The sequence below is a fragment of the Ruegeria sp. BHSC026 genome (assembly GCF_059613065.1).
Genome location: NZ_JBXWRV010000005.1, coordinates 1 through 224818 on the forward strand (window position 1 = coordinate 1; position 224818 = coordinate 224818).

At 62.4% G+C, this 224818-nt stretch carries 214 protein-coding genes, 4 tRNA genes, 1 other RNA gene and 2 pseudogenes; 112 read left to right on the forward strand and 109 right to left on the reverse strand.

The annotated features are described in order from the left end of the window. Window positions 1-252 (forward strand): annotated as a pseudogene (locus tag AC2FME_RS07835) (TRAP transporter small permease); the annotation flags it as partial. A gap of 3 nt (window positions 253-255) precedes the next feature. Next, entirely contained in the window at window positions 256-1659 is a 1404-nt protein-coding gene (locus AC2FME_RS07840; protein ID WP_496800114.1) for a TRAP transporter large permease, read from the forward strand. Between the two features lie 255 nt (window positions 1660-1914). Here the strand turns inward: AC2FME_RS07840 and ocd are convergent, their stop codons facing one another. The 3 genes from ocd to rocF are packed head-to-tail and all read right to left on the reverse strand — an operon-like array spanning window position 1915 to window position 4806. After that, the gene (ocd, locus tag AC2FME_RS07845; RefSeq protein WP_496687124.1) at window positions 1915-2955 is read right to left on the reverse strand and encodes an ornithine cyclodeaminase; all 1041 of its coding nucleotides are present in this window, start codon (window positions 2953-2955) and stop codon (window positions 1915-1917) included. Window positions 2956-2965: 10 nt separating this feature from the next. After that, entirely contained in the window at window positions 2966-3886 is a 921-nt protein-coding gene (ctlX, locus tag AC2FME_RS07850; RefSeq protein WP_496741898.1) for a citrulline utilization hydrolase CtlX, read from the reverse strand. Further along, window positions 3886-4806 carry an arginase gene (rocF, locus tag AC2FME_RS07855; protein ID WP_496679725.1) on the reverse strand — a complete coding sequence of 307 codons (921 nt, stop codon included), beginning with the start codon at window positions 4804-4806 and terminating at the stop codon, window positions 3886-3888. Before rocF ends, ctlX begins: the two co-directional genes overlap by 1 nt. Window positions 4807-4892: 86 nt before the next feature. Here rocF and AC2FME_RS07860 point away from each other — a divergent pair, with 86 nt between their 5' ends. After that, complete coding sequence (locus AC2FME_RS07860; RefSeq protein ID WP_005983707.1) at window positions 4893-5321, forward strand: Lrp/AsnC family transcriptional regulator; 429 nt, start codon at window positions 4893-4895, stop codon at window positions 5319-5321. A gap of 94 nt (window positions 5322-5415) precedes the next feature. Beyond that, a complete protein-coding gene (mprF, locus tag AC2FME_RS07865) occupies window positions 5416-8025 on the forward strand; it encodes a bifunctional lysylphosphatidylglycerol flippase/synthetase MprF (RefSeq protein WP_496800115.1) in 2610 nt (869 codons plus the stop codon). Between the two features lie 3 nt (window positions 8026-8028). On the opposite strand, the gene AC2FME_RS07870 is transcribed toward mprF, so the two are convergent. From AC2FME_RS07870 to AC2FME_RS07905, 8 genes are all read right to left on the reverse strand, one after another. Beyond that, the gene (locus AC2FME_RS07870; RefSeq protein ID WP_496800116.1) at window positions 8029-8346 is read right to left on the reverse strand and encodes a TolC family protein; all 318 of its coding nucleotides are present in this window, start codon (window positions 8344-8346) and stop codon (window positions 8029-8031) included. 281 nt (window positions 8347-8627) lie between these two features. Then, a complete protein-coding gene (locus AC2FME_RS07875; RefSeq protein ID WP_496800117.1) occupies window positions 8628-9086 on the reverse strand; it encodes a TolC family protein in 459 nt (152 codons plus the stop codon). Then, the gene (locus tag AC2FME_RS07880) at window positions 9046-9540 is read right to left on the reverse strand and encodes a hypothetical protein (protein WP_496800118.1); all 495 of its coding nucleotides are present in this window, start codon (window positions 9538-9540) and stop codon (window positions 9046-9048) included. Before AC2FME_RS07880 ends, AC2FME_RS07875 begins: the two co-directional genes overlap by 41 nt. A gap of 83 nt (window positions 9541-9623) precedes the next feature. Continuing rightward, the gene (locus tag AC2FME_RS07885; protein ID WP_496800119.1) at window positions 9624-10583 is read right to left on the reverse strand and encodes an HlyD family secretion protein; all 960 of its coding nucleotides are present in this window, start codon (window positions 10581-10583) and stop codon (window positions 9624-9626) included. Window positions 10584-10856: 273 nt separating this feature from the next. Continuing rightward, window positions 10857-11204, reverse strand: a complete 348-nt coding sequence (locus tag AC2FME_RS07890) for a DUF3302 domain-containing protein (protein ID WP_496800120.1) — start codon at window positions 11202-11204, stop codon at window positions 10857-10859. Beyond that, complete coding sequence (locus AC2FME_RS07895; RefSeq protein WP_496687127.1) at window positions 11179-11748, reverse strand: disulfide bond formation protein B; 570 nt, start codon at window positions 11746-11748, stop codon at window positions 11179-11181. Before AC2FME_RS07895 ends, AC2FME_RS07890 begins: the two co-directional genes overlap by 26 nt. Window positions 11749-11757: 9 nt before the next feature. Then, window positions 11758-11913 carry a DUF5993 family protein gene (locus tag AC2FME_RS07900; protein ID WP_490362420.1) on the reverse strand — a complete coding sequence of 52 codons (156 nt, stop codon included), beginning with the start codon at window positions 11911-11913 and terminating at the stop codon, window positions 11758-11760. Window positions 11914-12012: 99 nt separating this feature from the next. Beyond that, on the reverse strand, window positions 12013-12774 hold the full coding sequence (locus AC2FME_RS07905; RefSeq protein WP_496679741.1) for a DeoR/GlpR family DNA-binding transcription regulator: 762 nt from the start codon (window positions 12772-12774) through the stop codon (window positions 12013-12015). 229 nt (window positions 12775-13003) lie between these two features. Here AC2FME_RS07905 and glpD point away from each other — a divergent pair, with 229 nt between their 5' ends. Further along, on the forward strand, window positions 13004-14599 hold the full coding sequence (gene glpD / locus AC2FME_RS07910; protein WP_496800121.1) for a glycerol-3-phosphate dehydrogenase: 1596 nt from the start codon (window positions 13004-13006) through the stop codon (window positions 14597-14599). A gap of 69 nt (window positions 14600-14668) precedes the next feature. On the opposite strand, the gene AC2FME_RS07915 is transcribed toward glpD, so the two are convergent. The 10 genes from AC2FME_RS07915 to AC2FME_RS07960 form a co-directional block, all read right to left on the reverse strand. After that, on the reverse strand, window positions 14669-17803 hold the full coding sequence (locus tag AC2FME_RS07915; protein ID WP_496800122.1) for an efflux RND transporter permease subunit: 3135 nt from the start codon (window positions 17801-17803) through the stop codon (window positions 14669-14671). Window positions 17804-17806: 3 nt separating this feature from the next. Then, entirely contained in the window at window positions 17807-18892 is a 1086-nt protein-coding gene (locus tag AC2FME_RS07920; protein WP_496800123.1) for an efflux RND transporter periplasmic adaptor subunit, read from the reverse strand. Window positions 18893-19173: 281 nt separating this feature from the next. Continuing rightward, window positions 19174-20892 (reverse strand): methionine--tRNA ligase, encoded by a 1719-nt coding sequence (metG, locus tag AC2FME_RS07925; RefSeq protein WP_496800124.1) that lies wholly within the window; start codon window positions 20890-20892, stop codon window positions 19174-19176. Between the two features lie 69 nt (window positions 20893-20961). Beyond that, on the reverse strand, window positions 20962-22185 hold the full coding sequence (locus AC2FME_RS07930) for an MFS transporter (RefSeq protein ID WP_496680914.1): 1224 nt from the start codon (window positions 22183-22185) through the stop codon (window positions 20962-20964). Between the two features lie 74 nt (window positions 22186-22259). Then, window positions 22260-22856: a YceI family protein gene (locus AC2FME_RS07935; protein WP_496800125.1), complete on the reverse strand. Its 597-nt coding sequence runs from the start codon at window positions 22854-22856 to the stop codon at window positions 22260-22262. After that, window positions 22853-24067: an MFS transporter gene (locus AC2FME_RS07940; protein WP_496680910.1), complete on the reverse strand. Its 1215-nt coding sequence runs from the start codon at window positions 24065-24067 to the stop codon at window positions 22853-22855. Before AC2FME_RS07940 ends, AC2FME_RS07935 begins: the two co-directional genes overlap by 4 nt. Window positions 24068-24133: 66 nt before the next feature. Beyond that, entirely contained in the window at window positions 24134-24754 is a 621-nt protein-coding gene (locus AC2FME_RS07945) for an ImuA family protein (protein WP_496800126.1), read from the reverse strand. Window positions 24755-24805: 51 nt separating this feature from the next. Next, complete coding sequence (locus tag AC2FME_RS07950) at window positions 24806-25387, reverse strand: retropepsin-like aspartic protease family protein (protein WP_496680906.1); 582 nt, start codon at window positions 25385-25387, stop codon at window positions 24806-24808. 42 nt (window positions 25388-25429) lie between these two features. Then, window positions 25430-26050, reverse strand: a complete 621-nt coding sequence (locus tag AC2FME_RS07955; protein ID WP_496743317.1) for a MarC family protein — start codon at window positions 26048-26050, stop codon at window positions 25430-25432. Further along, a complete protein-coding gene (locus AC2FME_RS07960; protein WP_496800127.1) occupies window positions 26047-27900 on the reverse strand; it encodes an ABC-F family ATP-binding cassette domain-containing protein in 1854 nt (617 codons plus the stop codon). Before AC2FME_RS07960 ends, AC2FME_RS07955 begins: the two co-directional genes overlap by 4 nt. 142 nt (window positions 27901-28042) lie before the next feature. Between AC2FME_RS07960 and ndk the strand changes: the two genes are divergently transcribed. After that, complete coding sequence (ndk, locus tag AC2FME_RS07965) at window positions 28043-28465, forward strand: nucleoside-diphosphate kinase (protein ID WP_496680898.1); 423 nt, start codon at window positions 28043-28045, stop codon at window positions 28463-28465. Between the two features lie 67 nt (window positions 28466-28532). On the opposite strand, the gene AC2FME_RS07970 is transcribed toward ndk, so the two are convergent. Continuing rightward, complete coding sequence (locus tag AC2FME_RS07970) at window positions 28533-28883, reverse strand: TfoX/Sxy family protein (RefSeq protein ID WP_496800128.1); 351 nt, start codon at window positions 28881-28883, stop codon at window positions 28533-28535. A gap of 98 nt (window positions 28884-28981) precedes the next feature. Between AC2FME_RS07970 and AC2FME_RS07975 the strand changes: the two genes are divergently transcribed. Then, complete coding sequence (locus tag AC2FME_RS07975) at window positions 28982-30205, forward strand: cytochrome P450 (RefSeq protein WP_496800129.1); 1224 nt, start codon at window positions 28982-28984, stop codon at window positions 30203-30205. A 25-nt stretch (window positions 30206-30230) separates the two neighbouring features. Here the strand turns inward: AC2FME_RS07975 and AC2FME_RS07980 are convergent, their stop codons facing one another. The 9 genes from AC2FME_RS07980 to AC2FME_RS08020 all read right to left on the reverse strand — a co-directional run bounded on the left by AC2FME_RS07980 (window position 30231) and on the right by AC2FME_RS08020 (window position 41749). Continuing rightward, window positions 30231-31598, reverse strand: a complete 1368-nt coding sequence (locus AC2FME_RS07980; RefSeq protein WP_496800130.1) for a sensor histidine kinase — start codon at window positions 31596-31598, stop codon at window positions 30231-30233. Then, a complete protein-coding gene (locus AC2FME_RS07985; RefSeq protein WP_496800131.1) occupies window positions 31585-32271 on the reverse strand; it encodes a response regulator transcription factor in 687 nt (228 codons plus the stop codon). The genes AC2FME_RS07980 and AC2FME_RS07985 overlap by 14 nt, the downstream gene beginning before the upstream one ends. Before the next feature lie 164 nt (window positions 32272-32435). Beyond that, a complete protein-coding gene (locus tag AC2FME_RS07990) occupies window positions 32436-33863 on the reverse strand; it encodes a DegQ family serine endoprotease (protein WP_496800132.1) in 1428 nt (475 codons plus the stop codon). Between the two features lie 742 nt (window positions 33864-34605). Next, window positions 34606-35211 carry a nucleotidyltransferase family protein gene (locus AC2FME_RS07995; protein ID WP_496800133.1) on the reverse strand — a complete coding sequence of 202 codons (606 nt, stop codon included), beginning with the start codon at window positions 35209-35211 and terminating at the stop codon, window positions 34606-34608. Between the two features lie 31 nt (window positions 35212-35242). Further along, the gene (locus AC2FME_RS08000; RefSeq protein ID WP_496800134.1) at window positions 35243-37660 is read right to left on the reverse strand and encodes a GcvT family protein; all 2418 of its coding nucleotides are present in this window, start codon (window positions 37658-37660) and stop codon (window positions 35243-35245) included. A gap of 94 nt (window positions 37661-37754) precedes the next feature. Next, window positions 37755-39062, reverse strand: a complete 1308-nt coding sequence (locus AC2FME_RS08005; protein WP_496743302.1) for an HlyC/CorC family transporter — start codon at window positions 39060-39062, stop codon at window positions 37755-37757. 68 nt (window positions 39063-39130) lie between these two features. Beyond that, window positions 39131-40081: a tyrosine recombinase gene (locus AC2FME_RS08010; RefSeq protein ID WP_496797428.1), complete on the reverse strand. Its 951-nt coding sequence runs from the start codon at window positions 40079-40081 to the stop codon at window positions 39131-39133. A gap of 2 nt (window positions 40082-40083) precedes the next feature. Then, window positions 40084-41610 carry a hypothetical protein gene (locus AC2FME_RS08015; RefSeq protein ID WP_496800135.1) on the reverse strand — a complete coding sequence of 509 codons (1527 nt, stop codon included), beginning with the start codon at window positions 41608-41610 and terminating at the stop codon, window positions 40084-40086. Continuing rightward, complete coding sequence (locus AC2FME_RS08020) at window positions 41600-41749, reverse strand: hypothetical protein (protein WP_496680870.1); 150 nt, start codon at window positions 41747-41749, stop codon at window positions 41600-41602. Before AC2FME_RS08020 ends, AC2FME_RS08015 begins: the two co-directional genes overlap by 11 nt. Window positions 41750-41828: 79 nt before the next feature. Between AC2FME_RS08020 and AC2FME_RS08025 the strand changes: the two genes are divergently transcribed. Next, window positions 41829-42416, forward strand: coding sequence for a shikimate kinase (locus AC2FME_RS08025; protein ID WP_496800136.1), 588 nt, complete (start codon window positions 41829-41831; stop codon window positions 42414-42416). Further along, window positions 42417-43529 carry a 3-dehydroquinate synthase gene (gene aroB / locus AC2FME_RS08030; RefSeq protein ID WP_496800137.1) on the forward strand — a complete coding sequence of 371 codons (1113 nt, stop codon included), beginning with the start codon at window positions 42417-42419 and terminating at the stop codon, window positions 43527-43529. It abuts the gene before it with no gap. Between the two features lie 5 nt (window positions 43530-43534). On the opposite strand, the gene AC2FME_RS08035 is transcribed toward aroB, so the two are convergent. Continuing rightward, on the reverse strand, window positions 43535-44605 hold the full coding sequence (locus AC2FME_RS08035) for a site-2 protease family protein (protein ID WP_496680864.1): 1071 nt from the start codon (window positions 44603-44605) through the stop codon (window positions 43535-43537). A gap of 17 nt (window positions 44606-44622) precedes the next feature. Beyond that, a complete protein-coding gene (ssb, locus tag AC2FME_RS08040) occupies window positions 44623-45099 on the reverse strand; it encodes a single-stranded DNA-binding protein (RefSeq protein WP_496800138.1) in 477 nt (158 codons plus the stop codon). Window positions 45100-45303: 204 nt separating this feature from the next. On the opposite strand from ssb, the gene AC2FME_RS08045 reads away from it, so the two are divergent. Further along, window positions 45304-45882, forward strand: a complete 579-nt coding sequence (locus AC2FME_RS08045; protein ID WP_496712332.1) for a lytic transglycosylase domain-containing protein — start codon at window positions 45304-45306, stop codon at window positions 45880-45882. A 72-nt stretch (window positions 45883-45954) separates the two neighbouring features. On the opposite strand, the gene AC2FME_RS08050 is transcribed toward AC2FME_RS08045, so the two are convergent. The 5 genes from AC2FME_RS08050 to miaA all read right to left on the reverse strand — a co-directional run bounded on the left by AC2FME_RS08050 (window position 45955) and on the right by miaA (window position 53725). Continuing rightward, window positions 45955-48042 (reverse strand): dipeptide ABC transporter ATP-binding protein, encoded by a 2088-nt coding sequence (locus AC2FME_RS08050; protein ID WP_496800139.1) that lies wholly within the window; start codon window positions 48040-48042, stop codon window positions 45955-45957. A 92-nt stretch (window positions 48043-48134) separates the two neighbouring features. Beyond that, window positions 48135-49598: an ABC transporter permease gene (locus AC2FME_RS08055; protein ID WP_496800140.1), complete on the reverse strand. Its 1464-nt coding sequence runs from the start codon at window positions 49596-49598 to the stop codon at window positions 48135-48137. 13 nt (window positions 49599-49611) lie between these two features. Then, entirely contained in the window at window positions 49612-50658 is a 1047-nt protein-coding gene (locus AC2FME_RS08060) for an ABC transporter permease (protein ID WP_496680852.1), read from the reverse strand. Window positions 50659-50795: 137 nt separating this feature from the next. Continuing rightward, window positions 50796-52466 (reverse strand): ABC transporter substrate-binding protein, encoded by a 1671-nt coding sequence (locus AC2FME_RS08065; protein WP_496680849.1) that lies wholly within the window; start codon window positions 52464-52466, stop codon window positions 50796-50798. A gap of 350 nt (window positions 52467-52816) precedes the next feature. Then, on the reverse strand, window positions 52817-53725 hold the full coding sequence (gene miaA / locus AC2FME_RS08070; protein ID WP_496800261.1) for a tRNA (adenosine(37)-N6)-dimethylallyltransferase MiaA: 909 nt from the start codon (window positions 53723-53725) through the stop codon (window positions 52817-52819). 83 nt (window positions 53726-53808) lie between these two features. Here miaA and pyrH point away from each other — a divergent pair, with 83 nt between their 5' ends. The 10 genes from pyrH to AC2FME_RS08120 all read left to right on the forward strand — a co-directional run bounded on the left by pyrH (window position 53809) and on the right by AC2FME_RS08120 (window position 65956). Then, complete coding sequence (gene pyrH / locus AC2FME_RS08075; RefSeq protein ID WP_496712328.1) at window positions 53809-54561, forward strand: UMP kinase; 753 nt, start codon at window positions 53809-53811, stop codon at window positions 54559-54561. 212 nt (window positions 54562-54773) lie between these two features. Continuing rightward, a complete protein-coding gene (locus tag AC2FME_RS08080) occupies window positions 54774-56360 on the forward strand; it encodes a BCCT family transporter (RefSeq protein WP_496800141.1) in 1587 nt (528 codons plus the stop codon). Between the two features lie 260 nt (window positions 56361-56620). Then, a complete protein-coding gene (locus AC2FME_RS08085) occupies window positions 56621-57847 on the forward strand; it encodes an aminotransferase class V-fold PLP-dependent enzyme (RefSeq protein ID WP_496800142.1) in 1227 nt (408 codons plus the stop codon). A gap of 45 nt (window positions 57848-57892) precedes the next feature. After that, the gene (locus AC2FME_RS08090) at window positions 57893-59317 is read left to right on the forward strand and encodes a cryptochrome/photolyase family protein (protein WP_496800143.1); all 1425 of its coding nucleotides are present in this window, start codon (window positions 57893-57895) and stop codon (window positions 59315-59317) included. Window positions 59318-59386: 69 nt separating this feature from the next. Then, on the forward strand, window positions 59387-60595 hold the full coding sequence (locus tag AC2FME_RS08095; protein WP_496680838.1) for a class I SAM-dependent methyltransferase: 1209 nt from the start codon (window positions 59387-59389) through the stop codon (window positions 60593-60595). Window positions 60596-60665: 70 nt separating this feature from the next. Continuing rightward, window positions 60666-61052 carry a TrgA family protein gene (locus tag AC2FME_RS08100; protein WP_496680919.1) on the forward strand — a complete coding sequence of 129 codons (387 nt, stop codon included), beginning with the start codon at window positions 60666-60668 and terminating at the stop codon, window positions 61050-61052. Window positions 61053-61076: 24 nt separating this feature from the next. Beyond that, window positions 61077-62192, forward strand: coding sequence for an NUDIX domain-containing protein (locus tag AC2FME_RS08105; protein WP_496800144.1), 1116 nt, complete (start codon window positions 61077-61079; stop codon window positions 62190-62192). Window positions 62193-62261: 69 nt separating this feature from the next. Beyond that, window positions 62262-63296: a cysteine synthase A gene (locus AC2FME_RS08110; RefSeq protein WP_496680834.1), complete on the forward strand. Its 1035-nt coding sequence runs from the start codon at window positions 62262-62264 to the stop codon at window positions 63294-63296. Continuing rightward, on the forward strand, window positions 63296-65725 hold the full coding sequence (locus AC2FME_RS08115) for a DUF3772 domain-containing protein (protein ID WP_496712336.1): 2430 nt from the start codon (window positions 63296-63298) through the stop codon (window positions 65723-65725). The genes AC2FME_RS08110 and AC2FME_RS08115 overlap by 1 nt, the downstream gene beginning before the upstream one ends. Window positions 65726-65866: 141 nt before the next feature. Beyond that, window positions 65867-65956 (forward strand) — tRNA-Ser (locus AC2FME_RS08120). A gap of 535 nt (window positions 65957-66491) precedes the next feature. Here AC2FME_RS08120 and AC2FME_RS08125 read toward each other — a convergent pair. Further along, entirely contained in the window at window positions 66492-67706 is a 1215-nt protein-coding gene (locus tag AC2FME_RS08125) for a competence protein CoiA family protein (protein WP_496800145.1), read from the reverse strand. A 196-nt stretch (window positions 67707-67902) separates the two neighbouring features. Between AC2FME_RS08125 and AC2FME_RS08130 the strand changes: the two genes are divergently transcribed. The 3 genes from AC2FME_RS08130 to AC2FME_RS08140 all read left to right on the forward strand — a co-directional run bounded on the left by AC2FME_RS08130 (window position 67903) and on the right by AC2FME_RS08140 (window position 70306). After that, on the forward strand, window positions 67903-68739 hold the full coding sequence (locus AC2FME_RS08130) for a glycosyltransferase family 25 protein (RefSeq protein ID WP_496800146.1): 837 nt from the start codon (window positions 67903-67905) through the stop codon (window positions 68737-68739). Between the two features lie 143 nt (window positions 68740-68882). After that, on the forward strand, window positions 68883-69251 hold the full coding sequence (locus AC2FME_RS08135) for a group I truncated hemoglobin (protein ID WP_496800147.1): 369 nt from the start codon (window positions 68883-68885) through the stop codon (window positions 69249-69251). Then, on the forward strand, window positions 69248-70306 hold the full coding sequence (locus tag AC2FME_RS08140) for an adenylate/guanylate cyclase domain-containing protein (RefSeq protein ID WP_496800148.1): 1059 nt from the start codon (window positions 69248-69250) through the stop codon (window positions 70304-70306). Before AC2FME_RS08135 ends, AC2FME_RS08140 begins: the two co-directional genes overlap by 4 nt. Here AC2FME_RS08140 and AC2FME_RS08145 read toward each other — a convergent pair whose 3' ends face one another. From AC2FME_RS08145 to guaA, 9 genes are all read right to left on the reverse strand, one after another. After that, entirely contained in the window at window positions 70307-70921 is a 615-nt protein-coding gene (locus AC2FME_RS08145) for a TetR/AcrR family transcriptional regulator (protein ID WP_496688202.1), read from the reverse strand. A gap of 98 nt (window positions 70922-71019) precedes the next feature. Next, entirely contained in the window at window positions 71020-71889 is an 870-nt protein-coding gene (gene ppk2 / locus AC2FME_RS08150; RefSeq protein ID WP_496800149.1) for a polyphosphate kinase 2, read from the reverse strand. Between the two features lie 49 nt (window positions 71890-71938). Beyond that, a complete protein-coding gene (locus AC2FME_RS08155; protein WP_496712311.1) occupies window positions 71939-72892 on the reverse strand; it encodes an alpha/beta fold hydrolase in 954 nt (317 codons plus the stop codon). Then, window positions 72882-73799 carry a homoserine O-acetyltransferase MetA gene (gene metA / locus AC2FME_RS08160; RefSeq protein ID WP_496800150.1) on the reverse strand — a complete coding sequence of 306 codons (918 nt, stop codon included), beginning with the start codon at window positions 73797-73799 and terminating at the stop codon, window positions 72882-72884. The genes AC2FME_RS08155 and metA overlap by 11 nt, the downstream gene beginning before the upstream one ends. 37 nt (window positions 73800-73836) lie before the next feature. Further along, on the reverse strand, window positions 73837-74709 hold the full coding sequence (locus AC2FME_RS08165; protein WP_496800151.1) for an ATPase: 873 nt from the start codon (window positions 74707-74709) through the stop codon (window positions 73837-73839). 49 nt (window positions 74710-74758) lie between these two features. Beyond that, complete coding sequence (locus AC2FME_RS08170; RefSeq protein ID WP_496800152.1) at window positions 74759-75655, reverse strand: DMT family transporter; 897 nt, start codon at window positions 75653-75655, stop codon at window positions 74759-74761. A 98-nt stretch (window positions 75656-75753) separates the two neighbouring features. Continuing rightward, on the reverse strand, window positions 75754-76866 hold the full coding sequence (locus AC2FME_RS08175; protein WP_496800153.1) for an OmpP1/FadL family transporter: 1113 nt from the start codon (window positions 76864-76866) through the stop codon (window positions 75754-75756). Between the two features lie 119 nt (window positions 76867-76985). Then, window positions 76986-77870 (reverse strand): DMT family transporter, encoded by an 885-nt coding sequence (locus AC2FME_RS08180; protein WP_496800154.1) that lies wholly within the window; start codon window positions 77868-77870, stop codon window positions 76986-76988. A gap of 113 nt (window positions 77871-77983) precedes the next feature. Beyond that, window positions 77984-79543, reverse strand: a complete 1560-nt coding sequence (guaA, locus tag AC2FME_RS08185; RefSeq protein ID WP_496680807.1) for a glutamine-hydrolyzing GMP synthase — start codon at window positions 79541-79543, stop codon at window positions 77984-77986. An 82-nt stretch (window positions 79544-79625) separates the two neighbouring features. Here guaA and AC2FME_RS08190 point away from each other — a divergent pair, with 82 nt between their 5' ends. After that, window positions 79626-80063: a GNAT family N-acetyltransferase gene (locus AC2FME_RS08190; protein ID WP_496800155.1), complete on the forward strand. Its 438-nt coding sequence runs from the start codon at window positions 79626-79628 to the stop codon at window positions 80061-80063. A 140-nt stretch (window positions 80064-80203) separates the two neighbouring features. After that, on the forward strand, window positions 80204-81748 hold the full coding sequence (locus tag AC2FME_RS08195; RefSeq protein WP_496800156.1) for a trimethylamine methyltransferase family protein: 1545 nt from the start codon (window positions 80204-80206) through the stop codon (window positions 81746-81748). On the opposite strand, the gene AC2FME_RS08200 is transcribed toward AC2FME_RS08195, so the two are convergent. Continuing rightward, on the reverse strand, window positions 81749-82048 hold the full coding sequence (locus AC2FME_RS08200; RefSeq protein ID WP_496800157.1) for a DUF6477 family protein: 300 nt from the start codon (window positions 82046-82048) through the stop codon (window positions 81749-81751). A gap of 238 nt (window positions 82049-82286) precedes the next feature. Here AC2FME_RS08200 and AC2FME_RS08205 point away from each other — a divergent pair, with 238 nt between their 5' ends. Next, a complete protein-coding gene (locus AC2FME_RS08205) occupies window positions 82287-83384 on the forward strand; it encodes a DUF6456 domain-containing protein (RefSeq protein WP_496800158.1) in 1098 nt (365 codons plus the stop codon). Between the two features lie 60 nt (window positions 83385-83444). After that, a complete protein-coding gene (locus tag AC2FME_RS08210; protein ID WP_496741348.1) occupies window positions 83445-84368 on the forward strand; it encodes a LysR substrate-binding domain-containing protein in 924 nt (307 codons plus the stop codon). Window positions 84369-84416: 48 nt separating this feature from the next. Here the strand turns inward: AC2FME_RS08210 and AC2FME_RS08215 are convergent, their stop codons facing one another. Beyond that, window positions 84417-84965, reverse strand: coding sequence for a peroxiredoxin (locus tag AC2FME_RS08215; RefSeq protein ID WP_496727570.1), 549 nt, complete (start codon window positions 84963-84965; stop codon window positions 84417-84419). A gap of 265 nt (window positions 84966-85230) precedes the next feature. Between AC2FME_RS08215 and lipA the strand changes: the two genes are divergently transcribed. Then, a complete protein-coding gene (lipA, locus tag AC2FME_RS08220) occupies window positions 85231-86181 on the forward strand; it encodes a lipoyl synthase (RefSeq protein ID WP_170419103.1) in 951 nt (316 codons plus the stop codon). Then, window positions 86178-87332 carry an amidohydrolase gene (locus tag AC2FME_RS08225; RefSeq protein ID WP_496800159.1) on the forward strand — a complete coding sequence of 385 codons (1155 nt, stop codon included), beginning with the start codon at window positions 86178-86180 and terminating at the stop codon, window positions 87330-87332. The genes lipA and AC2FME_RS08225 overlap by 4 nt, the downstream gene beginning before the upstream one ends. On the opposite strand, the gene AC2FME_RS08230 is transcribed toward AC2FME_RS08225, so the two are convergent. Both AC2FME_RS08230 and hpt read right to left on the reverse strand, forming a co-directional pair. Then, window positions 87322-87471 carry a hypothetical protein gene (locus AC2FME_RS08230; protein ID WP_496680788.1) on the reverse strand — a complete coding sequence of 50 codons (150 nt, stop codon included), beginning with the start codon at window positions 87469-87471 and terminating at the stop codon, window positions 87322-87324. The genes AC2FME_RS08225 and AC2FME_RS08230 overlap by 11 nt on opposite strands. 47 nt (window positions 87472-87518) lie before the next feature. Then, entirely contained in the window at window positions 87519-88061 is a 543-nt protein-coding gene (gene hpt, locus AC2FME_RS08235) for a hypoxanthine phosphoribosyltransferase (protein ID WP_149775254.1), read from the reverse strand. A gap of 75 nt (window positions 88062-88136) precedes the next feature. On the opposite strand from hpt, the gene AC2FME_RS08240 reads away from it, so the two are divergent. Then, window positions 88137-88583: a type II toxin-antitoxin system RatA family toxin gene (locus AC2FME_RS08240; protein ID WP_496688227.1), complete on the forward strand. Its 447-nt coding sequence runs from the start codon at window positions 88137-88139 to the stop codon at window positions 88581-88583. A 38-nt stretch (window positions 88584-88621) separates the two neighbouring features. After that, window positions 88622-89917, forward strand: a complete 1296-nt coding sequence (locus tag AC2FME_RS08245; protein WP_496800160.1) for an MmgE/PrpD family protein — start codon at window positions 88622-88624, stop codon at window positions 89915-89917. Here the strand turns inward: AC2FME_RS08245 and pyrC are convergent. Continuing rightward, complete coding sequence (pyrC, locus tag AC2FME_RS08250) at window positions 89914-90951, reverse strand: dihydroorotase (protein WP_496800161.1); 1038 nt, start codon at window positions 90949-90951, stop codon at window positions 89914-89916. The genes AC2FME_RS08245 and pyrC overlap by 4 nt on opposite strands. 144 nt (window positions 90952-91095) lie before the next feature. Here pyrC and AC2FME_RS08255 point away from each other — a divergent pair, with 144 nt between their 5' ends. Together AC2FME_RS08255 and AC2FME_RS08260 are read left to right on the forward strand one after the other, a co-directional pair. Then, a complete protein-coding gene (locus AC2FME_RS08255) occupies window positions 91096-92004 on the forward strand; it encodes an AAA family ATPase (RefSeq protein ID WP_496688230.1) in 909 nt (302 codons plus the stop codon). Between the two features lie 37 nt (window positions 92005-92041). Then, window positions 92042-93295: a vWA domain-containing protein gene (locus AC2FME_RS08260; RefSeq protein ID WP_496800162.1), complete on the forward strand. Its 1254-nt coding sequence runs from the start codon at window positions 92042-92044 to the stop codon at window positions 93293-93295. A 3-nt stretch (window positions 93296-93298) separates the two neighbouring features. On the opposite strand, the gene AC2FME_RS08265 is transcribed toward AC2FME_RS08260, so the two are convergent. Next, window positions 93299-93799, reverse strand: a complete 501-nt coding sequence (locus AC2FME_RS08265) for a hypothetical protein (RefSeq protein ID WP_496679754.1) — start codon at window positions 93797-93799, stop codon at window positions 93299-93301. A 175-nt stretch (window positions 93800-93974) separates the two neighbouring features. Between AC2FME_RS08265 and AC2FME_RS08270 the strand changes: the two genes are divergently transcribed. From AC2FME_RS08270 to AC2FME_RS08300, 7 genes are all read left to right on the forward strand, one after another. Continuing rightward, window positions 93975-94526, forward strand: a complete 552-nt coding sequence (locus AC2FME_RS08270) for a YeeE/YedE thiosulfate transporter family protein (RefSeq protein ID WP_496679757.1) — start codon at window positions 93975-93977, stop codon at window positions 94524-94526. A 3-nt stretch (window positions 94527-94529) separates the two neighbouring features. After that, window positions 94530-95123, forward strand: coding sequence for a DUF6691 family protein (locus AC2FME_RS08275; protein WP_496800163.1), 594 nt, complete (start codon window positions 94530-94532; stop codon window positions 95121-95123). A gap of 107 nt (window positions 95124-95230) precedes the next feature. Then, window positions 95231-96199, forward strand: coding sequence for an XdhC family protein (locus AC2FME_RS08280; protein ID WP_496800164.1), 969 nt, complete (start codon window positions 95231-95233; stop codon window positions 96197-96199). After that, window positions 96196-97200, forward strand: coding sequence for a molybdopterin-binding protein (locus AC2FME_RS08285; RefSeq protein ID WP_496688238.1), 1005 nt, complete (start codon window positions 96196-96198; stop codon window positions 97198-97200). The genes AC2FME_RS08280 and AC2FME_RS08285 overlap by 4 nt, the downstream gene beginning before the upstream one ends. 148 nt (window positions 97201-97348) lie before the next feature. After that, window positions 97349-97834, forward strand: a complete 486-nt coding sequence (locus AC2FME_RS08290) for a (2Fe-2S)-binding protein (RefSeq protein ID WP_073279505.1) — start codon at window positions 97349-97351, stop codon at window positions 97832-97834. 81 nt (window positions 97835-97915) lie between these two features. Then, window positions 97916-100276 carry a xanthine dehydrogenase family protein molybdopterin-binding subunit gene (locus AC2FME_RS08295; RefSeq protein ID WP_496713134.1) on the forward strand — a complete coding sequence of 787 codons (2361 nt, stop codon included), beginning with the start codon at window positions 97916-97918 and terminating at the stop codon, window positions 100274-100276. A 100-nt stretch (window positions 100277-100376) separates the two neighbouring features. Then, complete coding sequence (locus tag AC2FME_RS08300; RefSeq protein ID WP_496800165.1) at window positions 100377-101168, forward strand: FAD binding domain-containing protein; 792 nt, start codon at window positions 100377-100379, stop codon at window positions 101166-101168. A gap of 35 nt (window positions 101169-101203) precedes the next feature. On the opposite strand, the gene AC2FME_RS08305 is transcribed toward AC2FME_RS08300, so the two are convergent. After that, a complete protein-coding gene (locus AC2FME_RS08305) occupies window positions 101204-102103 on the reverse strand; it encodes a MurR/RpiR family transcriptional regulator (protein WP_496800166.1) in 900 nt (299 codons plus the stop codon). Between the two features lie 88 nt (window positions 102104-102191). On the opposite strand from AC2FME_RS08305, the gene AC2FME_RS08310 reads away from it, so the two are divergent. Together AC2FME_RS08310 and AC2FME_RS08315 are read left to right on the forward strand one after the other, a co-directional pair. Further along, complete coding sequence (locus tag AC2FME_RS08310) at window positions 102192-102956, forward strand: beta-keto acid cleavage family enzyme (protein WP_496800167.1); 765 nt, start codon at window positions 102192-102194, stop codon at window positions 102954-102956. A 1-nt stretch (window position 102957) separates the two neighbouring features. Further along, a complete protein-coding gene (locus AC2FME_RS08315) occupies window positions 102958-104274 on the forward strand; it encodes an aspartate aminotransferase family protein (RefSeq protein ID WP_496713141.1) in 1317 nt (438 codons plus the stop codon). A 63-nt stretch (window positions 104275-104337) separates the two neighbouring features. Here AC2FME_RS08315 and infC read toward each other — a convergent pair whose 3' ends face one another. Next, on the reverse strand, window positions 104338-104823 hold the full coding sequence (infC, locus tag AC2FME_RS08320; RefSeq protein ID WP_496800262.1) for a translation initiation factor IF-3: 486 nt from the start codon (window positions 104821-104823) through the stop codon (window positions 104338-104340). Between infC and AC2FME_RS08325 the strand changes: the two genes are divergently transcribed. Next, a complete protein-coding gene (locus tag AC2FME_RS08325) occupies window positions 104764-104937 on the forward strand; it encodes a hypothetical protein (protein WP_496800168.1) in 174 nt (57 codons plus the stop codon). The genes infC and AC2FME_RS08325 overlap by 60 nt on opposite strands. A 106-nt stretch (window positions 104938-105043) precedes the next feature. Here AC2FME_RS08325 and AC2FME_RS08330 read toward each other — a convergent pair whose 3' ends face one another. The 6 genes and pseudogenes from AC2FME_RS08330 to cobA form a co-directional block, all read right to left on the reverse strand. Next, a complete protein-coding gene (locus AC2FME_RS08330; protein WP_496800169.1) occupies window positions 105044-105877 on the reverse strand; it encodes a ferredoxin--NADP reductase in 834 nt (277 codons plus the stop codon). Between the two features lie 88 nt (window positions 105878-105965). Then, window positions 105966-106373: a DUF934 domain-containing protein gene (locus AC2FME_RS08335; protein WP_496798764.1), complete on the reverse strand. Its 408-nt coding sequence runs from the start codon at window positions 106371-106373 to the stop codon at window positions 105966-105968. After that, window positions 106370-107131: a phosphoadenylyl-sulfate reductase gene (locus tag AC2FME_RS08340; RefSeq protein ID WP_496800170.1), complete on the reverse strand. Its 762-nt coding sequence runs from the start codon at window positions 107129-107131 to the stop codon at window positions 106370-106372. The genes AC2FME_RS08335 and AC2FME_RS08340 overlap by 4 nt, the downstream gene beginning before the upstream one ends. Beyond that, window positions 107121-108785 carry a nitrite/sulfite reductase gene (locus tag AC2FME_RS08345; protein ID WP_496800171.1) on the reverse strand — a complete coding sequence of 555 codons (1665 nt, stop codon included), beginning with the start codon at window positions 108783-108785 and terminating at the stop codon, window positions 107121-107123. The genes AC2FME_RS08340 and AC2FME_RS08345 overlap by 11 nt, the downstream gene beginning before the upstream one ends. A gap of 65 nt (window positions 108786-108850) precedes the next feature. Continuing rightward, window positions 108851-109165, reverse strand: coding sequence for a DUF2849 domain-containing protein (locus tag AC2FME_RS08350; RefSeq protein WP_093961929.1), 315 nt, complete (start codon window positions 109163-109165; stop codon window positions 108851-108853). After that, window positions 109165-109923: pseudogene (gene cobA, locus AC2FME_RS08355) on the reverse strand (uroporphyrinogen-III C-methyltransferase); the annotation flags it as partial. The gene AC2FME_RS08350 and the pseudogene cobA, both read right to left, overlap by 1 nt. A gap of 162 nt (window positions 109924-110085) precedes the next feature. Here cobA and AC2FME_RS08360 point away from each other — a divergent pair. Then, on the forward strand, window positions 110086-110565 hold the full coding sequence (locus AC2FME_RS08360; protein WP_149775231.1) for an Lrp/AsnC family transcriptional regulator: 480 nt from the start codon (window positions 110086-110088) through the stop codon (window positions 110563-110565). Here AC2FME_RS08360 and AC2FME_RS08365 read toward each other — a convergent pair whose 3' ends face one another. Further along, window positions 110566-111747, reverse strand: a complete 1182-nt coding sequence (locus tag AC2FME_RS08365; RefSeq protein WP_496800263.1) for a cytochrome P450 — start codon at window positions 111745-111747, stop codon at window positions 110566-110568. It lies immediately after the preceding gene. A 47-nt stretch (window positions 111748-111794) separates the two neighbouring features. On the opposite strand from AC2FME_RS08365, the gene AC2FME_RS08370 reads away from it, so the two are divergent. The 5 genes from AC2FME_RS08370 to AC2FME_RS08390 all read left to right on the forward strand — a co-directional run bounded on the left by AC2FME_RS08370 (window position 111795) and on the right by AC2FME_RS08390 (window position 118191). Then, on the forward strand, window positions 111795-113528 hold the full coding sequence (locus AC2FME_RS08370; RefSeq protein ID WP_496800172.1) for a sensor histidine kinase: 1734 nt from the start codon (window positions 111795-111797) through the stop codon (window positions 113526-113528). Then, window positions 113525-114754 (forward strand): sigma-54-dependent transcriptional regulator, encoded by a 1230-nt coding sequence (locus AC2FME_RS08375; protein ID WP_496800173.1) that lies wholly within the window; start codon window positions 113525-113527, stop codon window positions 114752-114754. Before AC2FME_RS08370 ends, AC2FME_RS08375 begins: the two co-directional genes overlap by 4 nt. Window positions 114755-115025: 271 nt before the next feature. Then, window positions 115026-116027 (forward strand): DctP family TRAP transporter solute-binding subunit, encoded by a 1002-nt coding sequence (locus AC2FME_RS08380; protein WP_496679791.1) that lies wholly within the window; start codon window positions 115026-115028, stop codon window positions 116025-116027. A 110-nt stretch (window positions 116028-116137) separates the two neighbouring features. Continuing rightward, on the forward strand, window positions 116138-116815 hold the full coding sequence (locus AC2FME_RS08385) for a TRAP transporter small permease (protein WP_496679794.1): 678 nt from the start codon (window positions 116138-116140) through the stop codon (window positions 116813-116815). Then, complete coding sequence (locus AC2FME_RS08390) at window positions 116815-118191, forward strand: TRAP transporter large permease (protein ID WP_496688260.1); 1377 nt, start codon at window positions 116815-116817, stop codon at window positions 118189-118191. Before AC2FME_RS08385 ends, AC2FME_RS08390 begins: the two co-directional genes overlap by 1 nt. A 42-nt stretch (window positions 118192-118233) precedes the next feature. Here the strand turns inward: AC2FME_RS08390 and AC2FME_RS08395 are convergent, their stop codons facing one another. Both AC2FME_RS08395 and tpiA read right to left on the reverse strand, forming a co-directional pair. Beyond that, complete coding sequence (locus tag AC2FME_RS08395; RefSeq protein WP_496800174.1) at window positions 118234-119040, reverse strand: hypothetical protein; 807 nt, start codon at window positions 119038-119040, stop codon at window positions 118234-118236. A gap of 64 nt (window positions 119041-119104) precedes the next feature. Beyond that, on the reverse strand, window positions 119105-119851 hold the full coding sequence (gene tpiA / locus AC2FME_RS08400) for a triose-phosphate isomerase (RefSeq protein WP_496800175.1): 747 nt from the start codon (window positions 119849-119851) through the stop codon (window positions 119105-119107). Between the two features lie 133 nt (window positions 119852-119984). On the opposite strand from tpiA, the gene AC2FME_RS08405 reads away from it, so the two are divergent. Next, window positions 119985-120899 carry an isopenicillin N synthase family dioxygenase gene (locus AC2FME_RS08405; protein WP_496800176.1) on the forward strand — a complete coding sequence of 305 codons (915 nt, stop codon included), beginning with the start codon at window positions 119985-119987 and terminating at the stop codon, window positions 120897-120899. Here the strand turns inward: AC2FME_RS08405 and AC2FME_RS08410 are convergent. Further along, on the reverse strand, window positions 120896-121261 hold the full coding sequence (locus tag AC2FME_RS08410; protein ID WP_149775221.1) for a HesB/IscA family protein: 366 nt from the start codon (window positions 121259-121261) through the stop codon (window positions 120896-120898). The two genes, AC2FME_RS08405 and AC2FME_RS08410, sit on opposite strands and share 4 nt — an antisense overlap. Before the next feature lie 194 nt (window positions 121262-121455). Between AC2FME_RS08410 and AC2FME_RS08415 the strand changes: the two genes are divergently transcribed. Next, the gene (locus tag AC2FME_RS08415) at window positions 121456-121623 is read left to right on the forward strand and encodes a hypothetical protein (protein ID WP_496800177.1); all 168 of its coding nucleotides are present in this window, start codon (window positions 121456-121458) and stop codon (window positions 121621-121623) included. Window positions 121624-121827: 204 nt separating this feature from the next. Here AC2FME_RS08415 and AC2FME_RS08420 read toward each other — a convergent pair whose 3' ends face one another. The 3 genes from AC2FME_RS08420 to AC2FME_RS08430 form a co-directional block, all read right to left on the reverse strand. Beyond that, window positions 121828-122190, reverse strand: coding sequence for an SUF system Fe-S cluster assembly protein (locus tag AC2FME_RS08420; RefSeq protein ID WP_496800178.1), 363 nt, complete (start codon window positions 122188-122190; stop codon window positions 121828-121830). 94 nt (window positions 122191-122284) lie between these two features. Then, on the reverse strand, window positions 122285-122563 hold the full coding sequence (locus AC2FME_RS08425) for an NfeD family protein (protein WP_496679805.1): 279 nt from the start codon (window positions 122561-122563) through the stop codon (window positions 122285-122287). Then, on the reverse strand, window positions 122563-123453 hold the full coding sequence (locus AC2FME_RS08430; protein ID WP_496679807.1) for an SPFH domain-containing protein: 891 nt from the start codon (window positions 123451-123453) through the stop codon (window positions 122563-122565). The genes AC2FME_RS08425 and AC2FME_RS08430 overlap by 1 nt, the downstream gene beginning before the upstream one ends. 175 nt (window positions 123454-123628) lie before the next feature. Between AC2FME_RS08430 and AC2FME_RS08435 the strand changes: the two genes are divergently transcribed. From AC2FME_RS08435 to lon, 3 genes are all read left to right on the forward strand, one after another. Further along, window positions 123629-124540 carry a nucleoside hydrolase gene (locus AC2FME_RS08435; RefSeq protein ID WP_496800179.1) on the forward strand — a complete coding sequence of 304 codons (912 nt, stop codon included), beginning with the start codon at window positions 123629-123631 and terminating at the stop codon, window positions 124538-124540. Between the two features lie 63 nt (window positions 124541-124603). Beyond that, window positions 124604-125734, forward strand: coding sequence for a tRNA guanosine(34) transglycosylase Tgt (gene tgt, locus AC2FME_RS08440; RefSeq protein WP_496800180.1), 1131 nt, complete (start codon window positions 124604-124606; stop codon window positions 125732-125734). Between the two features lie 211 nt (window positions 125735-125945). Further along, entirely contained in the window at window positions 125946-128354 is a 2409-nt protein-coding gene (gene lon / locus AC2FME_RS08445) for an endopeptidase La (RefSeq protein ID WP_496800181.1), read from the forward strand. A gap of 141 nt (window positions 128355-128495) precedes the next feature. Here the strand turns inward: lon and AC2FME_RS08450 are convergent. Then, a tRNA-Val gene (locus AC2FME_RS08450) sits at window positions 128496-128570 on the reverse strand. A 222-nt stretch (window positions 128571-128792) separates the two neighbouring features. Continuing rightward, window positions 128793-130643, reverse strand: a complete 1851-nt coding sequence (locus AC2FME_RS08455; RefSeq protein ID WP_496800182.1) for a M10 family metallopeptidase C-terminal domain-containing protein — start codon at window positions 130641-130643, stop codon at window positions 128793-128795. 447 nt (window positions 130644-131090) lie between these two features. On the opposite strand from AC2FME_RS08455, the gene AC2FME_RS08460 reads away from it, so the two are divergent. The 3 genes from AC2FME_RS08460 to uvrA all read left to right on the forward strand — a co-directional run bounded on the left by AC2FME_RS08460 (window position 131091) and on the right by uvrA (window position 134332). Next, a tRNA-Asp gene (locus AC2FME_RS08460) sits at window positions 131091-131167 on the forward strand. A 50-nt stretch (window positions 131168-131217) separates the two neighbouring features. Then, window positions 131218-131294 (forward strand) — tRNA-Asp (locus tag AC2FME_RS08465). A 179-nt stretch (window positions 131295-131473) separates the two neighbouring features. After that, window positions 131474-134332: an excinuclease ABC subunit UvrA gene (gene uvrA, locus AC2FME_RS08470; RefSeq protein ID WP_496800183.1), complete on the forward strand. Its 2859-nt coding sequence runs from the start codon at window positions 131474-131476 to the stop codon at window positions 134330-134332. 12 nt (window positions 134333-134344) lie between these two features. Here the strand turns inward: uvrA and AC2FME_RS08475 are convergent, their stop codons facing one another. The 4 genes from AC2FME_RS08475 to AC2FME_RS08490 form a co-directional block, all read right to left on the reverse strand. Then, window positions 134345-134734, reverse strand: coding sequence for a hypothetical protein (locus AC2FME_RS08475; protein WP_496741292.1), 390 nt, complete (start codon window positions 134732-134734; stop codon window positions 134345-134347). Window positions 134735-134837: 103 nt separating this feature from the next. Next, the gene (gene mmsB / locus AC2FME_RS08480; RefSeq protein ID WP_496800184.1) at window positions 134838-135710 is read right to left on the reverse strand and encodes a 3-hydroxyisobutyrate dehydrogenase; all 873 of its coding nucleotides are present in this window, start codon (window positions 135708-135710) and stop codon (window positions 134838-134840) included. A 3-nt stretch (window positions 135711-135713) separates the two neighbouring features. Further along, window positions 135714-136748, reverse strand: a complete 1035-nt coding sequence (locus tag AC2FME_RS08485; RefSeq protein WP_496800185.1) for an enoyl-CoA hydratase/isomerase family protein — start codon at window positions 136746-136748, stop codon at window positions 135714-135716. A gap of 7 nt (window positions 136749-136755) precedes the next feature. Continuing rightward, the gene (locus AC2FME_RS08490) at window positions 136756-137898 is read right to left on the reverse strand and encodes an acyl-CoA dehydrogenase family protein (RefSeq protein WP_496679827.1); all 1143 of its coding nucleotides are present in this window, start codon (window positions 137896-137898) and stop codon (window positions 136756-136758) included. Window positions 137899-138074: 176 nt separating this feature from the next. Between AC2FME_RS08490 and AC2FME_RS08495 the strand changes: the two genes are divergently transcribed. Then, window positions 138075-138932 carry a hypothetical protein gene (locus tag AC2FME_RS08495; protein WP_496800186.1) on the forward strand — a complete coding sequence of 286 codons (858 nt, stop codon included), beginning with the start codon at window positions 138075-138077 and terminating at the stop codon, window positions 138930-138932. 3 nt (window positions 138933-138935) lie between these two features. Here AC2FME_RS08495 and AC2FME_RS08500 read toward each other — a convergent pair whose 3' ends face one another. Then, window positions 138936-140051 (reverse strand): carboxylate-amine ligase, encoded by a 1116-nt coding sequence (locus AC2FME_RS08500; RefSeq protein WP_496800187.1) that lies wholly within the window; start codon window positions 140049-140051, stop codon window positions 138936-138938. A gap of 141 nt (window positions 140052-140192) precedes the next feature. Between AC2FME_RS08500 and AC2FME_RS08505 the strand changes: the two genes are divergently transcribed. After that, entirely contained in the window at window positions 140193-141044 is an 852-nt protein-coding gene (locus AC2FME_RS08505; RefSeq protein ID WP_496800188.1) for a class I SAM-dependent methyltransferase, read from the forward strand. Window positions 141045-141116: 72 nt separating this feature from the next. Continuing rightward, window positions 141117-141593: a fasciclin domain-containing protein gene (locus AC2FME_RS08510; RefSeq protein WP_496800189.1), complete on the forward strand. Its 477-nt coding sequence runs from the start codon at window positions 141117-141119 to the stop codon at window positions 141591-141593. A gap of 60 nt (window positions 141594-141653) precedes the next feature. On the opposite strand, the gene AC2FME_RS08515 is transcribed toward AC2FME_RS08510, so the two are convergent. Then, complete coding sequence (locus AC2FME_RS08515) at window positions 141654-142250, reverse strand: L,D-transpeptidase (RefSeq protein ID WP_496679835.1); 597 nt, start codon at window positions 142248-142250, stop codon at window positions 141654-141656. A gap of 192 nt (window positions 142251-142442) precedes the next feature. Next, the gene (locus tag AC2FME_RS08520; protein WP_496679837.1) at window positions 142443-143942 is read right to left on the reverse strand and encodes a CoA-acylating methylmalonate-semialdehyde dehydrogenase; all 1500 of its coding nucleotides are present in this window, start codon (window positions 143940-143942) and stop codon (window positions 142443-142445) included. A 102-nt stretch (window positions 143943-144044) separates the two neighbouring features. Here AC2FME_RS08520 and AC2FME_RS08525 point away from each other — a divergent pair, with 102 nt between their 5' ends. The 3 genes from AC2FME_RS08525 to coaD all read left to right on the forward strand — a co-directional run bounded on the left by AC2FME_RS08525 (window position 144045) and on the right by coaD (window position 146022). Then, window positions 144045-144947: a LysR family transcriptional regulator gene (locus tag AC2FME_RS08525; protein WP_496800190.1), complete on the forward strand. Its 903-nt coding sequence runs from the start codon at window positions 144045-144047 to the stop codon at window positions 144945-144947. Window positions 144948-145009: 62 nt separating this feature from the next. Continuing rightward, window positions 145010-145447 carry a CBS domain-containing protein gene (locus AC2FME_RS08530; RefSeq protein WP_496679841.1) on the forward strand — a complete coding sequence of 146 codons (438 nt, stop codon included), beginning with the start codon at window positions 145010-145012 and terminating at the stop codon, window positions 145445-145447. 83 nt (window positions 145448-145530) lie between these two features. After that, window positions 145531-146022, forward strand: coding sequence for a pantetheine-phosphate adenylyltransferase (coaD, locus tag AC2FME_RS08535; protein ID WP_496679842.1), 492 nt, complete (start codon window positions 145531-145533; stop codon window positions 146020-146022). On the opposite strand, the gene gap (AC2FME_RS08540) is transcribed toward coaD, so the two are convergent. The 3 genes from gap (AC2FME_RS08540) to gap (AC2FME_RS08550) all read right to left on the reverse strand — a co-directional run bounded on the left by gap (AC2FME_RS08540) (window position 146014) and on the right by gap (AC2FME_RS08550) (window position 148327). After that, window positions 146014-147018 carry a type I glyceraldehyde-3-phosphate dehydrogenase gene (gene gap, locus AC2FME_RS08540; RefSeq protein WP_496800191.1) on the reverse strand — a complete coding sequence of 335 codons (1005 nt, stop codon included), beginning with the start codon at window positions 147016-147018 and terminating at the stop codon, window positions 146014-146016. The two genes, coaD and gap (AC2FME_RS08540), sit on opposite strands and share 9 nt — an antisense overlap. Window positions 147019-147110: 92 nt before the next feature. Further along, window positions 147111-147254: a hypothetical protein gene (locus AC2FME_RS08545; protein WP_005983416.1), complete on the reverse strand. Its 144-nt coding sequence runs from the start codon at window positions 147252-147254 to the stop codon at window positions 147111-147113. 71 nt (window positions 147255-147325) lie between these two features. Beyond that, the gene (gene gap / locus AC2FME_RS08550; RefSeq protein ID WP_496711163.1) at window positions 147326-148327 is read right to left on the reverse strand and encodes a type I glyceraldehyde-3-phosphate dehydrogenase; all 1002 of its coding nucleotides are present in this window, start codon (window positions 148325-148327) and stop codon (window positions 147326-147328) included. A gap of 182 nt (window positions 148328-148509) precedes the next feature. On the opposite strand from gap (AC2FME_RS08550), the gene AC2FME_RS08555 reads away from it, so the two are divergent. Then, window positions 148510-149481 carry a DUF808 domain-containing protein gene (locus AC2FME_RS08555; RefSeq protein WP_496679849.1) on the forward strand — a complete coding sequence of 324 codons (972 nt, stop codon included), beginning with the start codon at window positions 148510-148512 and terminating at the stop codon, window positions 149479-149481. Window positions 149482-149538: 57 nt separating this feature from the next. Here the strand turns inward: AC2FME_RS08555 and tkt are convergent, their stop codons facing one another. After that, a complete protein-coding gene (gene tkt, locus AC2FME_RS08560) occupies window positions 149539-151560 on the reverse strand; it encodes a transketolase (protein WP_496679851.1) in 2022 nt (673 codons plus the stop codon). 235 nt (window positions 151561-151795) lie between these two features. Here tkt and AC2FME_RS08565 point away from each other — a divergent pair, with 235 nt between their 5' ends. Genes AC2FME_RS08565 through AC2FME_RS08575 form a run of 3 tightly spaced genes read left to right on the forward strand, consistent with a single transcriptional unit; the run spans window position 151796 to window position 153323 of the window. Beyond that, the gene (locus tag AC2FME_RS08565; protein WP_496688286.1) at window positions 151796-152584 is read left to right on the forward strand and encodes a hypothetical protein; all 789 of its coding nucleotides are present in this window, start codon (window positions 151796-151798) and stop codon (window positions 152582-152584) included. Continuing rightward, on the forward strand, window positions 152584-152979 hold the full coding sequence (locus AC2FME_RS08570; protein WP_496679855.1) for a cell division protein ZapA: 396 nt from the start codon (window positions 152584-152586) through the stop codon (window positions 152977-152979). The genes AC2FME_RS08565 and AC2FME_RS08570 overlap by 1 nt, the downstream gene beginning before the upstream one ends. Before the next feature lie 2 nt (window positions 152980-152981). Beyond that, entirely contained in the window at window positions 152982-153323 is a 342-nt protein-coding gene (locus tag AC2FME_RS08575; RefSeq protein ID WP_496800192.1) for an MliC family protein, read from the forward strand. Between the two features lie 9 nt (window positions 153324-153332). On the opposite strand, the gene grxD is transcribed toward AC2FME_RS08575, so the two are convergent. The 6 genes from grxD to AC2FME_RS08605 form a co-directional block, all read right to left on the reverse strand. Then, a complete protein-coding gene (gene grxD / locus AC2FME_RS08580; RefSeq protein WP_496679859.1) occupies window positions 153333-153695 on the reverse strand; it encodes a Grx4 family monothiol glutaredoxin in 363 nt (120 codons plus the stop codon). A 202-nt stretch (window positions 153696-153897) separates the two neighbouring features. Next, on the reverse strand, window positions 153898-154134 hold the full coding sequence (locus AC2FME_RS08585) for a BolA/IbaG family iron-sulfur metabolism protein (protein WP_149775191.1): 237 nt from the start codon (window positions 154132-154134) through the stop codon (window positions 153898-153900). 138 nt (window positions 154135-154272) lie between these two features. After that, a complete protein-coding gene (gene purL, locus AC2FME_RS08590) occupies window positions 154273-156432 on the reverse strand; it encodes a phosphoribosylformylglycinamidine synthase subunit PurL (protein ID WP_496800193.1) in 2160 nt (719 codons plus the stop codon). Window positions 156433-156520: 88 nt separating this feature from the next. Next, on the reverse strand, window positions 156521-157594 hold the full coding sequence (locus AC2FME_RS08595; RefSeq protein WP_496800194.1) for a BamA/TamA family outer membrane protein: 1074 nt from the start codon (window positions 157592-157594) through the stop codon (window positions 156521-156523). An 84-nt stretch (window positions 157595-157678) separates the two neighbouring features. Further along, on the reverse strand, window positions 157679-159952 hold the full coding sequence (locus tag AC2FME_RS08600) for a mechanosensitive ion channel domain-containing protein (RefSeq protein WP_496800195.1): 2274 nt from the start codon (window positions 159950-159952) through the stop codon (window positions 157679-157681). A gap of 261 nt (window positions 159953-160213) precedes the next feature. Then, window positions 160214-161122, reverse strand: a complete 909-nt coding sequence (locus tag AC2FME_RS08605; RefSeq protein ID WP_496679870.1) for a LysR family transcriptional regulator — start codon at window positions 161120-161122, stop codon at window positions 160214-160216. Between the two features lie 169 nt (window positions 161123-161291). On the opposite strand from AC2FME_RS08605, the gene AC2FME_RS08610 reads away from it, so the two are divergent. The 10 genes from AC2FME_RS08610 to AC2FME_RS08655 all read left to right on the forward strand — a co-directional run bounded on the left by AC2FME_RS08610 (window position 161292) and on the right by AC2FME_RS08655 (window position 172710). Beyond that, window positions 161292-164711: an indolepyruvate ferredoxin oxidoreductase family protein gene (locus AC2FME_RS08610; protein ID WP_496800196.1), complete on the forward strand. Its 3420-nt coding sequence runs from the start codon at window positions 161292-161294 to the stop codon at window positions 164709-164711. A gap of 76 nt (window positions 164712-164787) precedes the next feature. Continuing rightward, a complete protein-coding gene (locus AC2FME_RS08615; RefSeq protein ID WP_496688295.1) occupies window positions 164788-165666 on the forward strand; it encodes a lysophospholipid acyltransferase family protein in 879 nt (292 codons plus the stop codon). An 8-nt stretch (window positions 165667-165674) separates the two neighbouring features. Further along, window positions 165675-166484, forward strand: coding sequence for a glutamate racemase (locus AC2FME_RS08620; RefSeq protein WP_496796983.1), 810 nt, complete (start codon window positions 165675-165677; stop codon window positions 166482-166484). 95 nt (window positions 166485-166579) lie between these two features. Beyond that, the gene (argC, locus tag AC2FME_RS08625; protein WP_496800197.1) at window positions 166580-167608 is read left to right on the forward strand and encodes an N-acetyl-gamma-glutamyl-phosphate reductase; all 1029 of its coding nucleotides are present in this window, start codon (window positions 166580-166582) and stop codon (window positions 167606-167608) included. 7 nt (window positions 167609-167615) lie between these two features. Next, window positions 167616-168062 carry a cytochrome c maturation protein CcmE gene (ccmE, locus tag AC2FME_RS08630; protein WP_496679880.1) on the forward strand — a complete coding sequence of 149 codons (447 nt, stop codon included), beginning with the start codon at window positions 167616-167618 and terminating at the stop codon, window positions 168060-168062. Between the two features lie 130 nt (window positions 168063-168192). Further along, window positions 168193-168804 carry a holin-associated N-acetylmuramidase gene (locus AC2FME_RS08635; protein ID WP_496800198.1) on the forward strand — a complete coding sequence of 204 codons (612 nt, stop codon included), beginning with the start codon at window positions 168193-168195 and terminating at the stop codon, window positions 168802-168804. Next, a complete protein-coding gene (locus AC2FME_RS08640) occupies window positions 168795-169370 on the forward strand; it encodes a holin family protein (protein WP_496688301.1) in 576 nt (191 codons plus the stop codon). The genes AC2FME_RS08635 and AC2FME_RS08640 overlap by 10 nt, the downstream gene beginning before the upstream one ends. Before the next feature lie 74 nt (window positions 169371-169444). Beyond that, on the forward strand, window positions 169445-171409 hold the full coding sequence (locus AC2FME_RS08645) for a heme lyase CcmF/NrfE family subunit (RefSeq protein WP_496741261.1): 1965 nt from the start codon (window positions 169445-169447) through the stop codon (window positions 171407-171409). After that, window positions 171406-171861, forward strand: coding sequence for a cytochrome c-type biogenesis protein (locus AC2FME_RS08650; RefSeq protein ID WP_496800199.1), 456 nt, complete (start codon window positions 171406-171408; stop codon window positions 171859-171861). Before AC2FME_RS08645 ends, AC2FME_RS08650 begins: the two co-directional genes overlap by 4 nt. A 72-nt stretch (window positions 171862-171933) precedes the next feature. Beyond that, window positions 171934-172710, forward strand: a complete 777-nt coding sequence (locus AC2FME_RS08655) for an enoyl-CoA hydratase-related protein (protein WP_496679892.1) — start codon at window positions 171934-171936, stop codon at window positions 172708-172710. A 3-nt stretch (window positions 172711-172713) separates the two neighbouring features. On the opposite strand, the gene bmt is transcribed toward AC2FME_RS08655, so the two are convergent. Both bmt and AC2FME_RS08665 read right to left on the reverse strand, forming a co-directional pair. Then, window positions 172714-173727: a betaine--homocysteine S-methyltransferase gene (gene bmt / locus AC2FME_RS08660; protein WP_496800200.1), complete on the reverse strand. Its 1014-nt coding sequence runs from the start codon at window positions 173725-173727 to the stop codon at window positions 172714-172716. A 118-nt stretch (window positions 173728-173845) separates the two neighbouring features. Beyond that, window positions 173846-174163: a DUF1476 domain-containing protein gene (locus tag AC2FME_RS08665; RefSeq protein ID WP_496679965.1), complete on the reverse strand. Its 318-nt coding sequence runs from the start codon at window positions 174161-174163 to the stop codon at window positions 173846-173848. 188 nt (window positions 174164-174351) lie between these two features. Between AC2FME_RS08665 and purC the strand changes: the two genes are divergently transcribed. From purC to AC2FME_RS08695, 6 genes are all read left to right on the forward strand, one after another. After that, the gene (purC, locus tag AC2FME_RS08670) at window positions 174352-175107 is read left to right on the forward strand and encodes a phosphoribosylaminoimidazolesuccinocarboxamide synthase (RefSeq protein WP_496679897.1); all 756 of its coding nucleotides are present in this window, start codon (window positions 174352-174354) and stop codon (window positions 175105-175107) included. Window positions 175108-175196: 89 nt separating this feature from the next. Next, entirely contained in the window at window positions 175197-175427 is a 231-nt protein-coding gene (purS, locus tag AC2FME_RS08675; protein WP_149775174.1) for a phosphoribosylformylglycinamidine synthase subunit PurS, read from the forward strand. A gap of 33 nt (window positions 175428-175460) precedes the next feature. Further along, the gene (gene purQ / locus AC2FME_RS08680) at window positions 175461-176129 is read left to right on the forward strand and encodes a phosphoribosylformylglycinamidine synthase subunit PurQ (RefSeq protein ID WP_496679901.1); all 669 of its coding nucleotides are present in this window, start codon (window positions 175461-175463) and stop codon (window positions 176127-176129) included. A gap of 36 nt (window positions 176130-176165) precedes the next feature. Further along, window positions 176166-177938 carry a sensor histidine kinase gene (locus tag AC2FME_RS08685; RefSeq protein ID WP_496741255.1) on the forward strand — a complete coding sequence of 591 codons (1773 nt, stop codon included), beginning with the start codon at window positions 176166-176168 and terminating at the stop codon, window positions 177936-177938. Between the two features lie 13 nt (window positions 177939-177951). Then, window positions 177952-179286 (forward strand): sigma-54-dependent transcriptional regulator, encoded by a 1335-nt coding sequence (locus tag AC2FME_RS08690; protein ID WP_093961984.1) that lies wholly within the window; start codon window positions 177952-177954, stop codon window positions 179284-179286. Between the two features lie 502 nt (window positions 179287-179788). Continuing rightward, the gene (locus tag AC2FME_RS08695) at window positions 179789-182545 is read left to right on the forward strand and encodes an Rne/Rng family ribonuclease (RefSeq protein WP_496800201.1); all 2757 of its coding nucleotides are present in this window, start codon (window positions 179789-179791) and stop codon (window positions 182543-182545) included. A gap of 43 nt (window positions 182546-182588) precedes the next feature. On the opposite strand, the gene AC2FME_RS08700 is transcribed toward AC2FME_RS08695, so the two are convergent. Then, window positions 182589-182822, reverse strand: a complete 234-nt coding sequence (locus tag AC2FME_RS08700) for a sulfurtransferase TusA family protein (RefSeq protein WP_496800202.1) — start codon at window positions 182820-182822, stop codon at window positions 182589-182591. 105 nt (window positions 182823-182927) lie between these two features. Between AC2FME_RS08700 and AC2FME_RS08705 the strand changes: the two genes are divergently transcribed. The 4 genes from AC2FME_RS08705 to AC2FME_RS08720 all read left to right on the forward strand — a co-directional run bounded on the left by AC2FME_RS08705 (window position 182928) and on the right by AC2FME_RS08720 (window position 187273). Next, entirely contained in the window at window positions 182928-183680 is a 753-nt protein-coding gene (locus AC2FME_RS08705) for a cytochrome c biogenesis CcdA family protein (protein ID WP_496679909.1), read from the forward strand. A gap of 78 nt (window positions 183681-183758) precedes the next feature. Further along, window positions 183759-184973, forward strand: a complete 1215-nt coding sequence (locus AC2FME_RS08710) for a hypothetical protein (RefSeq protein WP_496800203.1) — start codon at window positions 183759-183761, stop codon at window positions 184971-184973. After that, window positions 184970-186319 carry a cytochrome P450 gene (locus AC2FME_RS08715; protein WP_496688315.1) on the forward strand — a complete coding sequence of 450 codons (1350 nt, stop codon included), beginning with the start codon at window positions 184970-184972 and terminating at the stop codon, window positions 186317-186319. Before AC2FME_RS08710 ends, AC2FME_RS08715 begins: the two co-directional genes overlap by 4 nt. Before the next feature lie 72 nt (window positions 186320-186391). After that, window positions 186392-187273, forward strand: a complete 882-nt coding sequence (locus AC2FME_RS08720) for a fructose bisphosphate aldolase (protein WP_496741247.1) — start codon at window positions 186392-186394, stop codon at window positions 187271-187273. Window positions 187274-187275: 2 nt separating this feature from the next. On the opposite strand, the gene AC2FME_RS08725 is transcribed toward AC2FME_RS08720, so the two are convergent. From AC2FME_RS08725 to fumC, 4 genes are read right to left on the reverse strand one after another with little or no spacing between them, the layout of a single operon-like run. Continuing rightward, complete coding sequence (locus tag AC2FME_RS08725) at window positions 187276-187878, reverse strand: DNA-3-methyladenine glycosylase I (protein ID WP_496800204.1); 603 nt, start codon at window positions 187876-187878, stop codon at window positions 187276-187278. 51 nt (window positions 187879-187929) lie between these two features. Continuing rightward, window positions 187930-188160: a ribbon-helix-helix domain-containing protein gene (locus AC2FME_RS08730; RefSeq protein WP_496679917.1), complete on the reverse strand. Its 231-nt coding sequence runs from the start codon at window positions 188158-188160 to the stop codon at window positions 187930-187932. Beyond that, window positions 188157-188333, reverse strand: a complete 177-nt coding sequence (locus AC2FME_RS08735) for a DUF4169 family protein (protein WP_170528485.1) — start codon at window positions 188331-188333, stop codon at window positions 188157-188159. The genes AC2FME_RS08730 and AC2FME_RS08735 overlap by 4 nt, the downstream gene beginning before the upstream one ends. Continuing rightward, window positions 188333-189727, reverse strand: coding sequence for a class II fumarate hydratase (gene fumC / locus AC2FME_RS08740; RefSeq protein ID WP_496800205.1), 1395 nt, complete (start codon window positions 189725-189727; stop codon window positions 188333-188335). The genes AC2FME_RS08735 and fumC overlap by 1 nt, the downstream gene beginning before the upstream one ends. A gap of 210 nt (window positions 189728-189937) precedes the next feature. Between fumC and AC2FME_RS08745 the strand changes: the two genes are divergently transcribed. Beyond that, complete coding sequence (locus AC2FME_RS08745) at window positions 189938-190498, forward strand: hypothetical protein (RefSeq protein WP_496711141.1); 561 nt, start codon at window positions 189938-189940, stop codon at window positions 190496-190498. 24 nt (window positions 190499-190522) lie between these two features. Here AC2FME_RS08745 and AC2FME_RS08750 read toward each other — a convergent pair whose 3' ends face one another. From AC2FME_RS08750 to AC2FME_RS08785, 8 genes are all read right to left on the reverse strand, one after another. Further along, the gene (locus tag AC2FME_RS08750) at window positions 190523-190993 is read right to left on the reverse strand and encodes an SspB family protein (RefSeq protein WP_496679924.1); all 471 of its coding nucleotides are present in this window, start codon (window positions 190991-190993) and stop codon (window positions 190523-190525) included. Window positions 190994-191069: 76 nt separating this feature from the next. Continuing rightward, the gene (chrA, locus tag AC2FME_RS08755) at window positions 191070-192323 is read right to left on the reverse strand and encodes a chromate efflux transporter (protein WP_496800206.1); all 1254 of its coding nucleotides are present in this window, start codon (window positions 192321-192323) and stop codon (window positions 191070-191072) included. A gap of 252 nt (window positions 192324-192575) precedes the next feature. Further along, on the reverse strand, window positions 192576-193007 hold the full coding sequence (locus AC2FME_RS08760; RefSeq protein WP_496688325.1) for an ester cyclase: 432 nt from the start codon (window positions 193005-193007) through the stop codon (window positions 192576-192578). A gap of 102 nt (window positions 193008-193109) precedes the next feature. Continuing rightward, window positions 193110-193457, reverse strand: a transfer-messenger RNA (tmRNA) gene (ssrA, locus tag AC2FME_RS08765). Between the two features lie 35 nt (window positions 193458-193492). After that, window positions 193493-193855: a DUF4345 family protein gene (locus tag AC2FME_RS08770; protein ID WP_496711138.1), complete on the reverse strand. Its 363-nt coding sequence runs from the start codon at window positions 193853-193855 to the stop codon at window positions 193493-193495. A 64-nt stretch (window positions 193856-193919) separates the two neighbouring features. Continuing rightward, window positions 193920-194570, reverse strand: coding sequence for a hypothetical protein (locus tag AC2FME_RS08775; RefSeq protein WP_496800207.1), 651 nt, complete (start codon window positions 194568-194570; stop codon window positions 193920-193922). 13 nt (window positions 194571-194583) lie between these two features. Continuing rightward, entirely contained in the window at window positions 194584-195984 is a 1401-nt protein-coding gene (locus AC2FME_RS08780; protein ID WP_496800208.1) for a selenium-binding protein SBP56-related protein, read from the reverse strand. Between the two features lie 127 nt (window positions 195985-196111). Then, on the reverse strand, window positions 196112-196843 hold the full coding sequence (locus AC2FME_RS08785; protein WP_496800209.1) for a FadR/GntR family transcriptional regulator: 732 nt from the start codon (window positions 196841-196843) through the stop codon (window positions 196112-196114). Between the two features lie 111 nt (window positions 196844-196954). Between AC2FME_RS08785 and AC2FME_RS08790 the strand changes: the two genes are divergently transcribed. From AC2FME_RS08790 to AC2FME_RS08875, 18 genes are all read left to right on the forward strand, one after another. Beyond that, complete coding sequence (locus tag AC2FME_RS08790) at window positions 196955-197692, forward strand: DUF2182 domain-containing protein (RefSeq protein ID WP_496800210.1); 738 nt, start codon at window positions 196955-196957, stop codon at window positions 197690-197692. Window positions 197693-197709: 17 nt separating this feature from the next. Next, window positions 197710-198339 (forward strand): DUF1326 domain-containing protein, encoded by a 630-nt coding sequence (locus tag AC2FME_RS08795; RefSeq protein WP_005983316.1) that lies wholly within the window; start codon window positions 197710-197712, stop codon window positions 198337-198339. Beyond that, entirely contained in the window at window positions 198339-198866 is a 528-nt protein-coding gene (locus AC2FME_RS08800) for a DinB family protein (protein WP_496800211.1), read from the forward strand. Before AC2FME_RS08795 ends, AC2FME_RS08800 begins: the two co-directional genes overlap by 1 nt. Beyond that, entirely contained in the window at window positions 198867-199970 is a 1104-nt protein-coding gene (locus AC2FME_RS08805; protein WP_496800212.1) for a dimethylsulfoniopropionate demethylase, read from the forward strand. 102 nt (window positions 199971-200072) lie between these two features. Next, entirely contained in the window at window positions 200073-201068 is a 996-nt protein-coding gene (gene acuI, locus AC2FME_RS08810; RefSeq protein ID WP_496800213.1) for an acryloyl-CoA reductase, read from the forward strand. Between the two features lie 180 nt (window positions 201069-201248). Then, a complete protein-coding gene (gene frr / locus AC2FME_RS08815; protein ID WP_496688340.1) occupies window positions 201249-201812 on the forward strand; it encodes a ribosome recycling factor in 564 nt (187 codons plus the stop codon). A 9-nt stretch (window positions 201813-201821) separates the two neighbouring features. Further along, a complete protein-coding gene (gene uppS, locus AC2FME_RS08820) occupies window positions 201822-202553 on the forward strand; it encodes an undecaprenyl pyrophosphate synthase (protein ID WP_496679945.1) in 732 nt (243 codons plus the stop codon). Beyond that, on the forward strand, window positions 202550-203332 hold the full coding sequence (locus tag AC2FME_RS08825) for a phosphatidate cytidylyltransferase (RefSeq protein WP_496800214.1): 783 nt from the start codon (window positions 202550-202552) through the stop codon (window positions 203330-203332). The genes uppS and AC2FME_RS08825 overlap by 4 nt, the downstream gene beginning before the upstream one ends. Continuing rightward, window positions 203332-204504, forward strand: a complete 1173-nt coding sequence (dxr, locus tag AC2FME_RS08830) for a 1-deoxy-D-xylulose-5-phosphate reductoisomerase (RefSeq protein ID WP_496800215.1) — start codon at window positions 203332-203334, stop codon at window positions 204502-204504. Before AC2FME_RS08825 ends, dxr begins: the two co-directional genes overlap by 1 nt. Before the next feature lie 4 nt (window positions 204505-204508). Beyond that, window positions 204509-205861 (forward strand): RIP metalloprotease RseP, encoded by a 1353-nt coding sequence (gene rseP, locus AC2FME_RS08835; RefSeq protein ID WP_496711130.1) that lies wholly within the window; start codon window positions 204509-204511, stop codon window positions 205859-205861. Window positions 205862-205949: 88 nt separating this feature from the next. Continuing rightward, window positions 205950-206078: a hypothetical protein gene (locus AC2FME_RS08840; protein WP_496688350.1), complete on the forward strand. Its 129-nt coding sequence runs from the start codon at window positions 205950-205952 to the stop codon at window positions 206076-206078. 124 nt (window positions 206079-206202) lie between these two features. Continuing rightward, window positions 206203-208563 (forward strand): outer membrane protein assembly factor BamA, encoded by a 2361-nt coding sequence (gene bamA, locus AC2FME_RS08845; protein WP_496711129.1) that lies wholly within the window; start codon window positions 206203-206205, stop codon window positions 208561-208563. Window positions 208564-208568: 5 nt separating this feature from the next. After that, on the forward strand, window positions 208569-209153 hold the full coding sequence (locus AC2FME_RS08850) for an OmpH/Skp family outer membrane protein (RefSeq protein WP_496679953.1): 585 nt from the start codon (window positions 208569-208571) through the stop codon (window positions 209151-209153). Between the two features lie 72 nt (window positions 209154-209225). After that, window positions 209226-209699 carry a 3-hydroxyacyl-ACP dehydratase FabZ gene (gene fabZ, locus AC2FME_RS08855; protein WP_496679954.1) on the forward strand — a complete coding sequence of 158 codons (474 nt, stop codon included), beginning with the start codon at window positions 209226-209228 and terminating at the stop codon, window positions 209697-209699. Further along, a complete protein-coding gene (gene lpxA, locus AC2FME_RS08860) occupies window positions 209696-210481 on the forward strand; it encodes an acyl-ACP--UDP-N-acetylglucosamine O-acyltransferase (RefSeq protein ID WP_496679955.1) in 786 nt (261 codons plus the stop codon). Before fabZ ends, lpxA begins: the two co-directional genes overlap by 4 nt. 4 nt (window positions 210482-210485) lie before the next feature. Then, window positions 210486-211280 (forward strand): LpxI family protein, encoded by a 795-nt coding sequence (locus tag AC2FME_RS08865; protein WP_496711128.1) that lies wholly within the window; start codon window positions 210486-210488, stop codon window positions 211278-211280. Continuing rightward, entirely contained in the window at window positions 211280-212437 is a 1158-nt protein-coding gene (gene lpxB, locus AC2FME_RS08870) for a lipid-A-disaccharide synthase (RefSeq protein WP_496800216.1), read from the forward strand. Before AC2FME_RS08865 ends, lpxB begins: the two co-directional genes overlap by 1 nt. Next, window positions 212437-213021, forward strand: a complete 585-nt coding sequence (locus AC2FME_RS08875; protein WP_496800217.1) for a hypothetical protein — start codon at window positions 212437-212439, stop codon at window positions 213019-213021. The genes lpxB and AC2FME_RS08875 overlap by 1 nt, the downstream gene beginning before the upstream one ends. Here the strand turns inward: AC2FME_RS08875 and mnmA are convergent. Next, on the reverse strand, window positions 213015-214160 hold the full coding sequence (gene mnmA, locus AC2FME_RS08880) for a tRNA 2-thiouridine(34) synthase MnmA (protein ID WP_496741216.1): 1146 nt from the start codon (window positions 214158-214160) through the stop codon (window positions 213015-213017). The genes AC2FME_RS08875 and mnmA overlap by 7 nt on opposite strands. A 130-nt stretch (window positions 214161-214290) precedes the next feature. Here mnmA and sciP point away from each other — a divergent pair, with 130 nt between their 5' ends. The 5 genes from sciP to AC2FME_RS08905 all read left to right on the forward strand — a co-directional run bounded on the left by sciP (window position 214291) and on the right by AC2FME_RS08905 (window position 219956). After that, window positions 214291-214584 (forward strand): CtrA inhibitor SciP, encoded by a 294-nt coding sequence (gene sciP, locus AC2FME_RS08885; protein WP_496800218.1) that lies wholly within the window; start codon window positions 214291-214293, stop codon window positions 214582-214584. 85 nt (window positions 214585-214669) lie between these two features. Further along, on the forward strand, window positions 214670-215386 hold the full coding sequence (ctrA, locus tag AC2FME_RS08890) for a response regulator transcription factor CtrA (protein ID WP_149775137.1): 717 nt from the start codon (window positions 214670-214672) through the stop codon (window positions 215384-215386). A gap of 121 nt (window positions 215387-215507) precedes the next feature. Beyond that, entirely contained in the window at window positions 215508-217634 is a 2127-nt protein-coding gene (gene ligA / locus AC2FME_RS08895; RefSeq protein ID WP_496800219.1) for an NAD-dependent DNA ligase LigA, read from the forward strand. Then, window positions 217631-219721, forward strand: coding sequence for an ATP-dependent DNA helicase RecG (gene recG / locus AC2FME_RS08900; RefSeq protein WP_496800264.1), 2091 nt, complete (start codon window positions 217631-217633; stop codon window positions 219719-219721). Before ligA ends, recG begins: the two co-directional genes overlap by 4 nt. 112 nt (window positions 219722-219833) lie before the next feature. After that, window positions 219834-219956: a hypothetical protein gene (locus AC2FME_RS08905; RefSeq protein WP_262504552.1), complete on the forward strand. Its 123-nt coding sequence runs from the start codon at window positions 219834-219836 to the stop codon at window positions 219954-219956. Window positions 219957-220137: 181 nt separating this feature from the next. Here AC2FME_RS08905 and AC2FME_RS08910 read toward each other — a convergent pair whose 3' ends face one another. Beyond that, window positions 220138-220776: a MarC family protein gene (locus AC2FME_RS08910; RefSeq protein ID WP_496682892.1), complete on the reverse strand. Its 639-nt coding sequence runs from the start codon at window positions 220774-220776 to the stop codon at window positions 220138-220140. A 57-nt stretch (window positions 220777-220833) separates the two neighbouring features. Continuing rightward, window positions 220834-221286, reverse strand: coding sequence for an iron-sulfur cluster assembly scaffold protein (locus AC2FME_RS08915; protein WP_496711120.1), 453 nt, complete (start codon window positions 221284-221286; stop codon window positions 220834-220836). A 48-nt stretch (window positions 221287-221334) separates the two neighbouring features. Between AC2FME_RS08915 and hisI the strand changes: the two genes are divergently transcribed. Then, window positions 221335-221724 (forward strand): phosphoribosyl-AMP cyclohydrolase, encoded by a 390-nt coding sequence (gene hisI / locus AC2FME_RS08920; RefSeq protein WP_496689244.1) that lies wholly within the window; start codon window positions 221335-221337, stop codon window positions 221722-221724. Window positions 221725-221734: 10 nt separating this feature from the next. Here hisI and gluQRS read toward each other — a convergent pair whose 3' ends face one another. The 3 genes from gluQRS to trmFO are packed head-to-tail and all read right to left on the reverse strand — an operon-like array spanning window position 221735 to window position 224628. Further along, on the reverse strand, window positions 221735-222640 hold the full coding sequence (gene gluQRS, locus AC2FME_RS08925; RefSeq protein ID WP_496800220.1) for a tRNA glutamyl-Q(34) synthetase GluQRS: 906 nt from the start codon (window positions 222638-222640) through the stop codon (window positions 221735-221737). Beyond that, window positions 222637-223251, reverse strand: coding sequence for a class I SAM-dependent DNA methyltransferase (locus AC2FME_RS08930; protein WP_496800221.1), 615 nt, complete (start codon window positions 223249-223251; stop codon window positions 222637-222639). Before AC2FME_RS08930 ends, gluQRS begins: the two co-directional genes overlap by 4 nt. 9 nt (window positions 223252-223260) lie before the next feature. Continuing rightward, window positions 223261-224628, reverse strand: a complete 1368-nt coding sequence (trmFO, locus tag AC2FME_RS08935; RefSeq protein ID WP_496800222.1) for a methylenetetrahydrofolate--tRNA-(uracil(54)-C(5))-methyltransferase (FADH(2)-oxidizing) TrmFO — start codon at window positions 224626-224628, stop codon at window positions 223261-223263. Window positions 224629-224818 lie beyond the last annotated feature (190 nt).

The following is a 224818-nucleotide window of genomic DNA, read 5'->3' on the forward strand; positions in this document are numbered from 1 at the left end:
GACCGGTCCTTCGATTTCGGCGTCCCGATGTGGAGCCGCGACAGTTCAATCGACATCGGTATCCCGATCTGGCCCGCCAAGCTGTTGGCGCCCGTTGCGTTTTCCGTCCTCTGCCTGCGGCTGTGTCTGCAGATCTGGGGCTATGGGCGCGCCTTCGTGCTGGGCCTTGATGCCCCTGCGGGGGTTCCGATGATTCAAGATGTGGCCGCGCAAGCCGCCGCCGAAGCCGAGCAGTTTGAGAAGCGGGACTGACACATGGACACGATTGACATCGGCCTTTGGGTTACGGGTGGTCTGCTGGTACTGGTGGTCGCTGGTATGCGTGTGGCCTTCGCCGCCGGTTTGGCGGGGCTTGTCGGTCTGGTGTGGGTCTTCTGGGCCAAGTTCGGCTATGATCCGGATCGGTTCGGAAAGGCGCTGACCGTCGCGGTCAAGACTGCCGGACAGGTGCCGCATTCCAAAGTGGCGTCGCACACGCTCAGCTTGATCCCCACCTTCATCCTGATCGGGTATCTGGCCTACTACGCCGGGTTGACGCGCGCCCTGTTCGAGGCCGCCAAGCGCTGGATCGCCTGGGTGCCCGGTGGCCTGGCGGTGTCCACGGTGTTTGCCACCGCGGGTTTCGCAGCGGTTTCGGGGGCTTCGGTGGCCACCTCGGCCGTGTTCGCACGCATCGCCATCCCCGAGATGCTGGAGGTCGGCTACAACAAACGCTTCGCGGCCGGCGTGGTGGCCGCCGGTGGCACGCTGGCCTCGCTGATCCCGCCTTCGGCGATCCTGGTGATCTATGCGATCATCGTCGAGCAGGACGTAGGCAAACTGCTCTTGGCCGGGTTCATTCCCGGCGCTTTTTCCGCCCTGGTTTACGGGTTTCTGATCGTCGGCATTGCGATGGTTTTCAAGTCGGTCGGGCCTCCGGTATCTGGCTTCACTTGGAAACAACGCTTTGCGGCGTTGCCGGGGGCCTTGCCGATCGTTGCGGTGGTCTTGATCATCATCTGCTTCGTCTACAACCCGTTTGGAGAAAATGCGTGGGGAACACCGACCGAGGGCGGAGCCATCGGTGCATTCATCGTGTTCTGCTTCGCTGTTTTCAACGGTATGCGCTGGCAGCAACTGAAATCAGCGCTGCTGGAAACCGCCAAGCTGACGGCGATGATATTCACGATCATCTGGGGCGTTCTGATCTATGTCCGGTTCCTAGGCTTCGCCGATCTGCCCGGCGCGTTCTCCGATTGGATCACGTCCTTGCACATGTCGCCCATGCTGATCCTGATCTGTATCTTGCTAGCTTACGCCGTGCTGGGCATGTTTATGGATGCGATCGGTATGCTCCTGCTGACACTGCCGGTTGTCTACCCGGCCGTCATGGCGCTGAACGGCGGTGAAGCGGTAAGCGCGGCCGACAGCACATTCGGCATGTCCGGACCAATGTGCGCGATCTGGTTCGGCATCTTGGTGGTCAAGATGGCCGAGTTCTGCCTGATCACCCCGCCAATCGGATTGAACTGTTTCGTGGTGGCAGGTGTGCGACCGGATCTGAGCGTGCAGGACGTGTTCAAGGGCGTGGCGCCGTTTTTTGTGGCTGATGCGGTCACGATTGCGCTGCTGGTCGCGTTTCCGGCAATCGTTCTCTACTTGCCCTCTCTCGCGGGCTAGGGGGGCGGCTGACCCAGCCACAACTGCATGTGCGAGGCTCTGCCTCGCGCTCCGGGATATTTTAAGCCAGATAAATTTTGCGGTGTGTCAATCCACACACTGCCGCCTGCTAGCACGGAAGGAAAGGCATGGAACTTTGGCATTCCATCCGAACGCAAGACCTTTCATCTGGCCAGAAATATCCCGGGGGGATCGCCGAAGGCGATGGGGGCAGAGCCCCCAACCAGCCCGCCGGCAAGACAGTGCCAAGGGGCTTCACTTGGCCCGCATCAGCATGCCGTAGAGATCGCGCGGATCGTCAGGGTCGGCCAGCATGTCCAAGGGCTCGAAAAACTCTGTTCCCTCGATCGCGCGTTTGACGTAGCGCAGAGCGGAGAAGTCCTCAATCGCGAAACCGACGCTGTCGAATAGAGTGATCTGACGGTCGTCACGGCGACCTTCGGCCTGACCGGTAATGACCTGCCACATCTCGGTGACCGGGTGGTCAGGGTCCAGCGCTTGAATTTCACCTTCGATCCGGGTCTGCTCGGGGTATTCCACGAATATGTCGGACCGCAGAAGGATATCGCGATGCAATTCGGTCTTGCCGGGGCAGTCGCCGCCGATCGCGTTGATGTGCACGCCCGGGCCGACCATGTTGTCGGTCAGGATGGTGGCGTATTTCTTATCGGCGGTGCAGGTGGTGATGATCTGCGCACCCTCGATCGCCTCTTCGGCCGAGCGGCACGAAACCACGTTCAAGCCGGTCCCTTGCAGGTTGGCCGCGCATTTCGCGGTGGCGGCGGGATCGATGTCATAAAGGCGAACGGTATCAATTCCACACATGGCCTTGAAGGCTAGGCACTGGAACTCGGACTGTGCGCCATTGCCGATCATCGCCATGGTGGTGGCGTTCTTGGGGGCCAGGTATTTGCCAACCAGCGCCGAGGTTGCCGCGGTGCGCAGCGCCGTCAGCATGGTCATCTCGGTCAACAGGGTCGGATACCCGGTGTACACGTCCGCAAGCAGGCCGAACGCGGTGACGGTCTGCAGGCCTTCGGATGTGTTCTTGGGGTGGCCGTTCACATATTTGAACCCATAGGCCTCGCCATCCGAAGTTGGCATCAGTTCGATCACGCCATGCGGGGAATGGGCCGGGATGCGCGGGGTCTTGTCAAAGCTCTCCCAGCGTTTGAAGTCATCCTCGATCTGGGCGGCGATCTCGGTGATCATTCTTTCGACACCGATGTGGTGGATCAGCCGCATCATGTTGTCGACGGATACGAAGGGAACAAGCGCCTTGTCGGAAGGTTGCATGGGGTCTCTCCTAGCGGCGTGACAGGTGGATGCCTGCGATCATGCAGCGCACCGACCCGCCGGCGGTTTCGATGGTGGGAACGGACAGCGGCAGCAGCGTCGCGCTGTCCTGGATGATGTCAATCTGATCGGGACGCAGCGCGGCCAAAGCCCGGCTCGACAGCGCCAGAATCAGCCCGTCACGGCCCGTCAGTTCAATGGCGTTTCCGGCGAATTCAGCGATCTGGTCGTGAGTCAGGTCGATCACCCTGCGGCCGGATTCCTCCAGCCGCGCCCGAACGGTCGCGCGCCGCTCGGGGTCGGTGATCATGTCCAGACAGATCAGGGCGTAATGCGTGCCGATCCCCATCAGCACATTGGTGTGATAGACATCGCGGCCTTGCGCGTCACGGGCCTCGAAGGCGATGGGCTCATAGTTGAAATGGGTGCAGAACCGTTCCAACAGCACCGGGTCGGCGCGGTTGGATTTGACAGTATAGGCAATGCGCCCGACGTGATCGAACACCATCGCACCGGTGCCCTCCAGTGCGAGGTTGTCCTGCTCGAGCCCTGAATAGTCGATCACGTCCTGAACGCGATAGTCGCGTTTCAGCATCTCGATCACATCCATCCGACGTTCGCGCCGACGCGAGGGGACGAACATCGGATAGATCGCCACGTGCCCGCCCGGATGGGTCGAAAACCAGTTGTTCGGAAACACGCTGTCGGGAGTGTCGTTGTCACCGAAATCGTCGAACACATGTACGGTCACGCCGGCGTGGCGCAACTGCTCGACCGCGCGGTCATGCTCGTCGCGGGCGGCGGCCGAGGTCGCCTCGGTCGAGTGGTTGGCCAGCGTCTGGAACGCGTTGTCATCTCGCGTTTCGGGATTCGAGGCAAAGGCGTGTGGCCGGATCATGACCACGGCCGAAGGGGCCTGAAGGGAGTGCATCAGAAGCTCCGGGTAATGCGGTCGAAGATGCGGCGTCCAAGCAGCGAGGCGGCCAGGTCGACCATCAGTTTCGCGGTGCGGCCGCGTTCATCCAGGAAAGGATTCAGTTCGACCAGGTCCAGCGAGCAGACCAGCCCGCTTTCGTGCAGCAATTCCATGACCAGATGCGCCTCGCGTTCGGTGGCGCCGCCGGGAACGGTGGTGCCGACGGCCGGGGCGATTGCGGGATCAAGGAAGTCCACGTCCAGCGAGACATGCAGAATACCGTTCGCGGCGCGGACGCGGTCCAGAAAGGCCATCAGCGGGGCCTTGATGCCGTGTTCGTCGATGCTGCGCATGTCGGCCAGCATGGCGCGGTCTTTCTCCAGCGCGGCGCGTTCGGCGGGATCGACCGAGCGCAGGCCGATCATGCCGACGCGGTCGGTCGGCACGGGGGCCGCCAGCGCAGGGAAGGCGTCGAACCCGGGCTGGCCGGTGAAATAGGCGACCGGCGTGCCATGCAGGTTGCCGCTGCCGGTGCTGTTGGGCGTGTGGAAATCGCTGTGCGCGTCCAGCCAAAGAACGAACAGCGGGCGCCCGATCTGCTGCGCATGGGCGGCCATGCCCGAGACGGTGCCCATCGACAGGGCGTGGTCCCCGCCCATGAAGATCGGCACGCCTGTCACTGCTGCGTCCCTGGCTGCGCGGGCCAATGCGCGGGTCCAGCCGACGCATTCGGGCAGGGCAAACAGGTGGTCATGTTCGGGCAGATCAACCGGGTCGGGCTGAACATTGCCCATGTCGGTGACGCTGTGTCCAAGATCCACAAGGGCCTTGGCCAGCCCGGCAACGCGATAGGCGTCGGGGCCCATGCGGCAGCCCTGTCGCCGCTTGCCGGCATCCATCGGCGCACCGACCAGAATGAGGTGTTTTCTATCCATGTGCTCATTTATCGGCGCAGCATGGGTTGCGGGAAGAGAGCAAATTGCTCAAAAAGGAACAAGTATTTTCAATCTGGTAAGAAAAGATGGACGATCTGGACAGTCGGCTGCTGAGCGCCCTTCACCGAGACGCGCGGGCGTCTTTGTCCGAGTTGGCCGAGCTGCTGGGCGTCACCCGGACGACCGTGCGCAGCCGGCTGCAGCGGCTCAAGCAATCGGGCGAGATCGTGGGTTTCACCGTCCTGACCCGTCGGGACGTGGCGCAGAGCCCGGTGCGCGGGCTGATGATGCTGGAAATCGAAGGGCGCGGGACCGAGCGGATCATGGCCCGGATCGCGGCGATGCGGCAGGTGCGGGCGGTGCATTCCACCAATGGCAGCTGGGATCTGATCGCTGAGATCGGCACTGAGACGCTGGCCGAACTGGACGAGGTTTTGTTCCAGATCCGCCGCATCGAAGGCGTCACCCGGTCCGAGACCAACCTTCTGCTGTCCACCCGCAAGGGGCGGTATTAATCGGGCGCTTTGAGCCGGGCCAAACCTGTGCCAAGCTTCGCGGGCGGCTGCTGCCACTGAGGGGGCGGCGACCGGAACGTTTGGGAGGCGCAGGATGAGTACGACCGAAACAGGCAAGCCGCCCAATCCCGAACCGTGGGTTGCACGAGTGACCGCCATACTGGAAAAACCCGTGGTGCGGGTGGCGGTACCCGTACTGGTGACCCTGATCGCGCTGACCGTTCTGCATGATCTGGCCGGACATGTCCGCTGGTCGGATGTCAAGGCGGACATGGCGCAGACGCCATGGCGGGTGGTTGCACTGGCCGTGTTCTGGACGGCGTTCAGCTTCGTGTCCTTGTCGCTGTATGACGTCTTTGCGGTTCAGAGCGTTGCTAAGGGCAAGGTTCCGCTGCGCGTTGCCGGCCTGGCTGGGGCCTGTGGCTATGCCGTGTCGAACTGCCTCGGCTTTTCCTATATCACCGGCACGGCGATCCGCTATCGGATCTATGCTTCGCTGGGCCTTGACCTGGGGCGGGTTGCAGGGGTGATCGCGACCTCGTGGGTGGCGTTCTGGATGGGGCTGGTCCTGATCCTGGGGGGGCTGCTGACCTTTCACCCGGACGGGATTGCACAGGTGCTGCCCATCAGCGCGCCGGTCGAAACCGCGATTGGCCTGGGGTTGCTGGCGGGCTTTGCCGCGCTGTTCCTGTGGCTGTCACGCGGCGCCCGGCGCCTGTCGGTCGCGGGGCTGGGTTTCAACCTACCGGGCGGCAGACTGGCGGGGCTTCTGACCCTCGCGGCGGTCGGAGACCTGCTGGGCGCCTCGATGGTTCTGTACGTCCTGATGCCGGATGATCTGGGGGTCGGCTATCCTCTGTTCTTCACGATCTTCATCTGCGCCATCGCCGTCGGGATTCTCAGCCATGCCCCCGGTGGGCTTGGCGTGTTCGAGGCGACGTTGATCGCCGGGCTGGGGGCTTCGGGCCGGTCAGACGTGATCGCCGCCTTGCTGCTGTACCGGGTGATCTACACCTTTTTGCCCTTTGCGATTGCCAGCTTGTCGATTGCCACAGCAACCGCCGTTGCGCATCGCCGCCGGCTGGGGGGCGCGGCGACCTGGTTCTATCGCGCCATCCGTCCCATCGTTCCGATGGCGGCTGCGGGCATCGCCGCCATGGCCGGCGCAGTGCTTCTGATTTCGGGCAGCTTGCCGGCCAGCTCGACGAAGCTGGGGATACTGCGCGATTTTCTACCCCTGTCCTTTGTCGAGGCATCGCATCTGGCCGGTAGCGCCATTGGCGTTTTGCTGCTGCTTGTGGCACGGGGACTGTACCGCAAACTGTACCGGGCATGGATCGTGGCCATGATCCTGATGCTGGCCGGTTTCTTCGCGTCTCTGGCCAAGGGTCTGGATACGCACGAGGCCATCGGAATGCTGGTGGCCATCGGTTTGCTGGCCCTGTTTCGCGGGGCGTTCTACCGGGTCAGCGGCGCATCCATCTTTCGACTGAACATTCCCTGGCTGGTCAGTCTGATCGCGTTGCTGGCGGTGATCTTCTGGATCGGGTTGTTTGCCTATTCCCACGTTGAATACGAAAACGCGTTGTGGTGGGAGTTTGCCTGGGACGGCGATGCCTCGCGGTTCCTGCGCTCGAGCATGGTGGCGGCGGTGATCGTCGGGGTGGTGGCCGTGAACTCGCTATTCGGACGCACCATCCCCGCGCGTCAGAGAACCGAGATCCCCCCGACCGTCGAACGTTTGGCGCTGGCCAGCGAAGACACCGAGGCGCAGATCAGCCTGACCGGCGACAAGCAGTTTCTGATTGCGCCGGATGAAAGCGCCTTTCTGGCCTATGCCGACACCGGCAACGCGCTGATCAGCAAGGGCGAGCCGGTCGGCGATGAGGCCGCCGGCCAGCAGCTAATCTGGCAGTTGCGCGAGATGGGCGATGCCGAAGGCAAGCTCTGCGCTTTTTACAGCGTGTCCACCAAGTATCTGCCTACTTTTCTGGACCTTGGGCTGTCGATCCTCAAGATCGGTGAAGTCGCCCGCGTTCCGCTGAAGGACTTCACGCTGGACGGAAAATCACGCAAGCGGTTCCGTCAGGCCCGGAACCGGGCCGAGCGTGAAGGATATGTCTTCGAGATCATTCCCAAAGAACAGCTTGCACCGGTCCTGCCCGAGCTGCGCCAGATCTCGGATCACTGGCTGGAAGGCAAGGCGGGCGCGGAAAAGGGTTTTGCCCTGGGCGGGTTCGACGAGCAGTATTTGTCCTATTTCGATCATGCGGTTCTGAAGAACGGCGAGACTGGCAAGATCGTGGCTTTTGCCAACCTGTTTCAGGGTGGCAACAAGTCGGAATTGTCGCTTGATCTGATGCGGTACGAGCCCGACTGCCCCAGCTTTGTCATGGATGCTCTGTTCGCCGAGATGATGAACTGGGGCGCCGGCCAAGGATTCCATTGGTTCTCATTGGGGGCCGCGCCGTTTTCCGGGATCGAGAACCGGCAACTCGCCTCGCTCTGGAACCGGATCGGCGGCTTCGTCTACGAGCACGGCGAGCAGTTCTATCACTTCGAGGGGCTGCGCGCCTTCAAGCAAAAGTTCGACCCGGAGTGGAGCCCCAACTATCTGGCCAGCCCGGGCGGTCTGGCCGCGCCGCGCATCCTGTACGAGGTGAATATCCTGATCTCGGGCGGCCTGACGGGCCTGACGAAATAGCGCCTAGTTCGGACTTGCCCGTGTCGGGTCCTGCTGCAGCAGGTCACCCCAATCGGTGCGATAGGCCATCTCGGCCAGTACGGTTTCGGGCAGGAATTCCTGGTTCTGACGGATCTGCCTGCCCCCGCCCAGACCTTTGTAGACCGCGAGCAAGTTCGTTGAAACCTGCTGGCGCGACTCGATCAGATTGGCTTGCGAGCGCAGAAGCGCGGTCTGCGTGTTCAGCACGCGGGAATAATCGGCGATACCGTCACGATATTGGCTGACGGCGATGTCGGCGGCCTTGCGTGCTGCGTCGACGCTGCGTTGGTAGAACGTCACCTTCTTGCGTGCCTCGGCCTAGGCGACCATGGCGCTTTCGACCTCGGAATAGGCGGTCAGGACGGTGTTCTGATAGTTGGCGATCAGCGCCTCATAAGCGGCGTCCTGTGCGCGCACGTTTTCTTGATCCGCCCATAGTTCAACACGTTCCAGACCACGCCGGCGCTGGCCAGACCCGTGATGTTGTTCGAACTGAACTTGTCGCGCCCGCCCGATGCCCGCAGGCCGATCGACCCCGACAGGATGAATTGCGGCTACAGGTCCGCCATGGCTATGCCCACCTACGCCGATTGCGTGGCCGCGGCCAGTTCAGCGGCGCGTACGTCGGGGCGGCGGCGCAGCAGTTCGGCCGGAACACCGACGGCCACGTTCGATCTTGCCGACGGAATTCGTCCGGACGTTCCCAGCAGACCGGTCATGCGCGATGGTGTCGTGCCCAGCAGAACCGCCAGCGCGTTCTTGGCCTGCTGCAAATCGCTTCCCAGCGTCGGCACCAGCGCCTTGGTGTTGTTCAGCAGGGCAGTGGACTCCTGCACATCCAATTCCGTCGTCACACCATTGTTGAACCGCAACTGGGTCAGATCGTTGGCTTCCTGTTGCAGCTTGATGTTCTGGCGCGCGACGGCCAGAGACTCCTGCAGCGCGCGGATGTTGATGTACAGCGCGGTCACATCGCCCGTCAGCGTCACCAGTGCGTCGTCATAATTGGCGACCTGCAGCGCCAAGTTCGACCGCGCCACCTGCACCCCACGCCGCTGCGCCCCCCCGGACATCCAGTTCCCACTGGGCGTCAAATCCCACCTTCGACGTCGAGAACTCGGTATCCAGTGGAATGATCCGGTTGATATCGGCAATGGGACCGAGGTTGTCGCTGATCCGGCGCCGCTCCAACGCGCCGCCCACGGCCTGAGACTGCGGATAGAGCTCCCCGAAGGCGATTCCCAGCTGCGCGCGGGCCTGCAGCACGCGCGCGCCTGCGACTTGAAGGGTCAGGTTCTGGGCATAGGCCTCGGCCACCAGCTTGTTCAGGGTCGGAACATTGAAGCTCTGCCACCATTTGACCACGGGCGCGCTGCGCGATGTCAGACCGCTGGCCTGGCTGGCGCTGGGGCTGTTGGCCTCCATCCACTGTTTCACGACCGGCGAGTTGGGGCGCACGAAATCCGGCGCGACCGGGGTGCATGCAACCAGCAACGCGGCGCTAAGCGCGGTGCCAACTCACATGCGGCGGCGGTTTCGTGGCTTGCGCGGATGGTCCGGGTTCATGTCTGTCAGGCTCAGATATCCAACGGTCGGATGAAGTTGGCGAAGAAATAGAGGCGGATGTTGATGCGGCGCAAAAACTCGAAGCTTGTGACTTGTCCCGTGTAGATGGCCACGGCCGCTTGCCCGCCAGCGGGGAAGGTATGCCCTTCAGGGACCTCGATCGTAATTTGCACCGCGATGCGCCCGGGAATTTTGGGCAGCTCGAACCCCGGCAGGCGGCCGGAGGGCAGGTATTGCCCTTGCCGGGTGGCCCACCAGATGGCCTCGACCTTGCCGGTCAGAATTTCACCCGGATAGAGGTCTAGCGCGACTTCGACAGGCTGACCGGGTTTGACGAATTTCAGGTTCTGCTGACGAAAGGTGGTGAGTATATAGGGCGAATCCTCGGTCACGAAGCTGGCGATGGCCCCAAGGCGGATATCGCCGACCACAAGGCCGGGACGGACCTGTTGCGAGACGATCATGCCGTTTTCGGGGGCGTAGATCGTCGTATTGTCCAGGAAATACTGTGCTTCGGCCAACTGCGCCTTGGCCTGAAGGATACCGGTGTTCACTCCGTCGATCTGTGATTCCTGCGCAAGTTGCGCCTTTCTAAGACTGGCCTCGGCCTGTTTGACCGCAGCCTGATCTTCGGTTACCTGCTCGGTCCAGCGGTCCAGTTCGTCCTGACGTGCGCCCCCGGCAGGCACCAGGTTTTCATAGCGCGCCTTCTGCGTCATCGCATAGGCCAGCTGGGTATTGGCACGCTCCACCGCCTCGGTCGAGGCGAATACGTCCTGTTCAAGGATTTTGGCGTTTTGCTCGGCAGCCACCAGTTGGGCCTGCGCGTGCTCGACCGCCAGCTTGAATACCGTGTTATCGAAGCGGTACAGCGGATCGCCCTTGGTGATGGGCGTGTTGGGTTTGATCAGAACTTCGGTCAGGATGGTCGGCTGGGTCAGTTTCGGGACGATCTGGATGGTGGACCGCACAACGTGCCTGTTGATCGAGAAGGGCTGAATAAACCGCAGCGCGACAAGGAAGATCAGCAGCAGATGGGCGCTGACCTAAAACGAGACGATTCCCCATACGATGTTGAACATGAGCCACTGCGCTTTGAAGAAAATGAACCAGACAAGAATGATTTAGAAAAGCGTGATGCCGAGGGCGACGAACATGGTGTTTTGGGTCCTTTGGCTTCAGCCTTCCTTCGGCGCCACGGGCGCTTGGTACTCGTCCTTGGCCTGTCCGCCAAGGCGTTCGATTTACTTGCGGATCGCGTCTCGCTCGCCCTCGGGCAGGCGGCGGATGTCGACCGTCATCCCGTCGTGGTAGGCCCAGATGAAGGCATGGACCCAGGGGATCACGGCAAGGAAACCCATCCATCCTATCAGATTGACGGCTTCGGCATGGGGGTGGTTCCGCTTGATCGCGATCCGGCCGGGCAGGCCCATGATGAACAGAAACAGCGCCATCACCGCCGCCAGCAGTAGGATCAGCGCGACGAATGTCAGATAGTCGTAGAAGCCCAGCGGCTGTCCCAGCAGTCCCATCTTCGCGCCTTCTTCGGGGCCGGTGGCCCCGTCGTCAGTTTCCCGGGTCCAAGTCGTCAATCAGTTTGTAGCTGGTCGGCGGGTCGGCGCAGATGCCCGGACCGCATTCCAGCAGCGTCGAACCAGCGTTCAGCACCGCAAGACCCAGCATGATAAAGAACGCGACCTTCGCCAGCTTGTTGCCGCCAAAGCGTGGCAGGGAGCGGCGGTCCTCGACATATTGCCGGTCGAACATCAGCATGATCGCAGTGCCCAGCAGGATCAGGAAAAAGCAGATCGCGGCCCAGGTGTAGTAGTGCAGGCCCAGAACCGGAGACCCATAGTGCCCGGTACCCGGCACGATATGCAGCAGGATCTGCCGGACCGAGACGCTGCCGCCATAGAGTGCCGCGATCAGCATTATCGCATAGTGCTGCGGTCGCGGCCCATACAGCAGGTTCAGCCCCAGCCCGACGCCCACCGCCACGAAACCCACCCGTTGCAGCAGGCACAGCGGACAGGGCAGTTCGTAAAGCGCCAACTGATAGACATAGGCCAGCACCAGCACCAGGCTGACGGCCAGCATGCCGATGGCATTCAACGTACGGGACAGGTCCGGTGTCATCGGCGCCTCCTACAGCTGAATGGTCAGTTGGCTGGTGGCGTGGTATTTCAGCCAATAGACGCTCAACGCCAGCGTGAAGAAGAACACGGCGGTGCCGATCCGGGGTCTTCCAAAGTAATTCAAGGCCATCACGGCCGCCAAAAGCGCAAACAATAGTGCGATCATGGCCCGGTCCTCCCTTCCCGTGCGATGATGCAGTTCACGCGATAGTGGCAGGCGGTCGGCCATCTGGCAAGCTTTGCCGGCGATGGCCTTGCGCGGCCGTCAGCGGCAGATCACCAGACGGGTCTGCCATTCCTTGCAGCGGTCTGGCAGCGGCGCCGGAGGGGTGGCGTCGGTGTAGAAGGCGTCGATTTCGGCCAGCGAGGCGATGCGGGCAGGCGCCGAGCGTTGGAACTTTGACCCATCCGCCACCAGCCACACCCGCCGGGCCTGGGCGATGATCGTTTGGCTGACACTGACCTCTTGAAAATCGAAATCCAGCAGGTCGCCTTCGGCATCCACGGCAGAACAGCCGATGATCGCGTGATCGAACTTGAACTGGCGGATCGTGTTCACGGTGAGATTCCCAATCAAACCGCCATCGGCGCGGCGCAGAATGCCGCCGGCCACGACGATCTGGCAGTCGGGGTTCTCGACCAGGATGTTGGCGACGTTCATGTTGTTGGTGACCACCATCAGGTTCCTGTGGCCCAGCAACTGGCGCGCGACGGCCTCGGTCGACGTTCCGATATTTAGAAACACCGAGGCGCCATCGGGGATGTCGGCCGCGCAGCGCCGGGCAATGCGGGCCTTGGCCTCTTCGTTCAGGTCGCGCCGGTCCTCATAGCCGATATTGGTCACGCCCGACCTCAGCACCGCGCCACCATGCACGCGGTCCAGCTTGCCGGCCTCGGCCAGTTCGGTCAGATCGCGGCGGATGGTCTGAACCGTGACGCCGAAGCGCTCGGCCAGGTGATCAACCGAAACGCGCCCGTTCCGTTTGGCCAGTTCAAGGATGTCGGTTTGGCGAAAGGACAGCGACATGGGGGGCTCCGATCCGAGGCTGTGTTCGTTTTTGGTCGTTTTTGTGTGATTTCGCAAGCCTGTATCGGTGCGCGCCCCATTCGATAGTGCCAAAACTCTGGGGAAAATCCTGTATTCCAAGTTCCTCGACGGGGGGGTGTAAGGAAGAAAAGCGAACACAAACCTTGACCAAACGAACCACGATGACGTTAATGCGCGCATCTCCCGGGCAATATGGAATCACGCTCAGATGGCACAGGACGACACCCCGATCACCGATCTTTTCATCATTGGCGGCGGCATCAACGGATGCGGTATTGCCCGCGACGCAGCAGGCCGCGGCCTGTCGGTGGCGCTGGCCGAAATGAACGACCTGGCCTCGGCCACGTCTTCGGCCTCGACCAAGCTGTTCCACGGGGGGTTGCGATATCTGGAATATTTCGAGTTCCGCCTGGTGCGCGAAGCGTTGATCGAGCGTGAAACCCTGCTGCGCGCCATGCCGCATATCAGTTGGCCGATGCGGTTCGTGCTGCCCTATCACCCCGACATGCGGTTCGACTCGGAAACTCCGACGTCGCGCCTATTGGGGACCGTCATGCCATGGATGAAGGGGCGCCGACCTGCTTGGCTGATCCGTCTGGGTCTGTTCATGTATGACCACTTGGGCGGGCGCAAGATCCTGCCTGGCACGACCTCTTTGAACCTGCGCACCGCGCCCGAGGGGGCGCCGCTGCAGGACCGGTTCGAAACCGCCTATGAATACTCGGACTGCTGGGTCGAGGATTCCCGTCTGGTGGTTCTGAACGCCCGCGACGCCGAGGCGCGCGGGGCGCGGATCATGGTGCGCACCAAGGTCTTGTCGGCCGAGCGGGCCGAGGGCGTCTGGCGGATCACCGTGCAGGATTGCGACAGCGGCGAGACCCGCGAGATGCGCGCCCGGATGCTGATCAACGCGGGCGGGCCTTGGGTGGGCGACATCATCCGCACCAAGATCCGCTCGAATTCGCGCGAAGGGGTCCGGCTGGTGCGGGGCAGCCATATCGTGGTGCCGCGCCTGTATGACCATGACAAATGCTATTTCTTCCAGGGCGAGGACGGCCGCATCATCTTCGCCATCCCCTACGAGCAGGATTTCACCCTGATCGGGACCACCGACCAGGACCACCCCGATCCGTCCGAACCGCCCGTCTGCACCGAGGCCGAGCAGGACTATCTGTGCGCCTTCGCGTCAAAATACTTCAAACAGCCCGTAACGCGGGAGCAGATCGTCTGGACCTATTCGGGTGTGCGGCCCCTGTATGACGACGGTGCGCAAAGCGCCACGGCGGCGACGCGGGACTATACGCTGAAGGTGGATGCCGAGGGTGGTGCGCCGGTTCTGAACATTTTCGGGGGAAAGATCACCACCTATCGCCGGCTGGCCGAAAGCGCGATGGACAAGGTTGCCGAGCATTTCCCGGACCTGCCCGGCCCCTGGACCGCGGGCGTTGCCCTGCCGGGCGGTGATTTCCCTGTTGAAGGGGTGCAAGGACTGATCGACGGATTGATGGCCGATTACGCCTTTCTGACCCAAGGCTGGGCGCGTCGGTTGGTGCGCGCCTATGGTACTGAGGCCCGGCTGATCCTGGGCGATGCAATATCCGCCGCGGATCTGGGCGAAGATTTTGGGGCGACGCTGACCGAACGCGAAGTGGTCTGGCTGATGGACAAGGAATACGCCCGCACCGCGCAGGACGTGATCTGGCGGCGCAACAAGCTGGGCCTGCGGCTAAGCGCCGATCAGGTCGCGCGGCTGGACGCGTGGATGCAGGTGCGCCGTCAGGCGGAACCCGCGCTGGCGGGCTGATGAAATTGTGGTCGCCGAAAAAACGCCCCGCATCAGCGGGGCGGTTTCTGTTCCTAGTCCGCCGGGAACTCAGGCCGTTTCCTCGGATGGCCCCGAACCCTTGCTGCCCTTGATCCATTCCCGCAGCCCCTGCATGACAGCATAGAGAACCGGAACCACGATCACGCCGACCAGCGTTGCCGCCAACATGCCGCCGAACACGGCCACGCCGATGGCCTTCTGGCTGGCCGCACCGGCCCCGCTGGCCGCCAGCAGCGGCACGACGCCCAGTAGGAAGGACAGCGCCGTCATCATCACGGCCCGGAACCGCTGATGCGCGGCCTCGGCGGCGGCCTCTTTGATGGACAAGCCCTTGGCGCGCTGCTCCATCGCGAATTCCACGATCAGAATGCCGTTTTTCGATGCAAGCCCCACCAGCATGATCATCCCGATCTGCGTATAGAGGTTGATGTCGCTGCCCACGATCGCCACCGCCGCGACCGCGCCGAACAGGGCGACGATCACCGACAGCAGGATCGAAACCGGCATGGTCCAGCTTTCGTATTGCCCCACCAGGAACAGATAGCCGAACAGGATGGCCAGCCCCAGGATCACCACGACCAGCCCGCCTGAGGCCAGCTGCTGCTGGGCCGTACCGGTCCATTCGAACGCATAACCGGGGGGTAGGGCGGTGGCTGATTCCTCGGTCATCACGGCGATGGCGTCACCGGTCGACAGCCCTTCGGCCGGCACCGCCGTTACAGTGGCCGAGCGGAACAGGTTGTGCCGCTTCAGCAATACTGGCCCCAGCACGTTTTCCACGTCGATCAGCGTGCCCAACGGAACCATCTTGCCCTCGTTCGAACGCACATACAGGTTGGAGATGTCCTCGACATTGTCGCGATACGACCCCTCGGCCTGGATCATCACGCGATAGACGCGGCCGAACAGGTTGAAGTCGTTGACATAATACGACCCCAACTGCGCCTGCATGGTCTGGAAGATCTCGGCGACCGAGACCTGCAGCGTCTTGGCCTTCTCGCGGTCCAAATCCACGAACAACTGAGGCACGTTGGCCCGGAAGGTCGTGTAGGCTTGGCCGATTTCCGGCCTCTGGTTGGCGGCATAGACAAAGGACCCGACCGCCGACGCGAGATCCTGAGGCGAGCCGCCTCCGGTTTGCTGCACCTCCATTTCCACGCCGGCCGACATGCCCAAACCCTGGATCGGTGGCGGGTTAAAGGCCACGATCGAGGCGGCGGATTCACCATTGGCGATGGCCAGCACCTTCTGCAGGATGGCGTCGGCGCTCAGGTCTTCATCCTGGCGGTCGTCCCAGTTGTCGAGGTTCGCGAAAATCGCTGCGCCATTGGTGATGGTGCCGTTGAGCATCGAAAAACCGTTGATCAGCACGGTATTGGCCACGCCGGGGATCTGGCGGATCTGGTCGTCGACGCGCTTGGTCACGGCCTCGGTCCGTTCCAGGGTGGCCGCGTCGGGCAGTTGGATGTCGACGAACAGGTAACCGTTGTCTTCGAGCGGGAGGAAGCCGCTGGAGGTGTTCGACATGATCGTGACCCCGCCAAAGCCGAACCCGGCCACGATTGCCAAGGACACTGCCGGGACGATCAGCAGCTTGCGCACGATGGCCACATAGCCCGCGCGCATCGAGCCGATAAACCCCTCGAACGCGGCCAGCAGCCCCTTGGGCGGGCCGGACCGCGCCCGCAAGACCATTCCGCACAAGGCCGGAGACAGCGTCAGCGCGTTGATCGACGAGATCACGACCGCGGTGGAAATGGTGACCGCGAACTGGGAATACAGCCGCCCCGAGATCCCGGGCATGAAGGTCACGGGCACGAACACCGCCAACAGGACAAGCGTGGTCGCGATGACAGGGCCGGTGATCTGGCCCATCGCCTTGCGCGTCGCTTCGGCGGGCGGCAGGCCTTCTTCGGCGATGATGCGTTCCACGTTCTCGACCACCACGATGGCGTCATCGACCACGATGCCGATGGCCAGCACCAGCGCGAACAGAGAGATCGTGTTCAGCGACATGCCGAACAGCAGCAGGAACGCGAAGGTTCCGATCAGCGAAACCGGAATGGCCACTGCCGGAATGATCGTGGCCCGCCAACTGCCCAAAAACACGAACACGACCGAGATCACCAGGATGAAGGTCAGGATCAGGGTCGAAACCACATCGTTCAAGGATTGTTCGACGAAATCGGTGGTATTGAACGGAATCGCGTATTCCACATCCGTCGGGAAGGCGCGCGACAGGCGCTCCAGTTCCGCCTCGACCCTCTCGGAGACGGCCAGCGCGTTGGCGCCGGGTGCCTGATAGATGCCGATCACGGTGGCAGGCACGGCCTGGAAATACCCCGATGCCGCATAGTACTGGGCGCCCAGTTCGACCCGCGCGATGTCACGGACCCGCACGATGGACCCGGCGTCGCCGGTGCGGATAACGATATCGCCGAATTCATTGGCCGACGTCAGGCGGCCTTTGGTCTTGATCGTGTATTGAAAGGTCTGGCCCTCGGGCACTGGCGGGGCACCGATCGAGCCAGCCGACACCTCGATATTCTGTTCGCGAATGGCCGAAATCACGTCACCTGGCGTGATCGACAGGGCAGCCATCTTGTCAGGGTCCATCCAGATCCGCATCGCGTATTCCAGATTGGTCAGAACCTCGGCCTTGCCCACGCCCTGCACCCGCGCCAACGCATCCTTGAGGTTGATCGAAGCGTAGTTCGACAGAAACACGCTGTCATAGGTGCCTCTGGGCGAGGTCAGCGTCACCAGCAGCAGCATGTTGGTCGACGCTTTCTGGGTCACGACCCCGGAGGCGGTAACCTCGGCGGGCAGCGACGACATGGCCTGCGCCACCCGGTTCTGAACGTTGACCGAGGCGATATCCGGGTCGGTGCCGACCTCGAAGGTGATGTTCAGCGAATAGGATCCGTTGTCCGACGAGGTGGAGGTCATGTAGATCATGTCGTCCACGCCGTTGACCTGCGCCTCGATCGGGGCGGCCACTGTGTTTTCCACGGTTTCGGCATTTGCGCCCGTATAATTGGTCGAAACGCTGACCACCGGGGGCGTGATGTCGGGAAACTGCGCCACCGGCAAAACCATGTAACCGATCATGCCCATGATCGTCAGGATCAGTGAAATGACGAAGGCCAGCTTGGGCCGGCTGATGAACAGGGCGGAAAACATCGGTTATTCTCCCGGCTGTTCTGCAGCGACGACCGCGTCCACGGCCACCCCGGGCCGCACGCGCTGCAGCCCCTCGACGATGACGCTTTCGCCTTCGCGCAGGCCTTCCTTCACGATCACCGCAGAACCCACGTTGTTGCCCGTGGTGATGTACCGTTGTTCGACCATCTGCTTGTCGTTTACGACCAGAACGAACTCGCCGCGCTGGTCGCGCTGCAAGGCGGCCTGCGGAATCAGAACCTCGAGCGTGGGTTCCAGCGCCTCGATCTGGACGTTGACGAAAGCGCCGTCGACGATTAGGCGGTCGGTATTTTCAAACTCGGCCCGCAAGGTGATGGCGCCGGTCAAAGGGTCTATCCGGTTGTCGACGAACACGATCTTGCCGGTCTCGGGCAGCTCGGTTCCGTTTGGCAGGGTCAGCTTGACCACCGGGCTCTTCTCGCTTTCGGCCAGGGTCGATGCGGTTTCGTTGACCGCTTGAAGCACCGAGGTGAACTGTTTCTCGTTCAACGAGAAAGTCACATAGATCGGAGCCTCGCTGACCAGGTTTACCAGAGGTTCGGTGTTCGGACCGACGACATCGCCGACGCTGACATTGATCCGGCTTAGCCGGCCGTCGAACGGTGCGTGGATCTTTGTATAGCTCAGGTCCAGTTCGGCCTGCCGGATCGCGGCCTGTGCAGCTTTGACTTCGGCCTCGGCGACCAATTCGTTGGCGCGTGAAATGTCCACTTCCGATTCCGGCGTGGCTTCGCGCCGGAACAGCTCTTCCTTGCGGGCCAGATCCACCTTGGCCAGTTCCAGATTGGCCTCGGCACGGTCCAGGTCAGCCTTTCGCGCCTCGAGCGTGGCCTGATAGAGGTCGGGTTCGATGGTGAACAGCAGGTCGCCATCCTTGACTTCGGCGCCGTCTTCGACCTCGCGGCTTTCCAGGAAACCGCTGACGCGAGCGATGATGTCGACCTTGTTGATCGCCTCGGCGCGGCCGATGAAGGTCGCTTCCTCGGTGATTTCCTGCGTATAGGCCGCCGCGATCGAGACCTTGGGGGGCGGCGCGCTGGAGTCTTCCTGCGCCGATGCCGGCTGCATCAGGCCAATCGCAATGATGGCGGCAACAAACCGTCCCGCACGACCAACGGCACGGGGCAGAGGAGAGCGGCACGGCGGGGAAACAGGGTTCATGACAATTGCCTCGTTCAATGCGGGCGCGGGGCCCGGATCTGCTGTCCGGTTCCGAGGGCCCAGACGAAATTCATCGTCAGGATGGAGGCAAAGGGATTATTTCTCAAGCCTTTGATTGTGCAGGCTTGGCGCGTGCGAAAAAAAACGGGGGCCAGATGGCCCCCTGTTGCACCCCGTCGCTGCGCGGGTCAGGCGCGCGTTCCGGCAAAACGTGTTTGCCAGTCTTCGCGCTGTTCGTCGGTGATCTTGGCGAAGAGAACGTCCGGCACCGTGAACGCGTGTCCGGCGGGCAGGGCGCCCAGCGCGGCCTCCACGTCGTCGGGCCAGCTGGTGTCGAGCGTGTTCATCGCGCTCAGCATCTTGGCCGAGGTCTCGGGAATGAACGGCGCGCTCAGAACCGCATAGAGCCGGATCAGGTTCAGGCCAAGGCGAACCTGCGCGGCGGCTTGCTCGGGGTCTTCCTTGAAGGTGGACCAGGGCGCAGCGGCCTGCAGGTATTCGTTGCCGGCGACCCAAATCGCGCGCAACTCCTGCGCCGATTTGCGGACCTCCATCGCCTCCATATGCGCTTCGTAGGCGCGGATGCGCTTGGTCAATTCCTCGATCAAGGCCTGTTCGCGTTCGCCGAATGCACCGCCGGCCGGAACTTCTTCGCCGAATTTTGAGCGGCAGAACTTGGTGATGCGGCTGACGAAATTACCCAGTACGTCGGCCAGGTCCTTGTTCACCGACTGCTGGAAGTTCTCCCAGGTGAATTCGCTGTCGCTGCTTTCGGGCGCGTGGCTTAGCAGCCACCAGCGCCAGTAGTCGGCGGGCAGGATGTCCAGCGCCTGGTCCATGAAGACGCCGCGGCCCTGGCTAGTCGAGAATTGTCCGCCATCATAATTCAGATAGTTAAACGATTTCAGGTGATCGACCAACTTCCACGGTTCGCCCGAGCCCAGGATGGTGGCCGGGAAGGACAGGGTGTGGAACGGCACGTTGTCCTTGCCCATGAACTGCACATAACGCACGTCGTCGGCGCCTTTGTCTGTGCGCCACCAGCGTTCCCATTCCGCATCTGGCTTTCCGTTGGCGTCGGCCCATTCCTTGGCGCAGGCGATGTATTCAATCGGCGCGTCGAACCAGACGTAAAAGACCTTGCCCTCCATGCCGGGCCAGTCCTCGTCGCCCTTCTTGACCGGGATGCCCCAGTCCAGATCGCGGGTGATGCCGCGGTCCTGCAGGCCGTCGCCGTCATGCAGCCATTTCTTGGCGATCGAGGTGGTCAGCACCGGCCAGTCGGTCTTGCTGTCGATCCAGGCGTCCAGCTGATCCTTCATTGCCGACTGGCGCAGATACAGGTGCTTGGTCTCGCGCACCTCAAGGTCGGTCGAGCCAGAAATCGCGCTGCGCGGGTCGATCAGATCGGTCGGATCCAGCTGCTTGGTGCAGTTCTCGCACTGGTCGCCGCGGGCCTTTTCGTAACCGCAGTTGGGGCACGTGCCCTCGATATAGCGGTCGGGCAGGAACCGGCCGTCGGCGTTGGAGTATACCTGTTTTTCGATCACTTCGCGGATCAGCCCGGCCTCGGCCAGCTTGCCGGCAAAATGCTGGGTCAGTTTGTGGTTCTGCGAGCTGGACGATCGGCCAAAGTGATCGAAGCTGAGGCCAAAGCGCTTGGCGATGTCGGCCTGCACCTCGTGCATCTCGGCGCAGTATTCGGCCACCGGTTTGCCGGCCTTGGCGGCGGCCAACTCGGCCGGGGTGCCGTGTTCGTCGGTGGCGCACAGGAACATGACCTCGTTGCCGCGGCCGCGCTGGTAGCGCGCAAACAGATCCGCCGGCAGCTGCGAGCCGATCAGGTTTCCAAGGTGCTTGATCCCGTTGATGTAGGGAATTGCCGAGGTAATGAGAATCCGAGCCATGTTTGGTTTCCGCCTAACTGTCTGCGGGCGCTCTATCAAACCGGATCGGGAAATCCCAGCCCCAGATTGCTATCGACCTTCGCGCGACCTCTTGAGCAGCTTGCCGATGGTGAAGGATGTGCGCGGGGCATAGACGTAATGGGTCCGGTCCTCGGGGGTCGGGCGCGCACGCATCCGGCTCAGGCCGAACAGGATCAGGCAAAGATGCCCTGCCGCGATCAGGCCGAACAGGGCGGGCGGGCCAAATGCGCGGATCAGGGCCGAAGAGAGATAGGGGGCTGCGATGGCGCCCATCGCGTACCAGAACATCATGGCTGCCGCCAACTCGACCCGCTGTTCAGACGTAGCGAAGTCGTTTGCGTGGGCGGCTGACACAGAAAAGACGGGAAAGGTCGTGAACCCGAACAGCCCGGCGGCCAGCATCACGCCCATCGTTCCGCTTCCACCGGCGGCGGCGGTGACTCCACAAGCCAGAATGGCGGATACCGAAATCCACAAAAGAACCCAGCGGCGGTCGTATTTGTCGGCCAACCATCCGACCGGATATTGCGCCAACACGCCGCCCAGAACGAACGAGGCCAGGAAAAAGGCGATCTGGTCCACCGCCAGCCCCACGGCCTGGCCGTAGACCGGCCCGACCATTCGGAAAGATGCCGCGCTGATGGCCGACACGACGACACCCACCACCGCCAACGGCGAGCAGGCCCATGCCAGCCCGGGACGGAGGCGCGGGGCCTTGGGCGTTGCCGGCTGCGTGGCTCGCGAGAGGGTCAATGGCAGCAGGGCCGCGCAGCACAGGATGGCCAGCACGTTGTAGGAGACATAAGAGGCCGGCGGCAGCACCGCGATGATCAGCTGCGCGGCCAAAGAGGCGCTGGCGTCGGCGATCCGGTAGGTACCCATGGCGCGGCCGCGGGTTTCATTGGTCACCTTGTCGTTCAGCCACGCCTCGATAACGGTATAGCAGCCAGCCACGCACAGGCCGGAGGCGACCCGCATCGCGGCCCAAGCATAGGGGTTTTCGGTCAGTGTATGACCGATCAGCCCCATCGCGCCCAGTGCGGTGCAGGCCGCGAAGGCGCGCGAATGGCCGACGCTGCCCATCAGGCGCGGCGCCCACCAGCAACCGACAAAAAACCCAAGGAAATGCGCCGACCCGAGCAGGCCGATCTGTTCGGTTGAGAACTCCAGCGTCAGGCCGGAAATGGCATCCAACGGGCCGACACCGCCGGTGGAAAGCTGCAATAGAATGACCGACAGGAAAAGGGCGGCAAAGGTAATGATCGTGCGCATGGTGTCCCTGTTTGAGCGTATCTTTCCGCGATGTGCGCGCCTATTCGACGCGCCGATGTCGTTTTCCGCCCGCCTCAGGTTTTTCGTTCGATTTCCGCGCGAATATCCAACCTGACTGTCGGTCCGACCAGATCGGCATATCCCGAAGCCCCGAATACGTGGCGGTTCAGCGCCCCCGTCAGGTGGATGTACAGGCGGTCAAGCTCGTCCCGCGCCGAGCCGGGCGGTCGGAACAGCGCGGCCTGAAGGGCGATTTGGCGGGTGAGGCCGCGCAGGGTCAGGTCTCCGGTGACAGTGGCGCCGTCGGAGATACGTCCGCCCCGGCCCAGTTGGATGCGGGTCGAGCGGAACCCGATCGCGGGAAACCTTGCGGCGTCCAGTACCTGTGGGCCCAGCATCGGTTCGCGCGCGAAGGGCAGGCGGGTTTGGGCCCGCGCCACGTCCAGAACGACCGTGGCGCGGCTGTTCTGCAGGCGGCGCGTGTCCACCCATACATCCGCTGATCGGATCGGCATGGTTCCGGTCTGGGGCGTGCCCGACAGATCGAAGGTGAAGGCGATCAGGGTTTTCGTGCGGGCGAGCACGTAGGGAACGGGTGCGGCGAGGGTCGGAGGCGCGGCCACCAGGGCTACAAGTGCGGCCATCAGGTCTCGGCGGCGCAGCCATGTCATGCGATGGCCCCTTGTTGGCGCGGGCGGGACCTGTGCAGCAACGTCAGGATGATGGCGATGTTCAGCCCGTTCCATAGGATCCCGTTCACGAAGGCCAGCGTGTACTGCCCGGTGACGTCATAGATCCAGCCCGACATCCATCCGCCCAGCGCCATGCCCAGGATGGTCATCATCATCACGAATCCGACCCGTGCCCCGGCTTCTTGCGGGGGCATGTATTCCCGGACGACCAGCGCATAGCTGGGCACGATGCCGCCCTGCGCCAGCCCGAACAGCAGGCTGATGACATAGAGCGACACCATCCCGTCATAGGGCAGGAACAGGAACAGGGCGATGCATTGCAGGATCGACCCGATCAGCAACGTGTGAACACCGCCCAACCTGTCGGCCACCAGCCCCGAAATGATCCGGCTGACCACGCCGCCCATCAGCATGAGCGACAGCATCTCGGCCCCGACTGCCGGGCCATAGCCCAGCCCCACGCAATAGGAGACGATATGGACCTGCGGCATCGACATAGCGATGCAGCAGCCGATCCCGGCGAGGCCCAGCACATATTGCAGTGTTCGCGGCGAAAGGCCGACGCTGCGCGCGTTGATCTGCGCGGCGGCTGCGGCGGTGCCATGCGCCTCGGCCGGGACCTGCCGGCGCAGCAGCAGCGACAGCGGGATGACCACGATCAGGGTGATGACCGCCAAGGTCAGATAGACCTGCTGCCACCCGTCGCGGGCGAGGATACCAGACAGGAGCGTGGGCCAGATCGCGCCGGACAGATAGTTTCCGCTGGCCACCAGCGCCACGGCGATCCCGCGGCGGCGTAGGAACCAGTGCGAAATATCGGCGATCAGCGGGCCGAACCCGACGGCGGTGCCCAGACCCAGCAGCAGATGCGCCGCCGACAGCAGCGTGATCGTCGGCGCCCATGTCGCCAGCAGATAGCTGAGCGCGCTGAGGCCTGCGGCACCGATCAGCGCTTTGGTCACGCCCATTCGGTCCACCACCTGACCCAGCCACATGTTGCCAAGCGCAAATCCGATCATGGTCAGCGTGTAGGGCATCGAGGCCTCGGCCCGGCTGGCGCCGAACTGGGTCTCGATTGCGGGCATCACCACGATCACCGCCCACATGCCCACATTGGCCACCGCCGCGATGGCCAGCGTGACCAGAAGGCGAAGCCAGGAATAGCGGCTGTCGTGGATCGGGTGGGTCATTCCGGCACGCTAGGACGCGGGTTGCGGTTTGACCAGTCACAACTTGCCTGTTCTGGGTCCGGTCGGTCAGGCGCAGGTTTCCTCGGCGCCGATCCGTTGCAGGTGCAGCCCGGCGCGCGGCGCGGTCTGGGTGGCGTGCCAACTGACCGGGGGCAGGGCGCGGGCGCGGCGGCGGGTCAGGGTCCAGCGGCGGGTCTGGCCCGTGTGCGCCGGGGCCATGTGCCAGCGTGTCTCGATCCCCTGCGCGCCGCCCTCACCCGGGGTCAGCAGTAGGCCCAGCGGGGCCTGACCCATCGTGCCCCCCTGTTCGGCGGCCAGATGCATCCGTCGCACCGGCGTCAGACCCGGTGCCCCCGGCAGATCGCCGATCACCAACGGCACCGCCCCGCTGCGCAGTGCCTCTTCGATGCACCACAGCAGGTCCTCGGCCCGGGTGGGGCGGACGAATAGGAACCGGGCGGGATCGGCAAAGGTCATCATGCCGTCGGGGTTCAGCTGATCGGCCTCCCACGCGGGCGAGATCCACAGAACCGGCCCCTGCGCCTGACCGGCCAGCCACATGGCAAAGCTGCGCCGCGCGGGGCCGCAGGCCTCGTGCACGCGGGTCAGTTGCAGCGAAATCTCATCATGCAGGGTTAGCCCCGGCGCCGCGCGCGCCGGTTTGCGGCCAAGAAGATGCGTGGACATGGCCGAATGCTAGCATGTTCCTGATTTGTTCTCAATCCCGAAAGCCGCCATTCAGCGCGATAGGATCATCCGGCCGTCGGCAAACTGGATGTTGGAAAAATGCTGCAGATAGTCCATGCCCAGCAGGGATTGGTCCATGTCGCCCTCGTTGACCCAGGCCGACACGTTGCGATCCGCGATGGGGCCCAATTCGAGGCTGTCCAGCCGCACAGGGGCGGTGCGCACCAGGCCATTGGCCGTGGCTGCGCGGCCCACGAAATTCATACTGTCCGGATCGATCCCCACGCGTTTCGCGTCACGGGGGCTCAGCACGATCTGGCTGGCGCCGGTATCCACCAAGAAGGTGACCGGTTTGCCGTTCACCAGCATCGGCAGATAGTAGTGCCCGTCAAACGATCGCGGCACCTCGATCACGTTTCCGGCCACGGCCAGTTGCGGTGTGGTGCCCACGGTCGAGCGGATGTCATCCCAAAGGCCCACCACGGCGATGACGCCGATGAAGATGAAGACCCAGGCCATGACCATTTGCAGGGTCTTGCCCAGCGACTGGCGGTTCTGGGTGAACAACCACAGCAGCAGCGCCCCGCCGAGCAGAGCCAGATAGGTCAGCCGTCCAAGATCATAACCATCCATCAGTACACCCAAAACCGCTTCATACCATCGGAATATGGGGGGTCAGGCGGCAAAACCAAAGGCCTTGAGGCCATCCAGGATGAACTGCACCGACAGCGCCGCAAGCAACATGCCCAGCAACCGCGTCAGCACGGTCAACCCAGTCTTGCCGAGAATGCGCGCGATCAGGCCGCTGGACAGGAAGAACAGCAAGACAACTGCCATCACGGCAAGCATCACGCCGACAGCCGCAGCGATGCCCTGAATGCCGGGGTGCTCACCGGCCAGCAGGATGATCGTTGCGATCGATCCGGGCCCGGCCACCAGCGGAATGGCCAGCGGAAAGACTGAGGGGTCAGGATGCTCTTCCTCTTCCGCACGGTCCTCGCGCCGTTTGTTGCGCCGCTCGAACAGCATGTCGAGCGCGGTCAGAAACAGCAATGCGCCGCCAGCGACCTTGAAGGCCTCCATCGAGATGCCGACAAAGCCGAGAACCGCCTCGCCGAAAGCGGCGAAGGCGATAAGGATGCCCGAAGCGGTCAGGCACGTGCGGTAGGCGACGCGGCGACGGGTGGCTGGGTCCATTCCTTGCGTCAGCGCGACGAAGATCGGTGCGGTGCCAAAGGGGTCGATCACAACGAACAAGGTTGTGAACGCGGTTATGAAGAATGCCATTTCGATCATGCGGCAGCCTCGGCGCTTTCGAGCCGTTCGGCGGCGGCGACCCACAGCGCTTCGGCGCGCTGTATGGCCTCGACCACCTCGGCAAACTTGCGGTTCCAGGTTTCCAGGTCACCGATCCGGTCATCTTCGTACAAGGACGGGTCGGACAGTTTGGCCGAGAGCTTTTCGTGCATCTCGGTCAGCTTCTCCAGCCGTTCCTCGCATTTCCGCAGGTCGGCCCGCAACGCCAGGATGGTATCGCGAGAGGCACGTTTGGGTTTGGCGGCCGGCTTTTCCCGCGTCGGCGGCTTGTCGCGCGCCAGCAGCATCTGGCGATAGGCTTCCAGGTCGCCGTCGAAGGGTTTGACCGTGCCGTCCGAGACCAGCCACAGCCGATCGGCCACCAGCCCCAGCAAGTGCATGTCGTGACTGACCAGAACCACAGCACCGGAATAGGCGGTCAGCGCTTCGACCAGCGCCTCGCGGCTTTCGATGTCGAGGTGGTTGGTGGGTTCGTCGAGGATCAGCATGTGCGGCGCGTCGATCGTGGCAATCAGCAGCGACAGCCGCGCCTTCTGCCCGCCCGACAGGCGGCCCACCTCGGTTTCGGCCTGATCTGCGCCAAGGCCGAACCCCGCCAGGCGCGCGCGCAGTTGGGCCGGGGTTTCGGTCGGACGCAGGCGCCGCAGGTGATCCAGCGGGGTTTCGTCCACATGCAGCTCGTCCACCTGATGCTGGGCGAAATACCCGATGCGCAACTTGCTGCTGCGGGTCATCTTGCCCGCCATCAGCGGCAGCCGGTCCGACAGCAGCTTGGACAAGGTCGATTTGCCTTGCCCGTTCTTTCCCAACAGAGCGATCCGGTCGTCTTGATCGATGCGCAGGTTCAGGCGGCGCAGCACCTCGGTATCGCCGTAGCCGGTCACGCCGCCCTCGATCTGGATGATCGGCGGCGACAGTTCCTCGGGTTCGGGGAATGAAAAGGCGCGCAAGGCGGCCTCTTGCGGGGTCGAGATCAACTGGATGCGTTCAATCATCTTCAGCCGCGATTGTGCCTGAACGGCCTTGGACGCCTTGTAGCGGAACCGGTCAACGAAGCTCTGCAAATGGGCGATGCGGGCCTTGGCTTTGGCGTTTTGGGCTTCGGCCTGGGCCAGACGTTCGGCACGGCGGGCGGCGAACTTGTCATAGGGGACCGCGTAATAGGTCAACTGGCGGTCTTCCAGATGCAGGATCGAACCGACCGCGCGGTTCAGCAGGCCCCGGTCGTGGCTGATGACGATCACCGTATGCGGATATTTCGCCAGATAGCTTTCCAGCCACAGCGCGCCTTCAAGGTCCAGATAGTTGGTTGGTTCGTCCAGCAGCAGCAGGTCGGGCCGGGAAAACAGCACGGCGGCCAGCGCGACACGCATCCGCCAGCCGCCGGAAAAGGCCGAGCAGGGCATCTGTTGCTCGTCATCGTCAAAGCCGAGGCCCTTGAGGATCGACGAGGCGCGGGCCTCGGCCGACCAGGCGTCGATATCGGCCAGCCGGGTCTGGATCTCGGCGATGCGGGTCGGATCGCTTGCGGTTTCGGCCTCGGCCATCAGGGTGGTCCGTTCGGTATCGGCTGCCAGGACCGTGTCGATCAGCGATACGTTTGACGACGGAACCTCTTGCGAAACACCACCGATCCGCGCGCGGCGGGGCAGGGTGATGCTGCCCGATTCCGGCGCCAGCTCGCCCCGGATCAGGCGGAACAGCGTGGTCTTGCCTGTGCCGTTGCGGCCGACCAGACCGACCTTGTGGCCTTCTGGAATGGTGGCGCTGGCGCCCTCGAACAGGGGGCGGCCCTCGACCGCATAGGTGATGTTTTCGATCCTTAGCATGAGTGCGGTGTGGCGCAGGGCTCGGGAAGTGTCAATTGCGTGCTCAACAAGAGGCTTTCCAACCGCTGCGGTCCATGTTAGGCGGCGCGCGGTATATTCCGGCGCGGATCAGTTCGCGCCGTCAGATTAAGGAGACGCCCGCATGGCACTGGAACGCACTTTCTCGATCATCAAGCCCGACGCAACCCGCCGCAACCTGACCGGCAAGATCAACGCCAAGCTGGAAGAAGCCGGCCTGCGCATCATCGCGCAGAAGCGCATCCACATGACCAAGGAACAGGCCGGCAAGTTCTACGAAGTCCACAAGGACCGTCCGTTCTATGACGAGCTGTGCGAATTCATGTCGTCGGCTCCGGTTGTGGTGCAGGTTCTGGAAGGCGAGAACGCCATCGCCAAGAACCGCGAAGTCATGGGCGCCACCAACCCGGCAGACGCGGCCCCCGGCACCATCCGCGCCGAGTTCGCGGAATCGGTGGGTGAAAACTCGGTCCACGGTTCGGACGCACCGGAAACTGCAGCCGTCGAGATCGCTTATTTCTTCTCGGGCATCGAGCTGGTCGGCTAAGCCGTCAGTCATTTGACATCGAAGAGGGTCGCGCCCGCTGCCGGATGCGGCCCTTTTTCGTGCCGCGTCAGCCCTCGGGCGTAAGGTCAGAGGCCGAGACGCGCACGCCGACGGCGTCCAACTCGGCGACTAGTTTCGAGACGGGCGCCGTTTTCGCGCCGGCCTTGATGCGGTCGAACCTTGCGCGCAGGGCCTTTTTCTCGTCGCCCTTGCAATCGTTCCATGGGCGGCCCTGCAATCCCATGACCAGAACGTAGTATCCGATGAAATGCGGGCGGGTTCCGGCCTCGATCAGCCTTGCATAAGCAGCATCGGCGCCCAGTTCGCGCAGTTCCTCGGCCGAGTGGATACCGGCGCGGGCGCAGGCCTGTTCAAAGGCGGGACCGAGATTGCGGATCGAGGACACGGGGCTGGGCATGGCGTCTGTCTAGCGGCGGTCGGTGGCGATGTCACGCTTGTCCGAGGTCTCGGCCTGAGATACCCAAGGCGGGGGAGCATACGGCAGGGGAGGACGGAATGAACGCATTGGATGTGGCACAGGCGGCGCGGCAGCTTGATCTGACCGATCCGCCCGAGGGGTTCGTCGAAAATCCGTTTCCGTTTTACGACGCGCTGCTGGCCCATGCGCCGGTTCTGCCGCAGCCGGACGGGTCGGTTTTGTTGAGCCGTCACCGGGATCTGGACCGGATTTATCGCGATACCAAGCTGTATTCGTCGGACAAGAAGGCTGCGTTCGGCCCGAAATTTGGCGTGGGATCCCCTCTGTTCGAGCATCACACGACCTCGCTGGTGTTTTCCGATCCGCCTTTGCATACGCGGGTGCGCAAGATCATGACATCGGCGCTGACCCCGCGCGCGATTGCCCGGATGGAGCCGGGTCTGATCGAGACGGTGGATCATCTGCTGGACGCGATGGCCGGAAAACCCAAGGTCGATCTGATCGAGGATTTCGCTTCGACCATTCCGATCCAGATCATCGGCAACCTACTGGACGTTCCGATGGAGGAACGCGGGCCGCTGCGCGACTGGTCGCTGTCCATTCTGGGCGCGCTGGAGCCGGCGCTGACCGAGGAACAGCTGGCGCGGGGCCATGCGGCGGTCGAGGAGTTCAAGGCATACCTGATCGACCTCGTCGCGCGGCGGCGGGCGTCGCCGGGCGATCCCGAGACCGACGTGCTGACCCGGCTGATCCGGGGCGAGGGGGCGGACGAAAAACTCAGCGAGACCGAGCTTTTGCAGAACTGCATCTTCATCCTGAATGCGGGGCACGAGACCACGACGAACCTGATCGGCAACGGTCTGGCGCTTCTGAACGACCACTCGGAGCAGAAACAGCGCCTGCTGGACGACCCCGAGCTGATCACGCCAGCGGTCGAGGAAATCCTGCGCTTTCGCTCGCCCAACCAGTTCGGAAACCGCGAGACGACCGAGGATATCGAGATGGACGGGCTGACGATCCCGGCGGGCACCAACCTGCACCTGTGCATCGGCGCGGCGAACCGCGACCCCGAGGTGTTCGACGACCCGACGCGGTTCGACATCACGCGCAAGCCAAACCGGCACCTGGCCTTTGCAGGTGGGCCGCATGTTTGCGTCGGGCTGACGCTGGCGCGGATGGAAGGGCGCATCGCCATCGGACGACTGCTGGCGCGGTTCCCAGGCTATCGCCTGTTGAACGGGCGGGTGCGGGGCGGGCGGATCCGGTTCCGCGGATACGCCTCGCTGCCCGCGGAATTGTAGGCGGGGTCGTTGGAGGCGCGGCGGATCAGGATTTCGACAGGTTCAGCGTGACTTCCAGCCCCGGATCGGCGTTGCGGGCGCTGAAAGTGCCGCCATGCATCCGCGCGATGGCCGCCACCAGCGCCAGCCCCAGGCCCGAGTTGCGGCTGCTGCGGGCCGGGTCCAGCGTGACGAAGGGCTGGTCCAGCCGGCCCAGATCGGGTTCAGGCACGCCGGGACCCATGTCGCGGACGCTCAGCCTAGCGTGCCTGTCGAGGTCTCCCAACTCCACCTTGATGCTGGTGCCCTCGGGCGCGTAGCGCAGGGCGTTTTCCAGCAGGTTGGACAGCGCCTGAGACAGAAGCGGCCGGTGGCCGAGGATAGGGGGCGCGGTGCCGGTCAGGCTGATTTCAACGCCCTGATCCGCGGCGACGGGTTCATAGAGCTCGACCACGTCAGCAGCCAGTTGACCAAGATCGACCTGTTCGAACTGCTCGCGGCCCAGCCCGGCCTCGGCCCGCGAAATCTCGGTCAGTTGCCCCAGGACCCGAAGAATATGGTCGATCTCGGCCGTGGCGCGGGCGGTGTCGGCCTCGCGTTCGCTGTCGTTTCGCTGGCTGTCGCCCAGCGCCTCGACCCGCTGCCGGAGCCGCGACAGCGGCGACCGCAGATCATGGGCGATGGAGTTGGACGTGGTCCGCAAATTGTTCACCAGGTCCTCGATCCGGTCCAGCATGGCGTTGAGCATGGCCGAAACCTGATCGAACTCGTCGCCGGTGCCGCGCTGAGGCATTCTCTGCGTCAGGTCGCCCGACATGATGGAATCGGCCGTATCGGCGATGTCCCGCAGCCGGGAAAAAACCAGCCGGGTCAGTAGCCAGCCCGTCAGGATACTCAGCGCCAGGGCGGCCCCCAGCGCCAGCGCGACCGATTGGAACAGAACCCTGTCGAACTGTTGCCGGGCCAGCGCATCGCGGCCCACCAACAAACGCTCGCCGCCGCGCAGGCGGATGGATGCGGCCGAGACCGGAACCATCTCATTCGTCTCGGTTTTTCGCAATTCCAGTTCGGTCCAGCCGCTGCCCGGTGTCACGCCCTCGGGCCAACGGGCAAGATTGCCCGCAAGGACATTGCCGAACCGGTCGGTCAGCAGATACAGCGCATCGCGCTCTGACGCCGAGGGCAGGCGGCGCTCGATGGCCGTCATCAGCCCGATCAGACCGCGCCGTTCGTATTCGTCGGCCAGCCCGGTCAGTTCGGCCGACACGACCGAGCGTGTCTCGCCGTCGATTGTCCGGGTCGCCGTCACATAGACCAGCGCCAGCACCGTTGCGGTCAGCAGCGCGCTGAGCACCATGCTGAGCAGCACCAGCCGGGTGCGGGAATTGTGAAACGAAAATCTAAGCTGTGCCATCGGACATCATGTACCCCGCGCCGCGCACGGTTTCGATCAGGGGGGGCTCGCCGGGATCGTCCAGCTGTTTGCGCAGTTTCGAGATATGCACGTCGACGACGTTGGTGTTGGGGTCGAAATGATAGTCCCAGACGCCTTCCAGCAGCATCGTGCGCGACACCACCCGGTTCTTGCGCCGCAAGAAGAACTCGAGAATCTGGAATTCGCGCGGGGTCAGGGTGATCTCGCGCCCGTTGCGGGTCACCTTGCGGGTCAGAAGGTTCATCTCGAGGTCGCGGCACCTGAGGGTCGGGGTCTCTTCGGATTCCTGAGGACGGCGCAGCAGCGCCTCGATCCGGGCATGGAGTTCCTGGAACGAGAACGGCTTGACCAGATAGTCGTCGGCGCCGGCGCGCAGGCCCTTGACCCGCTCGTCCACCGCGCTCATGGCGGTCAGCATCAGAACGGGGGTCTTGATCCCGGCTGCGCGCAGCGATTTCACCAGCGCCAGCCCGTCCAGTTCGGGCAGCATCCGGTCCAGGACGATTGCGTCGAACCCGCCATCGGTAGCGTGATACAGCCCGTCGCGCCCGTTGGTGGCGGTTTCGATGGCATAGCCTTCCTCGGCAAACCCCTTGGCGATGAATTCCCGCGTGTCCCCGTCGTCTTCAACGATCAACAAACGTCTGCTCATGGTCGGATATCCTTTTGCTCGGGATATAAGCATGTGGGGCCGTCAAAGAATACTGCCGGGCGCGGAAATCGCACCCGGCAGCCCCGTCGCACGCGGACATGACGTGCGGGCGGGGGGATGCGCGCGCCGATATCCCCATCATGCGGCGCGCGCGGGGACAAGCGTCAGGCCACCTCTACGGCAACGAAGATCTGGTTGCCGCCTCGATTGATCAGCACCAGCGCCGGGCCGTCCTTCTGGTCGCTCAGCGCCTTTTTCAGATCCTGAGGCGTGTCGATCTCGGCGCGGCCCAGCCGGACGATGACGTCACCGCGGCGCAGACCGGCCTCTGCGGCGGGGCTGTCGGGCTGCAGTGCCGTGACAACCACGCCGTGCACGGTTTCCGGCACGCCCATCTCGGCGCGCGTGGTGTCGGTCAGCGGTGCGACGGTCACGCCCAGCGTCTTGCCGGCCACCTTGTCGGGCGCCGCAGCGGCGGTTTCGGTCTGGTGCTGGCCGATGGTGACGTTGAGCGTCTCGGTCTTGCCGTTGCGCAGTACGGTCAGCTTGCTGTCGGTGCCGATGGCTGTGGTGCCAACCAGGACCGGCAATTCGCTGCTGTTGTCGACCTGTTCGCCGTCGAACGCGACGATCACGTCACCCTGCTGAAGCACGCCGTCGGCCGGGCTGCCGGGAACCACGTCCGAGACCAACGCACCAGTGGTGCCCTCTATCCCCATGGCGGCGGCCAGTTCAGGGCTGACATTCTGGATCGAGACCCCCAGCCAGCCGCGGCTGATCTGCCCGTCGTCGCGCAGGTCCTGGGCGATGTGTTCGACGATGTTGGACGTCACGGCAAAGCCCAGCCCGACCGAGCCGCCCGTGGGCGAATAGATGGCCGAGTTCACGCCGATGACTTCGCCTTCCATGTTGAACAGCGGACCGCCCGAGTTGCCCTTGTTGATCGCTGCGTCGGTCTGGATGAATTCAGCATAGGGGCCATCCGAGATGTTGCGCCCCTTGGCCGAGACGATGCCCGTGGTGACAGTCGAACTCAGCCCGAAGGGGTTGCCGATGGCCACAACGTCTTCACCCACGCGGATTTCGTCGCTGTCGCCCAGCGGCACTGCGGTCAGAGGGGTATCGGCTTCGATTTTCAGCAGCGCGAGGTCGGTCAGCGGGTCGGTCCCGATGATCTCGGCTTCATAGCTGCGGTCGTCATGCAGGCGCACCGTGACCTTGTTGGCACCCTCGACGACGTGGTTGTTGGTAATGATATAGCCATCAGCATCCATGACAAAGCCGGAGCCCAGCCCCTGACTGGGGCCCTGCCGCGGAATGTCCATGCCTTCGGGGGCACCGAAACGCTTGAAGAATTCGCCAAAAGGATGCCCTTCGAAATCGAAATTGGGGCTGCCGGCCGGCATCGGGGCGGCATCCTGCGAGGCAATGATGGTCACCACGGCGGGCGACACGGATTCGACCAGGTCGGCCACCCGCTCGTCCGCGAGGGACGGAATCGCGGTCCCGGCCAGCAGGGCCGCGCTCAGTGCGGCCGCGCCAAACAGGCGGGGTCTACGGAAAGCGTAAAGGGGGGGGGTGCGGGTAATCATGTCTCGACTGTGCTCCTTGGGTTCGTCGCAGTGGATCTGAATTTGACGGATAGATGGAGAACGGCCCTGTGGGTTTTCTGACCTGATGGTTAAATTTTCTTAATTCTGCCATTTTCTTGCGGTCTATGCCCGACCAGCGCAGGCGGTTTTCCGGGATTCGATTCTGCGCGAATCGTCGAATTGTTGCCGAAAAGGGCGCTAATTGTAGAAAAGTGTTGCATTGATCACTCAGAGGCTACAACGGCGACGAGGCCGGAGTTATGAGTTGGATAGTCTCGCTTAGGTTGTATGTCTTTAAAAACGTCGCTCAGTATCTGATGTCATTCAGTACACTATTTTTAATCACGCTCCCGTGACAGAACGATTGAACGCTCTGGTAGTTCGGCCGGTCAAGTTCCGCAACTCTGCCATGGGTAGAACATGGCCGAGATTCATACTGTGCGGGCGCTACGTCAAATTGAGCCTTGTTGTGCCTTGCGACGAATTTTTTATTGTTTTGAAGCGAATGATCGGTGACGATGAAATTGTCCAAAAAGGGGGCCTGACAGACATCAAGGGGGTGTCTCCAGGCAGATCTCGATTACCGGGAATGCCAGTGGCATGTTAACGAGGGGGTCTTGTTTCAGTTCTGCAGAGCCACGTCCGTTCATCTTCTGATGCGTCGGGCGCGTTTCCGGAAAAGGTGAAAGTGGTAGTCCTGCATTTTTGGGCAACCGGCCCGGTCTGAAAAGATCGGGCCGTGTTAGTTTTTGGCCTGCCGACCGGCTCGCCAGTCGGCCCAGTCCCGGGGCGTGTCCAGATCGCGGGTGGCATTGGTCCCCGGCAGGGGTTCGATATGGACTTTGTCGCGATGGGCTCTGACGACACTCTGCGCGCCGGAATCTCCGGTCAATGCACGCAACTGCGGAAACAGGCATGATGCGAAGACCACCGGGTGACCGGGGGTGCCGTCGCTTGCCGATCCGCGCCAGATCATGCAGTCCGGGTTTTCGCTGACCGAGCGCAGCACCTTTGCCAGATCGTCGACCGTCAAGTCCGGCAGGTCGGCCAGCAAGATCATCGCGGCGTCGGCTGTATCGGGTACGTGATTCAGGGCCGCGCGCAAGCTTGCGTTCATGCCTTCCTCTGCGTCGGTGACCGGAACCACGCGCACATCCAGTCCGGCCAGTGCGTCGTGGCGTGGGTGCGGGGCCGGGGGCAGAGCCACGATGACCGGGGCCACGGCCCGCGCGATTTCCGCCGTCCGGCGCAGCAGGGGCTGGCTGTCTATTTCCTGCATCAGCTTATCGGCCCCCACCATGCGGCTGGATCGGCCAGCGGCAAGGAGGATGATGGGAATGGTATTCATGCCGCCACCATGGCGTGTGGCGCGGGCATTGTCACCCGCGCATGCGCGCGCCATCCGCGTCGAAGGGCGGGGTCGAGATCACGCGGGCCTTGCGCATCTGGCCTAGGATCTCGATTTTCACCTGCAGGCTGTCAGCGACGCGGTCGGTGGGCAGGAAGCCCATCGCGATCGACTTGCCCGTGTGGTGCGAATAGCCGCCCGAGGTGCAGAAGCCCACGACCTTGCCGTCCAGCCAGATCGGTTCATAGGCGTTCACGTCGGCGTCGTCGGCGTCGACCTCGAAGGCCACCAACCTGCGCGCGGGGCCTGTCGCACGTTCCGCCTCGGCAGCGGCGCGACCGATGAAATCGGCGGGTTTGTTGAAGGCGATGAAACGGTCCAGCCCGGTTTCGGCCGCCGTGTAGTCGGGCGAGAACTCGCGCATCCACGAGCCAAAGAACTTGTCGAGCCGCAGGCTCATCATCGCGCGCATGCCGAAGGGGATGATGCCGTGCGGTTGCCCGGCCTGCCACAGCGTCCACCACAGCTGGCGCTGCGCCATCGGATCGCAGTAGATCTCGAACCCCAGGTCGCCGGTATAGCTGACACGCTGCACGATACAATCGGTCATGCCGACGACCATCCGCCGCACGTCCATGAAGCGCATGTCGCTGATATCGGCGCGGGTGCAGGCGGTCAGAACCTCGCGCGCCTTGGGGCCGGCGATCTGGAAGCCGTTGCGTTTGTCGCTGATATTTTCGACGGTTACGCCGTCTTCCTGATGTATCTGGAACCAGCGCATGTGGAAGTTCTGCGCGCCGTATGAGGCGGTGAGCTGAAATTCCTCCTCACCCAGACAAGAAACCGTGAAGTCGCCGATCAGCTTGCCCTTGGGCGACAGCATCGGGGTCAGAGACAGGCGGCCCGGCTTGGGGATGCGCCCGGCCATGATCCGATCCAGCCAGTCGCGGGCGCGCGGACCTGTCACAAGGTATTTGCCGAAATTGTGCACCTCGTTGATGCCGACGCCTTTGCGCACGGCGCGCACCTCGCGGCCTGTAGCGTCGAATGCGTCCGAGCGGCGGAAGGAGGGGGTTTCATAGCCCGGCTCGCCCTTTTGCGCGAAATAGTTCGGCACCTCGAGCCCGTATTGCTGGCCCCAGACGGCGCCCAGATCGCTGAAGATGTCATACATCGGCGTGGTGCGGTTGGGGCGGGCGGCGGGCAGTTCCTCGTTGGGGTAGGCGACCGAGAAACGTTTCTGATAATTCTCGATCACCTTGGGGCGGGTATAGCCGGGGGTGATCCAGTCGCCGAAGCGGGCTACGTCCATGGCAAAGACGTCGCGCTCGGGCTCGCCCTCGATCATCCATTGCGCAAGCGTCAGGCCGACGCCACCGCCCTGGCTGAAGCCAGCCATCACGCCGCAGGCCGACCAGTAGTTGCGCACGCCCGGCACCGGCCCGACCAGCGGGTTGCCGTCGGGCGCAAAGGTGAAGGGGCCGTGGATCACCGATTTCACTCCGGCCTCGGCCAGAACCGGGAAGCGGCGATAGGCGAACTCGATACTGTCGGTGATCTTGTCGAAATCGTCGGGCAGCAGCTCGTGCCCGAACTCCCACGGTGTGCCGTCCACGGCCCAGGGCTTGCAGGGTTGTTCGTAGAAGCCGATGCACAGGCCGCGCCCTTCCTGCCGCAGATAGCTTTCACCGGCCGGGTCCATGACGTGCGGATGCTCACCGCCCGCGTCGATGATGGCCTCGATTTCGGGGATGGTGTCGGTGACCAGGTATTGATGCTCCATCGGGTGCAGCGGGAAGTAGATGCCCGCCATCGCGCCCACTTCGCGCGCCCACAGGCCGCCGGCGTTGACGATATGCTCGGCGTGGATGGTGCCCTTGTCGGTGACCACGTCCCAAGTGCCGTCGGGGCGCTGGTTGGTCTCGCGCACCATGCAGTGGGTCTCGATCGTGGCCCCGCCCATCCGTGCGGCCTTGGCATAGGCGTGGGTCGTGCCCGAGGGATCAAGGTGCCCGTCCAGCGGATCATAGAGCGCGCCGATGATGCCGTCGGTGTTGGTGATGGGGGCGATCTTCTTGATCTCGTCGGGGCCCACGATTTCGGTCTCCAGCCCCATGAAGCGATGCTTGGCGCGTTCGGCCAGCAGCATGTCGAACCGGTCCTGGTTGTCGGCTAGCGTGATGCCGCCCACATGGTGCAGCCCGCAGGACATGCCGGTGATCTCTTCCAGTTCCTTGTACAGCCTGATGGTATAGCCCTGCAGCGCGGCCATGTTGGTGTCGCCGTTCAGCGTGTGGAACCCGCCCGCCGCGTGCCAGGTCGATCCGCTGGTCAGTTCCGACCGTTCCAGCAGCATCACATCCGACCAACCCAGCTTGGTCAGGTGATACAGCACCGAACACCCGACAACTCCACCGCCGATCACGGCAACCTGACACGTCGATTTCATCCGCACCTCCTTGCGTCTGGCCCGAAGGTGCAGGGGTGCCGCGGCGGTATCTGTCACGAAAACGACCGAGTTTGTCGTTTCCGCCGGCCGTCCGTCAGAGCGGCCGCACCTTCAACCAGGTGATCCGGTTGCCCTCGCGTTCGACGACCTCGAACCGGAAGCCGTGGAACGAGAACACCTGACCAACGGTCGGGATCATCTGCGCCTCATGGATCACCAGCCCGGCAATGGTGTTGGCCTCGTCATCGGGCAGGTTCCAGTCCATCGCACGGTTCAGGTCGCGGATGGTCATCGAGCCTTCGACCAGGTACTGACCGTCTTCGGTGCGCGTAATCGTCACATCTTCGTCCACGTCGAACTCGTCCGCGATCTCGCCCACGATTTCTTCGAGGATGTCCTCGAGCGTGATCAGCCCCTGAAGCGATCCGTATTCATCGACCACCAGCGCAAAATGGCTGTGCATGCGCAGAAATTCCCGCATTTGGTCGTCCAGAGTGGTGGTTTCCGGCACGAAATACGGGGCGTTGGCCACTTTGAGGATGTCGAATGACTTCAGCCGCTCGGCACCGCCCTCGCCGCCGCCGGCCTGCGCGTACATGGCGCGGAACAGGTCTTTGGCATGCACGACACCCACGATGTTTTCGGGCTGGCCGCGGAACACCGGCAGGCGCGTGTGACGGCTTTCGAGACACTGTTTCAGGATCGCTTCGGGGTCGGCATCGGCGTCGATCATCTCGATATTCGAGCGGTGCAGCATGATTTCCTCAACCGTGCGGTCGCCGAGGTCAAGCGCCCCCAGGATGCGATCGCGGTCCTCTTTTTCGACGACGCCTTCGGAATGGCCCAGTTGCAGGGCGCCGGCGATCTCTTCACGCACGGCAAGGATGTGGCTGTCCGGGTCGATCCGTACACCGAACAAACGCAATACCCCGCGCACCAGCAGGCGTACGGCGGCCACCACCGGCGAAAACACCGTAACGACAACACCGATCACCGGGGCGACCGCAGCGGCGGCCTTTTCGGCATTGGTGATCGCATAGGTCTTGGGAAGAACTTCGGCAAAGATCAGAACCAGCAGGGTCATGACCAGCGTAGCCAGCGCCACGCCGCTTTCGCCGAACAGCCGCGTGAACAGAGCCGTCGCCAACGAGGCCGCAAGGATATTCACTAGGTTGTTGCCCAGCAGGACCGACCCGATCAGCCGTTCGTTGTCGTCGGTGATTTCCAGCGCCTTTTGCGCGCCGCGCGATCCCTTGTCGGCCTGCGCGCGCAGCTTGCCCCGAGACGACGCAGTCAGCGCCGTTTCCGAGCCCGAGAAGAAGCCGGACAGCACAAGCAGAAACAGGATCGAGACGGTGGTGATCCAGAAGGCGCTGTCGAAAAGGGAAGGGTCAGGGTCCATCGTTCCACTATGATTGTTGTCGCGCCTTGGTTATGGGGTCGCGGGGCCATGCGATCAAGGGGAAGCCCCTAGTCCTCGGTGTCGTTCCTGGCAAGGGGGTGATGTTGCAACACCAATTCCGACAGCCGCTCGTCCAGAACATGCGTGTAGATCTCGGTCGTGGCCACGTCGGCATGGCCCAGCAGGGTCTGGATCGAACGCAGGTCGGCCCCGTTGGCCAGAAGATGCGTGGCAAAGGCGTGCCGCAGCGTGTGCGGGGTGACCTTGTCGGGGGACACACCGCCTTGAACCGCCAATTCCTTGACCAGCAGGAAGAACCTGTGCCGGGTCAGGTGCCCGGACTTGCCGCGCGACGGAAACAGAAAGCGTGACCTCTGTCCGCCTTTGGCCACGGTCGCCTCCTCGGCCGCATCGCGCGCAGCCAGCCATGCGGCCAACGCATCGCGGGCCGGTGGCGACAGGGGCACCATCCGTTCCTTGCCGCCCTTGCCCAGAACCAGAAGCATCCGCGGGTCGCCACGCGCTGCGGATACGGGCAGCGAAACCAATTCGGTTACCCGCATGCCGGTGGCGTACAACAGCTCCATCAGGCATGTGTTGCGCAGCCGGTCGGCTTGGGTGCGGCCGGTCTGGCGCGCGGCCTGCAGCAGGCGGTCGACCTCGGCCACGTCCAGCGTCTTGGGCAGGCGCTTTTGCCGGCCTGGTCCCTTGATCTGGATGGCGGGGTTGGTGTCGCGCCAGCCCTCCTCGAAAGCGAAGCGGTACAGCTGTTTGATGGCGGACAGGCGGCGAGCCCGGGTCGCGCGCGACAGGCCCTCGGCATCGCAGTCGATCAGATAGGCCTCGATCCGGGTCTGGTCGGCCTGGGCAAATCCGTCGCCGTGACGGCTCAGCCATCCCGCGAAGTCCTTCAAGTCGCGCCCATAGGCCAGCAGCGTGTTGGTTGCCGCGCCCAGCTCGGCGGCCTGCGCTTCGAGAAAGGCCGAGATCCACAGCTCTGGCGTTTCAGGCCCCGGCACGGTCAGACCCCCTGCAGGATCAGCAGCTGCAGCGCCGCCCGCCGCGCGGTATCCTCGAGCCCGACCCTGCGGAAGGTTGCGATGGCGGCGGTCAAGTCCACCAGGTTGCCGCGCGCGCCCTGGGCATAAAGCTGCATCGCTTCCAGAATCGCTTCGCCCAACCGGTTCTGATCCAGCATAGTCTGCAGGTCGGGCGGGACCGGGGCGGCCCAGGCAAAGCCTTCGGTGATCGCATCGGACAGCGGCGACGGCGACCGGGCCTGATCGGGCATCCCCCGGGCCAGCGCGGCCAGAAAAGCATTGGCAGTTGGCCCATCGGGCACGGATTGGGCTGCGTCTTCATACAGCTCGGACAGCAGCAGAATGCGCCAGCGCAGGTTCTCGGCCTCGGCGCCGGGCAGGGGGAGGGGCACTAGCCGGTCCGCGAACAGCTCGGCAAAGGGAACCTGCAGCCCGACGGTTTCCATCTGCGCCCAGACCGCGATCAGCGCATCCGCGACGGCCTGCGGCTTGCCGCCGTCCAGCGCGGCCTCGAACCGCTGTACCGCGGCGACGCGGTCCCAGACGGCGCCCGAGGCCGCCGGGGCGCGCTCGGTATAGAGACCCAGCAGGTGGTTGGGGGTCAACGCTCCGATGCGGGTCAGGCGCTCGGCCGCCTCGATCTGGGCCTTCCAGCCGGCGACGTCGCGCAGATCGGCATTGGCAAAGGCGCGCGGCAGCGACGCGGTGGGCAGCCGTTCGCCGATGGCCTCGAACAGGCGAAAGGTCAGCGGGTCGGGGTCCTGGGGTTGCGGAAGATAGGGGGCGCCTTCGAACATCTCGGGGCTTAGAAACCGGTCGAGCAGGTCCAGCGTTTCTGTCGGCAAGATCTCGAGCGCGTGGGCGGCCTCGAGCATGAGCGCGGCCGAGGCCCAGTCACCGCGGCGTGCCTTGCAGAAAATGTGGGCGCGGTAGTCACGGGACAGGCCAGGTTGCGCGATGAGCGCGGTACAGCTGCGGTCCTCGTCGCCGGTCAGCAAGGTCGTGTCGAACCAGCGGCGAAACCGGTCCGGTGAAGCCGCCGGCCCGGCCTGTTGCACCAGCGCCTGCGCAGGGTCGGCCGCCCCCAACTGGAACAGGCGATCCAGTCGCGCCAGCAGCAGGGTGTCAGGATCCGCGCCGCCCGACGGCGCGCGGGCTTCGGTCAGCAGCAAGGTGAACATCAGCTTTTGCATGGCCGGGCTGGATTTCACCGGAACTTGCCCGATCAGTCGGGCTAGGCGGGCCGGGTCGCTTGGGCGCCACAGATCCACCGGCAGCCCCGTCACCGAGGCATCCACCAACCCCAGTGGCTGCGACAGCGCCTCGAGCGGAGTTACATGGATCTGCGGGTCCGCCACCGCATCGGCCACCGGAGGTTCGAGCATCACCGTTCCCGGCAGCAGGTCGCCCGGTTCCTTCAGCCAGTCGATCGCCGACAGCGGCTCGGTCGTCTGTGCGGCGACCTGCCCGGCCAGGGCAATCGTCACCGCCGCGGCCCTAGTCCACATTCAGGATGACCGGTTCGCTGATTTCGCTTTGCGGGGCCGAGAAATCCGCGCCGAAATACGGCCCCAGATAGGCATAAGCTACCAGCCCGATGAAACTCAGGCAGATGAGGTACAGGAGGAGTTTGATCAGACGGCCCATGGCGAAACGCTGCCTCAAATTTTGATTTTGGCCAAGTTATAACTGGCATTTTTTCCAAGATCACGTCATTCACGGGGAAATGAGCGAAATTAAGCATAACGCATCGCCGGCATCGGTCCGGCCGGCCTATGACCTGCACAAAACGGTGGTTATGGTCGGCATGATGGGCGCTGGCAAGACGGCGGTGGGCCGGGCGCTGGCCGCGCGGCTGGGCGTGCCGTTCCTGGACAGCGATGCCGAGATCGAATCGGCCGCCAACATGACCATTCCCGAGATCTTCGAGCGCGATGGCGAGGCATTCTTTCGGGCCAAGGAAAGCCAGGTCATCGGCCGGTTGCTGGACGAGCAGAAAGGCATTCTGTCGACTGGCGGCGGCGCCTTCCTGTCCGAGGCGAACCGCAGGATGATATCAGAGCGCGGCGTGTCGGTCTGGCTGAGGGCCGATCTGGAGGTGCTGTGGAACCGCGTCCGCCACAAGGACACACGGCCGCTGCTGCGCACCCCCGATCCGCATGCGACGCTGAGCGCCTTGTACCAAGCACGCGTTCCGCTTTACCAACAGGCCGATCTGGTCGTGGAATCGGATGGCGAAACTGCGATCGAGGACATGGTGGACCGGGTCTTGGAGAAACTGGCGACGCGCCCTGACGTTCTGGAACTGAAATAGATGCATCAAACCGTATTCGTTGATCTGGCCGAACGGTCCTATGACGTGGAAATCGGGCCGGACCTGCTGGCGCAGGCCGGGATGCGGATCAGGCCGCTGTTGCCCCGCCCGCGTGTGGCGGTACTGACGGATGAAACGGTTGCCACGCTGCATCTGGACGCGCTGCGTGCCGGGCTGGCCGCGGCCGGTGTCGAGATGACTGCCCTGGCGCTGCCGCCGGGTGAGGCAACCAAAAGTTGGCCCCATTTCGAACGCGCGGTCGAATGGCTGCTGGCCGAAAAGGTCGAGCGCCGTGATGTCGTCGTAGCCTTTGGCGGCGGGGTGATCGGCGATCTGGCCGGGTTTGCCGCTGCCGTGCTTCGCCGGGGGGTGCGGTTCGTGCAGATCCCGACCTCTCTGCTGGCGCAGGTCGACAGTTCGGTGGGCGGCAAAACCGGCATCAACGCCCCGCAAGGCAAGAACCTGATCGGCGCCTTCCACCAGCCGTCGCTGGTGCTGGCCGATACCTCGGTTCTGGGCACCTTGACGGCGCGGGATTTTCTGGCGGGCTATGGCGAGGTCGTGAAATACGGGCTGCTGGGCGATGCCGAATTCTTTGAATGGCTGGAACGCAACGGCCCCGCGTTGGCCGAGGGCGACATGGCGGCCCGGGTTCAGGCGGTGACGCGCTCGGTGCAGATGAAGGCCGACATCGTTGCGCGCGACGAGACCGAACAGGGCGACCGGGCGTTGCTGAATCTGGGCCATACCTTCTGCCACGCGCTCGAGGCCGCGACCGGCTATTCCGACCGGTTGCTGCATGGCGAGGGCGTGGCCATCGGCTGTGCCTTGGCCTTCGAACTGTCGGCGCGCCTGGGCCTTTGTTCGCAGGAAGACCCCAGCCGCGTTCGGGCGCATCTACGCGCGATGGGGATGAAGACTGACCTCGCCGACATTCCCGGCGATTTGCCGGGGGCGGGGGCGCTGGTCGATCTGATGGCCCAGGACAAGAAGGTGGTGGATGGTCAGTTGCGGTTCATTCTGGCGCGCGGAATCGGGCAGGCCTTCGTGACTTCGGACGTGCCGCGCGATGCGGTTTTGTCCGTGCTCGAGGATGCGCTGGCGACCTGCTGACGGTCTCAGCGCCCCCGGATTACCATCAGTTCGCCGATGTTTTCGCGGGTTATGTACCCGACCATCTGCCCCGCTCTGGTGCACACGGCCACTGCCGGAGCGCCGCCGTGCAACCCGTCTAGCACTGCCTCGAGCCCGCCGGCTGGCGATACGATGGGAATCTCGGTCTCCATGACCGATGTGGCCGGTTCGGACCGGGGGTGTTCGCCGGCGAGGGCTGCGAACAACCGGTTGCGCGTCACGAAGCCCAGCAGTTGCCCGTCGGGGCCCAGCACCGGAAACTCGTGCTGGGTGGTCTGGATCACGGCCTGCGCGGCCGTACCCAGCGTGTCCTGCGGCGTCAGTGCGTGGAACTCGGTGATCATCGCGTCGCGGGCCAGAACTCGGCGCGCGATCGAGCGCATCTCGACATCCTGGCTCTCGGCATTGGCGGCGATGAAGACGAACACCGCGATCAGGACCAGGATCGGGTTTCCGGTGCTAAGCCCCAGAAAGCCGAAACCCACCGCCACGATCTGACCGGCCGAGGCAGCAGCCCGCGTGGCCTTGACCCGGTCCATCTTTAGGCACAGCAGCGCCCGGAACACCCGGCCACCATCCATCGGAAAGGCCGGGATCAGATTGAATACCGCCAAGAAAAGGTTCACATACGCCAGCCGGCTGAACAGATCGACGCGCGCCGAGTCGATATGGGCCATTACATCCATCTGAATGCCCGCACCCAGACCCACCAGCACCAGCCAGATCACGATGTTCACCGCCGGCCCGGCTAGCGCAACGGCAACTTCCTGCATGGGCTTTTCCGGCATCCGCTCCAGCCGGGCCAGCCCGCCGATCGGCAGAAGCGTGATGTCCGGCGTGCGGATGCCATAGCGGCGGGCCATCAGCGCGTGGCCGAATTCATGGGCGACCACGCAGGCAAACAGCGCCAGAACGAACAGGATGTTGTCAAATGCGGCGGGCAGGCCGCCCTCGGCATAGGCCGCGAAGCCGACCCAGGCCAACAGAATGAAGAACGTGACATGGACCCTCAGCTCCGAGCCAAGCAGACGACCGACGGCGAAGGACCATGTCATTTTCTGGCTCCGTCAGATCAGAACGGGATCTCGTCGTCGTCGATCCCGCCCGAGGCCGGGGCTGGTGAACTGCCGCCCATCGGTGCGCCATAGGGGTCTCCGTAACCGCCGGACTGGCCGCCACCGTAACCGCCGCCTTCTCCGCGGGCGTCCAGCATGACGAGGGTCGAATTGAACCCTTGCAGAACGACCTCGGTCGAATACCGGTCCTGACCGGACTGATCCTGCCATTTGCGGGTCTGCAACTGGCCTTCGACGTAAACCTTTGACCCCTTGCGAAGGTATTGCTCGGCCACCCGGACCAAGCCCTCGTTGAAAATCGCGACCGAGTGCCACTCGGTCCGTTCGCGACGCTCGCCCGTATTGCGGTCTTTCCAGGTTTCCGAAGTGGCGATGCGCAGGTTGCAGACCTTGCCTCCGTTCTGAAACGACCGAACCTCGGGGTCACGCCCGAGATTGCCGATCAGAATGACCTTGTTGACTGAACCTGCCATGTTTTTCCTCGTATCCTGTCTTGCGGGTTGGGGCGCGAATCTCGCGCGGTGTTCACCCGAACCCTATACCCCCCGCGCGCGGGTTGGAACACGGATGATCGTGGAGCCTTAGGTTTGAATTTCCACCCGCGATTAACCAAGCTTTCATTTCGGCTTGAAATACCTATACTCATTCTGATGGCAGAACGGGCGGGATTTGCTTGAATGCGGTATGTGTTGACTGGTTTTTTGGTTGCCTTCCTTGCGCTGACTTCTGTTCCGTCGGGCGCCGATGTTCTTTCGACCAAGAACCGCAGGGATATCTTTCTCAAGCAGGCCAAGGTGCTGGACAGTCGCGCCGCCAGCCAATACCGCGACAGCGAGCGTCTCAAACCCAAATCGGCGCAGGGAAAGTTCGGCAAACGGTATGACGGCAAGTACAAGGGGCAGTATCTTGTCCTGGCGCGCCAGGCCGCCCGCATGCACAACGTCCCCGAAGAGCTGTTCCTGCGGCTGGTCCAGCAGGAAAGCGGATGGAACCCGCATGCCCGGTCCCACAAGGGCGCTTTGGGGCTGGCGCAGCTGATGCCGCAGACCGCGCGCCTGCTGGGCGTGGACCCGCACGACCCCAAGCAGAATCTGGAAGGCGGCGCGCGCTACCTGTACTGGCAGTACAAGAAATTCAGGTCATGGCGCCTTGCACTGGCCGCTTACAATGCGGGGCCGAAGGCGGTGGAAAAGCACGGCGGTATTCCACCTTATGCAGAGACCCGGAACTATGTGAAGGCCATCTGGGGCGGTTGAAAACCCCATCACTCGCGTCAATTGGTCTGGACTGTCCAGTGGACGGCCCCAACCCGTCGAAGACCGCGTACGTCATTCAGCAGCGATCTTGATGACCGGTTGCATTCTGGCAAGAATGTCCTCGGCCAGATGGCACTTGATCTGGTGCCCCTCGGACAAAGTTTTTACCGGCGGAACCTGCTGTTCGCACAGGCCCCCGGGGACTTCGGATTTCCACCGGCAGCGTGTCTGAAACGGACATCCCGGCGGCGGGTTCATCGCCGATGGAATATCCCCCTCGAGCACGATGTGCTCTTTCTCGACCGAGGTATCGGCGATCGGAACCGCGCTCAGCAATGCCTCGGTATAGGGGTGATAGGGGGGCGAGAACACCTGATCAGTGGTGCCCAGTTCGACCACATGGCCCAGATACATCACCATCACGCGGTCGCTGAGGTAGCGGACGATCGACAGGTCGTGGCTGATGAACAACAGGGTCGTCTTGTGCTCGCGCTGAATTTCCATCAGCAGGTCGGTCACAGCGGCCTGCACCGAAACATCCAGCGCCGAAACCGGCTCGTCTGCGACGACGATGCGCGCATCTCCGGCAAAGGCACGCGCGATGCCAACCCTTTGCTTCTGGCCACCCGACAGTTGTCGTGGCATCCGGTCGGCAAAGGCCCGGGGCAGCTTCACCAGATCCAGCAACTCCAGCATCCGTTGCTTGCGCTCGGCCTCGGAATTGCCGACGCCGAAGATTTCCAGCGCGCGGATGATCTGTCGCCCCACCGTCATCGACGGGTTCAGCGTGTCAAAGGGGTTCTGGAACACCATCTGGACTTCGCCGATGGTTTTCGTATCCCGCTCTTCGATCGGCAGATCTTCGATGTTGCGGTTGTCCAGCAGGATCTGCCCGTCTGTCGCCGTTTCCAGCCCCATCAGCACCTTGGCAAAGGTGGATTTGCCGCAGCCCGACTCGCCCACAATGGCCAGAGTTTCAGACTCGCGGGCCTCGAAACTCAGGGCCTCGTTGGCCTTAACCACTTTCTTCTCGCCGCCACCGAACAGCGCATTTGCGGCGACTTCATAATATTTCTTGAGGTTGTCGATCTTCAGAACGGTCTGACCGATGGGCGCTTTTTCCTTCTGCTCCGCCACGGTAACCGGGGCGTTCCAGTCGATCTCCTGGAACTTGAGGCAGCGCGTGTGGTGACGGTCATTCCCCGGCACCGGGAACATCGGGATGTCTTGCGCGTCACAACGCCCCTCTTCGAAATAGTCGCAGCGCGGTCCGAAATTACAGCCCCGCGGACGTTCATGCGGCAAGGGGAAATTGCCCGGAATCGCGACCAGCGGGCGCGCGTTCTTGTCCGCGCCGGGTAGGGGGATCGAGCGGAACAAGGCCTGCGTATACGGGTGCTGCATCTCGTCGAACACGTCATGGATCGAGCCCCGTTCGACCGCCTCGCCGGAATACATCACGCACAAACGGTCGCAGGTCTCCAGCACCAGGCCCAGATTGTGCGAAATGAACAGCATCGAGGTGCCGTATTTCTTGCCCAGGTCCTTGACCAGTTCCACCACGGCGGCCTCAACGGTCACGTCCAGCGCGGTTGTCGGTTCGTCGAGGATCAGCAGTGCCGGTTTCGACATCAGCGCCATCGCGATCACGATGCGCTGCTGCTGGCCGCCAGAAAGTTGATGCGGAAAGCTGTTCAGCATCCGTTCGGGGTCGGGCAGGCGCACGTCGGTCACCACTTCCAGAGCGCGGGCATAGGCCTCTTCCTTGCTGACCCCTTCGTGGATCATCGGCACTTCCATCAGCTGCTTGCCGATCTTCATCGCCGGGTTCAGAGAAGCCATCGGCTCCTGATAGATCATCGCGATCTCGTTGCCGCGGATGTCGCGTAGTTCCTCGGCGCTCATCTCGCTCAGATCGCGGCCCTTGAACTTGATGGTGCCTCCAACGATGCGGCCGTTCTTGCCAAGATCCTGCATCACGCCCAGCGCAACGGTCGACTTGCCGCAGCCGGATTCCCCGACCAGCCCCACCGCCTCGCCGGGCATCACGGAAACCGAAAAATCCATCACGGCCGGAATTTCCCGCAGGCGGGTAAAGAAGGAAATCGACAGCTTTTCGATTTCCAGGATTGGCCCGTCATGATCTGCAAGTTTGCTCATTTCTTCGCTCCTCGCCAAAGTCCGGTTTCCCCTTCATCTGGCTCAAAATATCCCGGGGGGTCCGGGGGGCTGGCCCCCCGGCTGCGTTCACATCAGTCCTTCAGGCTTTCCTCGCGCAGGCCGTCCGCCAGCAGGTTCAAGCCCAGAACCAGCGACAACAGCGCCAACGCCGGCGGCAGGGCCGGGTGCAGATATATCGACAGCAGCTTGCGCCCTTCGTTGATGGTTGACCCCCAATCCGGGCTTTCCGGCGGCAGGCCCAACCCAAAGAACCCCAAGGTCCCCAACAGGATGGTCGTGTAACCGATGCGCAGGCAGAAATCGACGATCAGCGGCCCGCGCGCGTTGGGTAGGATTTCCCACAGCATGATGTACCAGGGACCTTCGCCGCGCGTCTGGGCGGCCGCCACATAGTCGCGCGTTTTGATGTCCATGGCCAGGCCGCGCACGATGCGGAACACCGTGGGCGAGTTGACGAAGACAACCGATACGAACACGACCAATATCCCGCCTGGAATGTCGAACAGATCCAGATAGGTCGGCAACCCCCAGATGCTGTAGGCGTCAGTGTTTATGACGTGGCCTCCGGTCGAAATCAGTGACAGGTACAGCCAGATCGCGATCCCCAGCACCCCGATCAGCAGAGGCGTTCGAAAGTTCGGGCGGGTATAGTAGCGCGAGTTCAGGAGCACCGCGATGAACAAGATCGGAAAGATGAACAGCACAGCGGCCATATAGTTCGGCACGCCGGTCGCCACGATTTCCGGGGTTACCAGCAGATAGAACAGCAGGATTACCGGAAAGGCCAGGATCAGGTTGGCCAGGAACGACAGGAACGTATCCAGGCGTCCGCCATAGTACCCCGCCGGCAGGCCCAGCGTGATGCCGACCATGAAGGCGAACATCGTGGCCAGCGGCGCGATCTGCACGACGATCCACGCGCCCTTGACCATCCGGCTGAACACATCGCGGGCCAGGTTGTCGCCGCCCAGAAGGTACCAGGCGAACTGCCCGTCCTCGGGGTTGGGCAGGGGGGTGCCGGGCACCTTGTTCTTCATCCCCGACAACTGCACCAGCGGGTCATGGGTCACGATCAGGTCGAGCGCGCCGAAAATGCCGGTGAACACCCAGAACATGACCAGGGCAAAGCCAATCATGCCGATTGGGCTGTCGAACAGCTTGCCATACAGGCCCAGCCGCCGCTTGAAGGCGACCGACATCGCGAACAGGATGATCAGCGACACCCAGACCGGCAGGAACTGCTGCGCGATGGCGCCGACGATGCCGGCTCCGGTTCCCATGAATACGCCCAGCAGCAGATAAGCGACGACCGTCGCGATGCTGGCCAGGAAGGAATACCACAGCGCGGTTTCGACCAGGCTGCGCAGCCCGCCACCAGAACTGACGGTGCCATCCGCGTTCACGGTCACCTGGGGTTCAGGCAGCACGATACTGGCCAGGATCCAAGCCAGGACCGAGACGGCCAGTGCAACCAGAGCGATTGTCAGGATCGGGTTCAGAAAGGCGATAGAGCCAGTCCAGCTCAGAGGTTCCATGGTCTATCCTCCTTTATGAAATGCGGATGCGTGGGTTGAGGTAGACATAGCCGATATCCGAGATCAGCTGCGTCACCAGAACCACGAAGACCGACACGACCGAGATCGCCAGCAGCAGCTGGATGTCGTTGTTGCCCGCGGCCTGCACCAGCGCCCAGCCAAAACCCTTGTAGTTGAACAGGGTCTCGACGATCACGACGCCGTTCAGCAACCACGGGAACTGCAGCATGATGACCGTGAAGGGCGCGATCAGCGCGTTGCGCAGCGCGTGTTTCAGGACGATGTTGGAAAAGGATACACCCTTGAGCCGCGCGGTGCGGATGTACTGCGCCGTCATCACCTCGGTCATCGAGGCGCGGGTCATCCGCGCGATATACCCCATTCCGTACAGGGCGATGGTCAGCACCGGCAGAAAGAAATTCTCGAATGTCGGGTTGTCCATGGCCTGCGTAGCCGTGCCCTTGAACCATTTCAGACCCACGGTGGACGAGGTGAAGATGGCGATGAAGATCACGCCCGAAACATATTCCGGCGTGGCCGTGGTGATGATCGAGAAGGTGGAGAGCGACCGGTCCAGCGCTGACCCTTCGCGCATGCCGGCCAGAACGCCCACCAGCAGCGCGGTTGGCACCATCAGCAGCAGCACCCAGAACATCAGATACCCGGTGTTGCCCAAGCGTTTGGCGACAATCGTCCCCACCTCTTCCTTGAACACGGTCGAATACCCCCAGTCGCCCTGAAGAACGCCGCAATAGCGGGGGGTCGTGTCCGGGGTCGATCCGGGGCGGGCGCAGGTGCCCACGAATTGCCCGTCATCCAAAGTGTTCGTGAATCCCGGGATCACCCCAAGCCACTGGCCGTACTTGACCAGCGTGGGTTGCATATAGCCACGATTTTCCAGCCACGAGACGACCTGTTCGTCCGACATGCGCTGGTTACCCTGGGTCTTGGCCAGTTTTTCCAGGTTCGGATAGAGGTTCGTGAGGAAGAAGACCACGAAGGTCAGGCACAGCGCCGTCAGCAGCATCACGCCCAATCGTCGGAGGATGAAGAGTCCCATGTTGGCCCCTGTTGTTCGGGTTTTCCGCAGATCAGTGGACCATTGCCTGGCCTCGGACGTTCCGACCCCGTGTCGGTGTGTCTGCGGCTGGAAAGGGGCGCCCGCATTCGGGCGCCCCAGCAGGGTTCAGGTCGGGCTCAGGCCGCCCAACCCCATTTGTAGTGATGGTGTTCGAACGACACATGCATGTCGGTGCCCACCAGACCTTCCTTCATGTGGCGATACAGCGACCGCCAGTAGGGTTGGATGGTAACGCCTTCCTCCTGGATCATCGCTTCGCCCTTGGCCACGATTTCGCGGCGCTTGTCGGCATCTGCAATGGCCAGGGCCTCGGTCAGCAGGGCGTCGAACTCGGGGTTCGCCCAGCCGAATTCGTTCCAGGCCTCTCCGCTGCGATAGGCCAGCGCCCAGATCTGCACGCCAAGCGGACGGTGGTTCCAGTTCGTCGAGCTGAACGGGTATTTCGCCCAGTCGTTCCAGAACGTGTTGCCGGGCAGAACAGTCCGCTTGACCTTGATGCCGGCGTCGCGCAGCTGGGCTGCGACCGCATCGGTGGTGTTGCGGCGCCAGTCGTCGTCGATCGAGATCAACTCGTGCTCGAAATCGGCCATGCCGGCCTCTTCCATCAGCTTGCGCGCGCCTTCCGGGTCAACTTTTTGCGGCGGTAGTTCGTAGTAATCCGGGTGGATCGGACCAACGTGGTGGTTTTCCGCGGGCGAGCCGCGACCACCGTAGCCAAGCTCGAGGCAGACCGAGTTGTCCACGGCCATCTGCAACGCCTGACGCACACGTTTGTCGGCATAGACCTTCTTGCCGTCCACTTCCGCAAGCTGGTTCGGGCGGATCACGATGGTGTTCATCGTGACAACCTCGGATTTGACATAGCCGAGGCCGTCCATCACATCGATGAATTCACCGACCGATTCGTACAGCATGTCGACTTCGTCGGATTCCAGCGCCGCCAGCCAGGCCGACGGATCGGTGCCGTAGTCGATATACTCGATACGGTCCAGCGCTGGGCGGCCGAACACGTCCTCGCCCCACCAAGTGTGGTTTTCGTTGCGCACCAGCACGGCCTTTACGCCGACTTCGAGGCTCTCGATCAGGTAGGGGCCGGTGCCCACGTTGTTGGTCAGGTCCGTCTCGCTGAACGAGCTGTGGATAATTGCGGCCGGGTAGTCCGCCATGCCCGGGATCAGCGAGATGTCCGAATTCGGCAGGTTCAGCTTGACGGTGTGCGAATCCACCACCTCGATCGCACCTTCGATCGCCTGACCGGTATCTGCGTCGATCAGCGTGGCGAAACGGCCGGCCATCGAGTTGGTTTCCGAGCTCTTGTCACACCAGCGCGCGATGTTGCGGGCGACGTCGTCGGCAGTGAAATCGTCACCGTTGTTCCACTTAACGCCCTTGCGGACCTTCAGCGTGTACTCGGTGGCGTCGTCGTTGACTTCCCAGCCCTCCAGCAACATGCCGCGGAAAGTGCCGTCCGAGTTGTACTCGACCAGGTATTCCAGCGTGCCGCGGGTAACATTCGCGATCTGCGACCAGTCATAGGTGCGCGGATCCTTGAGGGCGCGCACCTCCATCTGAACGCGCAGCGTGCCGCCCATCTGCTTGGCGTCCTCGCCGGCCGCCTTGGCCGGGGCGGACAGCCCGATCATGCCGTAGGCTGCAGCAGCAGTGACGCCGAGGCTGGTCGTGCGCGTCAGAAACTCGCGGCGGCTCAGCTTGCCTTCCTGGTATTCCCGGGCGTGCATGTCCGCCGCCCAGTGTACCGGTGCGCCGGTCAATGTCTTGATTTCCATGAAAGTCTCCCTGTGAGATTTGTTTTTTCGTTACTGGAAACCGTCGCATTCGAACTGAGCCGTTTGCGGCGTTTCCGTGAATTTTTCTGAGCGCAGATCATCCCCATGCGAACATTCGGCACCAGAATCCGATCAAGGTCAATGTTCGAAATCGTCATCAGATGTTCAAAAACGACATTTCAGAGCAAAGACACCGGTTACCCCGCCACACTCTGCCGGGCAAGTCCAAGAGTGACACCCAAAATCACCCGGGTGATTCTGTTTAGTGCGGGCCAAAGGGTGATAATTCGGCTTAAGGCAATGAAAAGAAATGAAAATAGACTGGTGATAGGGGCCGGCGCCGGGTTGTCTCAGTCGCTCAGGTCGACTTTATGCCAGTCCTTCATGCGCGACCGGCACCAGGTCCGCTGACGTTTAGCGTATTGCCGTGTCGCAATCGTCGCTTTCTCGCGGGCCTGGTCCAGTGTGAGGTCGCCCGTCACGTAGGCCATCAGTTCGGGAACACCGATTGCTTTGCAGGATGGAAGCGACGGGTCGTACCGGTCCCGCATCGCCGCCACCTCGTCTAGGGCGCCGGTGGCCAGCATCTGGTCGAACCGCCGGTTGATCCGATCCAGCAGCCAGGCCTTGTCGACATCGACCACGATCGGTACGGCCTGATCCAGCCGAAGCACCGGCGGCGGCGTTTCGGCCTGCCAATCGGCCAGGCTGCGACCGGTGGCGCGTTCGACTTCCCAAGCCCTTTGCACGCGCGCGCGATTGTGGGTGTCGAGGCGTGCGCGCGTGCGCGGGTCCACCTCGGCCAGCAAGTCGGGCAGGGGCATCGCGTCAGCCTGCGTGCGGATCGCGGCAGGGGTCGGCGGAATTTCGGCCATGCCTTCGGTCAGCGTCTTGAAGTACAGCCCCGTTCCGCCGACGATGATCGGACGCAGGTCGCCCGACAACAACGGGGTAACCTCGCGCAGCCATTGCCCGGCCGAATAGGTTTCATCGTAGGGCACATGCCCATAAAGGGCGTGCGGCGCCCGGGCTTCCTCTTCGGCCGACGGGCGGGCCGAGATGACCCGCCAGCAGTCATAGACCTGGCTGGCATCGGCATTGACGATGACCCCTCCGAACCTTTCGGCCACGGCCAGCGCCAGCGCCGATTTTCCCGACGCCGTGGGGCCCGCGATCAGAACCGGTTTGCCCTCGGGAACGGGGGGGAGCCAGTCCGCGATCGCGGCCGTTGCGTTTCCTGTCCTGTCCGATTGCGCCATTGTCCGACCATCCGCATTGAACCCGCGGGGGTTTTGCTTCATTTTGCGCCGGAAAACAAACCCGTGCCACCCCGGAGCGCAACATGACCCTTTCTCCCGCCACCACAACCGAAGAAACCCCAAAGACAACCTACAATCGCGTGATGCTGAAGATCTCGGGCGAGGCGTTGATGGGCGACCAGGGCTTTGGCCTGCATCCGCCCACCGTGCAGCGGATCGCGCAAGAGGTGAAGTCGGTTCATGACCTGGGCGTCGAGATCTGCATGGTTATCGGCGGCGGCAACATCTTTCGCGGCCTGTCGGGCTCGGCCCAGGGGATGGAACGGACGACGGCCGATTACATGGGCATGCTGGCCACTGTGATGAACGCGCTGGCGATGCAGTCCGCGCTCGAGGGGCTGGGTGTGTTCACGCGGGTGATCTCGGCCATTCGGATGGACGAGGTGTGCGAACCCTACATCCGTCGCCGCGCGGTGCGGCACCTGGAAAAGAAACGGGTCTGCATCTTTGCCGCCGGCACCGGCAACCCGTATTTCACCACCGATACCGCCGCGACGCTGCGCGCCAACGAAATGGCCTGCGAGGCGATCTTCATGGGCAAGAACGGCGTCGACGGCGTTTATGACAAGGACCCCAAGGCGCACCCCGACGCGGTGCGCTATGACTCGGTCACCTATGACGACGTGCTGGCCAAGCGGTTGAAGGTGATGGATGCCTCGGCCATCGCGCTGGCGCGCGACAATAACTTGCCGCTGATCGTCTTCGGTCTGGACGAGCCAGGCGGGTTCCGCGGTATCCTGGCGGGTGAGGGAACCTATACCAAGGTTCAGGGCTGACCCGGCGGTTTCACGCCCGTAACGACTTGGATTCACGAGCTGTGGCTCGCGCCCACTGGCGGCGCGGTCTTGCCTTTTTACGGACGGAATCCGTGTTTTTTTGCGAAAATTCCTGAAGGCAGTCGTTTTTGCTCGGTGGACGGTCTTTCGCGACAGACCGTCGCAGGCAGCCTTCCGTGCAGACAGGAGCAGCAACATCGAGAGGAGAGAGAATGTCCGACAATACGGAAACTGACTATGAGGTCGGCCAGGACAATATCCAGATCATGGGGTTGGATATCCACAACCCGGTCTTTGCGGTCTCGGGCCTGACCATCATCGCTTTCGTGTTCTTTTCGCTGGTGTTCCGCGAACAGGCCACGGAGTTCTTCGGCTGGCTGCGGCCGGCGCTGACCAGCCGCTTTGACTGGGTGTTCATGGTTGCGGCCAACATCTTCGTGGTGTTTTCGCTGCTGCTGATCGTTACGCCCTATGGGTCGATCCGACTGGGTGGCCAGGACGCACGGCCCGACTACAGCTATGCCGGCTGGTTTTCGATGCTGTTCGCCGCAGGCATGGGCATCGGGCTGGTGTTCTGGGGCGTGGCCGAGCCGATCTCGCATTACGGGTCGTCGCTGGGCGGTATGGCCGTGGGAGAGGACGGCGCGCGCACCGACTGGGCGCCGCTGGGCGCCGCGTTGAACGACCCTGAGGCATCGCGTGAACTGGCTATGACCGCCACGATCTTTCACTGGGGGATGCACCCCTGGGCCGTATATGCGATCGTCGCGCTGGCGCTGGCCTTCTTTAGCTTCAACCGCGGGCTGCCCCTGACAATGCGGTCGGTCTTCTACCCGCTGTTCGGCGAGGCGACCTGGGGTCCGCTGGGCCATGTCATTGACGTTCTGGCGGTGTTTGCCACGATTTTCGGGCTAGCGACCTCGCTGGGGTTGGGGGCGACGCAGGCGCTGGCGGGGCTGAACTATCTGTTCGGCGTTCCGGTGAGCGACGGGATGAAGGTGTTTCTGATCGTCTTGATCACCGCCTTTGCGCTGGTTTCCGTCGTCGCGGGTCTGGACAAGGGGGTCAAGCGCCTGTCCGAGGCCAACATGATCCTGGCCGCCCTTCTGCTGTTGCTGGTTTTGGTCGTGGGTCCCACGATGGTCATCCTGACGGGATTCTTCGAAAGCATGATCGCCTATGTCGAAGCGCTGCCGGCGCTGTCGAACTGGATCGGGCGTGAGGACACCAATTTCATGCAAGGCTGGACGGCCTTCTATTGGGCCTGGTGGATCTCGTGGTCGCCCTTCGTGGGCATGTTCATCGCGCGCATCTCGCGCGGGCGCACCATCCGCGAATTCGTGACCTGCGTGATCCTGATCCCGACCCTTGTCGGTGCGCTGTGGATGAGCGTGTTCGGCGGCGCGGCACTGGATCAGGTGATGTCGGGCAGCGTTCAGGCCCTGACGGATGCGGCGCTGGAGCTGAAGATGTTCAAGATGTTCGAAGCCTTCCCGATGGCCGGCCTTCTGTCTTTCGTCGGTATCGTTCTGGTGGTCGTGTTCTTCGTGACCAGTTCGGATTCCGGCTCGCTGGTGATCGACACGATCACCGCCGGCGGCAAGACCGACGCTCCGACCGCGCAGCGCGTGTTCTGGTGCGTTCTGGAAGGCGCCATCGCAATCGTTCTGCTGCTGGGCGGCGGATTGGGCGCCCTGCAGGCCGCGGCCATCGCAACCGGGTTCCCTTTTGCGATCGTGCTGGTTCTGATGTGCGTGTCGATTTTCATCGGGTTGGTGAACGAACGCCGCCGCAAGTGACGCGGTTCATGGTCTGAGCTGATAGGGTCTCGGGCGATCCGGGGCCCTTTTTTAGTGTCGGTCGCGTGTGGCCGCCACGGGGACACACACCTTGACCCGTGTGACTGGCCAAGGCTAACTGTCGCCGTTCGGTGTGCGCATTCGAACTGCCGCGGCCGCCCGTGGCTGGCTGGAAGACCTGCCATGTTGTCGGAGATGTCCGGTGTCATGCGCGGGCAGCCCTGTGGAACCATCGTGCATGACAAGGGAAGGACAGTGTGATGGGCACTCTGGATATCGATTTCGTGCGGGCGCAGTTTCCGGCCTTTGCCGAGCCGAGCCTGCAGGGACAGGCTTTTTTCGAGAATGCGGGCGGGTCCTATACCTGCAAGCCTGTGCTGGACCGGCTGACGCGGTTCTACACCCAGCGCAAGGTGCAGCCCTATGCCCCGTATGAGGCCAGCCGTCTGGCGGGCGAGGAGATGGACGAGGCGCGTATGCGCATGGCGGCCCTGTTGGGCGTTGACACTGACGAGCTCAGCTTTGGTCCTTCGACCACGCAAAACACTTATGTGCTGGCGCAGGCGTTTCGGCAATGGATGAAGCCGGGCGAGGCAATCGTGGTCACCAACCAGGATCATGAGGCCAATTCCGGCCCATGGCGGCGCCTGGCCGAGGACGGGATCGAGATCCGTGAATGGCAGATCGACCCCGAGACCGGCGCGCTGAACCCGGCCGATCTGGAAAACCTGCTGGACGACAAGGTGCGGCTGGTCTGTTTTCCGCATTGCTCGAACGTGGTGGCCGAGATCAACCCGGTGACCCAGATCACCGCCATCGCCCACGCCGCCGGGGCCTTCGTGTGTGTCGACGGCGTTTCCTATGCCCCGCACGGGTTCCCCAACGTGGGCGAGTTGGGGCCGGATATCTATCTGTTCTCGGCCTACAAGACCTATGGACCGCACCAGGGTTGCATGGTGATCCGGCGCGCGCTGGGCGAGCTGCTGCCCAACCAGGCCCACTACTTCAATGGTGACGTTTTGTACAAGCGGTTCACCCCGGCTGGGCCGGATCATGCGCAGGTGGCCGCCAGCGCAGGCATGGCGGATTATGTCGATCTGCTGTGCGACCATCATGGTGGCCCGGCTTCGGGCGCGGGCGAACGCGGCCAGTTCGTGCATGACCTGATGCGTGCGCATGAAATTGCGCTATTGCAACCGGTGCTGGATGCGGTCAAGGACCGAAACGCGGTGCGCCTGATCGGCCCGGACAAGGCGGAACAGCGCGCGCCGACCGTGGCGCTGGCGCTGAACCGCAACGCCGAGGAGGTCGCCGCCGAACTGGCGCAACACGGCATCATGGCGGGCGGCGGAGATTTCTACGCGGTGCGGCCTCTGACCGCGCTGGGGGTCGATCTGGGGCAGGGCGTTCTGCGCGTCAGCTTCACCCACTACACCTCGCGCGACGAGATTGACCAATTGCTTCAAGCGTTTGATCGCGTTTTGTGATCCGCTACGCTCGTTGCAGCGTAGACAAGGAAAAACAGGGCGAGCATGGACAGCAAACAGTCACCTATTCTCATCTGGTTCCGGCAGGATCTGCGCCTGTCGGACCATCCGGCGCTAAGCGCCGCGGTACGGTCTGGGCGGCCGATCATACCGGTGTTCATTCGCGATTCACTGGTGGCGGGCCTAGGGGCGGCGCCCAAATGGCGGCTGGGTCAGGGGCTGGCGGCCTTGGCGCGAAACCTTGAACACAAGGGCAGCAAGCTTGTCCTGCGCAGCGGGGCCCCACTGGACGCGCTGAAGGCTCTCATTGGCGAGACGGGCGCGCGCGAGGTCTATTGGTCTCGGGCCTATGACCCGGACGCGATCGCGCGGGACACGAGTATCAAATCGGCGCTGACGGAATTGGGCCTGACCGCAAAATCCTTTCCGGGGCACCTTCTGTTCGAGCCGTGGACAGTGGCCACCAAGACCGGGAAGCCCTTTCGGGTATTCACACCGATGTGGCGCGCGGTGGCGCAGCGGGACGTCCCCTCGCCGGATCCGGCCCCCGAGCGGCTGGCTGCGCCGTCAGACTGGCCCGCGTCCGAACAGCTGGACGATTGGGGCCTCGGGCACGCCATGCGGCGGGGCGCCGGGATCGTCGGGCAGCATGTACAGGCCGGAGAGACAGCCGCCGAGGCGCGGCTTGACGCCTTCATGGAGCGGCTGGACGCTTATCCGGCGCAGCGCGACGCTTTGGCGGATGACGGAACATCGCACCTGTCCGAATACCTTGCGCTGGGCGAAATCGGCCCCCGAACGGTCTGGCACAGGGTGAAGGGCGCGGCCCTGATCGGCTCGACCGGCGCTGACGCCTTTCTGCGGCAACTGGTCTGGCGCGAGTTCGCCTATCACCTGATGTACCACACGCCGCATCTGCTGACGCGGAACTGGCGGCAGGAATGGGACGGCTTTCCCTGGAACGAGGACATCGAGACGCCCGAGGTTCGGGCCTGGAGGACTGCGCGCACGGGCATACCGATCGTCGATGCCGGGCTGCGCGAGATGTATGTGACCGGGCGGATGCACAACCGGGCGCGGATGATTGTGGCAAGTTATCTGACCAAGCACCTGATGACGCATTGGAAAATTGGGATGGACTGGTTTGCCGACAGCCTGGTCGACTGGGATGCCGCCTCGAACGCGATGGGCTGGCAATGGGTGGCGGGTTCAGGGCCGGACGCCGCGCCGTTTTTCCGTATATTCAACCCGCAGACACAGGCCGAGAAGTTCGACCCGACAGGCGCCTATGTGCGGCGTTGGGTGGCCGAGGGTCAGAGCGCCCCGCCGGAGACCGCCCTGTCATATTTCGAAGCCATTCCCCGGTCGTGGAACCTGAGTCCCAACGACGCCTATCCGCGGCCGGTCGTCGATCTGAAGGTCGGCCGCGAACGGGCGTTGGCCGCGTATGAAGGCCAAAAAAACCAGTAAGGAACTGAAAACTTGCCAGAAACGCTTTCGCGACCTAGCCTGACCCGAATACCGCAAAGGGGAGCGCGGATGATCTTGACTACCACCGAGGGGCAGAAAAACCTGCCCAGATATTTTGCCCAAGTCTTCAAGATGCTCGGAAAGATGGAGTCCGGCCGGCTGGATATCAGCTTGCCCGACGGGCGCGTGTTTCGCAGCGAAGGCGCCAAACCCGGACCGGTTGCGCGAGTGGACATTCATGACCCCGACGTGTTCGCGCGCCTGATCCGAGAAGGCGAGCTTGGCTTTTCCGACGCCTACTTGGAAGGCGGGTGGAGCACGCCCGATCTGCGCTCCTTCATGGATCTGGTGCATTTGGGCACCGAAACGGTCTATGACGATTTCACCGGTAAGTTTCTGGTGCAGGCCTATGAGAAGCTGCGGTTCTGGCTGCAGCGCAATCACCGGAAACAGGCCCGCAAGAATATTTCGTACCATTATGATCTGGGCAATGATTTCTACGCCGCTTGGCTGGACGAAACGATGACCTATTCCAGCGCCCTGTTCGAGACCGGGCAGGAAAGCCTAGAAAAGGCGCAGATCGCGAAATATGCCAGCATGGTCGATGAGATGGGTGTAAAGCCAGGGGACCATGTGCTTGAGATCGGATGCGGCTGGGGCGGGTTCGCTGAATACGCCGCAAAGGAGCGCGGCCTGCGCGTGACGGGGTTAACGATCAGTCAGGAGCAGTTGAAGTACGCACGTCAACGGATTGAAAAAGCGGGGTTGTCAGACCGGGTCGAGCTCAAGCTGCAGGACTATCGCGACGAACGTGGGCAATACGACGGCATCGCTTCGATCGAGATGTTCGAGGCCGTCGGGCAGAAATACTGGCCCGTCTATTTCGAAACCGTGCGCGAGCGGCTGAAGCCGGGAGCTCAGGCGACCTTGCAGATCATCACTGTCGCCGACCGGCGCTGGGAGGTTTACAAGAACGGTGTGGATTTCATCCAGAAATATATCTTTCCGGGCGGCATGCTGCCGTCGCCGACGGTTCTGCGCGCGCAGATCGCTCAGGCGGGCCTGCAGGTTGTGCGATCGAAGGAATTCGGGCCGAGCTATGACCTGACGCTGCGCCGTTGGTACGACACGTTCAACGAAAAATGGGACCAGATCGCGGCCATGGGCTTTGATGAGCGTTTCCGCCGCATGTGGAATTATTATCTGACGGCCTGCGGCGCGGCCTTTGACACCGGCAATTGCGATGTGACACAGATCACAATAGCAAAACCGAACTAAAGCACGGAAAAGACAAATGCCCACCGCCTCACGCCTGGTTGCCGCGATCTGCCTTGTGGTCGTGGCCTTTCTGGTATCCGGAATGATCATGGACAACGGAGAGGAGGGCAAGGATTATGGCTATTTCACCTATGTCAACGTCATACTCGGGTTTCTGTGCGGCTGGGTGATCATGGGCAAGCGCGCCGGTCACGGGTGGACGGCCGCGATCAACAACGGGCTGACCGGGGTGGTTTCGCTGGTGTTCTGGGGGCTGTTCGTGCAGGGCACCTACGAGATGTTTCGTCTGGCGATGCGCCACCGGTATGACGGACCGTTCGAAGCGTTGCTTGCGATTTTCCAGCTGGGTGTCGAGTTCGGGCAAGAGCTGATCTATCCGGAAATCATTGCAACCCTGGCCTTCGGGGCCATCCTGTCGGGGCTGTTCACCGAAGAAGCGTCGCGTCGGTGGAACTGAGCTCTGGTTGAAGGTCCTGACAACATGACAGATCTGTTTTTCTACGGCACGCTGCGCCACTTGCCGCTGCTCGAACGTGTGCTGGGCCGGTCCGGGGATGCGCTGGCGGTTCGGCCGGCCCGCCTGATCGACCACGCCGTGCGTTGCGCAGAAGGGCAGCCCTTTCCGATGATCGTGCCCGAAGCAGGACAAGCGGCCGAGGGGCTGCTTGTCCAAGGTCTGCAGGCGTTGGACTTGGACCGGCTGGCCTTCTACGAGGGCGGGTTTGAGTTCGATCTGCGCGATTGCAAGGTGCAGTGCGACGATGGCACGCTGGTGCCGGTCCAGGTGTTCTTTCCTGACGCCGGCCGGTGGACACCGGGTGCGCCATGGTCGCTGGACCAGTGGGTTGCCCGATGGGGACCCATGACCCTGCTGGCCGCTGACGAGGTCATGAGCTGGTACGGCCGGATCGATGCCGTCGACATCGCCGAAAGCTTTCCGGCCATCCGAACCCGGGCCTGGGCCCGGCTTGCGGCCCGAAAACGCCGTACCGGAGATCCGCGCGACATTCGTAAGGACGTGATCGTTCACCGGCACCACCGGGCCTACGTCAACTATTTCGGTGTCGACGAGATCGACCTTCAGCATCGCCGCCATGACGGCACGATGGGGCCGGTTCTGAACCGCAGCGCCTTGATGCAGGGCGGTGCCGTGGTCGTCCTGCCATATGATCCGGTCCGCGACTGCGTTCTGCTGGTCGAACAGTTCCGCCCGCCCGTCTATCTGATCGACGACCCCGAGCCATGGGTCTGGGAACCGGTGGCCGGCATGATCGACCCCGGTGAGACGCCTGAACAGACGGCGCTGCGGGAAACGGTGGAGGAGGCGGGGGTGTCGCCGTATCGGCTGGAATACGCCGGCGGGGCCTATTCCTCGACCGGGTCGTCGACCGAATTCGTCCATCTGTATGTCGGCCTGTGCGATCTGACCGATCCGGCGGCCAATGGCGGTGTGACGGCCGAGGGCGAGGACATCCGCAGCCGGATCCTGCCATATGACGCGTTCATCGGCCAGGTCGACCGCCACGGCTTCAAGGACATGCCGTTGTTGGTGGTGGCGCATTGGCTGGCGCGCCATCGGGATCGGTTGCGCGACTGAGCATCGCCGCTTGTCGTCGGAGCCGGGCACCTGTATGCCTGCAATGATGCCAAATGACATGAGGGCGCCATGCGCATAGCACGAGATCTTGCCGACGCAGTTGGAAAAACCCCGTTGATCCGCCTCCGCCGGGTCAGCGAGGAAACCGGATGTGAAATTCTGGGCAAGGCCGAGTTCATGAATCCCGGTCAGTCGGTCAAGGACCGGGCCGCGCTCTACATCATTCGCGATGCCATCGCCCGTGGCGAGCTGAAACCAGGGGGAACCATCGTCGAAGGCACGGCCGGAAACACCGGGATCGGGCTGGCGTTGGTCGGGGCGTCGATGGGGTTCAAGACGGTGATCGTGATCCCCGAAACACAGTCGGAAGAAAAAAAGGACATGTTGCGCCTTGCCGGCGCGCAACTGGTCCAGGTGCCGGCTGCTCCGTACCGGAACCCCAACAACTTTGTCCACTATTCGCGCCGCCTGGCAGAGAAACTGGCCAAGACCGAACCCAATGGCGCGATTTGGGCCAACCAGTTCGACAACGTAGCCAACCGTCAGGCCCATGTGGAAACCACCGGCCCCGAGATCTGGGAGCAGACCGAAGGCAAGGTCGACGGGTTCATCTGTGCCGTGGGCTCGGGCGGAACGCTGGCCGGCGTGGCCGAGGCGCTGCAGCCCAAGGGGGTGACCATCGGGTTGGCCGATCCGCTGGGCGCGGGGCTATATTCCTATTACACGACCGGCGAAATCGCGATGGAGGGCAGCTCGATCGCGGAAGGGATCGGGCAGGTGCGCATCACCAAGAATCTGGAAGGGTTCAATCCGGACCATGCCTACCAGATCAGCGATACCGAGGCGCTGCCCTATGTGTTCAACCTGCTTCGCGAAGAGGGGTTGGTGATGGGCGGCTCGACCGCGATCAACATCGCCGGCGCGGTCCGGCTGGCCCGCGAAATGGGGCCTGGGCACACGATCGTCACGGTCTTGTGCGACTATGGCACGCGCTATCAGTCCAAACTGTTCAACCCCGAATTCCTGCGGGAAAAAGAGCTGCCCGTCCCCGAGTGGATGACCGAGGCGCCCCGCAGCATCCCCGGCGTGTTCGAAGACGTCTGATGGTCAGGCACCTGCAACATCTGCTGGCACTTGCCTTTGTGCTTGTGCTGAGTCTGGTCGGCGGTGCATCTGCCCAGCTGAGTGACACGCAAAGTGAGTATTACAAGAAATGGCTTAGCACAGCCGAGCGCGCTGAAAACGTCATTGAGGCGCGCCGTGCTTCGAATGCCGCATTCGAAAATTTGAGAGCAGAAATAAATGCTTACAGGGAGGACTTCAATAAGGCACGGACGGCAAACACCGATCGTTTGAAAACACTCGAAGCACAGCTTAATGCGCTTGGGCCGGCGCCCGAGGATGGCTCGGAGGAACCAGAGCAGATAGCACAGCTGCGGTCCCACTTGGAAAGTCAGATCAACAAGCTGAAGATCCCGCGGATCATCAGCGAGGAAGCCTTCAGTCGCGCCAATGGATTGATCAGCGAAATTGACGCGATCATTCGAGAGCGGCAGCGTACGCAGCTTTTGACGCGTGGGCCGTCGCCGCTCAATCCCGCGTACTGGGTACCTGCCTGGGAGGCGGTCAGCGAGGCCGGGCACAGCCTGGTCAACGAAACCAAGGCGAACCTTCGGTCAGCAGTCGTTCGTGAAAGAATGCGCAATGATGCTCCGGCAATCCTGACGCTGGTCATTTTGGCGCTGGTACTACTGCTGTTTGGGCGTCGCTGGTCAGAGAGGGCCGGCGATTATCTGCGGCGCTTTGGCGGTGCGGGGCGTGGCGTGTGGACCTTCATCGTTTCGCTGTTTCGGATCATCTTCCCGTGGATGGGGGTCGTTTTTCTCATTCAGGCCGTGTCGATGACCGGCGTTCCAGGGTTTCGCGGCGCTTTGCTGATCCAGGAAGTTCCCTATTGGGCCGCGATCATTCTGTTCTACGACTGGATCGGACGTCAGATACTTTCGATGAGCGAGGCCGATGGTGCCTTGGCCCTGCCGGAAGGCAAGGTTGCTGAACTGCGGCTTTACATCGACCTGTTGGCCGTGATGCTGATTTTGCACGAACTGGCGCAGTTGTTCGGTAGGATCGAAAACATCTCCGACGCGACCCGCGCGGTGGTTAACTTTCCCATCATTCTGATTACCGGTCTGCTATTATTGCGAGCTCGGCATATCCGTGGTGGCGGTGATGGTCGAGATTCCGAAGAACAGACTTCGGAGCGGGGCCGGGGATTTGCGCAGATCGTCGAGCTTCTTCGGCGTCTCATGTTTTTGTTGGGGGCCACCGGACCATTGCTTGCTGCGCTGGGTTATACCAACGCGGCCGTTGCGGTTGTCTTCCCGGCGGTCAAGACGCTTATTCTGATTGCGGCCCTGGTGATCTTCCAGCGTTTCGTGACATCGCTATATGGCTGGCTGACCGGCCAGCAGGACGGGGCGAGCGACTCGCTGTTCTCGGTTCTAGTCGGGTTCGTTCTGGCTGTTCTGGCGCTGCCAGTCCTTGCGCTGTACTGGGGCGCGCGGGAGACCGACCTGATCGAGGTCTGGTCGCGGATCATGCTGGGCTTCGACATTGGTGGCGTGACAATCTCGCCGTCCAATTTCCTGACTTTCGTGGCCGTCTTCGTGATCGGCTACATGCTGACCCGCCTCTTGCAAGGCACGTTGCGCGGATCGCTTCTGCCGAAGACCGGGCTCGACGCTGGAGGGCAGGCCGCTGTCGTGGCCGGAACGGGCTATGTCGGTATTTTCGTGGCGGCGTTGGTCGCCATTGTGGTCGCAGGCTTTGACATGTCTTCGTTGGCGATCGTGGCCGGGGCGTTGTCGGTCGGTATCGGTTTCGGCCTGCAGACCATCGTGTCGAACTTCGTTTCCGGGATCATTCTTTTGATCGAGCGCCCGATCTCGCAGGGCGACTGGATCGACGTGAACGGCATGACCGGATACGTCCGCGATATTTCAGTCCGCTCGACCCGGATCGAGACCTTTGATCGGACCGATGTCATCATCCCCAACTCGGACCTGATCAGCGGGGTGGTCACGAACTATACCCGCGGCAACACCATCGGGCGGGTCATCGTTCCGGTCGGAGTGGCCTATGGCACGGATACCGCCAAGGTCGAGAAGATCCTGCGCGAGGTGGCAAACCAGCATCCGATGGTCCTGTCGCACCCGACGCCCAACATCTACTTTGTCGGGTTCGGGGCAGACTCGCTTGATTTCGAGATCCGCGCGATCATCCGCGATGTGAATTGGGTGGTGGCGGTCAAGTCCGAAATGAACCACGAAATCAATCGCAGATTCGCCGAGGAGGGGATCGAAATTCCCTTTGCCCAACGGGATGTCTGGTTGCGCAATCCCGAGACATTGGTCGGAGCGCCTGGGGCTGGTGTCAATGCGCCCGAAGTCGAGTGCGAGCCGAGTCAAGGAAAGGCTTCGCCGGATGGATTGTCAGACGGTGCCCACAAGTCCGAGGGAGACGTCAAAACCTGAAGGCTCGGTGTCCGGGCCCAAAGAATGGGTTGTGTTGTTCATCAACAACGTCGGAAATTTTTGGTCTGGCTGAGATGCATGTGATTTGCGTTCAATCGGGCCTTGCAAATCCTGATTCATTGGTCCAAATATCCTCGGCACGGAGAGGTGGCCGAGTGGTCGAAGGCGCACGCCTGGAAAGTGTGTAGGCGGGAAACCGTCTCCAGGGTTCGAATCCCTGTCTCTCCGCCACAATTTCTCTTCAAGCATCTGATATTACTGTGATATCGGCGGGCTAATTTCTATTCGTCCCCCAATTCCCCCACCCCGAAAGCAGGCCATACCAAGTTGTGTAAAGACAAAGCTTGGCTGCCAATACATTCCCTTGCCGGACAGTACGACTCTAGATTTTCCGGCCCTGAGCCGACCCCCGAAGTGGGGTCTCGATGCTGCGACAAGACCCGCCTAACTAATAGTCTGCGGACAAAGCAACATTTGGCAAACTCGGTCAATAGCGTTGATACCCAAGGGGGCGTTGGCACGGAATGCCTGTTCTGAGCCGAACCTAGAGGTTTTTGCGTGACGCTTGAATGTCAGATTGCGTCGCAGGCCGCTCTTGTAAATTTGAGAAATCTATTTTGCTACCGTTTCACGGGCCGGGGAGAAGAAGGCATCGCTCTATGCGATAGCGAAGTGTCGTCAGCTGGAGGTCTTCGCAGAATCGGCTTCTCAGCACAGATTTTCTCATGTTCCCGGAGTGCAGCGCGTCGTTTTTGCTCATGCGACTTTACGATCGACGCCAATGGTGTATTCGAATCGTATGAGAATATTCCCGTGCATTGCGGATATAAACTGCACCCCCAGAAGAGTTGTTCTTTTTGTTCTTCCGTAGAGCCATCTTCCTACCACACTTTTTGCAGTCAGGATGCGCGGAAATGAAATCTGAGCAAAACTTCTTGTCTTTTTCCCAACCATTGGGAAGACATTTGGTCAGGCCTCCTTCCCGCTCCAAATCGTTGTGTGCGAGTTGGCGAACGTATTCCTTTTGCATCTCTGTTGGAATATTGCTGGAGTTGCCTCTGTGAGAACATAGAACTGAGGCTTCTGCCGAATGCCGTAGCCGGTCATCAAGCATGTTCCAAAGTGGTGTATCCACGAAGTCGGGAATTTGCCCTCCACAAAATTTGCAATCTAAACACTTGTAGACATAAACAGATTCAAAGTCTGGTTCGTTTCTCCGCGGACAGGCATTGACGTAGAATTTAGGAGTCAATTTACGCGGAACCATGTCGTTGAGCCGTGAGGCTTCGGCTCTCAATCTCTTCGTGAATTCTTTTTCCCATCTCTCCCGAGTCTCCGTCCGCCCAGTGACCAGCCACTTGCGTGGTGCCAGTAACTTTATTAGCCGTGTTAGTACATTTGGTGAGACGTGGCGATCTGCGTCCGAGAGGTCAATCTCTATGGCGCTAATTCCCATTCTCTGCATTCGTTCCCGTTTCGGTTGATCGACCTCATGCGTGACACGAATTTCAATGAACAACTGGACGCCGTTCAACTCCAGAACCGCATCAGGCCGAAACCCCTGGTGTACCCAGTCTTGTGGCTCGATGCGGACATTGGACTCCGATGCAATACGTTCAGGAAAGGAATGCGTCATTAGTTCGTTCAGTTTCGCGATGGGCCCGTTTGCCAACTCGTTTGGGGTGGGCCAGCCTGCCTTGCGAATGATTTCTTCCGGAATGAGAATTTTCCCCTTCAGGTCTTTTAGGGCTTGTTTTGCGGCTAAATGTAGTGCGGTTTCGCCAGCGCTCTCGCAGTTCACTTTTGATGCATGGGCGAAGTGCCATACCCGATGCTTGCCCTGACGCGCGATCAGGGGTGACTTGCAGGCAGGGCATAGACATCCGCAATCCGAGCCGTTCCGCACGTCGCTGACATGAACCAAACGACCATCCGTTTCGCGTATACCCCATCCCGGACGATTTTCGTGAGTTGCGGACAATGGTTAGCCCCTGTTGAGGTGTAGCTGAACTACTTCCATTGTAAGTATGCAAACTCCTGAATTCCAAGCTTTTGCCAAGGTGCTGGGCAGAAAACGGAGCGATATTGCCTTCTGCAAGCAAACCCCTGAACGCTGGACGAGCGGCAGGTATTGACGGTAAGGGCTAGGTCGTACGTCCAGCAGGAAGGGAACCCCAGTGCATACGCCTGACCACTCGGTGGCCGACAGCATCTATTACATCAACCTTGATCGCGTACCGGAACGCCGTGCCTTCATGGAGGCCGAGTTCGCGCGAGCCGGGTTGGCCGGGGCGCACCGTATCAGTGCGACCGACGCCAGCCAGCCGAGGGCGCTGGACGGCGCGCGCTATGTGCCGGGCAGTGGCAGCCGGTGGGGACTTTTGCCCAGCGAAATCGGGTGCTTCGAAAGCCACCGAAGGATATGGCAAATCGGAGCCGACAGAGGCCTTCCGGCCGTGGTCGCGTTTGAGGATGATGTCCAACTGTCCGGCGCGGCGGCCGATGTCATTCAGACCCTGGTCCGGAACGCCGACAAGTTCGACTATGTCAAGCTCGACTACTCGCCACGCGTGCGCCGGTTCGGGCCCGCCACAGATATTGGCGGCGTGGCGGTGCGTGAAATTCTGGAAATGGTGTCCAGCGCCGGGGCATATGTCGTGTCGCAGCAAGGATGCCGCAAACTGCTGAAATGGTCCGAGGAATACTCGGACCATCTGGATGACTTTCTGACCATTCCGCGCCCGGACTGGACCCTGTTTCAGTGTTTCCCGGCCGTGTGTGTCCAGGCCGTTCTGTCGCAGCTGGATACGCAGACCGTCATCAAGTCCAGCGAACGAGAGCAGGACGTGCGTATCAACAGCGGGCTGGACAAAGGGCCGACCTGGTTCCGGGTTGCGCGCGAGCTGAAGGCCGCGGGGCGCAAGCTGTACTGGCGGGCGGGGGGGCAGGCCCGCCTTTTGAAGCGGGGCGGCTATGTCGGTTTGGTTCCCTGTGCGGATGATCTTGAGGTCTGAACTCTTAAGGCCGGTTCGGGTCGAGTCTCTTGTAAATCGCTGGTTTTGTGTGCTCAAAAACAGTGAATAGCTCAAAATAATTCGCAATACTCTCGGGATGAGATTACACTGCGAGGATGTTTGAGTTGGTATGAGGTCGCGCCGTGGTTCAGACGATTTATGAAAAATACGGCGGATTCAAAACGATAAGCCGGATCGTGATGTCGTTTTATGAAATGGCATTGGAGTCCGACGAGATCGGCGACTATTTCGAAGACATCGACATGCCGCGCCTGATCGACCACCAGACCAAGTTCGTGTCTTCGTTGGTCGGAGGCCCGGCCTCGTTCAGCGATGACCGGATCGAGGCGGTTCACCGCCACCTGGGTATCAGTCATTCGGATTTCGACGCGATGGCCGCCTTGTTCGCGCAGGCCCTGTCGATGCACGGCATGTCGGATGAAGACGTGGAGGCCGCCCTTGCCGCCATCGAGGGCAAGCGGGGGATCATCGTCGCCCGCAACGCGGCATGAGCATCCAAGCCATCAACGAACAATTGCTGCGGGCCATCGGAGTAGGCGTTGCGGTATTGCGGGCTTCGGATCTGACCTTCATCTTCCACAACGGGCCTTTTGCCGAATGGTTCGGAACGCCGGCCGCCGATCAGACCCTGCTGGACCTGCTGCCCGATCTGGACGGGCGCGAACTGGATGACGTCAAGCAATCGGGGCTGCGCTATTCGGCCGAGCTGAAAATCAAGCCCAAACGCCGGACGCTGATTTTCGCCGTCTCGGTGTCGCTGGCCAACGGGATGGACGAGCAGATTCTGGTGGTCGAATGCCAGAACATCACCCGGATCCGTGAACTGGAAAGCATGATCGACAGCTACTCGACCATGGTCGAGCGCAACACGCGCGAATTGGAGCGCGAAAAGGAGCGGGTCGAGCGGTTGCTGCTGAACCTGATGCCGCGATCCGTGTACGAGGAGTTCAAGACCTTCGGCGTGGTGACACCGCAGCTGTTCGATCAGGTGTCGGTTGTGATGCTGGATTTCGTCGGTTTTACCGATTTTGCGGCCCGGACCGACCCCACGGTCACATTGAGCGAACTGAACGACATCTTCACCGCCTTCGACCGGATTGTCGAGCAATTCGGCTGCGAGCGGATCAAGACGATCGGCGATGCCTACCTGGCGGTGTCGGGAATGCCGGATGCAACGCCCGATCACGCGACGGCGGTGGCGCATTGCGCGGTGCGGTTTCTGCGATATCTCGACCGGCGCAATGAAAGCCATCCGCATAAATGGCAGGCGCGCATAGGCCTGGGCATCGGTCCGGCGGTGGGGTCGGTCGTGGGGGTGCAGAAATACGTCTATGATGTTTTCGGGCCGGCTGTGAACATCGCATCGCGGCTTCAGGTTTTTGCCAACCCGATGAACATTGTCGCGCCGGAAGAGATGAAATACGCCCTGATCGACGAATTCCAGATCGCCGATCTCGGGGCGGTCGAAATCAAGGGCATGGGGCGGATGGATCTGATCAATGTCAGTTCGCGGCTGAACGTATCCCGGTCCGGCCGGATGCCGTGATCATTCGTCCGGCGGCACCAGCCCTAGACCGCGCAGATAGATGCCAATCCCGGTTTCCAGAAGGTCCTCGGGCGGGAAGGGCGAGGACGCGCCCGTGTTGCGGGCATAGAGTTCGACCACGCCGTGGCTCATGGCCCAGATATGCGCGCTGAACATCGAGGCGGGTGGGCGTTTCTCGGGTGGGATGTGTTGTGACAGGTCGGCGGCTGACTGTTCAAGCACGGATTTCGCACGGTTTGCGGCCATCGCCAGCTCGGGCGTGCGGTTCAGGGATATGCCGCTTTCGAACATCGCGATGTAGTGACCGGGATGCTTGCGGGCAAAGGCCAGATAGGCCCGGCCGGTCGCCTCGAACGCGGCAAGCGCCGACGGCTGCCCCTTGTCATAGGCGTGTTGCATCAGGTCGGCGAACATCTCGAAGCCCTGGCGCGCGGCCTCGGCGATCAGGTCTTCGCGCCCGTGATAGTGGCGATAGACAGCGGCCGGCGTCACCCCGGCGGTCTTGGCGGCCTCGGACAGGGTAAAGCCGGTCGGGCCCTTTTCCTCGATCAGGGACAGGGCCGCCTCGATCAGCGCCTGCTTGAGGTTCCCGTGGTGATAGCCGCGCTTGGTCATACCGGCCTCGAATGCCTGTGTTTCTTTTGTCTTTTGCCTAATGGGTATATGGTGTCGATCGGCAGGAATCCACCGCTGCGGCATGGCCGCGCGGGTCGTCATGCATCCCAGATTTCCGGCCCCCCGCAGATCAGGGGGTCTGGGGTGCCGACGGTGTCGAGATCTTTTTCGTCATGGTCCAACCCCGCCAGAACCGTTCGGATCGCGGCCAGCCGGGCGCGCTTTTTGTCGTCCGCGCGGATGATGGTCCAGGGGCAGTGGTTGAAATGCGATCGGGTCAGAGTTTCGTGGATGGATTGGGTGTAGTCCTCCCACTTGCCAAGGCCGGCGATGTCGATGGGGCTGAGCTTCCAGTATTTCAGCGGGTCGTTTTCGCGGTCCAGAAAGCGCCTGAGTTGTTCGGCTCGACCAACGTTCAGCCAGAACTTGAACAGGCGGATGCCGTCGTTGACCAGACCTTCCTCCAACCCCGGAAGCTGTCTAAAGAAGCGCTCTCGATCGTCCGGGGTGCAAAAGCCAAAGACGTTTTCGACCACGCCGCGGTTGTACCAGCTGCGGTCAAAAAAAACGAGCTCTCCGGCCGAGGGCAGGTGCTGAATGTAGCGCTGGAAATACCACTGGCTGCGTTCGGCATCCGACGGTTTGCTGAGCGCCACGACCCTTGCGCCGCGCGGATTGAGATTTTCGCGGAACCGTTTGATGGTTCCTCCCTTGCCCGCGGCGTCGCGCCCTTCGAAGATGATGGCGACACGTTGACCGGTTTCCTTGACCCAGGCCTGCAGCTTGACCAGTTCAATCTGCAGCGCGTCCATCTGCCGGTCATAGTCCTTACGCTTCATCTTCTGTCGGTAGGGGTAGGTTGGAGACAGGATGTCGCCGCGGCCAGCATTCTCGATCGCGTCGCGGACATCTTTGGGTGCGGACTTGCGGTAATAGTCGTTGATTGCCCCTTTTTGGGTTCCGGTCATGAAGCGCCTCGTAACACTGTTCACAGGTCACTATGGCTTGCTGGCCGGGCTAACGCAAACCGGCACGGTGCGCTGCCCGCTCGATGGCTGCGGCCACCTCGGACGCGGCGACGACCTGTGGCATGTGGCCGATGCCCTGCAGTTCGATCAACTCGGCGCCCGGTATCCGATCGCGCAGGCGCCGCGAGTGCCAGTCCAGCCCCACGGTGGTATCGGCAGTGCCGTGGACGATCTCGGTCGGGGCCGAAATTTCAGGATAGCGCGGTTCGAGTCTCGTGACTTCATCCAGCAAGTTGGCGCGCTGTTTGGCATTGGCGTGCATGGATGCGCGGCGCAATGTCAGACCGGGACCGAAATGCTGGGCATAGCCTGCAGGCGTTTTTTGTGGAGCAAACACGGTACCCAGCGCTTTTTCGACATACCACTCCGGCACGAAAGCGGTAATCAAAGGCAGGAGCACTGCGCTGCCCCAGGCCGTCGATGAGACGCCATTGAACGAATCCAGCGGGGTTTCCCATGGCACCGCTGCCGGGGCGATCAGGACCAGAGCCAAAATATCTTCCGGTCGCGTCACCGCCCAGGCAAGGGCGACCGAACCGCCATAGCTTTGCCCCGCGACGATGGGTTTGTCAGCCCCCAACCGGGCCGCGGCCCTTTGCAGGATGTCCGCCTGTTCGACGATGGTTTCGCCGGCAGGATTGAAGCTTTGCGAATATCCAAGGCCGGGTCGGTCGAACACGATGACACGAAAAGACCTGGCCAGTATCGGTGCCAGCGCAAAGGTCATGTCGCGGGTGTTGCCGCTGGAGCCATGTATCAGCACGACGTCAGGCCCCTGACCCATGACCACCGCATGGACGGCGATACCGTCGATGTCCAAGATTTGCCCCTCGGGCGGGAAGTCGGCCAGGGCTCGGGATTCCCGCTGGGCCGCAAGCCAGAGGGTCACCGCCGCCAGCGTTGCAGCGGCCGCGGTGAACAGTATCAGCGCCTTAACGGCCAATTTCGTTCATGTCGAACGGGGTGGTCTGGTAGATCTCGTTGATCCAGTTCCCGTACAGAAGATGCGCGTGGCTGCGCCAGCGGTTCTGCGGAGTCCGGCTGGGATCGTCGTCGGGGTAATAGTTGATCGGAACGTTGATCGGCGTGCCGTTGGCGACGTCGCGGTCATATTCCTGTTTCAGTGTGTCGCTGTCGTATTCGAAATGGTTGAAGATATACAGAGCCCTGTGTGCGGGGTCCTCGACCAGGCAGGGGCCGACCTCGTCACTGCCCAACAGGGTGGTCAGGCCGGGGGCGGCGTCGATCTCGCCCTGTCGCACCTCGGTCCAGCGGCTGACGGGGATCACGCAGTCATCCGAGAAGCCGCGCAGAAACGGCGAGGCAGGCGCAAGGTTGCGATGCCGGAAACAGCCGAAAGCCTTGGCCGGAAGCATATGCTTTCGGACCCCGTGGAAGTGGTAGATCATCGCCATCCCGCCCCAGCAGACGCCAAATGTGGAATGCACGTTGGTCTGGGTCCAGTCGAACACCTCAGTCAGTTCATCCCAATAGGTCACGTCGGAGAAATCCAGATGTTCGATCGGGGCGCCGGTGATGATCAGCCCGTCGAATTTCTGGTCCTTGACCTCCTGGAAAGGGCGATAGAACTCTTCCATGTGCTCGGCGGCGGTGTTCTTGGTCTGATGTTCGGTCATCCGGATCAGCGACAGTTCGATCTGAAGCGGGGTTGCCCCGATCAGCCGCGCGAACTGGTTTTCCGTCTGGATCTTCTTCGGCATCAGGTTCAGCAGCCCGATCTTCAGCGGCCGTATGTCCTGCCGCATGGCCTGATCCTCGGCCATGACCATGACGCCTTCCTTGGTCAGGACGTCAAAGGCGGGCAGGTCAGAGGGGATCTTGATGGGCATGGCTCAAACTTCTGGTTGGTCCGGTGAGAGGCTCTAGTTAGGACGCGGCCCGGCGGGCCTCAAGGGTGCGTTCGATCAACTCGTCGAAATCACCGGCATCGCGTACCTGTCCGATCTGGTCGGTAGTGACGGTCACGCCCCAGTTTTCCGCCATCGCCCGATACCGCGGTTGGCGATGCGCAAGCGCCTGGGCATAGGTCCAGCGGATGAAGTCATCGGGGTTCACGTCAGCCTCGGCGCAGCCGTGCCGATCCAGGTAGTCCTGCCAGACGCGCGTCAGGAATTCGACCTGGTAGGACATGGGCTTGGGGGCCTTGTCAAAGCGACGGATCAGCTCGGCGGTGTGGTCGTCATCGCCCTTGATCCAGATCATCAGCGTATGGTGCGACAGTTCCGACAGCACGCGATCCGCCGGGTCATCGGGATCGACCCATTCACAGATCGACCCGCCCGTATCGCAGATGAAATGCGGATAACCGTACAACCGCTGCGCGCGGTCGATGAAATATTCGGTGTCCAGCAGGGCGTGGATCTCGGCCAGCCGGAACTGTTCCTGCCGGCGCCGGTATTCGGGCATGGGCAGGCCGCCCAGGTCCGGGTTTCCGGGCTTGCCCAGATAGGCGGACACGGGGGTCAGATTCTCGAACGAGATATTCGAGCCGATATAGATTGAATCGGTCAGCAGCAGATCGCGCAGAAACGGCACCTTCATCGCCTCGGCCTTGGCGTTGTCGGTGATGTATTCTCCCATATAGCGTGTACCGATCCGGTAATCGATCGAGTAATGAAACCAATCGCCGGATTCGCGCAGGATATTCGAGACATAGGTCTTGCCCAGCCCCGACATCCCGAAAAACAGCACCTTCTTTCGTGCAGCCTCGCGCCATTCCCGTGCCGAGCCGTAGATCATGTTCCGCCGTCCCTTGTTTTGCCCTAGCTAGAACGCAGGGCGCGCGGCGTCAATCGCGCCGCCCGGATCGACTGAGGATCGTCAAGCCTAAGGCAAGAACGCCGAACCCCAGATAGGCGTTGGGCGGAAGGGCCTCGTTTCGGACCAGGGCGCCAAGCGTGATCGCCACCGGAGGGATGATCAGCGTCACCAGCAGCAGATTGCCGCTGCCCGCCGCCGCGAGGACGCGGTAATACAGCAGATAGGCGCCGGCCGTCGCCACCACGGCGAAATAACCAATGGCCAGCCAGGTCTGGGCGGGCAGGATCAGGGCGGGTGGGCCGTCGACCGTCAGCATGATCGGCAGCATGAAAATCGTGGATCCGGTCAACATGCCGGCGGCCGAGACTTGCGGCGGCAGCCCGGACAGGTGAAGCCGCGCCCAGACCGCCGCCATTGCATAGGATACGGTGCCGGCCAGAATCGCCAGTTGCCCCATGCTTTGCAGGTCAAAGCGCAGCAGACTGCCGATGCCAATCGTGATGGAGACGCCGGCGAATCCGAGTATCACCCCGATCAGGCGGGGCGCCGAAAGCCTTTCGTCGGGAAAGACCGTCGCGGCGGCCAGAACTCCGAAAATGGCCGTGGCGGCGTTCAGGATCGACGTCAGGCCGGTATCCACATGAAGCTGACCCCAGGCCATCAGGGTGAAGGGTAGGGCATTGTTCAGCAGCCCCATGACCAGGAATGCGCGCCAGACCCTCCAACTTGTCGGCACGGGCAGCCGCTGGATCAGGACCAAGGCCCAAAGAGCCAGCGCCGCCCAGAAAACCCGGTGAAACACGGCGGTGATCACCGGGATCGAATCCAGTGCGATTCGGATTGCAAGGAACGACCCGCCCCAGATCAGGCCCAGCAGTAATAGTTCGGCCCCGGAGCGGGGTGAGAGTGTTTTTTGTCGTGTCATACAGGCATTTTCCACAGCCCAGCAGGGCAATCGACCCGGATCATGCGAAAAACCCCGCCACTTGGGCGGGGTTCATGTTTTCAACCGTTTGGCGGTCTTCAGTTCAGCGCATAGGTGATCTGGAAGCCGACGCTCCAGGCGCTGTTGCCGGTGAAGGTTGCGGGAGTACCGGGCGCACCGTCCGCTGTCGCGTCGCCCAGATCGGTATAGCGTACGCCGCCCGAGATTTTCGCCTTCTCCATCGAGTAGGTGCCGCCCAAGCCGATGCTCCAGAAACCGTCGGTGGGGCCGAGGTTGGAAACAGGTTTGTCCGTCGACGACTCGTAGCCAAGGGTCACCGCACCCGAGAACTCGTCGGTGAACTGATAGCCGAGGCCCAGCGAATACGTCCACGTCGCGTCGTCATAATCGACCAGCGGGTTTGCTGGGTAGGTTGGCGGAGCGTAGACGGTCTGAGGCCAGTCGACCCAGCGTACCGATCCAAAAAGAAGGGTACGTGGTGCAACACCAGTTTGGAAATCTAGGTTCACAGACTGTGGTGTTTCAATGGTACTAGATGTTTCGGTGGTAAGGGCTCCACCAGCAAGTGTCTCAGTTTGTGATAGGTCGTGGGAAATCTTCGAGTTGTAGGTCAGTGCCACTCGAGCTGCGATTTCTGGTTTTTCCCAGGCAACGCCGATGACATACCCCAGATCGGTCGCCGCGTCGGTGCTTACAGTGTAGTCACCTGTGATTGGAACCCCGACGTCGGCTTTAACGCGCTGCACCCGCAATCCGCCCAATGCACTGAGACCGTTGTCGAATTTATAGCGGAACAATGCCGTAATCGCGTCGGTATCTGCTTTTGCACGGAGCACATCGTCCGCGCCGCCACCCTGGGAAAGGGGATAGCTTGGTGCATACGCAATATCGGCGCCATATGGCTGGTCGTAGATCAACGCAAAATCAAGCTGATCATTCAGAGCCCGCTTGTATCCCAAATGTGGGGTAAAAAAGTCATTTGTGACGTTTCCCGAGTCAACAGGTTGCCCCAGTGGAGGTCCCGGCATCGTGCCGCTTACATCCGGATTTGTATATCCCAGACGAAACTGAACAACTGATCCTTCCTCGAAAATCAGGTTGATACCTTGACCGCTGCGGTCAAGACCGCCTGCCTGTACTGCCGTTGCCCCCGCGCACAACGCGCACGCTTGTAGCAGCGCTTTTTTCATCTGTTCCTCCCTTTTCACTATCCGGTGCCACGTCACTTTTGTGGTGAGTGGTTGTGGCGATGAATTCGATGAACCCTATTCACGCGGAGTTTAAAAAAACGTCAACCTATGACCGAACGTTAGTTGTTTTGTGTACCCCGATGTCGTGTTGCAGAATTGCTACGGCCTTCGGCTCGAACGTTTAGGAAAATACCGCCGAAAATCACGGCAGCTCCCAGCAGTGTCCAATGGTTGAGCGGTTCGCGATACAACAGCATCCCCACAACCGCGATCGTCGGCAGACGTGCAAAGTCGAACGGGATCACGACGCTGGCGGGCGCGATGGCCAGCGCGTTGGTGATGCAGAAATGCGCCAACAGCCCCGCCAGCCCGACCAGCAGCAGGAAGGGCGCTGTTTGCAGGGTCGGCGCCGCGATCTGCCCGTCGATACCCGATGCAGCAAGCCCCATGACCGCCTGCATGCTGGTCAACCAGAAGACGATGCAGCCAATGCTGGCGAACTGTGTCAGCTTTTTGGTCGAAATCGTTGTCAACGCAAAGAAAACCGCCGAGGCTGTCGCGGCCATCACTCCCGGCGAAATCGAGGTGGCGCCGGGGCGGGTCACGATCAGTACTCCGACAAACCCGATCACGGCCGACAGCGCGCGTGTCGGGGTCAGGCGCTCGCCTAGCAACAGGGGCGACAGCAGAATGACCCAGATCGGCTGCGTGAATTCCAGCGCGAAAACCTGCGCTAGAGGAATGACACTGACCGCGTAGAACCACAGGTTCTGGCCCGCGAAATGCACCGTGTTACGAACAAGATGCAGCCCGAACCGCCGGGTCGAAACTTGATGCCATTTTTGGGTCAGCGTCAGAATGGTGGCGACCACGATCACACCGACGACGCTGCGGTACATCATGATCTCGAACGTATCGTGGACGGCGCTCAGCTCGCGCCCCGCAACGGCCATAGAGGAAAACGACGCGATGGCGCCGGTCATCCACAGTGCCGTTTTGACCATCGTCCTTGCGTTCTCATTCATTCCGAATCCCTGCGCTATCGCCGGAGAAGCGAACCAGACACAGGCGGTTGGAACAACAACAAAAAAGCCGGGTCAGGGCCCGGCTCTTCGTGTCATTCCCATTCGATCGTGCCAGGAGGCTTGGATGTGATGTCATAGGTGCAGCGGTTGATGCCCTTGACCTCGTTGATGATCCGGGTGGCGGTTTCGCTCAGGAATTCGTGGCTGAACGGGTAGTAATCGGCCGTCATTCCATCGACAGATGTCACCGCCCGCAAGGCGCAGGCATAGTCATAGGTGCGCCCGTCGCCCATCACGCCGACCGTGCGCACCGGAAGGATCGCGACGAAGGCCTGCCAGATCTCGTCATACAGGCCATGTTTGCGGATCTGGTCGATATAGATCGCGTCGGCCTCGCGCAGGATTTGCAGCTTTTCGCGGGTGATCTCGCCCGGGCAACGGATGGCCAGGCCCGGTCCGGGGAAGGGGTGGCGGCCGATGAAGCTGGGCGGCAGGCCCAGTTCACGGCCCAGCGCGCGCACCTCGTCCTTGAACAGCTCGCGCAGCGGCTCGACCAGCTTCAGGCCCATCTTTTCGGGCAGGCCGCCGACGTTGTGATGCGATTTGATCGTGACTGACGGGCCACCGGAAAACGACACCGATTCAATGACATCTGGGTAGAGCGTGCCCTGGGCCAGAAACTCGGCGCCTTCGATTGTGTCGGCATGCTTCTGAAACACGTCGATGAACAGCTTGCCGATGATCTTGCGCTTCGTCTCGGGGTCCGAGACGCCCTCGAGCTCGCCCAGGAACAGCTCGCTTTCATCCGCGTGGATCAGTTGGATGTTGTAGTTGTCGCGGAACATCGAGACGACTTCCTGCGCCTCGTTCTTGCGCAGCAGGCCGTGATCGACGAAAACGCAGGTCAGCTGGTCGCCGATCGCTTCGTGGATCAGAATCGCCGCGACCGAGCTGTCGACACCGCCCGATAGACCGCAGATCACCTTCTTGTCGCCGACCTGTTCGCGGATCTTGCGGATCATCTCGTCGCGATAGGCGCCCATGGTCCAGTCGCCCTTGAACCCGGCCAGTTTCACGAAATTCTCGTACAGTTTTGCGCCCTTGGGGGTGTGGTGCACCTCGGGGTGGAACTGAACGGCATAGAAATGGCGGTTGGTATCGGCGGTGATCGCAAAGGGCGCGTTGGGCGAGGTGCCGAACACCTCGAACCCCGGTGCGATTTGGCTGACATGGTCGCCGTGGCTCATCCAGACCTGTTCTTTGCCATCGGTGAACCAGCCCTCGAGCAGGTCGAGCTTGCCGCGCGGCGTCACGAAGGCCCGCCCGAACTCGGCGGTGCCGTGGCCGCTTTCGACCTTGCCGCCCAGCTGGTGCATCATGACCTGCTGGCCATAGCAGATGCCAAGGATCGGAACGCCATAGTCGAAGATCTCTTGCGGAACACGCGGCGAACCTTCGCGGGTTACGCTGTCCGGTCCGCCCGAAAAGATGATGGCGCGCGGGGCCATGTCACGCACGAAATCCATCGTGACGTTCTGGTAGGGGTGGATTTCGCAATAGACGTTCAACTCGCGCAGGCGGCGCGCGATCAGCTGCGTCACCTGGCTGCCGAAGTCGATGATCAGAAGGCGGTCATGGGATGTCTCGGTCATACCCGGCCTTTAGGTCGGAAGCCTTGCATGTGCAAGCGCCTTGACGTCATTTGGCGGGAAAGAGTGACGCGGAGCGCACCGAATGACCGAAATCACGCTTAGACCTGCTGTTGTGGGGGACACGGACTCCATTCGCGCATGTATCCGGGCCGCCTATGCGGACCCGGCGGCGCGGATTCCCGATCTGCCAGACGTCGCGGCCAGCCTCGAGGATGACATTGCGCAGCATAACGTCATCGCAGCCGAGGTGCATGGCGAGATTTCGGGTGTTATCATCTTCGGGCCCGTGGGGCAGGCGATGATGGTGTTCAACCTGGCGGTTTCGCCGGTTGTACAGGGGCAGGGGGTGGCCCGCAAGCTGCTGGCCCAGGCGGAAGCCCAGGCCATCAGGTCAGGGTGCGACCGGTTGAAGCTGACGACCCACCGCATGATGAAGGATACCTGCGCGATGTACCGGCATCTGGGCTGGAACGAGGTCGCCGCGCAGGGCAACAAGGTCTTCTTTGAGAAACCCCTGTGATCCCCGAATGCGCCAGATCTGAGGGGTTGACCTGACGCACCATGTCGCTTTTTCCCCCAATGCGCCGGAAATCACATCTGATGGCGCGCTAGATTCCAGTAACACACATACCAACCTAAACAGTCACACGGGGTCATCTGATGACAGAGGCAAACACCCGACGCAGAGCGCGCGGTGGCGGCGGCGCCGCCCGCCGGGCCGAACGCACGGCGGTTCGGATCGAAACGGCGAAATACATCGAGCGCAACATTCCGAACTTTGAGGTTCTGAACGACGAGGCGCTGGAGATCATCGAAACCAACGCGGAGACCGTGCTGGAAGAAGTCGGCGTCAATTTCGTCGACAACCCGGCGGCACTGGAACGCTGGCGCGACGCCGGGGCCGATGTGGACGGGGAACGGGTACGCATCCCGCGGGGCCTTGCGCGCGAGTTGATCAAGACCGCGCCCAGCCAGTTCACGCAGCACGCCCGCAACCCCGAGAAATCGGTGGTGATCGGCGGGCGCAACCTGGTGTTGGCTCCGGTCTATGGACCGCCCTTCGTGCGCGATGCCAAAGGCGGGCGCCGCTATGCCACGATGGACGACTTCAACAAGTTCGTGAAACTGGCCTACATGTCCAAGTGGCTGCACCACTCGGGTGGCACCGTCTGCGAACCCACCGACATTCCGGTGAACAAGCGGCATCTCGACATGCTTATGGCGCATATGACGCTGTCCGACAAACCCTTCATGGGTTCGGTGACCGATCCCAGCCGGGCGCAGGATTCGGTCGAGATGTGCGAGATTCTGTTCGGCAAGGAGTTCGTGCAGGAAAACACCGTGATGACCTCGCTCACCAACATCAACTCGCCGATGACGTTCGACGACGTGATGATGGGGTCGCTGGAAGTCTATGCGCGCAACAACCAGGCCTGCATCATCTCGCCCTTCATCGTGGGCGGCGCGATGGCGCCGGTCTCGGTCGCGGGGACGCTGACCCAGGTGCTGGCCGAGGTTCTGGCCGGTGTGGCCTACAGCCAGATCATCCGTCCCGGCGCGCCTGCCATCTTTGGCGCTTTCGTGTCATCGATCGACATGAACTCGGGCGCGCCGACCTTCGGCACTCCCGAAGCGTCGCTCATCACTTATGGTGCGGGCCAACTGGCGCGTCGTTTGAACCTTCCTTACCGCTCGGCCGGGTCGTTCTGCGGCTCGAAACTGCCGGACGCACAGGCCGCATACGAAACCGCGAACTCGCTGAATACGGGCTTGCTGTCGGGCGTCAACTTCATGTTGCATGCCTGCGGCTGGCTGGAGGGCGGCCTGGTGGCGGATTTCGAGAAATTCGTGATGGATGCCGACCAGCTTGGCGTTCTGCACGCAATGGCCAAGGGCGTTGCATATGATGAGAACGCGCAGGCCATGGACGCAATCCGCGAGGTGGGGCCGGGCGGTCACTACTTGGGCTGTGCCCATACCCAGGCCAACTTCAAGGACGCGTTCTGGAAGACTGAGCTTCTGGACTACAAGCCTTTTGAAACCTGGGAAGAAGAGGGCGCGCGCGACACGCGCACTCTGGCCTCGGCCCGGGTCGAACATCTGCTGGCCCATTACCAGCAACCGCATCTCGACCCCGAGAAACTGGCCGCGCTGACCGCCTATGTCGAAGAAAAGAAAGCGTCGATGCCCGACGCCTTCTCCTGATCAGTGACAGGCCGGGGCGCGGCTGGCCTGATACAGCTGCGCCTCGCCCGCCAGTGCGATCAAAATGTCCAGGTGACGGACCAGAGAATAGGCCGGATCGTTGATGCGCCGCCGGTCTTCCATCTCGCGCTCCAACTCCAACAGCCGTATCAGCGCCGCCCCCGAACCGGGCAGGGCGCCAAAACCCAGCACACGCTGCAAATGCCTGTTGCGGTCGTAGTCCCGTGCCCCCAGTTTGGCCGCCCGAGCCAACAGGCGGGGACGGCGAAGGGATGTGATCATCGTGGTCAGGTCCTGCATCGGGCAATCCTTTATTCTATGTTGGATGCCTCACTGTTGCACAACCTGAACGGGTGTTGCCTTGTTCGGGCTCTCTCCGAACGATGGTTTCACCACTGTTTATGATTTTGAATCAATTCTGGTTGGCGCCGTTGGTGGTTAACGAACGAGTAACGAAACCAACCCTAGTTAGATTTGGTTAACACTTTATCCAACGGCGGATACTGGCAGTTTGGTTTGTCGACGAGGGCGTACAACAATGGACAACATCATGGCTTCCACCGTTCCAACCTGGGTCCCCGAGGGCGCGCAGCGCTATCTCGCCCATACCGAAGCGGGGCGGTCGATCCGGGATCTTGCACGATCGGCCGGATGCCACGCGTCAACCATACTCAGGCAGATCCGACGCATCGAAATGCGGCGCGACGATCCGCTGGTCGATGCAGCATTGCAATCGCTTGCGCAAACCCATTTCGCCGACCAGAGCCGGCGGCAAGAGGCAGACGAAGAGCCCACGCCGTGCGAATTGACGGCCGAAGACGAGGAGTTCGACCGCGAGGCCCTTCGCGTGCTGCGCCGCCTGTGTGAAACCGGCGCTGTTCTGGCCGTTGCCGAGGACATGGACAAGGCCGTCGTGGTGCGCGATAGCGGGGCGGCCGGCGCGACCCGGACCGCCGTTGTCGATTGCAAGATCGCCCAGGCCTTGGCTTTGAAAGACTGGATCTCGTGCGACAATCCCGGACGGATCAGCCGCTATCGGATCACCCCGACAGGGCGAACGGCGCTGGGTCAGTTGATCGCGGATGCGGAAAACCGAGCCAGGGCAAGGGCGGAATTCGGCATGGCCGAGGCTCCGGCAGCGTTTCAGCATCGCAACGCGGCACGGCCGAGCCACGCCCCGCGCGCGCGTCGGATCCGCTACACTGCCGCCGAAAGCCCTCTGGTCGCTTTGGCGCGTCGGCGGGACCGGGATGGAAAGCCGTTTTTGGATGAAAGTCTGGTGCGCGCCGGCGAACGGCTGCGGGAAGATTTTGAGTTGGCTCAGTTGGGGCCACAGGTCACGCAGAACTGGGACAGGTTCCTGACCGGCGGCGGGCGCGTCGGGTTCGAGGGCGATGCGCCGGTTGCGCGGGGGTCCTCCGAGGCACGCGACCGCGTGGCCCGCGCGTTGTCGGATCTGGGGCCGGGGCTAAGCGATGTGGCCTTGCGCTGCTGCTGCTATCTGGAAGGGTTGGAACTGGCCGAGAAACGCATGGGCTGGTCGGCGCGCTCGGGCAAGATCGTGCTGCGGATCGCGCTCCAGCGGCTTAAGCGGCATTACGAAATGCAGGCGGAGAGCGACCGGCGGATCGGGTGATCTGCCGCGAACTTCATTGGTTTTGCTTGCGATAGCCGTCGTAGGTGATAGTCAGGGATTATGAATTTCACCCTCAGACAGCTGCAATACTTCCGCGCTGTGGCCGAGCAGCGCAACTTTGGCCGGGCTGCTCAGGTGTGTCACGTTTCTCAACCGGCACTATCGGTGCAGATCCGGGCGTTGGAAGACATCATGGGCGGGCCGCTATTTGAAAGGCGCGCCCGTGATGTTCTGCTGACGCCGTTGGGGCGCGATGCGCTTGAGCACGCACGGCGCATTTTGGGCGCGGCCGAACGGTTGGATCGGTTTGCGCGTGACAACTCCACCGGGCATCGCAGTCTGTCGGTCGGTTTGATCCCGACCGTCGCACCGTATCTGTTGCCGGGTGTCCTTGCTGGTCTGCGGTCAGCGGATGTGTCCCTGCGCGTGCAGGTGCGAGAGGCGCGCACCGAGCGGCTGCTGTCGATGCTGAAAGCGGGAGAGATCGACGCCGCCGTGCTGGCCCTGCCGGTGGGTTCGCGCGGCATGGACGAGGTGCCTCTGTTCGAGGATCGCTTTCTGCTGGCTGGCAGCGAGACACGCCTGAACAGCCTGACCGTCAGCCCCGACGCTCTGCGCCCAATCGACCTGAATGCAGCCCAGCTGATGCTGCTGGAAGACGGGCACTGCCTTACGGATCAGGCGCTTGAGGTGTGCGGTCAGGACCGGACCAGCGCCCATATCAACATGGGCGCATCGTCATTGGCCACGCTGTCGCGGTTGGTGGCCGAGGGGTTTGGCCTGACCCTGATCCCTGAACTAGCGGCGCGTTCCGAGACCAAAGCCGTTCCGGGGCTGAAACTGCTGCGGTTCGGCGCCCCGGAGCCCGCTCGGCAGATCGGCCTTGTGCGGCGCGACTCGTCGGATGGGGCGGTGTGGTTCGGTCAACTGGCCCAGGTGATCCGGCAGGTAGGCGAAAGCATCGTGTCAGAAACCCGGAACTAAAAAGGGCCCGCACTTGGCGAGCCCTTTGCATGGAGGGTGGTTGACGCCTCAGGCCATTTCGGGCTGCTGGGCTTTTTCCAGGTGCTTCATCAGGTTTTCGGGCGACGAAACGCCATAGGGGTCCTCGGGGCAGTTGTCCATCAGGCCGGGCTCTTCGAACCACGCCTCGACCACGCCATCGTTGATGATGGCGGCATAGCGCCACGACCGCATGCCAAAGCCCAGATTGGCCTTGTCGACCAGCATACCCATCTTGCGAGTGAACTCGCCCGACCCGTCGGGGATGACCTTGACGTTCTTCAGCCCCTGATCCTGTGCCCATTTGTTCATGACAAAGCTGTCATTGACTGACATGCAGTAGATCTCGTCGATGCCCTTGGCCTTGAACGCCTCGTAGTTGTTCTCGAACCCCGGCAGTTGGTAGGTCGAGCAGGTGGGGGTGAACGCACCGGGCAGCGAGAACAGGATGACCCGCTTGCCTGCGAAGTAATCGGCCGTGGTCTTGTCTTCCCAGCGGAACGGGTTGGGCCCTTCGATCGAGTCGTCGCGCACGCGGGTGTGGAACGTCACGTCGGGTAGCTTGGCACCGGTTTTCATGGGCATCTCCTGTGATTCACATTTATTCGGCCCGTGGGTTAAAACGATTCCAAACCGGCTTCAACACGGGATGTGCTGCGTTTGCGAAAATCCTCTTGTATGCTGAAAACATGTCGAAATCAGCGTCGATCTCCTAGAAAATCGCGCTTTCATTCTGCATCTGCAAAACGCTGACGCATGGCAGCTATGCATGGCTGGCGTAATACATCCGACCGGTTTATGTTATGCACCAACCAAATTGACCCAAAGTCAGGAAACCGGCCCCGTGCGCGATCTGAAAATCCCTGAACAACGTCACCCGGAAAAGGCGCATAAGCCCGACAATGCGCAGCCGAAAAAGCCCAGCTGGATTCGGGTGAAAGCGCCCGGCGGCAAGGGCTATGCCGACACGCGCCGGATCATGCGCGACAACAACCTGGTCACCGTCTGCGAAGAGGCCGGATGCCCGAACGTGGGCGAATGCTGGAGCCAGGGCCATGCGACCATGATGATCATGGGCGAGATCTGCACCCGTGGCTGCACCTTCTGCAACATCGCCACCGGTCGCCCCGATGCGTTGGACGCGTTCGAACCAGGCCGGGTGGCACATGCGGTGGAAAAGCTGGGCCTGAACCATGTCGTCATCACCTCGGTTGACCGCGACGATCTGGCCGATGGTGGGGCCGAGCATTTCGCTCAGACCATTCGCGCGGTACGTCACCGCTCCCCCAAAACAACGATCGAAATCCTGACCCCGGATTTCCTGAAATGCGATCCGTCGGTTCTGGAAACCGTGGTCGCGGCCAAGCCGGACGTGTTCAACCACAATCTTGAAACCGTGCCGGGCCTGTACCCCGAGGTGCGCCCAGGCGCGCGCTATTTCCACTCACTGCGGCTGCTGCAACGGGTCAAGGAATTGGACCCGTCGATCTTCACCAAGTCGGGGATCATGGTTGGTCTGGGCGAGAACGAACAGCAGGTGCGCCAGGTCATGGACGACATGCGCGCCGCCGACATCGATTTCCTGACCATCGGCCAGTATCTGCAGCCCACGCCGAAACACCACCGCGTGGACCGCTTTGTCACGCCCGAAGAATTCGCGGCCTATGAAAAAGCCGCCTATGGCAAAGGGTTCCTGATGGTTTCGGCCACGCCGCTGACCCGCTCGTCTTACCATGCGGGCGATGATTTCGCGCGCCTGCGAGCAGCGCGACAGAAAAAGCTGGGGCAGGCGTGACGCCGCAAGCGCTGGCGCAACTGACTGCGCTGCGCCACGCGTTGCACCAACGGCCCGAGGTCTCGGGTGAAGAGTCTGAAACTGCCGCCTTCATCGCCGAGCAATTGCGCGGTGTGACCGGCCGGGTTCTGACCGGAATCGGTGGGCACGGGGTCGCGGCCGTGTTCGACTCGGGCCAGCCGGGGCCCACCGTGGGCATCCGCTGCGAACTGGACGCGCTGCCGATATTGGAGATGCCGGGTAAACCCTGGTGCTCGCAGGTTCCGGGCAAAGGTCATCTGTGCGGCCATGACGGCCACATGGCCATGGTGTTCGGCGTAGCGCTGGACTTGGCGCAAACGCCGGTGTCGCGCGGTCGGGCCGTGCTGATCTTCCAGCCCGCCGAAGAGACCGGTCAGGGCGCACGCGATTTTCGGAACGACCCGCAATACGCTGAAATACAGCCCGATTTCCTGTTTTCTCTGCATAACCTGCCGGGGCTGGACCTGGGCGCGGTCGAACTGTGCTCTGGCCCGGCCAATTGCGCCTCGCGCGGGATGCGGGTGCGGCTGATAGGCAAGACCTCGCACGCCGCGGCTCCGCAGGACGGGCTGTCGCCGGCCTCGGCCATGGCGCAGTTGATACCGGCCCTGACCGCCTTGGGGTCGGGCGGAGAGCTGACCGAGGATTACGCGCTGACCACCGTCACCCACGCCCAACTGGGGGCCCCGACATTCGGCGTGGCGCCGGGTGAGGCCGAGATATGGGTGACGCTGCGCACCGTCTCGGACGCGCGCATGGCGCAACTGGTCGATCAGGCCGAGGCGCTGGTCTGCGAGGCCGCGGCCGACGAGGGGCTGGGTGTCGAGATCACCTATGACGACGTGTTCGAGGCCTGCGTCAACCACCCGGAGGCCGTGCAGATCCTGGCTCAAGCCTGCGTACAGGCCGGGGTGCAACCGCGCCTGACCACCGCGCCGCAAAGGTTTTCGGAGGATTTCGGGCAATTCGCCAAGGGGTCGAAAACCGGCATGTTCTGGCTGGGGGCCGGGGTTGACCATCCGCAACTGCACAACCCCGACTATGACTTCCCTGACGCGCTGATACCTGTCGGCGCGGGCATCTTTCTGGCGGCAATCCGTCAGGTGCTGGACGCGCCGGTCACGGGCTGAGCTTGCGCGGCTGGCTGGTTGCCCATTCGGGCCACCAGCCCATGTATTCGATAACCGCAATTAGCAGACACAACACGATTAGACCCAGTACCAGCTTGACCCGCTGGTCCGAGGGCGGATTGCGCGCCCAGCGGGACATTCGCAGAAGGTGGCGCAGGATCATGGGGCCTCGAATCCGCGGCGGGATCAGTCTTGGGTAAAGCGGACCTTGCCGATGAAGGGCAGGTTGCGGTTGCGTTGCGCATAGTCGATGCCATAGCCCACGACGAATTCGTCCGGGATCTCAAAGCCGATCCAATCGGCGCGGAAATCGACCTCGCGGCGGCTGGGTTTGTCCAGCAGGGCAATCGACTTGAGCCGTTTTGGCTGGCGGCTGCGCAACAGGTTGGTGACGTGGTTCAGCGTGTGCCCCGTGTCGACGATATCTTCGACCACCAGCACGTCGCGTCCTTCAATTGCGCCGCGCAAGTCTTTGAGAATGCGCACTTCCCGGCTGCTTTCCATTGAATCTCCATAGGAGGACGCCTCAAGAAAATCGACCTCGATCGGCAGGTCCAGTTCGCGTACCAGGTCGGCGATGAACACGAAGCTGCCGCGTAGCAGGCCTACGACCACCAGCTTGTCGGTATCGCCGAATTCGCGAGTGATTTCGCGGCACAATTCCTCGATCCGTGCCGCGATGGCCTTGGCCGAGATCATCTCATCTATCACATATGCGCGCTGGCTCATGGCTGCCCCCTTGATCTTTGGCGCGCAACATACGACATGACGCGCCATTGTCACGTTTCAAATGCCCAGGTTGCCATGCCCACTCATTCGGAAACTCGCCACCTCCCATACAGCGCGCAGCAGGTGTATGATCTGGTCGCGGATGTGGCGAAATACCCCGAGTTTCTGCCTTGGTGTGCAGCCGCGCGGATCCGGAGGACCTATGCGGCGGGCGAGGCGCAGGTGATGGAGGCCGATCTGGTGATCTCGTTCAAGGTGTTCCGCGAACGGTTCGGCAGCCGGGTTACGCTGCACCCCGATCAAAGGAAGATCGACACCGAATACCTGGACGGCCCGTTTAAATACATGAAATCCGACTGGCATTTCGAGGACGCCCCCGAAGGCGGCTGCAACGTGTCCTTCCACGTGGATTTCGAGTTCAAGAACGCCGTGTTGCAAGGCATCATCGGCGTGGTCTTCAACGAGGCGATGCACCGGATCGTGCGCGCCTTCGAACAACGCGCGGCCAGCCTCTACGGCTGAGGGTTTACCCGGCGCGGGCGCACGTTAGACTGCGCCGCATGACTGATTTCACAAGCGCTCTTTCCGAATTCGCCGCGGGTCCCGTGTCCACGACTGCGCAGGCTAGGATCGTCACGTCTTTGTCCGCGCTCGATTGGTTGGCGGTCGGGCGCGCAGGCGTCAACGAACCGGTCTCGCGCATCCTGCGGGAGATGGTGCTGGACGAAGGCGGGTCCGGACAGGCCACCCTGTTCGGCGGCGGGACCGCGCCGATGCGCGCTGTGGCTTTGGTCAACGGCACGGTGTCGCACGCGCTGGACTATGACGACACGCATTTCGCCCATATCGGCCACCCCTCGGTGGCGGTGTTTCCCGCCGCACTGGCCGTGGCCGAATGGCAGGACCAACCCATCGTCGATCTGCTGGAATCGGCCTTGGTGGGGATGGAGCTGTCCATCCGTGTCGGCCTTTGGCTGGGGCGCGGGCATTATCAGGTCGGGTTTCACCAGACCGCGACGGCGGGGGCGTTCGGAGCGGCCGTGGCAGCTGCCCGCCTGCTGGGATGCGATCCGGCAGCCATGCGCCGGATTCTGGGGCTGACCGCGACCCGGGCGGCGGGCCTCAAGGCGCAGTTTGGCACCATGGGCAAGCCTTACAATGCGGGGCAGGCGGCTTCGGTCGGGGTCGAGGCCGCGCTGCTGGTGCAGCGGGGGTTCGTTCCCAATCCCGACGCCCTGACCGGTCCGTTCGGGTTTGGCGCGACGCATCACGGTGCCGATGATACAGCCTCAGCTCTGTCGGGACTTGGGGATGAGTGGCTGATCGAAAGCGTCAGCCACAAGTTCCACGCCTGCTGCCACGGGCTGCACGCCGCGCTCGAGGCGGCGCGCAATCTGGACATCGCCGAACCTGAGGTGGCCGAGATCAAGATCCGCACCCATCCCCGTTGGATGAGCGTCTGCAATCAGACCGCGCCGACAACCGGGCTGGGCGCCAAGTTTTCCTATCGGACGGTGATCGCAATGCAGGCGCTGGGATACGATACGGCCCTGCCTGAAAGCTACACGGACAAGGTCTGCGCCGATCCGCGCCTGCAATCGCTGCGCGACCGGATCACGGTCGAAGCGGACGAAACGCTGTCCGAGACTGAGGCCCGCTTGGCGCTGCTGCGGCGGGACGGGGCGCGGCGCGAGGCGACCCACGATCTGGCCGCGCCGATCTCGATTTCCGAACGCGAGGACCGGGTCCGTGACAAGGCCGCCAAACTGATCGGCGCGGACGAAGCGGATGCGATCTGGTCGATGCTGCGCACCGGCGGGCGCGCAGCGGATCTGGCGAAACTACTGGTTGACTAGACCACGCGCCAGTGCAGCGGAAAGCCGGGGGCGAACACGGTGACCGGGCCATCGCGCGTTTCGATCTTGTCGGGGTAGGTGACCGGTTCGCCCTTCTGCAGGGTGATGGTCTGATCGTTGACGGGCAGCCGGTAGAACCTGGGCCCGTTGACCGAGGTAAACCCTTCCAGCTTGTCCAGCGCACCCGCGCGGTCAAAGACCTCCGCCACCAGCGACATGGTGTTCGTGGCGGTGAAACACCCCGCGCAGCCGCAGGACGTCTCTTTGTTGGCGTCGGTATGCGGGGCGCTGTCAGTCCCCAGAAAGAACCGTTCGTCGCCCGAGGTCGCGGCATCGACCAGAGCCTTTCGGTGCTCTTCGCGTTTGGCGACGGGCAGGCAGTAGTAGTGCGGCTTGATCCCGCCCACAAGGATGTGGTTGCGGTTGATGATCAGGTGATGCGCGGTGATCGTTGCGCCAAGGTCGGTTTCGTTCGCGCGCACATACTCCACTCCGTCGCGGGTGGTGATATGCTCCATCACCACGCGCAGGCCCGGCGTGGCCTTGCGGATCGGGTCCAGAACGCGGTCGATGAACACCGCCTCGCGGTCGAAGATGTCGATCTCGGCATCGGTGACCTCGCCATGCACGCAGAGCGGCAGGCCGATCTCGGCCATCCGTTCCAGCACGGGGCGCACCATGTCGAAATTCCGCACGCCCGAGGCCGAGTTGGTCGTGGCCCCTGCCGGGTACAGCTTGACCGCCTTGACCAGACCGCTGGCATGGGCCGCGGCCATGTCGTCGGGGTCGGTATCCTCGGTCAGGTACAGGGTCATCAACGGCTCAAAGCTCATGCCTTCGGGCAGGGCAGCCAGGATACGGTCGCGATAGGACGCGGCCTGAGCGCCGGTCACCACAGGGGGCACAAGATTGGGCATAATGATGGCCCGCGCGAAATGGCGGGCGGTTTCGGGCAGGACGGCCTGCAGCATGGCGCCATCGCGCAGATGCAGGTGCCAGTCATCGGGGCGGCGGAGCGTCAGAGTATCGGTCATGGCGCCGGGCTAGCACAGGTAGGCCGCACGGGAAAGTGACAACAAACCTTGCCAGACGACCAGATTGCCGCAAGTCCCGGAAAGATCACGGTCTTGACGCGCAGCGGCAGCCATGACCTGTTGTGCCAAGGGAGATAGAGACACATGAGCCAGCCAGATACCATCGACGCCGTTCAGAAGATGCTGGGCGAACAGGGCTATGTCTGTAGCCGCGCCCTGGCCACCGTGGTTTTCCTGTCGCTGAAACTGGGCCGGCCGCTGTTTCTGGAAGGTGAAGCGGGTGTCGGCAAGACCGAGATCGCCAAGGCCCTCGCCTCTGGACTTGGCCGCCGCCTGATCCGGCTGCAGTGCTATGAAGGGCTCGATGCGTCCTCGGCCGTCTATGAATGGAACTTTCCCGCGCAGATGGTGGCCATCCGCACCGCCGAGGCGGTCGGAGGGTCCGACCGGAAGGGTTTGCAGGAGGAACTGTTCAGCGGCGACTATCTGATCCGCCGACCGCTGCTCGAGGCGATGGAGCCCGACCCGGCTGGCCCGCCGGTGCTGCTGATCGACGAGCTGGATCGCACGGACGAACCGTTCGAAGCCTTCCTGCTGGAGGCGCTGAGCGATTTCCAGGTGACCATCCCAGAGATCGGCACGATCAAGGCGCCCGAACCGCCCATCGTCATCGTCACCTCGAACCGCACGCGCGAGGTGCATGATGCGCTCAAGCGCCGCTGCCTGTATCACTGGGTCGATTACCCCGATTTCGACCGCGAGCTGGAGATCCTGCACGCCCGCGCGCCCGAGGCCGCCGAGGCGCTGAGCCGCGAAGTGGTGGCCTTTGTCCAGCACCTGCGCACCGAGGACCTGTTCAAGAAACCCGGCGTGGCCGAGACCATCGACTGGGCGAAATGCTTGCTGGCGCTGGACGTGATCAACCTCAGCCCCGAGGTGATCGGCGACACGCTGGGCGCGATCCTGAAATACCAGGACGACATCCAGAAACTGCAGGGCTCCGAGGCCAAGCGCATTCTGGATCAGGCCAAAGCCACGCTCGAACCGGTCTGATGTCGTCGCGGCGCCAAAACACTCCGGGGGCCTAGCGATGGCCGAACAGCTTCCACTGGATATTCCGGCCGATCCGAAACTGGCGCAGAACATCACCCATTTCGCGCGCGCTTTGCGCAAGGCCGGGCTGCCGATCGGCCCCGGCCGCGTCGTTGACGCCATCCGCGCGGTGCAGGCGGCGGGCTTCACCCGCAAGCAGGATTTCTACTGGACCCTGCACGCCTGTTTCGTGAACCGACCCGAGCATCGCACCGTGTTTGCCCAGATCTTCCGCCTGTACTGGCGCGACCCGCGATACCTGGAGCATATGATGTCGATGATGCTGCCGGCCATTCGCGGAGTTCAGGAGGAACGCGCGGCCGAGGCCGGCGAAAAACGCGCGGCCGAGGCCTTGCTGGACGGTGTCGAGCGGGACGAACCGAAAGGCGCGGAGCAAGAGGGCGAAAGCGAAATCGAGATTGACGCCACTCAGACCGCCTCGTCCGAGGAACGGCTGCGGTCGCTGGATTTCGAACAGATGAGCACCGCGGAAACCGCGCAGGCCAAGCGCATTCTGGCACGGTTGCAATTGCCTGTGGACCCGATCGCCTCGCGCCGTGGTCAAGCCAGCCATCTGGGTCGGCGGATCGACCGGGCGCGCACCTTGCGCGCGGCCATGCGCCAGGGCGGCGAACTGCGAGAGATCGCGCTGGTCCAACCGAAACCGCGCTGGCCCAACCTGATCGCGCTGTGTGACATCTCGGGGTCGATGAGCCAGTACAGCCGGATCATCCTGCACTTCCTGCACACGGTCTCGAACGCCAAAGGGGCCGGCTGGGCCAAGGTGCATGCGTTCACCTTCGGCACGCGGCTGACGAACATCACACGGCACCTGCATCAGCGCGACGTCGATGCGGCGCTGGCCGCCGCCGGGGCCGAGGCGCAGGATTGGGAGGGCGGCACGCGCATCGGCGAATGCCTGCACCAGTTCAACCGAGACTGGTCGCGCCGAGTTATGGGGCAGGGGGCCGTCGTGCTGCTGATCACAGACGGGCTGGAACGGGGTGACCCCGATCTGCTGGAAAAAGAGATCGAACGCCTGCACCTGTCGGCCCGTCGACTGATCTGGCTTAACCCGCTGCTGCGCTGGGACGGGTTCGCGCCCAAGGCGCAGGGCGTCGCCGCCATGCTGCCGCATGTGGACAGCTTCCGCGCCGGTCACTCTATTGCATCGCTCGAGGATCTGGCCGCCGTGATCTCAAGACCCGACGACCAGGGAGAAAAAGCGCGCCTGATGGCGGCTTTGTCATAGTAGTTACTGCATCAGTTTCTCATTGCATTCGCGTGCCATTTCCATGGCCTTGTAGGTGCCGGTCAGATCGACGGTGAAGCCAAAAGACTTCTCGGGGAAGACGATCATCACCTTCTGGCGCGCCAGATCATCGGCGAATTGCGGATCGTCCGACAGGACATAGCCGCCCGAATAGCCCTTGGTGATGTTGCCCTTCATGCCAGTTGCCTCGCCGACATAGAGGTTGTCGCCCAAAAGGATCGCGACCCCTTCCTTCTCGCCACGCTTGATGTCGGTTTCGGCCTTGGTAAAGACCCCGACATATCCCACGCCGCGATCTTCGGTCAGGCCCATCTGAACCACGTTTTCCACGTCGTCCACGGCCTCGATCAAGCAGGATTTCTTGTCGTTGTCGATGAAGACCTTCCAGCCCTCGACCTCTCCGTATTTTTCGAATGTGTCTGCCCAGGCGGGGGCTGCCGCGACAAGCGCCGCCAAGAAAGATGCGGAAATGTGTTTCAACATGTTCGTCTCCAAATCTCGAAAATCAGGGATACCGCAGACCGGCGTCGCGAGCGTAGAGCGGCGGCTCGCGTTAATCAACCGGAGGCTCCCGGGCCATTTGATCCAAATCATGCAGGAAACGGAATGCTTAAAATATAAGGGAAATGGAATGTGAGAATCTTCAGGAGGAAATGCCATGCCAATGACCTGGAAAGCGGGTGGAGTTCTGCTCGGCCTTGTGTTCTTTTTGGCGATCTTGCTGGTCAAGCCGATCGGCGTGTCCACGCAGTTCGTCATTCTGGACGGCATCATCGCCGATGCCGTCAACCCGGATTTCGTGACCGCAACCGATGAGGGCTATACCTCGACCAACGCCTATCTGGCGAAATCCGGGGGCAAATACGCGAAATCGGTTGCGAACCCGCTGAACTATTCCTTTGTCTTCGTCCTTGCGATGATGTTGGGCGGGTTCCTGTCGGCTAGGGCCCGGGGCGGTATCGAGGGCCAGGACCGCAAGGTTCCCGCATTGTGGCGGGCGAATTACGGCGACGACCCGTTGAAACGCTATCTGGTCGCCTTTCTGGGAGGTTTCATCGTTTTGTACGGGGCACGGCTGGCCGGGGGCTGCACGTCCGGGCACATGATGTCGGGCATGATGCAGACGGCCGTCAGCGGGTACATTTTCGCCGCCGGAGCTTTTGCCGCCGCGATCACCGTTTCGATCCTGATGTTCAAGAAGGAGGCCTGAGCCATGATGTCGATCATACTTGCAATTGTCATCGGGGTCGCATTTGGCGCGGTCCTTGATCGGGCCGGCGCGTCGAACCCTTCGACCATCAACAAGATGCTGAACCTGACGGATCTGCGGTTGGCCAAGGCGATCATGCTGGCCATCGGACTTGGTTCGGTTCTGATGTTCGGCGGTCAGATGATCGGGCTGGTCGATGTGGGCCACATGTCGATCAAGGCGGCCTATGCCGGCGTCTTCCTGGGCGGGCTGCTGCTGGGGGCCGGCTGGGCGATGGCCGGCTTTTGCCCCGGAACGGGCTTGGTGGCCGCGGCCTCGGGGCGCAAGGACGCGCTGTTCTTCGTGGCGGGCGGATTGCTGGGCGCTGCGGCCTACATGATGACCTATCCGATGTGGAAGGCCAGCGGCCTGCTCGACCCGATCTGGGGCGGAAAGGTAACACTCGGTATCGTACCGGGGTCGGGCTATGATGCTGTAACAGGCCTGCCTGGCGACATTATGGGCATTGTTCTGGGCCTGGCGTTCATCGCCATTGCCTTTGCGCTGCCCGAACGGCTGTTGGGCCAACCCTCAGGGCAAGCGCATCCGGCCGAGTGACGGCCCGCTGCGCATATCCTTGAAAGCCCGGCGCGCGGTGACGTGCCGGGTTGCTTTTCATCCCGCAAAACCTGCTTATGTTGAAGCGGATCAGGCGGGAGGCTCCGATGGACAGATTTGACAACAGCCCGGAAATGGCTCTGGCGTGGTTCCGCAAAGGGCGTGGAGCCGCGTTGGCCACCGTCGTCGAAACCTGGGGCAGCGCGCCCCGGCGGGTGGGTGCCCAGCTGGTCATCGGCGGCGACGGCCGGATCGAAGGCTCGGTCTCGGGCGGATGTGTCGAGGGCGCGGTGATCGTCGAGGCGCTCGAGGCCATGCAGGAGGGCGAGGCGCGCCTGTTGGAATTCGGTGTCAGCGACGAGGATGCCTTTGCCGTCGGGCTGGCCTGCGGAGGCACGATCCGGGTTCTGGTCGAGCCGGTGGGCTCGGTCCTGCCAGAACCGATGCTGGCCGAACTGGTGGCGGCGCGGGCGCGGCGCGAGCCCATGGCCTATGAGGTCAATGTCGAGACCGGCCACCGCGCGCTGCGTCGCAACGCCTATGCGGACCGGCTGCGCATGGATCGCTCGGGGTTCGAAGAAGATGGTCAGACCTTCGTGGCCGTGCACAACCCGCCCTTGCGGCTGATCGTGGTGGGCGCGGTCCATATCGCGCAGGCACTGGTGCCGATGGTGCGGATCGCGGGTTATGATCCGATCATCATCGACCCGCGCGAGGCGTTTGCGTCCAAATCCCGTTTTCCCGGTGAAAAGCTGCTGACCGACTGGCCGGACGAGGCCGTGGCCAGCATCGGTCTGGATGCGCGCACGGCGATGGTTCTGCTGACCCACGACCCCAAGCTGGATGATCCGGCTCTGCAGGCTGCGCTGAACTCGGACGTGTTCTATATCGGCGCGCTGGGGTCGTCGCGCACCCATGCCAAACGGGTGCAGCGGATGACCGAAGCGGGATTCTCGGCAACGCAGTTGCAGCGCATTCATGGGCCGATCGGTCTGGATATCGGTGCTGCAGGACCGGCTGAGATTGCTGTTGCGATCATCGCGCAGATGACGGCCGTGCTGCGGGGCAAGGCATGAAATTCGGCCCTTTACCGGTTGCGGACGCGAAGGGTGCGATCCTTGCGCATTCGGTCATGGCTGGCACGAAAAAGCTGCGCAAGGGAATGATGCTAGGCGACGCGCATGTTGCCTTGTTGACCGAGGCGGGCGTGTCCGAGGTGGTCGTAGCGCGGCTGGAACCCGGCGACTGTCACGAGGACGAGGCCGCGCGCCAATTGGCCGCGGCGCTGACCCCGGATCCGAAGGGTGCCAACTTGCGCGTGACCGATCCGTTTACGGGCCGCGTCAACCTGATTGCGGATCAAGCTGGGGTTGCCGTTCTGGACGTTGAGGCTCTGCTTGCGTTCAATCAGGTCAACCCGATGATCACGGTGGCCACCGTTCCTCAGCATCAGCAGATGGGTGCGGGCGGCATGGTCGCCACGATCAAGGTCATTTCCTACGCGGTGCCGCTGGCGGACGTTCAGCGTGCGGCGAAGCTGGCCAAGGGAGCCATTCGCCTTGCCACGCCGAAGTTTGGCAGCGCCGGGCTGGTGGTGACCGACATCCCCGGCGGGCCGCCCAACGACAAGGGTATCGCCGCGATGCGCGGCCGGGTCGAGGCCCTGGGTCTGAGCCTGGACGACGTGCAGATCGTTCCGCACGCGATCGACGCTCTGGCGCAGGCATTGTCCCGGATGAACACCGATATCGTGATGATCCTGACCGGCTCGGCCACATCCGATGTCGAGGACGTCGCGCCGCAGGCCGTTCGGCGCGCGGGCGGACAGGTGGAGCGCTTCGGCATGCCGGTTGATCCGGGCAACCTGTTGTTTCTCGGGGCTTTGGGCAAGCGGCCGGTCATCGGTTTGCCGGGATGCGCACGCTCGCCCGCGTTGAACGGGGCCGACTGGGTGCTCTCGCGGGTGGCCTGCGGGATCCCGACGACGGGTGCCGATATCGCGGCGATGGGCGTCGGCGGTCTGCTCAAGGAAATCCCGACCCGTCCGCAACCCCGCGCGAAACGCAAAGTGACGTAACGGCAGTTTCGCTCCGCTGGCGACCTGCAATACATGTTGGCAATTGCCCCCCAACGGACGGGTTCGAAACGGCCAAGATTTTTGTTCTCAAACGACTTTTCCCGTGTTTAACTCGGGCCAAGGATAAATACGAAAATGGGAGGAACTTATGACACAGGTCTCAATGACCGTGAACGGAAAGACCGTGAGCGGTGATGTCGAGGGCCGGACGCTGCTGTCCAGCTTTCTGCGCGATCACCTGTCGCTGACCGGTACCCATGTGGGCTGTGACACGGCCCAATGCGGCGCCTGCGTGGTTCATGTGAACGGCGCGGCGGTGAAGTCCTGCAACATGCTGGCGCTCGAGGCGGACGGGGCCGAGGTCGGTACCATCGAGGGGCAGGCCAACCCGGACGGATCGCTGAACGTGATCCAGCAGGCGTTTCAGGATCATCACGGCCTGCAATGCGGTTTCTGCACGCCCGGTATGGTGATGTCGGCGGCGGCCCTGCTGAAGGAAAACCCACGCCCGACCGAGGCCGAAATCCGCAAATACCTGGAAGGCAACCTGTGCCGCTGCACCGGGTACCACAACATCGTCAAGGCGATCATGGCCGCGTCCGGCCAGGACGTCAGCCACATCGCTGCCGAGTGATGCCGCTGCGGGCGCAGGAGGAGGCGCCCGTGGGATGACAGGGATGCGCACAAGCATCCGTTTATGGGAGGAGAACAAGCTATGCCCAAAGACAGTGGCATCGGAGCCAGTTCCAAGCGCCGCGAGGACGTGCGCTTTTTGACCGGAGCGGGCAATTACACCGACGACATCAACATCCGCGGTCAGGCCTATGTGTATTTTCTGCGATCTGACATCGCACATGGCCGGATCAAAAGCATCGACACGTCCGCCGCCGAGGCTATGCCCGGCGTGGTTCGGGTGTTTACCGGCAAAGATTTCGAAGGCGTGGGCGGCATGCCCTGCGGCTGGGAGGTGACCGACAAGCATGGCGCGCCCATGCAGGAACCGCCGCACCCAATCCTGGCGCAAGGCAAGGTGCGCCATGTGGGCGACCCGATCGCGGCCGTCGTGGCCGACAGCCTGGAACAGGCCCGTGACGCGGCCGAAGCAATCGACGTGGATATCGAGGAATTGCCCGCCGTTCTGGACATGAAAGCCGCCGCTGAAGAGGGCGCGCCGCTGGTCCATGACGATCTGAAAAACAATATCTGTTATGACTGGCAGTTGGGCGAGGCCGACGATGACAAGGTGAACGAGGTGTTCGCCAATGCGGCGCATGTCACCACCTTGGAACTGGTGAACAACCGTCTGGTCGCCAACCCGATGGAGCCGCGCGTGGCCGTGGCGGAATACAGCCGGGGCACGGATGAATACACGCTCTATACCACCTCGCAGAACCCGCATGTGATCAGGTTGCTGATGTGTGCCTTCGTGCTGGGCCTGCCCGAGCACAAGGTCCGCGTCGTGGCGCCAGACGTGGGTGGCGGTTTCGGCACCAAGATCTTCCACTACGCAGAAGAGGCGTTCTGCACCTTCGCGGCCAAGGCGTGCAACCGCCCGGTCAAGTGGACGGCCAGCCGGTCCGAGGCGTTCATGTCGGATGCGCAGGGCCGCGACCATGTCAGCAAGATCGAGCTGGCGCTGGATGCCGACAACAATTTCGTCGGGCTGCGGACCCATACCTATGCCAATCTGGGGGCGTATCTGTCGACGTTTTCCAGTTCGGTGCCGACCTGGCTGCACGGGACGCTGATGGCGGGCAACTACAAGACGCCGGTCATTCAGGTGAACGTGCGGGCGATGTTCACCAACACCGTGCCGGTGGATGCCTATCGCGGCGCAGGCCGCCCCGAGGCGACCTATCAGCTGGAGCGCGTGATCGACAAGGCTGCGCGCGAGTTGGGCGTTGATCCGGTGGCGCTGCGCCGGCAGAACTTCATCACGCAGTTCCCCTATGACACGCCTGTGGCGCTGACCTATGACACCGGCGACTACAACGGCACCATGGACAAGCTGGAACAGGCCGCCGATTTCGCGGGCTTCCCGGCGCGACGCGCCGAAAGCGAGGCGCGGGGTAAGCTGCGCGGCCTGGGCGTGAACTGCTATATCGAGGCCTGCGGTATCGCGCCCTCGAACATCGTGGGGATGCTGGGGGCGCGTGCGGGCCTGTATGACGCGGCAACCGTGCGGGTGAACGCCACCGGCTCGATCAGCGTCATGGTCGGGGCGCACAGCCACGGGCAGGGGCACGAGACAGCCTTTCCGCAGGTCGTGGCCGACATGATCGGCATCGACGAGTCGATGGTCGAGATCGTGCACGGCGATACCTCGAAGATCCCGTTCGGCATGGGCACCTATGGCTCGCGCTCGCTGGCGGTTTGTGGATCGGCCATGGTCAAGGCGACCGAGAAGGTGATCGAAAAGGCCAAGAAGATCGCGGCGCATCTGCTGGAAGCCTCCGAGGCCGATATCGAGCTGAAAGACGGTCAGTTCACCGTGGCCGGCACCGATAAGTCGGTGGCCTGGGGCGATGTGACCCTGACGGCCTATGTTCCGCACAACTTCCCGCTAGAGGTCGAGCCGGGGCTGGAGGAGACCGCGTTCTATGATCCGGCCAACTTTACCTTCCCGGCCGGCGCCTATGCCTGCGAGGTCGAGGTTGACCCCGAGACCGGGCAGGTGACCATCGAACGGTTCACCGCGGCGGATGATTTCGGCAACATCATCAACCCGATGATCGTTGATGGCCAGGTGCATGGCGGTATCGGACAGGGGATCGGTCAGGCCTTGCTCGAGAACTGCGTCTATGACGAGAACGGTCAGCTGCTGAGCGCGTCCTTCATGGACTATGCCATGCCGCGGGCCGATGACGTGCCGTTCTATACCGTGGATCATTCGAGCCAGACGCCGTGCACGCACAACCCGTTGGGTGTGAAGGGCTGCGGCGAGGCCGGGGCGATTGGATCGCCGCCTGCGGTGGTCAATGCCGTGATCGATGCGCTGAACTCGGGTGGCAAGGCGGTGGACCACATCGACATGCCGGTCAGCCCGTCGCGTGTTTGGGCGGCGATGAACAGCTGAGTGGAGAGGTTGGTGTGCGAGGGGGCAGCCCCTCGCGCTCCCCGGGATATTTACAGCCAGATGAAGGGCGGTTCCTCGCCTTTCGGAAAGGAAGAGCGAAATGTACAATTTCGAGTTCAAGAGTCCCTCGACCATTGCCGACGCGGTTGCGGCATTGGCGGGGGAGGATGCACAGGCGTTGGGGGGCGGGCAGACCCTGATCCCGACGATGAAACAGCGCCTTGCTGCGCCCGCGACACTGGTGAGCCTGGGCGGCATTCCCGAATTGAAGGGGGTGTGTGTCGAGGATGACGGATCGATTGCCATCGGTGCAGCGACGACCCATGCGACCGTGGCGCGAGAGGTTGCCGACAAGTATCCGGCGCTGGCCGATCTTGCCGGACATATCGGAGACCCGGCCGTGCGCAATCGGGGAACGATCGGCGGTTCGCTGGCCAACAACGATCCGGCGGCGTGTTACCCGGCGGCGGTGTTGGGATCGGGTGCCGTGGTCGTGACCAATTCCCGTCAGATCGCTGCCGATGACTTCTTTCAGGGCATGTTCACCACGGCACTGGACGAGGGGGAGATCATCACCTCGGTTCGGTTCCCGGTGCCGCAGGTTGCGAGCTATCAAAAATTCCTGCAGCCAGCCTCGCGCTTTGCATTGGTTGGCGTGTTCCTCGCGCGCTTTGCCGATGGGGTGAGGGTGGCCGTAACCGGGGCCAGCGAGGATGGTGTGTTCCGCTGGACCGAGGCCGAGCAGGCGCTGAACAAGGAGTTCCGGCCCGATGCACTGATGGACCTGCGGGTCAACCCGATGAACATGATCGGAGATCTGCACGGCAGCAAGGAGTACCGCGCCCACCTGGTGGGGGTGATGACACGACGGGCCGTGCAGGCCTGCATCTGACATCACGACTGCGAAAAGCCCCGGCGAGGGGCTTTTCATTTGGAGCGCAGGCGCGGCAGTTTGGCGGGTTGCCAATATGCGCCTGCGTCTTCGCGGGCTTGCTGGTATCGGCGGACCCGTTCTGCGGCGGCGTCACCGCTCTGCGCGAAAAGGTGACCCAGCAGAACTTCGATTGCGGCCATGGACCCGGAAAAGCTTGAAAACAGATGTCTCGACCGTGTGCTGACCGTCAGGGTCACGTCCGCGTCAATGCCCGGCGCGATCACGTCGCTGTCGGCCAGCAGGATCAGCCGAAGCCCCCGGCTACGGGCAAATCGCATGGCTTGGATCGTATCGGCGGAATAGGGGTGCACCGTCATGGCAAACAGGCAGTCAACATGATCGGCCTCGAGAAGATCGTCGATGGCTGATCCCATGTGGCGCGGGATAAGGTGCAGGCCGGGATGCGCCATTCGGCCCGCATAGTGGAAATAATAGGCCAGCGCGTAGCTGGCGCGCGTGGCGGTCACGAAGCACCTGCGCGCCGAAGTCATGAGTGTCACCGCGCGCTCCACCTTGGCCGGATCCAGCAGGCGCAAAGAGCGCGCCACCACGTTTAACTCGTTCCGGGCGAATCCCGCCTGGGCGGCGCCGAACTCTCCGCTTTCGGCCATGCGCGACAGCCAGCCTTGATTGAGCCGGTCTTCCCGGTCGGTTGTCAGGTCGTGGCGGAACGGTCTTCGAAAGTCCTCGAAACGCTCATAGCCCATGTACCGTGCAAGCCGGATGACCGCGTTCGTGCTGACGCCGATCTTGTCTGCCGTGGTGCGGATCGAATCCAACGCGAAATCGGCCGGGTGGTCGATGACATACTTAGCGGCGGCCTGAAGCTGGGCCGGCATGCGGTCGATCTCGTGGCGCAGCCGGTCGATCAGTTGAGGGGTCGAGTTTTGCATGAGAGAAGAAAAACATATGTTATGAAAATTTCAACCACAAAACAGCGTGCTGAGGTATACATCTCGGGCAGAATGAACGGATGAGACCATGAGCGAAACTCAACGGCCAAAGATGCTTCCCTATGTGCTGGTCGCTCCGAATGGGGCGCGCCGTCAGTATTCGGACCACCCGGCGATCCCATTGACGATCGGCGAGATCGTGGCGGCGGCACGGGCCTGCCATGCGGCCGGTGCCGATGGTCTGCACCTGCATGTGCGTGAAGGTGACGGGACGCACTCGCTGGATGCGGGGCGATACCGCGAGACACTGGCCGAGTTGCGCCGCACCGTTCCCGCGCTGGACATCCAGATCACCACCGAGGCGGCAGGCATCTTTGATGTTGCAGCGCAGTACGACTGCCTGCGTCTGGTTCAGCCCACATGGGCATCGATCGCGGTGCGAGAGATGGCCCGCGCGCCCCAGCTGGCAGAGCGGGTTTATGCGCTGTGCGCCGAACAGGGCACGCGGGTTCAGCATATCCTGTATGATGCGGCCGATGCGGAGCTGTTGCGGGACTGGCAGGCGCGCGGTGTCGTGCGGGCCGGGCAGGAAGAACGCCTGCTTGTTTTAGGGCGCTATGCGACGGGCCAGGAATCCCTGCCCGCCGATTTGGACGCCTTTCCCGAAACCCACGCGCCATTGATGGTGTGTGCGTTCGGCCGGCGCGAACATGACTGTTTGCTTGCGGCTGCGTGTCGTGGCGCTGATGTGCGGGTTGGGTTCGAGAACAGCCTGACGGACGCCGATGGAAATATCTGGCCGGACAACGCAGCCTCGGTCGCGGCGCTTGTGGCCCGTTTGAAAGGACTTTGACATGAGCCATGTTTTTCCCCGCCACACCAAGGCCCAGTTGCCAACAGCCGCCAAGGGCGACGGGTGCTATCTGATCGACACGCAGGGCAAACGATACCTGGATTGCGGCGACGCGGCGGTATCGTGCCTGGGGCATTCCGACCCGCACGTGGTCCGCGCGGTGCAGGAGCAGGTTGAAAAGGTCGCCTTTGCCCATACCGGGTTCATGACGTCGGAACCGGCCGAGGCGCTGGCGGATCTGCTGATCGCACAGGCGCCGGGCGAGCTGGAGCGGGTCTATTTCGTCTCGGGCGGGTCCGAGGCGACCGAGGCGGCGATCAAGCTGGCGCGTCAGTATTTCCTGGAAGTCGGGCAGCCCGAGCGCTCGCGGGTCATCGCGCGCCGCCAGAGCTATCACGGCAACACGCTGGGGGCACTGTCGGCCGGTGGCAATGCGTGGCGCCGGGCGCAGTTCGCGCCGATGTTGATCGATATGAGCCATATCGCGCCCTGCTATGAATATGCCGAGAAGCGGGACGGCGAGACCAGCTTTGACTATGGCCAGCGCGTCGCGGATGAGCTTGAGGCCGAAATCCTGCGGCTGGGGCCGGACACCGTGATGGCCTTCATCGCCGAGCCGGTGGTCGGGGCCACGCTGGGGGCGGTGCCGGCTGTCGAGGGCTATTTCAAGCGGATCCGCGAAATCTGTGACCGATACGGCGTTCTGTTGATTCTGGACGAGGTCATGTGCGGCATGGGCCGCACCGGCCACCTGTTCGCGTGCGACCACGATGGGGTCGCGCCGGATATCCTGTGCATCGCCAAGGGGTTGGGGGCCGGGTACCAGCCCATCGGCGCGACCCTGTGTACTGGGGCAATCTACGAGGCGATCCGCGACGGGTCGGGGTTCTTCCAGCACGGGCATACCTATGTCGGTCATCCGGTCGCGACCGCGGCGGCGCTGGCCGTGGTGCAGAAGCTGACCGATCGCCACCTGCCCGAGCGGGCGCGGGCGATGGGAGATGCGCTGCACGAAAGGCTGCAGGCCGCTTTCGGCCAGCACCCCAATGTCGGCGACCTGCGTGGGCGCGGCCTGTTCCGCGGGATCGAGCTGGTGGCCGATCGTGACACGCGCGCGCCGTTCGATCCGGGCCTGGGCGTGGCAGCGAAGATCAAGAAGGCAGCGTTTGACGAAGGGCTGATCTGCTATCCCATGTCCGGCACCCGCGATGGCCGGAACGGCGACCATATCCTGCTGGCGCCGCCATTCATCATCGAAGAAGTGCAGCTGGACGAACTGGTCGAAAAGCTGGGCCGCGCGATGTCGCGGGTGATCTGAGTCGGCCAACGAAAAAGGCTCCCTCGATCCGAGGGAGCCTTGATGCCCTGAACAGGTGCTGGGTTACTTCTGTGGCAGCGGCCCGATCATCATGATCATCTGGCGGCCTTCCATCTTCGGCATGTTCTCGATCTTGCCGATTTCCTTGACGTCCTCGGCCACGCGCTCAAGCAGTTCGCGCCCCAGATTCTGGTGCGCCATCTCGCGGCCGCGGAAGCGCAGGGTCACCTTGACCTTGTCGCCCTTCTCAAGAAACTTGACCACGTTCCGCATCTTCACGTCATAGTCATGCGTGTCGGTGTTGGGCCGGAACTTGACCTCTTTCACCTCGATGATTTTCTGTTTCTTGCGGGCTTCGGCTTCGCGCTTCTGCGTTTCGTACTTGTACTTGCCGAAGTCCATGATCTTGCAGACCGGCGGATTCGCGTTTGGCGAAATCTCGACCAGGTCCAGGCCGGCGTCGGCGGCGAGTTGCATGGCTTTGGCGGGATGAACCACCCCGATATTTTCACCATCGGCGCCGATCAGGCGGATTTCGGGGGCACGGATCTTGTCATTGACGCGCGGGCCGGTGTCGCGTTGCGGCGGCGCGTTGTGAGGTCTGCGAGCTATGGGTTCATTCCTTTGATAATTGCAGAATTTCGAGCCGGGAATTTAAACTGAGACCCCGCGTCTTTCAAGCGGGATAAAGCAGGCGGCGCGCGAAATTCTTTGCCCCGACCGCGCCCGGGGCGGCGGCCGGCGCCCGGGGCACCGGCCATTTCCTACTTCAGCCGACAAAGGCCTTTTCAATCACGAACTCTTTCGGGTCGGAATTGGCGCCTTCGCGCAGGCCGAACTCTTCGAGAATGGCCTTGATGTCGTGGTTGAAGGCCAGCGACCCGCAGACCATGGCGCGGTCGGTTTCGGGCTTGATCCCGCCCTCGATGCCCAGATCCTTGAACACGGTGCCGTCCTTCAGCAGGTCGGTGATCCGGCCCATCTTGGGGCTCTGTTCGCGGGTGGTCGTCGGGTAATAGCGGATCTTGTCGGCAAAACCTTCGCCGATCAGTTCGGACAGCATCTCGTCCTGCTTGATCTTCTCGATCAGTTGGCGGCCGTATTCCAGATCGGCCACCTCGCGGCAGGTGTGGGTGATGATGACCTCGTCATAGTCCTCATATGTCTGCGGTTCGCGAAGCAGCGAGGCAAAGGGCGCAAACCCGGTGCCGGTTGCAAAGAACCAGATCCGTTTGCCCGGCAGCAGCGCGTCATGCACCAGCGTCCCCACCGGCTTGGGCCGCAGGATGATTTGGTCGCCCGGCTTGATGTGCTGCAGTTTCGAGGTCAGCGGGCCGTCCGGCACCTTGATCGAGTAGAATTCCAGCTCGTCATCCCAAGCTGGCGAAGCGATGGAATAGGCGCGCAGCAGCGGTTTGCCGTTGTCGCCCAGAAGGCCGATCATCACGAACTCGCCCGAGCGGAACCGCAGCGATTGCGGGCGCGTCACCTTGAACGAGAACAGACTGTCGGTCCAATGCTTCACTTCGGTGACGGTCTGAGCGTCAGGCAGGGTAGGGGCCTTCACGGCGGTTGCTTCGGTCACGGATTTCATCTCTGTCATCGTTTCACTGCCGGTCTGCTAAACCGGCATCTCCGTTTAAGCTTTGATCCATGTCAGGAAAAGGGGGCAGATTGCCCCGTTCGTCGCGTCACCCGCGCAGGCGGGCCTGATAGTCGTGTTCCTGCCAGTTGGCGCGGGCCAGCCACTGATCCTCGGGCTGGCGGGCGGCAAGGGCATGGTCGATCTCGACCTCGTCGAACCCGCTGCGCCGCGCCATGGCATACTGGTCGGCCAGCACATGCCCCTTGGCGCGCAGGCGGCCCGTGTAGCCTTTCAGGCGCAGGGTGCGGGCGATGGTAAAGCCGCGACCGTCGGCGAAAGAGGGGAAATCCACCCGCACCATTTTCACCCCGCCCAGCCGCTCGGCCAGGTCATCGGGGTCGGTATCCGAGGGCACGTCCAGCGCCACCACGTCATTGGCGGCATCGTCCAGCGATACAAAGCCGTCGGTCCAGTCGTCGGGCGCAAAGCCCTGGTCGGTCACGATTACGTTCATGTTTTCTCTCCGCTGCGCACCATCTTGCCGTTCACGAAATGGATGCCGCATTCTTCCTTGTTCTGATCGCGCCAGCGCCCGGCGCGGGGGTCTTCGCCTTTCTTCACCGGCGAGGTGCAGGGCGCACAGCCGATCGAAGGGTATCCCTTGGCCACCAGCGGGTGCCGCGGCAGCCGATTTTCTTCCATATAGGCGCGCACGTCTTCGGGCGCCCAATGGGCCAGCGGGTTGACCTTGATCCGGCCGGTGCCGTCCTCGACCTCAAAGAATTCGAGTGCGGCGCGGGTGCCCGACTGGAACCGCTTGCGCCCGGTGATCCAGCCGTCATAACCCGCCAGCGCCCGCTGCAGCGGGATCGTCTTGCGCAGGGTGCAGCAGGCATCCGGGTCCTTCAGCCGTAGCGCGCCATAGGGGTCCTCCCGCTGCAGGTCCTCTTCGTCGGCGCGGATGACCCGCACGTTCTTCAGCCCAAGGCGCTCGCTCACCTCCTGCTGATAGATCAGCGTCTCGGCGAACAGCATCTGGGTGTCCACGAAAAGCACCGGGGTGTTCTTGTCGATCACCGCAGCCATGTGCAGCAACACCACAGACTCGGCACCAAAGCTGGAAACCAGAGCGATCTTGCCGGCATTTTCCAGCGCCCCATGCATCACGTCATGGGCGCTGTGATGCCGGTAGCGGGCGTTGAGCGCCTCGACCTTCTCGGTCAGCGCCTGGCGCTCCTTGCCCAGCTCGGTCTGGATTTCGTCAAGCGGCATTGGCCCGGGCCTCGGGGTAGAGGGCCGCCTTGAACGGGGCCATTCCAATCCGGCGATAGGTCTCCAGAAAGGTCTCCTCGGGGCTTTCGCGCTGGTCCAGATAGGTCTCGATGATCCGCTCGATGGCCGGAACGATCTCGTCATAGGCAAAGCCCGGACCGGTGCGGTCGCCGATGGCGGCCGTTTCGGTGGCGTCTCCGCCCAGCGTGATCTGGTAGTTCTCCACTCCGGCGCGATCCAGGCCCAGGATGCCGATATGGCCCACATGGTGGTGCCCGCACGCGTTGATGCAGCCCGAAATCTTGATCTTCAGGTGGCCGATGTCGTGCTCCAGCTTCAGCTCGTCGAACCGGGTCGCGATCTGCTGCGCGACAGGGATCGAGCGGGCCGTCGCCAGCGCGCAATAGTCCATGCCGGGGCAGGCGATGATGTCGCTGATCAGGCCGATATTCGCGGTGGCCAGGCCGTGCTCTTTCAGCTTGGCGTGGATCGCGGGCAGGTCCGATTTGTGGACATGCGGCAGGATCACGTTCTGCTCGTGGCTGATGCGCAGCTCGTCATAGGCGTATTGCTCGGCCAGATCGGCCATCACTCGCATCTGCTCGGCGGTTGCGTCACCCGGCGTCTGGCCGTGCTTCTTGATCGAGATCGTGACGATCGCGTGATCCGCCTGCTTGTGCGGCGCGATGTTGGTGTCGATCCACGAGCGGAACACCGGGTCGTTCGAATAGGCGCTCTCGAACGCCGCGACCGAGCCTGTGCGGAAGGCGGGCGGGGCGAAATGCGCCTTGATCTGATCCAGCAGCGCCATGTCGGCACCCTTGAATTGCGGGCGGACCTGCAGGAAGCGTTCGTTCACCTTGGCGCGGATCGCGTCGATGCCATGCTCATGCACGGTGATCTTGATGCGGGCTTTGTACTTGTTGTCGCGCCGGCCAATCTGGTTCCAGACCGAAACAGTGGCCTCCAGATAGGCCAGCAGGTCGTCGAAGGCGACGAAGTCAGACAGCTCCTTACCGATCATCGGCGTGCGGCCCAGACCGCCGCCCACCAAGACGCGGGCGCCCAAAACGCCGTCGCGCTCGACCAGTTGCAAGCCGATGTCATGGGCCTTAATCACGGCGCGGTCATGCTCGGACCCGGTGATGGCGATCTTGAACTTGCGCGGCATGAACTGGAACTCGGGGTGGTCGGTGGACCACTGGCGCAGCAGCTCGGCATAGGGGCGCGGATCGGCGACCTCATCCGCGGCGGCACCGGCGAAATGGTCGGCGGTCACGTTGCGGATGGTGTTGCCGCTGGTTTGGATCGCATGCAGGCCGACCTCGGCCAGCGCGTCCAGCATGTCAGGCACGTCGCGCAGCTTGGGCCAGTTGTACTGGATGTTCTGGCGCGTGGTGAAATGGCCGTAGCCCTTGTCCCACTTCTCGGCCAGCAGGGCCAGTTGGCGCATCTGGGCGCTGTTTAGCGTGCCATAGGGGATGGCCACCCGCAGCATGTAGGCGTGCAATTGCAGATACAGGCCGTTCATCAGGCGCAGGGGCTTGAACTCGTCCTCGGTCAGCGAGCCGTCGATGCGGCGTTCGACCTGGGCGCGGAACTGAGCGTTGCGCTCGGCCAGGAATGCTCTGTCAAACTCGGAGTAGCGGTACATCTTTGGCTGTCCTTTGTTGCAGCCCCGGATCCGGGGCCTTTTTACGGGGAGAGAGGGGCCTGAGGTCAGACCCGGGGCTGCGGGGAAGATTCCTGTTTGCCGTGGGCATAGTTGGACGGACCAGTCCGGCGGAAGTCTTCCCGAAAATGGGTGGGTTCAGGACCGTTTTCACCTGCAACGACATCGGCGAGATAGGCACCTACGATCTTGTCGACTTGCTTCTGTGCATCCAGAAGACGCAGCTGAGCGTGCGCTTCGTCGGTGATCAGCTCGGCCTCGCGCAGATCGCGCGACCAACGGTCATCGGCGGTCAGATAGATCACGTCGCCTTCCAGCAGGTCATTTGCGGTAACGACTTTCGGTGTAAAAGCGCGGGCCATCAGGCGTGCTCCTTCTTCAATTCGGTTGCGGTCCGGACCGCGGCGCGCGGGGCAAGGCCGTAGAACATCAGCGCAGGGCCGGTCATGTCGGCTTGCGACAGGTCGGACGCCAACCGGTCTAGCGTGGTTTCCAAAATCCGCTGGTCGGGGCGCGAGGCGTTTTCGATCAGGGTAACGGGCGTGGCCCGGTCGGCGCCGTGCATGAGCAGGCGACCCTGGATGAAACGGGCGGATTTCTTGCCCATGTAGATCGCGGCCACCGACCCCGGACGCGCCAGCCCGGCCCAGTCGTGATCGGCAAAGCCTTGCATGTCGTGCCCGGTCAGGAACCGGACCGACGAATTGCGGCCTCGGCGCGTCAGGCTTTGCCCGATGCTGGCGGCCGCGGCCGAGGCGGCGGTGATTCCGGGAATGATGGCCCAGGAAATGCCCGCCGCATCCAGCGCTTCGATTTCTTCGTCTAGGCGGCCAAAGACGGTGGCGTCTCCGGATTTCAGGCGCACCACGCGCTGCCCTTCCAAGGCTAACCGTACCAGCAGTGCGTCGATGTCCTCTTGCCGCCACGAGGGGCCGAAACCGGCCTTGCCCACGTCGATTAGCCGGGCCGACCGGCCGGCGATCTGCAGGATGGCGTCGCTGATCAACCGGTCGTGCAGCACCACGTCGGCCCTGTCGAACGCGGTCAGAGCCTTGACCGTCAGCAGGTCCGGATCACCGGGACCCGCGCCGACGAAATCGACATGGTAGGTCTTTTGGGCTGTGTGCGTTTGTTGCATCTGGGCGGTCCGCCGGTTGTTTGACTTGACCTGCAATATAGGAAATATTCCCCATTATTCGCCAGATTGCGCGACAAATAAGAACGAACGTTCCAATGGATCCACCATTCAGGACGTGAGTTTCGAAACGAAAGGAAAATTGGAATGTCGGTGCGCATTGACGACATGGATCGGAAAATTCTGGCCGAGCTGCAGCGCGACGCCAGCCAGTCGCTGGACGAAATCGCGGCCCGCGTCGGCAGTTCAAAGACGCCGGTTTGGAATCGCATCCGCAAGATGAAGGGAGCCGGGATCATCGGGCAGCAGACCGTTCTGCTGGATGCCGAGGCGCTGGGGTTCGAGGCCACGTTCTTCGTACTGATCCGTACCTCGGAACACGAGGCCGACTGGCAGCGTAAGTTCCTCAAGGCCCTGCGTGATCGTCCCGAAGTGCAGGAGGCGCACCGGCTGGCGGGCGATATCGATTACATCCTCAAGGTGCGGGTCAGGAACGCGCGGGCTTATGATGCGTTCTATCAGGCGCTGATTTCCGAGGTGCGGGTCTACAACGTGACCGCCCTGCTGTCGATGGAAGAGATCAAGTCGACCACCATGCTGCCCCTTAACGCGCTGGCCGAGGCCTGATCAGACCCGCACCATCAGCTGTCGCAACCCGTGGAAGTGGTAGCTGTTGGAATAGACCGGCGGTTCGGTCAGGTGCAGGCCGGGGCAGCGGTCGAACAGGATGGGCAGGGCGATGCGCATTTCCAGCCGCGCCAGCGGCGCGCCGACGCAGAAATGCAGGCCGCCGCCAAAGCTGGTGTTGGTCTGGATCTCGCGCGTCGGGTCGAACCGGTCGGGGTCGGCCCATACCGAAGGGTCGCGATTGGCCGCCCCCAGCAGCAGCGCCACCTGGTCGCCGCGGGCAAAGCTGTGACCGAATACCTCGGCCTCCTCGTAGGCGTACCGGGTGAACATGTGCAGTGGCGGGTCATAGCGCAGGATCTCCTCGACCGTGGCGTCGATGCGGTCGGCTGTCAGCGCCTCGGCCCCGGTTCCCGTCTCAAGCAGGGTTTTCACGCCGTTGCCGAGGGAATGCACCGTCGCCTCGTGACCGGCATTCAGCAGCAGGATGCAGGTGGCGATCAGTTCATCGCGCGAAAGTTTCTCGCCGTCCTCCTCGGCGGCGATCAGCCGGGTGATCAGGTCGTCGCGCGGGTCTGAGCGGCGCTGATCGACGTAGTCGTTCAGAAACGCGGTGAACGCGGCGGATGCACGGGCGGCATCGTCCTCGGTCTGGCGCGTGCGGCTGGCCTGATACATGGCCACCATCGCGTGCGACCAGTCTAGCAGTTGCGGCGCCATGGATTCGGGCACACCCAGCAGGCGGCAGATCGTGATTACCGGAACCTGGGTGCAATAGGCATCCAGCAGGTCGAAGCGCGCGTCCGGGAAGGCGTCGATCAGGTCATGGCACAAGCGTTCGATATCGGGCGCCAGCGCGGTGATCGCCCGCGAGGTGAAGGCGCGCAGCACCAGTGACCGCAAGCGGGTATGGCGGGGCGGTTCGGCCTCGAGCAGCGAATGCGCCTCGACAGCAAGCCAGGGCGCCAGGTGGTCTGGGCCCGCGGTCGCCTGCTCGGGTGGCACCTCGCGCCCGAACCGCCGGTCGCGCAGCAGGGCCTGCACGGCGGCCAGCGACACTGCAGCGGGCATGTCATATTCGGGCCAGTACACCAGATCGCCGTGCTGTCGCGCGGTGTGATAGAACGCATAGGGGTTCTGCACGAAGGTTTGGTCGGTGGGGGCTTGCGACAGAATGATCATGGCCGACAGACTTGCCATGAGCCTTCGTGAATGCAAGACCCTGTAACATGCAAAGGCTTCTTGTTCCGGTCGGTTTTCTGTTGGCGGTCGCGCTGTTGGCGGCCGGGGTGTGGTCTTACGGCTATCGTCAGGCCCTGTTTCAACTGAGCGAAAAGGCACAGGCCGATCTGGAACTGGCTTCGGACCGGCTGAGCTCGCAGTTGCAGGTGTATCAGGAGCTGGCGGTTCTGATGGCCGAGCATCCGGCGTTGCGCAACCTGGAGACCGAGGCCGACCGGGCCGCCGCGCGGGCGCTGCTGCTGGAGGTCGCCGACAAGTCCTCGGCGGTGGATGTGATTTTTGCGGATACTTCGGGTCGCGTGCTGGCCGCGGCGCTGGACGTGGTGGGCGGCAATGTGGCCGGCCTCTCGGCGTTTCGGCGCGCGATGCAGGGCGCCCTGGGCAGCGCGCATGGCGTGCTGGGGGAAACTGGGAACCGGATCTATTCCTACGCCGCGCCGTCCTTTGCGCCCGACGGACGGGTCAGAGGCGTGTTGATGGTGATTGCCGATGTCGAAGATGTCGAACGCACCTGGCGCGGCAGCACCGAGGCGGTGTTCTTCGTCGACCGGTCGGGGCAGGTCTTCATCACCAACCGGTCCGAGCTGCTGTTCTGGTCCCGACCACCGGGCGAGGTGGGCCTGCGGCCACCCGGTCAGCCGGCGGGGGACTTCCGGTCCACCCGGATCGGTCCGCATGAAGTGTGGACCATCGGCTGGGGCCCGTATCTGCCCCGGCGGGCCTTGCACCTGACCCGGGATCTGCCTGTGATCGGCATGACCGGAGAAGTGCTGATGGATGTCGCGCCCGCCCGCCGGCTTGCCGCCTTGCAGGCGGCGGCGGTCGCGGCGATCTGCCTGGCCTTCGGGGCCTTGCTATTTCTGGCCACCGAACGTCGGCGCACCCTGGCGCAGGCCAACGCGGTCCTGGAAAGCCGCGTGCTCCAGCGCACCCGTGCGCTGACGGCCGCGAACGCCGCCCTGCGCCGCGAGGTGGCCGAACGGCAGGAGGCCGAAGCCGCGCTGAAACGCGCGCAGGCCGATCTGGTCCAAGCGGGCAAGCTCAGCGCGCTTGGCAAGATGTCGGCCGGCATCAGCCACGAATTGAACCAGCCGCTGATGGCAATCCGCCAATTCGCCGACAACGGCGCCGCCTTTCTGGCTCGGGACAACACCGAAAAGGCGCGCGAAAACCTGGGTCGTATCTCGGACATGGCCGCGCGGATGGCGCGTATCATCAAGAACTTGCGGGCCTTTGCGCGCAATGAGAGCGAGCCGATGGGCAAGGTCGATCTGGTGCAAGTGCTGAACACCGCCGTCGAACTGACCGAAAGCCGCCTGAAATCCGATGGCATCGCCGTGGACTGGCAACCGCCCAATACACCCGTTCCGGCCTGGGGCGGCGAGGTGCGGCTGGTGCAGGTTTTCGTGAATCTCATCAACAATGCCGCAGACGCCATGGAGGGCCGCGACCGGCGGCAGCTGACCATCACCCTTGACCGGGCCGAGCGCATCCGGGTCGGCATCCGCGACACCGGTCCCGGCATCGCCGACCCCGACCGCGTGTTCGAGCCGTTCTATACCACCAAGACGGTCGGCTCGTCCGAGGGCATGGGGTTGGGCCTGTCCATCTCGTACGGTCTGGTGCAAAGCTTCGGCGGCGAAATACGTGGCGCCAACACGGAGGATGGTGCCGTATTCACCGTCGAACTGGAACCGTTCGAAAAGGAAGTCGCCGCATGATCCGCTCGGTCCTGCTGGTAGATGATGACGCCGCCGTGCGCGAGGCCCTGGCCCAGACGCTGGAACTGGCCGAACTGACGGTCATTCCGGCGGGGTCGTTCGTGGCCGCCAAGGATCATATCCACGCCGGCTTTCCCGGCGTGATCCTGTCAGACATCCGCATGCCGGGGCGCGACGGGTTTCATCTGCTGTCGTATGCCCGGTCGGCCGATCCCGACCTGCCGGTAGTCCTGCTGACGGGCGAGGGCGACATACCCATGGCGGTGCAGGCCATGGGGCAGGGAGCTTTCGACTTTCTTGAAAAACCCTGCGCGGCCGCGGATCTGTTGGCAGTGCTCGATCGGGCCTTCGCCAACCGGGCCGAGGTGCTGGCCGAACGCCGGGTAAAACGCGAGTTGGAAAAGGGCGACCCGGCCGCGCGGCTGCTGTTCGGACACTCCCCCCAGGCCGAGGACCTGCGCGCCCGCGTGCGCAGCGTGGCCCCGACCCAAGCCGAGGTTCTGGTGACCGGTCCGCCGGGCAGCGGCATCTCGAAGGTCGCCGAGGTGGTCCACCTGATGTCGCCGCGGGCGCAGGGACCGTTCGTCAAGCGCCCGGCGGCCGGGCTGACGGCGCAGGATCTGCGTCAGGTGGCTGGGGATGCGGCTGGTGGCTCTCTGTTTCTGGACGAGGTGTCGGCGATGCCCGAGGCCACACAGTACGCCACGCTCGACCTGATCGAGGCGGGCGCAGGGGTGCGCATCATCGCCGGCACGACCGCGGATCTTGCCGCGCTGGTGGCCGAGGGTCAGTTCAACGCCGATCTGTTCTATCGGCTGGACGTGATGAGGGTTCGGGTGCCGTCCTTGGCGGAACGCCCCGAAGACATCCCCGTGATCTTTCGCCACTATGTGGCTCAGGCGGCAGAACAGGCCGGGATCGCCGCGCCCGAGGTCACGCCCGAACACCTGGCCAGCCTGATGGCGCGCGACTGGCCGGGCAACGCCCGGTCGCTGATGTCGGCGGCCATGCGCTTTGTCCTGGGTATGCCGGAGGAGGTGGCGACGGCGGCCGATCTGGGACTGGCCGAGCAGATGGCCCGGGTCGAGCGGTCGCTCTTGATCGCAGCGCTGGGGCGGCACAACGGCAAGGCCTCGGAGGCTGCTCGGTCGCTGAAGCTGCCGCGCAAAACCTTCTATGACAAGCTGGCGCGCTATGGCATCCGCCCGGAGGACTATCGCCGCTAGGCCGTTGGCGATTCGCAGGCGATTCGACAGGTGTGCGGATTTTCGCACGGGTGGCCACCTTGGTGTGCGGATTTTCGCACATTGCGCCCCCGACGGTCAGATAAGCATGTTGAATACGCTTTTTAACAATCAGATAATAAACAGAAAAAATCAAAATCCGCGCAAAATCTCCGAAACGTTGATTGGCTACCTCCGATTCGTTTCACTTCTTCGCATCTGGCGCCTTGGTGGGCGCCGACGGAGGTTTCAAAACGTCTGGGAGGACACCAACATGAAATTCCTTGCAACAGCTGCGACCGCTCTGGCCCTGTCCGTGACCGCTACGGCCGGCTTCGCCCAGTGCGATGAGGGCGAGATCGTCGTCAAATTCGCGCATGTGACCAACACCGACAAGCACCCCAAGGGCATCGCCGCCTCTCTGCTGGAAAAGCGCGTGAACGAGGAAATGAACGGCAAGATGTGCATGGAGGTCTATCCGAACTCTACGCTCTACAACGACGACAAGGTGCTGGAGGCGATGCTGCAGGGTGACGTGCAACTAGCCGCGCCCTCGCTGTCGAAATTCGAGAAGTTCACCAAGCAGTTCCGCCTGTTCGACCTGCCGTTCATGTTTAAGAACATCGACGCGGTGGATGCCTTCCAGGCCTCCGAGGCCGGTCAGGCGATGAAGGACAGCATGCAGCGCCGCGGCCTGCAGGGCCTTGCCTTCTGGCACAACGGCATGAAGCAGATGTCGGCCAACAAGCCGCTGACGCTGCCCAGTGACGCAAACGGACTGAAATTCCGCGTGCAGTCGTCTGACGTGCTGGTGGCACAGATGGAAGCCATCGGCGGCAGCCCGCAGAAAATGGCCTTCTCGGAAGTCTATGGCGCTCTGCAGCAGGGCGTTGTCGACGGGCAGGAGAACACCTGGTCGAACATCTACGGTAAGAAGTTCTTCGAGGTGCAGGACGGCACCACCGAAACCAACCACGGCATCATCGACTATCTGGTCGTGACCTCGGTGGACTGGCTTGACAGCCTGGAACCGGACGTGCGTGAGCAGTTCCTGACGATCCTTGCCGAGGTGACCGAGCAGCGAAACAAAGAGTCGTTCGCGGTCAACGAACAGGCCAAGCAGGCGATCATCGACGCCGGCGGCACCATCCGCCAGCTGACGCCAGAACAGCGTCAGGCCTGGGTCGACGCGATGAAGCCGGTCTGGGAGAAGTTCGCCGGCGACGTTGGTCAGGACAAGATCGACGCGGCGCAGGCCATCAACGCCGGGTTCTGATCCGGCCGCGCCCGACCCCTTGGCAACCTGCGCGGTGCCGAGGGACGGGCAGGGCGGGCCCGACGGCCCGCCACTAATTCTCTCAATGAAAAAAACGTGGGGACAGAAAGATGTCTGGTGCGAAATCCGGCCCGACCGGGCTGGTCGACCATATCGAAGAAACCCTGATCGCGGCGTTGCTTGGTTTGATGACCGTGGTGACCTTCGCCAACGTAATCGCGCGCTTCGTCTTCAATTCCAACATCCTGTGGGCGCTGGAACTGACCGTGTTCGCCTTTGGATGGCTGGTTCTGCTGGGAGCGTCGTACGCGGTCAAGAAGCACGCCCATCTGGGTGTGGATGCGATCCTGAACATGCTGGCGCCTGGGCCGCGCCGGATCATGGCGCTGGTATCCGTTGGCTTCTGTTTGATCTTCTCGCTGCTGATGCTGAAAGGGGCCTACGACTATTGGGCCGTATTTGCCGACCTGCCGCCGACCTCGGGGCGCTGGTTCCCCACAGGCTTCGACTTTTCGGCCCGCAGCCAGAGTTTCTATGAGGTCGACGACATCCCCATGGTCGCGCCGCTGCGCTTCCTGGAAGACCTCATAAACTATGGCGAACATTACGAAAAACTTCCCAAAGTCGTGCCTTATCTGGTGCTGCCGGTTTCCATGCTGCTGTTGGTGATCCGATTCGCCCAGGTGGGCGTGCAGATCTGGCGCGGTGAAACCGACCGTCTTGTAGCCAGTCACGAAGTCGAGGACGAAATCGAAGAAGTCCGGGCCCAGCAGGGAGAGCATGACTGATGGACGTTGTCTTTCTTTTCTCGATGGTCGTGGGGCTGCTGCTGATCGGCGTGCCGATCGCGGTGGCGCTCGGCCTCAGCTCGACCCTGTTCCTGCTGATCTATTCCGACAGCTCGCTGGCCTCGGTCGCCGCAACGCTGTTCGAAGCCTTCGAGGGGCATTTCACCCTGCTGGCGATCCCGTTCTTTATCCTGGCCTCGTCCTTCATGACGACGGGCGGGGTGGCGCGGCGGATCATCCGTTTTTCCATCGCCTGCGTCGGACACCTGCCGGGCGGTCTGGCGATTGCTGGCGTGTTTGCGTGTATGCTATTCGCGGCCTTGTCGGGTTCGTCGCCCGCAACAGTGGTTGCCATCGGGTCGATCGTGATCGCCGGGATGCGGCAGGTGGGCTATTCGAAAGAATTCGCCGCGGGGGTGATCTGCAACGCGGGTACGCTGGGCATCCTGATCCCGCCGTCGATCGTGATGGTCGTCTATGCCGCCGCCGTCGAAGTGTCGGTGGGCCGGATGTTCCTGGCCGGCGTGATCCCGGGCCTGATGGCAGGACTGATGCTGATGGTGACGATCTATGTTATGGCCAAGGTCAAGAACCTGCCCAAGGGCGACTGGCTAGGCTGGGGCGAGATCTTTGAATCGGCGCGCGAGGCGGCCTGGGGCCTGTTCCTGATCGTCATCATCCTGGGCGGCATCTACGGCGGGATCTTTACCCCGACCGAGGCCGCGGCGGTGGCGGCTGTCTACGCCTTCTTCATCGCCAGCTTCGTCTACAAGGACATGGGACCGCTACGCACGGCCGATGGCGAACAGAATATGTCGCTGCTGAAAAAGCCCCATGCCTTGATCACCGCGTTCTTCCATGCGGACACCAAGCACACGTTGTTCGAGGCCGGCAAGCTGACGGTGACGCTGCTGTTCGTGATCGCCAACGCACTGATCCTCAAGCATGTTCTGACCGACGAGCAGGTGCCGCAGCATATCGCCAACGCGATGTTGTCAGCGGGGCTGGGGCCGGTGACCTTCCTGATCGTGGTGAACGTGATCCTGCTGATCGGCGGTCAGTTTATGGAGCCCTCGGGGCTGCTGGTCATCGTGGCGCCCTTGGTGTTCCCGATCGCCATCGAACTGGGCATCGACCCGATTCACCTAGGGATCATCATGGTGGTCAACATGGAGATCGGGATGATTACGCCGCCCGTCGGTCTGAACCTGTTCGTCACCTCGGGCGTCGCAGGCATGCCGATGATGAGCGTGGTCCGCGCCGCGCTGCCCTTCTTGGCGGTGCTGTTCGTGTTCCTGATCATGGTCACCTACATCCCGTGGATCTCGACGGTGTTACCGAACACCTTCATGGGCCCCGAGATCATAACGAACTAGCGGAAAAGATCCGATCCGAACCGGTGCGCCGGTTCGGGTCCCTCAGGCCGGGTTGCCGTATTTCGCCAGATAGTCCGCGACCCACCGGATGCCCCCGTAGCCCCGCCGCCGCCGTGCGCCCCAAGATCCGATGTCATCGTTGACAAGTTCATCGGGATTGGGCCGGCCATTGAAGATCACGATCTTGGGGCGCTGCGGCAGGTTTCGGTAGGGTTTGTAGACCAGGCCGAACGGCCAGTAGGGCACCAGATGAATCAGTCCGATGCACCAGTTCTTGGGGAAACACCGACGCTTGTAGGCTAGGGCCGAGATATAGTTCTGGTCGTTTTCGTATTTCGGCAGATGGGTGTCGCCGTCGAAGTCGTCGAATAGGTGATATTGCTGGGACGGGACAAAGCCCACCACGGATGAATTGCCACGGGTGACCTTGTTCATCAGCCACGGCACAAGATCCCAGACACCAGCCGGAATCATCCGCCAGACGAAGCCGCGGAATTTGGGCATCAGATACAGCCCGCCCTTGTCCAGCGTGATCTGAAACAGCGGACCGAGATCGCCGGTGATCAGCAGGTCGAGGTCCAGAAACAGCGCCGCATCGTACTGGCCGACGATCCGGCGGTCGAACATCTGCAGCTTGGGCCATTTTCCATGCGTCCACAGCGGGCGGTCCAACTGGGGAAAGGCAAAGGGCTGCCGTTTGATGCCGGGCTCGAGCCCCGTGAAATCATCGGAAATGCAGATGAAGTCATGCTCGATCGACAGGTTGTCCTGAACCGACCGGTACAACAGGTTGACGTATTCGGGGCCATAGACATCGCCCCATTTCATGCAGATGACACAGACTTTCATGGTTCCGGTCCCGGGTTTCAGGTGATCGCACGGCCAGGCCGGCATCCATGTGGCATTGGACGGGTCAGGCCTGTTCGAGCGCCGAGATGATGCCCGAGAAATCGCGGGCCTTCAGGCTGGCCCCGCCGACCAGCGCGCCATCCACGTTCGACACGCCGAAGATCTCGGCCGCATTGGCCGGTTTTACCGAGCCGCCGTACAGCAACCGCACCGACCGCCCCACGCCCTCGCCGAACCGCCGTTCAAGCCGGGCGCGGATGAAGTCGTGAACCTCGCCGATCTCGTCAAGCGTCGGGACCTTGCCGGTGCCGATGGCCCAGATCGGCTCGTAGGCGATCACCAGGTTTTCGCCGGTCGACTGGTCGGGCACCGACCCCGACAGTTGCCCGCCGATGATGTCCAGCGTATTGGCTGCCTCGCGCTGCTCGAGGCTTTCGCCGACGCAGATGATGGCGATCAGTCCGGTATCCATGGCCGCGCGGGCCTTGGCGCGCACGTCCTCATCCTGTTCGCCGTGGTCCTCGCGCCGCTCGGAATGCCCCAGTATTACATGGGTCGCACCCGCGTCCTTCAGCATCTCGGCGCTGATGTCGCCCGTATGCGCGCCAGAGCGTTCGGCATGGCAGTCCTGACCGCCGATGGCGATGCCACCCCCGACCGTCTGCGCCGCGCGGTGGACCAGGGTGGCCGGTGGGCAGATCAGGATGTCGACCGTGGGCGCGGGGTGGCTTTGCTTCAGCGTTTGCAACTCGGACAGCGCGGCCCCGGTTCCGTTCATCTTCCAGTTGCCTGCCGCCAGCTTGCGTCGCATGTCGGGTCCTCCGCGGTCGTTGATGCAAATATGGTCGCATCCCAGTTAGCACCGCTGGTCGGGCGTGACAATTCCGGTTGCAGAGCACCGGGTTCGCCGCCACTCTGAAGAGGTCAATTCGAACGGTAACATGATGATTGACGACCTTGATCTTACGAAACTGGACCACCGCGCGCCCGAGGACCTGACGCGCCTTGCCGATGCTGCGCAGCGGGTCGGGTTTCTGACCGTCTCCAATACCGGTTTGACCGCAGATCGCGTGCGTTCCGTCATCGATACCTACCGCGCGTTCTTTCACCTGCCGCGCGCGGAAAAGCAGGCGGTGGACATGGCGCGCACGGGTGCGAACCGCGGCTGGGGCGCGCCCGGGTCCGAGCAGGTCGACCCGGACGCCAACCCCGATTACAAGGAAGTATTCGATTGCGGGTTCGAATTGCCGCCGGGAAACCCGTATCAGGGCCGGGGGCTGAGCGTCTATGCGCCGAACTTGTGGCCCACGCAGCCGCCCGAATTTCGCGCTGTCATCCAAGCCTATTACGCGGACGCCTGTGCCGTGGCGATGCGTATCCTTCGGGCCATTGCCTGCGCCATGGGGCGGGATGCAAACAGCTTCGACCGAGCATTCGATACGCCGATGGCCTTGCTGCGCGGCAACTATTACCCCCAGCGCCCGGACTGGGCGGGTGACAAGGATTTCGGAATCGCCGCGCATACCGACTATGGCTGTCTGACCCTTCTGGCCACCGACGGCCAGCCCGGGCTCGAGGTTCAGATGCCCGGGGGCGAATGGCAACCGGTGCAGGCTGTCCCCGGCACCTTCATCATCAATTTCGGGGAAATGCTGGAATTCTGGACCGCCGGGCGCGTCAAGGCCACCATGCACCGTGTCAGGGGCGGCCGGGACGAGCGGATCTCGGTTCCGCTGTTCTTCAACCCGTCCTACGACATCAATGTCGCACCGCCTGGTTCAGGCCGGACGATCAGCGCCGGGGAACATCTGACCCGGCGCTTTCAGGAAACCTATCTGCACCTGAAACAGAAACCTTAGCCCTGCTGGGCCAGCGACTCGTCGAACTTGATCGATTCGCCGCAGCCGCAGGCATCGACCACGTTAGGATTCTTGAATTTAAACCCCGATTCCAGCAGCGAGGTTTCATAGTCGATTTCCGTGCCGAACAGGAACATCTGTGCCATGGGCGCAATCATCACCCGGGCGCCGTCCTGTTCGACGACCTCGTCATTCGGGTCGGCCTGATCGACATATTCCATCGTGTATTCCATGCCTGCGCATCCGCCCTTTTTGACGCCAATGCGCAGGCCGGCATGGCCGCCCGACTTCATCAGCCGAACGATCTGCTCGGCCGCTTTCGGGGTCATCGTCACGGCTTGCTTGCCGGGAATGCCAAACATCATGCTCTCCGTATTCGCGCGTTGTTCATAATCTAGGGTGGCCGAGGGCAAGGCTCAAGCCGGCCCAGTGGTTTCGTGTCTTTTTCTGCCGGGCGCGCCTCGCCCATGACCGAGATTGCCCGTGGCGAGCATCCCTATGTGCTGAAGGTGGTTCGGTGTGACCGCGCCACCGCTTTTGGACAGGAGGCCTGGAAATGACACGATCCTCATTCAAACGGATCCTGTGCGGCGTCGTCGCTGCCCTGTCCGCCTCGCCGGCCATGGGTGATCCGGCCAAGCATCCGGTCGATTGCACCACCGCCGAGGGCGATCTGAGAGCCATTGCCGCCGAACGGAAACATGCCCGGGCGCAGCAGGCCTAAAGCATTCTGGCCATCACGCCGGCCGGCGCCTTGCTCGGGTTGGTCGCGGGGGCCGAGCAGAAAAGGCTGAAGATGTTGTCGGGCGAAGATGTCGATAAATTGGACGCCCGTGCCGCCGAGATCAAGGCAACCTGTGACCTGAAATGAGCGCTGGCAAAGAGCGATCGCGATGCCGGGTGCCAGGACGACCCCGGACTTGCGGCGTTACATGAAGCCCAATTCCAGGCGGGCCTCGTCCGACATCATTTCCATGCCCCAGGGCGGCTCCCAGGTCAGTTCGACGTCCACCTCCTTGACCCCGGCCACCGGCTCGATCGCCTCGACTACCCAGCCCGGCATGTCGCCCGCCACGGGGCACCCCGGAGCGGTCAGTGTCATGATGACCTTGACCCCGTTGTCATCGCTGATCTCGATCGTGTAGATCAGACCCAGATCATATATGTTCACGGGAATTTCAGGGTCATAGACGGTCCGGCAGGCCTCGACCACGGACTCGTACAGAGGGTGCTCGACCGTAGAAGGCGCGATCAAAGGGGTGCCTTCCAACTGTTCGCTTGGGTGGGTCATGGATGCCTCGGGTTGTTACCTGAGCGATTATATAGGGAAAGCCGCCGCCAGCGTCCAGAGGCGGATGGCGCCCGGGAAAGGGGCGCCATCGTGGTCATTCGTTGATATCCTTGTCAAAGGTCTTCACTTGTCCGTGCGGCAGAGCGAACATGCGCCGCAGGATCAGCCACGCGATCAGCGACAGCACCGCAAAGATCAGCAGCAGCACGGCCAGGTCCGGCCCAATGCCGGGGATCGCCAGAAGCAGTCCCGTGATGGCGGCGCCGATCGCGAAACCCAGGAAGATGAAACCGGGCAGGGCGACTTCGAGGATGCCCAGAACCAGCGCCGCCGCCAGCCAGAGCCACCAGGTCAGCCAGAACGGGTCAGCCATCATTTCCCCCCTTTCAACATGTTGAAGGCATTGCCGAAGGCCTCGAGCGCATTGGCGGGCACCACGATCGTCTGGCTGCCACTGCCTTTGCCCAGGGCGTTCAGGGCTTCGACCTGTTTCAGGGCAACCTGGTACTGGGCCGCTTCCAGACCGTTGGCCTGAATCGCTTTGGCGACCACCTCGGTGGCAAAGGCCTCGGCTTCGGCCTGCACACGGCGCGCCTTGGCGGCCTGCTCGGCGGCATAAAGCTCGGCGTCGGCCTGCAGCTCAACGGCGCGCTTCTGGCCCTCGGCCTCGGTCACCTGGGCGCGACGGGCGCGCTCGGCGTTCAACTGCTGCAGCATGGCGTCGCGGGTGGCCTGATCAAGGTTCACGTCCAGAATTTCGGCCCGGGTCACCTCTATGCCCCAGTCATCAACGGCGGTTTCCACGCTTTCCTGGATACGTTCGATCAGCTGCGCGCGGTTCGACTGAACCTCGTCCAGATCCATCTTGCCGATCTCGGCGCGCACGATGCCCGCCACAGTGGTGGCGATGGCGCCATCGACATCACGGATGCGGTACACGGTCTTTTCGGGTTCCAGAATGCGGTAGAAGACAGATGTGTCAATCTGCACCAGAACGTTGTCCTTGGTGATGGCGTCCTGCGTGGCGTTGGGAAGCTGGCGTTCCAGAATCGAGATCTTGTGGCGCGCTACGTCCAGGAACGGCACGATGAAATTGATGCCGGGGCCCAGCACCGAATGCAGGCGCCCAAACCGTTCGACCACATATTTTTCGGATTGCGGAACGATCTTGATGCCCTTCAGGATGACGACGACGACCAGAACGGCCGCCAGAAGGTAAATGATGTTGGATGAAAGCAGTCCGATAATCTGGTCTTCGGTCATATCTGTCCTCTTTTATTGTGTACGATTGTATACATTTGGGGATTGAGTCCCATGATTTCAACTCTGGTATGGCGGGAACGGCAGTGGAATCCCATGCCGGATATTCGCGGGGCAATGCCGAAATTCCGGTCTGTGACTGCTTTGCATCCGCAACTGATTGCGCTATCGGGGCGGGATGAAACTGATCATCGACACCGACCCGGGCATCGACGACGCGATGGCCATCGCCTATGCCGCCGCTGCGCCGGAATTCGACCTGGTGGGGTTGACCACGGTATTCGGCAACACGCATGTGGAACAATCCAGCCGCAACGCCCGCTATCTTGCGCACCGGCTGAGGTTGGACGTTCCGGTTGCCTTGGGGGCCGGCGTCGCGCGTGGCGCCGACGGTCATGTGCCATCGCGGCACGTTCACGGCAACGAGGGGTTTGGTGACCTGACCCAGATACCCGAGATCGGGCAAAACCACGATCTGCCGGCGGCGGACTTCCTGGTGGAGATGGCGCGCCGGCACGGCAAGGACCTGACGGTCTGCGCGGTTGGGCCGTTGACCAACATTGCCGACGCGATGCGGCTGGACCCGGAATTTGCAGGCAATATCGGGCAGTTGGTCATCATGGGCGGGGCAGTGTTCTGCCCCGGCAACATCAATGCCCATGCCGAGGCCAACATCTTTCACGATCCGGTGGCGGCGGACGAGGTGTTCTCGACCCCGGCGCCGACGGTTCTGGTGGGGTTGGATGTCACGCTGAAAACGCTGTACCGGGCCGATGATTTCGAGACGCTGGCCCAAAGCGCCCCGGAAACAGGTGGGTTCCTGCGTGACATTTCCCGGTTCTACCTGAACTTCTACCGCGAGGTGGCGGGGTTGGACGGTTGCGGCCTGCACGACTCGACCGCCGTCATTGCCTGTTCGCACCGGTCGATGTTCAGCCTGCACGAAACCGGTTTGCGGGTCGCGCTGGATGGCGAGGCGCGGGGCGCGACCCGGCCCGATCCGTCGCGGCCGCCGGTACTGGTATGCACCGACGTGAACGGCGATCAGGTCGTCGATCTGTTCACGCAAAGGGTTGCGGCATTGCCCTGACGGGTTGCATTGCGCGCGTCGATCGGGCAAAGCCTGCCCGGTTCAGCGACCCGAGGCGATGACATGACCGAGCGTTTTTCATTCGAACTGAAGGCCACCGACGGCAAGGCCCGCACCGGCGTGATCCACACGCCGCGGGGCGAGGTGCGCACGCCGGCCTTCATGCCCGTGGGCACGGCCGCGACGGTCAAGGCTATGATGCCCGAAAGCGTGCGGGCGACCGGCGCCGACATCCTGCTGGGCAACACCTATCACCTGATGCTGCGGCCCACGGCCGAACGGATCGACCGTTTGGGCGGCCTGCACAAGTTCATGAACTGGCACCGGCCGATTCTGACCGACTCGGGCGGGTTTCAGGTCATGTCGCTGGCCGGCCTGCGCAAGCTCACCGAAAAGGGCGTGACCTTCAAATCGCATATCGACGGATCGAAGCACGAGCTGACACCTGAGCGGTCGATGGAGATCCAGCGCCTGCTGGGGTCGGACATCGTCATGTGCTTTGATGAATGCCCCGCCTTGCCTGCCGACCGCGACCGGATCGCCGAGTCGATGCGCCTGTCGATGCGATGGGCCGAACGGTCCCGCGAGGCGTTCGGCGATCGGCCCGGCCACGCGCTGTTCGGCATCATGCAGGGCGGGTTGGAGCGGGACCTGCGCGAGGAAAGCGCCGAGGCCCTGAAGGCCATCGGGGTCGACGGCTATGCCGTTGGCGGCCTGGCCGTGGGCGAAGGGCAGGAGGCCATGTTCGGCTGTCTGGATTATGCGCCCGATTTCCTGCCCACCGACAAACCACGCTATCTGATGGGCGTGGGCAAGCCCGATGACATCGTGGGCGCCGTGGCGCGCGGGATCGACATGATGGATTGCGTGCTGCCGTCGCGCTCGGGGCGGACGGGCCAGGTGTTCACCCGCCGCGGCGTGGTAAACATCAAGAATGCCCGCCACGCCGACGATCCGCGCCCGCTGGATGAACAGTGCACTTGCCCGGCCTGCTCGAATTATTCGCGTGCTTATCTGCACCATGTGTTCCGCGCCAACGAGATGATTTCGGGCATGCTGCTGACCTGGCACAACCTGCACTATTTCCAGGAAATCATGCAGGGTATGCGGGACGCGATCGCTGAAGGCTCATTCGAAGTGTGGCAGGCAGAGTTCCACGCGCAACGGGCGCAGGGCGACATCGAGCCGCTCTGATACGATCTGATGCACGTGCGACCAAAACTGCATCGGGCCTCAGCTGATGCCTTGCAGTCGCGTCAGCGTCAGGTCATTGTGTTCGGACAGGTACGGCGAAAAGGTTGAAACCGGGCGATCCGCGCCCCACCTTTATCGTCGAATGAAGGAGATGGCCAAGGGCTGCCTGCGACAGGGGTCAGTGCCGTCTTGCCAATGATAAGGATAGAGCATGCAAGAGCCTCTTAATTCCTCATACCCCGTCCTGCCGCTGCGCGACATCGTTGTGTTTCCGCACATGATCGTGCCGCTGTTCGTGGGCCGTGAAAAATCGGTGCGCGCGCTGGAAGAGGTGATGCAGGACGACAAGCAGATTTTGCTGTCCAGCCAGATCGACCCAGCGGTCGATGATCCGGATACGGATGGAATCTATCGCACCGGTGTGCTGGCCAATGTGCTGCAGCTGTTGAAGCTGCCCGACGGAACCGTAAAGGTTCTGGTCGAAGGTCAGGCGCGCGTGCGGATCACCGAATTCGTGGACAACGTCGAGTTCTTCGAAGCCCGCGCCGAATACCTGAATGAAATTCCTGGCGACGTGACCACGACCCAGGCACTGGTGCGCACCGTTTCGGATGAATTTGAGCGTTACGCCAAAGTCCGTAAGAACATCCCCGAAGAAGCCTTGACCGCGGTCAGCGACACCACCGACCCAGCCAAGCTGGCCGATCTGGTTTCGGGCCATCTGGGCATCGAGGTCGAACAGAAACAGGACCTGCTGGAAACGCTCAGCATCAGCGAGCGGCTCGAGAAGGTCTATGGCCTGATGCAGGGCGAGATGTCGGTTCTTCAAGTCGAGAAGAAGATCAAGACCCGCGTCAAGTCGCAGATGGAGAAGACCCAGCGCGAGTATTACCTGAATGAGCAGATGAAGGCCATTCAGAAAGAGTTGGGAGATGGCGAGGACGGCGCGAACGAGATCGCCGAACTGGAAGCCAAGATCGCCGAGACCAAGCTGTCGAAGGAAGCCCGCGAAAAGGCTGAGGCCGAGCTCAAGAAGCTGCGCAACATGAGCCCGATGTCGGCCGAAGCGACGGTGGTTCGGAACTATCTCGACTGGTTGCTGTCGCTGCCGTGGGGCACCAAGTCGCGGGTCAAGAAAGACCTCAGCCGCGCGCAAGAGATCTTGGATGCCGATCATTATGGCCTTGAAAAGGTCAAGGAGCGGATCGTCGAATATCTCGCGGTGCAACAACGTTCGAAGAAGCTGAAAGGCCCGATCATGTGCCTTGTCGGCCCTCCGGGCGTGGGTAAAACCTCGCTGGGCAAATCGGTCGCCAAGGCTACGGGGCGCGAGTTTATCCGCATCTCATTGGGTGGGGTGCGCGACGAATCCGAGATCCGCGGCCACCGTCGGACCTATATCGGCTCGATGCCCGGCAAGATCATCCAGGCGCTGAAAAAGGCGAAAACCACGAACCCGCTCATCCTGCTCGATGAAATCGACAAGATGGGGCAGGACTTCCGTGGTGATCCGGCCTCGGCCATGCTCGAGGTGCTGGACCCGGAACAGAACAGCACGTTCATGGACCACTACCTTGAGGTCGAATATGACCTGTCGAACGTTATGTTTCTGACTACGTCCAACAGCTACAACATGCCTGGTCCGCTGCTGGACCGGATGGAGATCATTCCGCTGGCCGGCTATACCGAGGACGAAAAGCGCGAGATCGCCAAGCGCCACCTGATCCCAAAGCAGGTCAAGAACCATGGCCTGAAGACCAAGGAATTCGAACTGACGGACGAGGCGCTGACTGCGATCATCCGGTTCTATACCCGCGAGGCGGGCGTGCGGAACCTGGAACGCGAAATCGCCAAGGTGGCGCGCAAAGCGCTGACCCGGATCATCAAGAAGGAATCCGAGTCCGTGACCGTGACCGCCGAAAACCTGCACGAATTCCTGGGCGTGCCCAAGTACCGCTATGGTCTGGCTGAACAGGACGATCAGGTGGGCGTGGTGACCGGTCTGGCCTGGACCTCGGTCGGCGGCGATCTGCTGCATATCGAGGCGCTGAAGCTGCCAGGCAAGGGCCGCATGAAGACCACGGGCAAGCTGGGCGAAGTGATGAAGGAATCCATCGACGCCGCTTCGTCCTATGTGCGCTCGATCGCGCCCGAGATCGGTGTGAAGCCGCCGCAGTTCGACAAGATCGACATCCACGTGCACGTGCCTGACGGCGCGACGCCAAAGGATGGCCCCAGCGCCGGCCTGGCGATGGTGACCTCGATCGTGTCGGTCCTGACCGGCATTCCGGTCCGCAAGGATATCGCCATGACCGGCGAGGTTTCGCTGCGCGGCAACGCTATGCCGATCGGCGGGTTGAAGGAGAAACTGCTCGCGGCTCTGAGGGGTGGCATCAAGACGGTGCTGATTCCCGAAGAGAACGAGAAGGATCTGGCCGACATCCCGAACAACGTGAAGGAAGGGCTGGAGATCATCCCGGTCAAGCACGTGTCCGAGGTTCTGGAACGTGCGCTGGTGCGCAAACCCGAGCCGATCGAATGGGACGAGGCCGCCGAGGAGGCCTCGGCAGCCGCAGCCAAGGCCGTTGATGGCGGCACCCCGGTCGCCACGGCGCACTGACCGGACTGCGTAAGAAATCTTGAAAGGGCGGGTTTCATCCCGCCCTTTTTTTCATGCCGCTCACCGGCGGCAGTGTCGAACCATTGCGGCGCATGCCTGCTAGCAGGGTTCAGGCAGATGGTCGCAAAAAAAGAGAGAGAATGGTGGGTGATAAGAGATTCGAACTCCTGACATCTTCGATGTGAACGAAGCGCTCTACCACTGAGCTAATCACCCGTCGGATCGCTCTCTACAGTGTCTGCGAACCGGCTTCAAGCCGGTTCGAGGAAAAATTTTCTGGTCTTCCCGAGCGGGGAAAAAAGGTAAGAAGAGTCGGGCCCTCAAGCGGCCGACCCTCTGTCACCGGTGGCCGCGGGCAGGTCTTTAGGGCGTCACATCCACTGATGTTCCCGCAGGGCAAAGGGCGGCAAAACTGGCCCTCTGCCGTGCGGCGTGCGATCACAAAATAAAGTCGCCTGCGGTCAGATTGTGCAAGCCCGTCAGTTCGATCACCATTTCAGGCGCCCGGTCGCCATCAGTGTCAAGATAGACATAGGTGCGATCATTTGTGCTGCCGGGCGCGTTGACTTTCTCGAAATAGACCTCGCCTTGGTTCGACAGGCCGAACGGCTTTTGCCCCCGAAAGACAAACACATCATCGCCGTCGAAAACTGTGCTGGCATCGATTGCGCTCAGGTCGATCTTGTCCTGCCCGGAGCGGAAATCCTTGATCTTGTCCGTGCGACGGGTCGATGCGGTACTTTCCCGCGCGGTCAGGAATACGAAGGTATCGGCTCCGGCGCCGCCGGTCATGATGTCCAACCCGGCGCCACCGAAGATCGCGTCGGCGCCGTTCCCGCCATTCAACGTGTCGCGTCCTCCGCCGCCGATCAGCGTGTCGTTGTGGTTTCCGCCGTTCAGCCGATCATTGCCGCCGAGCCCGGACAGAGAGTCGTTTCCGCTGCCACCATTCAGCACGTTGGCGTCGGCCGACCCGGTGAAGTCATCGGCGGCCCCGGTGCCACTTGCGTTCTCGACATCTACGACCGTATCCATGCCATAGCCGGTATCCTGCCGCGTCGAATTCGACAGATTGACGGTTGCGCCAACGGATCCGACAAATCGGATCCAGTCCGAGTTGTTGCCGCCGTTGATCACGTCATCGCCGTCGCCCACCTTCGCCACGAAACTGTCGTTTCCGTTCCCACCGATCATGCGGTCCGATCCATTGTCTCCCGACAGCGTGTCGTTCCCGTGCGAACCGAGCAGAACGTCGCTGCCGCCCCGTCCATAGAGAATGTCATTACCCGCTCGGCCTTCCAGGCGGTTGGCGGCTTCGTTGCCCAGAATTCGGTCGGATCTGTTGCCGCCGATCGCGTTTTCGATCACGACCGTGTTTGCAATGGTATACCCGCCGCGAATTCCGCCGGCATAAGACGGAACACCTCCGGCATCCGAGCCAGAAAGATCCGCATCATTCAGGTTGATGACGGTGTTCCGATTCAGACCGGCAGCCGAGATCGTGTCGACGCCGCCGGTATCCCAGATGCACGACCAATAGGTGCCGGCGCCGTTCACGTCGCGCAGGTCGTACACGTTGTTGCCGTTTTTGTGCGCGGTGGTGCCATAGATCGTCTGCAGTGCAGCGATGTCCAAAGCCATCGGCGTAGCGGTGCTGCCGTAAGCATAGCTTTTCAACGGCAGCTTTTCCGCATACCCCGAATTGTAGGACATGATCGTATAAATGCCCTGATTTTGGCCGTGGTTGCCATAGTCATCGAACGCTGCGGTAACGCCGGGAAAAGTCGACGATCCTCCGCCGTTGTCATGCGGATGCGCAAGGCCAAGCCCGTGCAGGATCTCGTGCAGAATGGTCGCGAATCCTTCGCCTCCCTTCTTCAAGCCAGGTGCCGTGAAGATCGGCGAATCGAACCCGAAGGCACCGATCAGTGTGTTCAGCCCATAATTGGCAAGATACGGTGTCTCACCAGGTACTTCGTGAAAGCCGACGGCGCCGCCCAAGGTATCCACGCTGGTCAGGGCATAAATGACATTCACCTCGGCCACTTGCCCGACGGGGGTCAGGAACGGCCGTTCCAGAAAGGTGACGGGGATGATCTTCTCGATCGTATTGAAGGCCATGCGCACGGCGCTTTTCATGGCGCTGGTAAAGCCCCGGTCGCCGACAGTTCCATTGTCGAAGGAAAAGGTAATCGTGCTTCCGCCCCAGGATGAGCCCCAGATCAGGCTGTCGAGAAATGGATTCCCGGTCGGGTTCGTTCCGGGCGTGGTTGGTCTTGCAATTGCCATTGGTTTTATTGCTGCTTTCTGTTCCTAACAGTTTTGGTCTTTGGACGAATAATCAAGGACGCTCGGGGTTGAGACGAATATGGCAGCTCTGATCGCCCAGACCGGCTTGCCGACTGACTACAAATCATGAACGGTCAGATTAGTCGGAGCAAGGCAAAATCATGATTTTTTCAAGTGGGGCATCATTTTAGCCGCGTTTTCTAGAGCGTTCATTTCTTGCATTCATAACTATAATTTTGACCGTGAAATATGAACGTGATGTCGTAAACAACCCTCGCGAGCGCTAATTAGATACGTGTAGTTGGAGCGTATTGCGCGCGCTTGGCCCGTTCGATGCGGTGGATCGAACAAAATCGTTCGTTCTCGAAAAAAACTTCAAAACCCCGCTTGACGACGCCGGGGCAGGGCCATAATACACCCCAACGTTCAGCACTGAACGGGCAGCGGGCGGTTGTAGCTCAGTTGGTTAGAGTACCGGCCTGTCACGCCGGGGGTCGCGGGTTCGAGCCCCGTCAACCGCGCCATCGCTGCAAGCCTTTGATCCGGGTAAACGGATCGACATAGACCCTAATGCGCGGTTGTAGCTCAGTTGGTTAGAGTACCGGCCTGTCACGCCGGGGGTCGCGGGTTCGAGCCCCGTCAACCGCGCCATTTCTTCAAGTGAAGTCGCAGGTATTTCCCCTGAAGCACAAACGGTTTTGGGTTTTGTCTTGCTGGCATGAATGCGGATATCGGAGAAAAGTCGCGCGTTCACACTTTGTTCTGATTTTTTGGTTGGAGACTCGGCATCGCTCGCCTATCTCTAGGGCACTTGTGTGTTGGGGGCCTGAATGGCTGAGCTGAAGAATATCGAGGTGCGCGGCGCGCGCGAGCACAACCTGAAAAACATCGACGTGGACATTCCGCGCGATCAGCTGGTTGTCATCACGGGTCTGTCTGGGTCGGGCAAGTCGTCTCTGGCGTTCGATACGATCTATGCCGAGGGCCAGCGCCGCTATGTCGAAAGCCTGTCGGCTTATGCGCGCCAGTTTCTGGACATGATGGAAAAGCCTGATGTGGATCACATCAGCGGCCTGTCCCCAGCGATCTCGATCGAGCAGAAGACCACGTCCAAAAACCCGCGATCGACCGTGGGAACCGTCACCGAAATATATGATTATCTGCGCCTGCTGTTCGCGCGCGCAGGAACGCCCTACAGCCCCGCCACCGGTTTGCCGATCGAAGCCCAGCAGGTGCAGGACATGGTCGACCGGATCATGGCGATGGAGGAGGGCACCCGCGGCTATCTGCTTGCGCCCATCGTTCGCGACCGCAAGGGCGAGTACAAGAAAGAGTTTCTGGAACTGCGCAAGCAGGGGTTCCAGCGCGTCAAGGTCGATGGCCAGTTCTACGAGCTGGACGAGCCGCCGACGCTGGACAAGAAGTTCCGCCATGACATCGACGTGGTCGTTGACCGCATCGTCGTGCGCGAGGGGATGGAGACCCGCCTGGCCGACAGCCTGCGCACCGCGTTGGATCTGGCCGATGGCATCGCGATTCTGGAGACCGCTCCGCGCGAGGGAGAGCCCGAGCGTATTACGTTTTCCGAGAACTTTGCCTGCCCGGTCAGTGGGTTCACCATCCCCGAGATCGAACCGCGCCTGTTTTCGTTCAACGCGCCCTTTGGTGCCTGCCCGGATTGCGACGGGCTGGGGGTCGAGCTGTTTTTTGACGAACGGCTTGTGGTGCCCGATCAGACGCTGAAACTGTATGACGGCGCGCTTGCCCCGTGGCGCAAAGGCAAGTCGCCCTATTTCCTGCAGACGATCGAGGCGATTGCGCGCCACTATGAGTTCGACAAGAACACACCGTGGAAGGACCTTCCGGCGCATGTGCGGCAAGTGTTTCTGTATGGCTCGGGCGATGATGAAATCCAGTTTCGCTATGACGAGGGCGGACGGGTCTATCAAGTGACCCGCAGCTTTGAAGGCGTGATCCCGAACATGGAGCGCCGCTATCGCGAAACCGACAGCGCGTGGATCCGCGAGGAATTCGAACGGTATCAGAACAACCGGCCGTGCCACACATGCGAGGGCTACCGCTTGCGCCCCGAGGCGTTGGCCGTCAAGATCGCTGGGCTGCATGTCGGCCAGGTGGTCGAAATGTCGATCAAAGAAGCTCTGGCCTGGGTCAAGGACGCGCCGAACCATCTGAGCGCCCAGAAAAACGAGATTGCGCGCGCCATTTTGAAAGAAATCCGCGAACGGTTGGGATTCCTGAATAACGTTGGTTTGGAATACCTTACGCTCTCTCGTTCAAGTGGCACCCTGTCAGGGGGCGAAAGCCAGCGCATCCGGCTGGCTAGCCAGATTGGCTCGGGCTTGACCGGTGTGCTTTACGTGCTGGACGAACCCTCGATCGGGCTGCATCAGCGCGACAATGACCGCCTTTTGGGCACGCTGAAGAACCTGCGCGATCAGGGCAATACCGTGATCGTCGTCGAACATGACGAGGAAGCCATCCGCGAGGCTGACTATGTGTTCGACATCGGCCCCGGTGCCGGCGTGCATGGCGGACAGGTGGTCAGTCACGGCACGCCCGAGCAGATCGCGGCCGATGCGGCCTCGATCACGGGGCAGTATCTGTCGGGGGTGCGGGAAATTCCGGTGCCCGCCGAGCGGCGCAAGGGGAACAAGAAAAAGGTAACGGTTGTAAAGGCTTCAGGCAACAACCTCAAAGACGTGACGGCCGAGTTTCCGCTGGGCAAGTTCGTCTGCGTGACCGGGGTGTCGGGCGGCGGCAAGTCGACCCTGACAATCGAGACGCTGTTCAAGACTGCCTCGATGCGTCTGAACGGCGCGCGTCACACGCCTGCGCCCTGCGAAACGATCAAGGGGCTGGAACATCTGGACAAGGTGATCGACATCGACCAACGGCCTATCGGACGCACGCCACGGTCGAACCCGGCCACCTATACCGGCGCCTTCACCCCGATCCGCGACTGGTTCGCCGGTCTCCCCGAGGCCAAGGCGCGGGGCTACAAGCCCGGGCGGTTCAGCTTCAACGTCAAGGGCGGGCGCTGCGAGGCCTGCCAAGGCGACGGTGTCATCAAGATCGAGATGCATTTCCTGCCCGACGTCTATGTCACCTGTGAGACCTGCAAGGGCGCGCGCTACAACCGCGAGACGCTCGAGATCAAGTTCAAGGGCAAGTCCATCGCCGACGTGCTGGACATGACGGTCGAAGATGCACAGGAGTTCTTCAAGGCGGTTCCGGCGATCCGCGACAAGATGGATGCTCTGGCGCGGGTCGGGCTGGGCTACATCAAGGTCGGCCAGCAGGCCACGACCCTGTCGGGCGGCGAGGCGCAGCGAGTCAAGCTGTCGAAGGAACTGTCCAAGCGATCCACCGGGCGCACGCTGTATATTCTGGACGAGCCCACCACCGGCCTGCATTTCGAAGACGTGCGCAAGCTGTTGGAAGTGCTGCATGAATTGGTCGACCAAGGCAACACGGTCGTGGTGATCGAACACAATCTGGACGTTGTGAAAACAGCCGACTGGATCATCGACATCGGCCCCGAGGGTGGCGATGGCGGCGGCGAGATCGTGGCCGTCGGCACCCCGGAAGAGGTCGCCGAATGCGAGCGCAGCCACACCGGGCGATACCTCAAACCGATGCTGAACCCCGAACGCGTGGCGGCCGAATAGGCTGCCTGCGCGTCAGTACAGAATATCCGCCACCGCGCCGATCAGGTTCAGCACTTTGCGCGTATCGGGGTCGATGCTGTAGACGTAGTCGCCCGCGCGAACGTAGTTGCCGCCGCGTTTCAGACCATAGCGGTACGGATCGTCGATCCAGACATAATCGCGGTCGATCCGATCGCCGACCTTGTACCGATTCTTGACCTGTCCGGGCGGGACGCAGGGCACGGCCTTCTTGGCGAGCCCGGGTGGACAATTGGCAACGGATTTTGCGCCCTTCTGCGGGGCCACGCGCTCGACCGAGAACGTGTCCTTGTTCTTTCCCTTGCCTTTGCCGTTGTCAGCCAGCGTCGCGACCGGGGTCAGTGACAGGCCGGCAAGCAGTGCAATATGCAACAGTGTCTTCATGGGCGGTTCCCCTCGGTTCGTCGCGCCGTCATGCCGCGTTTCCCAGTATTTTGGAATGCCCGCCCGAAGTGCAAGCCCTGGGTGGCGAAATGCCGCCCAAAGCTCAACTGCGGCCGCGCTTTTCGAACCGGGGCAGCATGGCCGAGAAATCCATGCCCTTGCCGTCTTCGGATTCGACGAACTGTTCGTACAGGGCTGTGGCGATCTGGCCCATCGGCGTGTCCGCATCGGCGCTTTCGGCGGCCTGCTGGCTGAGCCGCAGGTCCTTGAGCATCAGCTCGGCAGCGAAACCGGGCTTGTAGCCGTTGTCGGCGGGGCTTTGCGGCCCGACACCGGGGGCGGGGCAATAGGCGTTCATTGTCCAGCTGTAGCCCGACGAGGTGCTGACCACGTCGAACATCTTCTGCCGGTCCAGGCCCAGCTTGTCGGCCAAGGCAAAGGCCTCGCAAGTGGCGATCATGGTGACGCCCAGGATCATGTTGTTGCAGATCTTGGCGGCCTGACCGGCGCCCGCCGCGCCGCAATGCACCGCCTTCTGGCCCATGATGTCGAACAGCGGGGCCGCCTTGGCAAAGGCCGCGTTCGAGCCGCCGGCCATGAAGGTCAGCGTGCCTGCGGCCGCGCCGCCTATTCCGCCCGAAACGGGTGCGTCAACGGCCAGAAGCCCGGCATGTTCGGCCTGATCCGCCACGGCGCGGGCGCTGTCCACATCGACGGTCGAGCAGTCGATGAAAACCGTCCCTTTTTCCATATGCGGAATGATCTGATCGGCCACCGCGCGCAGGATGTCGCCATTGGGCAGCATGGTGATGACCGCCTCGGCGCCGCGGACCGCATCAGTGGCCGTTTCGGCCTTGGTCACGCCCTCGACCGACACGCCCGCGGTGTCGAACCCGGTCACGTCTTGACCGGCCTTGGCCAGATTGGCCGCCATCGGCGCACCCATGTTGCCCAGGCCAATGAATCCGATCTTCATGTTTCACTCCTCCTCGAATGTCAGCGTGTCCGCGCCCAGCGGCATCAGCATCCGTGATACCGCCGTGGCCGGCACGTTCATGTCCGCAAACTGCCATTTCGGGTTGCGGTCCTTGTCGATGATCTGCGCCCGGATGCCTTCGAGAAAGTCGCCATGCTCCATCGACCGGAAGGTAAAGCGGTATTCCAGCTCCAGCGCCTTGCGCATGGTCAGGGCAGGACCGCGCAGGCGGTGCAGCATCTCGATCGCACACGCCATCGACAGCGGCGAATTGCGGCCCATCGCCTCGAGCGCGCCGCGGGTGAATTCGGTCTCGCCATTGCGCAGGTCGGTCAGAACGTCGCCCAGGGTTTCACCGCCGAAGAAACGGTCGATCTCGTCCTGCGGCAAGGTGCGATCAGGGGCAGGGGCGGCGTGTTCGGCCAACAGGTCGGCCTGGCCCGAGGCCTCGAGCATCTCGATCATGTCAGGCCATTGGTCCTGCGGGATGAAATGGTCGGCGAAACCGGCATAGATCGCGTCGCCTGGACCCATGCGCGCGCCGGTGACGCCTAGATATTCGCCCAGCCGCCCCGGCGCCAGCGCCAGCAGCAGCGACCCGCCCACATCCGGCACCAGCCCGATCGAGCATTCGGGCATCGCGATCTTCGAGCTTTCGCCGACGATCCGGTGCGTCCCGTGACAGCCGATGCCGACGCCACCGCCCATGGTAAAGCCCTGAAGGAAGCTGACCACCGGCTTGGGATATTCGAAGATCATCGCGTTCAGGCGGTATTCATCGCGCCAGAACTTCTGCCCATAGGCATAGTCGCCCTTTGTGCCCGTTGCGTACAACTCGGCAATGTCTCCGCCCGCGCAAAAGGCCTTTTCGCCCTCGGCATCAAGGATGACCAGATCGACCTCGTCATCCTCGCGCCAATTGCGCAGGGCGGTGTCGATGGCCATGCACATCTCGTAGCTCAGCGCATTCAGGGCCTTGGGCCGGGTCAGGGTGATCCGGCCGGCACGGCCCGTGGTGCGGATGTCGATATCGGACATGGAAACCTCAGCGATGGGCGAGCAGTTGGCGGGCAACGATCACGCGCATGATCTCGTTCGTGCCTTCCAGAATTTGATGCACCCGCAGATCGCGCACAAGCTTTTCGATGCCGTAATCGGCCAGATAGCCGTAACCACCATGCAACTGCAGGCACTGATCGACCACTTTCGATCCGGTCTCGGTCACGAACTTCTTGGCCATCGCGCAGAATTTTGTGGCGTCGGGCGCGCCCTGATCCAGCTTCCATGCCGCCTGACGTAAGAAGGTGCGGGCCGCTTGCAGTTCGATCTCCATGTCCGCCAGCCGGAACTGCAGGGCCTGGAACTGGTCGATCGTCTGGCCGAAGGCCTTGCGTTCGGACATGTACTGCAGCGTCATGTCCAGCCCCGCCTGGGCCGCACCCAGCGAGCATGAGGCGATGTTCAGGCGCCCGCCGTCCAAGCCCATCATGGCGTATTTGAACCCGTCGCCCTCGGTCCCGACAAGGTTTTCGGCCGGGATCTTGCAGTCGTCGAACTGGACCTGCGCGGTGGGCTGGCTTTTCCAGCCCATCTTCTGTTCCAGCGCCCCAAAGCTGAGGCCTGGTGTGCCGTCCTCGACATAGACGGTCGAGATTCCCTTGGGCCCGTCGCCGCCGGTGCGGACCATGCAGACATAGGCATCGGAATAGCCGCCGCCCGAGATGAAGGCCTTGGTGCCGTTCAGCGTATAGCCCTCGTTTGTGCGCTCGGCCCGCGTCTTGAGCGCTGCCGCGTCCGAGCCCGAGCCCGGTTCGGTTAGACAATAGCTAAGAACCGTGTTCAGGCTTAGAACGTCGGGCATGATGCGCGATTTCAATTCGTCGCTGGCAAAGGTGTCCAACATCTTGGCGCACATGTTGTGGATCGACAAAAAGGCCGCGACCGAGGGACAAGCCATCGACAGCGCCTCGAACACCAACGTGGCGTCCAGTCGGGTCAGTCCAGAGCCGCCGCTCTCCTCGGACACATACAGCCCGCCAAAGCCCAGTTCGCCGACCTTGGGCCAAAGATCCTTGGGGATGGTGCCCTCGGCCTCCCACTGGCGGGCGAAAGGTGCGATCTGTTCTTGCCCGAACGCATAGGCCATATCGAAAATGGCCGTCTGTTCCTCGGTCAGCGCGAAATCCATGGCCGGTCTCCCCCTTGTGGCGACGTGAATTGAACGACTGTTTATTTATTGCTCAATCCTTACAGAATTTTTTCACGCGGGGCAAACCCCATGACCCGCTTGGACCTTTATTTGGGTCATGCGCCGAAGGCTGATATGATGGGGTCTTTCATTCAGGAATTAATACGGAGCGTATTATGCCGAACTACAAGATGGCCGTTGTCGTCATTCACGGCATGGGCAGCCAGTACCGCAAGCCGCATCCGCCGTCCTCGGTGCCGACCTTTTCGAAGGACCTGCACCGCCGGGTGGCGCGTCGGGTCGGCGCGGACATGAACAAGGTGGCCTGGCACGAGGTGGTCTGGGCGCAGATCCTGCAGGAGCGTCAGAAAGACTATCTGCGCAAGATCAAGCGCAGCACCGGCTATGATCAACTGCGCGAGTTCGTGGTGTGCAACCTGTCGGACGCGGCCTCGTACCGGCAGACGCCGGATGCCAGCGACAAGACCTATGACGAGATCCACAAGAAGGTGGAACTGGTGATGCAGGTTCTGCGCCACCAGATCAGCGACCGGGCACCGGTTCTGATTCTGGCGCATTCGCTGGGCGGTCACATCATGTCGAACTACATCTATGACGCGCAGCGATACCTGCGCAACGGCGGCCCGCCCAAACATGCGACCCCGATCGAAAATATGGAAACCGTGGCCGGGTTGATCACCTTCGGCTGCAACATACCGATCTTTCTGTTCGCCTATCCCGAGGCAGGCATTTTTCCGATCCAGCCGCCCAATCGGGCCCTGTCTGCTGCGCTGCGGTTCCGTACCTGGTGGCACAATTATTTCGACAAGCACGATGTTCTTGGGTTTCCGCTGGGCAAGATCGCGCCCAGCTATGCCCAGCTGGTGCAATCCAAGGCCATACGCGACCTGCCGATCAACGCGGGCAAGATCTTCACCTCGTGGAACCCGCTGTCGCACAACGGCTACTGGAAAGACCGCGACCTTTACGAGCCGGTCGCCGCCCGCATCCAGAAGGTTCTGGCGGCGGTCTGACGGTCAGAGATCGGCGTGGAATTCCTCGATCAGGTGGCGCACGACCGCCTGGCCGGGGTCATCGCCCCTGGCCTGGGCTTCGGCGTGTACGCGCCGTTGACGTGTGGCCGACGTGCCCGTTTCGGCAATCTGGCGCAACTGCGCCAACTCCGCCATCGTGCCAAGGGCCTCGGCGTCTTCGGCCAGCATGCCCATCAGCTCACCCATCAGCTCGGGCATCGGCTTGATCGACCGGTCGCCGAAATCAATCAGACCTTCGCCCACGCCGTAGCGCTGCGCACGCCATCGGTTCTCGCCGATCAGGAACCGGTCATAGACCCGCCAGCGCAGGTTGCGGTCCTTCAGTCGGCACAGCATCCGGGTCAGCGCCTGCACCAGCGCCGCCAGTGACAGGGCGTGTTCCAACCGCGGCTGCACGTCCATGATCCGCGTTTCCAAAGTCGGATAGCTGTGCGAGGGGCGCAGGTCCCACCAGATCTTCGAGGTGTCCTCGATCACCCCCAGCTCGACCAGCACCCCAGTAGTGCGTTCATATTCTGCCCAACTGCCGAACACAGGCGGCAGGCCGGTGCGGGGCAGGTTGTCGAACACCGTCAACCGGTACGAAGACAGCCCGGTGTCGCGCCCGCTCCAATACGGGGACGAGGCGGACAGGGCCAGCAAGTGCGGCAGGAAATAGCTGAGCTGCGGCATCAGGTCGGCCCGCTGCGCCTTGTCCTCGACGCCCACATGAACATGCATGCCGCAGATCAGCATCCGCCGCGCCACGCCGCCCAGGGCGTGCTGCAAGTTATCATAGCGTTCCTTGCGCGTGTGGTGCTGATCCTTCCAATCCGCGAACGGGTGGCAGGACACGGCGATCGGCGCCATGTTGTGTTCGGCGGCGCGCCGGGCCACGCAGGACCGCAGGCGTTTCAGATCCTCGCGCGCCGATTTGATCGTGGCATGGGGGCGGGTGCCGACCTCGATCTGGCATTGCAGGAATTCCGGGCTGACCTGGCCTTCGAAATCGGCCTGACATGTCTCCATCAGCGCGGCAGGCGCCTCGGTCAGTTGCAGGCTGTCGCGGTCGACCAGCAGGTATTCCTCTTCGATGCCGACGGTGAAATCCTGCTGCATGCGGGGCCTCCCTGTTCCCATTCGGGATCAGTGAATACGCAATTTCTTAATTTGCCAAGGGTTTGTGGTGATCCGCCTTGCGCTGACACCGCTTGCGGCGGTAAGCAGCCCGCAGCCAAATGCCAAGCCGGAGCCGCCACCGTGAAACCCAGGAAATTTCCCAAGCTGAACGCCGTTCTGGACCGGTTCGGTGTCAAGCTGATCGACAAGGCGCCGGAACGAGATGAGCGCGCGCGGCTCGAGTCCTTCGAGCGGGCCGGCGGGCTGGAGCGTCCGGCCTATGCCCTGTCTCCGGGGATGCAGGATTTCGACATCAGAACCTTGGTTGCCGAATACGCCACGCACAAGGATGCGCTGGCGGCCCTGAAGGACCCGGCCCGCAACCAGACCGGATACCGCATCGGCAACGGTTATTATGACAGCCCGGACGCGGATGCGCTGTATCTGATGATCCGGCGGTTTCGCCCCGAACGGGTGATCGAGGTCGGCTGCGGCAACTCGACCCGTGTGACCCGGCAGGCGATCATCGACGGTGGGCTGGCCACGACACTCACGGCCATCGACCCCTATCCCCGCGCCGACATCGCCCATGTGGTCGACCGGTTCGAGCAGAAGCGGCTGGAGGACGTCGACCCGTCTCTGTTCGCCGAACTGGAGGCGGGCGACGTCTTGTTCGTCGACTCCAGCCATGTCGTGCGGATGAGCAACGACGTGGCGCACCTGTTCTGCCGGATCATACCCACCCTCAAGCCGGGGGTGGTGATCCATGTGCACGATGTTTTTCTGCCCTACGAATACCCCAAGCGGTTCTTCTATGATTGCCCCGGATGGGGCGAGCAGTACATGCTGCACGCGCTGCTGCAATCGGGTGCGTTTTCAATGCTTTGGCCCGGGTATTTCCTGCAACGCGCCCGCCCCGACGCGGTCGAGGCGCTTCCGTTTCTTAAGGAAGGCAGGGCGCAGAGCATCTGGGTGCAACGGGCCGGGGCCTGAAATTTTTCGTGATCCGGTTTCACGGAAGCGCCGTACCCCTTTCCATAACACGCTGGAGAGGAGACATCAGCCATGTTCCGTCGCACTTTCATGGGCGCAGCCGCCGCCATCGCCTTGGCTCTGCCGATCAATGCCAAGGCCGCAGACATCGTGGATACCGCGGTTGCCGCCGGCTCGTTCAACACGCTGGTCGCAGCCGTACAGGCCGCCGGTCTGGTTGACACGCTGAAGGGCAAGGGCCCGTTCACCGTGTTCGCGCCTACGGACGAAGCATTTGCCGCTCTGCCCGAGGGCACTGTCGAGAGCCTGCTGCAACCCGAGAACAAGGATCAGCTGGTTGCGATCCTGACCTATCACGTCGTCCCGGCCAAGGTAATGTCCGGGGACATCGCCGGCAAGCGCGCGAAGGTGCTGACCGTTCAGGGCGACCGCCTGAGCGTGAACGCAAAGAACGGCGTCAAAGTTGACGGCGCAAATGTTGTGCAGGCCGACATCGAGGCCAACAATGGCGTGATCCACGTGGTCGACAAGGTTCTGCTGCCAGAATAAAGCTACCACTCACCAAGGCAGACAAGCCCCGGTGCCTGCGCGGCCCGGGGCTTTTTCAATTCACAAAAGCCGCACCTGTGTGCCGATCTGGACCATCGGATACAGCTCCTCGACATGCTGGTTGTACAAGCCAATGCAGCCCGACGAGCTTTGACGCCCGATCTTGCGCGTATCATGCGTGCCGTGAACCAGATAGGCGGGCCATGACAGATACATGGCACGGGTGCCCAGCGGGTTGCCTGGGTCGCCGCCCTCGACGCGCTGCGGCAGGGTCGGGTCGCGCTCGCGCATGGACGAGGTCGGGGTCCAGCTGGGATTTTCCGCCTTGCGCACCACCTCGGTATAGCCGCGCTTGGTCAGTTCCTCGCTCATCGGAACCGAGCTGGGATAGAGCTTGTAGGTCCCGTCCGGCCCCCAGTAGTGCACCGCGCGGCTGGTGATGTCGGCCAGCAGGCAGCCGACGCCGATTTCGTCAAAATGGTCCTGCCAGTTTTGCTGCGAAAAGGACGAGATGTTCCGGCGCACGGGCGGCTGCACGCTGATCGCTTCCTCGGACTGCGGGAACGCATCCTGGCTTTGAGCGCGCAACACCGACGGAGCGGCCAGGGCAGACACGACGCCCAAAAGGGCCGAGCGGCGGGTGATCTTGCTGGTCAACGGAGCCTCCTGACGAATGACTGCTCTTTTGTTTCGGCCGGCAATCTATGACGTTGGCGGACGCTGGGCCAGAGGGCTTGGCTGAATTTTTCGTGAGAGTGGACCGTGCCGGCGCATCGTCGCCGAACGGAGGTTTCAGAAAAAGAAAAGGCCGCCAACGATTGGGCGGCCTTTTAATTTGTTTTTGGATAGTTAGTCCATTGCCTTGAAGTTGAACTCGCCACCTTCTTTGATGCCCGACGGCCAGCGCGACGTTACGGTCTTGGTGCGGGTGTAGAACTTGAAGCTGTCGGGGCCGTGCTGGTTCAGGTCGCCGAACATGGATTTCTTCCACCCGCCGAATGTGTGATAGGCCAGCGGGACCGGGATCGGGACGTTGATGCCGACCATGCCGATGTTGACCCGGTGGGCGAAATCACGGGCGGTATCGCCGTCACGGGTGAAGATCGCGGTGCCGTTGCCGTATTCATGGTCCATCGCCAGCTTCAGCGCCTCTTCGTAGGATCCGGCGCGGACGGTGGACAGGACGGGGCCGAAGATCTCCTGCTTGTAGATGTCCATGTCGGGGGTGACATGGTCGAACAGGTGGGGGCCGACGAAAAAGCCGTTCTCATAGCCTTGCAGCTTGAAGTCGCGGTTGTCGACCACCAGCTTCGCGCCTTGTTCAACGCCCGAGTTGATCAGGCCCAAGATGCGTTCTTTGGCGGCGGCGGTCACGACCGGCCCCATATCGACGTCATCGCCTGCGGTATAGGGTCCGACCTTCAGTTTTTCGATGCGCGGCACTAGCTTTTCAATCAGCGCGTCGGCGGTTTCCTCGCCCACCGGAACGGCCACCGAAACGGCCATGCAGCGTTCGCCGGCAGCGCCGAAACCGGCGCCCACCAGCGCGTCGGCGGCCTGGTCCAGGTCGGCGTCAGGCATAACGATCATGTGGTTCTTGGCCCCACCAAAGCACTGGGCGCGTTTGCCGTTCGCTGTGGCGCGGGCATAGATGTACTGCGCGATCGGGGTCGATCCGACGAAGGAAACACCCTGAATGATCTCGCTGTCCAGCAGGGTATCCACGGCTTCCTTGTCGCCGTTGACAACCTGGAACACGCCTTTGGGCAGACCGGCCTCGACGAAAAGTTCGGCCAGCATCAGCGGCACCGATGGATCACGTTCCGAGGGTTTCAGCACCACAGCGTTGCCGCAGGCCAGCGCCGGGCCGACATGCCACAGGGGCATCATGGCCGGGAAGTTGAACGGCATGATGGCGGCGACAACACCCAGCGGCTGGCGCATGGAATACATGTCGATGCCGGGGCCTGCGCTGTCGGTAAACTCACCCTTCAGCATCTGCGGGGCGCCGATGCAGTATTCGATCACCTCGAGCCCGCGCTGCAGATCGCCCTTGGCATCGGGCAGGGTCTTGCCGTGCTCGCGGCTCAGTGCTTCGGCCAGTTTGTCCATGTCGCGGTTCATCAGCTGAACCATCTGCATCATGACGCGGGCGCGCTTTTGCGGGTTGGTTGCACCCCAGGCAGGCTGGGCTGCAGCGGCGTATTCGATGGCGGCCGTGGTCTCGGCGGCACTGGCCATCGGGCATCTGTACTGAACCTCGCCGGTGGCGGGGTTGTAGACATCATCGAACCGGCCCGAGGTGCCGGGGGTGTATTCGCCGTTGATGAAATGGGTCAGGTCTTGCATTGCAAACTCCTCCGCAGAATTTGGGCGCAGCATAGGCTTGCATAAATCACCTGAACAGGGGCAATGTCTCAAAAGAGTTTTGCAAAAATGCAAAGGTGAGGGATGACCCCCAATTGGGACGACATGCGCGTGTTTCTGGCCGTCGCGCGCGAGGAAAGCCTGTCGTCGGCAGGGCGGCGGCTGAAGATCGATCCGGCCACGGTGGGGCGCCGGATCGCGCGGCTGGAGACGGCGCTGAAGGCGCCGCTGTTCACCAAATCGCCCCAAGGCTATCTGTTGACCTCGGCCGGAGAGCGCCTGTTCGAACACGCCCAATCCGCCGAAGAGGCGATGCGCGCGGCAGCAGGGGTGATGGACGGGTCGACCAAGGCGCTGAGCGGTCAGGTCCGCATCGGCGCGCCCGATGGCAGCGCGAACTATCTGCTGCCGCAGGTCTGTGCCCGCATCAGCGATGCGAACCCGGATCTGGACATTCAGATTCTTGCCCTGCCGCGCATTATCAATTTGTCGCGGCGCGAGGCCGACATGGCGCTGACCGTCAGCGCGCCCACCGCCGGCAAGTTGCTGGTGCAGAAGGTCAGCGACTATCGCCTGCATATGGTCGCGACAGAGGATTACCTGGCGCGCCATGCCCCGATCCGCACTCTCGAGGATCTGCAGGGGCATCGCATGATTGGATACATCCCGGACATGATCTTCGATCGCGAGCTGGACTACCTCAACGACATCGGTATTGACCGTGTCGCGCTTGCATCGAATTCGGTCTCGGTCCAGTTGCGGCAGGCATCGCTGGGCACCGGGGTCTGCGTGGCCCATGACTTTACGCTTCCGTTCCATCCGGGGTTGCGGAAAATCCTGACGGATCAAGTCAGTCTGACCCGCAGCTTCTACCTGGTGCGCCATCAGGGCGATCAGCGCAATGAACGCCTCAACCGCTTTGCTGACGCGCTGAGTCGCGGCATCCGCGACGAGATTGCGCGGCTGGAAGCTGAAGCCCAAGCTTGACAGGGTCGAGTATTCCGGCAACGCTTTGGAAAACGGGAAGATTATTGTCGGAGGTTTTGCCCATGCTTGTTCAGGCCATTCTGAGTTCGAAGGCAACGGACGGGGTCGTGACGGTGGCGCCTTCGACGACCGTTTCCGACGCAGCCAAGATCCTGGCCGAAAAGCGCATCGGGACCGTCGTGGTCTCGGAGGACGGGGGCAAGACCGCCGTTGGGATTTTGTCGGAACGCGACATCGTGCGCGAGCTGGCCGCCAGCGGCAGCGGTTGCCTGACCCAGCCGGTCATCGCCTACATGACCAAAAAGCTGGTTACCGCCACCAAACAGGACAAGGTGCAGGACGTACTGGCCCGCATGACCGAAGGCCGTTTTCGTCACATGCCGATCGTCGAGGACGGCCAGTTGGTCGGCATCGTGACGCTGGGTGACGTGGTCAAGGCGCAATTGTCGGAACTGGCGATGGAAAAGGATGCCCTGCAGGGCATGATCATGGGCCACTAGCCCTACGCTAATGATGCGGCCTCTTGCAGCTGCGGAAAACTTGTGTTTGCTTGCGCAGAAATTTTCTTGCTCAGGAGGCCCAGATGCGGGTTGGATTGTATCCCGGAACCTTTGATCCGATCACCTTGGGTCATATCGACATCATCCGTCGGGCGGCGATGCTGGTCGACAAGCTGGTGATCGGCGTTGCAATCAACCGCGACAAGGGGCCCTTATTTTCTTTGGAAGAACGGGTGGCCATGATCGAGGCCGAATGCGCCCATCTGACCGCGCAGACCGGCACCGAGATCGTCGCGCATCCGTTCGAGAACCTGCTGATCGACTGCGCCCGGGACGTGGGCGCCCAGATCATTGTGCGTGGCCTGCGCGCGGTGGCGGATTTCGAGTATGAATTCCAGATGGTGGGGATGAACCGGGCGATGGATGATTCCATCGAGACCGTCTTTCTGATGGCCGAGGCCCGCCACCAGGCGATTGCCTCGAAGCTGGTCAAGGAAATCGCCCGGCTGGGAGGGGACGTGTCGAAATTCGTCACGCCCCAAGTCAATATCGCGCTGAAAGAGCGGTTAGGCTAGGGCGCCCATCGCGGCGGCCGTATCCAGCATCCGGTTCGAGAAACCCCACTCGTTGTCATACCAGGCCAGAACGCGGACCAGCGTGCCGTCGGTCACTTTGGTTTCGACCAGCGACACGGTCGAGCTGTGGGAATCGTGGTTGAAGTCGATCGAGATCAACGGGCGGGTTTCCGCGGCCAGAACGGTCGGGATCTTTGCCGCTGCCTCGGTGAACAGGGCGTTGACCTCGTCTTCGGTGGTGGGGCGCGATACTTCGACCACCAGATCGACGACCGAGACGTTCGGGGTGGGAACCCGGATCGCCTGACCGGTCAGCTTGCCCTGCAGTTGCGGCAAAACCAGCCCCACGGCCGAGGCCGCGCCGGTGGTTGTCGGTATCATCGACAGGGCAGCCGCGCGCGACAGGTACGGGTCCTTGCCGGCGGTGTCATGCACTGGTTGGCTGGCAGTATAGGCATGCACCGTTGTCATGTTGCCGTGCACGATACCCAGGCCCGCATCCAATGCGGCAGCGACGGGCGACAGGCAGTTGGTGGTGCAGGATGCGTTTGAAACCACGGTGTCGGCGGCGGTCAGTTCGTGTTCGTTCACGCCGAACACCACAGTCTTCACCTCGCCATCCCCGCGCGCCGGCGCCGAGATCAGAACCTTTTTCGCGCCGTTCTTGAAATGACGCGACGCGGCTTCGCGCGTGCGGAATACGCCGGTGCATTCCAGAACGACGTCCACGTCCGACCAGTCCAGCAACTCGGGGTCACGCTCGCTGGTCAGCCGGATCGGGCCGGCGCCCACGTCCAGCCCGGCCTCGGTCAGGGTGATCGGCTTGGCGTAGCGGCCATGCACGCTGTCAAACTCGAACAGATGCGCGTTCATTTCCGGCTTGGCCAGGTCGTTGATTGCGACGATCTGCACATCAGTGCGACCGCTTTCCATCAGGGCGCGCAGGACGCCGCGCCCGATCCGTCCAAATCCGTTGATTGCAAGTTTGAGTGTCATGTCGCGCTCCGTCTGAATGGCCGCTAAGCCGCGATTGAAATTAGTTAGCGCTAACAAAGGCAGTCAGGCGAAAATGTCAAGCAAAACCTCTGTCAGCGCCAGAACGCGACCCAATCCAAAAGGTCGTAGAACTTCTTGCCGAGGAATAGGAGATGCTCGGTTCCGACAAGGGCATAATCCAGCATCAGTCCACCCAGAATGAGCACGCCAAGCCAGATCGCGATTTGGTTTGTCATTGCCGCTCCGAACGCAAACGCCCGCCCAGATAACCTGAGCGGGCGTTTTCGCGCAAGCTTACTTGGCGATGTCAGTTAAGGCGCCCCATGGCGACGGCCACATCGGCCATGCGCACCGAGAAGCCCCACTCGTTGTCGTACCAAGCCAGCACGCGGACCATGCGGCCATCGACGACACGGGTCTGGTCGGGTGCGAAGATCGAGCTTTCTTCGGTGTGGTTGAAATCGGTCGACACCAGCGGGGCAGGTTCATAGCCCAGAACGCGCTGCATCGGCCCCTTGGCGGCCTCGGCGACGATGGCGTTGACCTCATCAACGGTCACATCGCGCGCGGCTCGGAATGTCAGGTCTACGGCCGATACGTTCGGCGTTGGCACGCGGATGGCCGAGCCGTCCAGACGCCCCTTGAGGTTCGGCAGAACTTCGCCCAGGGCCTTGGCAGCGCCGGTGCTTGTGGGGATCATCGACATGGCGGCGGCGCGGGCGCGGTACAGGTCATTGTGACGGCGGTCCAGCGTCGGCTGGTCGCCGGTATAGGCATGGATCGTGGTCATGATGCCGTTTTCGATGCCGATACCTTCGTCCAGAACCTTGGCAAGCGGAGCAAGGCAGTTCGTGGTGCACGAGCCATTCGACACCATCCTATCGTTGGCGGTCAGGCTGTTGTGGTTGACGCCAAATACGATCGTCTTGTCCACGTTCTTGCCCGGGGCCGACAGCAGAACCTTCTGCGCGCCACGCTCAAGATGCGTTTTGGCCTTCAGCCCGTCGTTGAACTTGCCGGTGCATTCCAGAACGACGTCGCAGCCTTCCCAGTCCAGCTCGTTCATGTCGTAGGTCGAGAACATCTGCATCGGCCCGCGGCCCAGGTCCATCGTGTTGCCGCTGATCGAGATCTCGCGCGGAAAGCGGCCGTGGATGCTGTCGTATTTCAGCAGATGCGCTGAGGTTTCAAGCGGTCCGGTGGCGTTAACCTTGATCACTTCGATGTCGTTGCGGCCTGACGCGGCGATGTGCGACAGGGTACAGCGGCCGATGCGGCCAAAACCATTGATGCCGACCTTGATGGTCATGAGACGTCTCCAAATCCGCTTGTGTTCTGGGCGATATAGCGATGATCGGTCCATCAAAAAAGGTAGAAAATGTCATATTTGCAATGTGTTAGCGCAAACTTGGTGTGGTTGCGCTAACGCTTGCGCTAGCTGTTGGATCGGTTAGGGTCCAAAGTGCGACGGATGAACGGAAAGGATGCGGCATGAGCGGTTTGCTGGCCCTGTTGGACGATGTGGCGGGAATCGCCAAAGTGGCGGCGGCCTCGGTCGACGATGTGGCGGCGGCCGCCGGCAAGGCGGGGGCCAAGACCGCGGGCGTGATCATCGACGACGCGGCCGTCACGCCGAAATACGTCCAGGGCTTTGCCCCCGCGCGAGAGTTGCCGATCATCTGGCGCATCGCACGGGGGTCGATTTTCAACAAGGTAATTCTGCTGCTGCCGGTGGCCTTGCTGCTTGCGAATTTCGCACCATGGATGATCACGCCCTTGCTGATGATTGGTGGGTCATACCTGTGCTTCGAGGGGGCCGAGAAGATCTTCCACGTGCTATTCCCGCATGGCAGCCACGTCATCGAAGAAGACATGAACGTCCGTGATCCGGGTCATCTGGAGGAGCAGAAGATCAAGGGTGCCATCAAGACTGATTTCATCCTGTCGGCCGAAATCATGACCATTGCGCTTTCTGCCATTGAGGCGCCAAATGTCTGGATGCAGGCGGCGACGCTGGCGGTTGTGGGGATCGGTGTCACGGTGGCCGTTTATGGCTCGGTCGCATTGATCGTCAAAATGGACGATGTCGGGCTTTATCTGGCCAAGAACGCGCTGACGTCGGTCGGCCGCGGGTTGGGTCGCGGGCTGGTCAAGGCGATGCCAAAGGTCATGAAGACGCTGTCGGTCGTGGGTACGGCGGCGATGCTATGGGTTGGCGGCTCGATCATGATCCATGGGCTAGAGGTGCTGGGCTTTGGCTGGTTGGCGCACCATATCCACGATTGGGCTTATGCGGCCGGTCATGCCGTGCCCGATCAATGGGCCGGTGCGGTGGAGTGGATCAGCAAGGCCGCGATGGATGGCGTGTTCGGGCTGGCCTGGGGGTTCGTTCTGATACCGTTGGCGACCAAGGTCATCGCGCCGCTGTGGCCCAATAAGCCAGAGCAGAAAGCGGACCATTGAAGCCCAAAAGAAAAGGGCGGCACGATGGCCGCCCCTTGAATGCTTGGTTCGGCTGGATCAGCCCAGCAATTCCTTGACCTTTGCAACCGTTGCCTCGGCGGTGATGCCGAAATGCTTGTACAGTTCGCCGGCGGGAGCAGACGCGCCAAAGCCCGACATACCGATGAAACCGGCCTTGGCCTCGCGGCCACGCTCGCCTAGCAGCCAGCGGTCCCAGCCGCCGGCACGGACGGCGGCCTCGATTCCGACGCGGACGGGCCCAGCAGGCAGGACCTTCTTGCGATAGGCTTCGTCCTGCTCGGCGAACAGCTCCATGCAGGGCATCGAAACGACCCGGGTACCGATCCCTTCGGCCTCGAGCATCGCTTTTGCCTCCATGGCCAGCGACACCTCGGACCCGGTGGCGATCAGGATCGCCTGACGCTTGCCCTCGGCCTCGGCCAGAACATAGGCGCCCTGGGCGGTCAGGTTCTTGGCCTTGTGCTGGGTGCGCACGGTCGGCACGCCCTGGCGGGTCAGCGACAGAACCGAGGGGCTGTCCTTGAAGGTCAGCGCCAGTTCCCAGGCCTCGGCAGTCTCGACGGTGTCGGCGGGACGGAACACATAGGTGTTCGGCGTCGCGCGCGAGATCGCCAGATGCTCGACCGGCTGGTGCGTCGGGCCGTCTTCGCCCAGACCGATCGAGTCATGGGTCATCACGAAAACGCTGGGGATCTTCATCAACGCGGCCAGGCGCATCGACGGACGCGCATAGTCGGTGAAGGCCATGAATGTGCCGCCATAGGGGCGGATGCCACCATGCAGCGCCATGCCGTTCATCGCCGCGGCCATGCCGTGTTCACGGATGCCGTAGTGGATATAGCGGCCCTTGCGGTTCTCCGGCAGGAACACGCCCATATCGGCCGATTTGGTGTTGTTCGACCCGGTCAGGTCCGCCGAGCCGCCAACCGTCTCGGTCATGATCGGGTTCACGACGTTCAGCACCTTTTCCGACGAGGCGCGGGTGGCCAGCTTGGGCTGGTCTTCAGAGATCTGCTTTTTCAGTGCGCGGATCGCGCCGGCCAGCTTCTTCGGTACCTCGAACGCATAGGCACGGTTGAACTCGGCCTGCTTGCGCTCGGACAGTTGGGCGAAACGCTCTTCCCAGGCCGCGCGGTCCGCAGCGCCGCGAGCACCGATCGCTTCCCAGGCCGCTTTGACCTCGGCCGGGATTTCGAACGGACCGTAGGGCCAGCCATAGGCCTCTTTTGCGGCTTTCAGCTGTTCGGCATCGGTCAGAGCACCGTGACCTTTCGAGGTGTCCTGCGCGGCATGGCCCAAGGCGATATGGGTCTTGCAGGCGATCATCGACGGCTTTTTCGACGCCTTCGCCTCGGTGATGGCCGCGTCAATGGCCTCGGGGTCGTGACCGTCGATCTCGATTACATTCCAGCCCGAGGCCGCAAACCGGCGCACCTGGTCGGTACGGTCGGCGATGTCCACGGTGCCGTCGATGGTGATATTGTTGTTGTCCCAGAACACGATCAGCTTGCTTAGCTCGTGCCGACCGGCCAGGGTGATCGCCTCCTGGCTGACGCCTTCCATCAGGCAGCCGTCCCCGGCGATCACATAGGTATAGTGATCGACGACCTTCTTGCCGTAATGCGCGCGCTGGATCTCTTCGGCCATGGCGAAGCCCACGGCATTGGCGATCCCTTGCCCAAGCGGGCCGGTGGTGGTTTCAACGCCGTCTAAAAGGAAGTTTTCCGGGTGGCCAGCCGTCTTGGCGCCCAACTGGCGGAAGTTCTTGATCTCGTCCAGCGTGACTTGTTCGTAGCCCGTCAGATACAGCAGCGAATAGATCAGCATCGAGCCGTGGCCGGCCGACAGGATGAACCGGTCGCGGTCGGGCCATTTGGGGGCGGATGCGTCGAATTTCAGATGCTTTTCAAACAGAACGGTCGCGACATCGGCCATGCCCATGGGCATTCCCGAATGGCCGGAATTGGCGGCCGCGACGGCATCGAGGGTCAGGGTGCGAATGGCCGCAGCCTTGGCCCAGTGTTCAGGGTTGGCATTGCGCAGCGCTGTCAGGTCCACGGATGTTTTCCTTTGGGTTACGGGCAGATTGCGCGCTGAATACCATTCACCCCTCAAAGTGCAAGCGGAACCGGCCGTGGCGCCGGGGGCGCGGTTGAGCTGTGTTGTCCAAGTGGTTGAAAGCAAACACTGGGTATTTTGGCGCACATTCCGCTAGACTATGAAAGAGAACGGGCTGGCTTGATTCGGCCGGTCAAAGAACAGAGCGAACCTTGGCAAAAGGGCAGCAGGGGCAATGAGTCAGATCGAAGACCTTCACAGACGCATCACCGCCGCGATGGACCGGATCGGTGCCGGGATCGAGGCGATGCAGGCCGGAGGGGATGGCGGCGACGGCAAATTGCGGGTCGCGCTGGACGAAGAGCGTCTGGCCAACGCGCAGTTGGAGGAACGCCTGAAATCCGTCAAGGAGCGCTATGAGCAGGAAATCGACGCCTTGCGCGGGCAACTGGGCGAGGCCAAGTCCCAGCTTGCGGCGGTCGAAGCCGCGCGGGCCGAACTGGCCGAGGCCAAGGCCGCGCTGGAAAACCAGGATGAACTGGCGGCGTTGAAATCCGAGATCGAGAGCCTGCGGACCCGCCCGGATGACAGCGAGGAACTTGCCCAGCTACGCGCCGAGGTCGAGCGCTTGAAGCCATCAGAAGAAAAGGTCGAGGTGATGCGGAGCGAGATCGCCCGGCTCAAGGCGGAATTGGCCGACGGCGAACGTGTGGCCGAGCTGAACGCCGAGCTCGAGATGCTGCGCGCCGAGCGGGTGAGCCACGGCGCGGCGATGTCGCGCCTCGATGACGATCTTCAGCGTCTGCGCAAGGCCAACGCGCAGTTGCAGGAAACCGTGGAAGAGCTGCGCAAGGCAGTCGCGGACGGGTTGCCCGATGCCGAGCTGCTGAACCGCGCGACCGAGGCCGAGCTTGAAGCAATCCGCGCCGCGCGGGCCACGGATGCGGCTGAGGCCCACGCGGTTCTGGCCCGGCTCGAGCCGCTGCTGACCCATGCCAACCTTGCCGAAGGAGAGGTGGAGTAATGCCGGAAGTGACCATTCATATCGGCGGGCGCGGTTTCGAAGTGTCGTGCCGGGACGGGGAAGAGCCGTTCCTGCATGCCGCAGCCAAGCTGCTGGATGACGAAGCGCAGGTTCTGACCGACCAGATCGGACGCATGCCGGAATCCCGCATGCTGTTGATGGCGGGGCTGATGCTGGCCGACAAGGCTGCGGCGTCCGATGACAGGATCAAGGCGCTGGAGGCGCAACTGGCCGAGGCGCAGGCGGAACTGGACAGTCTGCGCAACGCGCCGCCGCCCGAACCCGAGCGGGTCGAAGTGGCCGTTGTGCCGCCCTCGGTGACGGATACGCTTGCCGAGTTGGCGGCGCGTGCCGAGTCACTGGCGGAAATGGTTGCCGAGAAGTCAGGGAAATGAAAATGGGCCGTCTGACTGTTTTGGCCGGTATGGCTACACTGTGCGCGTCCATGGCGCAGGCCCAGATCGACATCTTGCCGGTCACCTTCACCTGCGAAGGTGGGGTCGAGCTTGCGGTCACGTATTTCAACCCACCCGAGGGTGACGGGGCAGCGGCCATGGTGGTGGACGGTCAGTTGATCGCCTTGCGGCAGGTTCCGAGTGGATCGGGTATCGGATACGAGTCAGTTGGCGGGCAGGGGACCTATGTTCTGCGGTCCAAAGGCTGGGATGCGGTTGTCAGTTTCGCCGCGGCCGGGGCCGGCGACGAAACCGATGTTCTGACGGGCTGTACAAGCCGCTAAGCCGCAGGCTCAGGCGTTGGCTTCGCGGATCTTGTCGGCGGCTTCCTTGTTGTAAGCCACGCCGTTTTCATCGAAAAGGGTGTCCAACTCGCCCGAAAGGGTCATCTCGGTGACGATATCACAGCCGCCGACGAATTCGCCTTTGACATACAGCTGCGGAACGGTCGGCCAGTCTGAATAGTCCTTGATGCCCTGACGAATGTTCTCGTCGGCCAGAACGTTCACATCGATGTAATCCACGCCCATGTAGTTCAGAACGCCTGCCACGCGCGAGGAGAACCCACACTGCGGCATCTCCTTGGTGCCCTTCATGTACAGCACCACGTCGTTGTTCTTGACGGTTTCGTCGATCTGGGTCTTCACGTCGGTCATTTCGCGTTTCCTAGGCTGGGCCCGCCGCGGCGGCGGGCGGTCATTTTACGTGGTGGTCGCTCCACCGTTTGTCGGCTTTCAGGTTCTTGACGGGCTCCCGGTTCGGTTCATTGGCTTTCGTCATTTCGCCCGATTCCCGGGAAGGTTTCTCGATACTTTCTGCATCAGACCAGTCGACGGGTCTTGTTGCGTTTGCTCCGGGTTACTCCGGTGCGCGGGTGGTCAGGGCCAGCGCGTGCAGCTCTCCGTCCGGGCCATCCATCTTGCCCTTGAGCGCCGCATAGACGGCGCGCTGCTGCTGCACGCGGTTCTTGCCGCGAAAGCTCTCGTCCACGACCATCGCGGACATGTGCACGCCGTCACTTCCCCCGACCTTGATGTCCGCGTTCGGAAAGGCCTCGCGCAGCAGGGTTTCGATTTCATGAGCGCTCATCGGCATGTAGGTTCTCCTGAAGGTCTTTCCCAAGATGTAGAGCGATGCCAAAGCCCGTGCAAGGGGGCGCGGGCAAAGGCGAAACAAGCACCCTGCGCCAGTTCGGCAGGCGCAGGTTCGGTGCGTAAAGGGTGTGAACGAGGCTCAGGCTACGGCCTCGGCAAAGCTGGTGCGATAGATCGTCGACAACTCGGCCAAAGGGGCCTCGGACGAGCCGATGCGCACGGTGTCGCCGGTAAAGCGGCCGACGCTGGTGATGGGCACACCGGCCTGGCCTGCGGCGATCATCAGAGCTTCGGCCTGATCGAAATTGCAGGCCACAAAGTACCGGCCCTGATCCTCTCCAAACAGGAATTCTGTCGAAGCGTCCTCAAGATGCACGCCGACGCCGGACTCTTCGGCCAGTTCGAAAGCGGCAAGCGCCAGCCCGCCGTCGCTGAGGTCGGTGCAGGCCTTGATCAGGTGACGGTTGGCGCGGATGAAATTGCCGTTGCGTTTCTCGGCGTCCAGATCCACATGCGGGGCGTCGCCGTCTTCGCGGTTGAAGACTTCGGCCAGCAGGGCGGATTGGCCCAGATGGCCTTTGGTTTCGCCGATCACCAACGCAACGTGGCCTTCGCGAACTTCGGTGCCGATGATTTCGTCGGCGTTCTGCAAAAGGCCTACCGCCCCAATGGTCGGCGTGGGCAGAATCGCCTGGCCATCGGTTTCGTTGTACAGCGACACGTTGCCCGAAACGATCGGCATGTCGAGCGCCGAACAGGCCGCGCCGATGCCTTTGATGGCGCCGACGAACTGGCCCATGATCTCGGGCTTTTCGGGGTTGCCGAAATTTAGGTTGTCGGTAGTGGCCAGCGGCTTGGCACCCACGGCAGTCAGGTTGCGATAGGCTTCGGCCACTGCCTGCTTGCCGCCTTCCTCGGGGTTGGCGCGCACGTATCGAGGGGTCACGTCCGAGGTGAAGGCCAGCACCTTGTCGGTGCCATGCACGCGCACCATGCCTGCGCCCAAGCCAGGGGTTCGGGCGGTATCGGCCATGACCATGGTGTCGTATTGCTCATAGACCCACTGTTTGGCCGCGTAGTTGGGCGAGGAGATGAGTGCGCGCAACCCGTCAATCGGGTCGATCTGCGGCACTTCGGCCATCTCTTCGGCGACAGGGGTCGGAACCCATGGACGGTCGTATTCCGGCGCACGGCCCGACAGCGGCGAAAGCGGCAGGTCGGCTTTGACCTCGTTTCCGTGCATGATCAGGAAACGGTCCTCGGCGATTGTTTCGCCAACGATGGCAAAATCCAGGTCCCATTTCTCGAATACGGCCCGAGCCTCGGCCTCGAGCTCGGGCTTCAGCACCATCAGCATGCGTTCCTGGGACTCGGACAGCATCATCTCGTAGGCGGTCATGTTCTCTTCGCGCTGGGGCACGCGGTCGAGGTCGAGCTTGATACCCAGCTTGCCCTTGTCGCCCATTTCCACCGCGGAACAGGTCAGGCCAGCCGCGCCCATGTCCTGAATCGAAATCACGGCGCCGGTCTGCATCAGTTCCAGCGTCGCCTCCATCAGGCGTTTTTCGGTGAAGGGGTCACCGACCTGCACGGTCGGGCGCTTTTCCTCGATCGTGTCGTCAAATTCGGCCGAGGCCATCGTGGCGCCGCCCACGCCGTCGCGGCCGGTTTTGGCGCCCAGATAGACAACGGGCATGCCCACGCCCGACGCGGCCGAGTAGAAGATCTTGTCGGCATCGGCCAGCCCGGCGGCAAAGGCGTTCACGAGGCAGTTGCCGTTATAGGCCTGGTGGAACCGCACCTCGCCGCCTACGGTCGGCACGCCGAAACAGTTGCCGTAGCCACCGATGCCTTCCACCACGCCGTTGACCAGCTGGCGGGTCTTGGGGTGGTCGGGGTCACCGAAGGAGAGCGCGTTCATCGCCGCGATGGGCCGTGCGCCCATGGTGAACACGTCGCGCAGGATGCCGCCCACGCCGGTTGCCGCGCCCTGATAAGGTTCGATGTACGAGGGGTGGTTGTGGCTTTCCATCTTGAAGACCACGGCCTGCCCGTCGCCGATATCAACCACACCGGCGTTTTCACCCGGGCCGCAGATCACCTGGGGGCCCGAGGTAGGGAGGGTGCGTAGCCATTTCTTCGAGGACTTGTAGGAACAGTGCTCGTTCCACATGGCCGAGAAAATCCCCAGCTCGGTAAAGGTCGGCTCGCGCCCGATAATCTCGAGGATCATGTCGTATTCTTCGGGCTTCAACCCGTGCGCGGCAATCAGTTCCGGTGTGATGGCGGGCTCTTGCATTGTCTGTCCTGTCCCCAAGCTGGCCGATATTGCGCGCCTTTTAGGGCAAGGGCGCGCCGGGGGAAAGGGCCAAGAACGCGCAGCCGTGTCAGAACCGCTGTCCGACATAGATGTAGAGGTTGTCCTCCTGCTGGTCGTTGCGGCTTACATCTATCGAGAAATCGAGCGGAAATTTCTTGGAAACCCGGTAACGCGCGCCGATCCCGTAGGCCGAATTGGTGCCGTTGTCGCTCAGATCGCTGAAACTCTGGCCGGTTTGTCCCACGCCAGCAAAGGCGATGAGGCCGATGCGCTGGCCCACCCGTTGGCGAAGCTCGACCTGCAGAGAAGCCGAGCGCAGATCGAGAAGCTGGGTTGCCGAAAACCCTCGGAAGGCATCCACCGTTCCGATGCCGCATTGATCGAAGAACGGTGTCTCGGACGAAGCGGCGCAGACAGATAGCCGGCTGGCGATGACACCGTCGGCCCAGGGGCTCAGGTAAAACGTGTAGTTGAGGTAGGACTTGGAATAATCCTGCACCAGCCCGCTGAGCCCGTAGCCCTGTGATGCTTCGAAATGCAGGACTTGGCCGCTGGTCGGGTAAATCGTGTCATCCCGTGTATCCCAGTCGGACACCAGGCCCAAATTCCCAACCTCGACATTCAGAAACTGGTCGAAGGGAGGTGGGATCGGCGGCAGTCCCGCAAAGGCGGGGGTGATGGTCGTGTCGAGATACCGGAAGGTCACGCCGAAGGACAGGTCAGGCGTTACCCCATAGGACAGCCCGAGCCTGCCCAGAAAACCGTCCTGACGGATGGGGATCACACCAACCCCGGTGAAAAGGTCGTATTGGACGTCTGCTGTCCCGTAGAGTGCCTCGATGATCCAACGGTTGTTGTCCATATTGAGTTTGAATGCACCGGCTGCGGCCATGCTGCCATTGCCGGAGCGCAATCCACCGGCACCTATCACCGAAGGGTTGGATCCTTCGTCCATCTGGAAAAGATACCCAGCGCCCAGAATGAGGCCGGAACCGATTGTAGGGTTCGAAAAAGGAATCGGGGCGACGACGATCGATCCTCGCTGAAATCCGACGATTTCGTCTTCGGTGTAGTCGTCCAGAACTCCGAGGTTCTTGTCGAGGACACTATTGGCGTCCTGCGCCGCCGCTGCACTTGCCAAGGCGACGCCTGCGCTTGCGAGAAGCGGCCTGACTAGCGATCGCAACACGCGGACACCACTGTCTTTGCGCTTGGGCACACCGTCCTATTTCTTTCCCTGCTGTTGCTGCTCGGCCTGTTGTTCGGCCTGCTGAGTTGCGATTTCACCGGCAGCCGCACTGATGGCCGCTTTCTGTTCATCTGAAAGATGTTCCGTCTCCTCCAGGCCCGGGATCGCAACGCGGACCTCGCGGCGGGCGAACTCGATGCCGTTTTCGTTGAAGGCGGCCTTCACCCGGTTGAAGATTTCCTTGCGCAGGGTGAACTGCTTGCCCGGCTTGGCCATGAACTTGCCGCGGATGATCATGCCGACATCGTCGAAATCGAACACGCCCTGCGACTTGAACGGCTGCAGGAAGCCATCCTTGTGGACCGGGTCCTCCATCATCTCGGCGCCGATCTTCTTGAAGATCTTCTTGACCTTGTTCGGGTCGGTATCGAAGGGCACGGTGAACTTCAGCTTCATGATGACCCAGTCGCGGCTGTAGTTGGTCAGCTTCTGGATCTCGCCATAAGGAATGGTGTGAACAGGGCCGCGATGGTGGCGTAGTTGCATCGAGCGGATCGAAATCTTTTCCACCGTACCTGTGGTGCCGCCGACATCGACATATTCGCCCACGCGGAAAGCATCGTCGATCAGGAAGAAAATCCCGCCCACGATGTCCGAGACCAGTTTCTGCGCACCAAAGCCGATGGCCAGACCCAGGATACCGGCACCAGCCAGAAGCGGCGTGATGTCCAGGCCCAGCGCGCCCAGCGCCAAAAGGGCGAAGATCACCGAGATCGCGACCTGAGCGGTAACCCGCAGCAACGGCAGAACCGTGGCCAGACGCGAGCCGCCGGTACCGCCGCCTTCGCCGGCTTCTTCATCGGGGCTCTGCTCCGAGGCCGTCTGCTCTTTGGCAAGCCGGCGGTTGATCCAGAGCGAGACCACCTCGTTCAGGATGTAGCCGACCGCGATTATGATGAAGAACTGAACCAGCTTGCTGCCCGCTTCAGAGTCTCCGCCCGCGATTTCCTGCAGGTCCAGATCCCATGCGTTGGCGATCATCAGGACGACCAAAACGCCGGCCAGAACGCGCCCGATGCGGATATAGCTGCGCTTGGTTGCCCTGTAGGCGCGTTCAGCGACCGGCCCGTCACCGATCATCGGCGGCAACAGATGGCGGGTCAGTCCGCGGATAAAGGTATCGAGCGCCGGCGCGATCAGCAGCCAGAACATGGTGACGTAATGCGCGCCCCCCGCCAGCAGGGCGAAAACCCGCGGGTCGCGTTGCGCGGCGAGGAATTCGACCAGCAGCCAGGTGCCGATGGAAACGGCAATGGCGAAATAGGGATAGTAACGCGCCACCTCTTCGTCGAACTGCGTGCGATCTGGGTCCGAGCCGCGCATCATTTCGGTCAGCCCTTCGCGGGCCGTCCAGGCCATTACGGCGATGTAGATGTGGATCGAGGTGTTCAGCCAGAACCCCAGCCGCGACTCGCCCGGCTGCACGCCGTTCATCATGTTGAAATCCAGGATGAACATGGTGAAGCCGATCAGCAGAAATAGACCGATAAGGTTGCGATGCAGGTACTTGGCCCATTTGTCGTCGATACTGACCAGCCGCAGCCGGGGCTGCTGTGGGGCAAGGATGAACCGCGAGATCGCCGCCCCCAGCCGCGGGAACCAGATCAGATAGAACACGAAGGGCCCCGCCTGTTCGATTTGCGCATCGTCCAGAAATCGGCGGCCAACGAAAACCAGTGTGTAGTAAAAGACCAGCAGGCCCAAAAACTCGCCGCAGAAGCGTTTGAACAGGTAAAGCACTGCGCCCTTGAGGTCCGAGGACGCGTCTTCGGGGATCAGCCGGATCCAGCGGCGGGTCCACAGGCCGAACAGCTTTTCAGCCGCATACCCGATCGCAAGCGCCAGAAAGGTGAACCCGAACAGGGTCATGAGGCCGTTTGCGCCGAATTTGTTGCCAAAATTGGAGAAGGCCTCGACCTGGGCCGATATCAGAACCGGGACCTTGCGGATCACGTCCATCCATGATGCCGCCATCTGGCTGGCTGAGTCCGAAATGGTCTGAATCAGGCCGCGCTTTGTGCTCTGCTGTTCGGCTTGCTGCCTTGCGACCGCGTCCAACCGTTCCAGCAGGATGGCGCGCACCTGGTCGTCGGACATACGGGCGACCAAGTCATCGACTTGTTCGGGAGTCAGATCTTCGGGAATCGACACCGGGGCGGCGGAACTGCCGGTCTCTTGGGCCGCTGCGGGTAGGGTCAGCATGAGGGCCGAAACCGCCGCCATCAGAATACGCAAGAAATGTGTTGCCATTATTCCCTCGATCACAAAATGATTGTTTTTCGCGATCATAGGCAGCGCAGAGCGCATTTTACAAACAAAACGCGACCGGATGCGGTGTTGATGAAAAAAAAAGGCCGAGCACTAAGCTCGGCCGTAGTCCAACAGGGAGGTATGAAGATGATGAGCGTTTCAGCATCATCGCCTTCGAGTGGTCATTTAGGGATCAGTTTGTGAACGATCAAGAATTTTTTGCACGTGAACCCTCATGGCCGCTATGCGATTCGTGCATGGCTAAAGCTTTCCCAGCTCTTTCAGATGCTTGCGGTGCGCGATGATCTCTTCCTGCACGAAGTCACGGAAAGCTGCGACCCGTTTCGAGTGACGTAGTTCCTCGGGATACGCCAGGTAGACAGGCACCTCGGCGGTTTCGATATCCGACAGAATTGGAACCAAGTTGGGAAAATCTTCGGTTACGTAGTCAGGCAAAACACCAATGCCAAGGTTGTTCAGTACACCTTGAAGGACGCCGAAATAGTTGTTTACGGTCAGCAGCGAGCTGGGCTCATACGTCATAAGATGGCTGACCATCGTGGCTCCGACGCCAACTTGCGGGGCCGAGGGTGTCTGGCAAATCAGACGGTGCTTGGAAATGTCTTCCAGCGTTTGTGGCGCTCCGCCGTGCATCTCGAGGTATTCAGGCGTTGCATAGAGCATCATCCGAACGGTCATCAGGCGTTTGCGCACCAGATCGGCCTGGCTGGGTTCCTTCATGCGGATCGCGACATCGGCCTCGCGCATGGGCAGGTCGAGGACGCGCTCTTCCAGCATCAAATCGATGTTGAGATCGGGGTATTGTTCGTACAGTTTCGGCAGGCGTGGGGCGAGCCACAGCGTGCCGAAGCCGAATGTGGTGGTGACGCGCAGGACGCCAAACACCTCTTCTTCGCTGTCGCGGATGCGGGCGGCGGCAGTTTCCAGCCGCTTGGACATGGCGGTGGTGGCATCGAACAAAAGCTCGCCCTGTTCGGTCAGAATCAGGCCGCGCGCGTGGCGATGAAACAGCGTGGCGCCCAACGCCTCTTCCAAGGCACGAATCTGGCGGCTGACGGCGGATTGGGACAGGTTCAGCTTGTCGCCGGCATGCGTGAGGCTGCCGGCATCCGCCACCGCGTGAAAGATTCTGAGCTTGTCCCAATTCATCGTCGCAACTTTCGTTATGTTTTCGCAGAACTATATGAAAGAGGTAGCAAGTTCCACATTCAAAGGCGGAAATCGTTACGCTGCAGGGGGATTTTCCTATACAGGTCAGAAATTGTGACCTAAAATGACGGCAAATGCAGCACACTGTTCCGACGTGGGGAGGCGTCTGATGAGTCAGCCAAAGATTTCGCTCAACGACCGTTTCGATCTGACCAAAAGCCCGGTTCTGCTGAACGGCACGCAGGCGCTGGTGCGCCTGATGCTGATGCAGAAGGAACGCGACCGGGCGGCGGGCCTCAATACCGCCGGTCTGGTCACTGGTTACCGGGGTTCGCCGTTGGGGGCGGTCGACCTTCAGATGTCGCGTGCGCAGAAGCAGCTGGCCGAAAACGACGTGGTGTTCCAGTACGGCCTGAACGAGGACCTGGCCGCGACGGCGCTGTGGGGCAGCCAGCAGGCGGGTCTGCGCGGCGATGGAAAGTATGACGGCGTGTTTGGCCTGTGGTACGGCAAGGGGCCGGGTGTGGACCGGTCGGGCGACGTCATGCGTCACGCCAACATGGCCGGAACCGCCAAGCACGGCGGCGTTCTGATGGCGATGGGCGACGACCACACCGGCGAAAGCTCGACCGTGCTGCACCAATCTGAATGGTCGATGGTCGACATGTACATGCCCGTGGTCAGCCCGGCCGGGGTGCAGGAAATCCTCGACTATGGAATCTACGGCTTTGCGCTCAGCCGGTTTGCCGGGGTCTGGGTCGGGCTCAAGACGATGAAGGATACGATCGAGGTGACCTCGGTCGTGGATGGCCGGCCCGACAGGATGCAGCTGGTGACGCCGGAATTCGACATGCCCGAGGGCGGGCTGAACATCCGTCTGGGCGACACGCCGCACCTGCAGGAGGCGCGGATCATCGACTACAAGCGGTTCGCGGCCGAAGTGTTCTCGCACGCCAACCGGATGGACCGGCGGGTCTGGGGCAAGCCCGGGGCGAAGATCGGGATTGCCGCGGCGGGCAAGAACTGGCTGGACTTGGTGCACGCCATGTCGCTGCTGAACATCGACGAGGCCGAGGCCGAACGGCTGGGTATCACCACCTACAAGATCGGCCAGACCTTCCCGCTGGACATGAAGGGGTTCCATGACTGGGCCGAGGGCCTGGACCTGATCATCATCGTCGAAGAAAAGCGCAAACTGATCGAGGTGCAGGTCAAAGAGGCGATCTTTGATGACCGTCGCGGACGTCGTGTGTACGGCTGGTACAAGGGCGGGGCAGGCACGCTGCACCGCGAAGAGCTGTTCCCGACCCGTGGGGCGCTTGATCCGATCATGATCGCCGAGAAGCTGGGCGAGATCCTAATCGAGGAAGGTCGCGAAACCGACGGAATCCGCGCAGGGCTGGCCAGCCTGCACGAGGCCCGCCGCAACGACAACGCGCAGGAGATCGCGACGCGGCTGCCCTATTTCTGCTCGGGCTGTCCGCACAATAGCTCGACCAAGGTGCCCGAAGGTAGCCGGGCCTACGCCGGGATCGGCTGTCACTACATGGTGCAGTGGATGGATCGAGAGACCACCGGCTTTACCCAGATGGGCGGCGAAGGCGCCAACTGGATCGGTGAGGCGCCGTTCTCGACTACGAAACACGTGTTCCAGAACCTGGGCGATGGCACTTACAACCATTCGGGCGTTCAGGCGATCCGGGCGGCGCTGGCGGCCGGAACCAACATCACCTTCAAGATCCTGTTCAACGATGCGGTCGCCATGACCGGCGGGCAGGAGAACGAGGGCCATTTGACCGCCGAGCGCATTGTGCGCGAGGTCAAGGCCATGGGCGTCCAGCATGTGGCCGTCGTCTATGACGAGAAGGAAGACGTGAACTTCAAGGCGCTGCCCGGCGACGTGGAAATCCACGAACGGGCCGAGCTGATGGCGGTTCAGAACAAGTTCCGCGAGATCGAAGGCGTGTCGGTCATCGTCTACGTCCAGACCTGCGCCGCCGAGAAACGCCGCCGCCGCAAGCGCGGCACCTTCCCGGACCCGGACAAGCGCGTCTTCATCAACTCGGACATCTGCGAAGGCTGCGGCGATTGCGGGGTGCAGTCGAACTGTGTCTCGATCGTGCCCAAGGAAACCGAGCTGGGACGCAAGCGGGCGATCGACCAGTCCAGCTGCAATAAGGATTTCTCGTGCCTCAACGGGTTCTGTCCGTCCTTCGTCACGCTGGAAGGTGCCAAGATCCGCAAGGAAGCCACCACCGAAATCGACATCCCCCATCTGCCGCAGCCGGTTCTGCCGCAGATCGAGGGCACGCATAACGTGGTCATCACGGGCGTCGGCGGCACCGGAGTCGTGACCATCGGGGCGGTTCTGGCGCAGGCCGCGCAGATCGACGGCAAAGGCGCGGGCATGATGGAAATGGCCGGGTTGGCGCAGAAGGGGGGCGCGGTGCATATCCACTGTCGACTGGCCAACAAGCCCGAGGACATCAGCGCCATTCGCGTGGCCACCGGCGAGGCGCATGCGCTGATCGGCGGCGACCTCGTGGTGTCGGCCGGGGCCAAGACGCTGGGGCTGACGCGCACTGGTCAGACCGGCGCGGTGGTCAACAGCCACGAGATCATCACTGGCGATTTCACCCGCAACACCGAGTTCCACATTCCGGTCGACCGGCTGGAACTGGCGCTCGAGGCGCGGCTGAAGGACGGGCTGGCCCTGTTCGACGCGACCGAGCTGGCACGCGCGGTGATGGGCGACTCGATCTATTCCAACATGATGGTGTTCGGGGCGGCGTGGCAGCGCGGTCTGCTGCCGGTCAGCCATGAGGCGATTATGACCGCGATCGAGCTGAACGGCGCCGCGGTCGAGCGCAACAAGCGCGCCTTCGAGGTCGGCCGATGGGCGGTTCTTCACCCCGAGGAAGTGGCGCGCATCGTGGCCCCCACGGTGACCGAGTTGCCCAAGACGCCCGAGCAGGCCATCGCCTTCCGCGCCGATCATCTGGTGGCCTATCAGGGCAAACGGTTGTCCAAACGCTATCTCAAGCTGGTCGAGTCGATCGAAGACCCGAAGGTCCGGGATGCCGTCGCGCGTGGCTATCACAAGCTATTGTCCTACAAGGACGAATATGAAGTGGCCCGCCTGCTGCTGGACAGCCGCGACAAGGCCGCCGCCGAATTTGACGGCGATTTCAAGATGACCTTCCACCTGGCGCCGCCGATTCTGGGTGGCAAAGGGTCGGACGGGCGTCCGCGCAAACGGCAATTCGGCGAATGGCTGCTGGGGCCGATGAAGGTTCTGGCCAAGCTGAAGGGGCTACGTGGCACGCCGCTGGACATCTTCGGTTATACCGCCGAGCGCCGGATGGAGCGGGCCTTGATCCGTCAGTACGAGAAGGACATGAAAGAGGTCCTGCCCAAGCTTGATGACAACACCCGCGATGCGATTGTCGCGCTGGCGCGGTTGCCGCTGGACATCCGCGGTTTCGGTCCGGTATTGGCCGCCAACGAAGCCAAGGCCGCCAAGCGGCGTGAGGAACTTCTGGCCGTGATCCGGCAGGGAGGGACCGAGACGCGGGCCGCGGCCGAGTAACGTCACATCGGTGTCACGGAGGCGCGGTAGGATCAGTGTCCGCGCCGTCCCGTGACGGCCACACCGGAGACCCGTGATGAAATCACGTCGCCAAGTCGCTCGGGATATTTCCTACGCCCATTCTGCTGAAACGCGGGGTGGGCGCATGGTCATCAAACTGATGGAGAACACGACCGGTCGGCTGCGCCTGATCCGGCGCGCGGATGGTTACGAGCGAGAGGTCGCCAATGGCCGCGATTTCTGGTCGGTCATGGTCGAACGCTACGGGTTGAGCCTGAATGTGGTGGGCGGGGCGCTGTCCAACATCCCCAAGGACGGCCCGCTGATCTTGATCGCCAACCATCCTTACGGGATCCTGGATGGATTGATGATGGGGCATGTGCTGTCCCAGACCCGTGGAGATTTCCGGATTCTGGCCAATCATGTGTTCCACAAGGCCGAGGACCTGAACCGCATTATCCTGCCGATATCCTTCGATCAGAGCAAAGAGGCGATGCGGCTGAACCTGCGGACTCGCAAAACCGCCTTGGATTATCTGGGACAGGGTGGCGCAATCGGGATTTTTCCCGGCGGTACGGTCAGCACGGCAGCCCGGCCGTTCGCGCACCCGATGGACCCGGGCTGGCGCGGTTTCACCGCGCGGATGGTGGCCAAGTCGAACGCCAACGTGGTGCCTTTGTTCTTTGATGGCCACACTTCGCGCCTGTTCCAGATCGCCAGCCATTTGCATGTCACGTTGCGCATGGGGTTGCTGATCAAAGAGTTCAAAAAGCGAGTCGATACCCCGGTTGATGTGGTCGTGGGGCAGCCCATCGGCCGCGACGTACTAGACCCATTGGCCGGCGATACGCGCAAGATGATGGATTTCTTGCGCAAAGCCACGTATGAGCTGTCTCCGAAGCCGCTGAAGTCGTATGACTATGGCTATGAATTCGAGGAACGGCATCGCGCCTGAAGGGGCAAATGGCAGTAGGCATCTTTGATTCCGGATTGGGCGGGCTGACCGTCCTGAACGCCGCGCAGACACGTCTGCCGGAGGTGGATTTCCTATATTACGCAGACAGCGCGCACGCGCCTTATGGCGTGCGCGACGCCGAGGATATCTACAACCTGACCCGAAACGCGGTGCAGGACCTGTGGTCGCGCGGCTGCGATCTGGTGATTCTGGCCTGCAACACGGCCAGCGCCGCGGCGTTGCGGCGGATGCAGGAAGAGGGCGTGCCCCAGGGCAAGCGCGTTCTGGGTGTGTTCGTCCCGCTGATCGAAGCACTGACCGAGCGCCAGTGGGGCGACAACAGCCCCCCGCGCGAAGTGGCGGTCAAGCACGTGGCCCTGTTTGCCACGCCGGCGACCGTGGCCAGCCGTGCGTTCCAGCGCGAACTAGCGTTCCGCGCCATCGGCGTGGATGTCGAGGCGCAGGCCTGCGGTGGCGTGGTCGATGCCATCGAAGAAGGCGACATGATCTTGGCCGAGGCCCTGGTGCGCAGCCATGTGGACGCGCTGAAGCGCAAGATGCCGCATCCGCAGGCGGCGATTCTGGGCTGCACGCACTACCCGCTGATGGCCGAGGCCTTCCAGGTGGCCTTGGGGCCGGACGTGCAGGTGTTCAGCCAGGGTGACCTGGTTGCCGAAAGCCTTGCCGACTATCTGAAGCGGCACCCCGGCATGCTGGGCACCGGTGAGGCCGGGTTCCTGACCACGGGCGATCCCAAGAAGGTCAGCGACCGGGCAACGCAGTTTCTGCGACGACAAATCACCTTTCAGGCCGCCTGACTTCGGTCAAGGACCGGGGCGGCACGCGGATTTATTCGGGGGAACCGTCCATGCGATGGTTGCCAGTCGTGACACATTAAGGAACGAGGTCTGACATGACCCACAAAATCGCAATCCTGGGCGCTTCGGGCTATACCGGTGCCGAACTGGTGCGGCTGATCGCCGAACACCCGAACATGGAAATCACCGCTCTGGCGGCCGAGCGCAAGGCCGGGCAGACCATGGCCGAGGTGTTTCCGCATCTGCGCCATCTGGACCTGCCGCGCCTGTGCAAGATCTCGGAAATAGACTTTGGCCAGATCGACCTGTGCTTTTGCGCGCTGCCGCACAAGACCAGCCAGGAAGTGATCCGCGAGTTGCCCTCTGACCTGAAAGTCGTTGATTTGTCGGCGGATTTCCGGCTGAGCGATCCGGCGGAATACGAGAAATGGTATGGCAACCCGCATGTCGCGTTGGAACAGCAGGCCGAGGCTGTCTACGGCCTGACAGAGTTCTACCGCGACGAGATCCGCACCGCCCGGCTGGTTGCAGGCACCGGGTGCAACGCGGCGACGGGGCAATATGTGCTGCGGCCGCTGATCTCGGCCGGGGTGATCGATTTGGATGACATCATTCTTGATCTGAAATGCGCTGTCTCAGGGGCAGGGCGGGCGTTGAAAGAGAACCTTCTGCACGCCGAGCTGAGCGAAGGCACCAACGCCTATTCCGTCGGCGGGACCCACAGGCATCTGGGCGAGTTCGATCAGGAGTTCTCGAAGCTGGCCGGCCGTGCGGTTCACATCCAGTTTACGCCGCACCTGATCCCCGCGAACCGGGGCATTCTGGCGACCTCGTATGTAAAGGGCGACCCGCAGAGCGTATATGAAACGCTGTGTGCGACTTATGCGGACGAGCCCTTCATCCACATGCTGCCTTTTGGCGATACGCCTTCGACCCACCATGTGCGCGGGTCGAACTACTGCCATATCGGCGTCGTTGCTGACAGGATCGAACGCCGTGCCATCGTGATCGCGGCGCTGGATAACCTGACAAAAGGTAGCAGTGGGCAGGCCTTGCAGAACGCAAACCTGATGTTAGGTGAACCTGAAACGACGGGGCTGATGATGGCCCCACTGTTCCCATGAGGGCGAGATGAAGACGCTGAAGAAACGTCGTCGTGTACAGATCATTCTGTTGGCTTTCGTCGCCTTGGCCCTGGCGACGGGCCTGATCGGTTATGCAATGCGAGACGGGATCAACTATTTCCGCTCGCCCAGCCAGGTGATCGCCGAACCGCCGGCGCCGAACGAGGTGTTCCGCATCGGCGGGCTGGTCGAAGAAGGGTCAATCGTGCGCGGGCAGGGCGAGACGGTGCGCTTTGTCGTGACCGATGGCGGTGAAAGCGTTCCGGTGTCGTTCACCGGAGTGCTGCCTGACCTGTTTTCCGAAGGCCAGGGCATGGTCGGCACCGGCAGCTATGTCGACGGCGTTTTCCAGGCTACCGAAATCCTCGCGAAACACGACGAGACTTACATGCCCAAAGAGGTCATGGACGCCCTGAAAGAGCAGGGTGTCTACAAGGAGGCCGGCGAGAGCTGATCTTGGCTCTGCCGCAGGGTGGTTGATTTAGGCGGGCGTTGCGCGGTCGGGCCGGGCAGCGCCCGCTGTCGTTTCGAGCCATTAAATCTTTTGGCCGAGTTTTGGCTGCACGAGAACACAGAGGTGCAGCATGCAGACGGTTCGGCAGATCGCGTGGGAGATCGTGGCCCGCGAAGGTGGGTTCGTCGATGACCCGGATGACCCGGGCGGGGCCACGAAATACGGCGTCACCATCCACACGATGCGCCGCCTTGGGGTCGACCTGACGGATGATGGCGTGGTTGACCGGCGCGACGTGATGGCGCTGAGCCGGGAACAGGCGGTCGAGATATTCGTCGCGCATTTTTTCCGGAAACCCCGGCTTGGGCTTGCCCCCGAGGCGCTGCAGCCGTCGCTGTTCGACATGTATGTCAACGCTGGGGCCCAGTCCGTACGCATTCTGCAGCGCCTGCTGGTGCAGATGGGGTTCGCGGTGATCGTTGACGGGGTGATGGGGCTACAGACCGCCGCGGCTTGCGCGCAGGCCGCCGTACCCGATCCGATGGCGCTGCGCGATGCCTACGGGGTGGCGCGGCGGAACTATTATTTCCGTTTGGCCGACCGGCGACCGACCTCGCGCAAATATGTGCGTAGCCGGACCGGCGGCAAGGGCGGATGGATCCGTCGGGCCGAGGCGTTTCTGTCTCCGTCCTACCATCTGAGTGAATCGGAGTTTCACGAAAGGGTCGCAGTATGGGGTTGATTGCGGGAATTTTCGATCTGCTGTTCGGGGGCGGACGCAACGTGGTGCGCGAAACAGCCGAAGTTTTCCGAGAAAATGCCGAGGCCGGCGCCGTGCGCGACGTCGAGATGCGCGGGCAGGCCATGAGCCAGTTCGGCGCCGAATTTGCGGTGCCGCGCAAAGGCGGATTCGACCGGTTCATGGACGGGCTGAACCGGCTTCCACGCCCGGCGCTGGCCCTGGGCACGCTGGGGCTGTTCGTTGCGGCGATGGTCGATCCGTTGTGGTTTGCGGCGCGGATGCAGGGCATCGCGCTGGTGCCCGAGCCGCTTTGGTGGCTACTGGGCGTGATCGTGTCCTTCTATTTCGGGGCGCGGCATCAGGCCAAGGTGCAGGATTTGCAACGCGACATCTCGGTCACGATGATGCGCGCGCCGCAGGTGATGGCCAACCTGCAGACGCTGCGCCAGATGCGGGCGGACAGCCCCGGCGCAGCCGACCCGGGCACGGATGCGGAACTGACGGCCCAACTGACCGCCCCGGACCCCAACCCGGCGCTGGACGACTGGCGGCGTCTGCGGGCCTGAGGCGCGACACTATGTGCGCGTAAGGGCGGCGAAAGTGATTGGCGCTCGGCACGGGGCGAGGGTATACCGGGCGCATGATTACCGAGCTTGGACATTTCGCCCTTATCCTCGCCTTTCTGGTGGCCATTGCGCAAAGTGTCGTGCCGTTGATCGGCGCGGCAAAGCGGTGGCCTTCGTGGATGTTTTTCGCCGAACCGGCCGCGGTGTCGCAATTTCTGCTGACCGGGTTCGCCTTCGGCGCGTTGGTCTGGGCCTTCGCGACGTCGGACTTTTCATTGCGGATCGTGGTCGAGAACAGCCATTCGGCCAAACCGATGCTGTACAAACTCAGCGGCACTTGGGGCAACCATGAGGGCTCGATGCTGTTGTGGGTGCTGATCGTTGCGATCTTTGGCGCCATGGCGGCCTTTTTCGGCGGCGGCCTGCCGCCTACGCTGAAGGCGCGGGTTTTGGCGGTGCAGGGGGCCATCGGCGTGGCATTCTATGCCTTCATCCTGTTCACTTCGAACCCGTTCGACCGGCTGCCCGTGGCCCCGTTTGACGGGCGCGACCTGAACCCGCTGCTGCAGGATCCGGGGTTGGCCTTCCATCCGCCATTCCTGTACTTGGGCTATGTGGGGCTAAGCATGGCGTTCAGCTTTGCGGTCGCGGCCCTGATCGAGGGGCGCATCGACGCCGCGTGGGGCCGTTGGGTGCGGCCGTGGACGCTGGCGGCGTGGATCTTCCTGACCATTGGCATCGCGCTGGGGTCCTGGTGGGCCTATTACGAGCTGGGTTGGGGCGGTTTCTGGTTCTGGGACCCGGTCGAGAATGCCTCGTTCATGCCTTGGCTGCTGGCCGCCGCGCTGCTGCATTCGGCTATCGTGGTCGAAAAGCGCGAGGCGCTGAAAAGCTGGACCATCCTGCTGGCCATCATCGCCTTTGGTTTCTCGCTTATCGGAACCTTCATCGTGCGCTCGGGCCTTCTAACGTCGGTCCATGCCTTCGCCAATGACCCCGAGCGCGGGGTGTTCATCCTCTTGATCCTTGTGGTCTTCGTCGGCGGCGCGCTGACCTTGTTCGCCGCGCGGGCGCAGGCGATGGAGGCCAAAGGGGTTTTCGGCATGGTCAGCCGCGAAAGCGCGCTGGTGCTGAACAACATCCTACTGGCCGTCAGCAGCTTTGTCGTGTTCGTTGGCACCATGTGGCCGATGCTGGCCGAGATGATGTTCGACCGGAAACTGTCGGTGGGGCCGCCGTTCTTTGACGCCGCGTTCACGCCGTTCATGGTGGTATTGGGGATCGTGCTGCCCCTGGGCGCTATGCTGCCGTGGAAGCGGGGCAAGCTGGGCCGGGTTGCGTGGCAGTTGCGCTATGCCTTCGTTCTGGCTGTGTCGCTGGCGATCCTCGTCTGGGTGGTACAGACGGGGCGCAGCGCGCTGGGGCCTGTGGGGTTGTTCCTGGGCGCCTGGATCACCTTTGGCGCCATCGTCGACCTGTGGAGCCGAACGGGCCGCAAGGGCAGCGTGGCGCGCCTGATGCGTCTACCGGGGGCAGATTGGGGCAAGGCTGTGGCCCACACCGGGCTGGGCATCACGATGTTCGCCATCGCCGGCCTGACCGCTTGGGAGGTCGAAGACATCCGCGTCGCCCGTGTGGGCGAGACATTCGAGGTCGGAGGGTTTGCCTTCACCCTGCAGGGGGTGCGCGAGGTCGAGGGCCCGAACTATTTCTCGACCATGGCGGATGTCCTCGTGGAAAAAGATGGCCGAACCGTCGCAACCCTGAACCCCGAAAAACGCACTTATCCGGTGGCGGCGATGCCCACCACTGAAGCGGCGATCGACTACCGCTTTCTGCGTGACGTCTATGTTGTGATCGGCGACCAGCAGGATGACGGAGGCTGGGTCATTCGGACGTATATCAAGCCTCTGGCAAATTGGATCTGGGGGGGCTGCATCCTGATGGCCCTGGGTGGGCTGCTCAGCCTGTCCGACCGCCGGTTCCGCGTGGCGGCGGGGGCGCGCAAAAACATGCCCGCAGGAGTTGCAGCGGAATGAAACGCCTGATCCTTGTTCTGATGTTGCTGGCCACGCCCGTGCTGGCGGTGCAGCCGGACGAAGTGCTGGACGATCCGGTTCTGGAACAGCGCGCGCGTGAGATCAGCGCCGGGCTGCGATGTCTGGTCTGCCGCAACGAAAGCATCGACGAAAGCAACGCCGACCTGGCGCGCGACCTGCGCCTGCTGGTTCGGGAACGATTGGTGGCCGGCGATACGGACGAAGAGGCGGTTGACTTCATCGTGGACCGCTATGGCGAATATGTTCTGCTCAAGCCTAAGACCACGGGGGTGAACCTGCTGCTGTGGCTGGCCGGGCCGATCATGTTGCTGTTCGCGGCGATCATGGGGTGGAGTTTCCTGCGCGGTCGCGCCCGCAGCGCCGCAACGGCCGAAACCGACGCTCTGAGCGAGGAAGAGCAGGAGCGGCTGCGCCGTATTCTGGAAGACTGACGCGTGGTTTGACTTTCCCTTGCCGGGCAATTGCGTCAGGGTTCGGGAAAATCTGTGCCAGGTGAGGACTTCATGGAATACGAAACGGTGCTTTTGAACATCACGGACGGTCTGGCGGTGCTGACGCTGAACCGGCCCGACAAGATGAACGCGCTGACAACCCAGATGCGGGCCGAGATCACCCACGCGATGAAACAGGCCGCCCATGACGCGCGGGCCGTGGTCGTGACCGGGGCGGGGCAGGCCTTTTGTTCCGGCCAGGATCTGGGCGATGCCTCGAGCACCGGCAAGATCGACCTGGAAGGCACGCTGCGGGACGAATACGAGCCGATGCTGAAGGCAATCTGGGATTGCCCGGTCCCGACGATCGCCGCCGTCAACGGTCCTGCTGCCGGGGCCGGGGCCAACCTGGCGCTGTGTGCCGATGTGACGATCGCGACCGAAAGCGCTTATTTTCTGCAGGCATTCGCCAAGATCGGCCTGTTGCCCGATGCCGGCGGTACCTGGTTCATGCCGCGCCAGATGGGGATGGCCAAAGCGATGGGGGCGGCACTGTTCGCTGACAAGATCAGCGCCCGTCAGGCCGATGACTGGGGCCTGATCTACGAAGCCGTGGCAGATGACGCATTCGAGGCCCATTGGCGCAAGCGCGCCGAGTATCTGGCCAAGGGTCCGACCGCAGGTTTCGGCGCGATCAAGAAGGCGATCCGCGGCACGTGGGAAAATTCGCTGGAACAGCAGCTGCAGGTCGAGGCCCATCTGCAGGGCGAATGCGGGCGCACACGGGACTTTGCCGAAGGCGTGGTGGCTTTTTTGGAAAAACGCGTCCCCCGGTTCGAGGGACGCTGACCTTCAGGCCCGGCGGCGCCGGCGTGTGCGCCGTTCGGGCGTAGCCTCGTCGCCGGTTCCGTCACTGGCGGACGAGAATGGTCCCAGCGCATCGGTGATCTGGTCCAGTGTCGGACGCGCGCCGCCTGGCGTGGTGTCCAGCGCCTTGCGCATTTCGCGCAGGTGTTCGGGCATGGTCCCGCAGCAGCCGCCAATGATGGTAGCCCCGGCATCGCGCGCCATGGCGGCGTAACGGCCCATCAGCTCGGGCGTGCCGTCATAGTGGATGTGGCCATCGACATATTTCGGAATGCCCGCATTGCCTTTGGAGATCAGGGGGCGTTCGGTTCCCTGAGCAACAAAACCCAAAACCGTGCGTAGAATGTCTGAAGCGCCGGTTCCGCAGTTTGCGCCAAAGGCGATAGGGGGGTTGGGCAAGGTTTCGACCAGCTGCGCCAGATCGGCCGAGGTGACGCCCATCATGGTGCGCCCGGCGGTGTCAAAGCTCATGGTGCCGCACCAGGGCATGTCGGCCAGGGCAAAGGCCTCGGCCGCGGCGCGGAATTCCTCCGGCGCGCTGATCGTCTCTACCCAAAGCACGTCGACGCCGCCGGCTTTCAGCGCCTCGGCCTGTTCATGGAACATCTCAACCGCCTCGGCATGGGTCAGGCTGCCCACTGGTTCCAGGATTTCGCCGGTCGGGCCGACCGATCCTGCAACCACGACCGGACGCCCGGCGGAATCCGCCACCTCGCGCGCCAGTTCGGCGCCGATGCGGTTCAGCTCGGCCACGCGGGTGTGGGCGTCGTGCAGTTTCAGACGTGCAGCCGTTCCGCCGAATGTATTGGTCAGGAACAGGTCACTGCCCGCATCCACCGACCCCCGATATAGGGCGCGGATCTTGTCGGGCTGGTCGGTGTTCCACAGCTCGGGCGCGTCACCCGATTGCAGCCCCATGTTGAACAGGTTCGTTCCGGTGGCGCCGTCAGCAAGAATGGCGTCCTTCGTTTCCAGCAGTCTGGTCAGCGAATTGGTCATTGGAGATGTCCGGAGTTGTGGCCCCGAGGGCCAAAAATTTAGACGCCCCGTGTCGCATGACCGGGACGTCAAATCAAATTCATAATACTCATGAAGATCATGAGGTGGGCGGCGTGCCTCAGTTGGCTTCGCTCATCACCTGAGCTTTGGCCACTGGCAGCAGTTCCGCCATCTTGGCGCGGATTTCCTCGGGGCTGGACAGATCGCCCAGATCGGCGGCGACTTTGCGCACCACGTCTTCGTGGCCGGCTTCTTCGAAATCGGCGATTACCACGGATTTTGCGTACTCGGCGGCCTCATCGCCACTTTTGCCCAGTTTTTCAGCAGCCCACAGGCCCAGCAACTTGTTGCAACGGGCTTGCGCCTTGAACTGCATTTCTTCGTCATGGGCGAATTTTGCTTCAAAGGCGTTTTCGCGGTCGTCGAACGTAGTCATCGGTGTCGGGCCTCTTCGGGTAGTGTTGCGTTTGATGATGATATGACCATACGCGCGGTCGGGTGCAAGGTATTTGCGCTGCATCAAAGCCTCTCGGATGCATGAACTTGCGGGAAAGGGGGGCTTGCACTATGAGAGCGCCAGAGCGCAGGGACTCATTCCCTCGCCCCACGCTGGAAAGGTCGCACATGGCGCGTCGCAAGAAGATTTACGAAGGCAAGGCCAAAATCCTGTATGAAGGCCCCGAACCGGGCACGATCGTGCAGTATTTCAAGGATGATGCCACCGCGTTCAACGCCGAAAAGAAGGACGTGATCGACGGCAAAGGGGTCCTGAACAACCGCCTGAGCGAATTCTTCATGTCCGGCCTGAACCAGATCGGCGTGCCGACCCACTTTATCCGCCGCCTGAACATGCGCGAACAACTTGTGCGCAGCTGCGAGATCATCCCGCTGGAGGTGATCGTCCGCAACTATGCCGCCGGGTCGTTGTCGAAAAGGCTGGGTATTGCCGAGGGCACGCAGCTGCCGCGTCCGATCGTCGAGTATTGCTACAAGGACGATTCGCTGGGTGATCCGCTGGTGACCGAGGAACACATCGCCGCCTTTGGCTGGGCCAGCCAGCAGGACATGGACGACATTCTCAGCCTGGCGCTGCGGGTGAACGACTTCATGAGCGGTGTGATGCTGGCCGTGGGCATCCGACTGGTCGACTTCAAGATCGAGATCGGTCGTGTCTACGAGGGTGACTTCCAGCGCCTGATCGTCGCGGATGAGATCAGCCCCGACAGCTGCCGCCTGTGGGACATCGAGACAGGGCAAAAGCTGGACAAGGACGTGTTCCGCCGCGATCTGGGCAGCCTGACCGACGCCTATTCAGAAGTTGCGCGGCGGCTGGGCGTTCTGCCCAAAAGCAACGTGACAAAACCCACGCTGATCAACTGACGCCGGGGCCCAACCAGGGGCAGCGGCAACAAGGATTTGGAAATGGCGAGGCTACACGGTTTCGCAAGTGAACCAGAGGACGACCTGAGATGAAGGCACGAGTGCACGTTATGCTGAAGAACGGGGTTCTGGACCCGCAGGGCGAGGCCGTGCGCCATGCCCTGGGCGCCCTGGGGTTCGACAAGGTCGAAGGCGTGCGTCAGGGCAAGGTGATCGACCTTGAACTGGCCGAGGGCGCAACCGAGGCCGACGTGGCCGAGATGTGCGAAAAGCTGTTGGCCAACACGGTCATCGAACGTTACGAGATCGAACTGGTCTGAGTTTTCCAGCCGTTTCCCCAAGGAGGGTTTGCCATGCGCGCTGCCGTTGTCGTGTTTCCCGGGTCCAACTGTGACCGGGATCTTGCCGTTGCCTTCGAACAGGTCGGGTTTCAGGTCGACATGGTCTGGCACAAGGATGCCCAACTGCCGCAGGGCGTGGACATCGTGGGCGTTCCGGGCGGTTTTTCCTATGGCGACTACCTGCGCTGCGGCGCGATCGCCGCGCAATCGCCGATCTGCAAGGCCGTGGTCGAACATACCGAACGCGGCGGCTATGCCGTCGGCATCTGCAACGGGTTCCAGATTCTGACCGAGACCGGCATTCTGCCAGGCGCGCTGCTGCGAAATGCCGGGTTGAAATACATCTGCCGCACCGTGGAGTTGAAGGTCGAGACCGCCGACAGCGCCTTTACCCAGGGCTATGACGCCGGCGACGTGATCCGCATTCCGATCGCGCATCACGACGGCAACTATTTTGCCGATGACGACACCGTCAGCCGCCTGCGAGACGAAGACCGAATCGCGTTTACCTATGTCGACAATCCGAACGGCTCGCGTGGTGATATTGCCGGCATCCTGTCGCACAACCGGCGCGTGCTGGGTATGATGCCCCATCCCGAAAGGGCGGCGGATCCTGCGCATGGCGGCACCGACGGGGTGGCGCTCTTCCGCGCATTGTCGGGGGTGCTGACGCCTGCGTGACTTGAGGTCAGGTGCATCGGCGCGTAGCCTCGGCTCATGACATCCGACGCGCAAAAAGGCTGGAAATCGATCTTCGGCAACGTCGCCCCGCTGGGGTGGCGGTTGCGGCTGGCGGTATTCGGCCTGTTACTGGCCGCGGCCGCGACCGTGTGGGTCACCAACAGCCTGCTGACCGACCGGTTCACCGAATCCACCCGCAATCGGGCTGAACTGCGGCTGACGCTGTATTCCGGCAACCTGTTGAGCGAGCTGCGCCGTAACGCCATCGTGCCGCAGTTGCTGGCGCGGGATCCTACTTTGATCTCGGCCTTGCAGTCGGGCGATTTCTCGTTGTCGACGCAACGCCTGCTGTCCTTTGTCGAGGAAATCGGCGCGGCGTCGCTGATGCTGTTGGACCGCGACGGCCGGGCGGTCGCCGCGACCGACCGCAACCGGTTGGGCGAAGGGCACCGCAGCGCGGCCTATTTCGTGGAGGCGATCCGGTCCAATTCAACGATTTTCTCGGTCATCCCGCGTGAGGCCGGGGGCTATCACTTCGTTTATTCGCGGCGGCTTGAAGCCGGCGCCGAGATTCTGGGCGTGATCGTCGTCGAGGTGGACCTGCAGAAATTCGAAAGCGCGTGGGCCGGGATTTCGGATGCCGTGATGGTGACCGACAGCACTGGCACGATCATCCTGTCGACCGAACCTCAGTGGCGTGGGTTGAACGAGCAGGAGGCGCTGTTGCGGCAGCACCCGCAGGGGGCCATCGAGCGCGCCATACGGGCCACCGCCGACTGGACGGCACTGCCGCCCGACGCCTACCTGCAGGGCGAAGCGGTCATGCGAATGGAGACGCGGATTCCGTTCCGCGGCTGGAAGATGACCTCGTTCACGACCTATTCCTCGATCCGCGAAAAAGTGAACAGCGTTCTGGCGCTCGAGATCATGGGCTTTGCGATTCTGCTGGCGCTGGCCTTCTATGCGCTTAGCCGCAGGGCGACTTTTCGCATGGCGCTGTTCCAGCGCGAGTCGGCGGAGCTTCGCGCATTGAATGCCCGCCTGCAGCGCGAAATCGCCGAGCGGGAACGGGTTGAAAAGACGCTGGAAGTGGCGGAACAGACGCTGGCGCAAAGCTCGAAGCTGGCCGCTTTGGGCGAGATGTCGGCGGCGGTGAGTCACGAGCTGAACCAGCCGCTGGCGGCGATGAAGACCTATTTGGCGGGCGCACGGCTGCTGCTGCGCCGCAACCGCCCAGAAGAGGCGTTGGCCAGCTTTGGCCGCATCGACGGTCTGATCGAGCGGATGGGCGCGATCACGCGGCAGCTCAAGTCTTACGCTCGCAAAGGGGCGGATGCGTTTTCGCCCGTGAATCTTGGCGAGGCGCTGGCTTCGTCGCTCTCGATGATGGAGCCGCAACTGCGTCAGCGCCACGTCAAGATCAGCCAGATTCTGCCTGAAGAGCCGGTGATCGTGATGGGCGATCGGATGCGGCTGGAGCAGGTCATGGTGAACCTCTTGCGCAATGCGCTGGACGCTACCAAATCAGTGGTGGAGCCCGAGGTGGAGATCATTCTGGCCGCGGGCGAAACCGCCGTGCTGGCGGTACGCGACAACGGCCATGGGATCGAGAATATCGAGAACCTGTTCGAACCCTTCTACACCACGAAACGCGCCGGTGACGGGGTCGGCTTGGGGCTTGCCATCTCGTCGGGTATCGTGAACGACCATGGCGGACGGCTGACCGCGCGCAACGGCCAGAACGGCGGCGCGGTGTTCGAGATGCAACTGCCCATCTTGGGGCAAGACGGCCTGGAGGCCGCAGAATGACGAGGATCTAGCTATGGCACAGGCCATGAAGATTGCCATCGTGGATGACGAACAGGACATGCGCCAGTCGATCAGCCAGTGGTTGGCGCTGTCCGGGTACGACACCGAGACCTTCGCCAGCGCCGAAGATGCGTTGAAGGTTCTGGGGCCGGATTATCCGGGGATCGTGATCTCGGACATCAAGATGCCGGGCATGGATGGCATTCAGCTGTTGAAAAAGCTGATGGGCGCCGACAGCACCTTGCCGGTGATCATGATTACCGGGCACGGGGATGTGCCGATGGCCGTCGAGGCGATGCGGGTGGGGGCGTTCGACTTTCTGGAAAAGCCGTTCAACCCCGATCGGATGTCGGAACTGGCCAAACGCGCCAGTAACGCGCGACGGCTGACGCTGGACAACCGGGCGCTGCGGCGCGAGCTGTCGGGCGGCACCCAGATCATGAACAAGCTGATCGGCGCCAGCCCGGTGATGGAGCGCCTGCGCGAGGATATTCTGGACCTGGGCCAGGCCGACGGGCATGTGCTGATCGACGGCGAAACCGGCACCGGAAAGACCCTCGTGGCGCACGCGCTGCATGCAGTGGGAAGCCGGGCGGGCAAGAAATTCGTTCTGGTCTCCTGTGCCGCGCTCGAGGAAGAGGCGCTGGCCAAGCGGCTTTTCGGACCCATGATGCCCGAGGACACGCAACTGCCCGCCATCGAGGAAGCCCGGGGCGGCACTCTGGTGCTGGAGGATATAGAGGCGCTGAGCGACACGCTGCAGGCGCGGTTGCTGAGCGTGATGAACGAGCAGGGAACACCGGCCGAAACCCGGATCGTTGCGATCTCGAACCTGCAGGAAGCGGGCAAGACCAGCGAGGACGTGCTGCGGCCCGATCTGTTCTATCGTCTGGCGGCGCTGCGGATCACCATGCCGCCGCTGCGGCAGCGGGGCGAGGATATCCTGACCCTGTTCACGCGGCTAAGCGAGCAGTTTGCCGAAGAATACGGTTGTGAGGCGCCGCAAGTCAGCGCCCAGGAGGCCGCGCAGCTGTTGCAGGCCCCATGGCCGGGCAACGTGCGCCAGTTGATCAACATCGCCGAACGCGCGGTTCTGCAGTCGCGGCGCGGTTCGGGCACCATCGCGTCGCTGTTGATGTCCGATCATGAAGAGATGCAGCCGGTAATGACCACCGAGGGCAAGCCGCTGAAGGAATACGTTGAGGCGTTCGAACGGATGCTGATCGACAACACCATGCGGCGGCACAAAGGGTCGATCGCCTCGGTGATGGAGGAATTGTGCCTGCCGCGCCGGACGCTGAACGAGAAGATGGCCAAATACGGGCTGCAACGGGCAGATTATTTGTGAGGGAGGGGGCCAGCCCCCTCTTGGTCTTTATGGCCAATTCTCCCCCGGGATATTTGCGGCCAGATGAAGATCAGGCGACAATTGAACATGGGCCGTGCAGTTTGCCCATTGTGTTTTCCACAGGACTGCTTTTAATGTGTCAGGACGGACCCGGCCCGAAGTGGGGCTGACGTGTCCCGGATCATTGAGTTTCGCTGCTTGGCCGCGGATGGTGACCCATCTCTCCGGGTGAAGCATGCAGATTGTGCCCAGCAATGGGCAGTAGAGCACCTGAGCCCTTTCATCGGGCAAAAGGAATAATGGGCAGGCAGCGGCATGGTCGCGCCTGTCGGAGAAGAACCGCGATGACGCGCGCGCAACGATTGAGTGTACGAGCAGGGTGGCGAGTTGCCGATCCCTGCCGCGCGCCGTCCGAAATCGCCCAGACAAGACACCACCCCAGATGCGCCTGTCCGCCTGGACAGGTCAGGACAGCGCGTTTGGTGCGGTGCATCAAGGACACATGGCAAAGAAAATGCTTATCGATGCCACCCACGCGGAAGAGACCCGCGTCGTGGTGGTGGACGGAAACAAGGTCGAGGAATTTGATTTTGAGTCCGAGAACAAACGCCAGCTTGCCGGCAATATCTATCTAGCAAAAGTCACGCGCGTCGAGCCTTCGCTGCAGGCGGCCTTCGTGGATTATGGTGGAAACCGCCACGGATTCTTGGCGTTTTCCGAGATCCACCCGGATTACTACCAGATCCCGGTCGCCGACCGCGAAGCGCTGATGGAAGAGGAACGGGCCTATGTCGAGGCGCTGAAGGCGCGTGACGAGGCGGATGAAAGCGGTCCGAAGAAGCGCCGTTCGCGGTCGCGGTCCAAGGCGGCGTCGGCCAAGTCGGATGACCCGGTGGAAACCCTCGAGGTTTCCAGCGAGCCGACCGGCATGGAAACCATCGACCTCGACGTGGATGGGAGCATTGCGGACCTGCCTGTGCCCGAGGGCACCTCGCCGATGGAGACGGTGGCAGAGACGCCCGTTGAGGAGCCGGATGAACCGGCGGTGGATGAACCCGTCGCGGTTGGTGACACAGAAGCCGAGACCGACGCGCCTGCGAGTCAGGTGGAAGCTGACGATGGTGAGAACGGCGCGGATGACGAAGCGCCCGCCAAGCCTGACGCAGCCGCCAAGGACGAGTCGATCGAGTCGGTGGCCGATGACGACGACAGCGAGGATATACGGCCGCCGCGCAAGCCGCGTCCGCGTCGCTACAAGATCCAGGAAGTCATCAAGGTGCGCCAGATCCTGCTGGTGCAGGTCGTCAAGGAAGAGCGCGGCAACAAGGGCGCGGCGCTGACGACATATCTATCGCTGGCGGGCCGCTACTGCGTGCTGATGCCCAACACCGCGCGTGGCGGCGGCATCAGCCGCAAGATCACCAACGCCGCGGATCGCAAGAAGCTGAAGGAGATCGCGTCGGAGATCGACGTGCCCAGCGGCGCGGGCCTGATCATCCGGACCGCGGGTGCCAAACGCACCAAATCCGAGATCAAGCGCGACTATGAGTACCTGCAGCGGTTGTGGGAGCAAATCCGCGAGCTGACACTCAAGTCGATCGCGCCGGCGAAGATCTACGAGGAAGGGGACCTGATAAAGCGGTCGATCCGGGATCTGTACAACCGGGAGATCGACGAGGTTCTGGTCGAGGGCGAGGCCGGGTACCGCATCGCCAAGGACTTCATGAAGATGATCATGCCGTCGCACGCCAAGAACGTGAAACGGTACGAGGACCAGCTGCCGCTGTTCGCGCGTTATCAGGTGGAAAGCTACCTGAGTTCGATGTTCAACCCGACGGTACAGTTGAAGTCGGGCGGCTATATCGTGATCGGCGTGACCGAGGCGCTGGTGGCCATCGACGTGAACTCGGGCCGGGCCACCAAGGAAGGCTCGATCGAGGAAACCGCGCTCAAGACCAACCTCGAGGCCGCCGAGGAAGTGGCACGCCAGCTGCGCCTTCGCGATCTGGCCGGTCTGATCGTCATCGATTTCATCGACATGGACGAGCGCAAGAACAACCTGGCCGTCGAGAAACGCCTGAAGGACAAGTTGAAGACGGACCGTGCGCGGATCCAGGTGGGGCGGATTTCGGGCTTTGGTCTGCTTGAGATGAGCCGACAGCGCCTGCGCCCCGGCATGCTCGAGGCAACCACGCAGCCTTGCCCGTCGTGCCACGGCACCGGGCTGATCCGCTCGGACGACAACATGGCGCTGGCCATCCTGCGCCAGATCGAGGAAGAAGGCACCCGCCGCCGCTCGCGCGAGGTTCTGGTGCGCTGCCCGGTCAGCATCGCCAACTATCTGATGAACCAGAAACGCGAGCACATCGCCCAGATCGAGTCCCGCTATGGCTTGTCGGTCCGGGTCGAGGGCGACGTTCATCTGGTCAGCCCCGATTTCTCGATGGAGAAGTTCAAGACCGCGACCCGGGCGGTGCCCGAGGTCTCGGCGCCGGTGGTTTCGGCCTCGGCGTCGTTGATGGATCTGGTCGACTCCGAGGAGGAGGCCGTGGACGATGCCGACGCTCAGGAGACGTCCGAGGAGGAGGCAAAGCCCAAGCGCAAGCGTCGTCGTCGGCGTCGCAAGAAGAACGGCGGAAATGCCGAGCAGCCCGAGGGCGCCCAGGCCGAGAACAAATCCGGCACCGTGACGGAAGATTCGGCGGCGGAAGAGTCGGAGGACGCCGTTACCGCCTCTGAGGACGGTGCAGGGGACGAGACTGCCGAGACGGAACAAGCAGCCGAGGTGGAGAAGGCCGAGGAGGAAAAATCCGCCAAGCCTAAACGGCGCCGGGCACCGCGGCGGAAGAAGACCGCCGAGGCCGAGGTGGCAGCCACTGAGCCGACCAATGAGAGAGAAGCCGGAGAGAATGCTCCGGCGGCGCAGGAGGCTCTGTCCGAACCGGCTGTAACCGATGAGGGGGCGTCAAACGAGATGCCGACTGCTGAGGTTCAGGACGAGACCGATACCGCAGTGGCGGAGGCACCGAGTGAGCCGGTCGTTTCGGAGGAAAGCCAGATTGAGGCTGTCGAAACCGTCGCCCTGTCGCCCGCCGAAGCGGATGCATCACCTGCGGACCAAGGCGTTGACGCGACCGAAACACCCGCTGAGCCCACAGAGGAGGCGCATAGCGGCGCGGTCCTTGAAGTGGCTACGGAACAACCCGCGCCCGCCCCGGCCAAGCCCAAAAAACGCGGGTGGTGGTCGCTGGGAAGCTGAACGAAAAGGCGGGCCAATCGGCCCGCCATTTTTTCTTAGGGCATCACGCGTTTTTTCGGATCAGATAGACTTGGTGATCGGGCATGTCCTCTCGCCCAACAAGTTCGTGACCGGATTCCGCGCAGAAATGCGGAACATCGACGACGGCGGCCGGATCATCGGCCAGCAGGCGCAGAATAGACCCCGCCGGCATGGATTTCAGCCTTTTGCGGGCTTTCAGAACGGGCAGGGGACACAAAAGGCCCAGCGCGTCAAGGGTTTCGGCTTCATGAGTCATGTGCCTCAGATATTTGCCGCGAAGCGCTCTGTCCAGCATGCAGCCACGAGGATGTGACCGAATAGCCCCGTGACGCGGCCGTTCGGATACCCTATCTGCAGTGTTATGTTCGGAATCGATATCATCGACGCGGGGCTGCTGCCCGCCATGTTCATCGCGCTGGTCGGCGGGTTGATCAGCTTTCTGTCGCCCTGCGTGTTGCCGATCGTGCCGCCCTATCTGGCCTATATGAGCGGCGTGACCATCCACGAGATGCAGGATCAGGCGCAGGCCCGGCGCAAGGCGACCCTGTCTGCGCTGTTCTTCGTATTGGGGCTGTCGACGGTGTTCCTGCTGCTAGGCTTCACGGCCTCGGCCTTTGGCGCCTTCGTGCTGCAGAACCAGGAGCTGTTCGCTAAGGCCTCGGGTCTGGTGGTGATCGTTTTCGGCCTGCATTTCCTGAACGTGTTCCGCATTCCGATCCTGGACCGTGAGGCGCGGGTCGAGACCGGGGACGCAGGCGGATCGGTCTTCGGGGCTTACATCCTGGGGCTGGCCTTCGCATTCGGCTGGACCCCGTGCATCGGTCCCCAGCTGGGCGCGATCCTGTCGCTGGCCGCGTCCGAGGCCTCGGTAGCGCGGGGTACGCTGCTGCTGGGCGTCTACGCCGCAGGCCTGGGCATTCCGTTCCTGCTGGCGGCGATGTTCCTGAACCGGTCGATGTCGGTGATGAACAAGCTGAAGCCGCATATGGGCACGATCGAAAAGGTCATGGGTGGCCTGTTGCTGGTGGTCGGCATCATGCTGGTGACGGGCCTGTTCAGCCAGTTCAGCTGGTGGCTGCTGGAAACATTCCCGGCGCTGGCCACTCTGGGCTGACGCGGCGCCCGGCCGCGATGATCGGGCCTTACCTTGGCCACATCGCTGCGCTAACCTGCCCGCAACAAGGGCAGAGGCATGAGCAGTCAGGTTCCGCAATCTGGGGTACAACGACGCCGGGTGTTCTATATCCCCGGCTATGATCCGATCCATCCCCGCCGCTATCGCGAACTCTATCGGAAAGAGGGGATCACGCAATCAGGGATTTCCGGGTATCAGTTGGAGGTCTCGGCCAAGACGGGCGATGGCCCCTATGGCTGGCATGTCCGGTTGGTGCAGGACGGGGCCGAGGTGCAGACGGAGGTCGAGGTTCTGGTCTGGTCCGACATCGTACGCGACAGCATGGACAGCTCGATCCCGGCGACCTATTGGCAATTGCTGCGCACGGCGTGGGTCTACATTGCGACCGGCACGCTGTGGCGGCTGATGGGCTTGCGCAAGGGCCCGGTGATCGCTGCGCTGTATCCAGTGGGGATGTTGCTGGTGCAACTGGCGGCGGCAGTGGCACTGGGATGGGGCCTCGTGGCGTTACTGTTCCCGTGGGTCGGGGTTTTGGCGCTTCTGCCAGCGCTGGCGCTTTTGGTGGTGGTCCTGCGCTGGTTTCGCAAGATCGACAACCGTCTGTTCGCCTATTACCTGATGCACGACTATGCCTATTCAGCGCGGCTGCGCGGGGAAACGCCGCCTGAATTGCAGGCCCGGTTGGACGAATTCCGTGCCACTATCGCGGCGGCTCTGCATTCGCCGGTCGATGAGGTTCTGGTGGTGGGCCACAGTTCCGGCGCGCATCTGGGGGTTTCGGTTCTGGCCGACATGCTGCGGCGGGGCGATGTGCCGCCGGATGGCCCCGTCCTGTCCTTCCTGACATTGGGGCAGGTGGTGCCTATGGTGTCATTCCTGCCGCGGGCCGATCGGTTGCGGGCCGACCTGCAGCTGCTGTCGCAGACCGAGCAGTTGACATGGATCGATGTCTCGGCGCCCGGGGATGGCTGCGCGTTTGCCTTGTGTGATCCGGTTGCGGTCAGCGGCGTTGCCGGGCCGGGCAAACGCTGGCCGCTGGTTTTGTCAGCCGCTTTCACGCAAACCCTGTCGCCCGAACGCTGGGGAGCTTTGCGCTGGCGGTTCTTCCGTCTGCATTTCCAGTATCTTTGCGCGTTCGACCGGCCGGGCGACTATGATTATTTCCGCATCACCGCCGGGCCGCAGACATTGGGCGCGCGGTTCGCCGAGCGTGCCCCGTCGAAGTCGCGGATCGAGCGGGCGGTGTCCAAATACCGAACGGTGCGCGCATGACCCCGCCCAAGCCGCCCGTCAGACCTGACAAGGTATCGCTGTGGCAATACCTGCGTCTGTTCCGGCGTGACATCCTGTCGGCCCAGCCGCAACGCCTGTACCGCGCCTGGATGGCCGAGTTCCGGACCCCATTCTTCCGGTCCTATCTGATCAACCAGCCCGAACTGATCGACCGGGTTCTGAAACACCGCCCCCAGGATTTCCCGAAATCCGGCCGGATCAGCGAAGGCCTGCGGCCCTTGTTGGGCCAATCAGTATTCCTGACCAATGGTGCGACCTGGGAGCGCCAGCGCCGCATCATCGACCCGGCCTTCGAGGGCGGACGGCTGAAGCAAACCTTTCCCGCGATGCTGGCCTCGGCCGAAGCTTGCGCCGAACGCCTGCGCGACAAGACAGGCGTACCGGTCGAGATCGAGGAGGTCACCAGCCATGCCGCCGCTGATGTGATCTTTCGGACCCTGTTCTCAGTGCCGATCGAGCACGAGATCGCCGCACAGGTGTTCGAGAAATTCCGCGCCTATCAGCGGCAGCAACCGCTGCTGAACCTTGCGGCTTTCGTGCCGCTGCCCGACTGGGTGCCCCGGTTCCACGCGCGCAAGACCCGCCGTGCGGCGGCCGAAATCCGCGCCTTGATCGCCCGCCTGACCCGCGAGCGGGCCGCGCAGATCGCCTCCGGCACTGCGCCCGACGATCTGGCCACCAAGATCATGACCACGCCCGACCCCCTGACCGGACAGTGTTTCAACACCGACGAGATGATCGACCAGGTCGCCATTTTCTTTCTGGCCGGGCACGAAACCAGCGCTTCGGCCTTGGCGTGGGCGCTGTACCTGATGGCCGCCTATCCCGACTGGCAGGAACGCGTGGCCGAGGAAGCTGGCGCGCAGGACAAAATCAGCTTTGCCAGCATGTCCATACTGCGCATCAGCCGCGATGTGTTCCGCGAGGCGCTGCGGCTCTATCCCCCGGTGCCGATGATGGTGCGCGAGGCCACATGCCCCGAACGCTTCCGCGACCGCGACGTGCCCAAGGGCGCGCAGATCGTACTCAGCCCATGGCATCTGCACCGCCATGAGCGGCTGTGGGAAGACCCCGACGGCTTTGACCCGGCCCGCTGGGCGACCGAAAACGGCAAAGCCTGCCAGCGTGCGGCGTTCATCCCGTTTTCGGCCGGGCCGCGCGTCTGCACCGGGGCGGGGTTTGCGATGGTTGAGGGGCCGTTGATCCTGTCGATCCTGCTGCGCCGGTACCGGTTCGAACCTGTTGAGGGCCGCACCCCGGTACCGGCGGCGCATCTGACGGTCCGGTCGCGCGACGGAATCTGGCTGCGCGTGGTTGAGCGCTAACAAACTATCATCGCCCCGCGCCATGCTGTATGCGATTGGAAAGGCGGAATCATTACTGAACGGGAAAGTGTTATGTCCAAGGCTGAACAGCGCGAACAGATGATCAACGGTGCGGGCTTCATCGCGGCTCTGGATCAGAGCGGCGGCTCGACGCCCAAGGCGCTGGCGCTGTACGGGGTACAGCCGTCCGACTATGGCTCGGACGAGGAAATGTTCGCCGAGATCCAGAAGATGCGCGCCAGGATCATCCTGGCCGATGACTTCACCCGCGACAAGGTGATCGGCGCGATCCTGTTCGAACGCACGCTGGGCGAGGAAATCGAGGGCCGCAAGGTGGCCGATTACCTGTGGTCGATCAAAGGCATCGTGCCGTTCCTCAAGATTGACAAAGGGCTAGAGGACACCGCCAACGGTGTGCAGCTGATGAAGCCCATCCCGGGCCTGGCCGAGACGCTGGCCAAGGCCGAAGGCGTGTTCGGCACCAAGGAACGTTCGGTCATCCACGAGGCCAATGCTGAGGGCATCGCCGCCGTGGTGAAACAGCAATTCGACGTGGCCCGCGAGGTGATCGCCGCCGGCATGGTTCCGATCATCGAGCCCGAGGTGAACATCAAGTCGGACACCAAGGCCGAAGCCGAAGAGATCCTGCAAGCCGAAATCCTCAAGAACCTCGACGAGTTGGGCGAGGGGCAGGACGTCATGCTCAAGCTGACACTGCCCAGCAAGGCCAATCTGTATGACGAGGCCGCCGATCATCCGCGTGTTCTGCGGGTGGTGGCGCTGTCGGGCGGTTATTCGACCGACGAGGCCTGTGACCTGCTGGCGCAGAACGGCAAGATGATCGCCTCTTTCTCGCGTGCGCTGACCGAGGGGCTGTCGAAACAGCAGTCGGATGCCGAGTTCAACGCGGCCCTGGGCAGCAATATCGACAAGATCTACCGCGCCTCGGTCTGAGGTCAGACCGGTTTGGTGAATGAGCGGCGCATCTGCGCCGCTTTTTCGCGCATGGTGCAGCCGCTGGCGTGGTCATTCACCAGCCCCATCGCCTGCATGAAGGCAAACACCGTAGTGGGGCCGACAAATTTCCACCCGCGCTTTTTCAGATCCTTGGACATGGCGACCGACTCGGGCGAAGTCGACGCCGTCTGCGGCGCAGGAGGCGTCTCGGGCTCGAACCTCCAGACATAGGCCGCCAGTGAGCCGGTTTCGGCCACCAGCTCCTGCGCGCGGCAGGCGTTGTTGATTACCGCCTCGATCTTGCCGCGATGGCGGATGATGCCGGCATCTTGCGGCAGGCGCTCGACATCCGCTTCAGAAAAGCCGGCCATCACGTTGAAATCAAATCCGGAAAAGGCTTTGCGGAAGTTTTCGCGCTTGGCCAGAATGATGCGCCAGCTGAGGCCGGATTGGAAGCTTTCAAGGCAGAGCTTCTCGAACAGGCGCTGGTCGTCATCCACCGGATAGCCCCATTCTTTGTCGTGATAGTCGAAAAACTCCGGCGCGGCTTGACACCAGCCGCATCGCGGTTGGCCATCCAGGCCGGTCACGAGATCGCGCATCAAGTGTACCCCTTTTGTTCACAATCAGCCTAGACACCGACGGGGATCAGATCAAGGGGTGCGATCGGATGACCGGTACCAGTTCAGAACAAACACTCGAATGGCAGACGCCAGCCCGGTCTCGGGGTCGCGCGCCACATCAATTTCCGAGGCCAAAACATTGATCGGCATACCTTTTGCTTTGGCGATGTCTCGGAACGCCTGCCAGAACTCATCCTCGAGCGAAACCGAAGTGCGATGCCCCTTGAGGGTCAGCGAGCGTTTGACGGGCGGGCCGCTCATTCATCCAGCTCGTGATTGTCCAGATCGCGGCGGGCTTTTTCCGTACGGGCCTTGTCCAGCTGCTTTTCCGCCTTGCTGCGCCCGAACGCCGCCGCGTTCCGGTCGGCGCGGGCCTTTTTCTCGGCCCGCGCCTTTTCCTTGCGATACCGGTTCAGATTGACCGGCTTGCCCATCAGTCCTTGGGCCCGATCATCTGCTCGGGGCGCACGACGGCGTCGAAGGTCGCCTCGTCGACGAAGCCCAGCTTGATGGCCTCTTCCTTCAGCGTGGTGCCGTTCTTGTGCGCGGTCTTGGCGACCGTGGTGGCGTTGTCATAGCCGATGGTGGGGGCCAAGGCGGTCACCAGCATCAGCGATTCCTTCATCAGCTTTTCGATGCGCGCCTCGTTGGCCTTTATGCCCAGCAGCATACGCTCAGTAAAGCTGTCGGTCGCGTCGCCCAGCAGCTGGATCGACTGCAGCAGGTTGTAGGCCATCATCGGGTTGTAGACGTTCAGCTCGAAATGGCCCTGGCTGCCCGCGAACTTGATCGCGGCGTCGTTGCCCATGACGTGGGCCGCGACCTGGGTCAGCGCCTCGGCTTGGGTCGGGTTGACCTTGCCCGGCATGATCGACGAACCGGGCTCGTTTTCCGGCAGGATCAGTTCGCCCAGACCCGAGCGCGGCCCCGAGCCAAGGAAGCGGATGTCGTTGGCGATCTTGTAGCAGCTGCCCGCGACCGTGGCCATAGTACCCGACAGGAATACCATCGCATCATGGGCGGCCAACGCCTCGAACTTATTGGGCGCGGTGACGAAGGGCAGGCCGGTGATTTCGGCCATGTTGGCCGCAACGGCCTCGGCCCAGCCTTTCTGGGTGTTCAGCCCGGTGCCGACGGCGGTGCCGCCCTGCGCCAGCTCGTAGATGCCGGGCATGGCTGCGTTCACACGGGCGATGCCCTGACGGATCTGGTGGGCATAGCCGCTGAATTCCTGGCCCAGGGTCAGCGGGGTCGCGTCCTGGGTATGGGTGCGGCCGATCTTGATGATATCTTTGAATTCTGCCGACTTCTGCTCTAGCCCGGCGGCCAGCTTCTCCAGCCCCGGCAGCAGAACGTCGCGCACGCTCATCGCGGTGGCGATGTGCATGGCGGTTGGGAAGGTGTCGTTCGACGACTGGCCCATGTTGCAGTGATCGTTCGGGTGCACCGGGTCCTTCGAACCGATCACGCCGCCCAGAATCTCGATCGCGCGGTTCGCGATGACCTCGTTGGCGTTCATGTTCGACTGGGTGCCCGAACCGGTCTGCCAGACGACCAGAGGGAAATTGTCGTCGAACTTGCCCTCGATCACCTCTCCGGCGGCCTCGATGATGGCGTCGGCGATGCGTGCGTCCAGCTTGCCCGTTGCCTTGTTCTGCATGGCGCAGGCCTTCTTGACCACGCCCAGGGCGCGGATGATGGCGACGGGCTGTTTCTCCCAGCCGATGGGGAAGTTCATGATCGAGCGCTGCGTCTGCGCTCCCCAGTACTTGTCGGCCGGAACCTCGAGCGGGCCAAAACTGTCGGATTCGGTGCGGGTCTGAGACATCTGTCACTCCGTCTGGTATGCAGTCGCATGCCGTTTAGCCGCAGCCACGCCGCGGCGCAATCGGCCAGTTGCGCGCACCTTAATCTGATGGGCAGTAAAGGTATAGCCGGGCGAGGTGCGTCATTTTTCTTTCGGGTGGTCGTCCCATCTGCCATTGTGCCGGTGGCCCGCGTGTCTAGAATGCGAAGGGCGGGAAACGGAGAGGTCGGGATGTTTCGTTTGGGGCTGAAAAAATCACAGTTTGCGCAGATGCGGGTTTGGGCGGCTGTCGTGGCGATGCTGATCGGAGTTCAGGCCGGCGCAGCGGATATCGGGCCCTTTGTCGGTGACTATGTCGGGTCGGCCCAGGTCGTGGATGCGGACGGAACCGCGACCCCGCGCGACATGAGCGTGCGCATCTCCGAAACCGATGACGGGTTCAATGTCAGTTGGACAACAGTGACATATAAGGCGGATGGCCGGGTGAAAGAGCAGTCGTTCTCGGTTGACTTCCGGCCGTCGGACCGCCCTCAGATCTATTCGGCGGCGATGAAACGCAACGTGTTCGGCCACGAAGTGCCGCTGGATCCAATGAAGGGTGAACCCTTCGTATGGGGCCGCATAGTCGGCGACACGCTGACCGTGTTTTCCCTGTTTATCGACCACGAAGGCGACTATGAACTGCAGCAATATGACCGAACGCTGGCCGAAGGCGGGCTGAACCTGTCCTTCTCGCGCTTCAGCGACGGGCGCGAGGCGCGGTCAGTGGATACGTTCCTGCGCAGGAAATAGCGTTTCAGCCCTACAATCGGCCGATCAGGGCTGTTTGCGGAAACTGTCCAGCGATACGATGTCGGCGTCGTGGTGCGGCTTGTCCTCGGGCTCGACTTCGATCGAGTCTTCTTCGGTCGCCGCGATTTCCTCTTCGTCTTCTTCGGGGCCTTCGAAGCGCAGCCCGAATTCGACCGACGGGTCCACGAAGGTCTGGATTGCCGCAAAGGGGATATACAGCGGTTCGGGCGAATCTCCGAAATTCAGCGTGATGGCAAAGCCGTCGTCATCGACGCTCAGGTTTTCGAACCAATGCTGCACCACGATCGTCATTTCATCCGGGTAGCGCTGGCGCAACCAGTCGGCAATTTCAACACCGGGTGTGCGGGTGTCGAATGTGATGAAGAAATGATGCGCCCCGGGCAGCCCCGACTCCGAGACCCGTTGCAGAACGGTCTTGATCAGGCCGCGCATGGCGGTGTGCATTAGGTTGCCGTAGTCGATGCCTTGCGACATGTCTTGTCCTCGAAAGTGGTTGCCCCAAGCATAAGGGATTCGGGCGGAAACGAAAGGCCCGGCAGCGCCGGATTGTTCAAAGAAAATGCAGGGCCAAACCTGCTGCGGCCATGGCGGCCAACGCGACCCCGAAACCAGATTTCAGTCGGAATATCAACAGCCCGGCGGCAACTGTCAGTGCAAGCGCCTGAAAATTCAGGCTGGATGGAACGGGTATCGGGATTGAGATGGGGCCAAGGCCGTATCGGACCACGTCTGCAAAAATCACGTTCAGCGCGAACCACACCGAAAGGTTGAGAATCACCCCGACGACAGCCGCCGAGATTGCGCTCAAGGCGCCGGACAAGCGCGGGTTCCGGGCGATGTGATCCAGATATGGGGCCGACAGGAAGATCCAAAGAAAGCAGGGGACGAAAGTCGCCCAAAGTGCGACCGCGCCTGCGGCCAGGGCCAAACCGGGGCCACCGGCGATCTGACCGGTCAGCATGGCCACGAATTGCGTCACCAGGATCAGAGGCCCCGGAGTTGTCTCGGCTAGGCCCAGCGCATCGATCATCTGGTCGGCCGAGATCCAGCCATGCTGCGCCACCACCGTCTGGGTCATGTAGGACAGCACCGCGTAGGCGCCCCCAAAGCTGACAACCGCGAGTTTGGCAAAGAACCAGCCCAGATCGGCCAGCAGCGTCTGACCCGACGCCGTCAGTAGAGCCAGCGGCAAAAGCCAAAGCGTCATCCAGACCAAGGCGGTGCGTATCGCGTGCCTTTCCGCTGGGAGCCGACCCGGATCGGACGGCGGATGTGTCGTGCGGGACATAACGTACCCCCAACAACCGGCCGCCAGGACGATCAGTGGGAAGGGCAGGTTTAGTGCAAAAATGGCCAGAAAAGCCAGCCCCGCGATAACGCGAGACTGCAGCCCCGAGAGGGTCTTGCGCGACAGGTTGATCACGGCCTGCAGCACGATTGCAATGACGGTCGCCTTGACACCCAGAAAAGCCGCCTGGACAGGCGGCAGGTCGCCATAGGCGGCATAGAGCATCACCAGCGCAGCGATCACGATTGCGCCGGGCAAAACGAAAAGCGCGCCCGCGATCAGCCCGCCGGGCACGCCGCGCAGGCGCCAGCCGGCATATGTGGCCAGTTGCATCGCCTCGGGGCCGGGCAGCAGCATGCACAGCGACAGGGCGCGCAGAAATGTCGGCTCATCCAGCCAGGCACGGCGATCCACCAGTTCCCGGTGCATCAGCGAGATCTGGGCGGCCGGCCCACCAAAGGACAACACTCCGATACGGCCGAACACCCGGATAAGATCCGCGACCGAGGGGCTCATCCGCAGGCCATGACCGAGGCGACTGCCGGAGTGCCGAGGGTCGGCGTGCGCAGGCGCGTGTGCTCAAGTAGAGGCCGCATGCTCGGCGGGGGAATTCGACACTGCATTTGATAGTAATCCCCAAACACCGGCCCCGCCATGGAACACGCCCTTCCGCATTTCGAGATGTGGCAATCCGCGCCCTGCCTGGGCGGGCGAGTTGCCGGTCTCGGTCCTTGCTATGCGGGCTTTGCCTGTGCGGTCAAGAACCGGTCAGGCCCAATCGAGACGTTGTCCGGTCATGCATACGGGCAGCGTGTCCTGCGGAAACTGGCCGAGTTGTTCGAACAGCGACACGAAATCGAACTGATTGTAGGCTTCGACCATCTTGTCACCCTTGAACCGCGCCATGACCTGTCCGGTGACCTCAAGCGGCGCACCATTGTCGGCACGCGATGTCCTTACATGCAGGACCGCCGAGGCCCAGTCGCCGCTCTCGATGATTTTCGGCAGGTCCACCTGAATGTCGCCCAGCACATGACGGAAGGCCATCACCAGATCGCGGAAATCGTCCACGCCGACCTGCATTTCCGGTATCAGCCCTTCGGCCATCGTTTCGGGCGCGAAATATTCGTCGATCGCGTCGACATTGCCTTTTTCCCAAACCTCCGAGTACCAGGCCCGAAGAATCTCTGCATGAGTCATCCCAGCTCTCCTGTTTAGCTTAGGAGAGACTTGCGCATAGAGGTGAAGAAACCCTGAACACCGTTAGGATCAGCGCAAAAACCGCAGACAAATGGTTGGGAAAGTGCAGGTTTCTGTTGCCAGGCACCTGCGAACCCCGCCTTACGCGGCTAGGCGCAAGGACTTAAGTTTCGGTCTGGTTACTGCTTACGCAGCAACGGCAACCGGAGCACGATTGTCATTTGCAATTGTACTGTTTTCGCCGGTAACGGTGGCAGACAGCCGGGACAAAGCTAACCCCTTTAGACGTTCGTCGATCCTGTTTCGGCCCCATGATCCCCAAATGAAGGATATATGGTGGAGCCGCCGGGTACCGCCCCCGGGTCCGATCCGCTTATTACGAGCGCGTTTATGTCCATAGTCCCGAAGGACAGGACTTATATAGGTGAGGATTTTTGCGGATGCAAACCCCCAAGGCGCGGGATCATGGCGATTTTTTCAACCGATCACGCGGGCTTCGCCAGGTTGGCGGCGATCAGCCAGATTGCCAGCACCAGCTCGATACCACCGAAGGTCAACGCCTTGGCCAAGGGCGGATTGTCCAGCAGAACGGACACGAACCGACCCAGCGCCGCGCCCGCATAGATCACGCCCAACATCGCGTAGGCCATCGGGTGGTTCAGCCACAATACCGCGATTCCGGTCACGACGAACAGTCCGCCGACCGAGGCGCGCATTTCACTGAGGCCCATCGTGCTGTTGGTGGGCGCAAGGTCCAACGAGGCTGCCGTCCAGGCCGGAGCCAGAAAGCCGAACAGGCCAAAGCCGATGGTCAGAAGGGCTGCGATGATGTTGAGTGTTCCGGTCATGGGGGCCTCGCGTTTCAAATGCCTGCCAATCGAACCTAATCTGTTTTGGGGCAGGGGGAAGACCTCAGATTGCGGCCCACAGGCCGAGCACGCCCACGAGGATCAGACTGAGCGCCCAGACCATTTCCAGGTTGAACCAGCTGCGCGACAGGAATTGCAGGCCCAGCCAGCGATAGACCGCGAAGGCCAGAGCGCCGCCACCCAGCATCATCGCGCCGGTATGGACCGCGGCCACTGTCAGAACCAGCAGGCCATTGGTGCCCATGATCTCTGACGCGGCTCTGTGGCCGGTATCCAGCTCGTCCAGTCCGCACAGGCCCAGATAGATCGGCACAAGCATAAGCGCCGCACCATGCGCCAGCGCCACCAGAAACGACCACAGTGCCAGCCTACTGGGCGGCACGCGCGCCAGGAACCGTGGATGCCGACGGGTGATCGCGATGTAGAGGCCCATGGCGATCACGATCAGGGCTGCTCCGATCCGGATTTCGCGCTGATAGTCTACGAGGATGGTCATCACCGCAAAGGGCAGCAATACGCCCAGCATCGCCAAGAAATGCCCGCCCGCCAAGGCTGCCAACGCGCGCCACAAGGCGGATTGACGTTGCTCCATCAATGCAGCCGACACGGCCAGCGGCCAGCCCATGCCGGGGTTCAGCCCGTGATAGGCGCCGCTCAGCAAAACGGCCAGCCAGAGGCCGGCCGTCGATGTCATCAAGACGTCCAATTCAGACCGAAGGGTAGCAGAAACTGTCGGTGGAGCAGTCTCCCCCCTCAAGCCGGATCTGATGGGCGCGATAACCTTTGGGGAATTCGACCCAGAAGTTCCTGTCCAGCTTCAGGCCGCCTTTTTTGCCGACATCCGCCTTGACCATCGCCGCGCCGCGCTCGCCGGGGTAGAACTGATCATCCCAGGTGGAATAGAGCGAATTGGTCCAATAGACGCGTTTCCCGTCACGGCTGATCTCGACCATCTGCGGGCCATAGCCAAAGTCCTTGCCGTTGGGGTGCTTGGTCTTCTTGACGATGCCGCCGATCTCGACCTTGCCGGCCAGTTTGGGCTTCATCGGGTCCGAGACATCGTACTGGTGCATTTCACCGGTACCCCAGCACGCGACGTAAAGGTATTTGTCATCCAGGCTCAGGTCGATGTCGGTGACCAGCGGCGGCACCGCCGAGAATCCTTTAAGAAGTTCGGGAAGATCAGCAGGATCAGCGGGTTGGGGGTCGATCGTAATGGTCTTTTTGGCGTGGAACTTGCCTTTCTTGTCGCGCCACCACGTAAAGATCGCTCCCTGCAGGTTGGTGGTGTCGACCACCACGCCGCAGAACCCGTATTCCTTGACAGGATCGTGCGCAGGCCGGATTTCCAGCGCCATCTGGTGTTTCGCGCCCAGATCGATGGTCTGGATGTTGGTGCGGTCGCGCAGGTTCCAGAAATGGATCCGGTGGCCATATTTGTTCGACAGAAGGTCCTCCGGTAGCAGGCCGTTCTCGAATTGCGGCGGCAGGCCCCATTCGGAACTGACCATGTAGTCACGCGGCAGGTTCCACCAGAAATCATAGTGCTTGTCCTGCACGCCGCGTTCGATCTCGTAACGCCCGATGATGTCGAAGGTTTCACAGTCCATGATGAAGATGCCCGGTGGACCGTCAGTGCCCTTCTCGCCGCCGCCGCCCAGGGTGCTGACATAGATGCCTTCGGGGCCGCAGTGGATCGTGTGCGGGCGGGAATATCCAGTTTTAGCAAATACTTCCTCGGGTTCGATGATCTTGTGGATATAGGCCTGAAGCGGGTCCTTCACGTCGATGACATAGATCCGGCTCGAGCGGATACCGGGGATGATCAGGTACCGGCGCTCAAGGAAGGCGTGGCCGGTCAGCGGCGACAGGGCCGAGGAACAGGCGTTCCATCCGAAATGGTGAAACTCGTCGCCCTTGTTTGGCATCATCACCTTGTGAACGATCTTGCCGTAGTCGCCCGAAGTTGGGTCGACGTTTACAACGGCCAAACCGTCGGGCTGCGAGAAATCAGGGCTGAGCATCAGAGTGAAGGCCAGGGTCTCGGGCGGGGCCTCCATGGCCAGTTTGGCGGATGGATAAAATGTCGGATCCGGTCTTTTGTTCATAACGTCCTCCCGTAAGTCATTGAAAATAAATTTTATTGAGAGTGCCGGTCTTCCCGCCGGATGATGGTCTGCCTGCCCGAGTGTCCTTTCCGTTGATGTGATGCGTCAAGAATTATTCAAGCGGCGCTCAGGCCGGTTTCCGCCGACGTTCAGCCACGTCATGGGCAAGGTGGCGCGTGTAGGTTTCCAGCTCGACCAGCGCAGCGTCGACGGTCTCGGCGTCTTGCGCCTCCAGCGCGTCGGCGATCTTGCTGTGCAGGTGGATGATCTCCTCGCGCGAGCGGGCGGTAAAGGTGATCATGTTCATCAGGGGCTGCATCGCCTCGACCGCGCCGGCCAGTTGATAGGACAGGACAGGGTTGCCCGCACCATCGACCAGCGCCCGGTGAAAAGCCACGTCCGAGGCGCAGAAGGCCTCATCCGTCAAACCGGGTTGCGCCTGGCGGAAAATTTCCGCGCGCATGGTGGCCAGTTGATCTGCGGTGCGCCGCTGCGCCGACAGGGGCGCGCAGGCCCGTTCCAACGCATAGCGGGCCTCGCAGGCGGTGTCGAAGCTGACCTCGTTCATCGACAGCAGCAGCGTCGAAGTCGTGATCTGTTGGGAATAGGCGTCCTGGAAACTCAACCGGTTGACGAACGCACCTCCGGTCGCGCCGCGCTGGGTGCGGATCAACGACTGTGCCGCCAGCCGCTTCAGCGCCTCACGCACGGTGGGACGCGACACTTGGAACTGATCCGCCAGCTCGGATTCCGAGGGCAGGCGCTCGTCCACGATCAGCTCTCCTGATACGATCGCATCGCGGATGGCCTGGGCGATCTGCGCAGATAGGTCGGTGCTTTTCTGCGGGTCGATTTTCATCTTCTTGGGGTCACCGTGAAAAATTTATTTGTCTGACATTTAAAAGTCTGACATTTGAAAAGCAAGGAGTGAGTCGCAGGGAGGGCCGTGACTGTGGACCGGATAAGAGCCATGACAGCGCCGCATTGGCTGGGCCTGTTCGCTGCGATCCTGTCGGCCTGGGGGGCGCTGTACCTGATGGCGGTGCCGGCCGAGATGCGCGCCCTTGGTGCGGTATACGGCGAAGATTTCTGGCGCAGCCTGTGCACGTTGACCCCTGATGCGGCGGGGCTGCTGAAGATGGTGGCCATGTGGGCGTTGATGTCGGCGGCGATGATGGCGCCGACGGCTTTGCCGGCCTTTGCCACCTATGACGACCTGTCCCACGCCGCGCAGGGCACAAGGTTCGGGCATTTGCTGGCGGGGTATCTGACGGTCTGGTTTGGCTTTTCCGTTCTGGCCGCGCTGGCGCAAATGGCGCTGTTCCGGGCGGGTGCGCTGAACGGGTTGGGCGAAAGCGTCTCGGGGCTGCTGTCCGCAGGCCTTCTGGCCGTCGCCGGCCTGTACCAGTTTTCAGCCATCAAAGAGGCCTGCCTGAGCAAGTGCCGTCATCCGCTGACCTTCTTCATCCAGCACTGGGAGGAAGGCCCGTGGCGCAATGGCCTGCGGCTGGGGCTGGTGTGCCTGGGCTGCTGCTGGGCGCTGATGCTGCTGGCCTTCGTGGGCGGCGTGATGAACCTGGCCTTCATGGGGCTGGCCACGATGCTGATGGTTTTCGAAAAATTGCCCGACCTTGGCCGACTGGTGACCCGCCCGCTGGGCGTGGCGTTGCTGATCGGGGCCGCCTGGGTCGCGTTTACGACAGTCTGACAAGAGGAGAGACAGACATGGCTTTGGATACGGTGGGCACGGTGCCCTGGACCATCAAGGGCGAGTTGATCCTGAACTGCAACTGCACGGTGTTCTGCCCCTGCGTGGTCAGCCTTGGGAAGCATCCGCCGACCGAGGGCTACTGCCAGGCCTGGGCGGGCATCCGCATCGATGAGGGCCAATATGGCGACGAGGACCTGTCGGGTCTGAACGTGGGCCTGTTCCTGGAAATCCCCGGCAACATGGGGCGCGGCAACTGGAAGGCTGCGGCCTTCATCGACGACCGCGCGTCCGAGGCGGCCTATGAGGGGCTGGTCAACATCTTCTCGGGCGCGGCGCGCGGTACGACGGGGCTGTTCTCGGTTCTGGTCAGCGAGTTCCTGGGGGCCGAGCGGTCGCCGGTGCATTTCGAAACCGAAGGCAAGGAACGCCGCCTGATGGTCGGCAAAAAGATCCAGGGCGCGGTGGTCCCGGTCGAGGGCAAGGACGGCAAGGAAATCGTCGTCACCAATACCGAATACTGGATGGGCCCGGACATCACAGTGGCGACCGCGACAAAGGGCAAGGTGCGCGCCTTCGGTCGGGTCTGGGATTTCGACGGCCGCTCCGCCGAGATCTGTCAGATCGACTGGCACGGGCCCCGGTAATGATCACCGGCGCCTTTGCCCGGCGGATGGCCCGCTATAACCGTTGGCAAAACAGCCAGTTGGCGGGCTTTCTTCATAAGCTTTCAGCCAAGGAATTGATCCGTGAATGCGGCGCGTTTTTTGGGTCGATCCTGGGCACGGCGAACCATCTGCTTTGGGGCGACTGGATCTGGATGTCGCGGTTTGGCACGGGTCCTAGCCCGGACAGCCCCCCGCACCGCAAAGGCGGCGGCATCCAAGAAAGCGTCCATCTGTGCCCCGATCTGGCTCACTGGTTGCCGCTGCGCGAAACGATCGACGCGCGGATAGGCGCCTGGGCGGACACCCAGGGAGATGACCCGATCAGTGGGTCGCTCACTTGGTGCTCCGGAGTGAAAGAGAAAAATATAACAATGCCTTACGCAGAGTGTGTGATCGGTTTCTACAACCATCAGACGCATCACCGGGGGCAAATCCACAAAATGCTGACCGAGGCCGGCTCTGAGGCGCCGGTCAGTGATCTCGTTTTCTTGCCCGAGGAGGTCTAAGTGCCACAGATTTCTTTGTCGCGCCGGCTGCGGCGCACGCCGTTCTCTGACGGGGTCGAGGCGGCCGGTGTCAAAGGCTATACCGTCTACAACCGGATGTTGCTGCCGACGGTGTTTGAAAGCGTGGAGGCCGACTATCGGCATCTCAAGACCCATGTGCAGGTCTGGGATGTGGCCTGCGAGCGGCAGGTCGAACTGCGCGGCCCCGATGCGGCGCGGCTGATGCAGATGCTGACCCCGCGCGACCTGCGCGGCATGTTGCCGGGTCAATGCTACTATGTGCCGATCGTGGACGAAACAGGGGGCATGCTGAACGATCCCGTGGCGGTGAAACTGGCGGATGACCGCTGGTGGATCTCGATCGCAGACAGCGACTTGCTTTTGTGGGTCAAGGGCCTGGCCAACGGGTATAGACTGGATGTTCTGGTGGACGAGCCGGACGTGTCGCCCTTGGCAGTGCAGGGACCCAAGTCGGATGACCTGATGGCGCGGGTCTTCGGCGACCGGGTGCGCGATATCCGGTTCTTCAAGTTCGACATGTTCCAGTTCGAGGGGCGTGATCTGGCGATTGCGCGGTCGGGCTATTCCAAACAGGGCGGGTTCGAGATCTATGTCGAGGGCGGCGACATCGGCATGCCCTTGTGGAACGCCCTGTTTGCCGCCGGAGAGGACCTGCAGGTTCGGGCGGGTTGCCCCAACCTGATCGAGCGGATCGAAGGCGGGTTGCTGTCTTACGGCAATGACATGACTGACGACAACACGCCCCATGAGTGCGGGTTGGGCAAGTTCTGCAACACGCATACGGCCATTGGCTGCATCGGGCGGGATGCGCTGTTGCGGGTGGCCAAGGAGGGGCCGGTTCAGCAAATCCGCCCGATCGCGATCGAGGGTGAAGCGGTGCCACCCTGTGATCGGCCGTGGCCGGTATATGGTGGCGGCAAGCGCGTGGGTCAGGTGACTTCGGCCACCTGGTCGCCGGATTTCCAAACCAACGTGTCGATCGGTATGCTGCGGCTGAGCCACTGGGATCCGGGAACACGGGTTGAGGTCGAGACACCGGACGGCATGCGGGATGCAGTCGTGCAGGCGAAGTTCTGGATTTGAGCCGGGAAGGGGGCTCTGCCCCCGTCGCTGCGCGACTCCCCCGGGATATTTGGGGCCAGATGAAGAAGTCGTCTGGCCGAGAGGAAGGAAAGGAATGTGAGCATGTTCAACGCTTTGGTAATGGAGAAGGACGAAGAAAGCGGGCTGGCAACCCCGGTGATCAAGCAGATTTCGGAAGACGATCTGCCGCATGGGGATGTGCGGGTGGCCGTGGAGTACTCGACCGTCAACTACAAGGATGGTTTGTGCATGTCACCCAAAGGCGGTGGTCTGGTTCGCAACTATCCGCATGTGCCGGGGATCGACTATGCGGGAACGGTAGAAGACTCCTCGAACGACAGGTACAAACCCGGCGACAAGGTGGTGTTGACCGGGTGGCGCGTGGGTGAGGCACATTGGGGCGGGTATGCCCAGAAAGCCAGCGCGCTGGCCGATTGGCTTGTGCCTCTGCCGCAGGGGTTGAGCACGCGCCAGGCAATGGCGGTGGGAACCGCCGGTTTTACCGCGATGCTGGCGGTCATGGCGCTGGAAGATCATGGTCTGACGCAGGATCGAGGTCCGGTTCTGGTGACCGGTGCGGCCGGTGGCGTGGGCTCGGTCGCGACCGCGATCCTGGCGAATCTGGGTTACGAAGTCGCGGCCGTGACAGGGCGCCCGGAGGCCGGGGAGTATCTGAAATCTCTGGGCGCTGCGACCATCGTGCCGCGCGAGGAGTTGAATGAGACCACCAAACGCCCGCTCGAGAGCGAGACATGGGCCGGGTGTGTCGATGCAGTGGGTGGTTCGATGCTGGCGCGTGTGCTGGGACAGATGAAATATGGCTGCTCGGTCGCCGCCGTCGGGTTGGCGGGGGGCGCGGCTTTGCCGGCAACGGTGATTCCGTTCCTGCTGCGGGGGGTGAACCTGCTGGGAATCGACAGCGTGATGCAGCCCTACGACAATCGCGTACGCGCGTGGAAACGGATCGCGACGGACCTGCCGATGGACAAGCTGGATTCGATGATCCAGCCGGCAACGCTGAAGGATCTGCCAAAACTGGGCGAAGACATTCTGAAAGGCCGGGTCAAGGGTCGCGTCGTGCTGGACGTGAATGCCTGACGGGCGGATTGTCGTCAAATCGGAACCGGCCTCATTGGGGCCGGTTTTTGTTCACGTATCGACGTATGGCGACAAACGGAGTCCGGTCGTCGAGGCTTTTGGCGCTCATCATTGCTATACATCCCATTTGCGATGGCTTATGACCCTAGCAAACAGACCTGAATAAGGGGAGTGAGCAGCATGTCTGATGACTTCGAACTGGATACCGACGATCTGAAGCGCCGCATGGAGGGCGCCATGGCCAATTTGCGCACCGAGTTTGCGTCGCTGCGCACCGGCCGGGCCTCGGCTTCGATGCTGGATCCGATCATGGTTGACGCCTATGGGTCGATGACTCCGATCAACCAGGTGGGCACCGTTAACGTCCCCGAACCGCGCATGGTCACCATCAACGTGTGGGACAAGTCGCTGGTCGGCAAGGTGGAAAAGGCAATCCGCGAGAGCGGTCTGGGCATCAACCCGCAACTGAACGGCACCATTATCATGCTGCCGATCCCCGAGCTGAACGAGGAACGCCGGCGCGAACTGGGCAAGGTGGCCGGCCAGTATGCCGAACATGCCCGCGTGGCCATTCGCAATGTGCGCCGTGACGGGATGGACCAGATCAAAAAGGCCAAGGCTGACGGCCTGTCCGAGGATGACCAAAAATTCTGGGAGAGCGAGGTGCAGGAACTGACGGACCAGATGATCAAGGCGGTTGACGCCGCGCTTGAGGCGAAACAGGCGGAAATCATGCAGGTCTGAGACGCGGAGATGCCCAAGGATCCCCTGATCGGCGAGTTGTGCGGGCCGCGCCATGTGGCCATCATCATGGATGGCAACGGGCGGTGGGCTCAGGCCCGTGGCCGTCCGCGTCTGTACGGGCATCATGCCGGGGCGCGGCGCGTGCGCGAAGTGGTCGAAGCCTGCCCGGGACTGGGGATCAAATACCTGACGATCTTTGCCTTCTCGACCGAGAACTGGAAGCGGACTCAGGTTGAAGTTGCGGGTCTGATGAGCCTTTTCAAGCGGTACATCATAAAGGAAACCCGGACGCTTGCCGAAAACGGTGTCAGGGTCCGGTTCATTGGAGATCGGGTCCGGCTGGATGCTAAGCTGATCGAGCTGATGGACCAGCTGGAACGGGAAACTGCCGACAACGACCTGGTGCATCTGACCGTGGCGCTGAACTACGGAGGCCGGGACGAGGTAGCTCGCGCAACCAAACGGTTGGCCAGGGATGTCGCCGAAGGCAAGCTGTGCCCCGATGACGTGGACGAGGAGACGCTGCCGAAATACCTGGATACGCGGGTTCTGCCCGATCCTGATCTGGTGATCCGGACCAGTGGCGAGGCGCGGATCTCGAATTTCCTTCTGTGGCAGTCGGCCTATTCGGAATACGAGTTCATCGAAACGCTGTGGCCGGATTTCACGGCCTCGGAGCTTGAGCGACTGTGCAAAAGCTACGGATCGCGTGAACGCCGGTTCGGAGCCGTCCCCGCATGAGTGACGGGCGTTGGTCCGATCTGACCGTCCGCGTTCTGTCGGCGGTGGTTCTGGTGGCAATCGGCGCGGTCGAGGTTTGGCTGGGCGGGCTGTGGTTCGAGACCTTCATCGCCGCGGCCTGCGGTATCATGATCTGGGAACTGGTCCGCATGGTTGACCCGCAGCGGGCCGGAGTTGCGGTGCAATTATCCGTGCTTACCGGCGTGGCGGTTCTTTTGGCCACCTATCTGCCGCCGGTGGCCGCTTTGCCGGTTCTGATCGCGCCGGCGCTGGTCGGAGCCGGGCAGGTGGAGCGCGCGCGCGGGATCTATGCTCTGTTTGCGATCTGGATCGCGGCGGCGGGTTTCGGATTCATCTCGATCCGCGAGAATATGGGCTTTGGCTGGATGATCTGGCTGATCGCGGTCGTCGTCGCCACCGACGTGGCGGGCTATTTCGCGGGCAAGGCCATCGGCGGGCCGAAATTCTGGCCCAAGGTCAGCCCCAAGAAAACCTGGTCGGGTACGGTGGGCGGCTGGGTGGCCGCTGCTTTGGTGGGCGCCGCGTTCGCGGTTTATGCAAGCCTCGGGCCCGGGCTGGTTCTGATCTCGGTTTTGGCCTCGATGGCCAGCCAGGCGGGAGACATCGTGGAAAGCGCGACCAAACGGAAATTCGGAGTCAAGGACAGTTCGGACCTGATTCCGGGCCACGGCGGGTTTCTGGACCGGTTCGACGGCATGATGGGGGCATCGCTGCTGGTTCTGATTGCAAGTCTGTTCTACGCCCCCGGAGAGATGTGATGCGCAAGGTCTCCATCTTTGGCGCCACCGGTTCCATCGGGCAGAACACCATCGACCTGATCGCGCGGGACCCGACCGTCTATGACGTGGTGGCCGTGACCGGTGGCGCAAACATCCGGAAACTGGCCGAGGATGCCCGGCGCCTGCGCGCGCAGGTCGCCGTGACCGCGTTCGACGACAGGTTGCAAGACCTGCGCGCCGCGTTGGAAGGCAGCGGAATCGAAGCAGCGGCCGGGGCGACCGCGCTGGTCGAGGCCGCGGCGCGTCCGGCCGACTGGGTGATGTCGGCCATCGTCGGCGCGGCGGGTCTGGCGCCCGGGCTGGCGGCACTGGAACAGGGGGCGACGCTGGCGCTGGCCAACAAGGAAACACTGGTCTGTGCCGGGTCTCTGGTGCTTGAGACAGCAAGGCGGCATGGTGCGCGCCTGCTGCCGGTGGACAGCGAGCATTCCGCCGTGTTCCAGGCGCTGGTGGGCGAGGACATGGCCGCGGTCGAGCGCATAATCATAACCGCCAGCGGTGGGGCGTTTCGCGACTGGCCGGTCGAGCGGCTGGCGCAGGCGACGGTCGAGCAGGCGTCGAGCCACCCGAACTGGGACATGGGTCAGCGTATTACCATCGACAGCGCTTCGATGTTCAACAAGGCGCTGGAGGTCATTGAAACAAAGGAATTCTTCGGTATCGCGCCCGACCGGATCGAGGTCGTGATCCACCCCGAATCGATCGTTCACGCGTTGGTCGGGTTTCGCGACGGAGCGGTGATGGCGCATCTGGGCGCGCCCGACATGCGCCACGCGATCGGCTATGCGCTGCACTGGCCCGAGCGGCGCGAGCTGCCGGTACCCCGGCTGGATCTGGCCCGTCTGGGACAGTTGCGGTTCCGTGACCCCGACCCGGCGCGCTATCCGGCGCTGCGGTTAGCGCGCGAGGTCATGGAGCGCGGAGGTCTGTCTGGTGCAGTGTTCAACGCCGCCAAGGAACGTGCACTGGATCACTTCATAGGCCAGCGCATCGGATTTCTCGACATGTCCGACGCGGTGGCGGCGGTTCTGGACCGGTTCGAGGACGCAGGCGGCCTCATTGATGCCCCGATGACCCTTGATAACGTGTTGAAAGCGGACCATCTGGCACGTCAATGGGTGGATGACGCCGTACTGAGAAGAGCAGGATAGACTTTTGGACATACTCTCGCTGATCCCGCAATTTGGTGGATTGATCTACACGATCGCTGCCTTCGTCGTGGCCCTGTCGGTGATCGTCGCCGTGCATGAATACGGCCACTATATCGTCGGGCGCTGGTCGGGGATCCATGCCGAGGTGTTCTCGATCGGGTTCGGTCCGGTTCTGTGGAGCCGCGTGGACAAGCGCGGCACGCGCTGGCAGATCGCGGTGCTGCCGTTTGGGGGCTACGTTAAATTCCTGGGCGATTCAAACGCGGCGTCGGGCAAGGATTCGGCGGCAATGGACGAGATCGCCAGTAAAAGCCCCGAAGAACTGCGTCATACGATGCACGGAGCGCCGCTGTGGGCGCGCACGGCAACGGTGGCGGCCGGACCGGTGTTTAACTTTGTCATGTCGATTTTGGTATTCGCGGCGATCTTCTGGTCGCAGGGGGTGACCCGCGAACCTTTGACCGCGGGCACGCTGAAACCGCTGCCGGGAACCGTGCAAGAGCTGCGCGAAGGGGATGAGATCCTGGCGATCGAGGGAATCCCGGTGCCGGATTTCGACGCCGAGGACGCCTGGACCGATTTCACCGATGCACTGCCCGAAGAGCCCGTGCTGACCTACACCGTTCAGCGCGACGGACAGACCATCGATGTCGAGGCGCCATACCTGTTTCCGCCGCTGATCAGCCGGGTCGCACCGCGAAGCGCGGCGATGGATATCCAGCTTGCGCCCGGCGACGTGATCACCGCAGTGGACGGAGAGCCGATTTTTGCTTTCGATCAGTTGAAGGACAAGGTCGAAAGCTCGAACGGCAAGGTGCTGTTGCTGGATGTCTGGCGCGATGGGGCCGAGCTTGAATTCGCGCTGGCCCCGCGCCGGACCGACGAACCGCAGCCCGATGGCGGTTTCAAGACCCATTGGCGGATCGGGATCGTCGGCGGGTTGATGCTGGAGCCGGCCACCGAACCGGCGGGGCTGTTCGAGGCCGCAGGTGCCGGCCTGCAACAGACTTGGCGAATCATCGAGGGCTCGCTTTCGGGCATCTGGCACATGATCACCGGGGCCATCAGCACTTGCAACATGTCGGGGCCGATCGGCATTGCCGAAACTTCGGGCGACATGGCCAGCCAGGGGGCGCAGAATTTCGTGTCGTTCATCGCGGTGCTGTCCACCGCCGTGGGCCTGTTGAACCTGTTCCCGATCCCCGCGCTGGATGGTGGCCACCTGATGTTCTACGCTTACGAGGCGGTTTCGGGTAAGCCGCCCAGCGAGCGGGTATTCCAGATCATGATGGGCATCGGCGTGACAGTGATCCTGACCCTGATGATCTTCGCGCTCGGCAATGATCTGTTTTGCTGATTGAGGCAGCGGCGCCTTCCGGGCGCCGCAAATTCGCCTCAATTGCGACGTAGGTGATACTCGTTTCCAACGAAGCGGGCTGAAGATCATGACAGGTGCATTGCGAAAATCATATCAGGGGGTCAACTTCCTGTTCGTCCTGAACTGGGATTTTCTGCTGAGCTTTGGCATCACCGCGCTGGCCTTGGCGGGCGGGGCATTTCTGGCCTCTTTGTGATTCTTTACCAGCACCGGTTCTAGCTGCGCGGCCCCTTGCGGCCGCGTTTTGCTTTTGGGCTTTTGACAAGATGTGCCATTAACGGTACTCAAATTCAAAGTCCCAGAACCAGGCAGAGATAAACATGGCATACAGGGAAGACGCGGGCATATCCTGCGGTGCAGTCGAGCCCGAAACCAACATTTTGTGGCAGCTTCTATCGGGTTTTTTCCTCGTTTCAGCGCTTTGGCTTGCGGTATTTTCGCAATCCGCCTGGGCACAGTCGTACACGTTCAATTCGTTCGATGTCGAAGGCAACCGGCGTATTGAAACCTCGACGATCATCAGCCGGACGGGAATCACGCCCGGTCAGACCGTAACGGCGGGCCAGCTGAACGACGCTTATCAGCGTTTGCTTGACAGTGGTGTTTTTGAGACAGTCGAGCTAACCCCGCGCGGCAGCACGCTTGCGATCAAGGTCCAGGAATACCCGACGATCAACCGCATCAGCATCGAGGGCAACCGGCGGGTCAAGGATGACGTCCTGCTGGATGCGATTTCGTCGCAGCCGCGCCGAGTGTTCACCCCGCAGGTGGCCGAGGCTGATGCCGACGTGATCGCGGAGATCTATTCGGCACAGGGCAGGGTATCCGCCACCGTCATTCCGCGCATCATCCGTCGCAGCGACAACCGCGTTGATCTGGTGTTCGAGGTCGCCGAAGGCACCACGATCGAGATCGAACGCGTCAGCTTCGTGGGCAACCGCGCCTATTCCGACCGCCGCCTTCGGCGCGTGCTGGAAACCAAACAGGCCAACATCCTTCGGACCTTCCTGCGCGGCGATACGTTCATCGCCGACCGTATCGAGTTCGACAAGCAGGTGCTGCGTGATTTCTACCTGTCGCGCGGCTACATAGATTTTCGCGTCAACAGCGCCAATGTCGAATTTACCCGCGAACGGGATGCGTTCTATCTGGTGATGAATATCACCGAAGGACAGAAATTTTCGTTCGGCAAGGTGACGACCGTCAGCGAGATTCCCGGTGTCGACGCAGCGCCCTATCAAGCCGCGTTGAAGATCAAGCCCGGCGTGACCTATTCGCCCACGCTGATCGAGAATTCGATCACCCGCCAGGAGCGGTTGGGCCTGAAAAACGGCGTCGATTTCCTGCGGGTCGAGCCGCGGGTGACCCGCAACAACCGCGACCTGACGCTGGATGTCGAATTTGTCCTGACCAAGGGGCCGCGCATCTTTGTCGAACGCATCGACATCGAAGGTAACACAACAACGCTGGATCGGGTGATCCGGCGCCAGTTCGACACGGTCGAGGGTGATCCGTTCAACCCGCGTGAAATCCGCCAGAGCGCCGAGCGTATTCGTGCCCTGGGCTTCTTTGCGGTCGCCGATGTGGATACGCGCGAAGGGTCCAGCCCCAGTCAGGTCATCGTGGATGTCGATGTCGAGGAGCAACCCACCGGCTCGCTGAGCCTGGGCGGCAGCTATTCGGTCTCGGACGGGTTCGGCATCGCGATCGGGCTCGAAGAACGGAACTTCTTGGGCCGAGGGCAGGCTTTGGGTGTGACGCTGTCGACGGCGCAGGATTCAGAACAGTACATCCTGAATTTCACCGAACCCTACCTTCTGGGCCGCAAACTGCGCTTCGATCTGGGGCTTGGTTTGTCCTCCACAAACTCGAGCTTTGCCAGCTATGACACCAAGACCGTGTTCTTCAACCCGCAGCTGAGCTATGCGATCGGAGAGCTGTCGGCGCTGAAGCTGCGCTACAACTGGAACGACAGCGAGATGACGCAGCAGGACAGCCAGGTGAACGGGGCGGTGATCGCTTCGGAAATCGCCCAGGGCAAGCGGTCGACCAGCTCGCTCGGCCTGTCCTATGTCTATGACAGCCGGATCGGCGGGTTGAACCCCAACGCGGGTGCGTTGTTCGAAGTCGGCGTGGATGCCGCCGGTTTGGGCGGGGACAACAAGTTCCTAAAGACCTCCGCCCGCGCCATCGCCCAGACCAAGGTGCTGAACGAGGAGATGACCCTGCGCGCTTCGTTCGAGGCCGGCGCCCTGCATTGGCAGGGAGACGACTTCAGCCGAACCCTCGACCGCTATGTTCTGGGGCCCAACATCTTCCGCGGGTTCGAACCCGCCGGTCTGGGCCCACGGGATCTGTCGAACGGCCAGGACGACGCGATCGGCGGCAACCTGTACTGGGTGGCGCGCTTCGAGTCCGATTTCCCGCTGGGCCTGCCCGAGGAACTGGGCCTGCGCGGCGGTGTCTTCTATGACGTTGGCAACCTTTGGGACATCGACAATGTCGACACGACCGGGGCCAATATCGTCGGCGCCGACGGGTCGCTCCGCCATGTCATAGGCGTGTCGCTGTTGTGGGATACGCCGTTTGGCCCCTTGCGCTTCAACTTCTCGAAAGCGTTGGTCAAGGAAGACTTCGACAAAGAACAGAACTTTGACTTCACCATTCAGGCGCGGTTCTGACGTTCATGCTGAAACACATATCCAGAACAGTGCAGGGCCCTCTTCGGGCCCTGTGCATTTTGGCATTCGCTTTGGCGGCGGGCCCCGCATCGGCTCAGCAGTTGGGCATTCCGCAATCGGGGGTGCTGACCATATCCAGTGACCGGATGTTCGCCGAGTCGGCCTTCGGCAAGCGGATCCGGGCCGAGATCGAGGCGGAAAGCCGTGCACTGGCCGAGGAGAACGAACGCATCGTGGCCGAGCTGAGCCGCGAGGAAAAGGAGCTGACCGACAAACGCAGCGTCTTGACCCCGGACGAGTTTCAACCGTTGGCCGAAGCGTTCGACCAGAAAGTGCAGTCGCACCGCGAAAGCCAGCGTGCCAAACTGGATGCGCTGTCGCGACGCAGCGAAGAGGCGCGGGTCAGGTTTGTCGAACTGTCACGCCCTGTTCTAATCGATCTGCTGCGCGATACGGGGGCGTCGATCATTATCGAACGCGCGAACGTCTTTCTCAGCTCGGATGCCTCGGATATCACCGATGTGGCCATCCGGCGGATCGACGCGGCCATCGGCGACGGTGCCGGGCTGGAAGAGCGTGACGAACCCTAGCGCGGCTTGCTCTCGCACGGTGGTATTGCTAACCACGCGGAAACCACACCTCGAAAACAGGACACCCGGAACATGACCACGGACACCAAGAGCGCCGACATCCAGCTGATCCAACGGATCCTGCCGCATCGCTATCCGTTCCTGCTGGTTGACAAGGTTGTCGAGATCAACGGCTATCAGTCGGCGGTCGGCATCAAGAACGTCACCATGAACGAGCCGCATTTCCAGGGTCATTTCCCCGGAACGCCGATCATGCCCGGCGTGACAATCGTCGAGGCGATGGCCCAGACCGCTGGCGTGATGCTGGGTGTCGGCATGGACGTGATCGACAGCGAGTTGCTGATCTATTTCATGAACATCGACAAGTGCAAATTCCGCCGCAAGGTAGTGCCGGGCGACGTGCTGAAGATGCATGTGGAAACCGTGCGCGGCAAGAAAGGCGGCAAGATCTTCAAGTTCAGCGGCCGTGCGACCGTGGACGGTGAAGTGGCGGCCGAAGCCGAGTTCTCGGCCTATGTCGATTGGGACATGGAAAAGACAGCATGAGCCGCATTCATCCCAGTGCCATCATCGAAGACGGTGCGCAGATCGGTCAGGATTGCGTGATCGGTCCGTTCTGCCATATCGGCCCCAAGGTCCGGCTGGGCGACCGGGTCGAGTTGAAATCGCACGTGGTCGTGACCGGCGACACCTCGATCGGTGAGGACTGCGTAATCTTCAACTTCGCTGTGATCGGTGAAATCCCGCAGGATCTGAAATTCGGCGGAGAGGACACGCGGCTGGAGATCGGCAAACGCAACCGCATCCGCGAGCACGTGACGATCAACACCGGCACCGAGGGCGGCGGCGGCGTGACCCGTATCGGCGATGACTGCTTGCTGATGGCCGGAGTTCATGTGGCCCATGACGTACAGATCGGTAACCGGGTGATCATGGTGAACCATTCCGGCGCCGCCGGTCACTGCATCATCGAGGATGACGTGATCATCGGTGGCATTTCCGGCTTGCATCAATGGGTGCGCGTGGGCCGCGGCGCCATCATCGGCGCGTTGACCATGGTGCCCAACGATGTCATCCCCTATGGCTTGGTTCAGGCTCCGCGGGGCGAGTTGGAGGGTCTGAACCTGGTGGGCCTCAAGCGGCGCGGGGTACCGCGGGCGGACATCTCGGCCCTGCGTGCCGCGTTCCGCGAGATGGCGCAAGGCGACGGAACGTTCCTGGACCGCGTCAAGCGGCTGGGGGACGACACCGACAGCGACTATGTCCGCCGGATCGTGGAATTCGTGACCGGCGAGTCCGACCGGTCGTTCCTGACGCCGAGGAAATGAGCCGATGCTGGCCTTGATCGCGGGAACGGGCGTTTTGCCGGATGAACTGGTCTCGCATCTGGCCGAACGTCCGCTGATCTGCGCCCTTGAGGGGTTCGAGCCCGACAGGTTGCGCCCCGACATCACCTTTCCCCTGGAGCATCTCGGCAGTTTCATTGCCGAGCTGAAGGCGCGCGGCGTGACCAATATCTGCATGGCCGGTGCGGTGCGCCGCCCAAAAATCGACCCGGGCCGCATCGACGCGCAGACCGCGCCGCTGGTTCCGATCATCCAGCAGGCGCTGGTGTCGGGCGATGATGGCGCGTTGCGGGCGGTGATCGGTGTTCTCGAGGATGCCGGTCTGCAGGTGCAGGCCGCGCACCAGATCGCGCCCGACCTGCTGCCCCCTCTTGGATGCCTGACCCAGGCGCAACCGACCGAGGCCGAGCTGGCCGATGCCAACCGGGCCGTCGGCGTGTTACGGGCGATGGGGGCCGCCGATATCGGGCAGGCCTGCGTGGTGCATCAAGGGCAAGTTCTGGCGGTCGAGGGCGCATTCGGTACGGCGTGGATGCTGCAGTCGCTGGCTGCGCGCCCCGATGCCGGCGGCGGCATTCTGTTCAAGGGGCCCAAACCCGGTCAGGACCGGCGCGCCGATCTGCCCGCCATCGGGCCAGACACGGTGACCGGCGCGGTTGCGGCTGGCCTGACCGGTATCGTCGTCGAAAAGGGCGGGGTGATCGTGTTGGACCGGCCCCAAGTGATCGCGGAATGCGACCGCCTGGGCCTGTTTCTGCACGTGCACGAGCGGGCAATGTGATGCGTGTCTTTCTGGTCGCCGGTGAGCCGTCGGGCGACCGTCTGGGCGGTGCGCTGATGGAGGGGGTGAAGACCCTTGTTCCGGATGTCGAATTCGACGGGGTCGGCGGGCCGCTGATGCAGGCCCAGGGTCTGGTCAGCCGCTTTCCGATGTCCGAGCTCAGCGTGATGGGCCTGGTCGAGGTTTTGCCCAAGTTCTTTCACCTCAAGCGCCGCATCGCCGAAACCGCGCAGGCCGTTCTGGACACCCAGCCCGACGTTCTGATCACCATCGACAGCCCCGACTTTTCGCTGCGCGTGGCCAAGCAGGTCAAGGCGCGCAGCAATATACGGACCGTGCACTATGTTGCGCCCAGCGTCTGGGCCTGGCGCCCCAAGAGGGCGGACAAGATGGCCAAGGTCATCGACCATGTTCTGGCCTTGCTGCCGTTCGAGCCGCCCTATATGGAAAACGCCGGAATGGAGTGCGATTTCGTCGGCCACCCGGTGGCCAGCGAGCCGGTAGCAACCGAAGCGCAGATTGCACAGTTCCGCGCCGATCACGGGCTGGGCGACGCGCCGATCCTGCTGGCCTTGCCCGGCTCGCGCCGGGGCGAGGTCGATCGGCTGGCGCCCGTATTCGGCGCGGCGCTTGAACTGTATCTGAAAGACCGCCCCGACATGCGGGTGGTGGTTCCTGCGGTCGCGCATGTGGCCGATACCGTGGCCGCCCATGTCCGGTCCTGGCCGGGTCAACCGGTCGTGGTGGACCCCCGCAACATCGACACGGATCAGGCGGTGGCCATCAAGCGCGCGGCCTTTGCCGCAGCCGAGATCGCCCTGGCCGCGTCCGGCACGGTCTCGCTGGAACTGGCGGCCCAATCCACGCCGATGGTGATTGCCTACAAGCTGACCTGGCTGACCCAGAAGATCGCCGAGCGCATGGTCAAGCTGGATACGGTCACACTGGTCAACCTCGTGTCCGAGACCCGAACGGTGCCGGAATGCCTGCTGGATGATTGCACGCCCGAAACCATCGCCGCCGCGCTTGGCGCCGTGTCGGCCGCGCCGGGCGCGCAGGAACAGGCAATGGCCGTCACGATGGAACGTCTCGGCCGCGGTGGCGAAGCGCCCGGTCTTCGGGCTGCACGCGCGGTGTTGGAGCGGATGAAGCCGTGATGCTGGACCATGTGGTCTTTGCGGCCTCGGCCTTCATGGCACAGGTTCTGACCAATCTCGACAACCTCATGGCTCTGGTCGCCCTGATGATCGTCACCGGTCCGCAGCGCGCCGTTCTGGGGTTCCTGCTGGCACAGGGGCTGGTGATCGGCGTGGCCTTCCTGCTGGCACTGGGGGTCGAGGATGTGGTGCCGCACCGGGCTGGCTACCTCGGCACCATCCCTCTGGCCTTGGGGCTTTTCGGAGCCTTTCGACAGCTTCGCGGAGCACAGGCGCAGGCCGCCCCCGCTGTGCCGGGCAGCGCCTCGGCACTGGTGACCATGCTGGTGTTCACAAGTCTTTCGATGGACACGTTTGCGTTCCTCGCCCCCTTGCTGGCCGACTCGACCCCCGATTTCCGGATGGCAGGTGTGCTAGGGGCCGGCCTGGCCGCTCTCTTTCTTGCGGTTGTGGGGCTGATCGGTGGGCGCGCCCAGATCATGACGGGACGTCTGGCACAACGTCTGGAATACTTTGTGCCCTATGTCATGATCTGCGCCGGGCTTTATATCCTCAGCAACTCGTGGACCGACGCGGTTCAGTAACCGCGCCAGATCCAGCCACCGCCAAAAATGCGGCTGCCCCCGGTTTCATAAAACACGCAGGCCTGCCCGGGAGAAACACCTTCCTCTGGCGTCAGCAATTCGACTTCGGCGGTGGTTTCGGTCAGCGGACGGATAATCGCTTCGCGCGGGGGGCGGGTCGAGCGGACCTTGACCGAGACGTGCCATTCCTTCTGCGAGGTGAAGGGCGCATCGCCTAGCCAGTTGATCTCGCGCACGGGGATGGTGCGGGTGGCCAGCATCTCTTTGGGGCCGACGACGACCTGTTTGCGGTCCACGTCCAGCTTGACGACATAGAGCGGCTCACTGAGCCCGCCGATGCCAAGACCGCGTCGCTGGCCGATAGTGTAGTGGATCACGCCCTCATGCTGACCCAGAACGCGGCCGTCGGCGTGAACGATCTCGCCGGGTTCGGCCGCGCCGGGACGCAGTTTCTCGATCACGCTGGCATAGTTGCCGTTGGGCACGAAGCAGATGTCCTGGCTGTCGGGCTTGTCCGCCACGCTCAGCCCGTATTGCGCAGCCATTTGCCGGGTCGCGTCCTTCGAGGGCAGGTGCCCCAGAGGGAAGCGCAGGAACTCCAACTGCTCGGGCGTGGTCGAGAACAGGAAATAGGACTGGTCGCGGTTGGCATCTTCGGCGCAGTGCAATTCGGGGCCATTGGGGCCCATCTTGCGCTGGATGTAGTGGCCGGTGGCCATGCAGTCGGCCTCGAGATCCTTGGCCGTTTCCAGCAGATCTTTGAACTTGACGCGCTCATTGCAGCGGATGCAGGGCACCGGAGTCGCGCCGGCCAGATAGCTGTCGGCGAACTCGTCGATCACGGCGTCCTTGAAGATGTTTTCATAATCCAGAACGTAGTGCGGAAAGCCGCGCTCCTCGGCCACGCGGCGGGCGTCGTGGATGTCGATCCCGGCGCAACACGCGCCCTTTTTGGCCAGCGCCGCCCCGTGGTCATACAGTTGCAGCGTCACACCGACCACGTCATAGCCCTGATCCGCCAGATAAGCCGCCACGACCGAGCTGTCGACACCGCCCGACATGGCAACGACCACCCGCGTTTCCGATGGGGGTTTGGCAAAGCCAAGCGAGTTCAGAGGAGTCTCGGTGTCGAGGGCCATGGGCTGTTCCAGTCCGGGTTAAGAAAGACCGGCAGAATATAAGAAAATTCTACGCACTCTCAAGAGGCGGTTTCACGCTGCATTAAGTAGACTGACGCCAGCTTTGTGACAAAAGAAAAAGGGTCGCAGGATGTATTTGCACAAAGTTGAGGGACCAAGGTCGATAACCCTGCCGGATGGAACGGTTCTGTCGCGGGCCGATCTGCCGCCGCCCGATACCAGTCGGTGGGTCGCCTCTAGGAAGGCCATGGTAGTGCGCGGCGTACTGTATGGCCTGATCACGTTGTCGGACGCCAAGAAACGCTATGGGCTGAGCGACGAGGAGTTCAACAGCTGGGTTGCGGCGGTGGCCGAACACGGAATCGATGCGCTGAAGGTGACGGCCTTAAAAAAATATAGACAACCTAAAGGCGAATGCGAATAAATGAATCAACGGTAACGTCAGATTAACCATTTGTGGTCAGGCTCGGATCAAACCGGAATGAACAGACCTGAACTGGAGCAGCAGAATGCGCATACTTCTTGTCGAGGATGATCCCACAACGTCGAAAAGCATCGAACTGATGCTGACACACGCCAACCTGAACGTCTATGCGACGGATCTGGGCGAGGAAGGGATCGATCTGGCGAAACTGTATGACTATGATCTGATCCTTCTGGACCTGAATCTGCCGGATATGAACGGGCATGAAGTGCTTCGCCAGCTGCGCATCGCCCGAGTTGAAACGCCGATCCTGATCCTGTCGGGGGCCGATGATACCGAAAGCAAGATCAAAGGGTTCGGTTTCGGGGCCGATGATTACCTGACGAAACCGTTCCACCGCGAAGAACTGGTGGCCAGGATCCACGCAATCATCCGACGGTCGAAGGGGCATTCGCAGTCGATTATCCGCACCGGCAAGATCGCGGTGAACCTGGATGCCAAGACCGTCGAGGTGGACGGGCAGGCGGTTCATTTGACCGGCAAGGAATACCAGATGCTAGAACTGCTCAGCCTGCGCAAGGGCACGACCCTGACCAAGGAGATGTTCCTCAACCACCTCTACGGCGGGATGGACGAGCCGGAACTGAAGATCATCGACGTTTTCATCTGCAAGCTGCGCAAGAAGCTCAGCAATGCCACCGGTGGCGACAACTATATCGAGACGGTCTGGGGGCGGGGATACGTGCTGCGCGACCCCCAGAAGGACGGTATCGAGGAAAACCGCCTGGCCGTCGGCGCCTGATCGGCCTCGAGCACGCCGCCGGAGGTCCAGGGCGGCAATTCCACTCACGGCTCAGCACGTCTGGACCTGGCCATGGCCTCGCCCTATCACTGGTGCCAACCAGACATGACAGGGCGAGGCCATGAGCAATCCGATTCCCGTGCAAGACCTGACCGAAGACCAGGCCAAGGAAGAGTTGGCGCGCCTGGCGTCCGAGTTGACGCGGGCGAATGATTTGTATCACGGTGAGGACGCTCCAGAGATTTCCGACGCGGAATATGATGCGCTGAAGCGCCGAAATCAGGAAATCGAGGCGCGGTTTCCGCATCTGAAACGCCCGGACAGCCCAAGCGAACAGGTCGGGGCCCGCCCGTCGGACGGGTTCGAAAAGGTTCGTCACGCGGTTCGGATGATGTCGCTGGGCAACGCTTTCGACGAGGCGGATGTGCGGGACTTCGTTCGGTCGGTCCAGAAATACCTGGGGCTCCAAGAAGACAAAGTGCCTGAATTTACCGCCGAGCCGAAAATTGACGGGTTGTCCCTGTCCCTGCGCTATGAAAACGGCACGTTGGTTCAGGCCGCGACCCGCGGTGACGGTGAGGTAGGCGAGAACGTCACCGCCAACGCGATGACCGTCCGCGACATTCCGAAAACTCTTACCGATGCGCCCGAGATCCTTGAGGTACGGGGCGAGGTCTACATGTCGCATGAGGATTTCGCCCGGCTGAACCAGAAACAAACTGAAATCGGGGGCAAGCTGTTTGCAAACCCCCGAAACGCCGCGGCGGGATCGCTGCGCCAGTTGGACCCCGAAGTCACCCGTTCGCGCCCACTTCGGTTCTTCGCCTATGCTTGGGGCGAGCTGTCCGAACCGCTGGGGCGTACCCAGGTCGATGGCCTGTCCCGGCTGGCCGCCTTGGGGTTTGCCACCAATGAATTGACGCAACTGTGCCGCTCGGTTGATGAGATGGTGTCCCACTACCGGGCGATCGAAGAGCAGCGCGCGACACTGGGCCATGACATCGATGGCGTGGTCTACAAGGTTAACGACCTGGCGCTGCAGGCGCGGTTGGGCTTTCGCTCGACAACGCCGCGTTGGGCGATCGCGCACAAGTTTCCGGCCGAAACGGCCTGGACCGGGCTCGAAGCAATCGACATTCAGGTCGGCCGAACTGGCGCGCTCAGCCCGGTTGCGCGCCTGCACCCGGTGACCGTGGGGGGCGTGGTTGTATCGAACGCCACGCTGCACAACGAAGACTATATCGCCGGGCGTGACGCCAAGAGCAACGTGATCCGCGATGGCAAGGATATCCGCGTCGGCGACTGGGTGCAGGTCTATCGTGCCGGTGACGTGATTCCAAAGATCGCCGACGTCGATCTGAGCAAACGCCCCGACTGGGCCGTGCCTTTCGAGTTTCCGACCAAGTGCCCCGAATGCGGCAGCGATGCCATCCGAGAGGAGGGCGACGCAGTGCGCCGCTGCACAGGTGGGGTCATCTGCCCGGCGCAGGCCGTTGAAAAGCTGAAACATTTCGTTTCGCGCAAGGCTTTCGACATCGAAGGTTTGGGTGCCAAGCAGATCGAGATGTTCTATGAAGATCCTGATCTGCCCGTGAAAACTCCGGTGGACATCTTCACGCTGCAGCAACGCGACGCGAAGAACCTGAACAAACTGGCCAACCGCAAGGGCTGGGGCCGGCAGAGCGTTGCAAAATTGTGGGCCGCGATCGACGAAAAGCGCACCGTTCCGCTGGCCCGGCTGTTGTTTGCACTGGGGATCCGCCATGTGGGCGAAGCTGCGTCGAACCTGTTGGCCAACCACTATGGCTCGTGGGAGGCGTTTGAAAAAGCGATGACCGCCGCCGCCGATTTTGAGGGCCCCGAATGGCAGGAACTGCTAAGTATCGATGGCGTGGGCGAGGTAATGGCCCGCACCCTGGTTTCGACATTCGCGCAAGAGGCCGAGCGGAAAACCATTGACGACCTGGTGGCGCAGTTGAACGTGCTGGATGCGGTCCGGCCCGATACAAGCAACAGCCCGGTCGCGGGAAAGACCATCGTGTTTACCGGAACGCTCGAGAAAATGACCCGCGCCGAGGCCAAGGCCCGGGCCGAGGCATTGGCGGCCAAGGTGTCCGGCTCGGTCAGCAAGAAAACCGATATCGTGGTTGCGGGTCCGGGTGCCGGGTCCAAGGCCAGAAAGGCGGCCGAACTTGGCGTCAAGGTCCTGGATGAAGACGAATGGCTGCACCTGATCGGGGACGCATGAGCGGGCGCCCCGAGCAGCTCTTCCCGCTGTTTGCGGGACTCGAGACGCTGGACGGCGTCGGCCCCAAGACGGCCCGTCTGTTGGGGCAGATGGGGCTCGAGACGCCGCGCGACCTGCTGTTCGCCTTGCCTTATGCGGTGATCGACAGGCGCAGACGTGACACGATCCACGGCGTTGACCTGCCAGCGACCCTGACCGTCGAAGTGACCGTGGGTGCCCATCGTCCGCCGCGCAACCGGGGCGGCGCCTATCGGGTGTTTGTGCAGGACAGCCAGAGTGATTTCCAACTCGTGTTCTTTCATGCGCGCGGCGACTACCTGAAGAAAATCCTGCCGGAAGGGGCGCGGCGGGTGATTTCGGGAAAGCTGGAACTGTTTGACGGTACGGCCCAAATGGTTCACCCCGATCATGTCGTGCCGATCGATCAGGCCGGGTCGATCCCGGAATTCGAGCCGATCTATCACTTGACCCAGGGGGTGACGCAGAAAACCGCCTTCAAGGCGGCGCAAAGCGCGCTGGCCCGGGTGCCGGATCTTGCAGAATGGGCGGACCCGGCCTTGGTTCAGCGCCGGGGATGGCCGGGATGGCCCGAAGCGATCCGCGACGCCCACAATCCACGCGGTGCCGATGACGTTGCCCCATTCGCACCCGCACGCGAGCGTCTGGCCTATGATGAGCTTTTCGCCCACCAACTGACCCTTGCCGTGGCGCGGCAGCGTGAGCGCAAGTCGCGCGGGATCGTCAGCGTCGGCACCGGCGCTTTGCAGTCGAAGGTGCTGAAAAAACTGCCCTATCAACCGACGCAGGCACAACAGCGCGCAATCCGCGAGATCGCGGCCGACATGGCCTCGGACGCGCGGATGAACCGGTTGCTTCAGGGCGATGTCGGCGCGGGCAAGACATTGGTGGCCTTCATGGCCTTGTTGATCGCCGTCGAGGCCGGCGGTCAGGGTGTGATGATGGCGCCGACCGAGATTCTGGCCCGTCAGCACTTGGAAGGGCTGCGCCCGCTGGCCGAAGATGCCGGTGTGGTGCTCGAGATCCTGACCGGGCGCGACAAGGGCGCCGAGCGGCGCGCGAAACTGGCGGCCTTACAGGCCGGGGACATCCAGATTTTGGTCGGAACCCATGCGGTGTTCCAAAGCGATGTCGCGTTCAAGGATCTGCGGCTGGCCATCGTGGATGAACAACACCGGTTCGGGGTGCGCCAGCGGATGGAACTGTCGGAAAAGGGCAGGGGTGCCGATGTTCTGGTCATGACCGCCACGCCGATCCCCCGCAGCCTGGCGCTGGCGCAATACGGCGACATGGACGTGTCGGTGCTTGATGAAAAGCCGCCCGGGCGCAAACCGGTCAAGACCGCTATCGTCAGCACGCAACGCATGAACGAGGTTGTGGACCATCTGCGACGTGCGATCGGCGAGGGGCGGCAGTGCTATTGGGTCTGCCCTCTGGTGGATGAATCCGAGGTTTCGGACCTGATCGCCGCCGAGGAGCGGTTCAAACATCTGCGGGCGCAATTGGGCGAAGGCGTGGTCGGGCTGGTGCATGGCCAGATGCCTCCGTCCGAGAAAGACGCGGCCATGGCGGCCTTTCAGGCGGGGCAGACTAAGGTGCTGGTGGCCACGACGGTGATCGAGGTCGGCGTTAACGTGCCCAATGCCACGATCATGGTTATCGAACGCGCCGAGATCTTTGGCCTGGCGCAGCTGCACCAGCTGCGCGGGCGGGTCGGGCGCGGCGAGGGGGCCTCGACCTGCCTGTTGATGTACCAAGCCCCGCTGAGCGAGGGCGGTCGCAGGCGGCTGGAAGTGCTGCGCGAAACCGAGGACGGATTCCGCATCGCGCAGACCGATCTTGAAATGCGCGGAGCGGGCGACCTGATCGGGACGGCGCAATCCGGCTTGCCCCGGTTCCAGATCGCCGACCTGGAGAGGCAGGCAGGATTGATGGAAATCGCCCAGACGGATGCCCGTGCATTGCTGGCCACCGACCCCAAGCTGACCACTGAGCGCGGCAACGCGGCGCGCGTTCTTCTGTGGCTGATGAAACAGGATCAAGCGATCCGTTTGATTTCAGTGGGTTAGGGACTCAGCCCCCGAATAGTTCACAAATGTTCTCAAAAAGTTCTTTACCGACTCGGAGAAATATGAGAACAAAAGGTCAACAAAGCATTAAAGCCAGACCGGAGGAGACGCCATGCTGAGCCAGATCAAGACCGCAATCAGCCGTTCGCAAAGCACGCTGCTGCAAGATGCAGCTGGCGCGGCGTCCTTGATCGTGATGCTGATGGTGGCGCTGCATCTGCCTGTCGGGTTCTGACCCTTTCTGCCTGCGATCTCGTGCCGATAGCACCGCGCTGTCATCCCCATCTCAGTCAAGGGTGACCTGCCTGTCCCAAACCCCTTGAAGGGGCCGTGCCTCGGCCCCGCGCGGAACCCGGACCCCACACGAGACACGCATGACTGCCGCCGCCCTTTCGCCCGGAAGGAGCGGCGGTTTTTTATAATTGTCCCGTCTTGATGATTTCCAGCAGCGCCGACAGAACCGAGTTGGCCGCGACCGAGGCGAGGATCATGCCCATCACGCGGCTGATGATGGCAGCGCCGGAATGGCCGATCAGGCGGATGATCGGCTCGGCCAGCAGCATCAATACAAAGGCGGCCGCCAGCACCGTCAGCATGATCAGCGCGGTGATGCCCTGATCAACCAGGCTGTAGCGGTGATTGTCGGTCAGGATGACGATGGCCAGCATCGCTCCGGGCGAGGCCAGAGACGGCACCGCCAGCGGGAAGATTGCGGGGTTGTGCTGGTGCAGCTGGTCCTGCCGGTCTTCCTCGGCCACGCGTTGGTCGACCTCGGGTTTGCTCTCGCCAAAGATCATCGACAGGGCGAACAGAAACAGGATGATTCCGCCAGCCACCTGGAACGAGTTCAGGCCGATATCGAGCGCCTCGATCAACAATTGGCCAAACACCAGGAAGAACAGCAGGACGCCCGCGCTGACAAGGGCCGCCTGCAGGGCGGTCCGTCTGCGCGCGGCGACATCGATGCCGGCGGTTACGGCGATGAAAACCGGAATGGTGCCGATCGGGTCGATGACGACCCACAGGGTCACGAAATGTTCGAGCAGGTTTTCCATTGAAATCTCCGGCAAATATGGCCGGAGGTTAAATGCAACGTGCTGAAAATGCCATGTTCAGGCGCAATTGGCCTGTTCCGCCTGCGCCATGGCCTCGGCGGTGGCGTCCAACGCCAGCATGATCGAGGCGTGGCGGTTCTTGTAGTCGCGCGCGGGCATCAGCACCTCGAGCCCGTCAAAAGGCGCGTCAGGGGCGGGGCCGTCCTGTTTGAGCATGGCCTTAAGTTGATCGCGCGCCTGCTCGATCTGAGCGCGCGTCGCACCGATCACGGCACCGCCGACCACCGAGGCCGCGGCCTGGCCAAGCGCGCAGGCTTTCACATCCTGCCCGAACTCGGAAACCCGGCCATCCTTCACTTTGACGTCCACGGTGACGGTCGACCCGCACAGGGGCGAGCGTTTCTTGACGGTTGCACCGGGGCTTTCCAGGCGCTGCAAATGCGGGATGTCGGCGGCCAGTTCAAGAATGCGGCCGGAATAAAGCTTGATCAGATCGGTTTCGCCGGACATGGGTTCCCCTCGCTGCGTGTTCCCCATACATAGTGGCCATGTTCTGGGATGCAAAAGGTTTTTGCCATGTCGCGCGCCGTCTCATTTGACCCGTCAACGCTGAAATTCAACGAAACGGGGCTGATCCCCGCCATCGCCCAGCAGCACGACACCGGAGAGGTGCTGATGATGGCCTGGATGAATGCCGAGGCCGTGCGCAAGACGCTGGAGACCGGGCGCGTGACCTATTGGTCTCGCTCGCGCCAAGCGTTCTGGATCAAGGGCGAAAGCTCGGGCCATGTGCAAAAGCTGGTCGATCTGCGGGTGGATTGCGACCGCGACTGCCTGCTGGTTCTGGTCGATCAGACCGGCCCGGCCTGTCACACCAATCGGCGCAGCTGCTTCTACACCGCCGTCCGCGATGGTGATGAGGTCGAATTGATGGCGCCGTTGGCCTGATGGCGGTGCCTCACAACCCGACCATTGCGCGGATGTCCTGCGGCGAGGCGCCTTCCTCGCGATATTTCGCGATTGCGCGGGCGTCGTCGCGTTTGGCCAGTCGCTTGCCCGTGTCATCGCGGATCAAGCGGTGATGGCGATAGATCGGCGTCGGCAATTCCAGTAGACGTTGCAGCACCACGTGGATGCAGGTGGCCTCGAACAGATCCTGCCCGCGCACCACATGGGTGATCTGCTGCGCGGCATCGTCCAGAACCACCGACAGGTGATACGAGGTGCCCATTCCGCGTCGGGACAGAACCACGTCACCGACGCCACTGCGCAGTTGATCAGCCTCGATGGAGATGGCCCCGGTCTCTCCGCCGGGACCGTGACCTTGCTCGATGAATGCCAGCGCTGAATTAGTCGTTTTAGCAGATGGTTGGAGAGCGAAGTTGATCTGTTTCAAGGCCTCGCCCATGTTCAGGCGCAAGGGCAGGTCGGTCGGTCGCGGCTGGCGCGCTGAATCGGGGTTCCAGCGTGCGCGGCATGTTCCGGGATAGACGATCCCGTCCGGGCCCAACATCGGCTGGCCTTCTTGTGGCGCGCTGGCGGCCGCGGCGATGTCGCGGCGGTTGCAGGTGCAGGGATACAGTAGGCCGCGCGCCCACATTGCGTCCAACGCGCGGTGATACAGGTCCAGCCGATCCGATTGCCGCATGACCGGTTCGGGCCAGCTGAGACCCAGCCAAGCCAGATCGTCTTTCAGTTGCATCTCCCAATTCGGACGGGCGCGGCTCTGGTCGATGTCCTCGATCCTCAGCAGGAACGTCCCGGCCCTGGCGTGGGCCATGTCATGGGCCAGCAGCGCGGAATAGGCGTGCCCTAGATGCAGGGGGCCGGTTGGAGATGGGGCGAAACGGGTGATGAATGTCACAGTTTTTCAACGATATAAACGTCGGACTTCAAATCCAGACCCGGAAGGTGTGGCCCGTGTTCGCGAAACAGCAGCCGCGCGGCGCCGATGTCCAGCCATTCGCTCAGGCGGACGGTATAGGCCGGGTCCTGCAGAGTGTGATCGTTGAACGAAAAGGCCAGCAGGCCCCCTTTGGGCAAGGCCTTCATCAGCATGTCGAAGGTTTCGGGCGGCGCTGCGCCTGCGCCGATCACACCGATGGCCGCGATGGCGCGATAAGCGCCGGTTTGCACGGGGCTGGGGTCGGTAATCTCGAAGGGGGTCAGGCTGCGATACACTCCCTTGGCCTCGGCCCCCTCCAACATGCGCGGGGTCGGGTCCATACCGTCGATCACGCGAAATCCGGCCTTGTGCAACGCAACGCCCGACAGACCCGTGCCGCATCCGTAATCCAGTACGGGTTCCTGCGGGTGCGGAAACCTGTCCCACAGCGCCTCGGCCACGCGGCCCGGAGTGGCGTAGCCGTGTTCGGCCACTTCATCCTCGTAGGACGCGGCCCATTTCTGATAATGCGCCTGCGTTTCCTGGGGCGAATTCAACTCATAGGTCTTGTCGAGGTATTTTTTGCTCATGCGCTCAGTCTAGGCGGGCGCGGCGTCCTGCGTCCAGTCGGCTTGGGCCAGCCACGCCCGCCATGCGGCCTTGGCGCGGTCGGTATAGGCCTTGTAGCGGTCCTTGCGGCCGCGCCGTCCGCCTTTCAACCCGTCGACCGGCCGGAATAGGCCGAAGTTGACGTTCATCGGCTGAAAGGTCTTGGCCTCGGCCCCGCCGGTGATGTGATGGATCAGCGCGCCCATGGCGCTGTCCTGCGGTACCGGGAGCAGGGGGTGGCCCAGGATCTCGGCAGCCGCCAGACGTCCGGCCAGCAGACCCATCGCGGCGCTTTCGACATAGCCTTCGACCCCTGTGATCTGTCCGGCGAACCGGATGTTCGGCCTGGATTTCAGCCGCATCTGCGCGTCCAGCAGGGTGGGCGAGTTGATGAACGTGTTGCGGTGGATGCCGCCCAGCCGGGCAAAGCTGGCATTCTCGAGCCCCGGAATCATCCGGAACACCTCGGTCTGCGCGCCGTATTTCATCTTGGTCTGGAATCCAACGATGTTGAACAGCGTGCCCAAAGCGTTGTCGCGGCGCAGTTGTACCACCGCATAGGGCTTGACGTCCGGCTGGTGCGGATTGGTCAGGCCCACCGGTTTCATCGGCCCATGGCGGAGGGTCTCGCGGCCCCGTTCGGCCATCACCTCGATCGGCAGGCAGCCGTCGAAATAGCCGGCGGTTTCACCTTCGTGGAACTCGGTCTTGTCGGCGGCCAGCAGCGCATCGATAAAAGCTTCGTACTGGTCGCGGTCCATCGGGCAGTTCAGATAAGCGGTTCGTTCTTCCTCGGTCTCGCCCTTGTCATAGCGCGACTGCATCCACGCCTTGCTCATGTCGATCGTGTCGGCATAGACGATCGGGGCGATCGCGTCGAAAAAGGCCAGCGCTTCGGCGCCGGTCTCGCGCTGGATTGCCTGAGCCAGGGCGGGTGAGGTCAGAGGGCCGGTGGCAAAGATCCAGTGGCCTTGGTCCGGCAGCTCTGTCACCTCTTCATAGCTGACGCTGACCCGGGGGTGCGCTTTCAGGCGCGCGGTGACGGTCTCGGCAAAAGGCTCACGGTCGACGGCCAAGGCACCGCCGGCGGGCAGGCGGTGGGCATCAGCGCTGGCCATGATCAGCCCGTTGGCCGCGCGCATCTCCCAATGTAGCAGGCCGACGGCGTTCTGCTCGTCATCGTCCGACCGGAACGAGTTCGAACACACCATCTCGGCCAGGTTGCCGGTCTGGTGCGCAAAGGTGCCAGTTTCGGGGCGCATTTCGTAAATCACGACGTCCACGCCCATCTCGGCGGCCTGCCATGCGGCCTCGGATCCGGCCATGCCGCCGCCCACGATATGCAATTTCTGTGTCATGCGCGTTCACATAAGCCACGCGGGCCGATTGCGCAACGGTCAGCCACAGTTACACGAACTGCTGCGTCAAGTCATTGAAAAAGGGGAAAAATCTTGGGGTCGCCGCTGCGGGAATCTTAGCGCCAGTGAGAGAGACCGGCTGGAGGGACCTTCCGCCCACGGCGACCCAAAAGAATGTCAGAGCCTGGGC

What these genes read in the sequence shown, in the direction of transcription:
- AC2FME_RS07895 (WP_496687127.1), bottom strand. Translation starts at nt 11,748, where the DNA reads ATGACACCGGACCTGTCCCGTACGTTGAATGCCATCGGCATGCTGGCC.
- trmFO (WP_496800222.1), bottom strand. Translation starts at nt 224,628, where the DNA reads ATGACACAGAAATTGCATATCGTGGGCGGCGGCATGGCCGGATCCGAG.
- ligA (WP_496800219.1), top strand. Translation starts at nt 215,508, where the DNA reads ATGAGCAATCCGATTCCCGTGCAAGACCTGACCGAAGACCAGGCCAAG.
- AC2FME_RS07970 (WP_496800128.1), bottom strand. Translation starts at nt 28,883, where the DNA reads ATGCCCAGCCCCGTGTCCTCGATCCGCAATCTCGGTCCCGCCTTTGAA.
- AC2FME_RS08360 (WP_149775231.1), top strand. Translation starts at nt 110,086, where the DNA reads ATGTCGGTGCGCATTGACGACATGGATCGGAAAATTCTGGCCGAGCTG.
- AC2FME_RS08455 (WP_496800182.1), bottom strand. Translation starts at nt 130,643, where the DNA reads ATGGCAATTGCAAGACCAACCACGCCCGGAACGAACCCGACCGGGAAT.
- AC2FME_RS08610 (WP_496800196.1), top strand. Translation starts at nt 161,292, where the DNA reads ATGAGTCAGCCAAAGATTTCGCTCAACGACCGTTTCGATCTGACCAAA.
- AC2FME_RS08635 (WP_496800198.1), top strand. Translation starts at nt 168,193, where the DNA reads ATGCAGACGGTTCGGCAGATCGCGTGGGAGATCGTGGCCCGCGAAGGT.
- AC2FME_RS08435 (WP_496800179.1), top strand. Translation starts at nt 123,629, where the DNA reads ATGAAACTGATCATCGACACCGACCCGGGCATCGACGACGCGATGGCC.
- AC2FME_RS07915 (WP_496800122.1), bottom strand. Translation starts at nt 17,803, where the DNA reads ATGTTTTCCGCCCTGTTCATCAGCCGGCCCAAGCTGGCCTTCGTCATT.
- AC2FME_RS08385 (WP_496679794.1), top strand. Translation starts at nt 116,138, where the DNA reads ATGTCTGGTGCGAAATCCGGCCCGACCGGGCTGGTCGACCATATCGAA.
- AC2FME_RS08430 (WP_496679807.1), bottom strand. Translation starts at nt 123,453, where the DNA reads ATGACCGAAGACCAGATTATCGGACTGCTTTCATCCAACATCATTTAC.
- AC2FME_RS08565 (WP_496688286.1), top strand. Translation starts at nt 151,796, where the DNA reads ATGAGTCAGATCGAAGACCTTCACAGACGCATCACCGCCGCGATGGAC.
- AC2FME_RS08200 (WP_496800157.1), bottom strand. Translation starts at nt 82,048, where the DNA reads ATGCAGGACCTGACCACGATGATCACATCCCTTCGCCGTCCCCGCCTG.
- bmt (WP_496800200.1), bottom strand. Translation starts at nt 173,727, where the DNA reads ATGACCAATTCGCTGACCAGACTGCTGGAAACGAAGGACGCCATTCTT.
- AC2FME_RS08015 (WP_496800135.1), bottom strand. Translation starts at nt 41,610, where the DNA reads ATGTGGACTAGGGCCGCGGCGGTGACGATTGCCCTGGCCGGGCAGGTC.
- AC2FME_RS08240 (WP_496688227.1), top strand. Translation starts at nt 88,137, where the DNA reads ATGCCCACTCATTCGGAAACTCGCCACCTCCCATACAGCGCGCAGCAG.
- metA (WP_496800150.1), bottom strand. Translation starts at nt 73,799, where the DNA reads ATGCCCATCAAGATCCCCTCTGACCTGCCCGCCTTTGACGTCCTGACC.
- recG (WP_496800264.1), top strand. Translation starts at nt 217,631, where the DNA reads ATGAGCGGGCGCCCCGAGCAGCTCTTCCCGCTGTTTGCGGGACTCGAG.
- AC2FME_RS08325 (WP_496800168.1), top strand. Translation starts at nt 104,764, where the DNA reads ATGAACCACCCCGATATTTTCACCATCGGCGCCGATCAGGCGGATTTC.
- AC2FME_RS08700 (WP_496800202.1), bottom strand. Translation starts at nt 182,822, where the DNA reads ATGACTCATGAAGCCGAAACCCTTGACGCGCTGGGCCTTTTGTGTCCC.
- AC2FME_RS07955 (WP_496743317.1), bottom strand. Translation starts at nt 26,050, where the DNA reads ATGATCGAAATGGCATTCTTCATAACCGCGTTCACAACCTTGTTCGTT.
- gap (WP_496711163.1), bottom strand. Translation starts at nt 148,327, where the DNA reads ATGACCATCAAGGTCGGCATCAATGGTTTTGGCCGCATCGGCCGCTGT.
- bamA (WP_496711129.1), top strand. Translation starts at nt 206,203, where the DNA reads ATGGCATACAGGGAAGACGCGGGCATATCCTGCGGTGCAGTCGAGCCC.
- AC2FME_RS08520 (WP_496679837.1), bottom strand. Translation starts at nt 143,942, where the DNA reads ATGCAAGACCTGACCCATTTCATCAACGGCGAATACACCCCCGGCACC.
- AC2FME_RS08615 (WP_496688295.1), top strand. Translation starts at nt 164,788, where the DNA reads ATGAAATCACGTCGCCAAGTCGCTCGGGATATTTCCTACGCCCATTCT.
- AC2FME_RS08265 (WP_496679754.1), bottom strand. Translation starts at nt 93,799, where the DNA reads ATGTTGAAACACATTTCCGCATCTTTCTTGGCGGCGCTTGTCGCGGCA.
- AC2FME_RS07995 (WP_496800133.1), bottom strand. Translation starts at nt 35,211, where the DNA reads ATGAATACCATTCCCATCATCCTCCTTGCCGCTGGCCGATCCAGCCGC.
- AC2FME_RS08725 (WP_496800204.1), bottom strand. Translation starts at nt 187,878, where the DNA reads ATGCGCGATCTCGTGACCGGCCTGGATGGCCAACCGCGATGCGGCTGG.
- AC2FME_RS08425 (WP_496679805.1), bottom strand. Translation starts at nt 122,563, where the DNA reads ATGGCTGACCCGTTCTGGCTGACCTGGTGGCTCTGGCTGGCGGCGGCG.
- AC2FME_RS08175 (WP_496800153.1), bottom strand. Translation starts at nt 76,866, where the DNA reads ATGAAAAAAGCGCTGCTACAAGCGTGCGCGTTGTGCGCGGGGGCAACG.
- AC2FME_RS07945 (WP_496800126.1), bottom strand. Translation starts at nt 24,754, where the DNA reads ATGTCCACGCATCTTCTTGGCCGCAAACCGGCGCGCGCGGCGCCGGGG.
- ctlX (WP_496741898.1), bottom strand. Translation starts at nt 3,886, where the DNA reads ATGCACTCCCTTCAGGCCCCTTCGGCCGTGGTCATGATCCGGCCACAC.
- AC2FME_RS08095 (WP_496680838.1), top strand. Translation starts at nt 59,387, where the DNA reads ATGATCTTGACTACCACCGAGGGGCAGAAAAACCTGCCCAGATATTTT.
- AC2FME_RS08105 (WP_496800144.1), top strand. Translation starts at nt 61,077, where the DNA reads ATGACAGATCTGTTTTTCTACGGCACGCTGCGCCACTTGCCGCTGCTC.
- AC2FME_RS07980 (WP_496800130.1), bottom strand. Translation starts at nt 31,598, where the DNA reads ATGGCACAGCTTAGATTTTCGTTTCACAATTCCCGCACCCGGCTGGTG.
- AC2FME_RS08420 (WP_496800178.1), bottom strand. Translation starts at nt 122,190, where the DNA reads ATGACCCACCCAAGCGAACAGTTGGAAGGCACCCCTTTGATCGCGCCT.
- AC2FME_RS08260 (WP_496800162.1), top strand. Translation starts at nt 92,042, where the DNA reads ATGGCCGAACAGCTTCCACTGGATATTCCGGCCGATCCGAAACTGGCG.
- AC2FME_RS08720 (WP_496741247.1), top strand. Translation starts at nt 186,392, where the DNA reads ATGTCCAAGGCTGAACAGCGCGAACAGATGATCAACGGTGCGGGCTTC.
- AC2FME_RS08655 (WP_496679892.1), top strand. Translation starts at nt 171,934, where the DNA reads ATGGAATACGAAACGGTGCTTTTGAACATCACGGACGGTCTGGCGGTG.
- AC2FME_RS08865 (WP_496711128.1), top strand. Translation starts at nt 210,486, where the DNA reads ATGCTGGCCTTGATCGCGGGAACGGGCGTTTTGCCGGATGAACTGGTC.
- AC2FME_RS08490 (WP_496679827.1), bottom strand. Translation starts at nt 137,898, where the DNA reads ATGGATTTCGCGCTGACCGAGGAACAGACGGCCATTTTCGATATGGCC.
- AC2FME_RS08750 (WP_496679924.1), bottom strand. Translation starts at nt 190,993, where the DNA reads ATGTCGCAAGGCATCGACTACGGCAACCTAATGCACACCGCCATGCGC.
- purS (WP_149775174.1), top strand. Translation starts at nt 175,197, where the DNA reads ATGAAGGCACGAGTGCACGTTATGCTGAAGAACGGGGTTCTGGACCCG.
- AC2FME_RS08180 (WP_496800154.1), bottom strand. Translation starts at nt 77,870, where the DNA reads ATGGTCAAAACGGCACTGTGGATGACCGGCGCCATCGCGTCGTTTTCC.
- AC2FME_RS07935 (WP_496800125.1), bottom strand. Translation starts at nt 22,856, where the DNA reads ATGACATGGCTGCGCCGCCGAGACCTGATGGCCGCACTTGTAGCCCTG.
- AC2FME_RS08875 (WP_496800217.1), top strand. Translation starts at nt 212,437, where the DNA reads ATGCTGGACCATGTGGTCTTTGCGGCCTCGGCCTTCATGGCACAGGTT.
- AC2FME_RS08165 (WP_496800151.1), bottom strand. Translation starts at nt 74,709, where the DNA reads ATGATCTACGGCTCGGCACGGGAATGGCGCGAGGCTGCACGAAAGAAG.
- AC2FME_RS08000 (WP_496800134.1), bottom strand. Translation starts at nt 37,660, where the DNA reads ATGAAATCGACGTGTCAGGTTGCCGTGATCGGCGGTGGAGTTGTCGGG.
- pyrC (WP_496800161.1), bottom strand. Translation starts at nt 90,951, where the DNA reads ATGACCGATACTCTGACGCTCCGCCGCCCCGATGACTGGCACCTGCAT.
- AC2FME_RS08305 (WP_496800166.1), bottom strand. Translation starts at nt 102,103, where the DNA reads ATGCAAAACTCGACCCCTCAACTGATCGACCGGCTGCGCCACGAGATC.
- mnmA (WP_496741216.1), bottom strand. Translation starts at nt 214,160, where the DNA reads ATGGCCCTCGACACCGAGACTCCTCTGAACTCGCTTGGCTTTGCCAAA.
- AC2FME_RS07985 (WP_496800131.1), bottom strand. Translation starts at nt 32,271, where the DNA reads ATGAGCAGACGTTTGTTGATCGTTGAAGACGACGGGGACACGCGGGAA.
- AC2FME_RS08045 (WP_496712332.1), top strand. Translation starts at nt 45,304, where the DNA reads ATGCGGTATGTGTTGACTGGTTTTTTGGTTGCCTTCCTTGCGCTGACT.
- AC2FME_RS08735 (WP_170528485.1), bottom strand. Translation starts at nt 188,333, where the DNA reads ATGGGCAAGCCGGTCAATCTGAACCGGTATCGCAAGGAAAAGGCGCGG.
- fumC (WP_496800205.1), bottom strand. Translation starts at nt 189,727, where the DNA reads ATGTCTCAGACCCGCACCGAATCCGACAGTTTTGGCCCGCTCGAGGTT.
- AC2FME_RS08545 (WP_005983416.1), bottom strand. Translation starts at nt 147,254, where the DNA reads ATGACAAACCAAATCGCGATCTGGCTTGGCGTGCTCATTCTGGGTGGA.
- AC2FME_RS08910 (WP_496682892.1), bottom strand. Translation starts at nt 220,776, where the DNA reads ATGGAAAACCTGCTCGAACATTTCGTGACCCTGTGGGTCGTCATCGAC.
- AC2FME_RS07905 (WP_496679741.1), bottom strand. Translation starts at nt 12,774, where the DNA reads ATGTCGCTGTCCTTTCGCCAAACCGACATCCTTGAACTGGCCAAACGG.
- tgt (WP_496800180.1), top strand. Translation starts at nt 124,604, where the DNA reads ATGACCGAGCGTTTTTCATTCGAACTGAAGGCCACCGACGGCAAGGCC.
- ctrA (WP_149775137.1), top strand. Translation starts at nt 214,670, where the DNA reads ATGCGCATACTTCTTGTCGAGGATGATCCCACAACGTCGAAAAGCATC.
- AC2FME_RS08375 (WP_496800173.1), top strand. Translation starts at nt 113,525, where the DNA reads ATGATCCGCTCGGTCCTGCTGGTAGATGATGACGCCGCCGTGCGCGAG.
- uppS (WP_496679945.1), top strand. Translation starts at nt 201,822, where the DNA reads ATGCCCAAGGATCCCCTGATCGGCGAGTTGTGCGGGCCGCGCCATGTG.
- AC2FME_RS08080 (WP_496800141.1), top strand. Translation starts at nt 54,774, where the DNA reads ATGTCCGACAATACGGAAACTGACTATGAGGTCGGCCAGGACAATATC.
- AC2FME_RS08575 (WP_496800192.1), top strand. Translation starts at nt 152,982, where the DNA reads ATGGGCCGTCTGACTGTTTTGGCCGGTATGGCTACACTGTGCGCGTCC.
- AC2FME_RS08060 (WP_496680852.1), bottom strand. Translation starts at nt 50,658, where the DNA reads ATGGGACTCTTCATCCTCCGACGATTGGGCGTGATGCTGCTGACGGCG.
- AC2FME_RS08270 (WP_496679757.1), top strand. Translation starts at nt 93,975, where the DNA reads ATGCCAATGACCTGGAAAGCGGGTGGAGTTCTGCTCGGCCTTGTGTTC.
- AC2FME_RS08685 (WP_496741255.1), top strand. Translation starts at nt 176,166, where the DNA reads ATGACATCCGACGCGCAAAAAGGCTGGAAATCGATCTTCGGCAACGTC.
- AC2FME_RS08775 (WP_496800207.1), bottom strand. Translation starts at nt 194,570, where the DNA reads ATGACATCGACGGCCGGCCTCTGGCTGGCCGTTTTGCTGAGCGGCGCC.
- AC2FME_RS07860 (WP_005983707.1), top strand. Translation starts at nt 4,893, where the DNA reads ATGGACGATCTGGACAGTCGGCTGCTGAGCGCCCTTCACCGAGACGCG.
- uvrA (WP_496800183.1), top strand. Translation starts at nt 131,474, where the DNA reads ATGGCTGAGCTGAAGAATATCGAGGTGCGCGGCGCGCGCGAGCACAAC.
- AC2FME_RS08295 (WP_496713134.1), top strand. Translation starts at nt 97,916, where the DNA reads ATGCCCAAAGACAGTGGCATCGGAGCCAGTTCCAAGCGCCGCGAGGAC.
- AC2FME_RS08190 (WP_496800155.1), top strand. Translation starts at nt 79,626, where the DNA reads ATGACCGAAATCACGCTTAGACCTGCTGTTGTGGGGGACACGGACTCC.
- AC2FME_RS08605 (WP_496679870.1), bottom strand. Translation starts at nt 161,122, where the DNA reads ATGAATTGGGACAAGCTCAGAATCTTTCACGCGGTGGCGGATGCCGGC.
- AC2FME_RS08785 (WP_496800209.1), bottom strand. Translation starts at nt 196,843, where the DNA reads ATGAAAATCGACCCGCAGAAAAGCACCGACCTATCTGCGCAGATCGCC.
- argC (WP_496800197.1), top strand. Translation starts at nt 166,580, where the DNA reads ATGACCCACAAAATCGCAATCCTGGGCGCTTCGGGCTATACCGGTGCC.
- AC2FME_RS08395 (WP_496800174.1), bottom strand. Translation starts at nt 119,040, where the DNA reads ATGAAAGTCTGTGTCATCTGCATGAAATGGGGCGATGTCTATGGCCCC.
- AC2FME_RS08205 (WP_496800158.1), top strand. Translation starts at nt 82,287, where the DNA reads ATGGACAACATCATGGCTTCCACCGTTCCAACCTGGGTCCCCGAGGGC.
- metG (WP_496800124.1), bottom strand. Translation starts at nt 20,892, where the DNA reads ATGGCTCGGATTCTCATTACCTCGGCAATTCCCTACATCAACGGGATC.
- purL (WP_496800193.1), bottom strand. Translation starts at nt 156,432, where the DNA reads ATGCAAGAGCCCGCCATCACACCGGAACTGATTGCCGCGCACGGGTTG.
- AC2FME_RS08025 (WP_496800136.1), top strand. Translation starts at nt 41,829, where the DNA reads ATGAGCGAAATTAAGCATAACGCATCGCCGGCATCGGTCCGGCCGGCC.
- AC2FME_RS08600 (WP_496800195.1), bottom strand. Translation starts at nt 159,952, where the DNA reads ATGGCAACACATTTCTTGCGTATTCTGATGGCGGCGGTTTCGGCCCTC.
- AC2FME_RS08115 (WP_496712336.1), top strand. Translation starts at nt 63,296, where the DNA reads ATGGTCAGGCACCTGCAACATCTGCTGGCACTTGCCTTTGTGCTTGTG.
- pyrH (WP_496712328.1), top strand. Translation starts at nt 53,809, where the DNA reads ATGACCCTTTCTCCCGCCACCACAACCGAAGAAACCCCAAAGACAACC.
- AC2FME_RS08390 (WP_496688260.1), top strand. Translation starts at nt 116,815, where the DNA reads ATGGACGTTGTCTTTCTTTTCTCGATGGTCGTGGGGCTGCTGCTGATC.
- AC2FME_RS08500 (WP_496800187.1), bottom strand. Translation starts at nt 140,051, where the DNA reads ATGCAGCAGGATTTCACCGTCGGCATCGAAGAGGAATACCTGCTGGTC.
- AC2FME_RS08170 (WP_496800152.1), bottom strand. Translation starts at nt 75,655, where the DNA reads ATGACACGACAAAAAACACTCTCACCCCGCTCCGGGGCCGAACTATTA.
- AC2FME_RS08585 (WP_149775191.1), bottom strand. Translation starts at nt 154,134, where the DNA reads ATGCCGATGAGCGCTCATGAAATCGAAACCCTGCTGCGCGAGGCCTTT.
- AC2FME_RS08090 (WP_496800143.1), top strand. Translation starts at nt 57,893, where the DNA reads ATGGACAGCAAACAGTCACCTATTCTCATCTGGTTCCGGCAGGATCTG.
- chrA (WP_496800206.1), bottom strand. Translation starts at nt 192,323, where the DNA reads ATGAGCCCCTCGGTCGCGGATCTTATCCGGGTGTTCGGCCGTATCGGA.
- AC2FME_RS08790 (WP_496800210.1), top strand. Translation starts at nt 196,955, where the DNA reads ATGACAGCGCCGCATTGGCTGGGCCTGTTCGCTGCGATCCTGTCGGCC.
- AC2FME_RS08230 (WP_496680788.1), bottom strand. Translation starts at nt 87,471, where the DNA reads ATGTCCCGCTGGGCGCGCAATCCGCCCTCGGACCAGCGGGTCAAGCTG.
- acuI (WP_496800213.1), top strand. Translation starts at nt 200,073, where the DNA reads ATGTTCAACGCTTTGGTAATGGAGAAGGACGAAGAAAGCGGGCTGGCA.
- AC2FME_RS08495 (WP_496800186.1), top strand. Translation starts at nt 138,075, where the DNA reads ATGCCGAACTACAAGATGGCCGTTGTCGTCATTCACGGCATGGGCAGC.
- ppk2 (WP_496800149.1), bottom strand. Translation starts at nt 71,889, where the DNA reads ATGACCGGAACCCAAAAAGGGGCAATCAACGACTATTACCGCAAGTCC.
- AC2FME_RS08350 (WP_093961929.1), bottom strand. Translation starts at nt 109,165, where the DNA reads ATGGCCCGCGCTTTTACACCGAAAGTCGTTACCGCAAATGACCTGCTG.
- AC2FME_RS08410 (WP_149775221.1), bottom strand. Translation starts at nt 121,261, where the DNA reads ATGTTTGGCATTCCCGGCAAGCAAGCCGTGACGATGACCCCGAAAGCG.
- AC2FME_RS08195 (WP_496800156.1), top strand. Translation starts at nt 80,204, where the DNA reads ATGACAGAGGCAAACACCCGACGCAGAGCGCGCGGTGGCGGCGGCGCC.
- AC2FME_RS08690 (WP_093961984.1), top strand. Translation starts at nt 177,952, where the DNA reads ATGGCACAGGCCATGAAGATTGCCATCGTGGATGACGAACAGGACATG.
- AC2FME_RS08140 (WP_496800148.1), top strand. Translation starts at nt 69,248, where the DNA reads ATGAGCATCCAAGCCATCAACGAACAATTGCTGCGGGCCATCGGAGTA.
- guaA (WP_496680807.1), bottom strand. Translation starts at nt 79,543, where the DNA reads ATGACCGAGACATCCCATGACCGCCTTCTGATCATCGACTTCGGCAGC.
- AC2FME_RS08215 (WP_496727570.1), bottom strand. Translation starts at nt 84,965, where the DNA reads ATGAAAACCGGTGCCAAGCTACCCGACGTGACGTTCCACACCCGCGTG.
- AC2FME_RS08485 (WP_496800185.1), bottom strand. Translation starts at nt 136,748, where the DNA reads ATGTCCGATATCGACATCCGCACCACGGGCCGTGCCGGCCGGATCACC.
- AC2FME_RS08795 (WP_005983316.1), top strand. Translation starts at nt 197,710, where the DNA reads ATGGCTTTGGATACGGTGGGCACGGTGCCCTGGACCATCAAGGGCGAG.
- AC2FME_RS08380 (WP_496679791.1), top strand. Translation starts at nt 115,026, where the DNA reads ATGAAATTCCTTGCAACAGCTGCGACCGCTCTGGCCCTGTCCGTGACC.
- AC2FME_RS07975 (WP_496800129.1), top strand. Translation starts at nt 28,982, where the DNA reads ATGAACGCATTGGATGTGGCACAGGCGGCGCGGCAGCTTGATCTGACC.
- AC2FME_RS08275 (WP_496800163.1), top strand. Translation starts at nt 94,530, where the DNA reads ATGATGTCGATCATACTTGCAATTGTCATCGGGGTCGCATTTGGCGCG.
- ndk (WP_496680898.1), top strand. Translation starts at nt 28,043, where the DNA reads ATGGCACTGGAACGCACTTTCTCGATCATCAAGCCCGACGCAACCCGC.
- AC2FME_RS08145 (WP_496688202.1), bottom strand. Translation starts at nt 70,921, where the DNA reads ATGACCAAGCGCGGCTATCACCACGGGAACCTCAAGCAGGCGCTGATC.
- AC2FME_RS08800 (WP_496800211.1), top strand. Translation starts at nt 198,339, where the DNA reads ATGATCACCGGCGCCTTTGCCCGGCGGATGGCCCGCTATAACCGTTGG.
- AC2FME_RS08290 (WP_073279505.1), top strand. Translation starts at nt 97,349, where the DNA reads ATGACACAGGTCTCAATGACCGTGAACGGAAAGACCGTGAGCGGTGAT.
- AC2FME_RS07990 (WP_496800132.1), bottom strand. Translation starts at nt 33,863, where the DNA reads ATGATTACCCGCACCCCCCCCCTTTACGCTTTCCGTAGACCCCGCCTG.
- AC2FME_RS08340 (WP_496800170.1), bottom strand. Translation starts at nt 107,131, where the DNA reads ATGCCGCTTGACGAAATCCAGACCGAGCTGGGCAAGGAGCGCCAGGCG.
- AC2FME_RS08705 (WP_496679909.1), top strand. Translation starts at nt 182,928, where the DNA reads ATGTTCGGAATCGATATCATCGACGCGGGGCTGCTGCCCGCCATGTTC.
- AC2FME_RS08055 (WP_496800140.1), bottom strand. Translation starts at nt 49,598, where the DNA reads ATGGAACCTCTGAGCTGGACTGGCTCTATCGCCTTTCTGAACCCGATC.
- mmsB (WP_496800184.1), bottom strand. Translation starts at nt 135,710, where the DNA reads ATGAAGATCGGATTCATTGGCCTGGGCAACATGGGTGCGCCGATGGCG.
- AC2FME_RS08335 (WP_496798764.1), bottom strand. Translation starts at nt 106,373, where the DNA reads ATGAACGTAATCGTGACCGACCAGGGCTTTGCGCCCGACGACTGGACC.
- AC2FME_RS08760 (WP_496688325.1), bottom strand. Translation starts at nt 193,007, where the DNA reads ATGACTCATGCAGAGATTCTTCGGGCCTGGTACTCGGAGGTTTGGGAA.
- frr (WP_496688340.1), top strand. Translation starts at nt 201,249, where the DNA reads ATGTCTGATGACTTCGAACTGGATACCGACGATCTGAAGCGCCGCATG.
- AC2FME_RS07940 (WP_496680910.1), bottom strand. Translation starts at nt 24,067, where the DNA reads ATGACCCACCCGATCCACGACAGCCGCTATTCCTGGCTTCGCCTTCTG.
- AC2FME_RS08210 (WP_496741348.1), top strand. Translation starts at nt 83,445, where the DNA reads ATGAATTTCACCCTCAGACAGCTGCAATACTTCCGCGCTGTGGCCGAG.
- AC2FME_RS08475 (WP_496741292.1), bottom strand. Translation starts at nt 134,734, where the DNA reads ATGAAGACACTGTTGCATATTGCACTGCTTGCCGGCCTGTCACTGACC.
- coaD (WP_496679842.1), top strand. Translation starts at nt 145,531, where the DNA reads ATGCGGGTTGGATTGTATCCCGGAACCTTTGATCCGATCACCTTGGGT.
- sciP (WP_496800218.1), top strand. Translation starts at nt 214,291, where the DNA reads ATGTATTTGCACAAAGTTGAGGGACCAAGGTCGATAACCCTGCCGGAT.
- miaA (WP_496800261.1), bottom strand. Translation starts at nt 53,725, where the DNA reads ATGGCGCAATCGGACAGGACAGGAAACGCAACGGCCGCGATCGCGGAC.
- dxr (WP_496800215.1), top strand. Translation starts at nt 203,332, where the DNA reads ATGCGCAAGGTCTCCATCTTTGGCGCCACCGGTTCCATCGGGCAGAAC.
- AC2FME_RS08300 (WP_496800165.1), top strand. Translation starts at nt 100,377, where the DNA reads ATGTACAATTTCGAGTTCAAGAGTCCCTCGACCATTGCCGACGCGGTT.
- AC2FME_RS07900 (WP_490362420.1), bottom strand. Translation starts at nt 11,913, where the DNA reads ATGATCGCACTATTGTTTGCGCTTTTGGCGGCCGTGATGGCCTTGAAT.
- purC (WP_496679897.1), top strand. Translation starts at nt 174,352, where the DNA reads ATGGCGCGTCGCAAGAAGATTTACGAAGGCAAGGCCAAAATCCTGTAT.
- AC2FME_RS07920 (WP_496800123.1), bottom strand. Translation starts at nt 18,892, where the DNA reads ATGCAGCCGGCATCGGCGCAGGAAGACTCCAGCGCGCCGCCCCCCAAG.
- AC2FME_RS08825 (WP_496800214.1), top strand. Translation starts at nt 202,550, where the DNA reads ATGAGTGACGGGCGTTGGTCCGATCTGACCGTCCGCGTTCTGTCGGCG.
- AC2FME_RS08110 (WP_496680834.1), top strand. Translation starts at nt 62,262, where the DNA reads ATGCGCATAGCACGAGATCTTGCCGACGCAGTTGGAAAAACCCCGTTG.
- AC2FME_RS08555 (WP_496679849.1), top strand. Translation starts at nt 148,510, where the DNA reads ATGAGCGGTTTGCTGGCCCTGTTGGACGATGTGGCGGGAATCGCCAAA.
- AC2FME_RS08370 (WP_496800172.1), top strand. Translation starts at nt 111,795, where the DNA reads ATGCAAAGGCTTCTTGTTCCGGTCGGTTTTCTGTTGGCGGTCGCGCTG.
- AC2FME_RS08330 (WP_496800169.1), bottom strand. Translation starts at nt 105,877, where the DNA reads ATGACAGAGATGAAATCCGTGACCGAAGCAACCGCCGTGAAGGCCCCT.
- grxD (WP_496679859.1), bottom strand. Translation starts at nt 153,695, where the DNA reads ATGACCGACGTGAAGACCCAGATCGACGAAACCGTCAAGAACAACGAC.
- ocd (WP_496687124.1), bottom strand. Translation starts at nt 2,955, where the DNA reads ATGCAACCTTCCGACAAGGCGCTTGTTCCCTTCGTATCCGTCGACAAC.
- AC2FME_RS08640 (WP_496688301.1), top strand. Translation starts at nt 168,795, where the DNA reads ATGGGGTTGATTGCGGGAATTTTCGATCTGCTGTTCGGGGGCGGACGC.
- AC2FME_RS08405 (WP_496800176.1), top strand. Translation starts at nt 119,985, where the DNA reads ATGATTGACGACCTTGATCTTACGAAACTGGACCACCGCGCGCCCGAG.
- AC2FME_RS08770 (WP_496711138.1), bottom strand. Translation starts at nt 193,855, where the DNA reads ATGACCGGAACACTCAACATCATCGCAGCCCTTCTGACCATCGGCTTT.
- AC2FME_RS08245 (WP_496800160.1), top strand. Translation starts at nt 88,622, where the DNA reads ATGACTGATTTCACAAGCGCTCTTTCCGAATTCGCCGCGGGTCCCGTG.
- AC2FME_RS08005 (WP_496743302.1), bottom strand. Translation starts at nt 39,062, where the DNA reads ATGGACCCTGACCCTTCCCTTTTCGACAGCGCCTTCTGGATCACCACC.
- lon (WP_496800181.1), top strand. Translation starts at nt 125,946, where the DNA reads ATGCAAGAGCCTCTTAATTCCTCATACCCCGTCCTGCCGCTGCGCGAC.
- AC2FME_RS08285 (WP_496688238.1), top strand. Translation starts at nt 96,196, where the DNA reads ATGAAATTCGGCCCTTTACCGGTTGCGGACGCGAAGGGTGCGATCCTT.
- AC2FME_RS08695 (WP_496800201.1), top strand. Translation starts at nt 179,789, where the DNA reads ATGGCAAAGAAAATGCTTATCGATGCCACCCACGCGGAAGAGACCCGC.
- AC2FME_RS08035 (WP_496680864.1), bottom strand. Translation starts at nt 44,605, where the DNA reads ATGACATGGTCCTTCGCCGTCGGTCGTCTGCTTGGCTCGGAGCTGAGG.
- mprF (WP_496800115.1), top strand. Translation starts at nt 5,416, where the DNA reads ATGAGTACGACCGAAACAGGCAAGCCGCCCAATCCCGAACCGTGGGTT.
- AC2FME_RS08780 (WP_496800208.1), bottom strand. Translation starts at nt 195,984, where the DNA reads ATGAACAAAAGACCGGATCCGACATTTTATCCATCCGCCAAACTGGCC.
- ssb (WP_496800138.1), bottom strand. Translation starts at nt 45,099, where the DNA reads ATGGCAGGTTCAGTCAACAAGGTCATTCTGATCGGCAATCTCGGGCGT.
- AC2FME_RS08255 (WP_496688230.1), top strand. Translation starts at nt 91,096, where the DNA reads ATGAGCCAGCCAGATACCATCGACGCCGTTCAGAAGATGCTGGGCGAA.
- AC2FME_RS07930 (WP_496680914.1), bottom strand. Translation starts at nt 22,185, where the DNA reads ATGCGCACGATCATTACCTTTGCCGCCCTTTTCCTGTCGGTCATTCTA.
- AC2FME_RS08315 (WP_496713141.1), top strand. Translation starts at nt 102,958, where the DNA reads ATGAGCCATGTTTTTCCCCGCCACACCAAGGCCCAGTTGCCAACAGCC.
- AC2FME_RS08645 (WP_496741261.1), top strand. Translation starts at nt 169,445, where the DNA reads ATGATTACCGAGCTTGGACATTTCGCCCTTATCCTCGCCTTTCTGGTG.
- AC2FME_RS08915 (WP_496711120.1), bottom strand. Translation starts at nt 221,286, where the DNA reads ATGTCCGGCGAAACCGATCTGATCAAGCTTTATTCCGGCCGCATTCTT.
- AC2FME_RS08065 (WP_496680849.1), bottom strand. Translation starts at nt 52,466, where the DNA reads ATGGAAATCAAGACATTGACCGGCGCACCGGTACACTGGGCGGCGGAC.
- AC2FME_RS08650 (WP_496800199.1), top strand. Translation starts at nt 171,406, where the DNA reads ATGAAACGCCTGATCCTTGTTCTGATGTTGCTGGCCACGCCCGTGCTG.
- aroB (WP_496800137.1), top strand. Translation starts at nt 42,417, where the DNA reads ATGCATCAAACCGTATTCGTTGATCTGGCCGAACGGTCCTATGACGTG.
- AC2FME_RS08710 (WP_496800203.1), top strand. Translation starts at nt 183,759, where the DNA reads ATGAGCAGTCAGGTTCCGCAATCTGGGGTACAACGACGCCGGGTGTTC.
- AC2FME_RS08570 (WP_496679855.1), top strand. Translation starts at nt 152,584, where the DNA reads ATGCCGGAAGTGACCATTCATATCGGCGGGCGCGGTTTCGAAGTGTCG.
- AC2FME_RS08930 (WP_496800221.1), bottom strand. Translation starts at nt 223,251, where the DNA reads ATGAGCAAAAAATACCTCGACAAGACCTATGAGTTGAATTCGCCCCAG.
- AC2FME_RS07950 (WP_496680906.1), bottom strand. Translation starts at nt 25,387, where the DNA reads ATGGATGGTTATGATCTTGGACGGCTGACCTATCTGGCTCTGCTCGGC.
- AC2FME_RS08085 (WP_496800142.1), top strand. Translation starts at nt 56,621, where the DNA reads ATGGGCACTCTGGATATCGATTTCGTGCGGGCGCAGTTTCCGGCCTTT.
- AC2FME_RS08310 (WP_496800167.1), top strand. Translation starts at nt 102,192, where the DNA reads ATGAGCGAAACTCAACGGCCAAAGATGCTTCCCTATGTGCTGGTCGCT.
- AC2FME_RS08345 (WP_496800171.1), bottom strand. Translation starts at nt 108,785, where the DNA reads ATGTACCGCTACTCCGAGTTTGACAGAGCATTCCTGGCCGAGCGCAAC.
- AC2FME_RS08280 (WP_496800164.1), top strand. Translation starts at nt 95,231, where the DNA reads ATGGACAGATTTGACAACAGCCCGGAAATGGCTCTGGCGTGGTTCCGC.
- AC2FME_RS08530 (WP_496679841.1), top strand. Translation starts at nt 145,010, where the DNA reads ATGCTTGTTCAGGCCATTCTGAGTTCGAAGGCAACGGACGGGGTCGTG.
- AC2FME_RS08415 (WP_496800177.1), top strand. Translation starts at nt 121,456, where the DNA reads ATGACACGATCCTCATTCAAACGGATCCTGTGCGGCGTCGTCGCTGCC.
- AC2FME_RS07960 (WP_496800127.1), bottom strand. Translation starts at nt 27,900, where the DNA reads ATGCTAAGGATCGAAAACATCACCTATGCGGTCGAGGGCCGCCCCCTG.
- AC2FME_RS08905 (WP_262504552.1), top strand. Translation starts at nt 219,834, where the DNA reads ATGCTGAGCCAGATCAAGACCGCAATCAGCCGTTCGCAAAGCACGCTG.
- AC2FME_RS08665 (WP_496679965.1), bottom strand. Translation starts at nt 174,163, where the DNA reads ATGACTACGTTCGACGACCGCGAAAACGCCTTTGAAGCAAAATTCGCC.
- fabZ (WP_496679954.1), top strand. Translation starts at nt 209,226, where the DNA reads ATGACCACGGACACCAAGAGCGCCGACATCCAGCTGATCCAACGGATC.
- AC2FME_RS08730 (WP_496679917.1), bottom strand. Translation starts at nt 188,160, where the DNA reads ATGAGCGGCCCGCCCGTCAAACGCTCGCTGACCCTCAAGGGGCATCGC.
- AC2FME_RS07840 (WP_496800114.1), top strand. Translation starts at nt 256, where the DNA reads ATGGACACGATTGACATCGGCCTTTGGGTTACGGGTGGTCTGCTGGTA.
- gap (WP_496800191.1), bottom strand. Translation starts at nt 147,018, where the DNA reads ATGACACTCAAACTTGCAATCAACGGATTTGGACGGATCGGGCGCGGC.
- rocF (WP_496679725.1), bottom strand. Translation starts at nt 4,806, where the DNA reads ATGGATAGAAAACACCTCATTCTGGTCGGTGCGCCGATGGATGCCGGC.
- purQ (WP_496679901.1), top strand. Translation starts at nt 175,461, where the DNA reads ATGCGCGCTGCCGTTGTCGTGTTTCCCGGGTCCAACTGTGACCGGGAT.
- AC2FME_RS08510 (WP_496800189.1), top strand. Translation starts at nt 141,117, where the DNA reads ATGTTCCGTCGCACTTTCATGGGCGCAGCCGCCGCCATCGCCTTGGCT.
- AC2FME_RS08850 (WP_496679953.1), top strand. Translation starts at nt 208,569, where the DNA reads ATGCTGAAACACATATCCAGAACAGTGCAGGGCCCTCTTCGGGCCCTG.
- ccmE (WP_496679880.1), top strand. Translation starts at nt 167,616, where the DNA reads ATGAAGACGCTGAAGAAACGTCGTCGTGTACAGATCATTCTGTTGGCT.
- AC2FME_RS08620 (WP_496796983.1), top strand. Translation starts at nt 165,675, where the DNA reads ATGGCAGTAGGCATCTTTGATTCCGGATTGGGCGGGCTGACCGTCCTG.
- AC2FME_RS08715 (WP_496688315.1), top strand. Translation starts at nt 184,970, where the DNA reads ATGACCCCGCCCAAGCCGCCCGTCAGACCTGACAAGGTATCGCTGTGG.
- AC2FME_RS08050 (WP_496800139.1), bottom strand. Translation starts at nt 48,042, where the DNA reads ATGAGCAAACTTGCAGATCATGACGGGCCAATCCTGGAAATCGAAAAG.
- AC2FME_RS08745 (WP_496711141.1), top strand. Translation starts at nt 189,938, where the DNA reads ATGTTTCGTTTGGGGCTGAAAAAATCACAGTTTGCGCAGATGCGGGTT.
- lpxB (WP_496800216.1), top strand. Translation starts at nt 211,280, where the DNA reads ATGCGTGTCTTTCTGGTCGCCGGTGAGCCGTCGGGCGACCGTCTGGGC.
- lpxA (WP_496679955.1), top strand. Translation starts at nt 209,696, where the DNA reads ATGAGCCGCATTCATCCCAGTGCCATCATCGAAGACGGTGCGCAGATC.
- AC2FME_RS08525 (WP_496800190.1), top strand. Translation starts at nt 144,045, where the DNA reads ATGACCCCCAATTGGGACGACATGCGCGTGTTTCTGGCCGTCGCGCGC.
- AC2FME_RS08365 (WP_496800263.1), bottom strand. Translation starts at nt 111,747, where the DNA reads ATGATCATTCTGTCGCAAGCCCCCACCGACCAAACCTTCGTGCAGAAC.
- tpiA (WP_496800175.1), bottom strand. Translation starts at nt 119,851, where the DNA reads ATGCGACGCAAGCTGGCGGCAGGCAACTGGAAGATGAACGGAACCGGG.
- hpt (WP_149775254.1), bottom strand. Translation starts at nt 88,061, where the DNA reads ATGAGCCAGCGCGCATATGTGATAGATGAGATGATCTCGGCCAAGGCC.
- AC2FME_RS08840 (WP_496688350.1), top strand. Translation starts at nt 205,950, where the DNA reads ATGACAGGTGCATTGCGAAAATCATATCAGGGGGTCAACTTCCTGTTC.
- AC2FME_RS08020 (WP_496680870.1), bottom strand. Translation starts at nt 41,749, where the DNA reads ATGGGCCGTCTGATCAAACTCCTCCTGTACCTCATCTGCCTGAGTTTC.
- glpD (WP_496800121.1), top strand. Translation starts at nt 13,004, where the DNA reads ATGGCACAGGACGACACCCCGATCACCGATCTTTTCATCATTGGCGGC.
- hisI (WP_496689244.1), top strand. Translation starts at nt 221,335, where the DNA reads ATGCAAAAGGTTTTTGCCATGTCGCGCGCCGTCTCATTTGACCCGTCA.